Annotated in this window: 258 protein-coding genes, 1 tRNA gene, 1 other RNA gene, 7 pseudogenes, 1 riboswitch and 5 other annotated features (2 of these 273 cut by a window edge); of the genes and pseudogenes, 228 read left to right on the forward strand and 39 right to left on the reverse strand. The window is 40.9% G+C overall.

Annotation, left to right across the window (positions count from 1 at the left end; translation table 11 throughout):
• Positions 1–516, forward strand: the 3' end of a protein-coding gene (locus tag MHH23_RS07495) for an aspartate kinase (RefSeq protein ID WP_035701939.1). Its footprint begins 720 nt before the window's first position; 516 of the gene's 1,236 nt are visible here — the last part of the coding sequence; its start codon lies off the left edge, out of view; it ends in the stop codon at positions 514–516.
• A gap of 168 nt (positions 517–684) precedes the next feature.
• On the opposite strand, the gene MHH23_RS07500 is transcribed toward MHH23_RS07495, so the two are convergent.
• Positions 685–1,128: a YslB family protein gene (locus tag MHH23_RS07500; RefSeq protein ID WP_008345974.1), complete on the reverse strand. Its 444-nt coding sequence runs from the start codon at positions 1,126–1,128 to the stop codon at positions 685–687.
• 283 nt (positions 1,129–1,411) lie between these two features.
• Here MHH23_RS07500 and MHH23_RS07505 point away from each other — a divergent pair, with 283 nt between their 5' ends.
• The 5 genes from MHH23_RS07505 to MHH23_RS07525 all read left to right on the forward strand — a co-directional run bounded on the left by MHH23_RS07505 (position 1,412) and on the right by MHH23_RS07525 (position 5,954).
• The gene (locus tag MHH23_RS07505) at positions 1,412–2,020 is read left to right on the forward strand and encodes a succinate dehydrogenase cytochrome b558 subunit (RefSeq protein ID WP_007501622.1); all 609 of its coding nucleotides are present in this window, start codon (positions 1,412–1,414) and stop codon (positions 2,018–2,020) included.
• Between the two features lie 37 nt (positions 2,021–2,057).
• Positions 2,058–3,818 carry a succinate dehydrogenase flavoprotein subunit gene (gene sdhA, locus MHH23_RS07510; RefSeq protein WP_007501620.1) on the forward strand — a complete coding sequence of 587 codons (1,761 nt, stop codon included), beginning with the start codon at positions 2,058–2,060 and terminating at the stop codon, positions 3,816–3,818.
• A 1-nt stretch (position 3,819) separates the two neighbouring features.
• A complete protein-coding gene (gene sdhB / locus MHH23_RS07515) occupies positions 3,820–4,584 on the forward strand; it encodes a succinate dehydrogenase iron-sulfur subunit (RefSeq protein ID WP_008345969.1) in 765 nt (254 codons plus the stop codon).
• A 123-nt stretch (positions 4,585–4,707) separates the two neighbouring features.
• On the forward strand, positions 4,708–5,166 hold the full coding sequence (locus MHH23_RS07520) for an acyl-CoA thioesterase (protein ID WP_007501614.1): 459 nt from the start codon (positions 4,708–4,710) through the stop codon (positions 5,164–5,166).
• A gap of 71 nt (positions 5,167–5,237) precedes the next feature.
• Positions 5,238–5,954 (forward strand): biotin--[acetyl-CoA-carboxylase] ligase, encoded by a 717-nt coding sequence (locus MHH23_RS07525; protein ID WP_041506811.1) that lies wholly within the window; start codon positions 5,238–5,240, stop codon positions 5,952–5,954.
• 142 nt (positions 5,955–6,096) lie between these two features.
• Here the strand turns inward: MHH23_RS07525 and MHH23_RS07530 are convergent, their stop codons facing one another.
• Entirely contained in the window at positions 6,097–7,227 is a 1,131-nt protein-coding gene (locus tag MHH23_RS07530) for a 2-methylaconitate cis-trans isomerase PrpF family protein (protein ID WP_340959188.1), read from the reverse strand.
• Positions 7,228–7,362: 135 nt separating this feature from the next.
• Between MHH23_RS07530 and MHH23_RS07535 the strand changes: the two genes are divergently transcribed.
• From MHH23_RS07535 to MHH23_RS07555, 5 genes and pseudogenes are all read left to right on the forward strand, one after another.
• On the forward strand, positions 7,363–8,223 hold the full coding sequence (locus tag MHH23_RS07535) for a LysR family transcriptional regulator (protein WP_099726942.1): 861 nt from the start codon (positions 7,363–7,365) through the stop codon (positions 8,221–8,223).
• 155 nt (positions 8,224–8,378) lie between these two features.
• Complete coding sequence (locus MHH23_RS07540) at positions 8,379–9,695, forward strand: CitMHS family transporter (protein ID WP_017358236.1); 1,317 nt, start codon at positions 8,379–8,381, stop codon at positions 9,693–9,695.
• A gap of 206 nt (positions 9,696–9,901) precedes the next feature.
• Positions 9,902–10,057, forward strand: a pseudogene (gerE, locus tag MHH23_RS07545) (spore germination transcription factor GerE); the annotation flags it as partial.
• Positions 10,058–10,242: 185 nt separating this feature from the next.
• The gene (locus MHH23_RS07550) at positions 10,243–11,331 is read left to right on the forward strand and encodes an AimR family lysis-lysogeny pheromone receptor (RefSeq protein ID WP_047945320.1); all 1,089 of its coding nucleotides are present in this window, start codon (positions 10,243–10,245) and stop codon (positions 11,329–11,331) included.
• Between the two features lie 18 nt (positions 11,332–11,349).
• Positions 11,350–11,472 carry a hypothetical protein gene (locus tag MHH23_RS07555; protein ID WP_259407143.1) on the forward strand — a complete coding sequence of 41 codons (123 nt, stop codon included), beginning with the start codon at positions 11,350–11,352 and terminating at the stop codon, positions 11,470–11,472.
• Positions 11,473–11,681: 209 nt separating this feature from the next.
• On the opposite strand, the gene MHH23_RS07560 is transcribed toward MHH23_RS07555, so the two are convergent.
• Positions 11,682–12,101 carry a helix-turn-helix domain-containing protein gene (locus MHH23_RS07560; protein WP_047945321.1) on the reverse strand — a complete coding sequence of 140 codons (420 nt, stop codon included), beginning with the start codon at positions 12,099–12,101 and terminating at the stop codon, positions 11,682–11,684.
• A gap of 142 nt (positions 12,102–12,243) precedes the next feature.
• Here MHH23_RS07560 and MHH23_RS07565 point away from each other — a divergent pair, with 142 nt between their 5' ends.
• The 51 genes from MHH23_RS07565 (at position 12,244) to MHH23_RS07815 (ending at position 46,649) form a co-directional block, all read left to right on the forward strand.
• The gene (locus MHH23_RS07565) at positions 12,244–12,462 is read left to right on the forward strand and encodes a helix-turn-helix domain-containing protein (protein WP_047945322.1); all 219 of its coding nucleotides are present in this window, start codon (positions 12,244–12,246) and stop codon (positions 12,460–12,462) included.
• A gap of 65 nt (positions 12,463–12,527) precedes the next feature.
• On the forward strand, positions 12,528–12,761 hold the full coding sequence (locus tag MHH23_RS07570; protein WP_220554126.1) for a hypothetical protein: 234 nt from the start codon (positions 12,528–12,530) through the stop codon (positions 12,759–12,761).
• A 77-nt stretch (positions 12,762–12,838) separates the two neighbouring features.
• Complete coding sequence (locus MHH23_RS07575; protein WP_340959192.1) at positions 12,839–13,699, forward strand: phage replisome organizer N-terminal domain-containing protein; 861 nt, start codon at positions 12,839–12,841, stop codon at positions 13,697–13,699.
• Complete coding sequence (locus tag MHH23_RS07580) at positions 13,638–14,504, forward strand: ATP-binding protein (protein WP_340959194.1); 867 nt, start codon at positions 13,638–13,640, stop codon at positions 14,502–14,504. Before MHH23_RS07575 ends, MHH23_RS07580 begins: the two co-directional genes overlap by 62 nt.
• A gap of 67 nt (positions 14,505–14,571) precedes the next feature.
• Positions 14,572–14,727, forward strand: coding sequence for a DUF6906 family protein (locus MHH23_RS07585; RefSeq protein ID WP_340959196.1), 156 nt, complete (start codon positions 14,572–14,574; stop codon positions 14,725–14,727).
• Positions 14,724–15,254 carry a hypothetical protein gene (locus MHH23_RS07590; protein WP_340959197.1) on the forward strand — a complete coding sequence of 177 codons (531 nt, stop codon included), beginning with the start codon at positions 14,724–14,726 and terminating at the stop codon, positions 15,252–15,254. Before MHH23_RS07585 ends, MHH23_RS07590 begins: the two co-directional genes overlap by 4 nt.
• Positions 15,255–15,362: 108 nt before the next feature.
• Positions 15,363–15,497, forward strand: a complete 135-nt coding sequence (locus tag MHH23_RS07595) for a BH0509 family protein (protein WP_340959199.1) — start codon at positions 15,363–15,365, stop codon at positions 15,495–15,497.
• A 6-nt stretch (positions 15,498–15,503) separates the two neighbouring features.
• Positions 15,504–15,686, forward strand: coding sequence for a hypothetical protein (locus MHH23_RS07600; RefSeq protein WP_440607716.1), 183 nt, complete (start codon positions 15,504–15,506; stop codon positions 15,684–15,686).
• A gap of 70 nt (positions 15,687–15,756) precedes the next feature.
• The gene (locus tag MHH23_RS07605; RefSeq protein WP_220554121.1) at positions 15,757–15,966 is read left to right on the forward strand and encodes an XtrA/YqaO family protein; all 210 of its coding nucleotides are present in this window, start codon (positions 15,757–15,759) and stop codon (positions 15,964–15,966) included.
• A 33-nt stretch (positions 15,967–15,999) separates the two neighbouring features.
• Entirely contained in the window at positions 16,000–16,347 is a 348-nt protein-coding gene (locus MHH23_RS07610) for a hypothetical protein (protein ID WP_340959204.1), read from the forward strand.
• Entirely contained in the window at positions 16,344–16,730 is a 387-nt protein-coding gene (locus MHH23_RS07615) for a hypothetical protein (RefSeq protein WP_340959205.1), read from the forward strand. Before MHH23_RS07610 ends, MHH23_RS07615 begins: the two co-directional genes overlap by 4 nt.
• Complete coding sequence (locus MHH23_RS07620; RefSeq protein WP_340959206.1) at positions 16,727–16,978, forward strand: hypothetical protein; 252 nt, start codon at positions 16,727–16,729, stop codon at positions 16,976–16,978. The genes MHH23_RS07615 and MHH23_RS07620 overlap by 4 nt, the downstream gene beginning before the upstream one ends.
• Positions 16,975–18,423 (forward strand): DNA cytosine methyltransferase, encoded by a 1,449-nt coding sequence (locus MHH23_RS07625; RefSeq protein WP_340959208.1) that lies wholly within the window; start codon positions 16,975–16,977, stop codon positions 18,421–18,423. Before MHH23_RS07620 ends, MHH23_RS07625 begins: the two co-directional genes overlap by 4 nt.
• 20 nt (positions 18,424–18,443) lie before the next feature.
• Positions 18,444–19,430, forward strand: coding sequence for a DNA-methyltransferase (locus MHH23_RS07630; RefSeq protein WP_340959210.1), 987 nt, complete (start codon positions 18,444–18,446; stop codon positions 19,428–19,430).
• 28 nt (positions 19,431–19,458) lie between these two features.
• Entirely contained in the window at positions 19,459–19,683 is a 225-nt protein-coding gene (locus MHH23_RS07635; protein WP_340959211.1) for a hypothetical protein, read from the forward strand.
• Positions 19,680–19,856: a hypothetical protein gene (locus tag MHH23_RS07640; RefSeq protein ID WP_340959212.1), complete on the forward strand. Its 177-nt coding sequence runs from the start codon at positions 19,680–19,682 to the stop codon at positions 19,854–19,856. The genes MHH23_RS07635 and MHH23_RS07640 overlap by 4 nt, the downstream gene beginning before the upstream one ends.
• Positions 19,853–20,212, forward strand: coding sequence for a hypothetical protein (locus MHH23_RS07645; protein ID WP_340959213.1), 360 nt, complete (start codon positions 19,853–19,855; stop codon positions 20,210–20,212). The genes MHH23_RS07640 and MHH23_RS07645 overlap by 4 nt, the downstream gene beginning before the upstream one ends.
• A 2-nt stretch (positions 20,213–20,214) precedes the next feature.
• Positions 20,215–20,481, forward strand: coding sequence for a hypothetical protein (locus MHH23_RS07650; protein WP_340959214.1), 267 nt, complete (start codon positions 20,215–20,217; stop codon positions 20,479–20,481).
• Between the two features lie 14 nt (positions 20,482–20,495).
• Positions 20,496–20,921: a hypothetical protein gene (locus tag MHH23_RS07655; RefSeq protein WP_340959215.1), complete on the forward strand. Its 426-nt coding sequence runs from the start codon at positions 20,496–20,498 to the stop codon at positions 20,919–20,921.
• A gap of 12 nt (positions 20,922–20,933) precedes the next feature.
• Complete coding sequence (locus tag MHH23_RS07660; RefSeq protein WP_340959216.1) at positions 20,934–21,302, forward strand: hypothetical protein; 369 nt, start codon at positions 20,934–20,936, stop codon at positions 21,300–21,302.
• A gap of 211 nt (positions 21,303–21,513) precedes the next feature.
• On the forward strand, positions 21,514–21,720 hold the full coding sequence (locus MHH23_RS07665) for a hypothetical protein (protein WP_269793905.1): 207 nt from the start codon (positions 21,514–21,516) through the stop codon (positions 21,718–21,720).
• A gap of 111 nt (positions 21,721–21,831) precedes the next feature.
• Complete coding sequence (locus tag MHH23_RS07670; RefSeq protein ID WP_260857579.1) at positions 21,832–21,954, forward strand: hypothetical protein; 123 nt, start codon at positions 21,832–21,834, stop codon at positions 21,952–21,954.
• A gap of 14 nt (positions 21,955–21,968) precedes the next feature.
• Positions 21,969–22,451, forward strand: coding sequence for an ArpU family phage packaging/lysis transcriptional regulator (locus MHH23_RS07675; RefSeq protein WP_340959219.1), 483 nt, complete (start codon positions 21,969–21,971; stop codon positions 22,449–22,451).
• Complete coding sequence (locus MHH23_RS07680; protein ID WP_220554113.1) at positions 22,448–22,990, forward strand: site-specific integrase; 543 nt, start codon at positions 22,448–22,450, stop codon at positions 22,988–22,990. The genes MHH23_RS07675 and MHH23_RS07680 overlap by 4 nt, the downstream gene beginning before the upstream one ends.
• Positions 22,991–23,326: 336 nt before the next feature.
• Positions 23,327–23,632, forward strand: a complete 306-nt coding sequence (locus MHH23_RS07685; RefSeq protein WP_340959221.1) for a hypothetical protein — start codon at positions 23,327–23,329, stop codon at positions 23,630–23,632.
• Positions 23,633–23,788: 156 nt separating this feature from the next.
• Positions 23,789–24,241 (forward strand): hypothetical protein, encoded by a 453-nt coding sequence (locus MHH23_RS07690; protein ID WP_340959222.1) that lies wholly within the window; start codon positions 23,789–23,791, stop codon positions 24,239–24,241.
• Positions 24,238–24,552 (forward strand): transglycosylase, encoded by a 315-nt coding sequence (locus tag MHH23_RS07695; RefSeq protein WP_340959224.1) that lies wholly within the window; start codon positions 24,238–24,240, stop codon positions 24,550–24,552. Before MHH23_RS07690 ends, MHH23_RS07695 begins: the two co-directional genes overlap by 4 nt.
• 40 nt (positions 24,553–24,592) lie before the next feature.
• Positions 24,593–24,949, forward strand: a complete 357-nt coding sequence (locus tag MHH23_RS07700; RefSeq protein WP_268431088.1) for a hypothetical protein — start codon at positions 24,593–24,595, stop codon at positions 24,947–24,949.
• Positions 24,939–25,304 carry an HNH endonuclease gene (locus tag MHH23_RS07705; protein ID WP_340959227.1) on the forward strand — a complete coding sequence of 122 codons (366 nt, stop codon included), beginning with the start codon at positions 24,939–24,941 and terminating at the stop codon, positions 25,302–25,304. The genes MHH23_RS07700 and MHH23_RS07705 overlap by 11 nt, the downstream gene beginning before the upstream one ends.
• A gap of 227 nt (positions 25,305–25,531) precedes the next feature.
• Positions 25,532–26,047: a phage terminase small subunit P27 family gene (locus MHH23_RS07710; RefSeq protein ID WP_340960131.1), complete on the forward strand. Its 516-nt coding sequence runs from the start codon at positions 25,532–25,534 to the stop codon at positions 26,045–26,047.
• A 14-nt stretch (positions 26,048–26,061) separates the two neighbouring features.
• Positions 26,062–27,753, forward strand: coding sequence for a terminase large subunit (locus MHH23_RS07715; protein WP_340960132.1), 1,692 nt, complete (start codon positions 26,062–26,064; stop codon positions 27,751–27,753).
• 183 nt (positions 27,754–27,936) lie between these two features.
• Positions 27,937–29,217 carry a phage portal protein gene (locus tag MHH23_RS07720; protein WP_047947236.1) on the forward strand — a complete coding sequence of 427 codons (1,281 nt, stop codon included), beginning with the start codon at positions 27,937–27,939 and terminating at the stop codon, positions 29,215–29,217.
• Complete coding sequence (locus tag MHH23_RS07725) at positions 29,180–29,803, forward strand: HK97 family phage prohead protease (protein ID WP_340959230.1); 624 nt, start codon at positions 29,180–29,182, stop codon at positions 29,801–29,803. Before MHH23_RS07720 ends, MHH23_RS07725 begins: the two co-directional genes overlap by 38 nt.
• A gap of 39 nt (positions 29,804–29,842) precedes the next feature.
• Positions 29,843–31,138 carry a phage major capsid protein gene (locus MHH23_RS07730; protein ID WP_340959231.1) on the forward strand — a complete coding sequence of 432 codons (1,296 nt, stop codon included), beginning with the start codon at positions 29,843–29,845 and terminating at the stop codon, positions 31,136–31,138.
• Positions 31,139–31,164: 26 nt separating this feature from the next.
• Entirely contained in the window at positions 31,165–31,608 is a 444-nt protein-coding gene (locus MHH23_RS07735; protein WP_340959232.1) for a collagen-like protein, read from the forward strand.
• A 12-nt stretch (positions 31,609–31,620) separates the two neighbouring features.
• On the forward strand, positions 31,621–31,923 hold the full coding sequence (locus tag MHH23_RS07740; RefSeq protein ID WP_099682823.1) for a head-tail connector protein: 303 nt from the start codon (positions 31,621–31,623) through the stop codon (positions 31,921–31,923).
• Positions 31,913–32,227 (forward strand): phage head closure protein, encoded by a 315-nt coding sequence (locus MHH23_RS07745; RefSeq protein WP_178930498.1) that lies wholly within the window; start codon positions 31,913–31,915, stop codon positions 32,225–32,227. The genes MHH23_RS07740 and MHH23_RS07745 overlap by 11 nt, the downstream gene beginning before the upstream one ends.
• Entirely contained in the window at positions 32,227–32,631 is a 405-nt protein-coding gene (locus MHH23_RS07750) for an HK97-gp10 family putative phage morphogenesis protein (protein WP_178930382.1), read from the forward strand. The genes MHH23_RS07745 and MHH23_RS07750 overlap by 1 nt, the downstream gene beginning before the upstream one ends.
• A complete protein-coding gene (gene gp17, locus MHH23_RS07755) occupies positions 32,628–33,026 on the forward strand; it encodes a tail completion protein gp17 (RefSeq protein ID WP_220554100.1) in 399 nt (132 codons plus the stop codon). The genes MHH23_RS07750 and gp17 overlap by 4 nt, the downstream gene beginning before the upstream one ends.
• A gap of 2 nt (positions 33,027–33,028) precedes the next feature.
• Positions 33,029–33,643, forward strand: a complete 615-nt coding sequence (locus MHH23_RS07760) for a major tail protein (RefSeq protein ID WP_340959236.1) — start codon at positions 33,029–33,031, stop codon at positions 33,641–33,643.
• Positions 33,644–33,699: 56 nt separating this feature from the next.
• The gene (gene gpG, locus MHH23_RS07765; protein ID WP_017358183.1) at positions 33,700–34,062 is read left to right on the forward strand and encodes a phage tail assembly chaperone G; all 363 of its coding nucleotides are present in this window, start codon (positions 33,700–33,702) and stop codon (positions 34,060–34,062) included.
• 182 nt (positions 34,063–34,244) lie between these two features.
• Positions 34,245–38,690 carry a phage tail tape measure protein gene (locus MHH23_RS07770; protein WP_340959238.1) on the forward strand — a complete coding sequence of 1,482 codons (4,446 nt, stop codon included), beginning with the start codon at positions 34,245–34,247 and terminating at the stop codon, positions 38,688–38,690.
• Positions 38,690–39,526, forward strand: coding sequence for a phage tail domain-containing protein (locus MHH23_RS07775; protein ID WP_340959239.1), 837 nt, complete (start codon positions 38,690–38,692; stop codon positions 39,524–39,526). Before MHH23_RS07770 ends, MHH23_RS07775 begins: the two co-directional genes overlap by 1 nt.
• Before the next feature lie 11 nt (positions 39,527–39,537).
• Positions 39,538–41,286, forward strand: a complete 1,749-nt coding sequence (locus MHH23_RS07780) for a phage tail spike protein (RefSeq protein WP_340959240.1) — start codon at positions 39,538–39,540, stop codon at positions 41,284–41,286.
• Between the two features lie 35 nt (positions 41,287–41,321).
• The gene (locus tag MHH23_RS07785) at positions 41,322–43,226 is read left to right on the forward strand and encodes a right-handed parallel beta-helix repeat-containing protein (protein ID WP_340959241.1); all 1,905 of its coding nucleotides are present in this window, start codon (positions 41,322–41,324) and stop codon (positions 43,224–43,226) included.
• An 11-nt stretch (positions 43,227–43,237) separates the two neighbouring features.
• Positions 43,238–43,495: a hypothetical protein gene (locus tag MHH23_RS07790; RefSeq protein WP_340959242.1), complete on the forward strand. Its 258-nt coding sequence runs from the start codon at positions 43,238–43,240 to the stop codon at positions 43,493–43,495.
• Positions 43,492–44,847: a BppU family phage baseplate upper protein gene (locus MHH23_RS07795; protein ID WP_340959243.1), complete on the forward strand. Its 1,356-nt coding sequence runs from the start codon at positions 43,492–43,494 to the stop codon at positions 44,845–44,847. The genes MHH23_RS07790 and MHH23_RS07795 overlap by 4 nt, the downstream gene beginning before the upstream one ends.
• A 14-nt stretch (positions 44,848–44,861) precedes the next feature.
• Positions 44,862–45,152 (forward strand): hypothetical protein, encoded by a 291-nt coding sequence (locus MHH23_RS07800; protein ID WP_340959245.1) that lies wholly within the window; start codon positions 44,862–44,864, stop codon positions 45,150–45,152.
• The gene (locus tag MHH23_RS07805; protein WP_340959247.1) at positions 45,149–45,328 is read left to right on the forward strand and encodes an XkdX family protein; all 180 of its coding nucleotides are present in this window, start codon (positions 45,149–45,151) and stop codon (positions 45,326–45,328) included. The genes MHH23_RS07800 and MHH23_RS07805 overlap by 4 nt, the downstream gene beginning before the upstream one ends.
• Before the next feature lie 44 nt (positions 45,329–45,372).
• Positions 45,373–45,789 (forward strand): phage holin family protein, encoded by a 417-nt coding sequence (locus tag MHH23_RS07810; RefSeq protein WP_340959248.1) that lies wholly within the window; start codon positions 45,373–45,375, stop codon positions 45,787–45,789.
• A 44-nt stretch (positions 45,790–45,833) separates the two neighbouring features.
• On the forward strand, positions 45,834–46,649 hold the full coding sequence (locus tag MHH23_RS07815) for an N-acetylmuramoyl-L-alanine amidase (RefSeq protein WP_340959250.1): 816 nt from the start codon (positions 45,834–45,836) through the stop codon (positions 46,647–46,649).
• A gap of 73 nt (positions 46,650–46,722) precedes the next feature.
• Here the strand turns inward: MHH23_RS07815 and MHH23_RS07820 are convergent, their stop codons facing one another.
• Positions 46,723–46,878 carry an Arm DNA-binding domain-containing protein gene (locus MHH23_RS07820; protein WP_161796774.1) on the reverse strand — a complete coding sequence of 52 codons (156 nt, stop codon included), beginning with the start codon at positions 46,876–46,878 and terminating at the stop codon, positions 46,723–46,725.
• A gap of 237 nt (positions 46,879–47,115) precedes the next feature.
• Here MHH23_RS07820 and MHH23_RS07825 point away from each other — a divergent pair, with 237 nt between their 5' ends.
• Positions 47,116–47,580, forward strand: a complete 465-nt coding sequence (locus tag MHH23_RS07825) for a hypothetical protein (RefSeq protein ID WP_340959251.1) — start codon at positions 47,116–47,118, stop codon at positions 47,578–47,580.
• Between the two features lie 172 nt (positions 47,581–47,752).
• Here MHH23_RS07825 and MHH23_RS07830 read toward each other — a convergent pair whose 3' ends face one another.
• Together MHH23_RS07830 and MHH23_RS07835 are read right to left on the reverse strand one after the other, a co-directional pair.
• A complete protein-coding gene (locus MHH23_RS07830) occupies positions 47,753–47,944 on the reverse strand; it encodes a hypothetical protein (protein ID WP_340959253.1) in 192 nt (63 codons plus the stop codon).
• 73 nt (positions 47,945–48,017) lie between these two features.
• Positions 48,018–48,992 (reverse strand): hypothetical protein, encoded by a 975-nt coding sequence (locus MHH23_RS07835; RefSeq protein WP_340959255.1) that lies wholly within the window; start codon positions 48,990–48,992, stop codon positions 48,018–48,020.
• 147 nt (positions 48,993–49,139) lie between these two features.
• On the opposite strand from MHH23_RS07835, the gene MHH23_RS07840 reads away from it, so the two are divergent.
• From MHH23_RS07840 to MHH23_RS07895, 12 genes and pseudogenes are all read left to right on the forward strand, one after another.
• The gene (locus tag MHH23_RS07840; protein WP_142155644.1) at positions 49,140–50,663 is read left to right on the forward strand and encodes a recombinase family protein; all 1,524 of its coding nucleotides are present in this window, start codon (positions 49,140–49,142) and stop codon (positions 50,661–50,663) included.
• A gap of 34 nt (positions 50,664–50,697) precedes the next feature.
• Positions 50,698–50,784: pseudogene (gerE, locus tag MHH23_RS07845) on the forward strand (spore germination transcription factor GerE); the annotation flags it as partial.
• Between the two features lie 149 nt (positions 50,785–50,933).
• Positions 50,934–51,374 carry a MarR family winged helix-turn-helix transcriptional regulator gene (locus MHH23_RS07850; RefSeq protein WP_007501606.1) on the forward strand — a complete coding sequence of 147 codons (441 nt, stop codon included), beginning with the start codon at positions 50,934–50,936 and terminating at the stop codon, positions 51,372–51,374.
• A 7-nt stretch (positions 51,375–51,381) separates the two neighbouring features.
• On the forward strand, positions 51,382–52,200 hold the full coding sequence (gene racE, locus MHH23_RS07855) for a glutamate racemase (RefSeq protein WP_089374140.1): 819 nt from the start codon (positions 51,382–51,384) through the stop codon (positions 52,198–52,200).
• Positions 52,201–52,301: 101 nt separating this feature from the next.
• A complete protein-coding gene (locus MHH23_RS07860; RefSeq protein WP_035701809.1) occupies positions 52,302–53,363 on the forward strand; it encodes a GerMN domain-containing protein in 1,062 nt (353 codons plus the stop codon).
• Positions 53,364–53,514: 151 nt separating this feature from the next.
• Positions 53,515–54,243, forward strand: coding sequence for a ribonuclease PH (gene rph / locus MHH23_RS07865; RefSeq protein WP_024718627.1), 729 nt, complete (start codon positions 53,515–53,517; stop codon positions 54,241–54,243).
• Positions 54,244–54,253: 10 nt separating this feature from the next.
• The gene (locus MHH23_RS07870) at positions 54,254–54,856 is read left to right on the forward strand and encodes an XTP/dITP diphosphatase (protein WP_007501598.1); all 603 of its coding nucleotides are present in this window, start codon (positions 54,254–54,256) and stop codon (positions 54,854–54,856) included.
• Positions 54,857–54,870: 14 nt separating this feature from the next.
• Positions 54,871–55,395 (forward strand): metallophosphoesterase, encoded by a 525-nt coding sequence (locus MHH23_RS07875; protein ID WP_340959258.1) that lies wholly within the window; start codon positions 54,871–54,873, stop codon positions 55,393–55,395.
• 120 nt (positions 55,396–55,515) lie between these two features.
• Positions 55,516–55,589 (forward strand) — tRNA-Arg (locus MHH23_RS07880).
• A gap of 498 nt (positions 55,590–56,087) precedes the next feature.
• The gene (locus MHH23_RS07885; protein WP_268430967.1) at positions 56,088–56,282 is read left to right on the forward strand and encodes a DNA cytosine methyltransferase; all 195 of its coding nucleotides are present in this window, start codon (positions 56,088–56,090) and stop codon (positions 56,280–56,282) included.
• Positions 56,283–56,545: 263 nt separating this feature from the next.
• On the forward strand, positions 56,546–56,614 hold the full coding sequence (locus MHH23_RS20145; protein WP_268430972.1) for a hypothetical protein: 69 nt from the start codon (positions 56,546–56,548) through the stop codon (positions 56,612–56,614).
• Between the two features lie 33 nt (positions 56,615–56,647).
• Positions 56,648–56,770 (forward strand): hypothetical protein, encoded by a 123-nt coding sequence (locus tag MHH23_RS07895; protein ID WP_268430969.1) that lies wholly within the window; start codon positions 56,648–56,650, stop codon positions 56,768–56,770.
• A 39-nt stretch (positions 56,771–56,809) separates the two neighbouring features.
• Here MHH23_RS07895 and MHH23_RS07900 read toward each other — a convergent pair whose 3' ends face one another.
• Positions 56,810–57,082: an LCI fold-containing protein gene (locus MHH23_RS07900; protein ID WP_268362836.1), complete on the reverse strand. Its 273-nt coding sequence runs from the start codon at positions 57,080–57,082 to the stop codon at positions 56,810–56,812.
• 163 nt (positions 57,083–57,245) lie between these two features.
• Here MHH23_RS07900 and MHH23_RS07905 point away from each other — a divergent pair, with 163 nt between their 5' ends.
• The 18 genes and pseudogenes from MHH23_RS07905 (at position 57,246) to MHH23_RS07990 (ending at position 70,856) form a co-directional block, all read left to right on the forward strand.
• Positions 57,246–57,626: a hypothetical protein gene (locus MHH23_RS07905; protein ID WP_340959265.1), complete on the forward strand. Its 381-nt coding sequence runs from the start codon at positions 57,246–57,248 to the stop codon at positions 57,624–57,626.
• Between the two features lie 170 nt (positions 57,627–57,796).
• Entirely contained in the window at positions 57,797–58,285 is a 489-nt protein-coding gene (locus MHH23_RS07910) for a hypothetical protein (protein WP_268432047.1), read from the forward strand.
• Between the two features lie 138 nt (positions 58,286–58,423).
• Positions 58,424–58,860: pseudogene (locus tag MHH23_RS07915) on the forward strand (ArpU family phage packaging/lysis transcriptional regulator); the annotation flags it as partial.
• A gap of 6 nt (positions 58,861–58,866) precedes the next feature.
• Positions 58,867–59,396 (forward strand): annotated as a pseudogene (locus tag MHH23_RS07920) (tyrosine-type recombinase/integrase).
• Between the two features lie 146 nt (positions 59,397–59,542).
• Entirely contained in the window at positions 59,543–59,962 is a 420-nt protein-coding gene (locus tag MHH23_RS07925; RefSeq protein ID WP_268430251.1) for a nucleotide excision repair endonuclease, read from the forward strand.
• Positions 59,963–60,147: 185 nt separating this feature from the next.
• Positions 60,148–60,348: a hypothetical protein gene (locus MHH23_RS07930; protein ID WP_268430252.1), complete on the forward strand. Its 201-nt coding sequence runs from the start codon at positions 60,148–60,150 to the stop codon at positions 60,346–60,348.
• A 199-nt stretch (positions 60,349–60,547) separates the two neighbouring features.
• Positions 60,548–61,777, forward strand: coding sequence for a PIN-like domain-containing protein (locus MHH23_RS07935; RefSeq protein ID WP_268430253.1), 1,230 nt, complete (start codon positions 60,548–60,550; stop codon positions 61,775–61,777).
• Positions 61,778–61,936: 159 nt separating this feature from the next.
• Positions 61,937–62,530 (forward strand): hypothetical protein, encoded by a 594-nt coding sequence (locus tag MHH23_RS07940; RefSeq protein ID WP_268430254.1) that lies wholly within the window; start codon positions 61,937–61,939, stop codon positions 62,528–62,530.
• Between the two features lie 40 nt (positions 62,531–62,570).
• Positions 62,571–62,927 carry a hypothetical protein gene (locus tag MHH23_RS07945; protein WP_268430255.1) on the forward strand — a complete coding sequence of 119 codons (357 nt, stop codon included), beginning with the start codon at positions 62,571–62,573 and terminating at the stop codon, positions 62,925–62,927.
• Positions 62,917–63,233, forward strand: a pseudogene (locus tag MHH23_RS07950) (HNH endonuclease); the annotation flags it as partial. The gene MHH23_RS07945 and the pseudogene MHH23_RS07950, both read left to right, overlap by 11 nt.
• A 368-nt stretch (positions 63,234–63,601) precedes the next feature.
• Positions 63,602–63,781 (forward strand): hypothetical protein, encoded by a 180-nt coding sequence (locus tag MHH23_RS07955; RefSeq protein ID WP_017358156.1) that lies wholly within the window; start codon positions 63,602–63,604, stop codon positions 63,779–63,781.
• 765 nt (positions 63,782–64,546) lie between these two features.
• Complete coding sequence (locus MHH23_RS07960; protein WP_433917266.1) at positions 64,547–65,812, forward strand: Kelch repeat-containing protein; 1,266 nt, start codon at positions 64,547–64,549, stop codon at positions 65,810–65,812.
• Positions 65,813–66,066: 254 nt separating this feature from the next.
• On the forward strand, positions 66,067–66,216 hold the full coding sequence (locus MHH23_RS07965; RefSeq protein WP_024427820.1) for a teichoic acid D-Ala incorporation-associated protein DltX: 150 nt from the start codon (positions 66,067–66,069) through the stop codon (positions 66,214–66,216).
• Positions 66,217–66,230: 14 nt separating this feature from the next.
• Positions 66,231–67,736, forward strand: coding sequence for a D-alanine--poly(phosphoribitol) ligase subunit DltA (gene dltA / locus MHH23_RS07970; RefSeq protein WP_268430257.1), 1,506 nt, complete (start codon positions 66,231–66,233; stop codon positions 67,734–67,736).
• On the forward strand, positions 67,733–68,917 hold the full coding sequence (dltB, locus tag MHH23_RS07975) for a D-alanyl-lipoteichoic acid biosynthesis protein DltB (protein WP_041506773.1): 1,185 nt from the start codon (positions 67,733–67,735) through the stop codon (positions 68,915–68,917). Before dltA ends, dltB begins: the two co-directional genes overlap by 4 nt.
• A gap of 21 nt (positions 68,918–68,938) precedes the next feature.
• On the forward strand, positions 68,939–69,175 hold the full coding sequence (dltC, locus tag MHH23_RS07980; RefSeq protein ID WP_003216498.1) for a D-alanine--poly(phosphoribitol) ligase subunit 2: 237 nt from the start codon (positions 68,939–68,941) through the stop codon (positions 69,173–69,175).
• A complete protein-coding gene (dltD, locus tag MHH23_RS07985) occupies positions 69,175–70,341 on the forward strand; it encodes a D-alanyl-lipoteichoic acid biosynthesis protein DltD (RefSeq protein WP_144679859.1) in 1,167 nt (388 codons plus the stop codon). Before dltC ends, dltD begins: the two co-directional genes overlap by 1 nt.
• 95 nt (positions 70,342–70,436) lie before the next feature.
• Positions 70,437–70,856 carry a YkvA family protein gene (locus MHH23_RS07990; RefSeq protein ID WP_008342863.1) on the forward strand — a complete coding sequence of 140 codons (420 nt, stop codon included), beginning with the start codon at positions 70,437–70,439 and terminating at the stop codon, positions 70,854–70,856.
• Positions 70,857–71,083: 227 nt separating this feature from the next.
• Here MHH23_RS07990 and MHH23_RS07995 read toward each other — a convergent pair whose 3' ends face one another.
• Positions 71,084–72,127, reverse strand: a complete 1,044-nt coding sequence (locus MHH23_RS07995; RefSeq protein ID WP_268430258.1) for a lactonase family protein — start codon at positions 72,125–72,127, stop codon at positions 71,084–71,086.
• 432 nt (positions 72,128–72,559) lie between these two features.
• Here MHH23_RS07995 and ilvE point away from each other — a divergent pair, with 432 nt between their 5' ends.
• The 14 genes from ilvE (at position 72,560) to yihA (ending at position 90,911) form a co-directional block, all read left to right on the forward strand.
• Entirely contained in the window at positions 72,560–73,474 is a 915-nt protein-coding gene (gene ilvE, locus MHH23_RS08000; protein WP_008342856.1) for a branched-chain-amino-acid transaminase, read from the forward strand.
• Positions 73,475–73,482: 8 nt separating this feature from the next.
• Positions 73,483–73,730, forward strand: a binding site (T-box leader).
• A gap of 122 nt (positions 73,731–73,852) precedes the next feature.
• On the forward strand, positions 73,853–75,577 hold the full coding sequence (ilvB, locus tag MHH23_RS08005) for an acetolactate synthase large subunit (RefSeq protein ID WP_008342854.1): 1,725 nt from the start codon (positions 73,853–73,855) through the stop codon (positions 75,575–75,577).
• Positions 75,574–76,092, forward strand: a complete 519-nt coding sequence (gene ilvN, locus MHH23_RS08010; RefSeq protein WP_007501584.1) for an acetolactate synthase small subunit — start codon at positions 75,574–75,576, stop codon at positions 76,090–76,092. Before ilvB ends, ilvN begins: the two co-directional genes overlap by 4 nt.
• An 18-nt stretch (positions 76,093–76,110) precedes the next feature.
• On the forward strand, positions 76,111–77,139 hold the full coding sequence (ilvC, locus tag MHH23_RS08015) for a ketol-acid reductoisomerase (RefSeq protein WP_007501581.1): 1,029 nt from the start codon (positions 76,111–76,113) through the stop codon (positions 77,137–77,139).
• Positions 77,126–78,679: a 2-isopropylmalate synthase gene (locus MHH23_RS08020; RefSeq protein ID WP_008342850.1), complete on the forward strand. Its 1,554-nt coding sequence runs from the start codon at positions 77,126–77,128 to the stop codon at positions 78,677–78,679. Before ilvC ends, MHH23_RS08020 begins: the two co-directional genes overlap by 14 nt.
• An 18-nt stretch (positions 78,680–78,697) precedes the next feature.
• Positions 78,698–79,795, forward strand: coding sequence for a 3-isopropylmalate dehydrogenase (leuB, locus tag MHH23_RS08025; protein ID WP_058336574.1), 1,098 nt, complete (start codon positions 78,698–78,700; stop codon positions 79,793–79,795).
• 42 nt (positions 79,796–79,837) lie between these two features.
• The gene (gene leuC / locus MHH23_RS08030; protein ID WP_007501575.1) at positions 79,838–81,253 is read left to right on the forward strand and encodes a 3-isopropylmalate dehydratase large subunit; all 1,416 of its coding nucleotides are present in this window, start codon (positions 79,838–79,840) and stop codon (positions 81,251–81,253) included.
• Between the two features lie 15 nt (positions 81,254–81,268).
• Entirely contained in the window at positions 81,269–81,868 is a 600-nt protein-coding gene (leuD, locus tag MHH23_RS08035; protein ID WP_008342843.1) for a 3-isopropylmalate dehydratase small subunit, read from the forward strand.
• A 123-nt stretch (positions 81,869–81,991) separates the two neighbouring features.
• Positions 81,992–82,999 carry a DNA damage checkpoint antagonist DdcA gene (ddcA, locus tag MHH23_RS08040; RefSeq protein ID WP_008342841.1) on the forward strand — a complete coding sequence of 336 codons (1,008 nt, stop codon included), beginning with the start codon at positions 81,992–81,994 and terminating at the stop codon, positions 82,997–82,999.
• A gap of 240 nt (positions 83,000–83,239) precedes the next feature.
• On the forward strand, positions 83,240–84,514 hold the full coding sequence (gene tig / locus MHH23_RS08045; protein ID WP_017358146.1) for a trigger factor: 1,275 nt from the start codon (positions 83,240–83,242) through the stop codon (positions 84,512–84,514).
• A 251-nt stretch (positions 84,515–84,765) separates the two neighbouring features.
• Positions 84,766–86,031 (forward strand): ATP-dependent protease ATP-binding subunit ClpX, encoded by a 1,266-nt coding sequence (gene clpX, locus MHH23_RS08050; RefSeq protein ID WP_017358145.1) that lies wholly within the window; start codon positions 84,766–84,768, stop codon positions 86,029–86,031.
• 138 nt (positions 86,032–86,169) lie between these two features.
• Positions 86,170–87,831 (forward strand): ATP-dependent protease LonB, encoded by a 1,662-nt coding sequence (lonB, locus tag MHH23_RS08055; protein WP_268430260.1) that lies wholly within the window; start codon positions 86,170–86,172, stop codon positions 87,829–87,831.
• Between the two features lie 171 nt (positions 87,832–88,002).
• Entirely contained in the window at positions 88,003–90,327 is a 2,325-nt protein-coding gene (gene lon, locus MHH23_RS08060; protein ID WP_268430261.1) for an endopeptidase La, read from the forward strand.
• Positions 90,324–90,911, forward strand: a complete 588-nt coding sequence (gene yihA / locus MHH23_RS08065; protein WP_007501562.1) for a ribosome biogenesis GTP-binding protein YihA/YsxC — start codon at positions 90,324–90,326, stop codon at positions 90,909–90,911. Before lon ends, yihA begins: the two co-directional genes overlap by 4 nt.
• A gap of 244 nt (positions 90,912–91,155) precedes the next feature.
• Here the strand turns inward: yihA and MHH23_RS08070 are convergent, their stop codons facing one another.
• Positions 91,156–91,641 (reverse strand): hypothetical protein, encoded by a 486-nt coding sequence (locus MHH23_RS08070; protein WP_100325232.1) that lies wholly within the window; start codon positions 91,639–91,641, stop codon positions 91,156–91,158.
• Between the two features lie 240 nt (positions 91,642–91,881).
• Here MHH23_RS08070 and hemA point away from each other — a divergent pair, with 240 nt between their 5' ends.
• The 8 genes from hemA (at position 91,882) to ysxE (ending at position 100,585) form a co-directional block, all read left to right on the forward strand.
• Positions 91,882–93,249 carry a glutamyl-tRNA reductase gene (hemA, locus tag MHH23_RS08075; protein ID WP_024718410.1) on the forward strand — a complete coding sequence of 456 codons (1,368 nt, stop codon included), beginning with the start codon at positions 91,882–91,884 and terminating at the stop codon, positions 93,247–93,249.
• Positions 93,250–93,256: 7 nt separating this feature from the next.
• Complete coding sequence (locus MHH23_RS08080; protein WP_007501558.1) at positions 93,257–94,087, forward strand: cytochrome c biogenesis protein; 831 nt, start codon at positions 93,257–93,259, stop codon at positions 94,085–94,087.
• Between the two features lie 37 nt (positions 94,088–94,124).
• Entirely contained in the window at positions 94,125–95,060 is a 936-nt protein-coding gene (gene hemC, locus MHH23_RS08085; protein WP_047946283.1) for a hydroxymethylbilane synthase, read from the forward strand.
• Positions 95,057–95,848: a uroporphyrinogen-III synthase gene (locus tag MHH23_RS08090; RefSeq protein WP_008342826.1), complete on the forward strand. Its 792-nt coding sequence runs from the start codon at positions 95,057–95,059 to the stop codon at positions 95,846–95,848. Before hemC ends, MHH23_RS08090 begins: the two co-directional genes overlap by 4 nt.
• The gene (gene hemB / locus MHH23_RS08095; RefSeq protein WP_144667276.1) at positions 95,845–96,816 is read left to right on the forward strand and encodes a porphobilinogen synthase; all 972 of its coding nucleotides are present in this window, start codon (positions 95,845–95,847) and stop codon (positions 96,814–96,816) included. The genes MHH23_RS08090 and hemB overlap by 4 nt, the downstream gene beginning before the upstream one ends.
• Before the next feature lie 27 nt (positions 96,817–96,843).
• A complete protein-coding gene (hemL, locus tag MHH23_RS08100) occupies positions 96,844–98,136 on the forward strand; it encodes a glutamate-1-semialdehyde 2,1-aminomutase (protein WP_268430262.1) in 1,293 nt (430 codons plus the stop codon).
• Positions 98,137–98,268: 132 nt separating this feature from the next.
• Positions 98,269–99,516: a LysM peptidoglycan-binding domain-containing protein gene (locus MHH23_RS08105; RefSeq protein ID WP_268430263.1), complete on the forward strand. Its 1,248-nt coding sequence runs from the start codon at positions 98,269–98,271 to the stop codon at positions 99,514–99,516.
• 37 nt (positions 99,517–99,553) lie between these two features.
• Complete coding sequence (gene ysxE / locus MHH23_RS08110) at positions 99,554–100,585, forward strand: spore coat protein YsxE (RefSeq protein ID WP_008342818.1); 1,032 nt, start codon at positions 99,554–99,556, stop codon at positions 100,583–100,585.
• Between the two features lie 80 nt (positions 100,586–100,665).
• Here the strand turns inward: ysxE and MHH23_RS08115 are convergent, their stop codons facing one another.
• Positions 100,666–100,854, reverse strand: coding sequence for a hypothetical protein (locus MHH23_RS08115; RefSeq protein WP_003216497.1), 189 nt, complete (start codon positions 100,852–100,854; stop codon positions 100,666–100,668).
• Between the two features lie 169 nt (positions 100,855–101,023).
• Positions 101,024–101,253, forward strand: a binding site (T-box leader).
• A 58-nt stretch (positions 101,254–101,311) separates the two neighbouring features.
• Here MHH23_RS08115 and MHH23_RS08120 point away from each other — a divergent pair.
• The 20 genes from MHH23_RS08120 to pheA all read left to right on the forward strand — a co-directional run bounded on the left by MHH23_RS08120 (position 101,312) and on the right by pheA (position 119,394).
• Positions 101,312–103,954 carry a valine--tRNA ligase gene (locus MHH23_RS08120; RefSeq protein WP_268430264.1) on the forward strand — a complete coding sequence of 881 codons (2,643 nt, stop codon included), beginning with the start codon at positions 101,312–101,314 and terminating at the stop codon, positions 103,952–103,954.
• 65 nt (positions 103,955–104,019) lie between these two features.
• Positions 104,020–105,324, forward strand: coding sequence for a bifunctional folylpolyglutamate synthase/dihydrofolate synthase (locus tag MHH23_RS08125; protein ID WP_326116665.1), 1,305 nt, complete (start codon positions 104,020–104,022; stop codon positions 105,322–105,324).
• Between the two features lie 149 nt (positions 105,325–105,473).
• Positions 105,474–106,205, forward strand: coding sequence for a prepilin peptidase (locus MHH23_RS08130; protein WP_144679873.1), 732 nt, complete (start codon positions 105,474–105,476; stop codon positions 106,203–106,205).
• The gene (locus MHH23_RS08135; protein ID WP_326116666.1) at positions 106,186–107,379 is read left to right on the forward strand and encodes an SPOR domain-containing protein; all 1,194 of its coding nucleotides are present in this window, start codon (positions 106,186–106,188) and stop codon (positions 107,377–107,379) included. Before MHH23_RS08130 ends, MHH23_RS08135 begins: the two co-directional genes overlap by 20 nt.
• A 177-nt stretch (positions 107,380–107,556) precedes the next feature.
• A complete protein-coding gene (locus MHH23_RS08140) occupies positions 107,557–108,126 on the forward strand; it encodes a Maf family protein (RefSeq protein WP_007501543.1) in 570 nt (189 codons plus the stop codon).
• Positions 108,127–108,174: 48 nt separating this feature from the next.
• Positions 108,175–108,849: a RadC family protein gene (radC, locus tag MHH23_RS08145; RefSeq protein WP_026050121.1), complete on the forward strand. Its 675-nt coding sequence runs from the start codon at positions 108,175–108,177 to the stop codon at positions 108,847–108,849.
• Positions 108,850–108,939: 90 nt separating this feature from the next.
• Positions 108,940–109,959 carry a rod shape-determining protein gene (locus tag MHH23_RS08150; protein WP_007501538.1) on the forward strand — a complete coding sequence of 340 codons (1,020 nt, stop codon included), beginning with the start codon at positions 108,940–108,942 and terminating at the stop codon, positions 109,957–109,959.
• A gap of 27 nt (positions 109,960–109,986) precedes the next feature.
• Positions 109,987–110,886, forward strand: a complete 900-nt coding sequence (mreC, locus tag MHH23_RS08155) for a rod shape-determining protein MreC (protein WP_007501536.1) — start codon at positions 109,987–109,989, stop codon at positions 110,884–110,886.
• A complete protein-coding gene (mreD, locus tag MHH23_RS08160) occupies positions 110,883–111,401 on the forward strand; it encodes a rod shape-determining protein MreD (protein WP_008342803.1) in 519 nt (172 codons plus the stop codon). The genes mreC and mreD overlap by 4 nt, the downstream gene beginning before the upstream one ends.
• 54 nt (positions 111,402–111,455) lie before the next feature.
• A complete protein-coding gene (gene minC / locus MHH23_RS08165; protein WP_007501533.1) occupies positions 111,456–112,139 on the forward strand; it encodes a septum site-determining protein MinC in 684 nt (227 codons plus the stop codon).
• Between the two features lie 2 nt (positions 112,140–112,141).
• Positions 112,142–112,945 carry a septum site-determining protein MinD gene (gene minD, locus MHH23_RS08170; RefSeq protein ID WP_017358134.1) on the forward strand — a complete coding sequence of 268 codons (804 nt, stop codon included), beginning with the start codon at positions 112,142–112,144 and terminating at the stop codon, positions 112,943–112,945.
• Between the two features lie 109 nt (positions 112,946–113,054).
• The gene (locus MHH23_RS08175; RefSeq protein ID WP_039167025.1) at positions 113,055–113,846 is read left to right on the forward strand and encodes a M23 family metallopeptidase; all 792 of its coding nucleotides are present in this window, start codon (positions 113,055–113,057) and stop codon (positions 113,844–113,846) included.
• Positions 113,839–114,708 (forward strand): M50 family metallopeptidase, encoded by an 870-nt coding sequence (locus tag MHH23_RS08180; RefSeq protein ID WP_340959281.1) that lies wholly within the window; start codon positions 113,839–113,841, stop codon positions 114,706–114,708. Before MHH23_RS08175 ends, MHH23_RS08180 begins: the two co-directional genes overlap by 8 nt.
• 66 nt (positions 114,709–114,774) lie before the next feature.
• Positions 114,775–114,848, forward strand: a sequence feature (ribosomal protein L21 leader region).
• A gap of 12 nt (positions 114,849–114,860) precedes the next feature.
• Positions 114,861–115,169, forward strand: a complete 309-nt coding sequence (gene rplU, locus MHH23_RS08185; protein WP_003216781.1) for a 50S ribosomal protein L21 — start codon at positions 114,861–114,863, stop codon at positions 115,167–115,169.
• Positions 115,170–115,183: 14 nt separating this feature from the next.
• Positions 115,184–115,522, forward strand: coding sequence for a ribosomal-processing cysteine protease Prp (locus tag MHH23_RS08190; RefSeq protein WP_007501524.1), 339 nt, complete (start codon positions 115,184–115,186; stop codon positions 115,520–115,522).
• A gap of 12 nt (positions 115,523–115,534) precedes the next feature.
• Entirely contained in the window at positions 115,535–115,819 is a 285-nt protein-coding gene (rpmA, locus tag MHH23_RS08195; RefSeq protein WP_003216586.1) for a 50S ribosomal protein L27, read from the forward strand.
• 277 nt (positions 115,820–116,096) lie between these two features.
• Positions 116,097–116,690 carry a sporulation initiation phosphotransferase B gene (locus MHH23_RS08200; protein WP_007501522.1) on the forward strand — a complete coding sequence of 198 codons (594 nt, stop codon included), beginning with the start codon at positions 116,097–116,099 and terminating at the stop codon, positions 116,688–116,690.
• Between the two features lie 21 nt (positions 116,691–116,711).
• On the forward strand, positions 116,712–117,998 hold the full coding sequence (gene obgE / locus MHH23_RS08205; RefSeq protein ID WP_007501521.1) for a GTPase ObgE: 1,287 nt from the start codon (positions 116,712–116,714) through the stop codon (positions 117,996–117,998).
• 55 nt (positions 117,999–118,053) lie between these two features.
• Entirely contained in the window at positions 118,054–118,497 is a 444-nt protein-coding gene (locus MHH23_RS08210; protein ID WP_008342790.1) for an ACT domain-containing protein, read from the forward strand.
• 18 nt (positions 118,498–118,515) lie between these two features.
• Complete coding sequence (gene pheA, locus MHH23_RS08215; protein WP_039167032.1) at positions 118,516–119,394, forward strand: prephenate dehydratase; 879 nt, start codon at positions 118,516–118,518, stop codon at positions 119,392–119,394.
• 24 nt (positions 119,395–119,418) lie between these two features.
• Here the strand turns inward: pheA and MHH23_RS08220 are convergent, their stop codons facing one another.
• Entirely contained in the window at positions 119,419–119,958 is a 540-nt protein-coding gene (locus tag MHH23_RS08220) for a transcription repressor NadR (RefSeq protein ID WP_024718395.1), read from the reverse strand.
• 3 nt (positions 119,959–119,961) lie between these two features.
• Complete coding sequence (locus MHH23_RS08225) at positions 119,962–121,110, reverse strand: IscS subfamily cysteine desulfurase (RefSeq protein WP_326116667.1); 1,149 nt, start codon at positions 121,108–121,110, stop codon at positions 119,962–119,964.
• A gap of 92 nt (positions 121,111–121,202) precedes the next feature.
• Between MHH23_RS08225 and nadB the strand changes: the two genes are divergently transcribed.
• The 5 genes from nadB to MHH23_RS08250 all read left to right on the forward strand — a co-directional run bounded on the left by nadB (position 121,203) and on the right by MHH23_RS08250 (position 126,791).
• On the forward strand, positions 121,203–122,774 hold the full coding sequence (gene nadB / locus MHH23_RS08230) for an L-aspartate oxidase (protein WP_268430269.1): 1,572 nt from the start codon (positions 121,203–121,205) through the stop codon (positions 122,772–122,774).
• On the forward strand, positions 122,756–123,619 hold the full coding sequence (gene nadC, locus MHH23_RS08235; RefSeq protein WP_017367720.1) for a carboxylating nicotinate-nucleotide diphosphorylase: 864 nt from the start codon (positions 122,756–122,758) through the stop codon (positions 123,617–123,619). Before nadB ends, nadC begins: the two co-directional genes overlap by 19 nt.
• Entirely contained in the window at positions 123,606–124,715 is a 1,110-nt protein-coding gene (gene nadA / locus MHH23_RS08240) for a quinolinate synthase NadA (RefSeq protein WP_007501511.1), read from the forward strand. Before nadC ends, nadA begins: the two co-directional genes overlap by 14 nt.
• 131 nt (positions 124,716–124,846) lie before the next feature.
• Complete coding sequence (gene safA / locus MHH23_RS08245) at positions 124,847–126,037, forward strand: SafA/ExsA family spore coat assembly protein (RefSeq protein ID WP_178897000.1); 1,191 nt, start codon at positions 124,847–124,849, stop codon at positions 126,035–126,037.
• 133 nt (positions 126,038–126,170) lie between these two features.
• Positions 126,171–126,791 (forward strand): YhcN/YlaJ family sporulation lipoprotein, encoded by a 621-nt coding sequence (locus MHH23_RS08250; RefSeq protein ID WP_017367717.1) that lies wholly within the window; start codon positions 126,171–126,173, stop codon positions 126,789–126,791.
• A gap of 46 nt (positions 126,792–126,837) precedes the next feature.
• On the opposite strand, the gene MHH23_RS08255 is transcribed toward MHH23_RS08250, so the two are convergent.
• On the reverse strand, positions 126,838–127,470 hold the full coding sequence (locus tag MHH23_RS08255; RefSeq protein ID WP_024718389.1) for a LysE family transporter: 633 nt from the start codon (positions 127,468–127,470) through the stop codon (positions 126,838–126,840).
• Between the two features lie 238 nt (positions 127,471–127,708).
• Positions 127,709–127,818, forward strand: a riboswitch (TPP riboswitch).
• A 126-nt stretch (positions 127,819–127,944) separates the two neighbouring features.
• Here MHH23_RS08255 and thiC point away from each other — a divergent pair.
• Positions 127,945–129,705: a phosphomethylpyrimidine synthase ThiC gene (thiC, locus tag MHH23_RS08260; protein ID WP_340959285.1), complete on the forward strand. Its 1,761-nt coding sequence runs from the start codon at positions 127,945–127,947 to the stop codon at positions 129,703–129,705.
• Positions 129,706–129,736: 31 nt separating this feature from the next.
• On the opposite strand, the gene MHH23_RS08265 is transcribed toward thiC, so the two are convergent.
• The gene (locus tag MHH23_RS08265) at positions 129,737–129,886 is read right to left on the reverse strand and encodes a hypothetical protein (RefSeq protein ID WP_017367715.1); all 150 of its coding nucleotides are present in this window, start codon (positions 129,884–129,886) and stop codon (positions 129,737–129,739) included.
• A 192-nt stretch (positions 129,887–130,078) separates the two neighbouring features.
• On the opposite strand from MHH23_RS08265, the gene MHH23_RS08270 reads away from it, so the two are divergent.
• Entirely contained in the window at positions 130,079–130,261 is a 183-nt protein-coding gene (locus MHH23_RS08270; protein ID WP_008342761.1) for a hypothetical protein, read from the forward strand.
• A gap of 227 nt (positions 130,262–130,488) precedes the next feature.
• Here the strand turns inward: MHH23_RS08270 and MHH23_RS08275 are convergent, their stop codons facing one another.
• Positions 130,489–131,133, reverse strand: coding sequence for a serine/threonine protein kinase (locus tag MHH23_RS08275; RefSeq protein WP_017367714.1), 645 nt, complete (start codon positions 131,131–131,133; stop codon positions 130,489–130,491).
• 265 nt (positions 131,134–131,398) lie between these two features.
• On the opposite strand from MHH23_RS08275, the gene MHH23_RS08280 reads away from it, so the two are divergent.
• From MHH23_RS08280 to yajC, 7 genes are all read left to right on the forward strand, one after another.
• A complete protein-coding gene (locus MHH23_RS08280) occupies positions 131,399–131,872 on the forward strand; it encodes an intercompartmental signaling factor BofC (RefSeq protein ID WP_202394256.1) in 474 nt (157 codons plus the stop codon).
• 147 nt (positions 131,873–132,019) lie between these two features.
• Entirely contained in the window at positions 132,020–132,625 is a 606-nt protein-coding gene (gene ruvA, locus MHH23_RS08285; protein WP_017358123.1) for a Holliday junction branch migration protein RuvA, read from the forward strand.
• A gap of 11 nt (positions 132,626–132,636) precedes the next feature.
• The gene (gene ruvB / locus MHH23_RS08290; protein ID WP_007501501.1) at positions 132,637–133,641 is read left to right on the forward strand and encodes a Holliday junction branch migration DNA helicase RuvB; all 1,005 of its coding nucleotides are present in this window, start codon (positions 132,637–132,639) and stop codon (positions 133,639–133,641) included.
• On the forward strand, positions 133,634–133,834 hold the full coding sequence (locus MHH23_RS08295) for a DUF2905 domain-containing protein (RefSeq protein WP_008342752.1): 201 nt from the start codon (positions 133,634–133,636) through the stop codon (positions 133,832–133,834). The genes ruvB and MHH23_RS08295 overlap by 8 nt, the downstream gene beginning before the upstream one ends.
• Before the next feature lie 34 nt (positions 133,835–133,868).
• On the forward strand, positions 133,869–134,897 hold the full coding sequence (gene queA, locus MHH23_RS08300) for a tRNA preQ1(34) S-adenosylmethionine ribosyltransferase-isomerase QueA (protein ID WP_340959286.1): 1,029 nt from the start codon (positions 133,869–133,871) through the stop codon (positions 134,895–134,897).
• Between the two features lie 31 nt (positions 134,898–134,928).
• Positions 134,929–136,074, forward strand: coding sequence for a tRNA guanosine(34) transglycosylase Tgt (gene tgt, locus MHH23_RS08305; protein WP_008342748.1), 1,146 nt, complete (start codon positions 134,929–134,931; stop codon positions 136,072–136,074).
• A 47-nt stretch (positions 136,075–136,121) separates the two neighbouring features.
• Positions 136,122–136,388: a preprotein translocase subunit YajC gene (gene yajC, locus MHH23_RS08310; RefSeq protein ID WP_003216659.1), complete on the forward strand. Its 267-nt coding sequence runs from the start codon at positions 136,122–136,124 to the stop codon at positions 136,386–136,388.
• A 49-nt stretch (positions 136,389–136,437) separates the two neighbouring features.
• Here the strand turns inward: yajC and MHH23_RS08315 are convergent, their stop codons facing one another.
• A complete protein-coding gene (locus MHH23_RS08315; protein ID WP_007501492.1) occupies positions 136,438–136,815 on the reverse strand; it encodes a TIGR04086 family membrane protein in 378 nt (125 codons plus the stop codon).
• Between the two features lie 165 nt (positions 136,816–136,980).
• Here MHH23_RS08315 and MHH23_RS08320 point away from each other — a divergent pair, with 165 nt between their 5' ends.
• A complete protein-coding gene (locus MHH23_RS08320) occupies positions 136,981–137,643 on the forward strand; it encodes a DUF421 domain-containing protein (protein WP_024718383.1) in 663 nt (220 codons plus the stop codon).
• A gap of 1 nt (position 137,644) precedes the next feature.
• Here MHH23_RS08320 and spoVB read toward each other — a convergent pair whose 3' ends face one another.
• Positions 137,645–139,195: a stage V sporulation protein B gene (gene spoVB / locus MHH23_RS08325; protein ID WP_255234006.1), complete on the reverse strand. Its 1,551-nt coding sequence runs from the start codon at positions 139,193–139,195 to the stop codon at positions 137,645–137,647.
• 116 nt (positions 139,196–139,311) lie between these two features.
• Between spoVB and MHH23_RS08330 the strand changes: the two genes are divergently transcribed.
• The 8 genes from MHH23_RS08330 to dtd all read left to right on the forward strand — a co-directional run bounded on the left by MHH23_RS08330 (position 139,312) and on the right by dtd (position 148,789).
• On the forward strand, positions 139,312–139,608 hold the full coding sequence (locus tag MHH23_RS08330; RefSeq protein ID WP_003216788.1) for a post-transcriptional regulator: 297 nt from the start codon (positions 139,312–139,314) through the stop codon (positions 139,606–139,608).
• A gap of 41 nt (positions 139,609–139,649) precedes the next feature.
• The gene (gene secDF / locus MHH23_RS08335; protein ID WP_017358118.1) at positions 139,650–141,878 is read left to right on the forward strand and encodes a protein translocase subunit SecDF; all 2,229 of its coding nucleotides are present in this window, start codon (positions 139,650–139,652) and stop codon (positions 141,876–141,878) included.
• Positions 141,879–142,078: 200 nt separating this feature from the next.
• Positions 142,079–142,567, forward strand: coding sequence for a cation:proton antiporter regulatory subunit (locus tag MHH23_RS08340; protein ID WP_008342734.1), 489 nt, complete (start codon positions 142,079–142,081; stop codon positions 142,565–142,567).
• Positions 142,568–142,666: 99 nt separating this feature from the next.
• Complete coding sequence (locus tag MHH23_RS08345; RefSeq protein ID WP_024718382.1) at positions 142,667–143,023, forward strand: LapA family protein; 357 nt, start codon at positions 142,667–142,669, stop codon at positions 143,021–143,023.
• Positions 143,024–143,104: 81 nt separating this feature from the next.
• Positions 143,105–145,438 carry a single-stranded-DNA-specific exonuclease RecJ gene (recJ, locus tag MHH23_RS08350; protein WP_340959290.1) on the forward strand — a complete coding sequence of 778 codons (2,334 nt, stop codon included), beginning with the start codon at positions 143,105–143,107 and terminating at the stop codon, positions 145,436–145,438.
• Positions 145,439–145,461: 23 nt separating this feature from the next.
• The gene (locus MHH23_RS08355) at positions 145,462–145,974 is read left to right on the forward strand and encodes an adenine phosphoribosyltransferase (RefSeq protein ID WP_008342729.1); all 513 of its coding nucleotides are present in this window, start codon (positions 145,462–145,464) and stop codon (positions 145,972–145,974) included.
• Positions 145,975–146,116: 142 nt separating this feature from the next.
• On the forward strand, positions 146,117–148,327 hold the full coding sequence (locus MHH23_RS08360; RefSeq protein WP_008342726.1) for a RelA/SpoT family protein: 2,211 nt from the start codon (positions 146,117–146,119) through the stop codon (positions 148,325–148,327).
• Between the two features lie 18 nt (positions 148,328–148,345).
• Complete coding sequence (gene dtd, locus MHH23_RS08365; protein WP_340959292.1) at positions 148,346–148,789, forward strand: D-aminoacyl-tRNA deacylase; 444 nt, start codon at positions 148,346–148,348, stop codon at positions 148,787–148,789.
• Between the two features lie 97 nt (positions 148,790–148,886).
• Here dtd and MHH23_RS08370 read toward each other — a convergent pair whose 3' ends face one another.
• Positions 148,887–150,467, reverse strand: coding sequence for an SH3 domain-containing protein (locus tag MHH23_RS08370; protein WP_144679885.1), 1,581 nt, complete (start codon positions 150,465–150,467; stop codon positions 148,887–148,889).
• A 137-nt stretch (positions 150,468–150,604) separates the two neighbouring features.
• Here MHH23_RS08370 and MHH23_RS08375 point away from each other — a divergent pair, with 137 nt between their 5' ends.
• The 5 genes from MHH23_RS08375 (at position 150,605) to MHH23_RS08395 (ending at position 155,333) form a co-directional block, all read left to right on the forward strand.
• Positions 150,605–150,775 carry a YrzK family protein gene (locus MHH23_RS08375; RefSeq protein ID WP_003216250.1) on the forward strand — a complete coding sequence of 57 codons (171 nt, stop codon included), beginning with the start codon at positions 150,605–150,607 and terminating at the stop codon, positions 150,773–150,775.
• A gap of 58 nt (positions 150,776–150,833) precedes the next feature.
• Positions 150,834–151,073, forward strand: a binding site (T-box leader).
• A gap of 73 nt (positions 151,074–151,146) precedes the next feature.
• A complete protein-coding gene (gene hisS, locus MHH23_RS08380) occupies positions 151,147–152,421 on the forward strand; it encodes a histidine--tRNA ligase (protein ID WP_008342721.1) in 1,275 nt (424 codons plus the stop codon).
• Between the two features lie 18 nt (positions 152,422–152,439).
• On the forward strand, positions 152,440–154,218 hold the full coding sequence (gene aspS / locus MHH23_RS08385) for an aspartate--tRNA ligase (RefSeq protein ID WP_024718377.1): 1,779 nt from the start codon (positions 152,440–152,442) through the stop codon (positions 154,216–154,218).
• Between the two features lie 77 nt (positions 154,219–154,295).
• A non-coding RNA gene (gene ssrS, locus MHH23_RS08390) (6S RNA) lies at positions 154,296–154,476 on the forward strand.
• 92 nt (positions 154,477–154,568) lie between these two features.
• Positions 154,569–155,333, forward strand: a complete 765-nt coding sequence (locus MHH23_RS08395; protein WP_008342718.1) for a tRNA threonylcarbamoyladenosine dehydratase — start codon at positions 154,569–154,571, stop codon at positions 155,331–155,333.
• 32 nt (positions 155,334–155,365) lie between these two features.
• Here MHH23_RS08395 and MHH23_RS08400 read toward each other — a convergent pair whose 3' ends face one another.
• Positions 155,366–156,631: a replication-associated recombination protein A gene (locus MHH23_RS08400; RefSeq protein ID WP_008342715.1), complete on the reverse strand. Its 1,266-nt coding sequence runs from the start codon at positions 156,629–156,631 to the stop codon at positions 155,366–155,368.
• A 207-nt stretch (positions 156,632–156,838) separates the two neighbouring features.
• Here MHH23_RS08400 and cymR point away from each other — a divergent pair, with 207 nt between their 5' ends.
• The 8 genes from cymR to MHH23_RS08440 all read left to right on the forward strand — a co-directional run bounded on the left by cymR (position 156,839) and on the right by MHH23_RS08440 (position 163,657).
• Complete coding sequence (gene cymR, locus MHH23_RS08405; RefSeq protein ID WP_008342713.1) at positions 156,839–157,258, forward strand: cysteine metabolism transcriptional regulator CymR; 420 nt, start codon at positions 156,839–156,841, stop codon at positions 157,256–157,258.
• A gap of 18 nt (positions 157,259–157,276) precedes the next feature.
• Positions 157,277–158,419: a cysteine desulfurase family protein gene (locus MHH23_RS08410; protein WP_058336590.1), complete on the forward strand. Its 1,143-nt coding sequence runs from the start codon at positions 157,277–157,279 to the stop codon at positions 158,417–158,419.
• A gap of 94 nt (positions 158,420–158,513) precedes the next feature.
• Entirely contained in the window at positions 158,514–159,632 is a 1,119-nt protein-coding gene (gene mnmA, locus MHH23_RS08415) for a tRNA 2-thiouridine(34) synthase MnmA (protein WP_008342709.1), read from the forward strand.
• 61 nt (positions 159,633–159,693) lie between these two features.
• A complete protein-coding gene (locus tag MHH23_RS08420; protein WP_008342707.1) occupies positions 159,694–160,347 on the forward strand; it encodes a tetratricopeptide repeat protein in 654 nt (217 codons plus the stop codon).
• A 19-nt stretch (positions 160,348–160,366) separates the two neighbouring features.
• Positions 160,367–162,751 carry an SF1B family DNA helicase RecD2 gene (gene recD2 / locus MHH23_RS08425; protein ID WP_340959294.1) on the forward strand — a complete coding sequence of 795 codons (2,385 nt, stop codon included), beginning with the start codon at positions 160,367–160,369 and terminating at the stop codon, positions 162,749–162,751.
• Between the two features lie 90 nt (positions 162,752–162,841).
• The gene (locus tag MHH23_RS08430; protein ID WP_340959296.1) at positions 162,842–163,300 is read left to right on the forward strand and encodes a PRC-barrel domain-containing protein; all 459 of its coding nucleotides are present in this window, start codon (positions 162,842–162,844) and stop codon (positions 163,298–163,300) included.
• Positions 163,301–163,313: 13 nt separating this feature from the next.
• Positions 163,314–163,505 (forward strand): hypothetical protein, encoded by a 192-nt coding sequence (locus MHH23_RS08435; RefSeq protein ID WP_003216308.1) that lies wholly within the window; start codon positions 163,314–163,316, stop codon positions 163,503–163,505.
• 20 nt (positions 163,506–163,525) lie between these two features.
• Positions 163,526–163,657 (forward strand): YrzQ family protein, encoded by a 132-nt coding sequence (locus MHH23_RS08440; protein ID WP_008342695.1) that lies wholly within the window; start codon positions 163,526–163,528, stop codon positions 163,655–163,657.
• 38 nt (positions 163,658–163,695) lie between these two features.
• On the opposite strand, the gene MHH23_RS08445 is transcribed toward MHH23_RS08440, so the two are convergent.
• The 4 genes from MHH23_RS08445 to MHH23_RS08460 form a co-directional block, all read right to left on the reverse strand.
• Positions 163,696–164,346, reverse strand: a complete 651-nt coding sequence (locus MHH23_RS08445) for an amino acid ABC transporter permease (RefSeq protein WP_008342693.1) — start codon at positions 164,344–164,346, stop codon at positions 163,696–163,698.
• 16 nt (positions 164,347–164,362) lie between these two features.
• Positions 164,363–165,016: an amino acid ABC transporter permease gene (locus MHH23_RS08450; protein WP_268363284.1), complete on the reverse strand. Its 654-nt coding sequence runs from the start codon at positions 165,014–165,016 to the stop codon at positions 164,363–164,365.
• 80 nt (positions 165,017–165,096) lie between these two features.
• Positions 165,097–165,906 carry a transporter substrate-binding domain-containing protein gene (locus tag MHH23_RS08455; RefSeq protein WP_113767040.1) on the reverse strand — a complete coding sequence of 270 codons (810 nt, stop codon included), beginning with the start codon at positions 165,904–165,906 and terminating at the stop codon, positions 165,097–165,099.
• A gap of 14 nt (positions 165,907–165,920) precedes the next feature.
• A complete protein-coding gene (locus MHH23_RS08460; RefSeq protein WP_007501456.1) occupies positions 165,921–166,649 on the reverse strand; it encodes an amino acid ABC transporter ATP-binding protein in 729 nt (242 codons plus the stop codon).
• Positions 166,650–166,873: 224 nt separating this feature from the next.
• Between MHH23_RS08460 and MHH23_RS08465 the strand changes: the two genes are divergently transcribed.
• The 16 genes from MHH23_RS08465 to MHH23_RS08540 all read left to right on the forward strand — a co-directional run bounded on the left by MHH23_RS08465 (position 166,874) and on the right by MHH23_RS08540 (position 183,770).
• Complete coding sequence (locus MHH23_RS08465; protein WP_017358104.1) at positions 166,874–167,938, forward strand: AI-2E family transporter; 1,065 nt, start codon at positions 166,874–166,876, stop codon at positions 167,936–167,938.
• A gap of 43 nt (positions 167,939–167,981) precedes the next feature.
• Positions 167,982–168,189: a binding site (T-box leader), on the forward strand.
• Positions 168,190–168,268: 79 nt separating this feature from the next.
• The gene (gene alaS, locus MHH23_RS08470) at positions 168,269–170,905 is read left to right on the forward strand and encodes an alanine--tRNA ligase (RefSeq protein WP_024718371.1); all 2,637 of its coding nucleotides are present in this window, start codon (positions 168,269–168,271) and stop codon (positions 170,903–170,905) included.
• Positions 170,906–170,994: 89 nt separating this feature from the next.
• Positions 170,995–171,261: an IreB family regulatory phosphoprotein gene (locus MHH23_RS08475; protein ID WP_024718370.1), complete on the forward strand. Its 267-nt coding sequence runs from the start codon at positions 170,995–170,997 to the stop codon at positions 171,259–171,261.
• A gap of 3 nt (positions 171,262–171,264) precedes the next feature.
• Positions 171,265–171,681, forward strand: coding sequence for a Holliday junction resolvase RuvX (ruvX, locus tag MHH23_RS08480; protein WP_003216519.1), 417 nt, complete (start codon positions 171,265–171,267; stop codon positions 171,679–171,681).
• Between the two features lie 15 nt (positions 171,682–171,696).
• Complete coding sequence (locus MHH23_RS08485) at positions 171,697–171,981, forward strand: DUF1292 domain-containing protein (protein WP_017358102.1); 285 nt, start codon at positions 171,697–171,699, stop codon at positions 171,979–171,981.
• A gap of 156 nt (positions 171,982–172,137) precedes the next feature.
• On the forward strand, positions 172,138–172,704 hold the full coding sequence (locus MHH23_RS08490; protein ID WP_024718368.1) for a biotin transporter BioY: 567 nt from the start codon (positions 172,138–172,140) through the stop codon (positions 172,702–172,704).
• A complete protein-coding gene (locus MHH23_RS08495; protein WP_340959299.1) occupies positions 172,704–174,161 on the forward strand; it encodes an acyl-CoA synthetase in 1,458 nt (485 codons plus the stop codon). The genes MHH23_RS08490 and MHH23_RS08495 overlap by 1 nt, the downstream gene beginning before the upstream one ends.
• The gene (locus MHH23_RS08500) at positions 174,149–175,237 is read left to right on the forward strand and encodes an acetyl-CoA C-acyltransferase (protein ID WP_113767037.1); all 1,089 of its coding nucleotides are present in this window, start codon (positions 174,149–174,151) and stop codon (positions 175,235–175,237) included. Before MHH23_RS08495 ends, MHH23_RS08500 begins: the two co-directional genes overlap by 13 nt.
• 73 nt (positions 175,238–175,310) lie before the next feature.
• Complete coding sequence (gene mltG, locus MHH23_RS08505) at positions 175,311–176,393, forward strand: endolytic transglycosylase MltG (RefSeq protein ID WP_039167101.1); 1,083 nt, start codon at positions 175,311–175,313, stop codon at positions 176,391–176,393.
• A gap of 212 nt (positions 176,394–176,605) precedes the next feature.
• Positions 176,606–177,271 (forward strand): O-methyltransferase, encoded by a 666-nt coding sequence (locus MHH23_RS08510; protein WP_024718364.1) that lies wholly within the window; start codon positions 176,606–176,608, stop codon positions 177,269–177,271.
• Positions 177,268–178,197, forward strand: a complete 930-nt coding sequence (locus MHH23_RS08515; RefSeq protein ID WP_340959300.1) for a peptidase U32 family protein — start codon at positions 177,268–177,270, stop codon at positions 178,195–178,197. Before MHH23_RS08510 ends, MHH23_RS08515 begins: the two co-directional genes overlap by 4 nt.
• A 20-nt stretch (positions 178,198–178,217) precedes the next feature.
• Entirely contained in the window at positions 178,218–179,486 is a 1,269-nt protein-coding gene (locus tag MHH23_RS08520) for a peptidase U32 family protein (protein WP_017358097.1), read from the forward strand.
• A gap of 7 nt (positions 179,487–179,493) precedes the next feature.
• The gene (gene udk / locus MHH23_RS08525; RefSeq protein WP_007501435.1) at positions 179,494–180,126 is read left to right on the forward strand and encodes a uridine kinase; all 633 of its coding nucleotides are present in this window, start codon (positions 179,494–179,496) and stop codon (positions 180,124–180,126) included.
• Positions 180,127–180,773: 647 nt separating this feature from the next.
• Complete coding sequence (greA, locus tag MHH23_RS08530; RefSeq protein ID WP_007501433.1) at positions 180,774–181,247, forward strand: transcription elongation factor GreA; 474 nt, start codon at positions 180,774–180,776, stop codon at positions 181,245–181,247.
• Positions 181,248–181,297: 50 nt separating this feature from the next.
• Positions 181,298–183,040, forward strand: a complete 1,743-nt coding sequence (locus MHH23_RS08535; RefSeq protein WP_340959301.1) for a peptidoglycan D,D-transpeptidase FtsI family protein — start codon at positions 181,298–181,300, stop codon at positions 183,038–183,040.
• 67 nt (positions 183,041–183,107) lie between these two features.
• Positions 183,108–183,770, forward strand: a complete 663-nt coding sequence (locus MHH23_RS08540) for a YrrS family protein (protein ID WP_007501430.1) — start codon at positions 183,108–183,110, stop codon at positions 183,768–183,770.
• 142 nt (positions 183,771–183,912) lie between these two features.
• On the opposite strand, the gene MHH23_RS08545 is transcribed toward MHH23_RS08540, so the two are convergent.
• Positions 183,913–184,119: a YrzA family protein gene (locus MHH23_RS08545; protein ID WP_024718362.1), complete on the reverse strand. Its 207-nt coding sequence runs from the start codon at positions 184,117–184,119 to the stop codon at positions 183,913–183,915.
• A 187-nt stretch (positions 184,120–184,306) separates the two neighbouring features.
• On the opposite strand from MHH23_RS08545, the gene MHH23_RS08550 reads away from it, so the two are divergent.
• The 7 genes from MHH23_RS08550 to MHH23_RS08580 all read left to right on the forward strand — a co-directional run bounded on the left by MHH23_RS08550 (position 184,307) and on the right by MHH23_RS08580 (position 189,186).
• Positions 184,307–184,948, forward strand: coding sequence for a class I SAM-dependent DNA methyltransferase (locus MHH23_RS08550; protein ID WP_340959303.1), 642 nt, complete (start codon positions 184,307–184,309; stop codon positions 184,946–184,948).
• Between the two features lie 15 nt (positions 184,949–184,963).
• Positions 184,964–185,659 (forward strand): 5'-methylthioadenosine/S-adenosylhomocysteine nucleosidase, encoded by a 696-nt coding sequence (gene mtnN, locus MHH23_RS08555; protein ID WP_340959305.1) that lies wholly within the window; start codon positions 184,964–184,966, stop codon positions 185,657–185,659.
• Positions 185,660–185,704: 45 nt separating this feature from the next.
• The gene (locus tag MHH23_RS08560) at positions 185,705–186,628 is read left to right on the forward strand and encodes a PLP-dependent cysteine synthase family protein (RefSeq protein WP_024718360.1); all 924 of its coding nucleotides are present in this window, start codon (positions 185,705–185,707) and stop codon (positions 186,626–186,628) included.
• A 1-nt stretch (position 186,629) separates the two neighbouring features.
• A complete protein-coding gene (locus MHH23_RS08565) occupies positions 186,630–187,778 on the forward strand; it encodes a bifunctional cystathionine gamma-lyase/homocysteine desulfhydrase (protein WP_340959307.1) in 1,149 nt (382 codons plus the stop codon).
• 72 nt (positions 187,779–187,850) lie between these two features.
• Positions 187,851–188,081, forward strand: a complete 231-nt coding sequence (locus MHH23_RS08570; RefSeq protein WP_061420905.1) for a YrhC family protein — start codon at positions 187,851–187,853, stop codon at positions 188,079–188,081.
• A gap of 649 nt (positions 188,082–188,730) precedes the next feature.
• Complete coding sequence (locus MHH23_RS08575; RefSeq protein WP_008342648.1) at positions 188,731–188,865, forward strand: YrzI family small protein; 135 nt, start codon at positions 188,731–188,733, stop codon at positions 188,863–188,865.
• A gap of 159 nt (positions 188,866–189,024) precedes the next feature.
• The gene (locus MHH23_RS08580) at positions 189,025–189,186 is read left to right on the forward strand and encodes a hypothetical protein (RefSeq protein ID WP_154666048.1); all 162 of its coding nucleotides are present in this window, start codon (positions 189,025–189,027) and stop codon (positions 189,184–189,186) included.
• Between the two features lie 43 nt (positions 189,187–189,229).
• On the opposite strand, the gene MHH23_RS20150 is transcribed toward MHH23_RS08580, so the two are convergent.
• Entirely contained in the window at positions 189,230–189,355 is a 126-nt protein-coding gene (locus tag MHH23_RS20150) for a YjcZ family sporulation protein (protein WP_008342643.1), read from the reverse strand.
• 267 nt (positions 189,356–189,622) lie between these two features.
• Between MHH23_RS20150 and MHH23_RS08590 the strand changes: the two genes are divergently transcribed.
• The 5 genes from MHH23_RS08590 (at position 189,623) to MHH23_RS08610 (ending at position 195,598) form a co-directional block, all read left to right on the forward strand.
• Entirely contained in the window at positions 189,623–190,225 is a 603-nt protein-coding gene (locus MHH23_RS08590; RefSeq protein WP_340959308.1) for a class I SAM-dependent methyltransferase, read from the forward strand.
• A 425-nt stretch (positions 190,226–190,650) separates the two neighbouring features.
• Positions 190,651–191,865: a formaldehyde dehydrogenase, glutathione-independent gene (gene fdhA, locus MHH23_RS08595; protein WP_017367682.1), complete on the forward strand. Its 1,215-nt coding sequence runs from the start codon at positions 190,651–190,653 to the stop codon at positions 191,863–191,865.
• Between the two features lie 277 nt (positions 191,866–192,142).
• Positions 192,143–192,892, forward strand: coding sequence for a glucose 1-dehydrogenase (locus MHH23_RS08600; protein WP_340959309.1), 750 nt, complete (start codon positions 192,143–192,145; stop codon positions 192,890–192,892).
• A 374-nt stretch (positions 192,893–193,266) separates the two neighbouring features.
• A complete protein-coding gene (locus MHH23_RS08605) occupies positions 193,267–194,487 on the forward strand; it encodes an MFS transporter (RefSeq protein WP_340959311.1) in 1,221 nt (406 codons plus the stop codon).
• A gap of 70 nt (positions 194,488–194,557) precedes the next feature.
• The gene (locus tag MHH23_RS08610) at positions 194,558–195,598 is read left to right on the forward strand and encodes a 2,3-butanediol dehydrogenase (protein WP_008342621.1); all 1,041 of its coding nucleotides are present in this window, start codon (positions 194,558–194,560) and stop codon (positions 195,596–195,598) included.
• A 40-nt stretch (positions 195,599–195,638) separates the two neighbouring features.
• Here the strand turns inward: MHH23_RS08610 and MHH23_RS08615 are convergent, their stop codons facing one another.
• Genes MHH23_RS08615 through MHH23_RS08630 form a run of 4 tightly spaced genes read right to left on the reverse strand, consistent with a single transcriptional unit; the run spans position 195,639 to position 198,705 of the window.
• Entirely contained in the window at positions 195,639–196,352 is a 714-nt protein-coding gene (locus MHH23_RS08615) for an amino acid ABC transporter permease (protein ID WP_041090876.1), read from the reverse strand.
• A gap of 12 nt (positions 196,353–196,364) precedes the next feature.
• Complete coding sequence (locus MHH23_RS08620; protein WP_008342617.1) at positions 196,365–197,063, reverse strand: amino acid ABC transporter permease; 699 nt, start codon at positions 197,061–197,063, stop codon at positions 196,365–196,367.
• Positions 197,060–197,920: an amino acid ABC transporter substrate-binding protein gene (locus MHH23_RS08625; protein ID WP_340959312.1), complete on the reverse strand. Its 861-nt coding sequence runs from the start codon at positions 197,918–197,920 to the stop codon at positions 197,060–197,062. Before MHH23_RS08625 ends, MHH23_RS08620 begins: the two co-directional genes overlap by 4 nt.
• A complete protein-coding gene (locus MHH23_RS08630) occupies positions 197,917–198,705 on the reverse strand; it encodes an amino acid ABC transporter ATP-binding protein (RefSeq protein ID WP_082181650.1) in 789 nt (262 codons plus the stop codon). The genes MHH23_RS08625 and MHH23_RS08630 overlap by 4 nt, the downstream gene beginning before the upstream one ends.
• Positions 198,706–198,825: 120 nt before the next feature.
• On the opposite strand from MHH23_RS08630, the gene MHH23_RS08635 reads away from it, so the two are divergent.
• The 14 genes and pseudogenes from MHH23_RS08635 to MHH23_RS08700 all read left to right on the forward strand — a co-directional run bounded on the left by MHH23_RS08635 (position 198,826) and on the right by MHH23_RS08700 (position 209,130).
• Positions 198,826–199,995 (forward strand): acyl-CoA dehydrogenase family protein, encoded by a 1,170-nt coding sequence (locus MHH23_RS08635; RefSeq protein ID WP_340959314.1) that lies wholly within the window; start codon positions 198,826–198,828, stop codon positions 199,993–199,995.
• A gap of 115 nt (positions 199,996–200,110) precedes the next feature.
• Positions 200,111–200,899, forward strand: coding sequence for a BPU family class D beta-lactamase (gene blaBPU / locus MHH23_RS08640; RefSeq protein ID WP_340960133.1), 789 nt, complete (start codon positions 200,111–200,113; stop codon positions 200,897–200,899).
• Positions 200,900–201,116: 217 nt separating this feature from the next.
• Complete coding sequence (locus MHH23_RS08645) at positions 201,117–201,737, forward strand: hypothetical protein (RefSeq protein ID WP_035702662.1); 621 nt, start codon at positions 201,117–201,119, stop codon at positions 201,735–201,737.
• Positions 201,734–202,333, forward strand: a pseudogene (locus MHH23_RS08650) (hypothetical protein). The gene MHH23_RS08645 and the pseudogene MHH23_RS08650 overlap by 4 nt, the downstream one beginning before the upstream one ends.
• Before the next feature lie 209 nt (positions 202,334–202,542).
• Positions 202,543–202,941, forward strand: a complete 399-nt coding sequence (locus MHH23_RS08655) for a YxiG family protein (RefSeq protein ID WP_340960134.1) — start codon at positions 202,543–202,545, stop codon at positions 202,939–202,941.
• A 59-nt stretch (positions 202,942–203,000) separates the two neighbouring features.
• Complete coding sequence (locus MHH23_RS08660) at positions 203,001–203,348, forward strand: YxiJ family protein (protein WP_144667373.1); 348 nt, start codon at positions 203,001–203,003, stop codon at positions 203,346–203,348.
• Positions 203,349–203,612: 264 nt separating this feature from the next.
• Positions 203,613–203,744: a hypothetical protein gene (locus tag MHH23_RS08665; protein WP_340959315.1), complete on the forward strand. Its 132-nt coding sequence runs from the start codon at positions 203,613–203,615 to the stop codon at positions 203,742–203,744.
• 53 nt (positions 203,745–203,797) lie between these two features.
• Positions 203,798–204,667, forward strand: coding sequence for an alpha/beta hydrolase (locus MHH23_RS08670; RefSeq protein WP_110487667.1), 870 nt, complete (start codon positions 203,798–203,800; stop codon positions 204,665–204,667).
• Between the two features lie 71 nt (positions 204,668–204,738).
• Entirely contained in the window at positions 204,739–205,095 is a 357-nt protein-coding gene (locus MHH23_RS08675) for a winged helix-turn-helix transcriptional regulator (RefSeq protein WP_029708013.1), read from the forward strand.
• 397 nt (positions 205,096–205,492) lie between these two features.
• A complete protein-coding gene (hxlA, locus tag MHH23_RS08680) occupies positions 205,493–206,125 on the forward strand; it encodes a 3-hexulose-6-phosphate synthase (RefSeq protein WP_024718772.1) in 633 nt (210 codons plus the stop codon).
• Complete coding sequence (gene hxlB / locus MHH23_RS08685) at positions 206,122–206,679, forward strand: 6-phospho-3-hexuloisomerase (protein ID WP_058336604.1); 558 nt, start codon at positions 206,122–206,124, stop codon at positions 206,677–206,679. Before hxlA ends, hxlB begins: the two co-directional genes overlap by 4 nt.
• Positions 206,680–206,827: 148 nt before the next feature.
• Positions 206,828–207,553: a DsbA family oxidoreductase gene (locus tag MHH23_RS08690; RefSeq protein WP_058336605.1), complete on the forward strand. Its 726-nt coding sequence runs from the start codon at positions 206,828–206,830 to the stop codon at positions 207,551–207,553.
• 100 nt (positions 207,554–207,653) lie between these two features.
• Positions 207,654–208,103, forward strand: coding sequence for a MarR family winged helix-turn-helix transcriptional regulator (locus tag MHH23_RS08695; RefSeq protein ID WP_008342574.1), 450 nt, complete (start codon positions 207,654–207,656; stop codon positions 208,101–208,103).
• A 10-nt stretch (positions 208,104–208,113) separates the two neighbouring features.
• Positions 208,114–209,130 carry a serine hydrolase domain-containing protein gene (locus MHH23_RS08700; RefSeq protein WP_340959319.1) on the forward strand — a complete coding sequence of 339 codons (1,017 nt, stop codon included), beginning with the start codon at positions 208,114–208,116 and terminating at the stop codon, positions 209,128–209,130.
• Between the two features lie 5 nt (positions 209,131–209,135).
• On the opposite strand, the gene MHH23_RS08705 is transcribed toward MHH23_RS08700, so the two are convergent.
• Positions 209,136–210,248 carry a GntR family transcriptional regulator gene (locus MHH23_RS08705; RefSeq protein ID WP_039167175.1) on the reverse strand — a complete coding sequence of 371 codons (1,113 nt, stop codon included), beginning with the start codon at positions 210,246–210,248 and terminating at the stop codon, positions 209,136–209,138.
• A gap of 272 nt (positions 210,249–210,520) precedes the next feature.
• On the opposite strand from MHH23_RS08705, the gene MHH23_RS08710 reads away from it, so the two are divergent.
• The 4 genes from MHH23_RS08710 to MHH23_RS08725 all read left to right on the forward strand — a co-directional run bounded on the left by MHH23_RS08710 (position 210,521) and on the right by MHH23_RS08725 (position 215,708).
• Positions 210,521–212,146, forward strand: coding sequence for a xylulokinase (locus MHH23_RS08710; RefSeq protein WP_330546955.1), 1,626 nt, complete (start codon positions 210,521–210,523; stop codon positions 212,144–212,146).
• The gene (locus MHH23_RS08715) at positions 212,140–212,844 is read left to right on the forward strand and encodes an L-ribulose-5-phosphate 4-epimerase (protein WP_007501382.1); all 705 of its coding nucleotides are present in this window, start codon (positions 212,140–212,142) and stop codon (positions 212,842–212,844) included. Before MHH23_RS08710 ends, MHH23_RS08715 begins: the two co-directional genes overlap by 7 nt.
• 17 nt (positions 212,845–212,861) lie before the next feature.
• The gene (gene araA / locus MHH23_RS08720; protein ID WP_340959320.1) at positions 212,862–214,283 is read left to right on the forward strand and encodes an L-arabinose isomerase; all 1,422 of its coding nucleotides are present in this window, start codon (positions 212,862–212,864) and stop codon (positions 214,281–214,283) included.
• An 84-nt stretch (positions 214,284–214,367) separates the two neighbouring features.
• A complete protein-coding gene (locus tag MHH23_RS08725) occupies positions 214,368–215,708 on the forward strand; it encodes a sugar porter family MFS transporter (protein ID WP_007501378.1) in 1,341 nt (446 codons plus the stop codon).
• A gap of 36 nt (positions 215,709–215,744) precedes the next feature.
• Here MHH23_RS08725 and MHH23_RS08730 read toward each other — a convergent pair whose 3' ends face one another.
• Positions 215,745–215,957 (reverse strand): hypothetical protein, encoded by a 213-nt coding sequence (locus MHH23_RS08730; protein WP_017367657.1) that lies wholly within the window; start codon positions 215,955–215,957, stop codon positions 215,745–215,747.
• A gap of 36 nt (positions 215,958–215,993) precedes the next feature.
• Positions 215,994–216,311: a hypothetical protein gene (locus MHH23_RS08735; protein WP_024718781.1), complete on the reverse strand. Its 318-nt coding sequence runs from the start codon at positions 216,309–216,311 to the stop codon at positions 215,994–215,996.
• 184 nt (positions 216,312–216,495) lie between these two features.
• Here MHH23_RS08735 and MHH23_RS08740 point away from each other — a divergent pair, with 184 nt between their 5' ends.
• Positions 216,496–216,789, forward strand: coding sequence for a CotD family spore coat protein (locus MHH23_RS08740; RefSeq protein ID WP_008342559.1), 294 nt, complete (start codon positions 216,496–216,498; stop codon positions 216,787–216,789).
• 52 nt (positions 216,790–216,841) lie between these two features.
• Here the strand turns inward: MHH23_RS08740 and MHH23_RS08745 are convergent, their stop codons facing one another.
• The 5 genes from MHH23_RS08745 to MHH23_RS08765 form a co-directional block, all read right to left on the reverse strand.
• Positions 216,842–217,510 carry an ABC transporter ATP-binding protein gene (locus tag MHH23_RS08745; RefSeq protein ID WP_024718783.1) on the reverse strand — a complete coding sequence of 223 codons (669 nt, stop codon included), beginning with the start codon at positions 217,508–217,510 and terminating at the stop codon, positions 216,842–216,844.
• On the reverse strand, positions 217,503–218,048 hold the full coding sequence (locus MHH23_RS08750; protein WP_045034088.1) for a hypothetical protein: 546 nt from the start codon (positions 218,046–218,048) through the stop codon (positions 217,503–217,505). Before MHH23_RS08750 ends, MHH23_RS08745 begins: the two co-directional genes overlap by 8 nt.
• Before the next feature lie 21 nt (positions 218,049–218,069).
• Positions 218,070–218,570: a stage II sporulation protein M gene (locus tag MHH23_RS08755; protein WP_039167181.1), complete on the reverse strand. Its 501-nt coding sequence runs from the start codon at positions 218,568–218,570 to the stop codon at positions 218,070–218,072.
• A 1-nt stretch (position 218,571) separates the two neighbouring features.
• Positions 218,572–220,110 (reverse strand): hypothetical protein, encoded by a 1,539-nt coding sequence (locus MHH23_RS08760; RefSeq protein ID WP_330546952.1) that lies wholly within the window; start codon positions 220,108–220,110, stop codon positions 218,572–218,574.
• Positions 220,111–220,409: 299 nt separating this feature from the next.
• Positions 220,410–220,736, reverse strand: coding sequence for an uberolysin/carnocyclin family circular bacteriocin (locus MHH23_RS08765; protein ID WP_017358050.1), 327 nt, complete (start codon positions 220,734–220,736; stop codon positions 220,410–220,412).
• A gap of 287 nt (positions 220,737–221,023) precedes the next feature.
• Between MHH23_RS08765 and MHH23_RS08770 the strand changes: the two genes are divergently transcribed.
• The 4 genes from MHH23_RS08770 (at position 221,024) to MHH23_RS08785 (ending at position 223,989) form a co-directional block, all read left to right on the forward strand.
• Entirely contained in the window at positions 221,024–221,626 is a 603-nt protein-coding gene (locus tag MHH23_RS08770) for a GNAT family N-acetyltransferase (protein WP_445285657.1), read from the forward strand.
• Entirely contained in the window at positions 221,580–222,134 is a 555-nt protein-coding gene (locus MHH23_RS08775) for a hypothetical protein (RefSeq protein WP_024718788.1), read from the forward strand. Before MHH23_RS08770 ends, MHH23_RS08775 begins: the two co-directional genes overlap by 47 nt.
• 154 nt (positions 222,135–222,288) lie before the next feature.
• Positions 222,289–223,701 carry a polysaccharide deacetylase family protein gene (locus MHH23_RS08780; protein ID WP_340959324.1) on the forward strand — a complete coding sequence of 471 codons (1,413 nt, stop codon included), beginning with the start codon at positions 222,289–222,291 and terminating at the stop codon, positions 223,699–223,701.
• Positions 223,702–223,797: 96 nt separating this feature from the next.
• The gene (locus tag MHH23_RS08785) at positions 223,798–223,989 is read left to right on the forward strand and encodes a hypothetical protein (protein WP_340959326.1); all 192 of its coding nucleotides are present in this window, start codon (positions 223,798–223,800) and stop codon (positions 223,987–223,989) included.
• Positions 223,990–224,036: 47 nt separating this feature from the next.
• Here MHH23_RS08785 and MHH23_RS08790 read toward each other — a convergent pair whose 3' ends face one another.
• Positions 224,037–224,168, reverse strand: a complete 132-nt coding sequence (locus MHH23_RS08790; RefSeq protein ID WP_003217310.1) for a hypothetical protein — start codon at positions 224,166–224,168, stop codon at positions 224,037–224,039.
• A 135-nt stretch (positions 224,169–224,303) separates the two neighbouring features.
• Between MHH23_RS08790 and MHH23_RS08795 the strand changes: the two genes are divergently transcribed.
• The 4 genes from MHH23_RS08795 (at position 224,304) to MHH23_RS08810 (ending at position 227,878) form a co-directional block, all read left to right on the forward strand.
• A complete protein-coding gene (locus MHH23_RS08795) occupies positions 224,304–224,729 on the forward strand; it encodes an NUDIX hydrolase (protein ID WP_159159831.1) in 426 nt (141 codons plus the stop codon).
• A gap of 35 nt (positions 224,730–224,764) precedes the next feature.
• Entirely contained in the window at positions 224,765–225,181 is a 417-nt protein-coding gene (locus MHH23_RS08800; RefSeq protein ID WP_041090814.1) for an Imm1 family immunity protein, read from the forward strand.
• Between the two features lie 357 nt (positions 225,182–225,538).
• Positions 225,539–227,347 (forward strand): ribonuclease YeeF family protein, encoded by a 1,809-nt coding sequence (locus tag MHH23_RS08805; protein WP_340960137.1) that lies wholly within the window; start codon positions 225,539–225,541, stop codon positions 227,345–227,347.
• Between the two features lie 15 nt (positions 227,348–227,362).
• Complete coding sequence (locus MHH23_RS08810; RefSeq protein ID WP_144679298.1) at positions 227,363–227,878, forward strand: Imm6 family immunity protein; 516 nt, start codon at positions 227,363–227,365, stop codon at positions 227,876–227,878.
• Between the two features lie 112 nt (positions 227,879–227,990).
• Here MHH23_RS08810 and MHH23_RS08815 read toward each other — a convergent pair.
• Positions 227,991–228,296: pseudogene (locus MHH23_RS08815) on the reverse strand (sigma-70 family RNA polymerase sigma factor); the annotation flags it as partial.
• 486 nt (positions 228,297–228,782) lie between these two features.
• Between MHH23_RS08815 and MHH23_RS08820 the strand changes: the two are divergent.
• The gene (locus MHH23_RS08820; protein WP_340959329.1) at positions 228,783–230,333 is read left to right on the forward strand and encodes an SIR2 family protein; all 1,551 of its coding nucleotides are present in this window, start codon (positions 228,783–228,785) and stop codon (positions 230,331–230,333) included.
• A gap of 207 nt (positions 230,334–230,540) precedes the next feature.
• On the forward strand, positions 230,541–230,686 hold the 5' end (the start) of the coding sequence (locus MHH23_RS08825) for an FRG domain-containing protein (RefSeq protein WP_340959331.1). The gene runs 1,000 nt beyond the window's last position; only the first 146 of its 1,146 coding nucleotides appear in the window; its start codon is at positions 230,541–230,543; its stop codon lies beyond the right edge, outside the window.

Genomic DNA, 230,686 nt, shown 5'->3' on the forward strand with positions numbered 1-230,686 from the left:
GAGGAGGAATCATCCATGGAACAAAATTTAGTTGTAAGAGGCATTGCATTTGAAGATCAGATGACACGCGTGACGGTATGCGGCCTTTCAAGCGGTTTAACAACGCTATCGACGATTTTTACGACACTTGCAAAGCAAAATATCAATGTCGATATCATCATTCAGTCTGTCACAAGCACCAATCAGACCTCCATCTCTTTCTCTGTGAAAACGGATGATTTGTCTAAAACAGTTGAAGTATTAGAAGAATACAAAGGTGCGCTTGGTTATGAGCAGATTGAGACAGAAAGCAAATTAGCCAAAGTATCTATCGTTGGCTCTGGTATGGTCTCAAACCCAGGCGTTGCGGCTGAAATGTTCGCTGTGTTAGCTCAAAAAGACATTCAAGTGAAAATGGTCAGTACGTCTGAGATCAAAGTCTCAACAGTCGTTGATCGTGAAGATATGGTGAAAGCTGTAGAAGCCCTTCATGATGCGTTTGAATTATCAAAGGTGAGCGCCGCAGCTCATTCTTAAATCTTCAAAAGAGGTGTATTCCGTAAAAAGATACACCTCTTTTTTATATTGGAAATCATCAGCATATGAAGAAAGAAAAACATGCGTAAACCGGTACGTCAACTGTGCTATGATAGAAGGGTATATAAAAAAGGCGTGACACGAAGTCCTCGCCTTTCATAAGCAGTGTTAGCTAGGGTCTCTTAAATCCCATTTAACGGTTAAAATGACTTTATCAGCACGCTTTTTTACTTGTTCATAGGATTCAGCCACGTGCTCATTGAGAAGCTGAATCTGTTCAGCGATAAAACCTGCTTCCATTTGAAAGCATGGCTCCTTTTGATAGCTGAGTCGATTCGATACAAGTGGACCTTCGAGCTCAAACTCAATTTCCTGTTTTTTAGAATGGACCATCGTGAGAGTTCCCCATCCGGCATCATGGAAAAATTCGGGGATCTTTTCCCATGACTCTTGAGGAAATTTACGAGCAAGCAGTTTACCCGCAAAATACATCATAGATGAATGATCCTGACCAAGAATGTCAGGCAGCAGAACTTCGCGTATCAGCTCGTAGGCAAATCCATTGACTTCAATTTCTTTTAGCTGTTCTAAGTTAGATTCGAATTTATTCATTGTATGGCTCCCCTCTTTCAACAATTTATTATAGCTTATGTGGGCATATGATGACAGAGTTTTCCCTGAAGTCTAAGAAATTCTTATTGTAGTAAAACGAATTTTGATTTAAAACTTTTAAATTTCGGAAAATTTTAATTTATGTACGCGGTTTCTTGACGCTTTTTTGACATAGGAGTAAAATGAAATTGTCAATAAATTTGAATAAAGTGCTTACAATTGAAAGAAGCGGGGGTAAGACAATTTTCAAGCAATTGCACTTTTTTTACTAGGGGGTAAAGTAATGTCGGGGAACAAAGAATTTTTTTATCGGAGATTGCATTCTTTGCTTGGCGTCATTCCGGTCGGTCTATTTTTAGTACAGCACTTAGTGATTAACCACTTTGCGACGAATGGACCAGAGGCGTTTAACAAAGCTGCACACTTTATGGAACAGCTTCCATTCAGATATGCACTTGAGCTGTTCGTGATTTTCTTACCACTGATCTATCATGCTGTTTATGGGGTGTACATAGCCTTTACGGCACAAAACAACACGTCTCGCTTCAGTTACTTAAGAAACTGGTTGTTCAGACTGCAACGGATTACAGGTATCATCACATTGATTTTTGTCACTTGGCACGTATGGGAAACACGCATTCAAGCGCAGCTTGGAGCTGAAGTAAACTATGACATGATGGCGAATATTTTAAGCTCTCCATTTATGCTAGGTTTCTATATTGTCGGTGTTTTATCTACTATTTTCCACTTTGCTAATGGCTTGTGGTCATTTGCTGTCAGCTGGGGAATTACAGTTTCACCACGCTCACAAAGAATCTCCACATATGTGACATTAGGTATATTTATAGCGCTTTCATATGTAGGGCTAAGAGCAATTTTCGCTTTTGTTTAAGAGGAAATAGATTAGTAGAAGAGGGAGAGGGGCTACAATGAGTAATTCTAGCATCATCGTTGTCGGAGGCGGCTTAGCTGGTCTCATGGCAACTATCAAAGCAGCAGAAGCGGGAACAGCTGTTAAACTATTTTCAATCGTACCTGTGAAACGTTCGCATTCTGTTTGTGCACAGGGCGGAATTAACGGAGCGGTCAATACAAAAGGTGAAGGAGATTCACCTTATGAGCATTTTGATGACACGGTATATGGCGGAGACTTTTTAGCTAACCAGCCGCCAGTAAAGGCAATGTGTGAAGCAGCGCCGTCCATTATCCACTTACTTGATCGTATGGGTGTAATGTTTAACAGAACACCAGAAGGATTACTGGACTTCCGCCGTTTCGGGGGAACACAGCACCACCGTACAGCATTTGCTGGTGCGACAACAGGTCAGCAGTTATTATATGCACTAGATGAGCAGGTTCGCCGTTATGAAGTAGCGGGGCTTGTGACGAAATATGAAGGCTGGGAATTCCTTGGCGCTGTCTTAGATGACGAGGAAGTATGCCGAGGCATTGTCGCGCAGAACTTGACGACAATGGAAATCGAATCCTTCCGTTCAGATGCTGTCATCATGGCAACAGGCGGCCCTGGTATCGTATTCGGTAAATCAACGAACTCCATGATTAACACTGGATCTGCTGCATCCATCGTCTATCAGCAAGGGGCGCATTACGCAAATGGAGAATTCATTCAAATTCACCCAACAGCGATCCCAGGAGATGACAAGCTGCGTCTCATGAGTGAATCAGCTCGTGGTGAAGGTGGACGTGTTTGGACATATAAAGACGGAAAACCTTGGTACTTCCTTGAAGAAAAGTACCCAGCATACGGGAACCTTGTACCGCGTGACATTGCAACGCGTGAAATTTTCGACGTATGTGTGGAGCAAAAGCTTGGGATCAACGGAGAGAACATGGTGTACCTAGATCTTTCTCACAAAGATCCAAAAGAGCTTGATATTAAGCTTGGTGGAATCATTGAAATCTATGAAAAATTCATGGGTGATGACCCGCGTAAGCTTCCGATGAAAATTTTCCCGGCTGTTCATTATTCAATGGGCGGATTATGGGTTGATTATGATCAAATGACGAATATCAAAGGCTTGTTTGCTGCCGGAGAATGTGATTACTCTATGCACGGCGGAAACAGACTTGGTGCAAACTCATTGCTTTCTGCGATTTACGGTGGAATGGTTGCTGGACCAAATGCTGTGAAATACATTAGTGGTCTTGAAAAGTCTGCAGAAGATTTATCATCTGCAACATTCGACAGTGCCGTGAAGAAAGAGCAGGAGAAATGGGACAACATCCTTAGCATGGATGGCACAGAAAATGCATATGTGCTTCATAAAGAGCTTGGAGAATGGATGACGGACAACGTTACAGTGGTTCGTTACAACGAGAAGCTCTTAAAAACAGATGAGAAGATTGAAGAACTGATGGAGCGCTATAAGCATATTAACATCAACGATACAGCTTCATGGAGCAACCAAGGCGCTGCCTTCACGCGTCAGCTTGACAACATGCTTCAGCTGGCACGTGTCATTACGATTGGGGCTTACAACCGGAATGAAAGCCGAGGCGCACACTATAAACCGGAATTCCCAGAAAGAAACGATGAAGAATTCCTAAAAACAACGATGGCTACGTTCAAAGGGAAAAACCAAAAACCTGCATTCCACTATGAGGACGTCGATGTATCGTTAATTGCACCTCGTAAACGAGATTACTCGAAGAAAAAGGTGGAGAAATAAGATGAGTGAAAAAAACACGATTCAATTTATTATCACACGTCAAGATACAGCAGATGGCAAGCCTTATGATGAGGAATTCGAAATCCCTTACCGTCCGAATATGAACGTCATTTCTGCACTCATGGAAATCAGACGTAACCCGGTCAATAAAAAAGGTGAAAAAACAACGGCTATTAACTGGGACATGAACTGTCTTGAAGAAGTATGTGGCGCTTGTTCCATGGTCATTAATGGAACGCCTCGCCAGTCATGTACAGCACTAATTGACAAGCTAGAGCAGCCGATTCGTCTTCAGCCGATGAAAACTTTCCCGGTTGTGAGAGACTTGCAGGTTGATCGAAGCCGTATGTTCAATTCATTGAAAAAAGTCAAAGCATGGGTGCCAATCGATGGCACATATGATCTTGGACCTGGACCAAGAATGCCTGAGAAAAAGCGTCAATGGGCGTATGAGCTTTCAAAGTGTATGACATGTGGTGTCTGCCTTGAAGCTTGTCCAAACGTAAATGATAAGTCTTCCTTTATGGGCCCTGCACCGCTTTCACAAGTTCGTTTATTTAACGCACATCCGACAGGTGCAATGAATAAGTCTGACCGCTTAGAAGAAATTATGGGTGATGGCGGTCTTGCAAACTGCGGGAACTCTCAAAACTGTGTGCAGGCTTGTCCGAAAGGAATCCCGCTCACAACATCAATTGCAGCACTTAACCGAGATACAACTTTACAAGCTTTCCGTAACTTCTTCGGAAGCGATCACGCAGAATAACATCACATTCAGTCCTCCTTGCCAATCATGATGAGTGTTTACAAGAGGCTGGATGCAAAAACATAACAAACGCCTCTTCCAATACGGGAGAGGCGTTTTGTTTGCGAATAAGGAGTGGATCAAATGAGGCTGCCGTCATATATTGAAGAGCCGTTTGAAGAGTGGAGGGCATCGTTTCGTTTTTATGTGGAAACAACCGTCCGTTTTTCAGAAACGGATATGTTTGGTCACATGAACAATGTCACCCCGTTTGTGTATTTTGAAGAGGCACGGATTGCCTTCTTTCAAAAAACGGGAATTGTAGATAAACGAATGAAGCGAGCGAGAGAGACGATTACGGTCGTGGCAAACCTTCAATGTGATTACATCAAGCAAGTGGAAATCGGTGAGAGGCTGCGTGTGTATGTAAAGCCAGAAAAGGTTGGATCAAGCTCTCTCATCCTTCATTATTTAGGAGAAAATGAACAGCAAGAACCGTGTTTTACAGGCTCAGTCACCATGGTGCAAATAAGTAAAGACACCGGTGCCCCTGTACCGTTTACAGAAGAGGAAAAAGAGACTTTTCAGGCCCAGCGACATTAAAGAATCACGGGTGAATGCTTCATTTTGTTATAATAAAAGAATCATAATGAAGAAGAAACAAAGGAGAGCACATGAAGATTTTTCAATACGACACCATTGATAGTACAAATAATGAAGCGAAAAGGCTTATTCAGCAAGGAGAAACCCCTTCATTTGCTGTATATGCCCGGCAGCAGACAGCAGGGAGAGGCAGGCTTGGCAGACCGTGGGAAACACCTACAGGGAATGTGGCTGTCACGATGACAGTAAAACCGCCAGTAGATATCTCCACCCAATCAACGATTGCCCCGCTGACGGCACTCGCCATTTATGATGTACTCAAACCACTCATGAGAGCAGAGGATCAGCTGGCAATCAAATGGCCAAATGATCTATTGATTAATGAAGCGAAAGTATCTGGCACATTAATTGAAGCAGACCGCAGCGCTATTTACATCGGTGTGGGCATCAATGTAGAGACAAAGCCGGAGCACGTTCCGTATAAAACCGTTTGCCTATCAGAACTGACTGAGGTGAAAGCGGACCAGCTAGTGAAAGATTTGGCAGCGGCCTTTGAAAAATACCATGCACGCTGGCAAATGGAAGGATTTGAAGCCCTCATAGCTCTCTATAACAAACGATTATATCGGCTGAATCAACCGCTTCGTATTTCATTAGATCGTGAAAAGCAAACATGGCAGGAAGGGATTTGCTGTGGTGTGAACCGTTATGGTCATATTCAGTTAAAAGATGATCAAGGACATATAAAAGCCCATTCAGCAGGAGATATTGATGCACCGCCCAAGTAGACAATTTCTTGTTCTATGAGTGTGTAGACAAACCGTTGCATTCGGTGTTAGAACGGAGTTGCTTTAAGATCTTCAAACTGAAAAAAGACAAAGAGCTAAAATCAGTTCATTTTAGCTCTTTGTCGACATGATGACGTCTCATTTATGCTTCTCTTTTTATTTGAGGTTGAACCATGTAGTCTTTTTTTGTAAAGACCACTCCATCTAGGATTTCTCTTGCGGTTCGAATGACTTTCACTCTGTTTTGTGAGATATCAATTTCAGTTTGCATAATACCAGCAGGATGACCAATTCGAAGTGTATCATCTTGACCTTGAAAAAGCTGTGCCGGAAGCGTTTGATCCATGAAACAGCTGGCTGACACACAGACAGATCCGGTAATGGCAAGTGCTTGGTGCGGTCTTTGCATCGATAGCATCCGAACGATGATGTCCATATCTGCTGCTCTTCTCAATATTCCATTTGTATCTACATAATCAGCAGGCTCGCTAATAATTGCAAGCTTAGGAACAGCTGGAGACTGTAATGTGGCCAGTTCTTTTGGTGCAAAGTGGCACATTTCAGCAGCGATGGAACGAATCTCTTCTAAATCATCCAGCAATTCGTCTGTAAACTCCTCAGGCAATTCAGTTCCTTTTAATTGAATATCTTTGGCACGGATAAAGGCGATTGGATTTGCAATGTCAACGATTGAGATCGGAATCTCTCCAAACTTTGTCTGGATCGTATCCATTTTGTTTCCAGTCGGAAAGGTTTTACCTGTGACAGCGCCTTCAGGTTTTTCAAAGGATAAATAAATGGGAGAACCTTTTCCTTTCACTCCTGGAATTTCTGCCTGTCCTTCAAATTTCACTTCTCCGTTCTCGACTTCTACCTCTGCCACAATGATTTTATTCGTGTTGGTATTCAGAATACGTACTGTTGTGACAGGCTCAACTGCTTGGACAAGTCCTTTAATGATGGCATACGGCCCAACTGCTGATGAGATATTCCCGCAGTTTCCTTTAAAGTCCACAAATCTTTCATTGATGCTGACTTGTGCAAACGTATAGTTCACATCCACATCTGGACGAGTGGCTTTATCGATAATGGCCACTTTGCTTGTTAAAGAATTGCCGCCCCCGATTCCATCAACCTGTAGCCGGTCAGGGCTGCCCATAATGTCTAATAGAAATGCTTCGAGCTCATCGTGTTCGTAAGGTGCATCATTGGCTTGAATGAAGACCCCTTTGCTTGTACCGCCTCGCATGATTGTGATTGGAACTTTTCTCATTGATCTCACCCTCAATTGTTTAGTTACTATTTATCTAATCAAAATGGTAAAGTATAATAAGAAATAAGTTAAATACATTATTTTAAGAGAAAACGATAAATTATTTTTATAACAAGGTCAAAAGGAGGGCACACAATGGATGAGAAAGATTGGCGGTTTTTAAAGGTGCTATATGAAGAGAAGAACATCACAAAAGCGGCAGAAAAATTATTTGTCTCGCAGCCTGCCTTAAGTTATCGATTGAAACAGCTTGAAGAGGAATTTGACATGAAGCTTTTCTTTAAAAGAAAACGAGGAATTGAATTTACATCAGAGGGCGAATATTTGGCTGAATACGCAAATGACATGCTCAAGCAGCTCCAGCAAACGAAAGATGGCATGCTCAATATGCAAAAAAAGGTCAAAGGAACGATCCGACTAGGGGTGTCGAGTAACTTTGCTCAATATAAACTGCCGGAAATTTTAAGAGAGTTTTCTAAGCAGTATCCACATGTTCAATTTATGGTGAACACAGGATGGAGCACAAAAGTCATGGATTTATTAGGTACATCAAGTGTACATTTAGGGATTTTAAGAGGAGATTACGACTGGAATGGAGAGCGATTTTTGCTTGATAAAGAACGGCTTTGTATCATTTCAAAATCAGAAATACAGCTAAAGGATCTTCCTAAGCTGCCGCTCATTGACTATCACACGGATAGTTCATTAAAACGATTGATTAACAGATGGTGGCAGGAGACGTTCACGATGCCTCCGCTTGTGACAATGGAGACAGACAGGCAAGATACATCAAAAGAGATGGTGAAGCATGGTTTAGGTTATGCCATTGTCCCGGAAATTTGCCTCAGACCAAGTGATGAGCTATTTGTAAAAGGTCTTTCGTATAAAGATGGACAGCCTGTTTTAAGAGATACATGGCTCATGTACCAGCCAGATTCCCTTCATTTGTCTGTTGTGAAAGCATTCATTGAGTTTTTAAGAAGTCAGCAAGGCTAATTATAAAAAAATTTTATTGAATAGACGAAAAAATCGATATTTTCATTATAAAAAAAGCTATTATATCCTTGAAATAGAAAGCGCTAACATTTCGGGCCGCAAGTGCAAAAGGGGCGCTTGTGGATCGTGTAAAGAAGAGGATGGAGGGATATGAAGTGCTAGCTATTTTAGGGATCTTGATGGTCGTGACTTTTACATTTCTTATTATGACAAAACGTATGCATCCGGTGGTGGCTCTAACCGTTGTGCCAATCATCTTTGCATTAATCGGTGGATTTTACAGCGGATTAGGGGACATGATGCTTGATGGACTCAAGACCGTTGCACCATCTGCTGCTTTATTGTTATTTGCCATCTTATTTTTCGGTGTCATGCTGGATGCTGGATTGTTTGACCCATTGATCAAACTGATTTTACGTCTTGTGAAAGGCGATCCGGTCAAAATTGCTTTTGGGGTAGCGATTTTGTCTATGCTTGTTGCATTAGATGGTGATGGGACGACAACGTACATGATTACCGTATCAGCTATGTTGCCACTTTTCTTAAGAATTGGGATGAACCCACTGATTTTAGGGACGATTTCATTATTATCACTAGGCATTATGAGTGGAATGACGCCTTGGGGCGGTCCAGCTACTCGTGCGATTGCTGCACTTGGTTTAGATGCAGCGGAATTCTTCATTCCATTACTCCCGACGATGATAGGGGGCGGTCTTTTTATCCTTTTTACAGCGTATGTTCTTGGAAAAAAAGAACGGAAGCGCATTGGGGTTGCCGAGATTCAGTATAAAGAAGAGGTCTCGATCTCTCCTGAATTGGCGGCATCAATTGAAGATGGCGTAGCTGATATGAAGAGACCAAACTTGATTTGGGTTAACTTCTTCCTAACGATTGCTGTCATGGTCACACTTGTATTGGATATCGTACCGATTCCTGTACTCTTTCTCATTGGCTTTGTCATTGCGCTTATGATCAACTATCCAAAAGTTGAAGATCAGCGTGAGCGGATTTTATCGCATGCAGGAAATGCTTTAACGGTCATTACCCTTGTGTTTGCAGCAGGAATTTTCACAGGCATTTTTTCGGGAACAAAAATGGTGGAGTCCATTGCTAACTTGGTCATTTACATGATTCCAGATTCATACAGCTCATTTTTTCCACTCATTGTCGCTTTGACGAGTATGCCATTTACATTTGTTCTTTCAAATGATGCTTATTATTTCGGGGTGCTGCCAATCTTAGCTGAGGCCGGCGCAGCTTACGGAATTGATCCAGTAGAAATTGCGCGCGCCTCTATTATCGGACAGCCTGTCCATTTGCTGAGTCCGCTTGTCGCTTCCACATTACTGCTTGTGAGTATGCTGAATAAAGATATTGGTGATTTGCAAAAGTACGCACTGCTATGGACCGTACTCACAGCCCTGTTTACAACACTTATTGCTCTTTTAACAGGAGCCATTTCGATATTTTAAAAGCTTGTTTGATAAAGGATGATGTCTCTATAGGGGACTCGTCCTTTTTTGTGCGGTTTGAAGGCGAGGAAATTGGACGCTGATCTGCGGGAATTCTCGATTTTAACGTCACCTACCTCAAGTACCCGGCATATGATATCTCGACTATACAGAATCCCATTCTATAGAGACTAGAGCTCTCACCTTAGCAAGGAGGGTTACAATACTTGAAGGAGAAAGAGTTTCAATCCAAGCCGCTATTAACCAAAAGAGAAAGAGAAGTATTCGAATTGCTCGTCCAAGATAAAACAACAAAAGAAATTGCAAGCGAGCTTTTTATTAGCGAAAAGACTGTTCGAAATCATATTTCGAATGCTAAGCAAACCTTTTACAAACGAAAACAACATTTAACAAAATTGCACCAAAAGTCATATGTAAACCTATACCACAAATGGATTATAATACAATCATTAGTTCGCCAATTCTTATTAAAAATTCATATTTATTCGACAATTTATGACAGCTTTTTCGACTTTAGTGTGCTAAATTGATTTTGAAAGGTGATCATATGAGTGTAATTGCAAAAAAAGAAATAGGGGAAATTCTCAAAGACAGTTTAATTTCATCTGAAATGACTCAGTTAGATATCGCAAAAAAAATTGGCATTACTAAGGGCTACATGAGCAAATTCTTATCCGGAAAAGAGATTGCTTTCTGGATGGTGATAGAGGCTGTTAATTGCATACTTCCAGAGAAAGAAAAAGAGTTGATGGGAGATTACTGCAAAAGCGGTATTGATAAAAAATATTTGTTTTGTGCTTTGGAGTATTGTTATACACAGAAAATGTTTGATGTTATGAGATACTTGATTGTAGAATACTCAGCGGTTACACCGGAACCTTGTTCACTTTACAAATGGATTCTAAATTATAGAGGAAACTTTGACATGCAACATATCAGTAAGTTACGTAATAATAATTTTAAATCCATGGAGGCAAAAGCATTATTATTAATCCTTGAAACCTACGGTTACTATAATTTAGGGAAATACGATATGGCCCACTTTTATATTAGTAAAGCAGGATCATACATTACCAAAATCAAAGATCCATTTCTTAGGAAAAGCTTCAGTGCAAGAATAGATGAGGTATTAGCTAATGTATATTTAAAGCAAGAAAACAATGTTGAACTTGCAAGACTCGCAGCTAAATCACTTCTTGAAAATAAAGTTAGTGAAAGCCATGAGATAACCGCTAACCATTTGTTGGCACTCTCTTATTTCTTAACATCTTATGAAAAATCGATTGCGTATTACAACATATTTTTAAATCTCATGGAGCAGCATCCAGAAAGAGTAGATGAGATTATTCAAAATAAAGAGGAAATTGCAATTCTTCAGTATTATTGGAAAGCTAGTATAGATTCAAGATATAACGTTTCTGATTTTACCAGTAAATTAAAGAATCACAGTGTATTATCTGATTATTATAGTGATGAGCGTCTTAAACCATATGCGTACTTATTCGATGGAATTAAAGAAGCTAGAGCAGATAAAATTCTTTTATCACTTCACTATTTCTCAGAAAAACGTGAGTATTTCAGAGCTAACATTCCTAAATTAGAGTTGCAAAAATTGGAACTAGACTATAAACTCTAATAGTCAGGAGGTGAATGCATGAAAAAATTTACTAAAGTGCTGATTTTAGCCAGTGTAATTCTGTTTGTATCAGGGTACCAAACCACTATGTCAGCAAAAGAAACTGTTTATCAAACTAAAGATGTAAAAGTAGGCATGTAAAAAAGACGCTACCAGAAATGGTAACGTCTTTCGTGTTTTAAAGAGAAGTTTCCTGTTTTGCAAAATCTTAAAAACAGGAAACTCTTTCAAAAAGATAAAAAATACAATATAATGGGAATATATGTTCTTGTTTAGGGGGATATTATGTCAATTATTTATGAGGAATTACTTAAAAAGGTATCAAAACCAACAAAAAAAGAAGAACCATCTCATTCTTCTTCTACGGAAGCACTTCCTAAAAACTTCGCTTTAGATTCTCGATAATTTTCAAGTGCATTAAGCATAAATTCTCTTTCATCTTTTGTTATTTTATTACCATGTTTATCTATAATATCTGCCTTCTCAATGAGATCTAGGCTTAACTTTCTGGAGAAAACGAGTTCTTTTTCTTCATCACTCATTGTATTAAGTTCTTCTTTATTTGTTACGAAATAAGAAAGATCAACGTTAAAATATTTTGCAATTGTATTTAAATTTTCAAATGACGGCTTTTTTATTTTTCCAGCTTCTAATTTCGATAAATAACTATGAGTAACCCCTATTTCTTCTGATATTTGAGCGAGTGTTAAACTCCTGCTTTTTCTTAAATCGGCTAGATTTTGCCCTATGACTTTATTAATATCATCCATAAACAGCAATCACCTTTCTGTAGTGCTTCTTATACATACTATTATAACATGTTTTTTCCTCTGGGAAAAAAATTAGAAAAACAACTTTACAATGCGTTAGGCAGGATGTTATATTTGTTTTGTAAGTTCCTGTAGGAACATTATGAGGTGGTGTTTAAGTTTGGATTTTAAGATTATTTTCGGTAACAAAATAAAGCAAATTCGTTCAGAAAAGAAAATGTCCATTACTGAATTTGCTGAATTAACGGGATTTACAAGCTCCTATATCTCTAAAATAGAGAATTATAAAATTAACCCGACTATTAAGAGTGTTCTACAATTCTGTAATAAGTTGAATTTAAGTATTGGTTATTTTTTTTAATCACAAAGTTCCTACAGGAACATTTATTATGAGGAGGTACGGAACATTATGAAATTCGATATTGAATGAGTTTATACAAAAAACACCAATATTTTTGGTGGGTAGTCCTATCCTCCGCATTGCATATTATGTTTCGAGGTGATTTTATGGCACAAAGAAAGAAAAAGAAAAAAAGCAATCTGTTTGTCGGAGAAATTTTCTTTGGAACAGAAGACAGAGAAAAGCTTTTTACCGAGGCTGTCGCACCTTACTACACTCCAGTAAAAAAAGAGAAAAACAAAAAAAATAAAGAGGCTTGAAACTTCTGTTTCACCTTTTTTTGAAGGACAAGCTCAAGCTGAAAAGGTAATTAAGAAAAAAATAGGAGGATCAACCGATGGGGGAAGTCAAATGGGTGAAATTAAGTACCCAGATGTTCGACGATGAGAAAATTAAACTCATTGAACAAATGCCTGAATCTGACACTCTGTTGATTATATGGGTTAAATTACTTGCTCAAGCAGGAAAAACTAACGCTTCTGGTTTTATTTATCTAAGTGAAAACGTTCCTTATACAGACGAAATGTTAGCACACATCTTTGGAAGGCCATTGGGAATTGTTCGCATGGCATTAGATACATTTAGAAAATTCGGAATGATTGAAATTAATGATCAGAATTTTATCAGTATATGTAATTGGGAAAAGCATCAAAATCTAGATGCGCTCGAAAAGATTAGGGAACAGAATCGATTGAGAAAGCAAAAACAACGAAAAAAACTAAGTCTTGCAGAACCAAAAAATAACATGTCACGTGACGTCACGATCAACGTCACGGCAAGTCACGCAACAGATATAGATAAAGAATTAGATATAGATAAAGAATTAAAAGATATATTGTCGGGCAACCCGACTGTTAATCCTGAAACTCAAGAATCTGAAATTCCATTCAAGCTGATTGTTGATCTTTTGAACAAAGTAACAGGGAAGTCTTTCAGACATACATCTGCTGCTACACAAAGATTAATCAAAGCACGTTGGAATGACGGATTCAGATTTGAAGACTTTAAAACAGTGATCCTGACAAAAACTAATCAATGGCTTAAAGACGACAAAATGAATAAGTACTTGCAGCCAACGACTTTGTTTGGAACTAAATTTGAAGGATATCTGAATGAAGGTGCGGGGGTGATAAAACGTGCAGAGCATCAAATCAGTGGCAGCGGGAGCCTTAAACGCAAGAATGACCTTCCATTCTGAATACTGCAATAAACACACGTTCACTCGTGGAAATGAAGATGTTGTAAAGCCTGTTCGTATGATGATCCTCAACGGCAAGGTTGTTTGTCCACGATGTGAACTGGATGCGGATGAAAAGAAGCTCCAAAAAGATTTAGAAAGTCAGATTGAGCTTAGTCAGCGTGCCAAGAATTTCAACACGCTTGAAAAGCGTAGTATCTTCCGAGACAGAACCATTGCTAAAGCGACGTTTGATAATTACAAAGTGACCGAGCCTGAGGAAACGGCAAACAAACGCCTCATGATGGAGCTTGTCGGTTATTTAAAACAAGGAAAAGTGTTTAATATTTTTCTGCAGGGTCATCCAGGAGTGGGGAAGAGTCATCTAGCCTATGCCGCACTTAAAGCTCTCAATGTGCCGCCTGATCCAGACAACCCTGAGGATATGGGCAAATCATGCTTGTTTATAAACCTTGCGGATGCTGCTTTTGCCATTCAAGACTCTTTCCACAACAAAGAAAGTAAATTCACCCAAGGTTATGTAACAGGTCTTATAGGTGATGTGGATTATCTGGTGATTGATGACGTAGGGGCTGAGACGGGATCTGAACATTCAAAGAGTGAAGCCACCAACTTTATACACAAGATACTTTATGCAGTCACATCAGCTAGACAGGATAAAGCAACGATTTACACATCCAATTTAACTGGGGACAAATTAAAACAAATGTACGACACCAAACTTGTATCACGCATGACGAAAAGGTCTAAGTACATTTTGTTTAGAGATACTTTTGATAAGCGTGATGAAGAATTGCCGTTCTAATGAGAAGGTTGATAGTTTAATAGATCGGCTGCAAGCAAGAGTATGAAAAACACAAGGAGGAACGAACATGAAAAAAGGCGGTAGAAAGCCAACACGCTCAGAAAGAAAAACCCTAGTAGTAAATGGGTTGAACCCTCGTTACTGGCACGTGGAAAAGAATCTGGCAGCATCCATGCATATTGTGCATAAAGAGGTTGGGCGAAGAAAGGAAATTGCAAAGTGAACGCTACTAGAATCATATTAGAAGATTTCAATTTTGAATGGACGATTGTTGGCCTCAAACGATTTTTGGATTACTGGTACGAAGGCAGGTCTTTGAGTGAAATGGCCGAGCTGTTTCGCAGGCCAGAAGAAGAAGTGTTAATGCTGATGATTGATTTTAGCAAACGAGGAAAGATCAAGGAGCGTCCGAACGGTGTCGGCGCAAACGAGCCTATGTATATCAAAAAAAGCGCAATGAGCTACAAAAAAAGAGATCTACGCAAGCTGTTTGAACAACAACCGGTTTACTACGCTTGTCCGCACAGTGATTTCATATGGGATGAGAAAGACATCATTTTATTTAGACAAATGTGGCAGGATCATGAGCCGATCAGACACATGGCCAATCGTTTAGCCCGCAATGTCGATGACATCCTGTTGCTGATACTTGATCAAGCAGAGTTGGGAAAGATCGAACCACGTAAAGGTGGAGTTTTTGGAAAGGAAGACAACCAGCATGAAGAAAAAGAGCATCTTGTTGCCATTTGAGAAAGCGACAGCACGGCAGTTGGAAGTGATTGCGCGGTATGAAGATTGTCCAAAACGGATCAAGGCAGCAGCTGTGCGCCACCTCAAAAAGAGGGGAGGCATCAAGTGATGACCAGTGACGATAGAGAGTTAATGATCGAGTGGTTGAGTCTCACAAACGTTGGTCGCGAATATTGCGAAAAACTATCAGACGAAGAACTCGAAAGAATCTATGAACTCAACGTTCCGCAGCGTGACGAATAAAAGGAGGTGAGCATATTGGAAACTGTAGCGAATCCATACAAAGCAGGTCCAGTAAAAGCGTGGGTTATGTCAGAGGATGAACTAGCAGCATATAGACAGCAACATCCACCAAAGCCATACAAAAAGAGACTCAAACGTAAAGACTGGCGTTGGCAGCGCACAGATCAATCCGTCGAGTCTCAGCGGTAAGAATTCACATCAGTTCAATGTGAGTAATTAAGCTTAGGAACCTTAATTATATCACATTGGAGTGAAGATTGTGAATAGACCGCAGACTATCTCATTAACAAAAAACGAGCCTTTCACAACATTAGTTGAACAAGGAAAGGTACAAGTGATCGTGCTGGACGGGATCAACAACACAGCGCATTACATAGAGGCTCCCGAACACGGTCACACAATCATTGAAACGATTAAAGGAAGTTTTGACCGAGTTAGGTTTGATTTCAGCCATAAAATTAAAAAATAGCAGGGGTTCATCCCCTGCGGGGGAGGAATTGCGATGTTATCAAAAGATCAAGTAAACGTTGATGACCTTTTAGACGAGGTAACACGTTTGAAAAGAGAATTAGAGAAAAAGAATCAGCAGATCAACGGATTCTCACAGTTTTTCTTAAACGAACTGGAGTGGGGACAGCGACATTTTACAAGAACTAAATCTGAGTTTCACAGAGGCGGATTAGAAGTCCTGAAAAACCTCGAAAAGCATTATGAGTTTGTTTTTCGAAAGCGATTGGACGGTGAAAAAGTAAACATATCGAGCTTTTACAGGCCGTCAAAGAAATGCGAATCGTGCGGGGAACGTGAAAGTGAATGTTTTTGTGATGATAAGGAGGGTGAGAAATTATGAATCAGAAACTCAAAAAAGGTGATCTAGTCGTCATGCATTCATGCGTGGAAGCGGTGCTAAGCGAAGGAAGAGTATGGAAGTGTAAAGATGATGAATTCAATCCGAGCGCACCTGCTGTTTTCCTAGAAGGTTTTTCAGGACACTTCGCCGCTGAATTTCTGCAAAAAGTGGACGTACCTGTCATTGAATCAGAGATGGACCTATACAACGAGATTCAGCGCCTAAAGCAAGAATTGAGGTTCTCGAACCAAAAGAATGAACAGTATTTGAAGGAATGGAGAAAGGCTGAAACACAAGCAAACAGAGCTACTGAGCAACTAGCCGATGTCACCATTGAACTGAAAAACTTAAAACGATCTTTGCTGATGGAGGCGGGGAAATGATGAGTATACCAAAGCACATCGAACTGTCGCAGGCCGTCAAAGCCTGCAAAAATCAAGCGATGACGATTGATGATGCAGCTGTCCATCTTAAAGTGCCGGAAAACGTTGTACCGATGCTGGTACGCAAAAACGATGATCTCGTGATAGAAGGTAACGTGGTCATGGCGAAAAGGGAATCAAACGGACCTGTAATACTCACGGTGCTTGGGTTCATGGCAATTATCGTGATCGCTGGGTTGATGCAATGAAACAGCTCAATCTATTCCGTGAAATCATTGTAGACAACTTTGCAGGAGGCGGGGGAGCGAGTACAGGAATCGAGCTTGCCACAGGGTTATCAGTTGATATAGCCATCAATCATGATCCTGCTGCCATAGCAATGCATGAGGTGAACCATCCTGACACGGAACATTATTGTGAATCTGTTTGGGATGTCGAACCGAAAGAAGCTGTTAAAGGTCGAAAAGTTGGGCTAGCATGGTTTTCCCCTGACTGTAAGCACTTTTCTAAAGCAAAAGGCGGTAAGCCAAAGGATAAAAACATTCGCGGTCTAGCATGGATCGCAGTTAAATGGGCCATTGCTGTAAAACCAAGAGTCATCATGCTGGAAAACGTTGAAGAGTTTCAGACGTGGTGTCCGTTAGATGAAGAGGGGTACCCAATCAAAGAGAAAAAAGGCGAAACCTTTAAATCATTTGTGAAATCACTTGAGGCGTTGGGATACGAAGTGCAATTCAAAGAATTAAAAGCCTGTGATTATGGTGCCCCGACTACCAGGAAACGCTTTTTCATGATAGCCCGCTGTGATGGTAAACCCATTGTTTGGCCGAAGCCAACACATGGCGATCCAAACAGTCTATCTGTTCAAGTCGGAAAGCTGAAACCGTGGAGAACAGCTGGTGAAATTATTGATTGGAGCATAGGAACACCATCCATCTTCAATCGAAAAAAGCCACTTGCGGATAATACTTTAAGGCGAATTGCACGGGGCATCCAACGTTTTGTGGTTAACAATCCAAACCCGTTTATTGTTCGTATCGGTCAAACTGGATTCGCTGGTGATCGGCTGCAATACGAGTTAACAAAGCCGTTAACAACCATCACAACTAAACAGGAGCATTGTTTAGTTTCACCAACGCTTATGGTTAACACAACAGGACATGTAGGAAGCAGAGTTGATCAGCCCATTAAGACAATTACAACAGGTGGTCATCATGCATTAGTAACGCCATTTCTAGCAACTTATTATACAGAAACAACAGAAAACGGTGTCAGGGGCCAAACACTAGGCGAACCAATTGCAACAATACCAACTTCAAATAGATTCGGCTTAGTCAAAGCATTCTTAACAAAATATTACGGTTCAGATGTCGGACAGAAGATAAACGAGCCATTACACACCATAACAACTAAAGATAGATTCGGGTTAGTCACCGTAAAAGGAGAAGAATATCAAATAGTGGATATCGGCATGAGGATGTTACAACCTCATGAATTATTCGCCGCACAAGGTTTCCCATCAAATTATGTAATTGATCGTGATTGTGACGGGAAGGTTTACCCGAAAACAAAACAGGTAGCAAGATGCGGTAATGCTGTTCCGCCACCATTCGCAGAGCAGCTGGTGAGGGCTAACCTCCCTGAGATGTGCGTACCTGAGCATATGAACAAATATTATAACAAAGCAAACTAACAGCTGGGAGGGGGTGCCGCATGGACCTGAATCAGATACTTCAAGGTGATTGTATAAAAGTTGTTCAGTCGCTACCACCGGATACAATTCAAACCGTCATCACTAGCCCGCCTTATTGGGGGTTAAGAGACTACGGAATGACTGAGCAAATCGGTTTAGAAGAAACCGTTCAAGAATACATTCAAAAAATCGTTTCTTTATTCAGAGAGATTAAGAGGGTTTTAAAAGATGATGGCACTGTCTGGCTGAATCTAGGTGACGCTTATGCTGGAAGTGGCCGCGGAAGAATTGCGAATGGCCGTACTCATCCAGGTATTAACCATATGCAATCTGTCGGACAAACTAGCGGAGTTATAAATCTCTCGAATAAAGTAGCCGGACTAAAACCAAAAGATTTAATAGGCTTGCCGTGGCGTGTTGCTTTCGCTCTTCAAGAAGATGGCTGGTACCTGAGAAAAGACATTGTTTGGAACAAACCCAATGCCATGCCTGAGAGTGTGAGGGACAGACCAACAAGTTCACATGAATATATTTTTCTTCTCTCAAAATCGCCAAAGTATTACTACGATCATGAAGCAATAAAAGAAGAAGCTGCTTATAAACCGTTTCCGGATCCACCAAGAGGATCAAAAGGGGCATTCGGAATGGACCAACAAGGGCGAAGAGAAGACAAGCCCCGTGGTTCATTCAAAGGGAAGTATGGCGATTTAGTTTTTAGAGCAATTAGAAACAAGAGAAATAAACGTTCAGTATGGACCGTTGCAACCAAGCCGACCAAAGATGCTCACTTTGCAACATATCCAGTGGAGCTGATAGAGCCGTGTGTCTTAGCTGGCTGTCCTGTTGATGGCATTGTATTGGATCCATTCATGGGTTCAGGAACAACGGGTATAGCGGCACTCAAGCATAGTAGAAATTTTATCGGAATTGAATTGAACCCTGAATATATAAAAATCGCAAATAAACGCTTAAACGGCGTGCAAATTGAACTGTTGCATCATCTATAAACAGCCTAGCGGCTTAGGAGGAAACGGAATGAACACCACAAGAATAACTATTCCCGATCGTGATTCATATGGTTGTTTGGTCGGATTCAAAAAATTGAATGTGCTTTGGGAATGCCCTACGTGTGGTAGCGAAATGGGCGAGCCTCAACTCACACATCATGCCGAAGATGGTTTTCATGGAAGTGTTCACATCTGGGAAAGCAAGTGCGGGCATATAGCAAAATACATTGACCTAAAGGAGATAGCGGAATGAATCTCAATAAAAAGCAGCAGCGGCAAATAATTGAACGGATGAACGACTTTGGAGAAAGAGGCGTGAAATCGAATGGAGCGGATAAAGAAGCTGTTGCCGGCATGGCTACTCTTATTTGGATGCTTCAAGTCTTGAACGTTGATACGGATTCCCTAAAGGAGGAAGCACGATGAACGAAAATAAAGAATTCCAAATAAATTTAATAGGCGAAACCATCATGAGGAATAGCGAAGGGGTCTACGCTTCAAAGTCACCTGAAATTGATGTTGAAATTGTTGTAGATAAAGATTATGTCATTGATGCTTTAGTCAGAAATATTCAGATACAAGAACGTATTCTCCAGACGAGTTTTAACACTAATATGTTATTAAAACGTGAAGCAATTCAAAAACACGAAGCAATCCAGAAGAATTTGAATTCATGGGAAAAATATCATGATGATACTGCATTAAGATATGAATTTCAAGCTAGGGATGTTCGCGATTTAGCTTTCTTACTAGGGTTCAAATTGAAAACGGAGGGTGAATGAAGATGAAATTTTTTAATGTGATAAATCCGTATTCTGCGCTTATTAAAGCAAACACAAAAGAAAGTGCCATGAAAATCTATATAGAAGAAGTAGCTAACGATGAGGGAACTCTTGACAAAGATATGAAAGAGATTTCAATTGAACATGCCGTTAAAGCATATATCCATAAAACTGGCTTTGAGCAAGGTTACTTCTTTCAAGATGAGATTTTAAACGGTCTAAAGGACAAAGAAGAAGGAGTAATCGTTATGGATGGAAGCTTGATATGAGGAAGGGGAACATTATGAAAAAACTACTAATCACACTAACTATTATTATTGCGGCGGTGCTTTATGCGCCGTCTGCTTCGGCTGTTTGGTCAAACTGGCAAACCGAGGGATATGGTCACCAAGCACGAGTCTTTACCGATGACACCAATTACTATGCAGGAGCGAAAACGGTCGATTGGAGAGCGGAAAAGAAGGGATCGAGCACGCTTTATTACACCGCTGGCGTATATAAAAAGCGGAGCGGTGGCGGCTTAACAGATACTAACCTAGTTCAAAGAGGAAGCTTTAAATCGTCCACTCCTCTAAAGTCGTTTAGCGTGAGTGAGATCCGCAAGCGTACCGGAAAAGGAACATACGTGATCCAGCTTGACTGCTACACAGATTCAGCAAAGACAAAATACATCGGGACCTTTGAGTCCGTTAAATTCAGTATCAGATAAGGGGGAGCGAAAATGAAAATAACTGTCGATCCGCAAGTAATGACGTTTCATCTGAATTTTAAAAGTCATTGGCAACAAGCAGTAGGACACGAAATAAAAGTCGGTGAATACCGGTTCTGTGTAACACCAATAGACAATGTATTAAAAGTTTCAGAAATAACGACAGGAGCGCTAGTAATGGACTTGCCAAGACCTGAAAAGGCATTATCAAAAATGGAGTCTTTGAAAGCTTTCGAAGCAATAGGGAAACAGCTGCTAGAAGAAATGAAAAGGTCAAAGCATCTTTCAACTGCATTTGAGAAATTAAAACAAGAGTCTTTCAGGTTACTAGGTGAAACACCAGCGCCTGAGGTCTTTGAGCTTGTGGAGGTAGCGGAATGACAGCAGAAGAATTGCACAGTTACTACTGTGAAGATTGCGAAGAGTGGACATATATTGACGAGCTTAATCATCCGGGAAACATCTATTGTGCTCACTGTGGTGAAGCAAATGTGAATATCAGCGCAAAGGATTACGAATTATTGAGATATGCAAGGTCGAGGGTCTTCGAATGACTATAAAAAGCGGCATGAGCCAAAAAGGAGAATAAAGTATGAATCCAAGAGAAGCATTTAGGACTTTCTTTAAATTCCAGTTAGAGAATGGAGAAGGTTTATCAGAATTAGAGCTTAATGAAAAAGACATAGAGAGATTCATAAACGGTGTGGAAGATGACATGCTTTTCCACTCTAAGTTAGATGATTTTCTGAAAGAGTACATTGAGGATCATGGTGATGAATACGGAATGGAATTTAATTAATAAAACAAATAAATAAGTCCAAGACGGAGAGCCTGCGGACACTGATCAACACCTTTTACGGGTGATGGTTGGTGTCCGTTTTTTATTTGTCGGAAAGGAGCGGCAGGCACCATGAAAAAAGAAAAGCCCAAAAAGAACACGCAGAAGCTCACTGACAGAGATTTAAGAGAGCTTATGGGGCAAAACATGCAAAGACTCAAAAGAGCCAAAGGCGGGGCCATGCGTCGAAAATAAAAGGAGTGATTGGGATGACTAATAAAAATGATAAGAATCCAAACGAACAAACAGATCAAATGAATTTAGATATCCCTCAAATCGACGAGGAAAAAACTAGAGAAAAGATGGAAAGAATGCTAGATAAGTATAAGGTGTTAAGGCTTCAAACGCCAGAAGACTTCCTACCAAAAATCACAATAACATACACCATTACGCCGCCTAGCTTTTCCAATCAGTTTCATTCATCGACCGAGGATGCAGCACTTAAAAAAATGGATTGGGAGATTGAACGGGAAAAATACATGAAGCGAATTGAAAGAGGTATTAATCGTCTTACGCAAAAAGAGCGTCGCATCTTAGTAATGCTCTATATGCAAGATGAAGAAATGTTTGATTATGAAATTTATGCAGAAATGGGTCTAAGCCAGCGGAACTATTACCGATTCAAAAATAAAGCCTTTTACCGTTTAGCCTTCGCACTTAGAGAAGAAGTGTACAAGGGGGGCAAGTCATGAATTTCGTTCAGCCGATAAGAGACTTTGAAAAGGTGGAGCAAATGAAGGCTTATTTAAAAAAGAAAAATAGAAGAAATTATATATTATTCATATTGGGGATCAGTACCGGTTTAAGGATATCTGATATACTCAAGATCAAAAAAGAAGATTTGCTGAAAACACATCTGGTCCTCAGAGAAACAAAAACTAAGAAGCAAAAGAGAATTCGTATACCGCCATCAGTTAGAAATGAATTGATTGCCTATGCTAAGGATCTAAAAGACGGTTCATACGTGATCAAAAGCAGGCAAGGGGAAAATAAAGCTATAGATAGATCGGTGGCATATCGCATTCTTAGAGAAGCGGCTGAACAAGTGAACATTACTGAAATAGGCACGCACACATTAAGGAAGACCTTCGGCTACCACTTTTATAAGCAGACAAAGGATGTGGCTATGCTGCAAGAAATATTCAATCATGCCAGCCCGGATATTACATTGAGATACATTGGAATCAACCAAGACAACATGGATTCCGCAATGATGAAGTTTAAGATATAATTTTTTTTAGATATATCTGCACCAAAAAATATCAAAGAGTGCAGTCATTAAAGGGATTTAAAGAAACCTTTATGTGACAAGGATTTCAGCGATTACGGGAGTACAACACACTATATGTTATGGTGTAGTGATGTTAAAAAGTTGAATGGATTACCGATGAAGATAATGTAAAGATTGTATAAAAGATGAAAGAGGGTATGGGAAATGATTAAAGCTATTACAAAAGGTAATTAATTTAAGAGCGGCTTCCGTTGTGGAGGTCGCTTTTTTATTGGTAAGAGAATGGATCATTAATGGATATGGTGAATTGGGGGATAAAGTGGATAAAGTGATATAATGGAAGAAGGAGAAACGAAAAAAATAGAGAGGGTGGAAAATATGAAAAATGAAGTATTCAATCATGAGAACATTGGAGACATGTTGAGTTTTGTACAAAGTTATATACAAGACAAAGAATTTGTTATTATTGATCATCCAACCCATCCACATGCAGAGTCATTGGGGATAGAGATAAAAATGAAATCAACATGGAGAGTTAATAATGTTGGCAGTGAATTTACCTTGTTTTTTGGCACACATGAAGACGTTAAAAATCAATTGGATTACAAGATAAAAGAATTGAAAGGACTACGAGTAACATAGGATCCTTTTAAAGGAGCGGAGCTACTTTGTTTAAAGAAGAAGATTTCTGCAAGTGTCAGGATAATCCGGGAGTTTATACGGAAAATGGAGAACGGGGATACTGGATGCATTGTACGAAATGCAAAAGACCATTAGAGGATGAATTTCATTATTATGATGAACCTGAATTATATTGATTTGAAAATGGCACACTTTTGGCACGATCTTGGCAAAGCATTTCGTCTAAAAGCGGTTATGATGGTATTAGGTGATAAATTGAGAACGGCTTCCATTGCGGAGGTCGCTTTTTTATATGGAGGTGTAGCTGTGGTAGAACTCTTAATCTTAAAAGGCTGTTCAAAACGACGTACAAGGACTTTCATCGTAGGGGCAAACACTTGTCAGGCAAGAGCGTTATGGCAAGATTTGAAAAAGAAATTCCCACAATATAAATATCCGCAATTTGTTTCAAGGAACCCAGCAATGCTAGACGGGGTAAATCCTAGCGAAACAGTTTTAATTTTACTGCCGGGCTATTATCGAAATCCAATAATCAACTGCTATGAATTTCAATGGTTAAAGGAGAATGCCATTGAAGTAGTTCATATCAATGAGGAGAAAGTTAAATGAATGATGTTTTGTGCGAGAAATGCCAAACATATTATGCTGTGGAAGTGAGAGAGATAAAAGAAGCGAAAGGAATTGTAATTCAATTCTTCTCCTGTCCCTATTGTGGAAACTCGAATGTTGTTTCTGCTACAAATAAAGTAATCCGTCAGAAATTACGAGAATTGAGAAAGGCCCGCAGTTTTTATGAACAAGCAACGACACATAGAAGCGCACAACGACGTTTTGAAAAGTATACGCAGCTACATGAAAGTGTCAAACGTCTTATGCTTCCTCTAATTGATGAAGCGAAACAGAGATTGAATAATTCATAGCATCCTTCGGGGTGCTTTTTATTTTGGGGAGGGACACAACGTGGACAACTCACTCAGGGAACTAATCATTAACACAGCAATTGGACACGCAATAAGGACAGACCAATTGTATAACGGTCTCAAAGCCCTTAATAAAAGGGGATGCATATGGGCGGATGGGGAGATCATCAGGGGGTTAGGGATGCTTGGGTCTTATGGTGTGAGGGATAGGCAAGCTATAGATAGTCTCCTACATGTCAGCCAGACTCTGTCCTATGAAGCAGCTCGATCCTATCTAGCATCATATCAAAGGGAGTACAGGGAGTTTTATGCCGTACAGAAAGTAGGGCATCTTCATGCCTTTGTTTTGTTTGCAATGATAGATCAGAGTGAAGCTGGTGAATCCAATGCCACCTAAACCATTGAGAGAGTGTAAGGTGCGAGGGTGCAGAGATTTAACAAGGGATGGTTATTGTCCTGCTCATGCTGATGGTAAGAAGCAGGAAGCGAAGTATTACAACAAACATGTTCGAGATAAACAATCAACAAGTTTTTATAAATCAAGAGAATGGAAACAGACAAGACAACTTGTTCTAATGCGAGACAATTACCTTTGTCAAAGCTGCTTGAAACAAGATCGTGTTGTCCCTGCTGTCATGGTTCATCACATAGTGGAGCTAAAACAGGATTGGAACAAACGATTAGATTTAAATAACCTCGAAAGCATGTGTAATAGCTGTCACAACAAGGTTCATGGCAAGCGAGGGTCATAGTACCCCCCGGCATTAAATCCCTAGAAAACGGCTTCGTGAAGATCGGTGAGCCGTCGTCTGCAAACAAACACCGCTTTTCAAAGTTTCCAAAAACACGAAAAACCCCCTCGGCGAAAATACCGAGAGGGCTTGGTACGACTGGTTTTGTTGTTAATTCGATCATAGCATGATTTCGTTCAATAACAAGCAAAAATTTCAAAAAAATGAAACGGAATGAGGTGAAAAATATGCCGAGACCTGCAAAATCCGCAACGCTTCAATTAATACAGGGCAATCCAAATAAGAAAAACACAGATGAACTTGCGATGCGTGCTGAACAAGAAGAGAGAATGAAAATGAGATCAAACAACATTAAACCTCCATCCTGGTTGGATAAGGTTGCTAAAAAGGAATTCAAACGGATTGCCGAGCTATTAAAGGAAGTGGACATTATAACGGAGGCGGATATCAGCATGTTGGCCGCCTATTGTAATGCCTATTCTCAATATATTTCTATTACCAAGGTGATAGAAGAAGATGGACTCATGGTTCATAAAGATGGATTTGATGAGGACGGAAATCCAATTGAATTGATTGGAGAAGAACACCCATTATTGAAAAGACAAAAGAACTTCTTTGATCAAATGAAGTCAGCTGCAAATGATTTTGGTCTTACTCCATCAGCCCGTGCAAAACTAGCGATCACCAAAACTCAGGAGATTCGGGAAAAGACGGCTGCTGAAAAGGAGTTTGATAACGTGTGACAATTAAGCAGTTTATGATTGATTACTCAAATGATGTTCTACAAGGGAAAATTGTAGCTTGTCAAAAACACATTTGGGCCTGTCAGCGTTTTTTGAATGATGTTGAACGAGAAGGAAAAGAAGAGTTTCCTTATGTATTCGATGAAGAAAAGGCCCGCAGATTTCTTTTTTGGATGACTCAATTTAAACATACCAAAGGACCATTAGCAGGTGAAAATATTGATCCTGATCCTATTCAGATTTTCATTTTTGGCAATGTCTATGGATGGGTCCACAAAGATACCGATATTCGCCGTTTTACAACTGTGTATTGGCAAGTTGGCCGTAAAAATGCAAAGACTCAAAGCTTAGCAACTGTTGGGTCATATGAAGCAATGGCGCTTGGAGAAAGTATGTCGGAGGTTTATATAGGTGCAACCAAAAAAGAGCAGGCTAAGATTTGCTGGAAAGAAATAAATGCTCAAATTGAGGGTAGCGACCTTCTCAATAAACCATCAAAAAAATATAAGGTAGCATATGGGACAATTGAACATATTAAAACAAAATCAATTATCACACCACTTGCAAAAGATGCCGGGAAAACCGGAGATGGATTTAACCCTCAATGTGGAATTATTGATGAATATCATGCTCATCCAACATCAGAAATATATGATGTTATTGAATCGGGTATGGGAGCAAGATCACAACCTTTAATGGTAATTATCACAACTGCTGGACCTGAATTGAATAATCCTGCTTACCGTGTCGAGTACAATTTTGCTTCTCGTCTTTTAGATCCAAATATGGTAGAGAAAAATGATCATTACTTTGCAATGATTAATGAGCTAGATGCAGATGATGATATTAAAGACGAGAGTAAATGGGAAAAAGCGAATCCGATACTTGCAAAACACGAGTTTGGTATAAATTATTTAAGACGGCGTTTGGAAATGGCTTTGAATGTACCGGAAAAAATGCGCGATTTCCTCACCAAAAATATGGATATTTGGGTGAACATGCGATCAAACGGATATATGGATATGAAAGCATGGTCTGATTGTGGGTTGAGTGAAGGTCTACCAGATTTAAAAGGTAAGGAATGTTATGCAGGGATTGACCTATCAAAACGTATTGATCTAACAGCCGCCAGTTTTGAATTTCCACTCGAAAATGGGATGTATTATGTTACAGCGCATGGCTTTATGCCAGAAGATACGTTTCATGAAAGGATGAAAACTGACAAGGTACCGTATGATTTGTGGGTCAAAAAAGGTTGGCTAACTCTTACTGATGGTGCTGTCGTTGATTATGACTATATACGTGCGTACATCAAGACAATGGAAAAGGATAAAGGGTGGAAAATCAAAGAGATTGGATATGATCCATATAACGCAACGCAGTTTGCGCAGCAGATGGAAGCTGATGGATATGTCATGATCGAGATCAGGCAAGGGGTGCAAACCTTATCTGAGCCGACTAAAGATTTACGTGAGAAAGCTAAAGCGCGAAAATTAATCCATGACAATAATGATCTATTAACGTGGGCGATGGGGAATGCCGTCACAAAGATTGACGCGCAGGAGAATATCATGCTTGATAAATCAAAATCGTCACAACGTATTGACCCAGCAGCCGCACTCATAAATGCTCATGTGAGAGCTAGTCAAAATGATGATCATTTAGATTTGAATGAGTATATTTTGTCAGGGGGCTTTTCATTCTAATGAAAAATACCATAAAAAAAATTATGATTTTTCTATTCTCAATCTTAAATGACCTAGTATTTTTTGCTGGGGCAATCTTTATTACAATAGCAGCTTATAAAATACATGAAATCATCGGTCTTTTAGTGACAGGTGGTTTTTTTATATTTACAGCAATTTTAATGAGCCGAAGGAGGTGATTAATTGTTATTAGAAGGTATGTTTTCTAAGAGATCAGCAGATTCAGACAGTGGTTGGGGGATGTCACAGGTCCCGCAATGGGTGTTTGATATTTTCGGTGGTGGTAAAACAGCAAGTGGAGAGAAAGTGAGTGAATCGACTTCATTAAAACATCCTGACGTTTTTTCTTGTATCAATGTTTTGTCAGATGATATAGCAAAATTATCTGTCCATATGTTTAGGAAGCTGGGAGAAAATATTTCTGGAGAACGTGACCATCCTGTTTTTAAATTGCTCTATTTAAAGCCCAATCAATATATGACAGCTTTTACTTGGAAAAAATTAATGATGACGCATGTTTGTATGTGGGGAAATGCATATTCTTTGATTCTTTCAGATAAAAGAGGTGATATCACAACACTAATCCCTCTTAATCCAGCGAATACCCATCCTTATCTTGATCCAAACACAGGGGATTTGTGGTATGAAACAATAATTAATAACAAACGAGCTGAATTACATGCGGAGGAAGTTCTGCACTTTAAAGGAATGACCGAAGACGGTATGGTTGGTCTCAGTCCAATTCAGGTTGCAAGGGAACATATTGGTGCTCAATCTGCCGCAACAAAGTTTAACGCGAAATTGTACAAAAATGATGCAACACCAAGAGGTATTTTGAAAATCCCAACCCTGTTACAACCAGAGGCAAAAGAGGTTGCAAGAAAAGAATGGATGAGAGTAAATGCGGGAGAAAGCATTGCGATTGTCGATGCTGGTCTCGATTATCAATCTATATCAATGCCTCTAAAAGATGCCGAATTTGTAGAGTCTATGAAATTCAATAAGGCTCAAATTGCTTCCATATTCAAAGTTCCTCTTCATAAGATAAACGAATTGGATCGCGCTACATTCAGTAATATCGAACATCAATCTATAGAATATGTGAAGAACACTTTACAGCCGTGGATCGTTTCCTTTGAACAAGAAATCAATACAAAGCTGTTTACTGATGCTGAAATCAGACAAGGGCTATATGTTCAATTTAATGTTAATAGTGAATTGCGCGGTGATTCAAAATCAAGAGCTGAATTCTATGAAATTATGGAACGAATAGGAGCTATGAATATAAATGAAATTCGTGCTCTTGAGTCAAAGAATGCAATTCCTGATGGGGATAGGCACCTAGTTTCACTGAATTACACTTTCTTAGATATGCTAGACCAATATCAGATGGCTAAAGCAGGCCATAAAGGAGGTGATCCGAATAATGCCGAAGGAAATCAGACAGCTAACGACGGAAATTGAAGTTAGGTCACTTAATGATGAAAACAAAAGTGAATATGTAGAGGGTTATGCCCTTAAATTTGAAAAGTGGTCTGAGCGTCTTGGGTGGTTTAAGGAAATCATCAGCCGTGGAGCGTTGGACGAAGCAGATATGTCCAATGTAATTGCTTTATTTAATCATAAAATTGATTATCCATTAGCAAGAAACACTGTTTCAACGGGCGCTGGTAGTCTCCAATTAACTGTTGATGCAATAGGGTTGAAATTTAGATTTGAGCCAACAGACACCACTTACGGACAAGATTTGATGAAGAATTTGAGAGCAGGCGTGATTAATCAATGCTCTTTTTCGTTTTCTCTTGATCATTCAGGTGATGAAGAACCTGATGAATGGACAAAAAATGAAGAAGAAAAGTTATACGAGCGCCGAATCAATCGCATCAATCGCATTTTTGACATTTCACTTGTTACAACTCCTGCATATAGCGATACGGAAGCTGTTGTAGGAGAAAGAAGTCTTGAAAAAGTAGAAGTTTTAAAAAGACAAAAAAACACATCAAATAAGAGTATTGAGCTGGAACTAGACTTACTAGACCTGACTATATAGTGGGTCTTTTTTTATGCTCAAAATCAAGGAGGAAAATCTATGCCAGTAACGATGAGTAAAGAGGAACGTCAGCTGCGTCAGAAGTTTGCACAGAAAAAACAAGAAGCTAGAAATTTACTAAGTGAAGGAAAAAACGAAGAAGCACGTTCTATGCTAGATGAGGCAAAGTCTTTACAAAAGAGAATTGAAATGATGTCTGAGGAAAGAGAACTCGATGCACCAGAAATTGAAGACCGACATTATGTCCCAGAACAGAAAAGAGATCCTGAATCTGATTCTCCTGATGAAGAGCGCAGCTTAACAGGAACGCAAGAATATAGAAATGCATGGTTCAAGGTCTTGACTGGTCGTGATGATGAATTAGGTAACGAAGAAAGAAAGATGCTGCAGGAAGTTCTAAAAGAAAACAGACAACTTTCATCCAACAGTGATAAGGATGGCGGGTATACAGTACCGGATGACATTTCAAAACAGATAATTAAGTCCATTCAAGAATTAAATTCTGTTCGTAACTTGGTACGGGTTGTACCAAAGACGGCCCCAGCAGGTAGCTATCCAGTAAGAAAGGGTGCTGCAGGGAAGTTATATAACATTGCTGAAAAAGAAGCGATCAAAGAACTCAAAAATATGGAGTTCGACCAAATCACATACAACGTCAAAAAATTTGCTGGCTTTTTGCCTATCCCAAACGAATTATTGAATGATTCTTTCATTAATTTTGTGAGGGAGATTGTAGAATGGCTCTCTGAATCTGCAACTGTAACTGAAAATGATGAAGTCTTCTATGGAAAAGGCGGAGAAAACAACGTAGAGGGGATTATAACAAGCAAAAAATATAAATCTCTCAAAGCTCCTTCTCTAATTACAATTAAGTTTTTGAGAAAAGTTAAAAACCAAATCAAAAGAGGCTATCGAAAAAATGCAAAATGGGTGATGAATACAGAGGCATTTGAAACGTTAGCAAACATTGAAGATAAAAACGGCCGCGGGATTTTAGCCGAGGACCCGCGCAATGAGGATAGCTTCCTACTATTCGGTAGACCTGTTGAAGTGTATGACGAGATTGTCACAGACGATAAACAAAAAACTCATATTCTATTCGGTGATTTTAAAAATGCATACTTTATGTTTGATCGTCAAAAATTCGAGATCAAATCAACTGACATCGGCTCAGATGCATTCCTAACAGATCAAACATATTTCAGAGGTATTGAACGATTTGACGGAAAAGTAGTTGATCCAGAAGCCGCAGTTATTGTTACTGATTTAGTTGTAGGTGAGGAAGCAGAAGTGGAAACACCTTCTGAAGATAAGTCCGTAGACGCTGGAAAATAAGAAAAATTGAAAGGAATTGATTTATCATGGCTAAAGATTTTTTGAATGAAAGTAATGGAGTATACACATCTGCAGAGGCTGGGCCTGACGGTAAACCTATCACGCCTGTTTCTATCAGAGACAACAGCGAAGAAAATCCTCTTATTGTTAAGGGATTGAAAGGTGATCCTGGTGAACAAGGTCCTCAAGGTCCTCAAGGTCCAAAAGGTGAAAAAGGGGATCAAGGAGAGCAGGGGCCGAAAGGTGAAAAAGGGGATCAAGGAGAGCAGGGGCCGAAAGGTGATAAGGGTGACGATGCAGTAATTGAGGCTGGCTCAATTAAAAATGAACATTTAGGTGATGGTTCAGTTAATTCCCGGACAATCGGGAAAGGTAGTGTCAAATGGGACAATATCAATTCAGAAGTACAGAAAATGATCACTGACCTTCAAGAAAAAGTCGAAGCAATAGAAAACCCAAAATCTGAATAAAGGTGATGCCGGATGACTGAGGCAGAGCAAAAAGAGCTTGAAAAAGCGAAAAAATACCTCCGCATTGATGGTGATGCGGAGGATGATTTGATTTTACATTTCATCGCTGCAGCAAAAGAGTACATTACGAATGCAACGGGTTTAAAATTCCCTAACAATTTAGCGCAAGCAGAGTTAGCGGTCATGTCATTTACAACTCACTGGTATGAGAATAGGCAAATATCCGGCACGACATCAAATCTTGACGGGGTGCTCACAACAATGGTCAATCAACTCAAATACTTGGTTGTGGACGGTGAAAAAGATGCTGAATGACATGAGACACCGCATTCAGTTTCAGCAGAAAAATGAAAAGAACCGTTTGCCTGTCGATGGTGACAATGGCTGGGAAACTGTGGTAGAGTGCTGGGCAAAAGCAGAGGGATTAAAAGGTGCTGAATATTATGCTGCAGCCGCTATACAAAAAGAACATACAATCAAATTCACCATACGCCACAGGGAAGATATCGACGAGCACATGAGACTCCTATTCCAAGGGAAAACTTATGAAATTGAGTCTATATTACCGAATTATTCAAGGCTTCATTTTCTTACAGTGAGGGCAAAGGCGGTGACGTGATGTTTAACCTGCAAATTGACGGCTTAGAGGAATTAGAAAACGCCATTGGAAACATGCAAAGAAAAGTAAGCAAAATGCATAAAGAAGCTCTCACAGCTGGCGCAACAGTGATAAAAGATGAACTTCACCCAAATACACCGAGATCAGACAAGGACCAAAAACACATGCAGGATGATCTTGATATTACCCGGCTACGCACTGATGGTGACGGAGTGAAATATGTGGCTGTTGGTTGGCCGAAATCCAAGTCACGTAAGGACACACAATGGAGAATACACTTTCCTGAATTCGGCACCTTACATCAGCCTGCGCAAAAATTCTTTACGAGAACTGTCGAACAGAAATGGGATGAGGCTATACGAAGAGTAGCAGATAAATACCGACAGGCGCTGAGTAAATTATGATCAACCAAAACTTAATAAGGCGTGCAGATACTTGCAAAAATGCCATTTTTGAAGCGTTGGAGAATGATCCAGCGCTTTTGTCTTTAATAGACAAAGGTGACATCTATGAGCTTGCGGTGCCAGAGGGTACAAAGTCGAGTCCGCCGTATGTCGTGCTGCAAGAAATCAACTACAAACCGATCAAATGGGCTGATAACAGACCCATACAAGATAACGCAACCTATCAAATAGATGTTTATCACAATGCCGATCCACAACCCATTATAGCTGCGATTGGTGATGTGATGGAGCGTTTAGATTTTGCGCCAACTATACCTATCAATGACTTTTTAGAGAAAGAGCGATTGATAAGAAAAGGGTATCGTTTTGAAAAAAATATAATACTAGGAGGCTAACTATGACTGAGTACAGTTCAGTAACTGGTCTAAAAAACGCTCGTTTTGCACCTCTGCAAAAACAAGGTAAATTCTATGTTCCAACCGAGGTTTTAAAATACGAATATGCAATGAATATGAAAGTGGAAACTGAAACATCAACTGAAAAGCAGTATGCAGATGACAAACTGGTTGATTTGGTTGTTTCTACTGGTTCTACAAAACTAGAAATCGAAATGCGAGATCTCCCGATGGAAATCCTTGCGAAGCTGCTAGGCATTGAGGCTGACAAGAACGGATTGTACTTGTTCAAGAAGAACATTATCCCTCCGTGGGTCGCAATGACGTTTGAAGGTCCGAAAGCAAATGGGAAATCTCGTCATGTCGGTTTAGTAAAAGGGCGTTTTTCTCTGCCGGGCGATGAATGGAAGACGAAGGAAGAAAAGACAGATTTCCAAACGGTTAAATTGTCAGCTGAATTTGTTGATCGTGAGCAGGATGACCTTTTCAAAGTTGTCACGGATGAAGATGCTGATAACTTTAATCTTGATGCTTTTTACAAGACTGTTTTTGGTGATGCATACAAAGATGACCAGACAGAAAACAGCAGCAGCGTTGATATTGGAAAAGGTGCTTAAGAGGGCTGAAAAGCTCTCTTTTTTAATTGGAAAACAAAAAATAAGGGGGAGTCACTATGACTCAGAAAAGAATCACTATCAAATTATGGTCTGATGCAGAACAAAAAGAAAAAACCTATGTAGCGCCACGCACAAGTGCTAAAACACTTCTAGATGCTTTGCGTTTGAATAAAAAGGCCGAGGATACAGCTGAGGATTTGGAAAAAAGTATCAAAGTATTAGAAGAACAAATTAAATTCATGGTTGATATTTTTGGGAAACAGTTTACTTATGATGAATTTGCAGAAGGATTGCAGTCATTTGAAATTTCTGCTGAAATCAGTCGCGTGTTGGCCGAAGTAGTTGGTTATAAAAAAATTGATGAAGAAGATCCTGATTTTTTGCAACCGACGGAGACTGGAGCTACGAGCGAGCAATAAACCAAATGCAGAATATTTATAAACAGCTCCTAGAACAGGGGTGGAGAATGAAAGAAATTGATGAAATGGACATTTATCATTTCTTAGAATTGAACGCTGAATCGAGCAAAACAAAAGAAGTAACGATTGATCAAATATTCTAAGTCTTGAAATCCACGTCAGGGAAGCGGGGTGGTACATAAATGACTCAAGCAATTGGCAATATGGTCGCCAAAGTTAATCTGGATGATTCGGGTTTTAATAGAGGTATAACAGGTCTTCAAAGGCAAATGCGTCTTGCTAATTCTGAATTTAAAGCGGCTACTGAAATTTATAAGAATACTGGCAACAGGGCAAAAGAATTACAATCAAAAGTTGATGGACTTAACAACAAATATCGTCTTCAAGGGCGAATTGTTCAAGAACATCGAAAACGATATGAACAACTTGTCCGGGAAAAGGGTCGTGATGCACGAGAAACACAAATACACGCCCGGAAATTAAATGATTCTATTGCAGTTCATCAGAAATTAGAAAAGGAATTGCGACAGGTATCTAAAGAATTTGAGCATTTGCAAAGCACCGGCAATAAAGCAGCTGGTGTTTTTTCTGTTTTTAAGAAGAACGCTGGGGAAGTATCAGAAGAGTTACAATCTGTCTACTCTGCTGCGGGAATGGCAGGGAAGGCATTAACAGGTATCGGTGTAGCAGGCACCGTCGCAATTGGCGGCGCAGTTAAAGTGGCCGCAGACTTTGAAAAGGCTATGAGCAGGGTCGGTGCTGTGGCGAATGCATCGAATGACGAGATGGACCGTCTTACAGAAACGGCGCGTCATTTGGGGGCTACGACACAATTTACAGACGGACAAGTTGCCGAAGGAATGCAGTACCTTGCAATGGCTGGTTATAAGACAAATAACATTATCGGCGCCATGCCGGGCTTGCTTGCTACTGCGGCAGCAGGGCAAACAGATTTAGGTGTAACAGCAGATATTGTATCTGACATCCTCACAGAGTTTCATATTGCTGCAGAAGATACAAACCGGGTAGCAGATGCAATGACCTACACGTTCACCAATTCAAACGCCACACTCCAACAGATTGGACAGACAATGAAATACGCTGGCCCTGCGGCAAAAACTGCAGGTGTCAGCATGGAAGAGTTAGCGGCCGCAACAGGTATCATGGCGAACAGTGGAATCAAGGCAGATATGGCAGGTACTGCATTACGATCCACATTAACAAGGCTTGCGGCACCTCCCAAGCCAGCTGGTAACGCAATACATGAGCTTGGCCTGAGTATTACTGACGCAAACGGCCGCATGAAACCTTTATCAAACATCATAGATCAGATTAACGACAAGACGAAAAACTATACGGAAACCGAAAAAATCCGTATCGCAAAGCAATTGGCTGGTCAGCATGCCTTATCTGGTTTTATCACTTTGCTTCATGCGGGCGGTGATAAGATCGACAAATTCACCAAACAGATAGAAAACAGTGGCGGTGTCGCTGGAAAAGTGGCAAAAGGTCAAATGGACAACCTTGCTGGGTCAATGGAGTACCTCAAATCCGCAGCAAATAACGCTGTCATTTCATTAGGAAATCAATTTATTCCAGTGATTCGATCCACAACAGATGTGTTAACAAAAGTTGTGAATTGGTTTGATCACCTGCCTCCTTCTGTTATGCAAACAATTGCCGTGACTGGCGCAGCTGTAACAGCTTTCAGTCTTTTAGGTGGAGCTTCTTTATTGTTATTGAGTGCCATTCCTAGAATGGCCGAAGGATGGAGAGTGCTTAGAACTGCTGGCACATATCTGACAGGCACTGTCAGAGGATCATCAGCAAGTCTAGGAGTATATACGACACAAGTTACTGCAGCGGGTGTGGCTTCGCGAACTGCAGCAACTGGTATCAATACAGCTGCAGCATCAACGGCCGTTATGTCCACTCGTATGGGACGTTTACAACAAAACACTGGTCTAGCGACTACACGCATGGGCCGTCTAAATCAAACGGCCACAAGAACATCAAGGTCAATGCGTGGTCTTGGTGGTGCCTCACGTATTGCTGGTGGCGGTTTAATGATGTTTGGTGGGCCAATGGGTATGATTGGCGGTCTTGCGCTCTCTTTTCTTCCTGAGATACTTAAATTTGGTAAAGGTATAGTCATGGCAGGAGTAAACGCCGTAAAAGGCGCAGGAGGATTTCTGAAACTTGCAAAGGGTGGTTTTGACCTGTTTAACATCCTCAAAAAAGGCGCAGGTGTTGTGAGTTTGCTTAGAGGCGGCTTGTCGTTGCTTGGTGGTCCAGTTGGGTTATTGATAACAGGGGTCACGCTTTTAGGTGAAGCAGGGTTTAAATACTATGACAACCTGCAAAAACGAGTCTTACCAGCAACAATTGATTTTGGCGATAAAGTTTCTGAATCCACTTCGAAAGCTGTAAATGCTTATTCGGATATGGAGACAAAAGCCAATGCAAAGCTAGACAGCCTGTATCTCAATCAAACGAAGATTACGGATAAGATAGCTGACAATATGAATAAGCGATTTTCAAAAATGGCTGACACCATAAAAAAAGGCTATCAAGATAGTGCTGACAAGTCTCTTGACGTTTTAGGAGATTTCTATTCAAAGAATAATTCACTTAAAAAGAAAGATGAGGAAAACATCCTCAATAAAATCAAAACAGGCAATGAAAAGAAGCAGAAGCAAATAGAAAAGTACGAGAGCCGAGTCAAAAAAATATATGACAAAGCAGCAAAAGAACATCGATCGCTCACCCAAAAAGAATGGGATGAAGTCAAGGGCATTACTCAAAAGATGAGTAAAGAAGTTGAAACGGCTCTGACAAAGAGCAAAGATGAGCAAACACTCATTTCTAAAAAGCTAAAAGAAGAATCGTCTACTTTGTCTGCAAAGCAAGCTGCCGCAACGGTGAAAAATAGTAAATCCGCAAAAGACAAAGTCGTTAGTAATGCTGAAAAACAATACAAAGCAGTTGTGAAAGCTGCAGATGACCAGTATTACGTCAAAGGTACTATTACCAAAAAGGAACATGATGCTACTGTAAAAGCAGCGGAAAAACAAAAAGAAAAAACAATAAATGAAGCTGAAAAAAGTCATAAGGGCGTTGTAAAAGAAGCGAAAAAACAGGCTGCAGGACATATCGAGCAAGTTGATTGGGAGACTGGTGAAGTTCTCGGCGCTTGGGATACGTTTCTTGTGGATTTAGCAGGTGTGGTCAATACCATTACTGGTGGTATCAATAAGGTTTTAGAATTTATGAATATACCAACAATTCCTGAGTGGAAACCAAGTGGACATAATGGGAAGAAAAAGGCCATGAATGTTGCACCCGGTAAGGCATATGCGAAAGGTACTGACTATCACCCCGGAGGTCGTGCGCTTGTCGGTGAGGAAGGATATGAGCTTGCTCATTCTCCGGGTATTGGGACATATATGGTCGGCGTTGGTGGCCCTCAAATTTGGGATTTGCCACGCGGGACATCAGTCCTTCCTCATGATCAGACCAAAAAAATCACTTCGCAGGGTTTGCCGGGTTATGCTGGCGGCGTTGGTGATTTCTTTAAAAAAGGCGTTAAAAAAGCTGGTGAAGTAGTCGGCAAGGTGAAAGATTTTGGATCAGATATTTTTGACCTTGTGATGGCCGGACCAAAGAAAATTATCAGCAATATATTCGGTGGTCTTATCCCATTTAAAACTGGTAAAGGGATAGACGGGCTTGGGACAGGTATTTTAAAGACAATTAAAAAAGGCGCTTTAGGATTTCTAACAAAATCGTTAGGTGATTTTGGAGGAGAAGGAGGATCATTCAAAGGTGTAGGGGGTAGTGCTGCAGTCAAAAAGTGGGTTGCACAAGCCATCAGCATCACTGGAATTTCTCCATCCTATGCAAAAGCATTAGAAACCATTGCTATGAAGGAATCAAGCGGAAACCCTACACTTGTTAACAGGTGGGATAGTAACGCCAGAGCTGGACATCCGTCACAAGGGCTTATGCAGTTTATACCAAGCACATTTGCTGCTTATAAAAAGCCCGGATATGGAAACATCAAACATCCAGTTCATCAAATTGTTGCCGCGATTAACTATCTAAACAAGCGTTATGGCGGTATCTATAACCATCCGGGATTAAAATCTATGGCACGCGGTGGCCCTTACATCGGTTATGCATCTGGTGGTGTCATTGACAATCATCAAATTGCGCAGCTAGGGGAGAACGGCTGGCGAGAATATGCAATCACGACTGAGCCTAAGTATCGTAAACGCTCTTTACAGTTATACTCTAACCTCGGTAAAGAGCTTGGAGTGCCTAGTTTTGGAGATGGTATGATCTCCACGGCTTTACAGATGCTTGATCGCATTAGTAACAAAGCAGACAAGTCTCAGAGCAGGCAGCAAGACGGCTCTGACATGAGACAAATGATCGAGAACCAAAACAAACAAATTGGTCTGATGGCTCAACAAATAGACCTGCTGTCTCAAGGGTTAATGATGATGCAAAAAGGCTTTGAACAATTAATTTCAAAAGATAGCAACAACTATATGGACGGTCGAAAGCTTGATCAAACGACAGGTGAACGTTTTAGAAAAGAAGCATTTATGAGTGGGGTGAGGTAATGGAGTTATATATTGATTTTAACAATGGATTGGGTGAGCAAAGTCTAAATGACTTGCTTCCTCATCTCCATCCGTTAAGCCTGACACCTGCCTCACCAATTGTTGAATTTGAGACAGTGTCATTGCCACGGATTAACGGTATTGTACTTCCGCAACATCCACGGGATGTGAAGTACAAAGAAAGACCTATCCAAGTAGAAATATACATGAACTCTATAATAGCTGAGAATTTTTACAGCTATAGAAGTGAGCTATATGCTTTATTGGTGAAACCGTACCCATATTATATTTCTTGCGATTTATTCCCAAACAGGCGCTTTTTGGTGACTTGTGATGGGAATTTTTCAGTTCCAAAGGAAAAAGAAAAGAACTATGTTGTTTTTAGTGTTGAATTCAATGATGTTTTGGGTGCTGCTGAATCAAAATACACTTCATTGAATCCGCAGATGTTTGACGGTGAGTTATGGAGTCCGGGGATGAACATTGGAATGCGAGACGAACCACAATATTCATTCAAAAATAAGGATAGATTTAGCGTTTTTAACATAGGCCATTTTGCAATTAACCCTTTGAGACATGACTACCAAGTCTCTTTAAGGGCAAAAGGTAAAAATGTCACTATCATTAATCGAACGACAGGCGAGAAATTAAAAATTGAAGGTGAACTAAAAAAGTCTCAAAAGGTGTCCTTTATAAAACAATATACTGTTGTCGGCAAGAAACGCCTCAAGACATCTGGTAGACTTCCATCACTTGATATCGGCAGAAATGACTTTGAAATTCAAAACGCAAGTGACATTGAAATTGTGTTTGACACAAGGTTCTATTATGCATAAGGAGGGATGACATGGCTGCGGTTGACTTTATCAAGAAATTAGCACCGGGAGCGAAAAAGGTCCAAAAAAAATACAAGGTGCTTGCAAGCCTTGTCATCGCTCAAGGCTGTCTTGAGAGTGGTTTCGGATCAAGCGATCTATCTAAACAGGCCTATAACCTTTTTGGAATTAAAGGGACTTATAACGGCAAATACGTGTTGATGTGGACTAAAGAGCAGGATAAACAAGGGAACGAAACCAGAGTACAAGCACCATTTAGAAAGTACCCGTCTTTTGCCGAAAGTCTTGAAGATTTGGGGAGTCTTTACACTAGGCTCAGTCGGTATAAGGCAGTGGTTGGAGAAAAAGACTATCAAAAGGCTACTGCTGCTGTTGCAAAAGGTGGTTACGCCACTGACATCAACTATGCAATGAAATTAAACAGCATAATCTTCACTTACAAACTCACACAATATGATAATGATGATGGTCTACCAGAGGAACCGAGTGAACCAGAAACACCGACTGGCCCTGATTACCCAAGCAGGGAATACGATGGGGTAGACATACCACTCAATCAAAATTTGCCGTCTGATGTGGATTTTCCACAGCTGCATGTTTCAAGCAAGGATGGAAAGGATGTCATAGAGATCACTGGTGTGTCTGTGGACTTCACAGCCGATCCAACAGGTAAAAAAACGTTCAGTTTTACATTGCCGCGCACGCAGGAAAATGCCGCAGAGTTTGAGCTGTTGGTTGTGGACAACATTTTATATCTTGATGAAAAGAAATATAATCATCAGAAATACTACATTACAAATGTGAGTCTACATCAAGAAAATGGAATGCTAACAAAAACGGTTACTGCTGCACATATCTTCTCAGTCCTGTTGATTAATAACAGAATCGAAAAAACAGTTTCTAAGAAATTAAGCGTTAAAGAGGCGCTTGATATTGCACTTAAAGGAACTGATTTTAAATACGTTATCCACGCAAAAGATGGAGAAATTCCAGCTGCGGAGCAGGAGAACTTCGGTGAGAAGAATTCCACAGAACTTATGGATGAAATCATCGAAGATTATGACATAGAGTTAGACGTGGATAATTACAAAATCCATGTTTACAAAAAGATGGGCCGAGAAATAGACTTTGTGCTTGATAGTCGCTATAACATGCCGGGTATAACAATTACGACAGATTTCCAGAATTGTACCACTCGTGCATGGGGATACGGCGCACAAAAAGAAACAGAGGCTGTCTCTCAATCAAAGGATGACAAAACAACAGAAGATGAAAAAGAGGCGACGAATGATGAAGAGAAAGAGCCTGAGTATGTATTTGATCCAGTTCTTTATATTCATCCTGATGAAGATAAATTTCTCATTGAAGGAAAACCACGTTGGGCTGAGCCGATTAAAGATGAGAGGTACAAAAAATCTAGCAGCATCATTTCGGCCTTAAAGAAGCATGTAAATCCTTATCCTGAAATGACTGTAGAAGTTGAATTCAAAAAAATCTATGAACCGAAATTACTTGAAATTGAACAAGATTTTTGGTTAGGTGACACGATCCATGTCATTGCCGACACTGCAGACGGAATAACCTTCGAGGATGATTTGAGAGTTGTATCAATACAACATAACCCTCTCAATCCGTATAGTAGCCCAACGATAACGTTTGCGAACTTTCGCAAAGACATACAACGAATAACAGTAGATCAAGTAAAACAAGTGAAGAACTTACAACGATATATAAACGACATGCTCAAGACGCTTAGATAGGGTCTTTTAATTTTGCCAAAAAGGAGAGTGAGAAAATGGTAAGGCTGAGAAAAAACTATGATACTACTCGAAACTCAAGATATGCTCATCAATTAGGCGAAGATATGCAGAAGATCGAGGACAGCTTAAATGAAAACGCTGCTGATCTAACGAGACATAAAGAGAGTGATAGTGCTCATCTTTCAAGTCAAATCAAACATGGTTTATTTACGGTCGCTAATCAGTTGGACAATCTATGGTCGCGAGTAGTTAATTTGGTACTAAATCATGATGGTGATGATGTAAAAGAGGTGGTAGACACCCGTGTTGCCCTTGACGCAAGCATTCACAAAACTGTAAAAGACAGATTAGATTATGATTTTGGTTTGATCATAAGTCGCTTAGATCGACAGCCTGACATTAATGTACTTGATTTAGGCGCTGATCCAACTGGCAAATATGAATCCGCATTTGCGATTCAAGCAGCGTTAGACAGGGCTAAAAAAGGTAAAAGTGTCAGAGTGGTTGTGCCCCCGGGTGCTTACCGTCTAGGAGCGACGTTAGTCAATTGGGGTAATACCTGGTTCGATGCTAAGGGTGCCTATTTACTAAATTATCACGGCAAGACGATGATGACTAATGGAGATGGATCAGTAGATTACTTGGGTTATGAAGGAAATGGAAATATATACATTGACGGAGGGACTTGGGATTGCAGAGGAACAGAATTTAAAACTAAAAATAACTGTTTTTCCTTTGGTCATGGTAAAAACATCTTTGTTAGAAATTCAACTTTTAAGGATGTTAGCGGCTATCATGCCATTGAGTTTAACGCGTGCCAAAACTTTAAAGTGTTAAATTCAGATTTTTATGGATTTGTAGACCATGACGGATCAAGATATTTTTCTGAGGCAATTCAGGTTGACTTAGCTCAACGTAAAGAAGTATTCGGGGCTTTTGGTGCTTATGATTTTACCGTTTGTAAGGACGGTCTTGTTCAAGGGTGCAACTTCGGTAAATCTAACACACCAGGAACGCAAGCATGGCCACGAGGCGTGGGTTCTCATTCCTCTACAATCGGATATTGGCACGAAAATATCCGAGTCAAAGATTGCTTGTTTGAAGATATGGACGGTTGGGCCGTTAGGGGTTACAACTGGAATGTCACTGACATTAAAGATAACACCTTGCGAAATTGTAGATTTGGAATAACGGTAAGCGCCATTGATCCAGCAAATAAACACCATACGTTGAACAACAAATTTGAGCAAATGTCACGTTCACAGTCCTTTAGACATGTTCACGTCTCAGGTAACACGATATTAGACACAAGGGAAAACGAAGCGATTTATATTCGTGGTATTAACGACGAATCAGGATTTGTGAGAAATGTTAATATCCAAAACAACATTATTGATGGTGTTGGTGGTACAAACGAAGCTGGCATCAGATTGGATGCCATCAGAAATGGCATTGTATCGGGTAATCAGATTTCGAACACATCAGGAGATGGGGTTCTGATGAATGATTGCGTAGGAGTGACGGTATCAGGCACTAATCAAATTAGTTTTATCGGTCGGGATGGTATTGCAGCTTTCGGTGATTCTTCTGATTTAAGTATTACATCAAATATCGTAAGAAGACCTAAGCGATACGGCATTGAAATATCAGGCGTGCTTTTTGGTGAAGTTTCAGTTAACACTGTTACAGGAGCGGGACATGGTGAACATGGAAAGTATGAAGCCATTAGAATTGCAAACGGAGCAAGAGATATACTTCTTGCAGATAACAAGTGTCGATCTATATCAACATTAACGAAATTAGCAAGGGCGGGGATCTACATTACTTCCTCTGTTAAAGGAATTGTTAGACATGGAAACTATTGCAAGGGTGACTGGACAATCAGCGGCATCGTAGACAATTCTAAAAATCCAAAAACGGATGCAAAGGACGTGGCGTAGTGTATTTGATCATGGATAAAGATAGATTAGAAGTGGCTTCGGCTTTTGTGTCGGGGGAGGATGTCACTGCATATGACGAAGACGGAAATAGAATTGTGTCACTAGAAGGAATTAACGTTGACAACGTGTATTTAGAAGACGATGACGGACAAAGGGTTGAGTTCTCAAAAAGCGCGCCAGTGAGTCAAAGTGAAATAGAGGAAATGAGAAACCTTATTAAAACGCTGAATGATAAGGTTCTGCAGCTAGAAAAGGAGGGTAGGAAATGACCAATAAAATATACAAAAATGGTTCGCTGCCCTTTGTCATAGATGCTTATGATCAAAGCGTCTATGATTCTAAAATCATTTTTTCAACTCAAGATGTAGGCACAGCGAGACTTGTTTTTAAATTGCGTAAAGATGGTATGCCGTTACCTTTATCTGCAGTAGAAGGTAAGTTAGTTCTTTTGTTTTCTAATGGATCTAAACACATTAGGAATATCTCACTGTTGGACAAAATGGAAGGGATAGCAGAATACATTTTAAACGATGAAGAGATTAAGCTATATGGAAATGTTCAAGCTTCCTTAAATCTTTTCTACAGCAATGGTCAATCCCTTTCTGTACATGAGTTTACATTTTCAATAAAAAAGAACTTAATAGATGAAAATATTGTTCCAGCTGCAGAATATTACATCGACCATTTTGACTCGTTGAAATTAAAAATAGAGCAAAAATCAGCGGAGCTTGAAGCAGAAATAAAAAAGCGCACTGATGTAATGCAGGGAAACATTGATGAGATTACAAAAGACCTGAAGGTTCAGCTAAACAGGATGAAAGAGAAACTCGACGATATCGAGGCGCTTGAAACAAAAGAGGGTGCCAAAGCTAAAGTAGCCCAAGCGCTTGAAACAGCTAAAATATATGCGGATGTACATGCGGCAGACCAAAAAATACATGTGACCGAAGCGGATAAGGAAAAGTGGAATGAATCTCAGTTAGCAAAAATCACAATGGATAGTGGCAGAGTTTTTTATAGGAGCAGCTCAGAAGTTACCGACTATAACACAATAACTCAAACGGGCATGTACTTGATATACAATGCGGGTGTCAATGGTCCTCCGTCTTTCAATCGGGTGTTTTTGCTCGTTATGAGCTATGGCAACACTCTTGCTCAAATAGCATACGAGTCGGTTGCCGGTAAACAGGCCTATTTTCGATTCCGAAAAACAGATTCTGAAACATGGACGGCTTGGGAACGTCAGTTGACAGCATCCGATCTTGACGTAATATGGCAAAAGCCAACATTACAGCCTAGCTGGAAGCAATATGCGCCAGCAGATGGCAGTATTCATACGGTTAGATTTAGTAAAGACACATCTGGTGTCGTGGAAATCAAAGGCGCTGTTTACGGAGGGGTACTAGGTCTTGACACGCCAGTCTTTACTCTTCCAGCAGGGTATCGTCCGATGCAGTCTGAATATTTTGTTGGCATTGCGTCAAGCATTGGAACGCCGGGAGTGCCGCAAATTCATCGAACCTTTATCGGCACAGACGGCCGAGTATGTATACAGTCCAGTTCAAACACTTCAAACCCTGTTGAATTTTTATCATTTGGTTTTCGGTTTAGGACTAGGTAAGGAGGGAGAAAAAAATGTGGGTCTATAAATTTAATGATGAATTTATTTGGGAGGCTGGAGAGGAGATTTTAATTGATGAAGGCGAAGAAATCCCTACAGGATATACCGACATACAGCCGCCTAATGAGTTATACAAAGCGAAATTCGAGCCTAAAACCAAAACATGGAGCGAATCTGCAACTCAGGAGTATATAGACAGTTTTCAACCTGATCCACTTCCGCCAGATGATGTGACCTTGCTAAAAAAACATGTCGCTCTTCTTACACTGCAACTTTCGCAAATGCAGAAAGGCGGGGCATCATGATTTACCCAACGGCGGCCGACATTAAAGTATTTTGGGATTGGGGCGTTTACACTCTTGAGATCATGCGGGAGTATGTCGCATTAGAAGTAATAACAAAAGAAGAGTTTGAGCAGATCACAGGCGTTTCATTTGATAAGCCAGCTGTCTCAGTGGATTTAGGTTCTACAGCATCTTAACAGGTGCTTTTTATTTTGCCTTCTTGAAGGAGGTGATTAACGAAATGGAGGAAACGATAGTGTTTATAAACTTTGAAACTTTAGATTTAGCGAAGACTTATTTATTTGGCGGTGTGAAATTTTTGGACTTGCTCTTGCTGCTAAGCGTCATCGACGTTTTAACAGGAATCATTAAAGCATGGAAGATCGGCAAGCTACGCAGCCGTACGGCATGGTTCGGTTACGTTCGTAAAATGCTTAGTTTTGTTGTCGTGATTGTGGCTAACATCATTGATCAGATCATGGGCTTAAATGGAGTGCTGACCTTTGGGACAGTGCTTTTTTATATTGCAAATGAAGGTTTGTCTATCGTAGAGAACCTTGCACAGATCGGTGTGAAAATTCCAGCTTCCATCACTGACAGGCTTCATGTGATCGAAAACGATAGTCAAAAAGAAGAGGAAAAGAAAGCTGCTGAGTAACCGGCGGCTTTTTTCTATATAAAAAATGATTGGAGAGATTGAATATGACAAAGAAAATTATGCTTGATCCGGGACACGGCGGACACGATCCAGGCGCAGTAGCAAACGGGTTGAAAGAAAAAGACCTTGTACTAACTATCGCAAAGAAAACAAAAGCGATTCTTGAAAAGGTGTACGGGGCAACGGTCAAACTCACGCGTTCAACTGACGTTTATATTGATCTGTCTCAAAGAGCAAGACTAGCAAATAATTGGGGCGCTGACTATTTTGCATCCATCCATATCAATGCAGCTGGTGGCACAGGCTTTGAGTCGTTTCGTTACGACAAGTTATCTGCATCATCCAGCACTGGCAAGCAGCAAAAGGTTGTACATGATTCCATTTACAACAAGATCAAAGGAAAAATAGGAGACCGAGACCGTGGGACCAAGTCTAAAAACCTTGCTGTATTGAGAGAAACAAAAATGCCAGCGATTCTGACAGAGAATCTATTCATTGATCGTAAAGAAGATGCTACGCTGCTGAAACAAGATTCGTTCTTGAACCTATTGGCCGAGGGACACGCAGAAGGTATCGCGGCGGCCGTCGGTTTAAAAAAGGTTTCATCATCATCTAAAACAAGCCCTAAAAAAGAAACGACACCAAAGGGCGTTAAAATGGCCGTAGTGAAGCCGAATGCCGACGGATGGCTATGGGTCTATGATAAGCCGAAGTGGACAGCAAAGCACAAAAAAGTAAAGCCGGGTGAAGCATTTACGATTGATAAGACTGTGACGGTTAATGGATCGAAAATGTATAAACTGAAATCAGGACTGTACATCACTGCTGCCACGAAATACGTTCAGGTAAAACAAAAGTAAAATGAAAAGCCCTTCCTTATTGGAGGGGCTTTTTTGTTTGCACAATATTTTTCATCTTTTGAAATTCGTGAATCTAGAATTCTTTTACTCTTGCTTTAGCTGCTTTCATTGCTTCGTCTTTTGAAGCAAATCCTTTCCGAACGATCTTTTTTCTTTTCCCTGTTTCTCTATCCAGTGATTCAATGACATACGAAAAAGTGTTGTCTGCACACGGTTTCACACTAATCATGTTTCCCCTCCTGTTTCCGTCATATATTAATTTCATTTTACTAAAAGTTCCATATAAATCAACTGAACATGCGTATTAATTTAATTAAATCTAACAGCACAATTAATTTCAGTCTATTCAGGAGTTATAAAACTATATTACCAGCCTACTTGTTACAAACGGTTATTTGTAACTATGGAAATTACTGTATATTTTAAGTTATGCTTAACCTGTGATTACAAAGGGGAGGGTACGACTTTGAACAAAAAGTGGATATCTAGAATTTCTTTATCCATTGTAGCTGCGTTGGGTATCTCCTGTACGCTTGGAGAGTTTGCAGATGCAAAAGCTAATCAGCCACAATATGAACAAAAAACACCGTCTGAATCATTTACTAAAAACGATCCTGAATTATATCAAGGAGCGTTAGATCTTGGACTAACTGACAATGACATCTTTAAAATCGACAGTCTTTTCGACAAAGAAGATAAAGCCACAGTACATAATCCTATACTTGTTGTGATCGGTATAATTACTGGGATGACCGCAATTGTGGGGAGTGGATATGCTGCTGGTCGCTATATCGCCAATCAACTTTACAAGCGCAAGCAGTTAACGAAATCAACTTATAAAAAGCACAGATGGGGTTTCAGAGCAGCTTTAGTTCCAGTTATCGGAATTGCAGCTACATTCGGCTTTGATGACTACTATATGGATATTTAACATGTTTGAGTATATTTTGATTTTACTTATAGTTGCAACTTTGTTATTTACAGTCGTTGAGGTCTCAAAACTAAAGAAAGAAAATAAAATCCTCAAAAATGAAATTGAGGATTTAAAGAAAAACATAAACAAATAAAAATTGTTGGTCGTCCACCTGGGCGGCTATTTTCTTTTATTTAAACCGCCATTCCTGTTTCTCTTTATCCCATTCAAGTTCATTTCTTGACACAAGATTTTTAACTGCCTTACGAATCGCTGGCTCATCCTTGCCCGTTTTCCTTTTCAGATCCTCGATGGAGGGATTCTTTCTGAATCTGCTCATGTTGTAGATGATTCGATACAACTTTCTCTCAAGATCGGTCACGGCATACCCTCCTATAAAAATAGAATATATGTTCGATTATAAATGTTAATAAAAAACCCTTCAACTTGAAGGGTCATTTTAAAGAAGATACTTTATCAGTAATTATCATATGTTCTCCTGAACGCTCGTAAGAGAATTTAGCCAATGTTTCATCTTCATCTATATAAGGAACTTTCCAAAATACAGCTATCTGATTGACTGTATCATTATCTTTGCCAATGTTTGCAGCTAAGTCATCACTATACATTTCAACCATGTTATAAGCTGTCTTACTTGTGTTCAAGGCATCAAAAGACAAGTAAACAAGAGCAATTAGCTTGTTCTTCTCACTCGAACCCATATCTTCGTTAATTTCAATTTTTTCAATAGATGTGGTTTTATAGTTCTCTTTGATAATTGTTTTGATTTCTATTTCTGCATCATCTTTTATCATATCTAACTCATCTTCTTCACTGTTATCTTCAACTTCTTCTGAGTTATAAACTTCATTTTTTTCTTCCTCTGCATCTTTATTTTTAGGCAAAGTTTCCTCCTCAGAAATAACTTCAGAATTGTTTATTTTTAACTTTATTTCAGCAGTAGCTTTTAGTTCTGAGTCACCGCTAATCTGTGGACCAGTTAGGTTAGAACCATTGTCTCCAAAAATTTCTTGGACAACTTCAGTTTGTTCAAGAACCGGTAGTGTTTCGACATATATAATATATTTCCCATCATCAAATACATCGTCATCTTCATTAAAGAATTTATACTCGAAAGATCCATCCTTTTGAACAGTTGAATTAACTACTGAGTTTTTATGAGAGTTTTTGAGTTCAAGACGAATTCTTAATTTCGTACCTTTAGGTAAGTTGCTTTTTCCACTAAGGATAATAATTTTATTGTTTGTGATTTCTTTATCCAAAGTGATCTTTACGTTTAATTTTTCTTTAGTTTCAATGCTTTCTTCTTTTTTACTAGAGTTACTTGTGGATGTGTTTTCTGCTTTGCCACAAGCAGATAAGAATAAGGCACATAAAATCAAAAAGAGAAAAGTTTTAATATGATTCAATATAGACCCTCCAAAACAAATATTTTCCAAATAAGTCTATCACATTAATGAAATGGAAAGTTGTTTTTTCCAAATTAAGAATATTACGGAATTGTTGGTCGAGATGTTATAATTTAGTAAGAACAATTCACAATTGGGGTGTGTTATATGCATTTCCGCAAAGAATCAGTTGAAGAAATCATCAAATATGACGATTACCCTTATAAGGTCTATACAAGGGTTTCGACAGACCGTGACGAGCAAATAAGTTCTAAGGAAAACCAAATTGATGTTTGTCGATATTGGATTGAGCAACACAATTACGAATGGGATGACCGTTCTGTTTTGTTAGATGATGGTATCAGTGGAACCGTCCTTGAAGATAGGGCAGCAATGAAATACATTTTTTCATTGGCAGAAAAGAAAGAAATAAAAATGGTGATTTTTAAGTCCATCACACGTCTTGCCCGTGATTTAAAAGATGCGTTATACATCAGAGAGATTCTAGTGTCTAATGGGGTTCGTGTCGTTACACTCGAAGAAGATTATGACTCCCTTTACGAGAGTAAGGCGTCAATGAAATTTGAAATGTCTGCTCTGTTTGCGGAGCAGTTACCTAAGTCTATGTCAGTCAATATAAGTGGTGTACTTGCAGCAAAAGCAAGGCGTGGTGAACATTCTGGTCGAGTACCCTACGGTTATATGAAAGAGGGAAAACACCTTGTAATTAACGAAAATGAAGCACAAGTTATAAGATTAATTTTTCACCTTTATAATAACGAGGGACTAGGTCAGAAAAGAGTTACATATGCATTGCAAGAAAAATGTAAGCTAGGTGAAATACCACCTCCGAAAAAACGTAGTAATTGGCAGCTCACAACAGTTCAAACCATTTTGAGAAACCCTATATATTGCGGTGTGCATATAGCCAATAGGCATACGACAATAAAAGTTGATGGGCGAAAAAAATTCATTCGGAACCCGCCCGAAAAATGGACTGTTTACGAAGACTTTTGCCCGCCGATTGTCTCAAGAGAAGATTGGGAAAAAGCAAATAATAAACCGACTGTCAATAAAAAAACTAAATTTACACCGTGGAATGAGTTGAGACAATTACTTATTTGCGGAAAGTGTGGTTCTAATATGGTGATTATCCAAACAAGCAGAGCCAAACAAAGTGGTAGAAAAACCTATTGGAAATACGTTAAATGCAGTAATTACAGAAGAGCTGGTCAAGAAGGTTGTGTTAACCATGTTCCAATTACTTATGAAGAGGTTAGGGACTTAGTCATTGAAAATCTAATCGAATTCTCCAAGGATATATCACATGATTACAGAAAAAATGCAATTGAACAAAAAGAAAAACAAATGAAGTCTGTTAAAGTAGAGTTGAAATCTTTAGAAACACAGAATAAAAGGTTGCTGGAACTTTATTTAGAAGATCAGATTATTTCAAAAGCCGAGTTCCAAACAAAGCGCAATGAAATTCAATCTAATATAATTAAACTTGAACAGAGTTTATTTTCCTTACAGCAGGTGCATGATGAGAAAAGTTCAATGATGGAAATGCAAGCGGTTCTTCGAGAGCTTGAAGACAAAGAGAAAGATTTGAAGCATGTGTTCGATAAGCTCATTGATCATATTGTTATCCATCCAAACGGAAAAATGAATTTTCATTATAGATTTAAATGATCCTGTAAGTTATACTCGTTTGTAAAAGGTATGCATAACAAATGCCATGCAAAAGCTAGGAGTTAAAGGTCGTTCACAGGCCGTAGTCGAGCTTCTGCGTATGGGTGAGCTAGAGCTCTAACGTCAGCCGGTTTTCCTTCCGCACCAGGGAGGAGCCGGTTATTTCTATATCGTTTCCATGAGTCTCTTCTTGCAATTTCTTTGAAAAACGAGGAAAATAGGAATGTACGTTTTAATCAAAGTGAGATGCTATAGTGAGGTATCAATGAAATGGAAACGAATGAGTCAGGCCATGTTGCAGAAATTGAAAAATCATTGCGCCATATTGCTGCAATCATTAAGCAAAAAGGTAGAGAAATTCTGAATCAATATACGATTACACCTCCTCAATTTGTAGGGCTTCAGTGGCTTTATGAATTCGGAGATATGACAATAGGTGAGCTATCACAAAAGATGTATTTGGCATGCAGCACGACAACCGATTTAATTGATCGAATGGAAAAAAGTGAACTTGTTGAACGGGTGAAAGATCCGTCTGACCGCCGCGTGGTTCGCATTCATTTATTGCCTGAAGGTGAGCGGATCATTCAAGAAGTGATTGTCAAACGCCAAGAATACGTCAGTGAACTTCTAGGGGCTTTCTCAGAAGAAGAAGCCATCGTTTTCAACCAATCTTTAACGAAACTACAGCAGCAAATGAAAAGAAAATGAGGCGATTTTGTTGGATCAACCCATCGGCGTGATTGATTCCGGCGTAGGCGGTTTAACCGTTGCGAAGGAAATCATGAGACAACTGCCAAAAGAAAAAATTATTTATGTAGGCGACACAAAACGGTGTCCATATGGCCCTCGAGCAGAAGAAGAGGTTCTTCAATATACATGGGAAATGGCGCACTACCTATTAAGACACCACCATATTAAAATGCTTGTCATTGCGTGTAACACTGCGACGGCGATAGCACTTGATGAAATTAAAGCAACACTTGATATCCCGGTCATTGGCGTGATCCAGCCCGGAGCTCGCACAGCGATCAAGGTCACAAACAATCAGCATATTGGCGTCATCGGCACAGCCAATACGATCAAAAGTGAAGCCTATAAAGAAGCACTGCTTTCTTTAAAAGCAGGACTAACTGTTCAAAGTCTGGCATGTCCAATGCTTGTGCCGTTTGTGGAAAGTGGTACGTTTTTAGATCATACAGCAGATGAAGTCGTAAAAGCTTCTCTTGAACCGATGAAAGAAACAGGCATTGATACGCTTATTCTTGGCTGCACACACTACCCGATTTTAAAAGAACCGATTCAGCGCTTTATGGGCAGTGGCGTCAACATCATTTCTTCAGGAGACGAAACAGCGAGAGAAGCGAGCACAATTCTTTCATATAAAGGGCTGTTAAATGATTCGAAGGAAGAGCCTGTTCATACTTTTTATACAACAGGGCAGCAGCAAAACTTTCAAAACATCGCTCAAGACTGGTTCGGCTACCTGCCAGGAAAGGTCGAAACGGTTTCGCTTGAACACGTATATCAGCAATAACCTACTTCTCATGGAAGTGGGTTATTTTTTTATGAAAAGGGTCTAATCCTCTGAGGGAGCTCGTATACATACTAGTACAAACCACTAGAGGAGGGTGAAGTATGCTGAAAAAAGGAACTACAGCAGCTGTTACGTGTATTGCGTCAGCCATGCTTTTATCAGGATGCGGATTGTTTCAAACAGACCAAGCGAAAACAGAGATTGATCCACCACAAAATGTCACGTTTGTGAAAGAAAATAAAGAAGAGAAACAAACAGCGAAAGAAGGAAAAGAAGAGAAGCAAGCAGATACCGTCATGAGAGAATTATATTTAATTGATAAAAATGGGTATGTTGTGTCTCAATCCATTCCGCTACCGAAAAACGAAGGAAGTGCGAAACAAACACTTGAATACCTCGTAGACGGGGGACCGATTTCTAACCTGATGCCAAATGGATTCAGAGCCGTGCTGCCGGCGGACACGAGCGTATCTGTCGATATTAAAGATGGCACTGCGGTTGTGGATTTCTCAAATGAATTCAAAAACTATAAAAAAGAAGACGAACAGCGCATTTTGCAATCGGTCACTTGGACATTAACGCAGTTTGATTCAGTAGCGAAAGTCAAATTAAAGATGAATGGCCATGAATTAAAAGAGATGCCTGTGAATGGGACGCCGATTTCAGATGATTTAAGTAGAGAGGACGGCATTAATATTCAGCACGAGGCTGCGGCTGATATGACATCGACAAAGCCTGTGACCGTCTACTATTTAGCTGAATCTGACAAACAGACGTACTATGTCCCGGTGACCAAAAGAGCACCAAAAGACGATGATGATCCAATTACAGCAGCCATTGATGAGCTCGTCTCTGGGCCAAGCAAAACAAGCCAATTGCTGACAGACTTTGATCAAGATGTGAAGCTCAATGATGTCCCGAAAGTAAAAGACGGTCATGTGACACTAGATTTCAATGAATCCATTTTTGGCAGTGCAGATGAAAAGAAAAAGGTCATTTCACAAAAAGTTCTTGATAGCATTGTGCTGACATTAACAGAGCTGCCAGATGTGAAAAGCGTGTCTGTGAAGGTAAACGGAAAGGCAGAGCTTGTGAACGAAAAAGGAACAGAGCTCACAAAGCCAGTTTCAAGACCAGAACAAGTGAATACAGGTAGTTTTTAACGTCACACATTGATATAATGGAGAAAAAGAGGCATGCACATTCGCTGCCTCTTTTTTATTCCAAGCGATTAGAACGGATCGAGGTTGTCAAAGTTAATAGGAGAACCCCGCTGACACCCGCGCGGAATGTATATTGTAACGGAGGTAAAACATGAGATTAGATGAAAGACAATACGACGAATTAAGAAAAATTGAAATACAGGCAGGCTACATCACGCACCCAGAAGGCTCTGTCTTAATCTCAGCGGGAAATACGAAGGTGATTTGTAACGCATCTATCGAGGACCGCGTACCTCCTTTTTTAAGAGGAGAAGGAAAAGGCTGGATTACAGCAGAATATAGCATGCTTCCTAGAGCAACGGCTCAAAGAACGATAAGAGAATCATCTAAAGGAAAAGTCACAGGACGTACAATGGAGATCCAGCGTTTAATTGGACGAGCTCTGCGCGCAGTCGTTGACTTAGAAAAGCTTGGTGAGCGCACCATTTGGATTGATTGTGATGTCATTCAAGCAGACGGTGGAACACGCACAGCTTCTATCACAGGTGCATTTGTGGCCATGACACTAGCGATTCAAAAGCTTCAATCAGCAGGCGTTTTGAAAGAAAATCCGATCACTGATTATTTAGCCGCAATATCCGTCGGAATTGATTCTAAACAGGGACTTCTGTTAGATTTAAATTATGAAGAAGATTCTTCAGCTGAAGTGGATATGAATGTCATCATGACAGGCGCTGGACGCTTTGTTGAACTTCAAGGCACTGGCGAAGAAGCGACATTCTCAAGAGAACAACTAAACGGACTGCTTGATTTAGCCGAAAAAGGCATCAAAGAATTAATTGAAAAGCAAAAAGCAGTGACAGGAGAAGTTATCGAATAAAGAGAAGGGTTTGATCAGGATGAAAACTGCCATCATCGCAACGCACAATGCGGGCAAAGCGAAAGAATTCAAAGCCATTCTTGAGCCGAAAGGATTCACGGTCAAAACACTAGCGGACATCGGATTTACGGAAGAGATCGAAGAAACAGGACATACCTTTGAAGAAAATGCGATCATCAAAGCCGAGGCCATTCAAGCCAAAGCAGGTGAAATGGTGATTGCAGACGACTCGGGTCTGTCAATTGATTACCTTGGCGGAAAGCCTGGCGTCTATTCAGCGAGGTACGCGGGCGAGCATAAAGACGATGCCGAGAACGTGGAAAAGGTGCTGAATGAGCTGCAAGGCATCGAAAAAGAAGACCGCACTGCTAGATTCAGATGTGCCCTGGCTGTCAGTATACCGGGGAAAGAAACAAAAACGGTAGAAGGATCAGTAGAAGGCTTTATCGCAGAAGAACCGATCGGCGAAAACGGCTTCGGATACGACCCAATTTTCATCGTCAAAGACAAAGACCAGACGATGGCCGAGTTATCACCAGAGGAAAAAAACAAGATCAGCCATCGAGCGGTCGCGCTTCAAAAGCTTTCATCACTGCTAGACGCAAATGAATAAGGGGGAATGAAGCCATGAAGATACTCATCATTAGTGACAGTCATGGACTCACAGACGAACTTCAAACCATTGCCAAACGGCATGCGGCTGAAGTGGACATGATGATTCACTGCGGAGATTCAGAACTCGAAACGAACCACCCAGCACTCGAAGGATACAAAGTCGTCAAAGGAAATTGTGACTTTATGGGCGATTTTGAAGAAGAGCTCCTGCTCCCACTGGATGGAGTCGGAAAACTATTTCTCACTCACGGACATCTGCATGGCATCAAACAATCCTTGCTTCAAGTCTACTACCGTGCAGAAGAGCTAGGCGCAGACATTATCTGCTTTGGCCACTCGCACATCCCAGGCAGTGAATTGCTAAGAGGAAAACTCCTCATTAACCCAGGCAGCGTGCACCTGCCAAGAGTGCGCAAAGAGCGCAGCTATGCTATACTGACACTAGATGGAAGCGAAGCAAACGTACAGTTTTTCACGGACGAAGGTCACGTCATACAAGACCTCGAAAACACTGTCACATTGGAAGGTATTTCATAAGGGTGCAGCATTTGCCCCTTATGAAAAAACTTTCGAAAAACCGTTGACTTTAAAGAACAATAGTAATATAATAAATCTTGTCGCTGAGGTAATACACCAAAGCACACTACATAACAACATGTCCCAGTAGCTCAGCAGGATAGAGCAACGGCCTTCTAAGCCGTCGGTCGGGAGTTCGAATCTCTCCTGGGACGTATTTTTATTTAAAACCGTTAAAAAGCCAGAAACGTTGATAAAACAATGTTTCTGGCTTTTTTGTTTTCTCCTAGTTGTCGTTTTAAATTTTTTGCGCAAATTTTTCATATAATTAAACGAGCATAGATGCAAACGTCGAACATAGTATGAGTGTGTTGTATCTATGTGGCTGTGGCCTAAACGTTCAGAAACATAATAAATTGAGACTCTTTTAAATAGTACACTAGCGTGGGTATTTCTTAAACGGTGCGCATTAATTACTTTAATATGCAGTAGAAAAGGATGTAAAAGGTCTTTCACTTGATCGACCATTACACACGATCACAGCTGGCGGCAATAGATTCGGACTAGTGACCGTTGCCTTTTTGAATAAGTATTACGGTCAAGGCATAGTCCAGCAATTAGACGAGCCACTGTATACCATTACAACAAAATGCCGTTTCCCATTAACAACAGTTTGCACAAATGGCTAGAGGATCGCAGACATCGGATTGCGTATGTTGCAACCAAACGAACTATTTGCAGGGCAAGGGTTCCCGCCTGGATATACATTTAACATCGGTAATAAATCGGATCAAATACGTAGGGTGGGGAATAGTGTTCCGCCGCAATTCGCAGAGCAGCTGGCAAGGGCTAACCTCCCTGATGCGTGTGTACATGAACATATTAACAAATATAGCGAAGTGAATTAACAGCTTATTGGGGGTTAAGAGATTATGGAATGATTGAGCAAATTGGTTTATTGCGAACGGCCGTACTCGGAGGACAAGCCCAGTGGTTCATTCAAAGGGAAGTATGGTGACTTAGCATGCAGAGCTATCAGGAATAAGTGGAATAAGCGTTCAGTCTGGACCGTTGCAACCAAGCCAACCAAAGCTGCTCATTTTCCAACATATCCAGTGGAGCTGATAGAGCCGTGTGTATTAGCTGGTTGCCAATTGTATTCGATCCATTCATGGGTTCAGGAACTACGAGTATAGCGGCACTCAAGCATAGCAGAAATTTTATCGGAATTGAATTATAAAGATCGCAAACAAACGCTTAAACGGCATACAAATTGAACTGTTGCATCACCTTTAAACATAGAGATGATCACAAAATAATTCCGATTGAAGAAGCACTTGAGTATTTAACGAACGAAGAAGAAATGGTGCTGATTATTGATGGCAGCTTGCTATAAATAAAAAAGAGGGGATTTTCCCTCTTTTAAAAGTAATATTCACGTCAATGTTGTGTACCAGCAACGCTCATAATAACCATACCAAGTACCTTTCCAAGATCTCACACCTTTTAAGTACCAGTTATGGGTTCCATCGTTATGGATTGCTGGGATTGCATTTCTTGAATTGTAAGGGCCAACTTCTTTATTAGCGCATTCTTTCCATTGTTCATTTGGAGTAGCTGCTTCTGCCTGTGCAGTAAAAAAAGCGGATGAAGAAATTAGCAAAGCGAATGACAGAAATGAACTTGCAATTACTTTTGTAATTTTCATAGTTTGACTCTCCTTTATAGTTGGGATTAAAGACTTACAAGTTTAATAATACTATATATTCAAATTTAATCCATATTAAAATTTATTTAACATATATGGTGATGAATTTTGGAGGTTATGAAATGAAAAACTGCTAATCACACTATCTATTTTTGCGGCTGCGGTGCTTTATGCGTCGTCTGTTGTGGCAGTAACGAGCGGTTATAAAACAATTGGAGGGCATACAGTCAGCGTATCGACGGATGCAAATTCTTATACACCGAGAGCCAAAAGCATTGATGTCACGGCACGGAAAATAGGCAGTGAAACAGTATACTACCGCTTCACGCTTCAAAAGAAGGTGAGCGGCAAATGGAAAGATCAACTGTTTAGCTTGGTCGGTTCTTTCAAAACAGCCACACCAGCAAAGGAATTTTACACAGTAAACCATACAGCTGGCACGCACCGTATCAAAATCACAATCTACAAAAACAGCAATTGGACAGGTGTTAAGGAGAACATTTACACGCCGTCATTTGAGGTGAGGAAATTAAAATATAGCTGAAATTTTTTTATATTGTATAATTGAAGTAAAAAAGGTTGGTTATAATGGATTTTTTGTCAAATTCTTGGGTTATTAGCTTTGTTACAACGGTAGTAAGCTCATTTTTTATTAATTCAGTTGTTTACTTTTTCAAAAGAAAATACTATAAGAAAAGAATTGCAAATGCAAACATGGAATTAATTAGAACAGTTAAAAATTTTGTGTCAGAGGGGCAAATTCCATCTGTCTTGCTTATAGAGTCTCTAAGTCAAGCTTATTCAGAATCTAACAGCGTCAAGAGATCAGAAATGAATAATGTAGATCAAGTTATAAATCATTTGTTAAAAGATATTTTTGAGACAAATTTCATATCAGTTCAACAAAAATCTGATATATCAAAAGAGTTAATGGATCTGAAAGAACAGCTACTAGATGAAGAAGTTGACAACAATGAAGAATCAAGTGGAATTTTAAATAAATTAAATTTTTATATCAATGCGGGTGTCATTATGTATTTCGGTTCATTTACATTGTATTCTTTGAATAAGTATTGGGATATATTTCGATTTTATCCTGTGGAACCTGTTACGGTCATTTTGTTAGGTCTTTCAACTATTGCTTGTTTGATATGTGTTTGGATTATTGTTTCGGTTAAGTATTTTAAAAAAAAATCAACATAAGTCCAAGACGGAGAGCCTGCGGACACTGATCAAACACCTTTTATGGGTGCTGGTTGGTGTCCGTTTTCTTTTTGTCTGAAAGGAGCAGTTATGAAGACTAAAGGAGGGGCCATTCGCAGAAATAAAGGAGGAATTATCTTGAATCAAACAAGTTTAGACATTCCGCAGATCGACGAGGAAAAAACAAGATTCAAAATGGAAAAGATGATGGAAAAATATAAAATGCTTAGACTACAAACGCCAGAAGACTTTCTTCCAAAGATCACAACAACATACACCATTACGCCGCCAAGTTTTTCAAATCAGTTCCACTCATCCACAGAAGAAGCAGTGCTTAAAAAATGGATTGGGAGATTGAGCGAGAAAAATACATGAAGCGAATCGAAAGGGGGATTAATCGTCTTACGCAAAAAGAGCGCCGCATCTTGGTAATGCTCTATATGCAGGATGAAGAGATGTTTGATTATGAAATCTATGCAGAAATGGGTCTAAGCCAGCGGAACTATTACCGATTTAAGAATAAAGCCTTTTACCGTTTAGCCTTCGCACTTAGAGAAGAAGTGTACAAGGGGGGGCAAGTCATGAATTTCGTTCAGCCGATAAGAGACTTTGAAAAGGTGGAGCAAATGAAGGCTTATTTAAAAAAGAAAAATAGAAGAAATTATATATTATTCATATTGGGAATCAGTACCGGTTTAAGGATATCTGATATCCTTAAGATCAAAAAAGAAGATTTGCTGAAAACACATCTGGTCCTCAGAGAAACAAAAACTAAGAAGCAAAAGAGAATTCGTATACCTCCATCAGTTAGAAATGAATTGATTGCCTATGCTAAGGACTTAAAAGACGGTTCATACGTGATCAAAAGCAGGCAAGGGGAAAACAAAGCTATAGATAGGTCGGTGGCATATCGCATTCTTAGAGAAGCTGCTGAACAAGTGAACATTACTGAAATAGGCACGCACACATTAAGGAAGACCTTCGGCTACCATTTTTATAAACAGACAAAAGATGTGGCCATGCTGCAAGAAATATTCAATCATTCTAGTCCAGATATCACGGAATTAATCAAGACAATATGGATTACGCAATGATGAAGTTTAAGATATAATTGTTAAAATATTACTGCACCAAAAAATATCCTAGAGTGCAGTCGTTAAAGAGGTTTAGAAATACCTTTATGTATCAAGCATTACAGCGATTTCGCGAGTACAACACGCTATGTAATATGGTGTAGTTATAAGGAGAGAAATATTAATGTCTATAAAGATTGAAATTCCTCAAATGATATTCAGTTTTAAAAAGGATGAACTGCACAACATCCCGAATCGGAGCGGGATATATATCATCTTTGGATGTAACGATGACGTTTTGTATGTTGGTAAGGCGAAAGAATTGAGAGGAAGAGTTAAAGGTCATTTCGCAGGGACAACATCGCTAAAAGATGTGGCTCATAACTTTGACGAAGTGAGTGGTTTCTTCTGCGATGACGAAACAGAAAGAGACATCTATGAAACTTACATAATTAATATATTGAAACCCAAATTAAATGTCGAGAAGGCATATACTTATAAAACTTCAAGATTTGATGATGTATTTCTAAGTGAAAAAGCAAAGCAGCGTAGTTTGGAGAAGCAAAAGAGAATTGATGAGTCAATGGATCAATTTGGACTTTAATTTGAAAATGGCACACTTTTGGCACGATCTTGGCAAAGCATTTTGTCTGAGAGCGGTTATGATGGTATTAGGTGATAAATTGTGAGCGGCTTCCCTTTGGGGGGGGCGCTTTTTCGTTCGACAAAGTTTGCAAAATCATTTCAAATGCTTCTGTCCTGTCGATATAAAGGTGGGAGGTGAGCGAATTGCCTAATTTTAAAGTGGTTTTTAAGTTCGATAACGATAATACAAGAACAACTTTGATTTCAGCTGATAGTAAAGAAGAACTTTCAGGCAAAATTAAAAATACTAGCGGTTGGTTTGAGTATACTGATGTGAATAGGAAAACAGATTATCTCATTCATTTAGATAATGTGACCAGTGTTAGCATCCTTAAAGTTAAGTGAGCGCCTAAAGGGCGCTTTTCTATTGGCACGATCTTGGCAAAGCGTTTTGTCTAATAGCGGTTATGATGGTATTAGGTGATATATTAGGAGCGGCTTCCATAGAGGAGGTCGTTTTTTCGTTCGACAAAATACACAACCTATTCAAATTATCCAATTTAGTTCGATAAATAATATGAGCATATAATTGGGGGAAAATAAAATGAAAGAAAAATTCCGCGAGTTTTACTTTGATAAAAGTGATGAGAAAATTTGGAGAGAGTCTATCATTGTTCTAGACACAAATGTTTTACTCAATTTGTACAGATATACCAAGGAAACATCAGAACAAATTCTTAAACTACTTAATAAATATAAAGATAATTTATGGATGCCACATCAAGTGGGTTTAGAATATCATTACAATAGAAAATCAGTTATTTTAGAACAGAGGGGATCAAATGATAAAGTATGTGATGCTTTTGAAAAAATCCCGAAAAAAGTTAAAGAATTTCTTGATAGTGATTTATCAAGGTATAAAAAAAGACACATAAATGATGTGGAGTTCTTAGTGAAAGAAATTAAAACTGTGATTGAAGGAAAGGTTAAAGATCTTAAAAACATAAGTGAAAAAGACGATCTATTGAAAGAAGATTTAATTAGATCTGAAATTAACGAACTATATAAAAATAGAGTGGGTGACCCTTATACCGAGGATGAACTTAAACTAATAATGGTAGATGCAGACGATAGATTCTCTAAGAATATACCTCCTGGATATAAGGACTTAAAAGATAAAAAAGGTATTAGGTTTTACAATGGAGTACAGATACAAAATAAGTATGGTGACTATATTCTTTGGAGACAAGTATTAGATTATGCAAAAAAAAATAAATCCAGTGTAATTTTTCTAACTGATGAAAAAAAAGAAGATTGGTGGTATGAAGCAAAAGGAAGAACTATTGGTCCTAGAATAGAGCTTCTCAATGAATTTTCTTTTCATTCAAAGAAGAGCTTCTATATGTTTAGTTCCCTTGGTTTCATAGAGGTAAAAGGTGGTTTGGATCAATCTGCTGTTTCAGAAGTTAAAAAAGTAAGCGAAGCATATAATGCTATGTCTATTTCTGATAACCGTGCATTTTCTTCAATGCAAGAAAGGAATACTCCTTTTCAACTTACAGCAAGGGAGTTTCATGAAAAAAAGAAGAAGAAATTAATGAAAGAATTTTGTGAATTTATAGTCGTAGAGCTCGATGTATTTTTTGAACAAGGAGATCTTTACTTGAGTGATTTAGCGGATTTAGCAACAAAAAAATTTGGCCAATTTACTTCAAAATTTATAATGGATATATTACTTAACGATATTGGAATAAGTATGAGAATAGATAAATCAGGTAATGCAATGTTGGATATAGACGAATTTAGCTCATATTTATTTAGTGAAATTTCTTGAAGTGAATTTGCAATCAAATGACTGTTTGTCACTAGAATGACAAATTGAAGTTATAAGAGTTTCTAAAAATAAAAAGAATCTTTTGGAGGTACTTTCGATAATTTTTCGGATAGGCCCGTTTAATCGCTATCTTCCAATATAAATGGTAGGAGATAAGATATGAGACTTGATAAAAAAGACATCATACTAATCTTTATAATACTTTCTCTATTTATTGGAGATTTACTGATTTATTCAGGAATTATAAATTTGTTTTTTAAGGATAAAGAAACTATATGGGCCGGAATAATTGCTTTTACAGGAGCGATATTAGGCGGGGCAATTACGTATTACGGAGTTAGGATTCAGATCCAGCACAGAGAAAAAGAAGTTTTTATGAGCAATGTAACTGAAACTTTGACTAAAATTGATGAATTATTATATTTGCTAAGACCCAGTTTTAATGGCTTGTATCTTTTAGAGCTTACTTTCAATAATTCTGACATTAATGAAGAAGAAGTGAAAGCTGGCTTTCATACATTCGTTGGAGAATTTAATAAAATCCTAGCAGAAAACAAAAATATTGTGTATAGATATATTGATTACGATTTGGTAGAACTAATTGAATCTCACCAACAATTTATATTTATCAATAGACAAAAATATGATTATGAAAATCTGTATAGTAAGGTGGAAAAATGCAGATATATATTCAATGCGTTGGAAGATGGAAAGAAAAGTGTAAAAGCTAAATATAGATATTATAGAAATTAGCACCCATCGGGGTGCTTTTTATTTTGGGGAGGGACACAACGTGGACAACTCACTCAGGGAACTAATCATCAATACAGCGATTGGACACGCAATAAGGACAGACCAATTGTATAACGGTCTTAAAGCCCTTAATAAAAGGGGATGCATATGGGCGGACGGGGAGATCATCAGGGGATTAGGGATGCTTGGTTCTTATGGTGTAAGGGATAAGCATGCTATAGACAGCCTCCTGCATGTCAGCCAGACTCTTTCCTATGAATCAGTGCGATCCTATCTAGCATCATATCAAATGCAGTACAGGGAGTTTTATGCCGTACAGAAGGTAGGACATCTTCATGCCTTTGTATTGTTTGCAATGATAGATCAGAGGGAAGCTGGTGAATCCAATGCCACCTAAACCATTGAGAGAGTGTAAGGTGCGAGGGTGTAGGGAGTTAACAAGGGATGGTTATTGTACTTCTCATGCTGATGGTAAGCAGCAGCATGAGAAGTATTACAACAAACATGTTCGAGATAAAAAAACAACAAGTTTTTATAAATCAAGAGAATGGAAACAGACAAGATAACTTGTTCTAATGAGAGACAATTATCTTTGTCAAAGCTGTTTAAAACAAGATCGTGTCGTACCTGCGGACATGGCACATCACATAGTGGAACTAGACTCAAACAAACGCCTAGACTAAACAACCTTGAAAGCATGTGTATATCACGTCTGCATCTGAATATCACGATGGGTAACAATAGTAAACTGAAAAGCCCTTCCATAATAATGAAGGGACTTTTTTGTTATTTAACACGATCGATTTTAGTATCTACTTCCGAGATCCATTTTTTTGTTGTGGTTGTTTTGTATTTGCTTGGTATTCAGCTTTAGTATACTTCTTAATCCATCTATACTTTTGTACTGCTTTTAATTTTATTTCACCTTTTGCCGAGATATAACCAGATACCATCCCAGCAAACGCAGCCTTCTTTCTATGAAAAAATGTAATTTAATTTCATTATAAGAAAAAATGTTTTAATTCCAATTTTTATGTAATAGAATTTATATGATTTAAACAAAGGAGTGAGATGGCGGTGAAGCATTTTTTAACGGCAATCGTAGTAGCTATCATTGTGGGGATCATTGTTTATGTTGCAGATAATCGTTTAGGTATGTTTCCGTTGATGCTAATTTTAGCGGTTGCGATCTATATCGTAAGCAGGATTAGTGAATCATTGATAAAAAAATACTCCAAAGAAAATAGTTAATTACACAGCCCCTCCCACTGGAAGGGCGTTTTTTAATGAACCTTCATTTTTTCTTCTCTTTATCTCATTCTAATACAACATTAATTAAGACAAGCTTTTTAACAGCCTTACGAATTTCCTGCTCAGTCACCGCAGAGATTAATGTTAAATAGAAAGAACATTCTTTCTCTAACTTAAAAAATTAAGGTGTATAGTAGAAGGAGAATATGAAATGAGTAAGGAGGAATTCTGGGGTGTACAAAATCAAATCAGTGATTGACAAGGGGAGCAGTTCTTTGGCTACAGAGTTGATACTGGAAAAGGATATTTTATAGAAGAGCATGCTTTGACATTTATGCTTTCCGAACATGATTACATATATGATGTACTTGAAGAGAAATTTGAGAAATGTTATGAGGATACAAGAAGCTAGTTAGTCACGCGCTTTCAGGAGAAAGCTGATTTAGAGATCTTTTCTATTGGTTTTGGGGACAGTGTATATCCAAGCTTTGGAGGCTGGATGAAAACGGGGAACCTGCTTGTCTTGTGACGGATTTTTTAATAATGGACTGATGAGAAACCCATGAATCATGGGTTTTTTTGATGGAGGAATACAAAAATATGAATTGATTCTAATGCGGAAGTCTGATTTTAGAAATTTACAGGCGTATTGGGGAGACAGTAAGTAAATAAGTAATAAATATATATAAAAGTAACAAAAATATGAAAAAAATAAATAACTATCCGATATTTGTTGTGTAAACAAATTGAAGGAGTGTGGTTATATTGAAAAAATGGCTTTTTATTTTCATTTTATTATTTTCTGCATTAAGTTATCCATTACAATCAATAAAAGCAGAAACGCTTGAATGGGAAAAACGAGAAGAGCTTCCAGATGCAAGAGTAGGAGCTGTAAGTGAAGTATATGATGGAAAAATCTATGTAATAGGTGGAACAGGTCCCAGTAAGGCATATTCTAATACTACTTATGTATATGATCCGAAGTTAGATAAATGGTCAGAAAAAGCTGGTATGAAGACAGGCCGCATGGGTGCTGCCAGTGTAATTGTTGATGATCGTATATATGTAATGGGGGGGAGAACAGAACAAGGATTAACAAATAGCGTAGAAGTTTATAATATCAAAATGGATACTTGGGAAGATTCAGTAGAGCTCCCGTTTGAAAGAAAGGTATCTGCTTACAATTTATATGCAGGTGCCATTGATGGGAAGATCTATGTAGTTGGATACGATAGTGCATTAAAGGCAGATAGGTACAACAATACCTTTAGTTATGATTTGAAAACAAAAGAATGGACCAAAAAGAAAAAATTTAATTTTGAAGCTACTTCGGGAAATGCAGTGGTTGTGAAGAATAAGCTTTACATTTTATCTGGATCAGAGGTCTTAGTAAAAGGAATTTATGAATATGATCCTATAGTAGATCAATGGAGGGGAGTTAGTAGTGGTGGAGCTATTGCACCCTATTATTCTGCAGTCATGTATGAAAATTATATTATAAGAACGGGTGGAGTTTCTAGAGTTACACTCTATGATTTAGAAACTAAGACATCAAAAACTATACCTAACACTTCTGCACCTTATCGAATGGGACATGTATCCGCACTTGTTGATGATACACTCTATGTAATTGGAGGAGTTGAACAAAGTTCAAGTGCCCCTACTAACGCTAGAGCAAATTTCAAATCTAATTTATCTGTCTCATTAAAGAGTCTTAAAAACACTGAAACCGAAACACCTGGTGACAAAGACCCAGAACCAACCACACCACCAAAAGACGATACAACAGATGAAGACGGCGATGCTCTTCTCATCATCACAATGGTCAATGGTTTGCAAAAGGAGTATGACCTTTCAATGAAAGAAGTCAACGCTTTCCTATCCTGGTACAAAAAGCGAGATGCCGGCGAAGGTCCTGGGTTTTATGAAATTAACGAGCATGACAACAACAAAGGTCCTTTTGAAAGTAAAAAGGACTATGTGGTATTCAACAACATTCTCATGTTCGAGGTCAATAAATATAAGAAGTAATTGATATCAAAGCCATCTAGTCAAACTAGGTGGCTTTTGCGTTTGTTCGACAGTTTTCACCAATTTTAAGGCAAATTTAAGCTTCCATTTCATTTCAATTACATTAAATCTTTGTTACAATAAGACAGCTTTGCCCGAAGACACGTTCATACTTTGGACATCTTTTTTTCATCAATTCTTAAAATTTTTATGTTTTGATATGAAACTCTTTTGATGATCCATGCGTCTTTATAAGTGTCAAAAGAAAAGAGGTTATCAATATGCTATTCAAAAAGCTATCAGAAAATAAGTCTGTAAAATGGATAGGATATACAAGCTTTTACTTACTTATTTTGCTATTATTGTTCTTTATTTACGGATTCCATACAGCAAATACGGGATCATTCATTTACAACGATTTTTAATTGGAGATTAAACTATGAAACTATTACACACGATTCATGAATACCAACAAACGAAACCGACACAGCCAGCATTTGTTTCTCAACATGCTTCGATCACATATGATGAGCTTTGGCGTCTATCAGACCAAATGGCTGGTGCGATTGATACAGTCGCAACTGACAGTGCACCTGTCATTGTATACGGTCATATGGAGCCAGAGATGCTGATTTCTTTCTTAGGCACTGTGAAATCAGGCAGACCCTATATTCCGGTCGACATTTCAATACCTGCTGAACGTATCGTCTCAATTATTGAAAGCTCAAAAGCGAGTCTATTGATTTGTGCAAATGAGCAGAATGTATTAGATGTAGAAGAACACATTGAAGTAAAGAGTGCGGCATCGCTGTTATCGCTTGAAAAAGAAGCACCGCCATCCACGCAGTGGGTTCAACAAGATGATGTTTTCTACATTATTTATACGTCTGGCAGTACCGGGAAACCGAAAGGCGTTCAGGTAACAGCCAGCAATTTAGAAAGCTTTACAGGATGGATGTGCAGCGACTTCCCAATCGGCGAGGGGCGCACGTTCTTAAATCAAGCGCCGTTTTCTTTTGACTTATCAGTCATGGATCTCTATCCAGCGCTTCAATCAGGCGGCACGCTATACTGTTTAGTGAAAGAACTTGTCAACAAGCCGAAGGATATGTTTGCAGCGCTTGGTCAATCTGACGTTGAAGTGTGGACATCAACACCTTCCTTTGTGCAAATGTGCTTAATGGATCCTTCCTTTACAGGGGAGCTTTTACCAGAGTTGAAAGTTTTCTTGTTCTGCGGAGAGGCACTTCCTGTCTCTGTAGCAAGTGCGCTTCTTGAGCGTTTTCCTAAGGCGCAGGTCTTTAATACGTATGGTCCAACTGAAGCAACTGTTGCGATCACATCGATTGAAGTCACCCAGGCCATTCTTGATCAGCACGATTCTTTACCAGTGGGTTATGCCAAACCGGATACAGATATCGTCATTTTAGATGAAGAAGGCAAGACACTCCCTGATGGGAAAAAAGGGGAAATTGTCATCGTGGGGCCAAGCGTCACGAGAGGCTATTTAGGTGAACAAGCTTTAACGGATAAAGTGTTCTTTGAATACGAAGGACGCCCTGCTTACCGCACAGGTGACGCAGGTGTGGCGCAGGATGGTTTGATTACGTGCCACGGTCGTCTGGACTATCAAATTAAGCTACATGGATACCGAATGGAGCTTGAAGAAATTGAATATCATGTGAGCGAGACAACGTATGTCAATGCTTGTGTGATTGTGCCATTCCAGCCAAACGGGCATGTGGACTACTTAATTGCAGTAATTGTCCCAACTGAGCATTCTTTTGAAAAAGAATATCAGCTGACAAGTGCAATTAAGAAAGAAATGGCGGATTCACTGCCTGCGTACATGATTCCAAGAAAGTTTGTCTATCTTGAGCAGCTGTACATGACGCCAAACGGGAAGGTTGATCGTAAAAGAATCGCGAAAGAGGTTCTTCTATGATTCCGTTTAGTTCATTCTTTTTCTTCATTCTAATTGGTATTCTTCTTCTGCCGACGATGATTCTTGGTCTTCGCGGCAAAAGAATGCAGGGCTACAACATGTTTGCAACGGTTGTGGCACTCGCGCTTATTTTCTCAAAGGATGCACATGGCGCATTGCTGCTGTTCTTGTTTACAGTGTGGCAAGTCTTGATCATCCGCCTATACCTTGCGTACCGGCTGAAGGCGAACCGTGCGTCTGTCTTCTATATGGCAGTGGTGGCATCGATTTTGCCGCTTGTGCTATCAAAGATTTTACCGTTCTTTTTAACTCATCATCCGCATCAACCGCCGCCAATGAACTGGCTGAGCTTTTTGGGGATCTCGTACTTAACATTTAAAGGTGTTCAGTTAATTATCGAGACAAGAGACGGCTTGATTAAAAAGAAAATCCCGATTCACCGTTTGGTCTATTTCATCGTCTTTTTCCCGACGATTTCATCAGGTCCAATCGATCGTTATCGCCGGTTTGAAAAGGATATGGATACACCGCCTGAAAAAGAAGCGTACAGTGACCTTCTATATGCAGGGATTCATAAAATTTTTATTGGGTTCTTATATAAGTTCATTATTGGTTATCTCATTCACACATATATTCTCATGAATATTCATCACATTAGTAGCAGTCACTTTGTTCAACAGTTAACGTATATGTATGCGTACAGTATGTATTTGTTCTTTGACTTTGCTGGATATACAGCATTTGCTGTAGGTGTGAGTTATATCATGGGCATTAAATCACCAGAAAACTTTAACAAACCGTTTATCAGCCGGAATATTAAAGACTTCTGGAATCGCTGGCACATGTCGCTGTCCTTCTGGTTCAGAGACTACGTGTTTATGAGATTTGTGTTCTTTATGACAAAAAAGAAGTGGATCAAGAACCGCATGGCTGTATCAAATATTGGGTACTTTGTCCTCTTTCTATTGATGGGTGCTTGGCATGGTCTCGCCCTTCAATACATTATTTACGGACTATACCATGCAGTTGTGATGTCCGGTTACAATTTATTTGAGAAGTGGAATAAAAAGCACAAGTGGTGGCCGGATAATAAGGTCACAATGGTTGTGTCGATCATTATTACATTCCATGTGATTTGTTTCGGATTTTATATTTTTTCAGGAAAACCATTTCATCATTAATGATTAAGGGAGTAGAAAATTATGGAATTTAAAAATCAAGTATACGGTATTATTGCAGAGGTTTGTCAGGACGACGTTGTGAAAGAAAATCCAGAGATTGCAATTTTTGACGAAGGTCTTCTAGATTCATTTGGTACAGTAGAACTACTTATGGCAATTGAAAGTCAACTTGGAATTACTGTTCCGATTACAGAGTTTGATCGTGATGTGTGGGATACACCGAATCACATTGCTGAGCAGCTGGCAGAGATGAAGTAATGAAAAAGCGTTTTTTTGGGCCGCTTATTTTAGCGGCTGTTCTATTCATTGGTGTTCTTCTTGTACCAAATGCATGGCTCTCACATCTGATCCCAAAAGACAAATTACAAAAGTCAGCCACAGAATTAGATCCAGGGATGTTCCAAGGGCTTTATTTACAAGATGAAATGCTAAAAGATCCAACTTATTTGCCGATCTATGGATCTTCTGAACTATCACGTTTTGATCCATATCACCCTTCGAATTTCTTTCATGAAAATCCTCAAGGGTTTACACCTTATCTTGTTGGAAAAGGTGGATCGCAATCATTAATTCATGCCATGAACTTTGCAGCGCATATGGATGAATTAAAAGGGAAAAAGCTTGTGTTTATCGTGTCCCCGCAGTGGTTTGTCAAAGGGGGATCAGACGAGAATCACTTTGCTCCTAACTATTCAGCGCTTCAGGCGCTTGATCTTGCTTATAATAAAGAAATTGATCCAGCTGTGAAAAAAAAGCTCATCAAAAGAATCATGAAGTTTAAGGCAGTAAAGAACGACATGGTCATCACAGAGCTTTTTAAAGCAGAGCTTTCTGGGAACAAATTCGCTTATGGCGCGATTTCTCCTATTGCAAAAATGTATTATGGCATGCTTCAAAAGAAAGACATGTACTATACGATCGGGTCTGGGCATGAGCGCAAGCATCGTCCGTCTCCTTCAGTGAAAGGGAAAACATGGACTGAGCTTGAAAAAGAAGCGAGCGTCTTAGGATCCGAAAAAGCAGGGGACAACCCGTTTTATATTGATCAGAGACTGTTTGATCGTAAGCTGAAGCCGATCATGAAAAAGATGAAGGATTCTCGTCGTGACAATTCTTATGCAGCATCACCTGAATATAAAGATTTCCAGATCATGCTGGATATTTTAAAACAGGCAGGGGCGAAGCCTTTATTCGTGACGATTCCTGTCAACGGAAAATGGTATGATTACACTGGTTTTCCGAAAGAGGGACGTACAGATTATTATCAAAAAATCAATCGTCAAATTCGAGATAATGGGTATGAAGTCGCAGATTTGACTTCGCATGAGTATGACCCATATTTCTTTAAGGATACGATTCATGTGTCGTATAAAGGATGGGTATACATCGATAAGGCGATCGAAAAGTTTTACAAAGAGCAGTAGATTGCAGCAGCTTTCTGCTGCTTTTTGTTTGTCGAATGAGTGGATTTCTTGTATAAATAAGGTGGAAGGGCTATGCTGAATATGGAGGCGATACGATGAATCGTTCTGAGAAAAAAGAACTATTAAAGCGTTCAAAGAAGCATTTTAATGATCATGCCTTTTGGGAAAAGTTAAAAAAGACGGCACAAAAAGCTGGAGTTTCTCTTGTCTATGCTGTGTTATTACTTTATTATACATTGCAAAAACCCGAAGTACCGGTTAAAGCGAAGACCCTCATCATTGGGGCGCTAGGGTATTTTATCCTTCCGATTGACCTAATCCCTGATACATTGGTGGGGATCGGCTACACAGATGATCTAGGCGCCATCACATTTGCTCTGCTTCAAGTCGCAATGTACATTGATGACGATGTCAAAGGAAAAGCAAAAGACAGGCTGGGAAAATGGTTCGGTGAAAAAAGCGATACGTCTTTCATTGATCAAAAGCTTGAAGATGGCGGTATGCCGTCTGCTTAAAGAAAAGGCTCCTAAACGGAGGCTTCAGCGTGTAGACAAACCCTCGCATTCTTTGTCAGTCCTGCGCTTCGGTGCTTACGAATGTCAAATTCGCTCCGCTCCGGTGCTCGTTCTTCCTAGACTTCAAGGGTTTTCAACTACGCTGAAAAAAAGACAAAGGGCTAAAATAAAGTTCATTTTAGCCCTTTGTCAACAATCTAATGCCTCCTAAACGGAGGCTTTTTTCATTATCCTAAAAATTTCACACAAACCGGATGCGGAACGGTGATGTCTGATTGTAAGACAGTGAGTCGACCGGTTTCTTTGTCACGTTTGTATAACACAAGGTTGCTAGATTCTTGGTTTGAGCCGACGAGAAATTCTTCTGTTGGATCAAGGACAAAGTCTCTAGGCCAATTTCCTTCAGATGAAGCAATTTCAACGAGGCTTAGTTTGCCGTCATGATCTGCTTTGAAAATGGCAATGCTGTCATGTCCACGATTTCCTGCATACACAAATTGACCGTCAGAAGACACATGAATGGCGCTGCCTTGATTATTCTCTGTGAAGTCATTAGGAATGGTTGCGATCGTTTGGATCTCTTCGAAATGACCATCTTCAAAGTAACGAAGTACAATGACCTCTGAGCTGAGCTCTGTCATGACATAGGCCACAGGTTTCGTTGGGTGGAATGTGATATGACGAGGTCCGCTGCCTGGTTTTGTTTCAAATGTATGGGCAAGCTCAAGTATGCCATTTTCTTTCTTATACGTATAAATTCCGTCTGTGCCAAGGTCAACAGCCACTGCAAATTGTTCATCAGGTGTCAAACCCATAAAGTGAGTGTGCGGTTTTTCTTGACGGTCTTCGTTTGGTCCAGTACCTTCATGCTGTGCCTGTGACAGCGTGCGGATCACTGAGCCGTTCTCAGCATCAATTTCGTACATCTCTGCTGTTCCTTTATGATAGTTTGCTGTAAACGCCGTTTTCGTTTGGCTGTCCACGCTGACGTGACAAGGAGAAGCCCCATCGGCAAGCTCTTGGTTGATGAAACGAAGTGCGCCGGTGTCGGCATCAATTTGATACGCAGCAAGACCGCCCTGTGCTCCTTCTTTCACAACAGCATACACAAACTTTTGAGAATCTGAGACAGTTAAATATGTAGGATTTTCAAGTTCTGCAGCCACTTCTACTTGTTCAATCTGCTGCTTGTCCGTATTTAAAGTAAAAGAATAGATTCCTTTGCTGTCACCTTTTGTATACGTTCCGATATAACCTCTGATGTTAGCCATGTATTGCCCTCCTTCTATTAGATGCTCTCATTCTATCATAAATTTATAGGAAAACGCTTTAGAAAGGCATGCTGAAGAAAAAAACAAACGCAATGAAATCTCACAATATTCTTCAAAAACCGTGTGAAAAAATATTACAAAAGCTTGTTCAAAAGAAAACCGTTCATGTAGAGTAAATAAATTGAAGAAAAAATACAAAAAATTTTAAGTTTTTTCATTCCTTGTCTAGCAAAGGTGTAAGCGTATACATTTTATTTTGATTAGTCTAAATTGTCTAATAATTTTAAAAATGCTGTTGACACTGTATGGAAAGCGGCGTAAGATGGGTTCAACAAAAGCAAACAGACACGCAGAGTAAGCGTGAGACACTTCAATATAAAGTGTCTGAAAATTCAACTACTTTTTGTTTGAAAGAGAGGGTGCTCACTGAAGATGGAAGACCAAAAGGAACAGTGGATCTTTTTAAACGATGAACTCGTGAAAAAAGAGGATGCGAAAATTTCAGTTTATGATCATGGCTTCTTATATGGTGACGGTGTGTTCGAAGGAATACGTGTATATAATGGAAATATCTTTCGAATGAAAGAACATTTAGACCGCCTGTATGATTCCGCTAGATCCATTATGCTGAACATTCCATATTCACTTGAGGAGCTCACTGAAAAAATGATTCATACAGTTGAAAGGAACGGCCTAAAAGATGCCTATATCCGCCTTGTTGTCTCAAGAGGAGCCGGTGATCTTGGCTTAGATCCAAACAACTGTGGGAGAGCCAATACAGTGATCATTGTAGAGCCGCTGGCCATCTTTCCAAAGCACCTATATGAAACAGGTATTGATATTGTGACAGTACCAACGAGGCGAAATCGTCCTGACGTACTAAGTCCAAAAGTGAAATCATTAAACTATTTGAATAACATCCTTGTCCGAATCGAAGCCCATATGGCCGGTGTGAGTGAAGCGCTGATGCTGAACGATCAAGGGTACGTGGCAGAAGGTTCTGCAGACAATGTGTTTATTTATAAAAAAGGTAAGCTCTATACACCGCCAGGTTATATCGGCGCTCTTGAAGGCATCACAAGAAATGCCATCATGGAGATTGCAGAAGACTTAGGCTACGAAGTGAAAGAAGAACCTTTCACAAGACATGATGTGTATACAGCTGAAGAAGTCTTCCTGACAGGAACCGCTGCCGAAGTCATCGCTGTTGTAAAAGTTGACGGCCGTATCATTGGCGAAGGAAAACCAGGGTTCCACACAAACAAACTTCTTGAACAATTCCGCAAGCGAGTCGTTGAAGAAGGAGAAAAAGTAGTCTTTACCGATGAAAACATTCACGCAAGCTAAATAGATATCGATAAACGTTGAAGAGGACTAGTAGCTTTAGAGTCAGTATCTACAGAGAGCCGGTGCTAGCTGGAAACCGGTGTTACTTTCTAAAGTGAACTCACCTCTGAGTGTCTGCTTGAAAAGATAGTAGGGCAGACCGAGTGACATTGCATCACTCGTTACCAAAATGGATGAAAGATGTCCATGAGACGGCAGCATGATTTGCCGTGAACAAGGGTGGTACCGCGAAAAACAAAGCTTTTTCGCCCCTTTGACCTAGTGAAAAGTAGTGTCATTGTGGGGTGAGAAGGCTTTTTTATATGGTCTCATATCTCTATCTTGAATGGAAAAGGGTGAAAGGACTTGACTGAAGCAAGACAAAGAGGAGGAAATCAAATGGGGACAAATGTACAAATGGAGACGGAAAAATCAAATGCACCACAAACGATGAACGGTGCACTCATGTTAATTGAAGCACTCAAAAGAGAAAAAGTAGAAGTCATTTTTGGTTATCCTGGCGGAGCTGTTTTACCGATCTACGATAAAATTTACGATTCTGGTTTATTTCATGTCCTGCCAAGACATGAGCAAGGAGCGATTCACGCAGCGGAGGGATACGCAAGAGTATCTGGTAAACCAGGCGTTGTTATTGCCACATCAGGACCGGGGGCAACAAACCTAGTCACAGGAATTGCGGATGCGATGATTGATTCACTACCTATGGTTATCTTCACTGGACAGGTGGCAACCTCAGTCATTGGATCAGATGCTTTCCAAGAAGCAGATGTACTTGGTATCACAATGCCAATCACAAAACACAGCTATCAAGTGAGACGTCCAGAAGAGTTACCGGGTGTCATTAAAGAGGCATTTCACATCGCAACAACCGGCAGACCTGGTCCAGTCTTGATTGATATTCCAAAAGATGTCGCTGGCATTGAAGGGACATTTGAATACGATCAGCCAATCGACTTGCCTGGTTATCAGCCGAAAATTGAGCCGAATTATTTGCAAATTCGCAAGTTAGTAGAAGCTGTAAGCAGAGCAAAGAAACCAGTTATTCTAGCAGGAGCTGGCGTTCTTCACGGCAAAGCGTCGGAAGAATTAAGGCAATATGTAGAGCAGCAGCAAATCCCTGTCGCTCATACATTGCTTGGGCTTGGTGGATTCCCAGCAAAGCATCCTCTTTTCCTAGGAATGGCGGGTATGCACGGCACATATGCAGCGAACATGGCACTTCATCAATGTGACTTACTCATTTCAATCGGAGCGAGATTTGATGACAGGGTAACCGGCAACCTCAATCATTTTGCAAAGCATGCGAAGGTGGCCCATATTGACATCGACCCAGCGGAAATTGGTAAAAACATTCACACCCATATCCCAGTTGTTGGTGACAGTAAGCTAGTGCTTCAAGAACTGATCAAGCAGGACGGGAAACAAGGTGAATCAGACGAGTGGAAGAGCCAGCTAAATCAGTGGAAGGAAGAATATCCACTCTGGTATGTCGAAAACGAAGCTGAAGGCTTTAAGCCTCAAAAGCTGATCGAATACATTCATCAATTTACAAAAGGTGAAGCCATTGTGGCAACTGATGTCGGACAGCACCAAATGTGGGCTGCACAGTTCTATCCATTCGAAAATGCCGATAAATGGGTGACATCTGGTGGGCTTGGCACAATGGGATTTGGTTTACCGGCAGCGATTGGCGCGCAGCTAGCTGATCAAGAGGCAACGGTTGTAGCGATTTTAGGAGACGGAGGTTTCCAAATGACCCTGCAAGAACTTGCCGTTATCCGTGAGCTGAACCTTCCAGTGAAAGTGATTGTTCTCAATAATCACAGTCTTGGAATGGTAAGACAATGGCAAGAAATTTTTTACGAAGAACGCTACTCGCATTCTAAATTTTCAGAGCAGCCAGACTTCGTGAAATTATCTGAAGCTTATGGCATTAAAGGGATCAGAATCTCATCAGACGAAGAGGCGCAAGAAAAGCTAGAAGAAGCATTAACGTCTAGAGAGCCTGTTTTCATCGATGTCAATGTAGCGAGAGATGAGAAAGTATTCCCGATGGTAGCACCGGGGAAAGGACTTCATGAGATGGTGGGGGTGAAACCTTGAAAAGAATTATTGTGTTGACTGTATTAAATCGATCAGGCGTACTGAACAGAATCACAGGCCTTTTTACTAAACGACACTACAATATTGAAAGCATTACGGTCGGCCATTCTGAGATTCAAGATGTATCACGCATCACGTTCGTCGTCCATGTAGACCAGGAGAAAGACATCGAACAGCTGACAAAACAGCTGAACAAACAAATCGATGTCCTCAAAGTAACGGATATTACAAACCAATCAATCGTTCAGCGAGAGCTGGCTTTGATAAAAGTCGTATCTGCACCAGCATCTAGAATGGAGATCACGGGGGTCATTGAACCTTTTAGGGCTTCTATTGTAGATGTAAGCAGAGAAAGTGTCGTCATTCAGGTGACAGGTGAGTCTTCAAAAATTGAAGCACTCATTGAATTACTTAAGCCATACGGCATTAAAGAAGTCGCCAGAACTGGCACCACGGCCTTTGCGAGAGATAATCAGCAAAAGCCGCAAACAAATAAAACAATTTCAATTGTCTAAACAAAAGGAGAGAGTCAAATGGTAAAAGTATATTATAACGGTGATATTCAAGAAAACGTATTAAACGGTCAAAAGGTAGCTATCATTGGTTACGGATCACAAGGTCATGCACATGCATTGAACTTAAAAGAGAGCGGCGTAGATGTCATTGTCGGCGTAAGAAAAGGCGGATCTTATACAAAAGCACAAGAAGACGGTCATCAAGTATTCACAGTAAAAGAAGCAGCAGCACAAGCAGATGTCGTCATGGTATTACTTCCAGATGAGCAGCAAAAGAAAGTATATGATGAAGAAATCAAAGATCAATTAGAAGCAGGGAATTCACTTGTATTCGCACACGGATTCAACGTTCACTTCCATCAAATTGTTCCTCCAAGTGACGTAGACGTGTATCTTGTGGCTCCAAAAGGTCCAGGACATCTTGTAAGAAGAACATATGAGCAAGGCGCTGGTGTACCTGCACTATTTGCTATCTACCAAGATGTATCAGGTCAAGCGAAAGACAAAGCACTTGCTTATGCAAAAGCAATCGGTGGAGCAAGAGCGGGCGTTCTTGAAACAACATTTAAAGAAGAAACAGAAACGGATCTATTCGGTGAGCAGGCAGTTCTTTGTGGAGGTCTTACTTCATTAGTAAAAGCAGGTTTTGAAACATTAACAGAAGCTGGTTATCAGCCAGAGCTTGCATACTTCGAGTGTCTGCATGAACTGAAATTGATCGTTGACCTTATGTATGAAGAAGGATTAGAAGGTATGAGATATTCAATCTCTGATACAGCGCAGTGGGGTGACTTCGTATCAGGACCACGCGTTGTGGATGCAAAAGTAAAAGAATCAATGAAAGCAGTCTTGACTGACATCCAAAACGGAACATTCGCGAAAGAATGGATTGTTGAAAACCAAGTGAATCGTCCACGTTTCAATGCGATCAATGCAAATGAAAATGAGCACCAAATTGAAATCGTCGGAAGAAAGCTTCGTGAAATGATGCCTTTCGTTAAACAAGGAAAGAAAAAGGAAGCGGTGAGCGTCGGTGCGAAAAATTAATTTTTTTGACACAACACTTCGAGATGGAGAGCAATCACCAGGAGTGAACTTAAATGCACAAGAAAAGCTAATCATTGCTAAGCAGCTTGAGCGCCTTGGGGTTAATATCATTGAAGCGGGTTTTCCCGCTTCATCCCGAGGGGATTTCTTAGGCGTACAAGAAATTGCAAGAACGATTAAGAACTGTTCAGTTGCAGGACTTGCACGATGTGTGAAAGGTGACATTGATGCTGCATGGGACGCATTAAAAGATGGAGCTCAACCAAGAATACACGTCTTTATTGCGACTTCTGACATTCACCTCAAGCATAAACTAAAGAAAACACGTGAAGAAGTGGTTGAACAAGCTGTTTCAATGGTGAAATACGCGAAAGAGCGCTTCCCAGTTGTTCAGTGGTCAGCAGAAGATGCATGCCGGACAGATCTTTCTTTCCTAGCAGAAATTGTAGAAAAAGTGATCGACGCAGGCGCAAGTGTTATTAACTTGCCTGACACTGTTGGATACCTAGCACCAAAAGAGTACGGAAATATCTTTAAATATATGAAGGAACACGTTCCAAATATCGATCAAGTCATATTGTCAGCACACTGTCATGATGATTTAGGAATGGCTGTAGCGAACTCACTTGCTGCCATTGAAAATGGAGCAGATCAAATTGAAACAGCTGTCAACGGTATTGGAGAGCGCGCAGGAAATGCTGCTTTAGAAGAAATTGCAGTCGCTCTTCACATTCGAAAAGATTTCTATCAGGTCGAATCAACGATTCAATTGAATGAAATTAAGCGCACAAGTGATGTAGTGAGCAAATACTCAGGTATGATTGTACCGCGTAATAAAGCAGTCGTTGGAAACAATGCATTTGCCCATGAATCAGGTATTCACCAAGATGGATTCCTCAAAGAAAAAACAACCTATGAAATTATCTCTCCAGAGCTTGTAGGCGTCACAACAGATGTGCTTGTCCTTGGTAAACACTCCGGAAGACACGCGTTTAAAGACCGCTTAAAAACACTCGGCTTTAAATTGACTGAAGAAGAAATCAATAAGTTCTTCGAAACGTTTAAGAACTTAACAGAGAAGAAGAAAGAAATCACAGATGATGATTTGATCTCTATTATATTAGAAGAAAAAGTAGCAGATCGTAAAATTGGCTATGAATTTGAAAGTCTTCAAGTTCACTATGGGACAGAGCAAATGCCGACAGCAACAGTCTCTCTTAAAAATCAAGAAACGCAGGAAGTCATTCAAGAAGCAGCTACAGGTGCAGGCAGTGTAGAAGCTGTGTACAACACGCTTGAGCGCTGTATGGAGGAAAGAATTCATTTGCTAGATTATCGTATTCAATCCAATGGAAAAGGCAGAGACGCACTAGCGGAAGTATATGTCACTGTTTCAATAGAAGGAAAAGAAACAGCAGGACGCGGTGTAGCGCAAGATGTGCTGGAAGCATCGGCTAAAGCTTACGTCAATGCAGTGAATAGACATTTAATCTTTAAATCAAACCTAATAGAAATTGAGAAACATCACGCCATCTCATAAGAAAGGAGGAAGGGACTCATGAAAAAGAAAATTGCACTTTTGCCCGGCGATGGAATCGGACCGGAAGTCGTCACATCAGCCGTCGCTGTCCTGAAAGAGACAGCGGCTCAATTTCAACACGAATTTGAATTCGAAACAGCTCTCATTGGCGGTATAGCGATAGATGAAAAAAACAATCCGCTCCCTAAAGAAACAGTAGAAGTGTGCAAAAGCGCAGATGCGATTTTATTAGGAGCCGTTGGCGGACCAAAGTGGGATCAAAACCCGCCAGAACTTCGCCCAGAAAAAGGCTTGCTCTCCATTCGCAAGCAGCTGGACTTATTTGCGAACATCCGCCCTGTCAAAGTATTTGATAGCTTGAGTGAGGCTTCACCGTTAAAACAAGATCACATTAGCGGAGTAGATTTCGTCATCGTTCGTGAATTAACTGGAGGCCTCTACTTTGGCGAACCAAGTGAGCGCTACACGGATGATGAAGGAAAAGAAGCTGCGGTTGATACACTTCTTTATACAAAGGAAGAGATTGTTCGTGTATTAAAAGAAGCGTTCGACATGGCGTTAACGAGACGGAAAAAAGTAACGTCTGTGGATAAAGCAAATGTTCTCGCTTCGAGTAAACTATGGCGGGATGCGGTAGAAGAAGTTGCATCCCAATATCCAGATGTCGCATATGAGCACATGCTCGTCGATAATGCCGCGATGCAGCTTATTTATAAGCCCGCTCAATTTGATGTCATCGTGACAGAGAATATGTTTGGTGACATTTTAAGTGACGAAGCATCTATGATTACTGGCTCACTCGGCATGTTGCCATCTGCTAGTTTATCAAGCACCGGCCTACATTTATATGAGCCGATTCATGGTTCAGCACCCGATATTGCGGGGCAAAATGTCGCAAACCCTCTGGCTACTATATTGTCAGCAGCCAGCTTGCTTAGAACATCCTTTGCTTTAGAAGAAGAAGCGGCTGCAATTGAAGCAGCTGTGGAAGCCGTTCTTGCCTCTGGCAAACGAACAAAGGACCTAGCAGCAAAAGAGGGAACGTATGAAACGACTGATGATATCACGAAAGCCGTTGTAGATGCACTCAAACAACGTACGAAAACCATTGTATAAATAGAAATCTTGTTGAATTAGGTAGAGGGAGGAAAAAGGGTTATGCCTCGAACAATCATCGAAAAAATATGGGATCAGCATGTTGTCAAAAATGGCGAGGGAAAACCAGACCTTTTATATATTGATCTGCACTTGGTGCATGAGGTGACGTCACCTCAAGCATTTGAAGGATTAAGACAAAAAGGGCGCAAGGTGCGAAGACCACAAAACACATTTGCGACGATGGATCATAACATTCCGACTGTGAATCGATTTGTGATCAAAGATGAGATTGCGAAGAAGCAAGTCAGTGCTCTAGAGCGCAACTGTGCTGAATTCGGGGTCCGTCTAGCTGACCTTCACAGTGTAGACCAAGGAATCGTTCATGTCGTTGGACCAGAGCTTGGTTTAACACTTCCGGGGAAAACAATCGTGTGTGGAGATAGTCATACATCTACTCATGGCGCATTTGGTGCACTTGCCTTTGGGATTGGCACAAGTGAGGTTGAGCATGTGCTTTCCACACAAACACTTTGGCAGCAGCGTCCGAAGACACTAGAAATTAGAGTAGACGGAACGCTTCAAAAAGGGGTAACAGCCAAAGATGTCATTTTAGCAGTCATTGGCGCACATGGCGTGAAGTTCGGTTCAGGTTATGTCATTGAATACACTGGGGAAGTATTCAGAAACATGTCAATGGATGAGCGGATGACCGTTTGTAATATGTCAATTGAAGCAGGCGCAAGAGCAGGATTGATCGCACCTGATGAAGTGACCTTTGAATATTGCCGCGGACGCAAATACGCACCGCAGGGTGAAGATTTCGAAGCAGCGATCAAAGAATGGAAAGAATTAAGAACAGATCCGGGTGCGACCTATGATAAAACCATTGTTTTAGATGGAAATCATATTTCACCAATGGTCACGTGGGGAATTAACCCAGGAATGGTGCTCCCTGTGGATGCAGCAATTCCAGGACCTGAAGATTTTGCACAAGAAGATGACCAAAAAGAAGCAAAACGTGCTTATGAATACATGGGGGTTCACCCGCATCAGCGTATTGAAGATATTACGATTGAGCATGTGTTTATTGGCTCATGTACGAACTCAAGAATGACTGATTTACGCCAAGCCGCTTCTATGATTGAAGGACAAAAAGTAGCTGATCATGTCAGAGCGATTGTGGTTCCTGGCTCACAAAGTGTCAAACTGCAAGCAGAAGAAGAAGGTCTTCATGAAATTTTCCTAGAAGCAGGATTTGAATGGAGAGAATCTGGCTGTAGTATGTGCCTCAGCATGAATAACGATGTGGTGCCAGAAGGTGAACGCTGTGCATCTACATCAAACCGTAACTTTGAGGGACGTCAAGGGAAGGGTGCAAGAACGCATCTTGTCAGCCCGGCAATGGCTGCAATGGCTGCCATACATGGCCGATTTGTCGATGTCAGGAAGTTTAATCAAGAGAAAACAGTCGTGTAAGGAGTTGTGTCATAGATGGAGCCTTTAGTCACTCATAAAGGAAAAGCCGCTGTGCTTAACCGTATAAATGTAGATACAGATCAAATCATTCCGAAACAGTTTTTGAAAAGAATCGAACGAACAGGATATGGCCGATTTGCCTTTTTTGACTGGCGATATTTAGCAGATGGCAGTCCGAATCCAGATTTTGAGCTTAATCAGCCGATTTATGAAGGAGCCTCTATTTTGATCGCAGGCGAAAACTTTGGCTGTGGGTCATCAAGGGAACATGCGCCTTGGGCGCTTGATGATTATGGTTTCAAAATTGTCATTGCCCCATCTTTCGCCGATATTTTTCATCAAAACTGTTTTAAAAACGGGATGCTTCCGATCCGCCTTGATTATGATGTGTGGAAAACGTTTGCTGCATCATATGAAAACAAAGGATATGAAATGACAGTTGATCTGGAAAAACAACAGATTCAAGACCATGAAGGGAATGTTACTCCTTTCGATGTAGATCCACACTGGAGAGAAATGCTCCTGAATGGCTATGATGAGATTTCATTAACATTGTTACTAGAAGATGAGATTCAAGCATTTGAAGAAAAACGTAGCAGCTGGCTGCGTGCATAAACAACGAGAAGCCGTCCCCGTGGTGTGACGGCTTCTTTTTTGCATGAAAACCTCTCGTTACTTGTGTTTACTAACCTTCGTTGGTAAACTGATAAAAAATATGCGCCCGAAAGGAACGTAAGCATGAAACATGACAAGAAGAAAGATAATGTCATTTTGTTTCCTGGTCTGAAAGAAAGACTGATTGAAAAAGGAATGGCAGCATTAAAAGATAAACAGTATCAAGAGGCGCTTCACTTATTTTCAGAAGCGAAATCGTATGATGACGATGAAGAATCCGATATTCATCTCGGTATGGCGATTTGTTTTCTAGAGCTTGGTGAGCTACAGGATGCAAAGCGAGTCTGTGAAAAGATGCTACATGAAGGATATGGCCACTATTTCACTGTGCTTCAAGTATATATGACCATCTTAATTCAGCTGAAAGAGTACGAGGAAGTCAAACAAACAATTGAGGCTGTCCTTGAAGAAAATCACCTTCCAGCAGAAAGCGCGGAGCATTTTTATAAGCTGCTTGAATTTAGCAGAAAGATGATTGAATCACCAGAAGAGATTTTAGACGAAGACGAGGAAGGCAGCGGAGAAATCAATATAGATGAAATGCTCGAGCGGCCAGAAGAGCAGGTGCAGTTCATCCATTCGCTGAAAGACCGAAACATCACGCCGCATATGGGTCTATTAAATACGATCCTACAAAAGCCTGATGGAAACCCTTTGGTCAAATCATTGATCCTGCAACTTCTGTCAGATCATGATGTGGCAAAGCCGGTTCATGTGACGAAGTTCGGTGATTCTTTAACGCTTGTTCCTTCTGAGGCTGTCAAGCCAGAGCAAATGCCACTGCTTCAGCAAGTCCTTCGAAAGCTCGATGACACACTCGGCAATGAGAACCCAACCCTTTACCAAGGAGTTGAAGAGTTATGGCGCCGGCACTTATTTGTGCTATATCCATTTCTTCCTAAATATACGGATCCGAATCTTTGGGCTGCGGCACTTCATAAAGTCGGCTATGAAATGCATGGAATCGAGATTGACCTCGAAGAATTGCATTTATTGTATGATTTTAACGAACGAGAGCTGAGAGAAGCTTGTACAATGCTGAAAGATATTGAAGAAATTTCTTATTTGTAATTTGTCGATTTAGTTGAAAGACGGACTTGTTATGTTATAATATAATGGTTGTATTTGTGCATATATCGTGCGGTTGTAAGATTCCAACGGTTGAAAGACGTTATGTATAATCAAGTCAAATATTGTATACATAAGACCGCTTCTTTAGCGGAGTGCGTGGTTTTTGATTGGACGAAGTCTTTATGATGCTTTAGAATGTAACAACGCACAATCTGAATAGATTTTTGGAGGGAAACACACATGTCAGTAAAATGGGAAAAACAAGAAGGTAACGAAGGTGTCTTAACAGTAGAAGTTGACGCTGAAACATTTAACAAAGCACTTGATGATGCATTTAAGAAAGTAGTTAAGCAAGTATCAATCCCTGGATTCCGTAAAGGGAAAGTACCACGTGGTCTTTTCGAGCAGCGTTTTGGAGTAGAATCTCTTTATCAAGATGCACTAGATATTCTTCTTCCAGTTGAATATCCGAAAGCAATCGACGAAGCTGGTATCGAGCCGGTTGACCGCCCTGAAATCGATGTTGAGAAAATCGAAAAAGGCGAAAGCTTAATCTTCACTGCAAAAGTAACAGTGAAGCCAGAAGTAAAACTTGGCGATTACAAAGGTCTTAACGTAGAAAAAGACGACACATCTGTATCTGATGAAGATGTCCAAGAAGAGTTAAAAGCTATGCAAAACCGTCAAGCTGAGCTTGTTGTCAAAGAAGAAGGCGCAATCGAAAACGGCGATACAGTTGTTCTAGATTTCGAAGGATTCGTTGATGGAGAAGCATTCGAAGGCGGAAAAGCTGAGAACTACTCTCTTGAAGTAGGTTCTGGTTCATTCATCCCTGGTTTCGAAGAGCAATTGGTTGGTCTTGAAGCAGGTGCAGAAAAAGACGTTGAAGTGACATTCCCAGAAGAATATCATGCTGAAGACCTTGCAGGTAAACCAGCTGTATTCAAAGTGAAAATTCATGAAATTAAAGCAAAAGAACTTCCAGCACTTGACGATGAGTTCGCTAAAGATGTTGATGAAGAAGTTGAAACGATTGCTGAATTAACTGAAAAAACGAAGAAACGTCTTGAAGAAGCAAAAGAAAACGAAGCAGAAGGCAAACTTCGTGAAGAGCTAGTAGCAAAAGCTTCTGAAAATGCGGAAGTTGACGTTCCTCAAGCGATGGTTGACACTGAGCTAGACCGCATGATGAAAGAATTCGAACAACGTCTTCAAATGCAAGGGATGAACCTTGAGCTTTACTTCCAGTTCTCTGGACAAGATGAAGATGCGCTAAAAGAGCAAATGAAAGAAGATGCTGCTAAACGCGTAAAATCTAATCTTACTCTTGAAGCAATTGCTGCTGCAGAAGACCTACAAGTGTCTGATGAAGAAGTGGAAGAAGAACTTTCAAAAATGGCTGAAGCATACAACATGCCAGTTGAAAATATCAAACAAGCGATCGGTTCTACTGAAGCAATGAAAGAAGATTTAAAAGTTCGTAAAGCAATTGATTTTCTTGTAGAAAACCGTTAATATGGTGCATAATAATAAAACAGGGCGCGAGTGACTCGTGCCTTGTTTTGTACAATTTTTGACTTATCATCGCTTCTTTTGGAAACGATAGTGTAAGTCGCATCTTTCTGTCATACATATCTCAATGTGCAGTGTTACAAACACATCATTACCGTCTTTTAGGAAAGTATGGTAAAATGCATACATACTGGACCCAGAAGGGTAGCTGACTGTTAGCTACAGGCAAGTGAAGAAGAATAAGGGGTGAAAGAATGTTTAAATTCAACGAGGAAAAAGGTCAATTAAAATGCTCGTTTTGCGGAAAAACGCAAGATCAAGTGCGTAAACTGGTCGCAGGACCTGGCGTATATATATGTGATGAATGTATCGAGCTTTGCACGGAAATAGTTGAAGAAGAGCTCGGTACTGAGGAAGAAGTTGAATTCAAGGATGTTCCGAAACCTCATGAAATCCGGGAGATTCTTGATGAATATGTCATCGGACAAGAGAATGCGAAGAAATCCTTAGCTGTAGCGGTTTATAACCATTACAAGCGGATTAATTCCAACAGTAAGATTGATGATGTTGAGCTTTCGAAAAGTAACATTTCTATGATTGGACCTACAGGAAGCGGTAAAACATTACTTGCTCAAACACTTGCACGTATTTTAAATGTTCCATTTGCGATTGCAGATGCGACGTCTTTAACAGAAGCAGGTTACGTTGGGGAAGACGTAGAGAATATTTTACTAAAGCTGATCCAAGCAGCAGATTATGATGTAGAAAAAGCTGAAAAAGGCATTATCTACATCGATGAGATCGATAAAGTAGCAAGAAAATCAGAAAACCCTTCTATCACTCGTGATGTATCTGGGGAAGGTGTACAGCAAGCCCTTTTGAAAATTCTTGAAGGAACAGTCGCTAGTGTACCGCCTCAAGGTGGACGTAAGCATCCTCATCAAGAATTCATTCAAATTGATACAACAAATATCCTCTTCATTTGTGGTGGAGCCTTTGACGGCATTGAGCAAATCATCAAACGCCGCCTAGGTCAAAAAGTCATTGGATTCGGTGCGGAAAATAAAATTGAAGATCTTGAAAAAGAAGTCCTTCTATCAAAAGTTCTGCCAGAAGACTTACTTCGCTTCGGTTTAATCCCAGAATTCATCGGTCGTCTTCCGGTTATTGCAAGCCTAGAGCCGTTAGATGAAAAAGCACTTGTAGAAATCTTGACGAAGCCTAAAAATGCGCTCGTTAAGCAATATACAAAAATGCTTGAACTTGATGATGTTGAGCTTGAGTTTGAAGAAGATGCTCTTAGCGAAATTGCGAAAAAAGCAATTGAGCGTAAAACAGGAGCTCGTGGTCTTCGCTCCATCATTGAAGGCATCATGCTTGATGTGATGTTTGATCTTCCATCTCGTGATGATATTGAGAAATGTGTCATTACTGGTGAAACGGTTGCTGATGGTGAGCCGCCACGTCTTGTCTTAAAAGACGGTACAGTCGTGAATAAAGATACAAAAACATCAGCATAAGCCCATTTGATGACTCCTGAATCTTTTGATTCAGGAGTTTTTTATTTATCGTGGAAGTTGTGTTTATTCCGTCCAGCTCTAGGAAATACTAGCAGACAGAAACCAATACATAACGATAGATGAAGGAGGGAGCACCGATTGAGCTGGACAGGAATCGTATTATTCATACAACTGTTCTTTGGTATCGTCATCGGGTTGTACTTTTGGAACTTACTGAAAAATCAGCGCACACAAAAGGTGACGATCGATAAAGAATCAAAGAAAGAAATGGAAGCACTCAGAAAGATGCGATCCATTAAACTGAGTGAACCTTTATCAGAGAGAGTCCGGCCAAAGGGGTTTCAAGATATTGTAGGGCAGGAAGACGGTATACGTGCACTTAAAGCTGCCCTGTGTGGACCGAACCCGCAACATGTCATCGTCTACGGGCCGCCTGGTGTTGGAAAAACAGCTGCTGCCCGTCTAGTGATGGAAGAGGCGAAGCGTCACGCTGATTCACCATTTAAAAAAGATGCAGTATTTGTTGAGCTTGATGCCACAACGGCAAGATTTGATGAACGAGGCATCGCAGACCCCTTGATTGGTTCCGTACATGATCCCATTTATCAAGGAGCAGGGGCCATGGGACAGGCAGGCATTCCGCAGCCGAAACAAGGAGCCGTCACACATGCTCATGGTGGCGTTCTCTTTATCGATGAAATTGGAGAACTGCATCCGATTCAAATGAACAAAATGCTCAAAGTGCTAGAAGATCGAAAAGTGTTTTTAGATAGTGCTTATTACAGTGAAGAAAATACGCAAATCCCGAATCACATCCATGATATTTTTCAAAATGGGTTGCCCGCTGATTTTCGACTGATTGGCGCCACGACAAGAACACCGGACGAAATTCCGCCGGCTATTCGATCAAGATGTTTGGAGATTTTCTTCAAGGATTTGGATCAGCATGAGCTGAAAATTGTTGCAGCTAAAGCAGTCGAGAAAATACAGAAGGAATTAAGTGACGAAGGACTGAACCTGTTAACATCCTATGTGAAAAATGGACGTGAAGCGGTCAACATGGTACAGATTGCCGCAGGTATGGCTGTCACTGAAAACCGAAAGGATATTACGATTGCCGATGTAGAATGGGTCATTCATTCAAGCCAGCTGACACCAAGATATGAACAAAAAGTACCGGAAAAGCCAAAGGTAGGAGTAGTAAATGGTCTTGCCGTGTATGGACCGAATAGCGGGGCTCTGCTTGAAATTGAAGTGAACATTTGTAAAGCGTTTGAAAAAGGCAGTATCAATATTACTGGTATTGCGGAAGAAGAAAGCATCGGCAATCAGTCGAAATCGATCAGACGGAAAAGTATGGCGAAGGGCTCAGTTGAAAATGTCTTAACCGTGCTTCGAAACTTAGGCATACGAACAAATGAATATGATATCCACATTAATTTTCCGGCTGGTGCCCCGATTGATGGGCCATCTGCTGGAATTGCGATGGCCACAGCCATTTTCTCAGCCATTCATCAAATCCCGATTGATCATTTAACGGCGATGACCGGTGAGATTGGATTACAAGGTCAGGTGAAGCCGATCGGCGGTGTCATACCAAAAATCAAGGCAGCCAAACAAGCGGGTGTCAAAACAGTGATCATCCCTTATGACAATCAGCAGTCGATCTTAAAAGAGATTGAAGGGGTTACGATTGTGCCTGTGAAGCACTTTCAAGAAGTGCTGGATCAGTGTTTGGTCAATCCGCCAGATGAGAAGAAAGATGGACTAGAAGAAGAAATGAAAAGGAAATCTGTTTAATCCCCATCTCATATGGGGATTTTTTAGTGAAATAGATCTTTTTTTCTTTTTCAAGATAAAAAGAAAGGGTATACTACGGTAAGATCATCATTTCTCAAGTCTTTTACATTGTACAAGACTGAAACAGGTATATTATAATGATTCATACTAGTGACGGAGGTGTCTATCAACATGGCAGATGAAATCAAAAAGAATGTTCCGCTCCTTCCGCTGCGAGGCTTGCTTGTTTATCCAACAATGGTCTTGCATTTGGACGTTGGGCGCGAAAAGTCTGTTCAAGCATTAGAACAGGCGATGATGAACGATCATATGATTTTTCTAGCAACACAGCGGGAAATTTCAATAGATGAACCAGGTGAAGAGGAAATTTTCAAAGTCGGCACCTACACAAAAATTAAACAAATGCTGAAGCTGCCAAATGGAACGATCCGTGTGCTCGTCGAAGGCTTAAATCGAGCGCAGATCGAATCCTACATGGAGCTAGAAGACTATACGTCAGTCGATATTAAAGAGTTGACAGAAGAAGAATTAAAGGACGCAGAAGCAGAAGCACTCATGCGCACTTTGTTAGATCACTTTGATCAGTACATAAAAATTTCAAAAAAAATCTCAGCTGAAACATATGCAACGGTAACGGATATTGAAGAACCTGGAAGAATGGCGGATATCGTCGCTTCCCACCTTCCTTTGAAATTAAAAGACAAGCAAGAAGTGCTGGAAACAGTCGATGTCAAAAAACGGTTGAATCGGGTCATCAGTCTCATTCACAATGAAAAAGAAGTGCTAGAGATTGAAAAGAAAATTGGCCAGCGTGTCAAACGTTCAATGGAGCGAACGCAAAAAGAATATTATTTGCGCGAACAAATGAAAGCTATTCAAAAAGAGCTTGGAGACAAAGAGGGGAAAACAGGCGAAGTCAGTACGCTTATGGCTAAAATTGAAGAGTCCGGCATGCCAGATTCCGTTCGTGAAACGGCTTTAAAAGAACTGAACCGTTATGAAAAAATCCCTTCAAGCTCTGCTGAGAGTTCTGTCATTCGCAATTATATTGATTGGCTGATCAATCTGCCGTGGGGCACTTATACAGAAGATCGTCTAGATTTAAAGCTTGCAAGCGAAATTTTAGATGACGAGCACCACGGGCTTGAAAAAGTAAAAGAGCGGGTACTCGAATATCTTGCTGTTCAGAAACTGACAAATTCATTAAAGGGACCGATTCTTTGCTTGGCAGGACCTCCTGGGGTAGGGAAGACGTCACTTGCTAAATCCATTGCCAAATCACTCGATCGAAAGTTTATCCGTATCTCTCTTGGCGGTGTACGTGATGAATCTGAGATCCGTGGTCATCGAAGAACCTATGTAGGTGCGATGCCTGGTCGTATCATTCGCGGGATGAGCAAGGCGGGCACGATGAATCCGGTCTTTCTTTTAGATGAAATTGATAAAATGTCTTCTGACTTTAGAGGAGATCCGTCTTCTGCGATGCTTGAAGTGTTAGATCCAGAGCAAAATCATAACTTTAGCGATCATTATATTGAAGAGACATTTGATTTGTCTCAAGTCTTATTTATCGCAACTGCCAACAATTTAGCAACCATTCCAGGTCCACTTCGTGATAGAATGGAGATTATCACGATTGCAGGGTATACGGAAGTTGAAAAAGCAGAAATTGTGAAAGATCACCTTCTGCCGAAGCAGCTAAAGGAGCACGGATTAAAGAAAGGGAACTTGCAGCTTCGTGAAGCAGCGATTTACGATATGATTCGCTATTACACGAGAGAAGCAGGAGTCCGCGGATTAGAGCGTCAGCTTGCGGCGATTTGCCGAAAAGCGGCAAGAGCAATTGTGGCTGAAGACCGCAAACGCATCACAGTGACGGAAAAGAACTTATCTGAATTCCTCGGAAAAAGACTTTACCGTTATGGTCAGGCGGAAACGACAGATCAGATCGGCGTTGTCACAGGCCTTGCATTTACCACAGTTGGCGGAGACACCTTGTCCATCGAGGTCTCACTCTCACCGGGTAAAGGCAAGCTTTTGCTAACAGGTAAGCTCGGTGATGTCATGAGAGAATCTGCGCAGGCGGCATTCAGTTATGTTCGTTCAAAAGCAGATGAACTGAACATTGATCCTCAATTTAATGAAAAGCACGATATTCATATCCATGTTCCAGAGGGTGCGGTTCCAAAGGACGGGCCATCAGCTGGTATTACCATTGCGACGGCTCTTGTATCAGCACTCACAGGACGTCCTGTTTCAAAAGAGGTTGGCATGACAGGAGAAATTACGTTAAGAGGAAGAGTGCTTCCGATTGGCGGATTAAAAGAAAAAGCATTAGGCGCACATCGTGCAGGACTGAAAACGATTATTCTTCCAAAGGACAATGAGAAGGATATTGATGATATTCCTGAAAGTGTGAGAGAAGGATTAACTTTTATTCCGGTTTCACATTTAGATGAGGTGCTTGAGAAAGCGTTAGTAGGAGAGGGAAGATGAAAGTAACAAAATCAGATATCGTCATTAGTGCGGTGAAACCAGAGCAGTACCCGAGCGGGGGACTGCCTGAGATCGCACTTGCTGGACGGTCAAATGTTGGAAAGTCCTCGTTCATTAACTCATTGATTAATCGGAAAAATTTAGCGCGTACGTCTTCTAAACCAGGAAAGACCCAGACGCTTAATTTTTACATTATTAATGATATGCTCCACTTTGTGGACGTCCCAGGTTATGGCTTTGCAAAAGTATCAAAAACAGAGCGCGAAGCATGGGGGAGAATGATCGAAACGTATATTACAATGCGTGAAGAGTTAAAAGCAGTCGTCCAAATTGTGGATCTGCGTCATAAGCCATCCGCAGATGATGTGAACATGTATGAATTCCTTAAATACTATGGAGTTCCTGTGATCATTATTGCGACAAAGGCCGATAAAATTCCAAAAGGCAAATGGGAAAAGCATGCGAAAGTCGTCAAACAGACACTCGACATCGACCCATCAGATGAATTAATCCTTTTCTCTTCTGAAACAAAAAAGGGAAAAGATGAAGCATGGAATGCGATCCTTGCGAAGATTAACAGTTAAAAGAAAGGCATCTGCACAAAGCAGATGCCTCAGCGTGAAGACAAACCCTCGCATTCGTTGTCAGTCCTGCGCGCTGGTGCTCACGAATGTCAAATTCGCTCCGCGCCAGTACTCGTCCTTCCTAGACTGCAAAGGTTTTCTATCACGCTGAAAAGAAGACAAATGGCTAAAATCAAGTTCATTTTAGCCATTTATCAACATTCTAAGGCATCTGCACATAGCAGATGCCTTTTTATTGTATAAGTTATTTCCTTTTTAAAAATAATAAGAGGAGACTGACGGCAATCAATACATATGGCCAGTACAATTCAAAACCGGAAGTAGGGATCGAAAGTGTGCTAAGTTGCTTCGTAATTTGTTGAAAGAAATAAAGGAATAGACCGAGTGCAATGAGAACAACACTTTCTATTCGATATTCCTTTTTCTGTGATGATTTCATCAAAAGTGAGAGGCCGACGATGAACACAATCATCGTAAATGTATCTGGCCAGTGTTCTAATTTCGGCTGAAGGATAAAGTGTAGCGCAAGGCCTGTCATGAGCATACCGATAAACACATGAGAGGTTTCCTGTTCCTTCTTTCCTTGATATAAGAAAGCAAGGCCAAAAAGCAGTACAAGTGTATACCATTTCTCCTGATCTTTCCAAATGTCAAATTGATCTCCTGAGAGAATGGCATATAGTGCTACAGCCAGCAAAGTGAGCGGCAGCAAAATAGATTTCTTCTTCAAAGATGTCACCTTCTTATAAGCAGATCATTTGTCCGCACGCGCCAAATCTGATAAATTGCTTGAAGTGATGATATAGCATTCGATGTCGAACATTTTTCTACTATATCACAACATTTTTGAAATCTGTTCACAATTTTTATCCAGTTAAAAATGAATATATGTTATAATCATTATAAATAATAAATTCTATATTGTAATTATTATAAATTAGACAGGGCGTTGGGGGTGCAAGCTGAAGTTATGCATATTCTTGTTGTGGGTTTAGATTATAAAACAGCCCCTGTTGAGATACGGGAACAGCTGAGCTTTGAACCGAGCGAGCTCGGAACAGCGATGTCCAAGCTTAAAGAAGAAAAAAGCATTCTAGAGAATATCGTCATCTCAACATGTAATCGAACAGAGATCTACGCAGTTGTAGATCAGCTTCATACTGGTCGGTTTTATATAAAAAGATTTTTAGCAGATTGGTTCGGTTTAGAAAAAGAAGATGTCTCTCCATATTTGAAATTTTATGAAAATGATGGAGCGGTTGAGCATTTATTCCGGGTTGCCTGTGGACTTGATTCTATGGTCATTGGTGAAACACAAATACTCGGTCAAGTGCGCTCAAGCTTTAAAGTCGCTCAAGAGGAGAAGACCATTGGTACCGTTTTCAATTATTTGTTTAAGCAGGCGGTAACAGTTGCGAAGCGCTCTCATGCGGAAACAGATATTGCGTCTAATGCTGTATCTGTCAGCTATGCGGCAGTGGAACTTGCCAAAAAAATCTTTGGACGTCTTTCTGATAAACATGTCCTTATTCTTGGTGCGGGTAAAATGGGCGAGCTGGCGGCTCAAAACCTTCAAGGTCAAGGGATTGGCCAGGTAACAGTCATCAATCGAACGTTTGAAAAGGCCAAAGAACTGGCCGGCCGCTTTTCAGGAGAGCCTAAGAGCTTGAATCAATTAGAAAAAACTTTATCTGAAGCGGATATTTTAATTAGCTCTACTGGGGCTAAACAATTTGTGATCACAAAGGAAATGGTCGAAAAAGCGAACAAACAGAGAAAAGGCAGACCTCTATTCATGGTGGATATTGCAGTACCACGTGATTTAGATCCAGCTATTTCTGAAGTAGAAGGTGCTTTTTTGTATGACATTGATGACCTTGAGGGCATTGTGGCAGCTAACCTGAAAGAGCGACGTGCAGTAGCTGAAGAGGTGGAGCTTCTCATCGAAGCTGAAATTGTGGAATTTAAGCAATGGCTTAATACGCTCGGAGTGGTTCCTGTGATTTCTGCTTTAAGAGAAAAAGCACTCTCGATTCAAGCGGATACGATGCAAAGCATCGAACGAAAGCTTCCAAACCTCACAAATCGTGAAATGAAGCTGTTAAATAAACATACGAAAAGCATCATCAATCAAATGCTGAAAGATCCTATCTTAAAGGCCAAAGAAATTGCCGGGGAGCCGAATGCAGAGGAAAAACTTTTACTCTTTAAAGAAATCTTTGATTTACAGGTTGAAGATGAAGAGCAAAAGGCAGAGCCGATGCAGGTGGAGCAAGGGGCGTTTCAGCTGTTTAAAACAAATATGGCACAAGGCCTTGCTACAGTTGCCAGTGAGTGATTAGGCGATGATGGAATCCATTGTAGCGAGACTAGGTGAAGCGACGACCTTGATCTATGCACTCAGTGTCTTGTTCTATTTCATAGATTTTCTTCAACACAACCGGAAGGCTGGAAAAATGGCTTTCTGGTTGCTTTCTATTGTCTGGCTGCTGCAAACAGTCTACATGTTTTATATTATGATGGAAACAGACCGATTCCCTGTGTTGAATGTAGCAGAGGGGTTATATTTTTATACGTGGGTGCTTGTGACATTGTCACTTGTTTTGACAAAAGTATTACGCGTTGAATTTATTGTCTTTTTTACAAATGTGATTGGTTTTTCCATGATGGCGATTCACACCTTTACACCATCCGATCTTCATTCTGCTGAACTGACGGGAAAGCTGACGAGTGAGCTGCTCGTCATTCATATTACGATGGCCATTTTATCATACGGTGCTTTTTCACTTTCATTTGCTTTTTCACTACTCTACCTATTTCAATATCGTTTGCTGAAAAAGAAAAAATGGGGAAAATGGCTTTTGAGAATTGAAGACTTATCAAAGCTTGATCACATGGCGTATGTCTTAAATATTATTGGCGTGCCGATGCTCTTGCTTAGTTTAATTCTTGGCATTATATGGGCATATATTTCGTATGATACGTTGTACTGGACAGATGCAAAGGTGCTCGGTTCGTTTATTATGCTGTTTTTATACGGCTTTTACTTATACATTAGACTGGTGAGAAATATGCAGGGCAAAATCGTGGCGCGATGGAATGTCGCTTCATTTCTTGTGCTGATGATCAATTATTTTCTGCTTGGTAGCTTATCAACCTTTCATTGGTTTCAATAATGATGAGTCTTAAGGGCATTGTCGGGAGGAAGACGTAATGCGTACAATTAAAGTAGGTTCTAGACGAAGCAAACTTGCGATTACACAAACAAAATGGGTCATTCAAAAGTTGTCTGAACTAAACCCTTCTTATTCTTTTGAAATTAAAGAGATTGTGACAAAGGGTGATCAAATTTTAGATGTGACCTTATCAAAGGTTGGCGGAAAAGGTCTGTTTGTTAAAGAGATTGAACAGGCAATGCTGAACCATGACATTGACATGGCGGTACACAGCATGAAAGATATGCCGGCCTCTCTTCCGGAAGGTTTAGTCATCGGCTGTATTCCTGAGCGTGAAGATGTGCGGGATGCATTGATTTCAAAGGATCATCTCCGTCTTCATGAACTGCCAAAGGGAGCGGTTGTGGGAACGAGCAGCTTACGGCGCAGTGCCCAGCTTCTTCAGGAGAGACCAGATCTTGAGATTAAATGGATCCGTGGAAACATTGATACGAGACTTGAAAAACTGAAAAATGAAGAATATGATGCGATTATTCTAGCGGCTGCCGGATTGTCTAGAATGGGCTGGAGTCAAGAAGTCGTGTCGGAATTTTTATCTCCTGATACTTGCCTTCCTGCTGTAGGGCAGGGCGCATTGTCGATAGAATGCCGGGGAGATGACGAAGAGCTATTGCAGCTGTTAGCTCAATTCACAAATGAGTATACAAAGAAAACGGTCCTTGCTGAAAGAGCTTTCCTTCAACAAATGGATGGAAGCTGTCAAGTGCCGATCGCTGGTTACGCAACGATGAATGAGCGTGATGAAATTGAATTGACAGGTCTTGTGGCATCTGCGGATGGGCATACGATTATTCGAGAAACCGTAACAGGTACTGACCCTGAGACAATCGGAACAGCATGTGCGAAGCAGATGGCTGATAAGGGAGCAAAGGATTTGATCGACAAGGTGAAAAAGGATCTGTCTTCCCAATGACGATAGCCAAATCGCTTTACGGACAGACGGTGCTTGTCACTCGAAATGAACGTCAAGCGGGTGCGTTTCAGCAGAAAATTGAAGCGCTGAACGGCCATGCTGTTTTAACCTCTCTTATCAGGTTTGAACCAACGCTGACAAAAGAAAAAGCGAAGGCATTTTTAGAAGATTTAGAAGCAAGCCATTGGCTTGTGTTTACAAGTGTAAATGGTGCGTCTTTTTTTCTCAGTTATATAGAGAAGCATCAATTACATCAAAGCTTATCCCACTTGAAAGTGGCGGCCGTAGGTGAAAAAACATCTGCCTATCTGATGCAGCACGGCTTAAAAGTGGATGTGGTTCCAGAACGTTTTATAGCAGAAGAACTGGCAGATGCTTTAATTGAACATGTACACCCAGAAGAATGTGTCTTTGTAGCAAAAGGCCACCTGTCACGAGATGTGGTGAAGAATACCCTCGTTCCGCTTGGCATTGACGTAAAAGAGTGGATTATATATGAAACAGTGAAGGATGAGGACGGAATTATCGCACTCAAGTCGGCAATGATGGAGCAATCATTTGATTTTATTACATTTACAAGCTCCTCCACTGTTCATTCTTTTATGCACGCCATGGAGGCTGATATCGATAGATTAGCTGCATCAGACACATGTTTTGTGAGCATCGGTCCTCTTACACAAGAGGCACTGCTTCAATACGGGATTTCTTCTGAAACCCCAGATACTTATACGATAGACGGGATGCTTGATTTGATGTGCCGTTTATCTGAAAGGAAGTTGAACCAATGATGAAATTTAACAGACACCGCAGATTGCGTACAAGCGCAGGAATGAGAGAATTGGTGAGAGAAACATTTTTAAGACCCTCTGATTTCATTTATCCCATCTTTTTTGTAGAGGGAGAGAATGTCCGGAAAGAAGTCCCTTCAATGCCGGGTGTCTATCACATTTCAGTTGATCTTGTGAAAGAAGAAGTCCAGGAGCTTGTTGACCTTGGGATTAAATCTATCATTGTTTTTGGGGTACCAGACCATAAAGACCATGTAGGCAGTGAAGCTTATCACGATCATGGGATTGTTCAAAGAGCAACGCTTGAAATCAAAAAGCATTTCCCAGAGCTTGTGGTCATTGCTGATACTTGCTTATGCCAATATACAGATCACGGACATTGCGGAATCGTTGAAGATGGAGAAATTTTAAATGATGAATCTCTTCAGCTCTTAGCGAAAACCGCTGTCAGTCAGGCTCGTGCAGGTGCAGATATCATTGCTCCATCAAACATGATGGATGGCTTTGTTATCGCAATTCGTGAGGCGCTTGATAAGGCCGGCTTTGTTCATGTGCCTGTGATGTCATATGCTGTGAAATATGCAAGTGCTTTTTACGGTCCGTTTCGTGATGCGGCGCATAGCACACCGCAGTTTGGAGATCGTAAAACGTATCAAATGGACCCTGCAAACCGCTTAGAAGCACTGAGAGAAGCGCAGTCTGATGTAGAAGAAGGCGCTGACTTCCTGATCGTGAAGCCGTCACTTTCATACTTAGATATCATGCGTGATGTGAAAAATGAATTTACACTTCCTGTTGTTGCGTACAATGTGAGCGGAGAGTATGCAATGGTGAAAGCAGCAGCTCAAAATGGCTGGATTTCTGAAAAAGAGCTTGTTCTTGAAATGCTGACTAGCATGAAACGTGCAGGCGCAGAATTAATCATTACGTATCATGCAAAAGATGCAGCGAAATGGCTCTCAGAATAAAGAACGGATAGACAGGAGGACATTGAAATGGGACGTAGCTATGAAAAGTCAAAGCAAGCATTTAAAGAAGCGCAACAGTTAATGCCGGGTGGTGTGAACAGCCCTGTGCGCGCATTTAAATCAGTCAATACAGACCCGATTTTTATGGAACGAGGAAAAGGCGCAAAAATATATGATATTGACGGAAATGAATATATTGATTATGTCTTATCATGGGGACCGCTTATTTTAGGGCATACGAATGACCGTGTAGTTGAAAGCATTCAGCGAGTAGCTGAACATGGTACAAGCTTCGGTGCTTCTACTTTAGTTGAAAATGAATTAGCTAAGCTTGTATCAGAACGAGTTCCTTCTATTGAGGTCATTCGTATGGTCAGCTCTGGAACAGAGGCGACGATGAGTGCGCTTCGTCTAGCACGTGGTTTTACAGGCAGAAACAAAATTGTGAAATTTGAAGGCTGTTATCATGGCCACGGTGATTCTTTGCTCATTAAAGCTGGTTCGGGTGTGGCAACGCTTGGACTTCCGGATAGCCCTGGTGTCCCTGAAGGTACAGCAAGCAATACGATCACCGTTCCATACAATGATTTAGAAAGCATCAAAGTCGCTTTTGAAGAATTTGGAGACGACATTGCAGGTGTCATTGTAGAACCAGTTGCAGGAAATATGGGGGTTGTCCCTCCGCAAGAAGGTTTCTTGCAAGGATTGAGAGACATCACAGAGGAATATGGCTCTTTACTCATTTTTGATGAGGTCATGACAGGCTTCCGTGTGGATTATCATTGTGCACAAGGCTATTTTGGCATTACGCCTGATCTGACATGTCTTGGTAAAGTCATCGGAGGCGGCCTGCCAGTTGGTGCTTATGGCGGTAGAGCGGACATTATGAGACAAATTGCGCCAAGCGGCCCGATTTATCAAGCAGGAACGTTATCCGGTAACCCGCTTGCGATGACAGCAGGTCTTGAAACATTAAAACAGCTGACACCTGAGTCTTATGAAGAGTTTAGACGCAAAGGAGATCGTTTGGAAGAAGGCATTTCAAAAGCGGCGAAAGCACATGGGATTCCATTAACATTTAACCGTGCCGGTTCCATGATCGGATTCTTCTTTACAAACGAACAAGTCGTCAATTACGATACAGCGAAAACAGCTGACCTCGCTTTATTCGCTGAATTCTACAAGGAAATGGCTGATCACGGCATCTTCCTTCCACCTTCACAATTCGAAGGGCTGTTCCTCTCAACTGCTCATACGGATGAAGACATCGAGTATACAATTGAGACAATTGAAAAGGTATTTCAAAAATTAGCTCAGTAACCAAAAGCCGATATGGAGACATATCGGCTTTTTGCTTTGCATAAAACCAATCATATTTTCAGCGCCTCCTTCATACACCTGTATTGACATCTAATTTTATTTTGATGGATTAGATGAAAGGAGGACACCGACTTGTCTCAAAACAATCGATTACAGTTTTCGGTAGAAGAGTCCATTTATTTCAAAAACGGACAGGAAGTCAGTGAGCTACTGTCAATTTCTCTCGATCCTGACATTCTCGTTCAAGAAGTGAATGATTATGTTTCCATTAGAGGTTCACTCGAGCTAACAGGAGAATACAACATAAATCAAGAGGAGCTAATGGGTGAATCCAGTTCCTATGCATCATACAGGCAGGCTGATGAGGTGAAGGTAAGAGAGGACGGAACGGCGGAGCTGCTGCATCAATTTCCGGTGGATATCACGATCCCCAAGAACAAAATTAGTCATTTAAATGATGTATTTGTGTTTATTGATGCATTTGATTACCAGCTGACAGAAAGCCGTTTGCTCACGATTCAGGCTGATTTGGCCATTGAAGGTCTTTTAGATGAAGGAACGCCTGAACCACTTGTAGAAGGGCCATATGAATTTGTCCATCGTGCTGAAGAGGAATATGGCGATGTCACTTATGAATATCAGGCGCAGCCTGAATATGAAGAGCAAGAAATGCTGCCACGTGAAGAGCATGAAGAAAATGCAGAACAACAGGCCGCTTTGCAACATGAAGCGCGAACTGAACAAGAAGAGGATGAAATAGACATCGAGACGGTGATGGTGGAAGAAGCAGAAGAAGAAGAGGAAAATGAGGAAGAAGAAGCCGTGGCGCTTGGGTATCGTTCCTTCCCAGAAGCTCAAGTACAAGAGCCGCCATTCTTTGACCCGCCTAAGCTTTTAGAAGAAGAAGAGCGGGATGAGACGTTCTTTGAGGTGGAAGTGAGGAAAGACCCTGAAGCAGAGAGCAAGGAGGAAGAAGAAGCGCCGCCAGCTTATCCAGCCTTTGAATCACCTACTTATCAGATGGAACAGACGCAGGAAGAGCGGGATGACAGCTATCAGTTCGAACGATTATATGAACGTGAAGCACCAAAGGTGTATGAATCAGCTCAAGAAGCTGAGGAGTTTGAACATGACCAGAGAGAAGCGTCTGGCAGTGAGAATTCTCTTTATTTAACGAAGCTGTTCGCTAAGCAGGAGGAGGAAGATTTTTCTCGCATGAAAATATGTATAGTTCAGCAAGAAGATACGGTCGATCGTATTTGTGAGCGATATCAGTTGAATGTGCAGCAGCTCCTTCGAACGAATTCATTGTCGGTGGATGCAGAGCTTGAAGAAGGGCAGATTCTTTATATCCCTGAATATCAAAAAAGCAATGCATAGTATGAGATGATGGACCGAGAAAATGTGGTGAGAGAACGTGGATGAAATCCAATCTGTCCTATACGAATACGGGCTTGAGGCTGAATATATCGAACCTGTCAGTCCAGCTGTCGTTAGAGTGTATACAAAGCAGGGCGTATTTGCACTAAAGCGGGTAAAGCCCCATCGACACATGCAGTTTACAGAGCAAATGCTTGAACTAGAATCAAAAGGCTATCGCTCGTTTGTGCCAATCTATCGCACGAAGAGCGGTTCCTTTTTCTCAAATCATCGAGAAAGCCAGTACACGTATTATCTCATGCCATGGCTAACCAATGAAAAGAGAGAAGAGCAGGACGATAAACATGAATATTTATTTCAAGAGATTGCAAGACTTCATAAACGAACAGAAGTCATGATGGACATTACTGAGCAGGAAATAGAGGCTCACTACACCCAAATGAAAAGCAAATGGGAAACAGAGAAAGACATGTATGAACGATTTATCGAGCGGGCAGAACAAACATGGTATATGTCGCCATTTGAGCTGGCTGCTGCTATGTATTTTTCAGAAGCGATGTCTGCAAGTGAATTTGCACTTGAACGTTTAGAGGATTGGCATGAGGAAATGAAAGACCAAGAGACGACACGTATTGTGTTAAACCATGGGCAATTGTCTATCCATCACTTTTTGTACAATGATGTAGGTACAGGACATTTCACCAATTTTGAGCGGTCCAAAAAGGCTGCCCCCATTTATGACCTTTTGACCTTTTACTATCGCACATTCAAAACCTACCCTACTCCTTGTCCTGAATGCACATCTTTGTTTTATACGTATCAAAAGGGAAATAAACTTCGTGAGGAAGAGATTCATTTGTTCTTGAGCTACCTCGCTTATCCGCAGGGTTTGTTTGATACGGTGAAAGCCTATGAAGCAGGCGGACAGGATGAGATGGAAAGTTGTCAGGAGCTGTTAAGGGCGTATTGGCAAATGAAAAATTCTGAGCCGACCGTCATGAAAATACACGAAATTGAGCAGGCTAGACGCCTTGAAGAAGAACAAAATGCCTCGTCATCAGAAGAGTGACGAGGTTGTTTGCTGTTGCGCTATGAAATGTCTAACGAGGGGACCTATACATAAGAGTGAGCCTGCAGCTTTCAGCTCTCTTAAAACCAATCAAGGTGAAAGGCACAGGCGAGAAATATAAGAATTCCTAAGATGAGGACGTCAAATGTTGTGGGAAAAATGATCGTGCGAAAGCCTTGAAATATGGCAATCGGGAGAACGACTTGGGAGGCAACTGCCCGAATTTGTCTAAGCCATGGGGGGAGTGTGTAAGGATTGATCTTTTTCAAAATAAAACGCCCTCCTTCTTTATTTTGTTATTATCATATGGGCAAAGAGGCAAAGGGTGCCTGTCCAATTTGTATAAAGAAGAAGAAAAGCGGAAAAGATGATTGACGAAAACAAAAGGCATTTAGTAATATTAATAAAAGATGAGTATAAGCTGATGAACGTGATATATCGTAAGCGTGGATCAGGAAGAGTACGAGCAAGACCCTAAAGAGAGGGAAACCAATAGCTGAAAGGTTTTCTAGGATGCACTTGTTTGGAAGGTCGCCTGTGAGCTTAATTTCTTGAAACATGTAGTAGAGAAATTCGGGAGATCCCCGTTATCCTTTAGAGAGTACGGGACACGTCTAAGTGTTTCGTGAAAAAAGGTGGTACCGCGAAAAAGCTTTTTCGTCCTTTTATAAGGATGAGAAGGCTTTTTTATGTTTCATCAGCCGAAAAAATGTGGAGGTAACACAAATGGGAACAAATAATCAAGAAATGCCAACAAAGTACGATCCAAATGCGATTGAAAAAGACCGCTATACGTACTGGCTTGAAGGGGAATTCTTCGAAGCACAAAATGACAAAACGAAAGATCCATATACAGTCGTCATTCCTCCACCAAACGTGACAGGAAAATTACACTTAGGGCATGCGTGGGATTCAACCCTTCAAGACATCGTGACTCGTATGAAACGGATGCAGGGCTATGATGTTTTATGGCTGCCAGGAATGGACCATGCGGGTATTGCAACACAAGCAAAGGTCGAGGCGAAGCTTCGCGAAGAAGGTGTGAGCCGCTATGATCTCGGACGTGAAAAATTTGTAGAAGAAACGTGGAAGTGGAAAGAAGAGTATGCCGATTTTATTCGTAGCCAGTGGGCGAAAATGGGTCTAGGTCTAGACTATTCGCGTGAGCGTTTTACATTAGATGAAGGCTTGAATAAAGCGGTCCGCCAAGTGTTTGTTCAATTGTATGAAAAAGGATTGATCTATCGCGGAGAATACATCATTAACTGGGACCCAGCAACAAAAACGGCCCTTTCTGATATTGAAGTTATCTATAAGGATGTGCAAGGAGCGTTTTATCACTTGAGATATCCGCTTGCAGATGGATCAGGTTCGATTGAAATTGCGACAACAAGACCTGAAACGATGCTTGGAGATACGGCAGTCGCTGTACATCCTGAAGATGAACGCTATCAGCATTTGATTGGGAAAACAGTTGTTTTACCAATTACAGGCCGAGAGATTCCAATCGTTGGGGATGACTATGTCGATATGGAATTTGGATCAGGAGCTGTAAAAATTACGCCGGCTCATGACCCGAATGACTTCGAGCTTGGAAACCGTCATAACCTAGAGCGCATTCTTGTGATGAATGAAGATGGCACAATGAATGGAAACGCACTTCAATACAAAGGAATGGACCGCTTCGAATGTCGTAAACAGCTTGTGAAAGATCTTCAAGAAGAAGGCATTTTGTTCAAAATTGAGGACCACATGCATTCAGTTGGTCACAGTGAGCGCAGTGGCGCTGTAGTGGAGCCATATTTATCAACACAATGGTTTGTGAAAATGCAGCCGCTCGCAGATGAAGCCATCAATCTGCAAAAAGGTGATGAGCAAGTTCAATTTGTTCCAGACCGATTTGAAAAGACGTATTTACACTGGATGGAAAACATTCGTGATTGGTGTATTTCTCGTCAACTATGGTGGGGACACCGCATCCCGGCTTGGTATCATAAAGAAACGAAGGAAGTATACGTGGGACTTGATGCGCCAGAAGATATTGAAAACTGGGAGCAAGATAACGATGTACTTGATACATGGTTTAGTTCAGCGCTTTGGCCTTTCTCTACAATGGGCTGGCCGGATGCAGACAGTGAAGACTTCAAGCGCTACTACCCAACCAATCTGCTTGTAACAGGCTATGACATCATCTTCTTCTGGGTATCCCGTATGATCTTCCAAGGTCTTGAATTCACAGGAGAAAAACCATTTAAAGATGTCCTCATTCATGGTCTTATCCGCGATGAACAAGGGCGTAAAATGAGTAAGTCACTTGGCAACGGAATTGATCCAATGGAGGTTATCGACAAGTACGGAGCGGATTCATTGAGATATTTCTTAGCGACTGGAAGCTCTCCAGGTCAAGATTTACGTTTTAGCTTTGAAAAGGTTGAATCCACTTGGAACTTTGCGAACAAAATTTGGAACGCATCCCGTTTTGCTCTCATGAATATGGATGGTTTAACGTATGATGAGCTTGATTTAACAGGAGAAAAATCAGTTGCTGATCAATGGATTTTGACACGCTTAAATGAAACGATTGAAAGTGTCACACAGCTTGCTGACAAGTATGAATTCGGCGAAGTGGGTAGACATTTATACAACTTCATTTGGGATGATTTCTGTGATTGGTACATTGAAATGGCGAAACTTCCGCTTTATGGAGAAGATGAAGCAGCGAAGAAAACGACTCGTTCGATCCTTGCGTATGTATTAGATCAAACGATGAGACTTCTTCATCCGTTTATGCCATTCTTAACAGAAGAAATCTGGCAGCATCTACCTCATGAAGGTGAGTCCATTACTGTAGCGGCATGGCCTGAAGTGAAGCCGGAGCTTTCCAACGAACAAGCTTCTGCTGATATGAAACTGCTTGTTGAACTGATTCGTTCTGTTCGTAACATTCGCAGTGAAGTGAACACGCCAATGAGCAAACAAGTTGAGCTTTACATTAAAGCATCTACGTCTGATGTTCAGGAACGTTTAGAGAAAAATCGTTCATATATTGAGCGCTTCACGAACCCAAGTGTTCTTGAAATTGGCACAGATGTCCCAGCTAGTGATAAAGCGATGACGGCTGTTATTTCTGGAGCAGAACTCATTCTGCCGCTTGAAGGCTTAATCAACTTAGATGAAGAGATTGCCCGTCTGCAAAAAGAGCTTGATAAACTGACAAAAGAAGTGGAACGAGTTCAGAAAAAGCTTGGCAATGAAGGCTTTATGAAAAAAGCGCCTGAAAGTGTCGTAGAAGAAGAGCGTGCGAAAGAACGTGATTATGTCGCAAAACGCGAAGCTGTTCAAAAGCGTATTGAAGAGCTGAAAGCATAAGAGTGAAAAGACGGCTCCTAATGAATTGGAGTCGTCTTTTTTGAAAATTTCGTATGAAATGAGAGATGACATTGTTTACAACCTATCATGAAGCCATTGAATGGATTCATAGCAGACTCGCTTTCGGTGTCAAACCGGGACTTGAACGAATGAAATGGCTGATGGACAGACTAGACCATCCTGAACAAAAAATAAAAGCGGTGCATGTAGCTGGAACAAATGGAAAAGGATCAACGATTGCATTTACGCGATCCATTTTACAGTCAGCAGGCTATTCAGTTGGAACCTTCACCTCGCCATTTATTTTAACGTTCAATGAACGAATTAGTGTTAATGGGGAGCCGATTTTGGACGAAGAGTGGCTGAGTTTGGTGAACGAAATCAAGCCTTTAGTTGATGAATTAGATGATACAGAGCTTGGTGCAGCAACAGAGTTTGAGATCATTACAGCATGTGCGTTTGCTTATTTTGCCCATGTGCACCAAGTAGACTTTGTCCTCTTGGAAACAGGACTTGGCGGAAGACTTGATTCTACAAATGTGGCAGCGCCCATCTTAACAGCAATTACGTCGATTGGTCACGATCATATGGCCATTTTAGGCGACACACTTGATCAGATTGCAGCAGAAAAAGCTGGCATTATTAAAGCTGGGATTCCGATAATCACGGCCGTTCATCAAGCGGAAGCTCTTACTGTGATTCAACACAAAGCCGAAGAAAAGAATGCGCCGTTTATCTCGTTACATGATACTTGTACCTTTAAGGACCAGCAGCCGACGGAAACAGGTGAACGCTTCACATTCACTACCCCAAAAAGGGAGTACTCGCAGCTAGAGACAGGGTTAATCGGAACGCATCAAATGCAGAACGCCTCCCTTGCCGTTCTACTGATCGAATGGCTGGAGCAAGAAGGACATATCCATGTACTAAATGAGCAAGTGTATGAAGGAATTCGGCAGGCGGTGTGGGCTGGAAGATTTGAAAAGATCCAAGATCAGCCTCTTGTTTATTTAGATGGTGCTCATAACGAAGAAGGAATGGACCGTTTAATCGAAACTGTACAAGCTCATTTTTCTAGTAAACAGGTTCATGTATGTTTTAGTGCGTTAAAAGATAAACCTTACAAACAAATGATCGAAAAGCTTGAAAGGATTAGTTCATCGATTCATTTTGTTTCCTTTGACTTTCCAAGAGCTGAGTCAGCGGAAAAGCTTTATGATTGCAGTCATTTAGAAGCAAAATCGTTTGATGAAGACCCTCGTGCAGTGCTTGACTTCATTCAGAAGAAAAGAGATGACCCTTCAGCAATGATTCTGGTGACAGGTTCCCTTTATTTTATCTCAGATGTACGAAGTCGTATTTTACAGTAAGGAAAAGACGCAAATTGCTTCTATGCAATGTGCGTCTTTTTTCTTTTGATATGTAGGAGAGGGGGAAAATCACTTTTTCGCAAGGTGATCAAAGGTGAATCGCTATGGTACAATCCGGTCTATTCTATTTCCGGAAGGAGTCACCTAATTTGATTGATTTTTTTATGTTTTTCACAGGCATGGTCATGGGGTCATTTTTTCATCTAGTTGGTGAGAGGCTTCCAATGAAGCGGTCTATTCTTTTTCCTCGTTCACACTGCGGAGCTTGTAAAGAGCCGCTTTCTTTTCACGACATGCTCCCGCTTTTTTCTTATATTGTATTGAAAGGGTCATGTAAGCATTGTGGAACCCGGCTCTCTTTGCTTTATCCAATGGTTGAGCTGTTGACAGGCGGCCTTTTTTTCCTCGTTTATAAACATGCTGGTTTCTCTTTTGAGGGCCTTTTTCTTGTGAGTCTATGTAGTTTATTCGTGATTGCTGTCGTGAGCGATCTTTTTTATATGAGAGTACCCAACGAGCTCTTTCTCTTCTTTTTTCCTCTTTTCGTCATATACCGCACGCTAGAACCGCTTTTTATTTGGTGGGAAGGAGCGGCATCTCTTCTTATTTGTCTTCTTTTGTTTTATAGTTTAGAACATTTCAAGCCAAATAGTATGGGGGGAGCGGATGTCAAACTATTTGGTGTGCTTGCATTTTGCTTCGGATTTAAGCCGTTTCTGATCATTCTTTTTCTTTCGTCTGTCACGGGAATGGTTTACGCAAAGGTGTTTTCTTACAAGGCAAATGAACCCTTTCCTTTTGTTCCTGCCATCGCTTGTTCTTTCTGGTTTTATCTTTTTTGTGGTGATCTGTTAAACCCAATTGGTGATTTTTTTGGATGAGAAAATTGGCGAACACTTTTTGAACCTGCCGACAAAAGTCTTGTTCTTTTTTTTATTGGCTATGTTAAAGTGTGAAACAGAAAGAAGGACGGGTTACATTCGCGCTATTTCATTGGACAGAAAGGTCTTTCTTACAAACAATGTCAGAAAGCGGGGAATGACAGTGAAAAAAAGGCAGGCAAAAAAACAAGGGTTAAAGGTCAATATTAATGGCAAGGAAGAAATGCTCCATGAAGAAGAGCATCAGCCTCAAAAACAGCAAGAGGATCAAGTGACGTTTTCGAACTGGGAGGAAAAGAGGCAGTCGGAACAGGAGACAGCCGCTTCCGAGGAAGAACCGTCTAAACCGAAAGAAGAAGATTTTCAATGGGACGATGCAGCGGATCACATTTATCATTCGGATCCAGAGGTCGTCACACCTTATCAAAAGAAAAAAGGTTCTTTTGACCAGAAGTTCAGTAAAAACCGCGGTCCCTTCAAACGAGTGGTGACAACGATTGTGTTTGCAGTCGTTCTAGGGACAGGCCTCGGTGTATTTGCACTAAGTTTAAGTAAAGATGGATCTGCCAATCTATCAGGAGGCGATCATATCAGCGTCTCAGCATCTGGAAGCGGGCCGTCGGCGAAAGCTGGGGGAGATGCACCACCGGCTGATCTTGCAGATACGTCAAAGGACAATGAAGGTGAAAAAAGTGCATCAGGTCATTTTTCAACCTTTGTGGTGCAGGCTGGAAAGTTTTCTTCTGAAAAAGGAGCAGATGACTTAGTTGACAGTTTAAAAGAGGCAGGATATGCAGGTAAAAAGGTATCAATGGATGATGGATATTATGTTATTGCCGGACTTGCCACAGAACAAGGTATGACAAGTGCCGTTGGGAAAAAATTGATCGATCAGCACTTTGAAGCATGGGGAGGAAAAGAGCTCTCATTTCAAGTGCCGGATGAGCTGACAGGTTTAATAGAGAAGGCATCTGTCTTATCCTCTAAGGTGATTGCAGGAGAAGATGTGGATCAAAAAGAAGTCACTCAGTTGATTTCTGAGCTTGAAAATGCCAAAACAACCGACGCACCAGCCAAAAGCAGTTTGCTGAAAGCTGTACAGCTTTTAAATGACCCATCTGCTGAAAATGGCTGGAAATCTCAGCAAGCGCTATTAGATCAACTAAATACGTAAAATCATGTTTTTAACAGCCAAACTAGTCTAAAAATGACTAGTTTTTTTCTTTTGCTTCCAACATAATGATGTAGGAACATGAAAATGGCATTTTCGTTAATTGTCGGTAAGATGTTCATTTGATAGGATGAATGGGTATCTTACTTCTTAGGCTAAACCCTGAAAGGATGAACAAACATGAACCAGTTAATACTCGCATCTCAATCACCTAGAAGAAAAGAATTGCTTGATTTAGCAGGGTTTTCTTATGACATTCAAGCAAGTGATTTAAAAGAAGAAATAAATCGAAACCTTTCTCCTGCTGAGAACGTCCAATGGTTGGCAGAACAAAAAGCAAATGATATTCAAAAAATACATCCCAAAGCTGTGATCATTGGTGCAGATACAATTGTTGCAATTGATGGCAAATGTCTTGGAAAGCCAAAAGACAAGGAAGATGCAGCCTCAATGCTTCAATTATTGTCAGGTAAGACACATCAAGTCTTGACTGGTGTCACGATTCAATCAGAGAATAGAAAAGAAACATTTTATGAACAGACAGACGTGACATTTTGGCCGCTTACACAAGATGAAATAGACCGCTATATTGAAACCGGTGAGCCTCTTGATAAAGCTGGAAGCTACGGCATTCAAGGAAAAGGTGCCCTGTTTGTACAAAAAATAGACGGTGATTATTTTTCCGTTGTAGGACTCCCTATTGCTAAAACAGTCAGAGTGCTTGAAACATTTGGTATCACCCCTTTTTGATGACGGGAAGGAATCAAAAAAGGAGTGTAGATCTTGAATCATTTCCCTATGCTGCTGAAGCATTTTCCTCATGATGAAAAGCCGCGCGAACGATTTGTCAAATATGGACCAAGCAGCTTATCAAACCATGAACTTGTCGCGATTCTTTTGAGAACAGGCACAAAAAAGGAATCAGTTCTTCAAGTGTCCGCAAGACTTTTGCAAACATTTGGTGGTCTTCGTTCTGTGAAGGAAGCTTCGATTGAAGAACTATCAAAGATTCGAGGAGTTGGAAAAGCGAAGGCGATCTCTCTTTTAGCTGCTTTAGAACTCGGCACTAGATTACACCATCAAACGACGGACAATCGTTATGTGATCCGCACGCCGGAAGATGGTGCGAATTTTGTGATGGAAGATATGAGATTTTTGACGCAGGAGAATTTCGTTTGTCTTTATCTCAATACCAAAAATCAAGTTCTTCATAAACATACTGTGTTTATCGGAAGTCTAAATTCGTCGATTGTTCACCCGCGTGAAATTTTTAAAGAGGCCTTTAAACGTTCGGCCGCTTCATTTATATGTGTGCACAACCATCCATCTGGAGATCCGACGCCCAGCAGGGAAGATATTGAAGTCACACAGCGACTTTTTGAATGTGGAAAGCTGATTGGAATACAGCTGCTTGATCATCTAGTGATCGGTGATCAAAAATTTGTGAGTTTGAAGGAAAAAGGGTATTTGTAACACTTTTTTTTTCAATGTTTTACGATATAATAGAGTTTATGAGTTTTTCCCTAAAGGGAATTTTGGTTTAAGAAAGGAAGATACATACATATGTTTGGAATTGGTACAAAAGACCTTGGAATAGATCTTGGAACAGCGAATACGCTTGTTTTTATTAAAGGAAAAGGCATTGTTGTGAGAGAACCTTCGGTCGTAGCTTTGGAAACTGATACGAAGTCTATAGTGGCGGTTGGAAATGATGCTAGAAACATGATCGGTCGTACACCTGGTAATGTTGTGGCACTGCGCCCAATGAAAGACGGAGTCATTGCAGACTACGAGACGACAGCAACAATGATGAAATATTACATTAATCAAGCATTAAAAGGTAAAGGGCTTTTTGCTCGTAAACCGTACGTGATGGTGTGTGTACCATCTGGTATTACAGCAGTAGAAGAGCGTGCTGTCATTGATGCAACAAGACAAGCTGGTGCTCGTGACGCATACCCTATTGAAGAGCCATTTGCTGCGGCAATCGGTGCTAACCTTCCTGTATGGGAGCCAACTGGAAGCATGGTTGTAGATATTGGCGGCGGTACAACAGAAGTAGCCATTATTTCACTTGGCGGTATTGTGACATCTCAATCGATCCGTGTTGCAGGAGACGAGATGGATGATGCGATCAGCAGCTACATTCGTAAAACGTATAATCTTATGATTGGTGATCGCACGTCAGAAGCGATTAAAATGGAAATCGGTTCTGCGCAGCCTGACGTACATGATGAGATGGACATTCGCGGCCGTGACCTTTTAACAGGTCTGCCAAAAACGATCTCTATTACGGCAGAAGAAATTGCAAAAGCGCTTCGCGATACGGTGGAAACAATTGTCGATGCGGTCAAAATGACACTTGAAAAAACGCCACCTGAGCTGGCAGCAGATATTATGGACCGTGGAATCGTTTTAACAGGCGGTGGTGCATTGCTGCGTAATCTTGACAAAGTCATTAGTGATGAAACAAAAATGCCGGTCATTATTGCTGAAGATCCGCTTGACTGTGTGGCGATCGGAACAGGGAAAGCACTAGAACATATTCACTTGTTCAAAGGAAAATCTAAAGATAATCGATAATTGGGCGTAAATAAAGAGGTGTAAGACATGCCGCAGTTTTTTATGAATAAAAGATTAATGTTGCTCCTTGTCTGTGTCATCGTACTGGTGGCCATGATTGGTTTTTCAGTGAAAAGCGGCAGAGGTGCTTCATGGCCGGAAAAATTAGTGGGGGATACGACAGGCTTTTTTCAAGGTGTCTTTCATAAACCATCACAATTTATTGCCGGTATTTATGGAAACGTACAAGATTTAAAGAACACATATGATGAAAACGAGCGTCTTCGAAAAAAACTTGATGGACAAACCCAATATGAGGCGAAACTTCAAGAACTAGAAGATGAGAACAAAAAGCTTCGCAAGCAGCTCGGATATGTGAACTCTATTCGTGACTACACGCCCATTCTTTCAACAGTCATTGCGAGAAACCCGTCCCTTTGGGATAGTTTTGTCATGATTGATAAAGGGAAAAAGCAAGGCGTTGAAAAAGATATGGCGGTCACCAATGAGAGTGGTGCGTTAATTGGGAAAATTGAAAGTGATAAGCTCAACAATTTTACGTCGACTGTAAGGTTGCTAAGCTCTACAGATCAAAATAATAGAATTTCAACGAAAATTTTTGCGAAAAAGGGCAAAGAAGAACTCAATGGAATTATTAACGGTTATGACAGCAAGAAAAAAATGCTGACAATGAACATTTTAAAATCCGATGCTGATGGGGATGTCAAAAAAGGAGATCTTGTTGAAACATCTGGAGCAGGGGGCGTATTCCCGCAGGGCTTGACGATTGGAAAGGTAAGCGAAATTGAGCCGGACCATTACGGACTGACGAAAATTATTTATGTAGAACCAGCTGCTGAACTCAATAATTTAGACCGCGTGATTGTTGTGAATCGCAGCACAAGTACGGCAGATGCATCTCAATTAACGAAGGAGGAAGGCTCGTGAAACGTGTCCTTCTTGCTTTCGTCATGTTGTTTATTTTCGTATTTGACAGTATTTTTGTCGATTTAGTGAAGCTCCCATTTGTTTCAGATAATCAAATTTTAGCACCTCATTTCATCTTACTCGCACTTGTATTTATGACAGCTTTTGTGAATCAAAAATATGGTGTGATTTATGGATTTATCTTTGGACTTTTATATGATATTTCGTATACAGGTATTCTTGGTGTTCATATGTTTGGCTTTGGTGCGCTCTGCTATTTGTTAGCAAAAGCCTTCAAAGTTCTCCAAACGAATATGTTAGTCGTTGTCTTTCTATCGATGATTGCTGTTGCAGTGATGGAGTTTTATGTGTACGGCGTTCAAGCGACGATTCAACCAGGTATTATGCCTTTTAATACGTATGTCATCGAACGCTTTATTCCAACGATTCTTTTAAATACTGCTGCGTCTCTCATACTTGTTGTGCCGCTTAGGCTCTTTTTCATCAATGTGAAACAAGGACTGATCGACGAATAAAAGCAGGAGTTTGTCCAATTACGGCGAAATGAGTATGTTGTTGAGGTGAGCATCTTGAAAACTCAAAAACAGCAGTATGTGACAATAAAAGGTACAAAAAACGGATTAACATTACAGTTAAATGATGACTGTTCGTTTGAAGACCTTCTTTCTGGCTTGCGAGAGGTTCTTTTACTTGAGCAATATACAGATGGAAGAGAAGGACATAAAGTCAATGTGCATATTAAACTTGGTTTTCGATATTTAACAGAGGATCAAGAGGCGCGTTTAACTGAAGCGGTGTCTGAAAATGAACATCTCGTCATTCACTCTATTGAAAGTGACGTCATGTCAACTGAAGAAGCGAGACGTTTAAAAGCAGAGGCTGAGATTACTTCTGTAGCAAAAATTGTACGCTCTGGACAGGTGCTTTATGTCGAAGGGGATCTTTTATTAATAGGAGATGTCAACCCTGGCGGCACCATTCGTGCAGGGGGGAATATTTTTGTGCTTGGTGCGTTAAAAGGTGTAGCGCATGCTGGATGTAATGGAAACAAACAAGCTGTGATTGCGGCATCTCATATGATTCCAACTCAGCTCCGCATCGCACAGGTGTTTAACCGTGCACCGGATCAAAAAGAAGATGGAAATGAAATGGAATGTGCTTATTTAGATATAGATGGCAATATGATCATTGAACGCCTGCAGCAATTGGCTCATATAAGACCTAATCTGACAAGGCTTGAGGGAGGAATGTGAAATTGGGCGAGGCTATTGTGATTACCTCAGGAAAAGGCGGCGTTGGCAAAACAACAACATCTGCAAACTTAGGCACAGCACTAGCAATTCAAGGAAAAAAAGTGTGTCTAGTTGATACCGACATCGGCCTTCGGAATTTAGATGTCGTGATGGGGCTTGAAAACCGCATTATTTATGATCTAGTCGATGTAGTAGAAGGAAGATGCAAGATTCACCAAGCGCTTGTGAAGGATAAGCGGTTCGAGGATCTTTTGTATCTTTTACCTGCTGCTCAAACAAGCGATAAAACGGCGGTAGAGCCGGAGCAGATCAAAGAATTAATTCAATCATTGAAACAAGACTTTGATTATGTTGTCATTGATTGCCCTGCTGGAATTGAGCAAGGCTTTAAAAATGCTGTATCAGGTGCTGACAAAGCGATTGTGGTCACGACACCTGAAATCTCAGCTGTGAGAGATGCAGACCGAATTATCGGCTTGCTGGAACAAGAGGATATTGAACCCCCTCGTTTGATTGTGAACCGCATTCGTACACACATGGCGAAAAATGGCGATTCGATGGATGTGGATGAAGTTGTCCATCATTTATCAATTGATCTTCTCGGCATTGTAGCCGATGATGATGATGTCATTAAGGCTTCAAACAATGGTGAACCGATTGTCATGGATGCTAAAAATAAAGTTTCCATTGCGTATCGCAATATTGCTCGCCGCGTACTAGGTGAATCTGTTCCTCTTCAATCCTTTGAAGAAGAAAACAAAGGGATGTTTGCAAAGCTGAAAGCATTTTTCGGTGTAAGAGCATAATGATTCACGTGAGATGAGACCGATTCGATGAGAATCGGTCTTTTTGTTGCATATCATATGAGGTCGCCACATAAAATGTACAAACTGTTTGTATGTAAAGGGTGATCTTATGAAAAGAGTGGACGAGTATCGAAAGAAAATAGCGCAGCGCCGCAAAATGAAGCAGCCAGCTGCTGCCCCTAAGAAGGCAGCTTTCAAGAAGAAAGATGATATCCCGCCATGGGTCATGTTAACAGAAGAAGAAAAGCATTCTGGCTCGGCTTCCTACGAGTCAACGTCTCATCAGCCGAAAAAATTTCGCCATCCGTTATTTCATTCAAATACATTTGTGCTTAAATGTTTACTTTCTGCCTCTCTTGTACTGATTGCCGCTATTTCATTTAAAGGGCAGGCGGGGCCTTTTCAGCAGCTAAAGCCGATGATCAGTCAAACCTTTGAACAAGATTTTCAATTTGCCGCCGCCAACCGGTGGTTTGAGAAGACTGTCGGAAACCCACTTGCCTTTTTAACCGATAAAAAAGAAGGACAAAAGGACGTACAAGCCAATCAAGAGCTGGCTGTCCCTGCCTCTGGAAAAGTGCAGGAATCCTTTACGCAAAATGGTGCCGGAGTGAAAGTTGAAACATCTGCTGAAGCCATCGATAGTATGAAAGAAGGCTATGTCGTAGAAGTGAAAAAGAAAAGTGATACGGGGCTCACAGTCGTGGTGCAGCATGCAGATAACAGCTACAGCTGGTACGGGCAACTAAAAGAAGCTGATGTGGCTTTATACGATTTTGTCGATAAAGGGGAAAAAATTGGTCAAATTGCGCTTGATGAACAAGGCAAGGGGACATATTACTTTGCCATTAAGCAAAATGAACAGTTTATTGATCCCATTCAGGTGATGACCTTTGAATAGATGGCTGCTCATGCTGACAAAGGTCCATGTTCACCCGCTCCTTTGGATAGTCATGGCATTTGCCATGCTATCAGGTCAAATTAAGCCGCTGCTTTGTCTGCTCATCATCGTCTGTGTCCATGAGCTTGGACATGCAGCGGCTGCTTGTTATTATCACTGGCGGATTCGGCGGATTTTTTTACTGCCATTTGGCGGGGCGGTAGAAGTAGAAGAGCATGGGAACCGTCCGCTAAAAGAAGAGCTGGCGGTCATTTTATGCGGACCGCTTCAGCATGTTCCGCTCCAGCTCGTCGCCTGGCTTCTCATGGAAGCCTCACTTATCTCATATGACGTCTTTACGATGTTTACTTTTTATAATGTAGCGATTTTTCTAGTGAACCTTTTGCCCATTTGGCCACTTGATGGCGGGAAATTATTCTTTTTGCTCTTATCTATTTTTTACCCTTTCCAACAGGCACATGCCCTTGCAATAAAAGGCTCTCTCATTTTTTTCGGTCTTTTGACAGCAGGGTTACTCTGTTTTGCTCCGCTGCAATTCAACGGCTGGATCCTGCTCACTTTTTTAGCCTACTCGCTTGTGATGGAGCACCGGCAGCGGCATTATATCAGGGTACGTTTTTTACTAGAACGTTATTACGGTAAAAAAGAGCAAAAAGTAGAGAAACTCATTCCGCTGAGAGCGGGTGCTGAGGAGAAAATATATGAAGTGATGGCGCGATTCCAAAGGGGCTGTAAGCATCCCATTATTATCGAACGGAATGGTGTGAAAATGAGCCAGCTCGATGAAAATGAATTGCTCCATGCTTATTTTTCAGATCGAAGAACCACCTCTTCCATGGAAGATCTTCTTTTACCGTACTAATGGTGAAAATACATTGACATTCAGCGTCTAATTTGATATATTTTTTAATGTTATGGATATGTAGCACCCGTGCTACAACCGCGCGGAGCAGGTGTAAAGTGCCTATTGGCCCCCTGTATTCGGCGAGTCTGAGTTTATTAGGAGGTGCAGAGATGTACGCAATTATCGAAACTGGTGGTAAACAAGTAAAAGTTGAAGAAGGTCAAACTGTTTATGTTGAAAAACTAGCTGCTGAAGCAGGTGAAACAGTTACTTTCGAAAACGTATTGTTTGTCGGCGGAGACACTGTCAAAGTGGGTAACCCTTCAGTTGCTGGAGCAACAGTAACGGCTAAAGTTGAAAAACAAGGTCGCGGTAAGAAAATTACTGTGTTCAAGTACAAACCGAAGAAAAACAACCACAAAAAACAAGGTCATCGTCAACCTTACACTAAAGTTGTTATCGAAAAAATCAACGCTTAAGGCGTGTGAGTGATATGATCAAAGCAACCATTACTCGGTCGCCAGCAGATGAAAGCATTACGTCTTTTCAGATGACTGGACATGCCGAGTTTGCTGAAAAAGGTCAGGATCTCGTTTGTGCAGGTGTATCTGCTGTTGTTTTCGGATCAGTCAATTCAATTATTGCACTGACAGGAATGGATCCACTGCTTGATATTGGAGATGAAGGCGGGTATTTCTCTTTTGAACTGCCAGCTGATACAGATCCAGTCACCTTTGAAAAAGCCCAGTTGCTTTTAGAAGGCATGGTCGTTTCCTTAGAAACAATTGAACGAGATTATCACGATTATGTGAGAATATCTACAAAAAAATAGGAGGTGAACTTCATGCTTAGATTAGATCTTCAATTTTTCGCATCTAAAAAAGGGGTAGGTTCTACAAAGAACGGACGTGACTCTGAGTCTAAACGTTTAGGCGCTAAACGTGCTGATGGTCAATTCGTAACTGGTGGTTCTATCCTTTATCGTCAACGTGGAACGAAAATCTATCCAGGTGAAAACGTTGGACGCGGAGGCGACGACACTCTTTTCGCTAAAATCGACGGAACAGTTAAATTCGAACGTTTCGGTCGTGACCGTAAAAAAGTGAGCGTATATCCTGCGGCACAATAATTGCTAAAAACTCCGGTCATTGACTGGAGTTTTTTTCACTATTCAGGGAGCTTTTACGCTTTTTACAAGTAGTACCGAAGATGATAAAAGAAGATGCACTCCATAAATATCAAAGAATGTTTGCTGACTTTGCCTCATTTTCTCCTATACGATCAGAAAAAACAACCTTTCCTCACATAACTAGTGTTTTTCTAAGCTGTCTTCTCTGTTATAATTCAGGGAGACATATTGATGATAAGACTCCTAAAAGAGAGACCAAACGATTGGGAGTGCGATAATGGAAGAGATACCAAGTAAACAAAACGAAAAATTAACTCACGTTGCATTAACGAATGAATTGATCCATCTGCTTAGTCGTTCAAGACACGACTGGATGAATAAATTGCAGTTAATCAAAGGCAACTTGACATTAGAAAAATATGACCGAGTGTTCGAAATAATAGAAGAAATGGTCATTGAAGCACAGCATGAATCCAAACTCTCAAATTTAAAAATTCCCCAATTGGCCTATTACTTTCTAACCTTTAATTGGGAGTCGCATTTTATCACCCTAGAATATGAAGTGCTTGGTGAAACCCGAGACTTATCAGCATATGAATCGCAGCTGCTAACGGTATCACGGGAGTTGTTTTCGATATTCGATCAATCAGTTTGCCAAAAAACTGAAAATCATTTAACGGTCACTTTCCAAACGGATCATGAAGAGAATGATGTGATCTTATATTTTGATTTCAAAGGAAAATTAACAAGTTTGGATGCGTTAAATGCGTTTCATGACGCAAACTATCCATGTATGAGTATAACGCAATTTCATGTGACGAATCATGAGTCCATGATTGAGCTTTGTTTGAGGCAAGAACGAGATATGTGATGCAGAGAAACGGAGGAAGTTATGTTTGTAGATCAGGTTAAAGTGTATGTTAAAGGCGGTGACGGCGGAAACGGTATGGTGGCGTTCCGTCGTGAAAAATATGTGCCAAAAGGCGGGCCAGCAGGCGGCGACGGCGGAAATGGTGCAGATGTAGTATTTGAAGTAGACGAAGGACTTAGAACGTTAATGGACTTTCGTTATAAGCGTCATTTCAAGGCGGACCGCGGTGAGCATGGAATGAGTAAAAACCAGCATGGCCGAAATGCGGAAGAAATGATTGTTAAAGTTCCGCCGGGTACAGTAGTGACAGATGCTGAGACGGAACAAGTACTAGCTGACTTGACAGAGCATGGACAGCGGGCTGTGATTGCCAAAGGTGGACGTGGCGGACGTGGAAATTCACGCTTCGCAACACCAGCAAACCCTGCACCACAGCTGTCTGAAAACGGTGAGCCAGGTAAAGAACGTGACGTCATCTTAGAATTAAAAGTACTTGCAGATGTTGGACTTGTTGGTTTCCCAAGTGTCGGGAAGTCAACGCTGCTTTCGATTGTCTCTTCTGCGAAACCAAAAATTGCGGATTATCATTTTACAACGCTTGTGCCAAACCTCGGAGTTGTTGAAACAGACGATAACCGAAGCTTTGTCATGGCGGATCTGCCAGGACTGATCGAAGGAGCGCACGAAGGTGTTGGCTTAGGTCATCAATTTTTACGCCACATTGAACGTACACGTGTCATTGTCCATGTCATTGATATGTCTGGACTTGAAGGGCGTGACCCATACGAAGATTACGTGACGATCAATGAAGAGCTTGAGCAATACAATATGAGATTGACAGAGCGTCCGCAAATCATTGTAGCGAACAAAATGGACATGCCGGATGCAGCTGACAATCTAGCGGCATTTAAAGAAAAATTAACAGATGACTATAAAGTATTCCCAATTAGTGCGATCACAAGAGAAGGGCTTCGTGAGCTCTTATTTGAAATCGCCAATCAGCTTGAAACAACACCGGAATTCCCGCTCTACAATGAAGAAGAGCTCTCTGATAACCGTGTGATGTACAAGTTTGATGAAGGAGAAGCAGCATTTGAGATCTCAAGAGATCCTGATGGTACGTTTGTCTTAACTGGTAAAGCACTTGAGCGACTGTTTAAGATGACAGATTTCTCAAGAGACGAGTCAGTGAAACGATTCTCTAGACAGCTGCGCGGAATGGGCGTTGATGATGCCCTGCGTGAACGTGGTGCAAAAGATGGAGACATCATTCGTCTGCTTGAATTTGAATTTGAATTTATCGATTGATCAAAAGGAGGGTCCAGTTCATGGGCTCTCCCGTTTTTAAAAGGGGAGAAAACAGGTGAAAGAAGAAACGTTCTATTTAGTAAGAGAGGATGTACTTCCGGATGCGATGCGAAAAACGCTTGAAGTCAAAAAGCTTCTCGATCGCAAAAAAGCGGATTCAGTTGCCGATGCTGTTCAAAAAGCGGATTTAAGCCGCAGTGCTTTTTATAAATATCGAGATGCTGTTTTTCCATTTTATACGATGGTCAAAGAGCAGATCATCACATTGTTTTTCCACCTGGAGGATCGGTCTGGGGCTCTGTCTAGGCTGCTGCAAATTGTGGCTGACTCTGGCTGTAATGTGTTATCCATTCACCAAACGATTCCGCTGCAAGGAAGAGCGAATGTTACCCTGTCGATCAGTACGGCCGGCATGGCAGATGATATCAATACAGTCATGAATCAATTAAGAAAACTTGAATTTGTCGAAAAAGTTGAAATTCTAGGTTCTGGGGCGTAAAAGGAGAGATCATAGCAGATGAAGCAATTAACGGTAGGTTACTTTGGACCAGAGGCCACATTTACTCATTTGGCTGTCTGTTCTTGTTTTCCAAAAGAAGCAGAGCAACGGGCTTATGCAACCATTCCGCAATGTATGGATGCCGTGTCAAAGGGAGAAGTAGATTTGGCGGTCGTTCCACTTGAAAATGCACTCGAAGGATCTGTGAACTTAACGATTGATTATTTAATTCATGAGGACGCTTTGTCCATTGTGGGCGAAATGACAGCACCGATTCGTCAGCACCTGCTTGTCCATCCATCGAGAGCGGAGAGCTGGGAGACATTAGATGTGATTCAGTCACATCCGCACGCCATTGCGCAGTGTCATCAATTTTTGAAGAGGCAGTTCCCTGATATTCCGCATCGGCCAGTGGAATCAACAGGCTATGCAGCAAAATACATCAGTGAGCATCCAGATGAAGCTGTTGGTGCGATTGCGAATGAAATCGCCGCAAAAACGTACGGATTGACGATTGCGAAAAAAGACATTCATGATTATCCGCACAATCATACACGTTTTGTTATTTTACATAAAGAGGCGAAGGCATCGTTCCCAATGAATTCTGGTTTTTCTTCAAAGCCAAAAACGACCATTGTTGTCAGCCTGCCAAAGGATGATCAGTCTGGTGCATTGCACCGCGTGTTATCAGCTTTTTCATGGCGGAATCTCAATTTGTCCAAAATTGAATCGCGTCCGACAAAAACAGGCCTTGGACACTATTTATTTATCATTGATATCGAAAAAGAGATGGATGATGTACTTGTCCCTGGCGCCATTCAAGAATTAGAAGCGATTGGCTGTGAAGTGAAACTACTCGGCAGCTATCAAACATATGAATTAACGAATGAAAAATAGTGTCCTGCAGGGGACACTATTTTTTTAGTCTTTAATGAGAAATCCAGCGTCATCAAGCGCTTGAATGGCTTGGTCAAGCTGCTTTTGGCTGTAGGAAGTAAGGGTATGTAAGTGTACGCCGTCTGTCAGCTCTGATAAGTAGGAGGCGCCTGTATTAGAAATATGATGAACGAAGTCAGCCACTTGTTTGCGCGTACTCACTCGAATAGAGGCCGTTAGCTCCCCGTAGACAGGGTGCTCAATCATCACGTCTTTCACCGTTACACCGTAGTCTACAATCAGTGTGAGCTCCTCTTCTGTACGATGAGGATCGTGCTTGCAAGCGATAATCTGTTCAATTTCAGTTTCCGGTGTATGCTGCGCCATATACACATAGCCTTGGCTTGTGGCAATAATGGGTTCGTTTTTTGCTTTGAGTAATGAAATATCTTGTACAATGACTTGTCGTGAGACAGCGGCTTTTTTGGCTAAAAAACTTCCAGTGAGTGGTGTATCTGTCTCTTTCAGCCACTTTAAAATGGCGTTTCTTCTTTCTTCGCCAATGAGTTTTCTCTCTTGTTCCACGTTTTATGCTCCTTTCTTCTCCTTTTGCAAGCGCTCAAATGTATGCAAAAGCTGATCGATGTCATCCTTTGATGATCCTCGTCCAAATGATAGTCGAATGAATTGAAGGGCATCACGATCTGATACATGTAATGCCTTCACAGCAGGGGAAGGGTGATGATAACCAGAAGCGCATGCACTTCCAGTAGATATACAAATTCCCTGCCGGTTACAAGCTAACATTACATATTGTCCTTCAAACCCTTCAAAAAAACAACCAATAATATGAGGGAGCGTGCGGCGCTGGTCATTTTCTTGCAGCATGCGGACAGGCAGCTGCCTTTTTTTTAGCTGCTGAAGAAAATAATCACGAAGCTGAATATCCAGCTGCTGCTGATGCTCTATTTTCAGCATGATTTGCTCGCTCGCGGCAACAAAAGCACCGATACATGGAACGTTCACTGTCCCTGGGCGTAGACCATTTTCCTGTACAGTATGTTGATATATAGGCTTCCAAGGGACATGTGATCCCATATAGACAGCACCGGCGCCCTTAGGTGCATACACTTTATGACTCGAAATGGAGAGGGCATCAACCCCAAGTTCTTTAATCGACACATGCATTTTTCCGAATGTCTGCACTGCATCTGTATGAAAAAGAATATCTCTTTCTTTTAAGAGCGTCGCTAATTCAGCTAATGGCTGAATAATCCCAGTTTCTGAGTTGGCATGCTGGATGGATACTAGTCCGGTTTCAGGCAATAGAGCCTGTTTGAGAATCTCCTTTGTGATAATTCCTTCTTGATTCGGGTCTATGACCGTCACCTTCACACCGAGACGCTCCAAGGCATTGACCGCATGATGAACGGAAGGGTGCTCTACTGATGTGGTAATGACATGCTGTTTATGTGGAGGTAGCCCATTTATGATCGATTGAATCGCAAGGATATTGGATTCAGTTCCGCCACTTGTAAAGTAAATGCCATCAGGTTCGCCCCCTAGAATCGCTGCAAGTGATTGTCTGCTGTAAGCCAAGATTTCATTTGCTCTTCCTCCTGCATCATGCAGGCTGCTCGCATTTCCGTAACATTCTTTGCTCAACTGCTGAAATACATGCAGTGATTCCTCAGAAACAGGTGTAGAAGCTGCATAATCTAAATAAATCAAATCCATCCATCTCCTGTGTGAAAATTTTTTCTTGTATTTATTGTAGTGTTGTGTAATGATATGTGTCAAGACAGGTGTAAATGACAGGAGGGGCAATTGTGTCATCTATCAAAAAAGTCATTGTGGTGGGGTCGGGCATTGCGGCTCTTTCCTTTGTGAATACGATCTCAGAGAACTGCCAAGTCATCATGATGACAAAAAAACAATTTTCCTCTAGTAATTCCATGCTTGCACAAGGGGGAATCGCTGCAGCCTTTTCCGCACATGATTCTGTCGATCAGCATGTGCAAGACACTTTAGCTGCGGGGTGTGGTCACAATGATGACAAAACTGTACAGGAGATCGTCCGTCATGGAAAAGATCTTGTAAAGAAGCTCGTAGAAGAGGGCTGCCCATTTGATCGAGATGAAACGGGAATCCCGCAGTTAGGTAAAGAGGGAGCCCATACGACCCATCGTATTCTGCATGCAGGGGGAGATCAAACGGGAAAAACCCTCGTGCAGTTTTTGAAAGGGAAGCTCGGCTCACACATTCATGTATACGAAAACCATCATGTCATGGATCTATTGGTTCATGAAGGGATATGTACCGGTGTTGTGTGGAAAGACGAAAAAGGTCATGTACATACAATGACCGCAGATGCAGTTGTATTATCCACTGGCGGCTGTGGATCCTTATATGAGACAAACACAAATGATCCGTCTGTGACAGGAGACGGTCTGATGATGGCCTATCGCGCAGGGGCACAGCTAGTAGATCTCGAATTTGTGCAATTCCATCCGACCCTTTTGACCACTTCAGGTAAAGCGATCGGTCTCGTATCAGAGGCAGTCAGGGGAGAGGGCGCCTATTTAGAAGATGAATCAGGCAGGCGGATCATGAAAGGAATCCACCCGCAGAGGGATTTAGCGCCTAGAGATGTGGTGGCAAGGACCATTTTCCATGAGCAGCAACTCGGTCATTCCATTTATCTTAACATCCGTGATATTCCGCATTTTTCTGCACGTTTTCCTGCGATTGCTTCGATGTGTCAGCGTGCGGGAGTTGATATGGCAAGCGGAAGGCTGCCAGTTTCACCCGGTATGCACTTTTTAATGGGTGGAATTAAGGTGAATGAACATGGAGAAACAACAGTTCCATCACTTTTTGCCATTGGTGAAGCAGCTTGTACAGGTTTACACGGCGCCAATCGACTGGCAAGTAATTCGCTCTTAGAAGGTCTCGTTTTAGGAAACAACGCAGCACGGTATATTGAGCGGTTGCAAACCTGGCAAGATAAAAACCTTGCTCTTTCCATTCAAGAAGTATGGTCTGTCCCAACGGTGTCACTGGCTCAGCTCAGAAAATGGATGACGGCATATGCCGCAATTGTGAGAGATGAGAAAGGCTTACAGACTTTGCTCGATCATTTAGAACAAGTCTCTTTTCAGCAAATCAATGTGAAGAATATCACAAATGAACAGATCGAAATAACTAATCAATGGGCTTTAGCCATATGCCTTGTCAAATCTGCATTACTCCGAACAGAAAGCAGGGGCGGTCATTATCGCACAGATTATCCTAATCGGCATGATGCTTCGTGGCGAGCAAAACAGATTGTACATGAACAGGGCCATATTTATATCGTAAAAAATGAAAGGATTGGTGCCAAATGGAACGTTTACAGTTAAAGCAAATGCTCACTCATTTTTTAAAAGAAGATATTGGGTTTGGAGATGTATCCGCTGATGCCATCTTTGGAGACAAGAAAGGAACAGCTTACATCATGGCGAAACAATCAGGCGTATTGGCCGGGACGCAAGTCATTGATATGGGATACAAACTGCTGAATGAACAAGTTCAAACTGAGCTGTTCTTCCAAGAAGGTGATTGGATTCATGAAGGGGCTGTACTGGCACAAATAACTGGCCCCGTCAACGACTTGCTGAAAGGGGAGCGGGTGGTGTTGAATATCCTGCAAAGAATGACAGGGATTGCTACACTAACGCATGAAGCAGTAGAGCGATTAGCTGATCCATCTATTACGATTTGTGATACGAGAAAGACGACACCCGGTTTGCGCATGCTGGAGAAGTACGCAGTAAAAGTCGGAGGCGGAAAGAATCATCGTTTCGGCTTATCCGATGGGGTGATGATTAAAGATAATCATATTGCGGCTTGTGGTTCTATCAGGGAAGCTGTGGAGAAAGCAAGAGCATACGCCGGTCATATGGTGAAAATTGAAGTGGAAATTGAATCAGAAGCACAGCTGATGGAAGCCATTGATGCCAAAGCAGATGTCATCATGTTTGACAACTGCTCTCCAGACGAAGTGAAGCGCTTTAAACAAATGACCCCTGAAACCATATTGACTGAGGCATCTGGCGGTATCACATTGGAGAATGTGGCTAACTACCGGGGGACAGGTGTAGACCTTATTTCACTTGGATTTCTCACACATTCTGCTCCATCATTCGATTTTAGTATGAATATGGAATTCAGCCATAAAGGGGGAACGACTCATGTCCATGCTTGATGTGTTAGCAGCGCAGCATACAGCCATGATGCCAGATGAATATAAACAGCGCTCTTATGATGAAATGAAAGAGAGAGTATTAGAGATTAAACGCGCCTTTGGATCAAAGCTTTTTATACCGGGTCATCATTATCAAAAAGATGAAGTCATCCAATTTGCTGATGTGACAGGTGATTCATTGCAGCTTGCACAAATTGCTGCTGACAATCACGAAGCAGAATACATTGTATTTTGCGGGGTTCATTTTATGGCAGAAACGGCCGATATGCTATCAAAAAAGAATCAGCACGTCTTTTTGCCAGATATGAGAGCTGGCTGTTCAATGGCAGATATGGCGAATATGAAACAAACAGACAGGGCGTGGGATCAGCTCACTGAGCTGTTTGGAGATACGATCCTTCCGCTGACTTATGTAAACTCAACGGCTGATATTAAAGCATTTGTCGGCAAACATGGCGGATCGACTGTCACATCTTCAAACGCTAAAAAAGTATTGGAGTGGGCGCTGACCCAAAAAGAGCGGATTCTTTTTCTTCCTGATCAGCATTTAGGACGTAACACGGCCTATGATTTAGGGATTCCGCTAGAGGAAATGGCTGTCTGGGATCAAATAGAAGAAAAGCTCATCACCGACCAACCGCTTCATCGAATCAAAATGATTTTATGGAAAGGTCATTGCTCTGTTCATGAGAAATTTACCATTGAGAATATTGAACAAACGAGAAAACGAGACCGTGACATACAGATTCTTGTTCATCCAGAGTGTACACATGAAGTTGTAAAGGCTTCTGATCTAGCTGGTTCAACGAAATTTATTATTGATACGATCAAGCAGGCACCAGCAGGAAGCAAGTGGGCCATTGGAACAGAAATGAATTTAGTGAAACGCATCATTGACCAGCACCCTGACAAACAAATCGAATCCCTTAATCCAGATATGTGTCCATGTTTAACAATGAACCGTATTGATCTGCCTCATCTACTATGGTCACTTGAAAGCATTGAAAAAGGGGAGCCGGTCGGTTTGATTCAAGTGAATGAAGAGACGACAAAAGAGGCATTGCTCGCTTTAAATAAGATGCTCACCATTAAATAAAGAAGTGTCCCCTCCTATCAGAAAACAAGTTTTTATCATATCGGCTTGTAAATAGGCATAAATTTATGTTGAAACATATTGTACTTCTGACATAACCGCTACGTTCACGTTTTGCATAGGAGGGGAAAACGTTGAAAATTCATATTGTGCAAAAAGGAGACTCCCTTTGGAAAATTTCAAAGAAGTACGGAGTCGACTTTCAAGAATTGAAAAAATTAAATTCGCAGCTCAGTAATCCAGATTTGATTATGCCAGGAATGAAAATCAAAATTCCATCTAGTGGTGTTCCTGTAAAAACCGATCATCACAAAGCAAAAGAAATGCCAAAAGCAAAAGAACACCCGTATGTAAAAGAAAAGCCAAAGGATGTCGTGCAAGTTCAAGATACGAAGCCGAAGGAAAAGCCGAATGAACCGGTACCTTATGTGCCACCAGTACCAAAGATTGAACAGCCAGTTTTTCCACAAGTTGATGTAAACTATTATCAGACGAATCTCTACCAGCCATTCACGCCTCCTCCCAAAAAAGAACATCATGAGAAAAAAGATCACGTTCATGAAAAGAAAGATCATGTTCATGAGAAAAAGGATCATAAAGATCACAAGGACCATTTTCATCATGAAAATAAGGATCATTTCAAAGATGAAGTGGCAAAGGGATATGATCCATTCATTCATATCCCACATCAAAAAGAGGAGGGAAAAGATATGGAACATAGTAATTACCCAAACCTTCCTAATTTCCCGCAAATGCCGAATGTTGGAGGGGCAGCAGTAGGGGGCATGGCTGAAAATAAAGAGCATCACCACCATCATCAAGAGTCATATGATCCTTATTATGGTTATGGTCATTACATGCCAGCAATGTATCCATATCCGCAGCAAATGGTACCCGCTTCTCCTATTTTACCGGGATCAGGCCTTTGTTATCCGGTACAGCCGTATTATCACCATCACATGATGCCGTATCCTTACCCGGCGGCTCAGCCTTATTATCCTGCGTATCAAGCACCGGCTTATTACGGTGAACATCATGAGCATCATGCAAACGATGGGCATCACTGGCACCACCATATGCATCCAAATGCAAATGCAAATGCCAATGCCAATCAAGGCTTTTATCCAAACGCTCCAAATGAAGCATATGGCAAGGAAGACTGCGGATGCGATGATGGCATGAAGCATCATCAACCATGGCCTGGACATTATCCAAACCCTGTTCCATATGGTCAAATGGGTGCTTATCCAGCACAGCCTTATATGCAGCAGCCTTATCAAAACCCATCTGTCTTTGCAAGACCAGAAGAAGACGAAGAAGATTAATGACACAAGGGACGATCTCAATCGTTCCTTTTTTTGTTTATAACTGACAGCTTGTTTTTGTCCTCAACTGTACATGCTAAAACAGAGCCTGTTTTGCGCTCATGAGATTCAATTTGTACAGGGGGTTTTTCGTTTGAGACAAAAATGGCAAAAAACAATCGCCTTAGTGCTTCTACCTATTGGATTAACGGCATGTGGTACAAATAACAATGCGGGTGTAGATACACGTCATAATCAATCAGGCCAGCCAGTTGGATACCACTCCAATCAACAGGCAACAGACAACAACCAAGATCATCAAGGACCGGTTTCTGAGCTTATGGAGGGAATGAACGGAAGAAATACAACGAATGTTGATTATCGTTCACGCCCTACACAGGATCAAGTGAGAATGCCGCTTACTGGTGGAGATGGACGCTACAGCCATGGAGATATGAACTATCATAACCAAATGTCGTTCTCTGGCTACGATAAACAAGAGAACATCCAGCGTTCAAGAAAAATCGCCAACCGAGTGAACAAAATGAACCATGTGACAGACTCACAAGTCATGGTGACGGATGAAAATGTGTATATTGCTCTTAAAACAGATGGGCGCTTGACATCAGAAGGTGTATCACAAGTAGAAGAAGCAGCGACTCGTTATGCAGATGGTAGAGCTGTCCAAGTCATTAAAGACGAAGGCGCATTTACACGCTTCAGAGATATGAGAAAAACGCAATTTGAAACAGGTCAGACAGGCATGACCCGATAGGCTGGAATAAAAAAGGCTAAAGTTCATGACGAACTTTAGCCTTTCTTTAAAAATAAACTTTGATCCCGATATAAAATTCATAAAAGAAATAACAGCCAAATCCAAGTAATAAAATACCGGCAATAATGGATGTCCACTTAATCATTGTTCGGTTCATCACTTTTCTTGTTAGGGAAACAATCGTGAGAAGACCGATGTCATGAAGAAGAATTCCTGCCAAAATACCCGCAGCAGCCAATATAAATTCAGATGAATTTGTATTTTTATAAGCATCTGCCAGTACAGCACCAAACACAGATACCCAGAACACAAGGTTTCCAGGGGATACCGCGACGAGCAGCCCATTTCGGTATGTTTTAGCGAATGATTTATTCACTTTTTCTCCTGCTAAATGGATGTCTTGATCCGCATTTTTAATCGAATCGTAGGCAAGAATCATTAAAAAGATGGCACCGATCAGCCAGAGCGGAATTTGGATAAAGGGCAAAGATAAAAATTGAGCAAATCCAGCATATAAAGCCAAGATGAGCAATATATCGATGGTCATACCACCAGCGCCTACAGTTAATCCATGAAAGAATCCGTTTTTTAATCCCTGCTTTGTCATTTCAACCGTGATCGCTCCAACAGGTAGAGCAATTGAGAATCCAACGACGATAAATGTAAGAAATGTTTGCAATCGACTAGAACTTCCTTTGAATCATGTTTGTATAAAAATTCTCCGTTTAGATTAATTATACATAATAGGAGAAAAGGATCAATGATTATTTCTGATTTAATCGAAATGAGAGAGATAGATCGTGTATAGAAAGATGTATATCGTGAAGATCATGTATTCATTGTAGGGGAAAGGAACTATTTTCCTGAAACTTCTTTTTTTCATTTCTCAGCTATGCTACACTGTTGTGGAAATCAATATAAGTGACTAGGGGTGCCCGGAAATGCGGGCTGAGAGAGAAGACAAGCTTCTTAACCCTTTGGACCTGATCTGGCTCGTACCAGCGTGGGGAAGTTGAAGATGATACATGTGCCATATGAATGGCATACATGTTTTTTTCTGACGACGAAACCAGGTTCTCTACATAGAATCTGGTTTTTTGCTGGTGCTGATTCCATCCTGACCGGTCACACGAAAAGAAGGAGAGAACAGCAAATGAATGAAAAGACAAATGTTCCATCAACGCAATCTTTATTATCAAACTTTGAAGGCAGTCGAAAGGTATATGAACAATGCTCAAGACCTGACATTTTGGTGCCAAAAAGAGAAATTGTGCTCACAAATACAGTGACACAAGCAGGAGATATCCAAAATGAACCGATTCGTGTGTACGATACAAGTGGACCGTATACAGATGAGGAGGCTCATATTGATGTTACAAAGGGATTAAAGCGCCTGAGATCAAAATGGATTAAAGAAAGAGAAGATACTGAAAGCTATGAAGGGCGTCAAGTAAAGCCAGAAGATAATGGATATCGCTTGAATGGGAAAGAATCCTTTCAAGCTGCCCATACAGATTTTCATCATGTGCCGCTCCGCGGGAAACAAGGTGCTTGTGTGACGCAAATGCATTATGCAAAAAAGGGGATCATTACGCCTGAAATGGAGTTTATCGCTTTGAGAGAACAGCTAAGTCCTGAGTTTGTTAGAGAGGAAGTGGCTAGTGGAAGAGCGGTCATTCCAGCGAATATCAACCATCCTGAAAGTGAGCCGATGATCATCGGGAAGAATTTTCACGTGAAAATTAATGCGAATATTGGCAATTCAGCTGTGACGTCGTCCATTGAAGAAGAGGTGGAGAAGATGACATGGGCAATTAGATGGGGGGCAGATACGATGATGGACCTGTCTACAGGAAAGGATATTCATACAACGAGAGAATGGATTATCCGCAATTGCCCAGTCCCAGTAGGAACTGTCCCGATTTATCAGGCACTTGAAAAAGTGAATGGAATCGCAGAAAATTTGACGTGGGAAGTATACCGAGACACATTAATTGAACAGGCAGAGCAAGGGGTTGACTACTTCACCATTCATGCGGGCGTCCTCTTAAGGTATATTCCGCTCACAGTCGACCGGGTCACAGGAATTGTTTCAAGAGGCGGAGCCATTATGGCAAGATGGTGTCTCGCTCATCATCAAGAGAACTTTCTGTATACCCATTTTGAAGAAATTTGTGAAATCATGAAAACATATGACATTGCCTTTTCGCTTGGGGACGGGCTCAGACCTGGATCCATTGCGGACGCAAATGACGAAGCGCAGTTTGCAGAGCTGGAAACGTTAGGGGAATTGACAGAGATCGCTTGGAAACATGATGTACAGGTTATGATTGAAGGACCTGGTCATGTTCCAATGGATAAAATCAAAGAGAATGTCGATAAGCAGATGGAGATATGCAAAGAGGCACCTTTTTATACGTTAGGTCCTCTAACAACAGATATTGCACCGGGATATGATCATATTACATCCGCGATCGGTGCGGCGATGATTGGCTGGTACGGAACCGCCATGCTGTGCTATGTGACACCAAAAGAGCATTTAGGTCTGCCGAACAAAGAAGATGTAAGAGAAGGCGTCATCGCCTATAAAATTGCCGCACATGCAGCTGATGTAGCAAAAGGACATCCTGCTGCTCAAAAGCGTGATGATGCCTTATCGAAAGCGAGATTTGAATTCAGATGGCGGGATCAATTTCATCTGTCACTTGACCCAGAACGAGCGCTGGCATTCCATGATGAAACATTGCCTGCTGAAGGTGCTAAAACTGCTCATTTTTGTTCCATGTGTGGACCAAAGTTTTGCAGTATGAAAATTTCCCATGACATCCGCAACCAATCAGAAGAAGTGAAAAGAGAGATGGAGAAGAAGGCAAAAGAGTTTATCAATCAAGGCAGCCAAATCTATCAATCCTAAAAAAAACCTCGCACTCCTCTAGTGCGGGGTTTTATAAAACGGCTGAAATGGCTTTTCTTACGAGGTGCAAAAATGCTCTTACTGCAATCGCCATCGTTTCAACACTTGGGATGAGGGCATCTGTTAAATGAAACAGGACTGTTTGTCTCTCTGGAGATGTTCGTTTTTTCTTTTGTTTCATAAAAGTAGCCTCCTTTTCATTCAATATACTTCTTTTGAAGAGTACATAGATAGATATGTTGTGCGAATTTAAACAAAATTTAAACTTCTTGTGTTTAGAAGGAAAGAAGCAGGGGAAACGGATTGAATAGAGAATGAATGAAAAGAGCTGACCGATTTGGTTAGTGAACAAGACAGAGTGGAAGGTGATCTTATGATGAAAGTATTTAAGGTAACATTTCATATGAACAATGGGGAAGTGCTCGATTTCGAGCTGAAACGTCCAGCTACCTATGATGTGTATAAAAAAATTGAGGAAGCCAATCATTGGTTTAAGCTGAATAATGAAATCATTAACCTATTAAATGTGAATAGTATCCATGTAGAAACAGAATAAAACAGAAAGCCGCTCAAAGAGAGCGGCTTTCAGCGTGTAGACAAACCCTCGCATTCCGTGTCAGTCCTGCGTGCCGGTGCTCACGAATGTCAAATTCGCTCCGGTACTCGTCCTTCCTAGAATTCAAAGGTTTTCTATCACGCTGAAAAGAAGACAAAGGGCTAAAATAAAGTTCATTTTAGCCCTTTGTCAACAATCTGAAAGCCGCTCTTTTCGAGCGGCTTTCATTATGCAGTAAAATCATTTCGGTTGTTCAGCTGACCTCGAGACAGCCAGTTTTTCTTATACAAATAGGCAATCACTTCAAGCCACAGCCGCGGCGCTTTTTTAGGGAAAAAAGGTTTTTGATAATAGGCGTATGCAGCTTTTAAATCATCCCATTGATGACATGTTTTCGTTTGCGTGAAGCGGGCGACGTCAATGACCCTGACGCGGCCATCCTTTGTTAAAATTAAATTCCGCAGATGAATATCAGAAGGATTTAAACCTTTCGCGCGTGCTTCTTCCAATGCATCATCTACTTGTTCAATCATTTGTTTTTTGATCGGAATTCCTTTTGTCAGGCATTCATAGAAAGTATAACCTTTAATATATTCCATTAAAATATACTGATCCCCAGACTCGTAAATCTCAGGATAATAGGAGGAGCCGGAAAGTTTTTCATAAATTGCAGCCTCTTTGCGGGCGATGTTTCGATAAGAAGGAAAAAAGACTTTTAACGCCATTTTCTTGCCGTCTTTTTTGTATGAAAATACATAGGCACTTCTTCCTTTGCCGCACAGCTCAAGCTCAGCCGGTTTAAAGACGAGCTTATTAAAACGCTTTTCTTCTTGATACTGAATTGATTCGGCTAATCTTTTGACATCTGACATTGACTTCACCTTCTTTGGTTTCAGTTTATGCGGCTGAAAAACGAATGATGAAAAAACCATGTAATTCGGTAGAGCAATGGATTGTATAAAACATAACATTTACGCACGAAGGATACAATGAAAGACTCTCATTATGTGTCAAGACATCGATTTGGTTAATGTTTAGGAAAATGGGTCAAACTACATATGTCATGCATCGATCTTATGTTCTAAAGAGGTGTAAATAGTGAAAGTGAAAATAAAGTATTTCGTTACAGGACTTATCATGACAAGTGTACTCTTTTTCGCTGTTGATATGGAAGCAGCAGAACACTTGCAAAAAGAGTCAAAAACCATCAACGTTCAGCTTGAAAAGGTCTATCTAGACGGCGATGTAAGTATTGAAAGACAGCGGGCATCATTAGAAGACAAAGACACATTTTGGGCCCAGTATAAGGGCTGGACATTGGTAGAACAGCGAGAGGATTTTGCCCTTTTTAGAAAACAAATTGACGATATATCGCCTTTGAGTAAAGCAAATGGATATATCGGATTATCAGAAGACGGCGTGATTTCTACGTTTCATGGAAGGCCTGACGGGTGGGCGGAGCCTATTCATCTCTTTTTTCAAATTGATACGTCCCGCTTGGAAAGTCATGTAGAGCAGCAGCTTGCACAAGGCATTCCGTTTCGAACAAAAGATGAATTTGAGCATGTGCTTGAAGTCATGAAACCTTACCGAAATGAACAATCGTTTTAATCGTATGACAGCTTGCTGGTGTGAAGACCGCAAGCTCTTTTTCATGGGTTGACTATGAAAAAAGGCTGAGCGAACGTATGTTAACTTTTATTACGGTTTTCTCTTCGATTTATGTTACAATGGAGAACAGTCAAAGAGGTGAAAACGGTGATAGAGTTTGTAAAAGGGACCATTGATTATGTGTGCCCGCAATATGTTGTCATTGAAAACGGCGGAGTGGGATATCAAGTCTATACCCCAAATCCGTTTATCTATCGAGTAACAAAACAAGAAACGATTTATACGTATCATTACATAAAGGAAGACGCTTTTTCGTTATATGGATTCCAAACACGAGAAGAAAAAGCGTTGTTCACAAAACTGTTAAATGTCACAGGCATTGGACCGAAGGGTGCGCTTGCGATTCTTGCTTCCGGTGACCCTGGCGCTGTCATTTCAGCGATCGAACGAGAGGATGAAGCTTTCCTCATTAAATTCCCGGGTGTTGGCAAAAAAACAGCACGACAGATCATTCTAGATCTGAAAGGGAAGCTCGCAGATGTGGTGCCTGAAATGATAGGAAACTTATTTAACCACGAGGATCATATTCAAATTGAAACGCAGCAAAGCGCTTTAGATGAAGCGGTTGAAGCCTTAAGTGTCCTTGGGTATGGTGATCGTGAAATCAAAAAGGTTCTTCCTTTATTAAAAGAAGAGAAGAATCTTACAACCGATCAATATGTGAAAAAAGCTTTACAAAAAATGTTGAAATAGGGTGATGTCTCATGGATGAACGGCTCGTCTCAACTGAAGCAGACAACCATGAATCAGCCATTGAGCAAAGTCTGCGTCCACAGACGCTTAGTCAATATATTGGCCAGCAGAAAGTAAAGGATAATCTCAGCGTATTTATTGAAGCTGCCCGAATGAGGCAGGAAACACTGGATCACGTCCTTTTATATGGACCGCCGGGACTTGGGAAAACAACGCTTGCGTCGATCATTGCCAATGAAATGAATGTTCAGCTGCGTACAACGTCTGGACCGGCGATTGAACGCCCTGGCGATTTGGCGGCGATCTTAACATCTCTTGAACCTGGCGATGTTCTGTTTATTGATGAAATTCATCGCTTGCAGCGTTCAATAGAGGAAGTGCTATATCCAGCGATGGAGGACTTTTGTCTAGATATCGTGATTGGAAAAGGAGATACAGCACGCTCTGTGCGGCTTGATTTACCGCCATTTACGCTTGTAGGTGCTACAACCCGTGTTGGGCTTTTAACAGCGCCGCTTCGTGATAGGTTTGGGGTTCATGCAAGATTGGAATACTATGAGCAAAGAGATTTGGCTCACATTGTAGCAAGAACAGCCGAGCTGTTTGAGATTGGGATCGACATTCGTTCAGCTGAAGAGATTGCAAGAAGATCTAGAGGCACACCGAGGGTCGCCAATCGTCTGCTCAGAAGAGTAAGAGATTTTGCGCAGGTGCTTGGAAATCATGCGATCACACAAGACATTGCAGAAGATGCTCTTGAGCGTCTGCAAGTTGACAGACTCGGACTTGATCATATCGATCATAAGCTGCTTTTAAGTATGATTGAAAAATTTAGAGGCGGTCCTGTTGGACTTGATACGATCTCAGCGACAATTGGAGAAGAATCACATACGATTGAAGATGTGTACGAACCGTATTTACTGCAAATTGGTTTTCTGCAAAGAACACCAAGAGGGCGGGTCGTCACAAGAGAAGCGTATGAACATTTTCATATGGAGGTTCCGATTCGTGACTGAATTCCCTAAAATGTTGATGATTTTAGGTGGTGTCCTTTTTGCCGCAGGTTTAGTGTTTCAATTGGTTGGGAAACTTCCAGGCGATATTTTCGTGAAAAAAGGGAACGTAACGTTCTTTTTTCCTGTGATTACATGCATTGTCATTAGCATCGTCCTAACCATTTTACTCAATGTCTTCGGACGGATGAAATAACGTTAACTAGTTAACTACAGAATAGGTGAAGGAAATGAAGTTAGAACTATTTGATTTTGATTTACCAGAAAGATTGATTGCACAAGTGCCGCTTGAAAAACGAGATGCATCAAGACTGATGGTCTTACATAAACAAACAGGTGACATCACACATGATACATTCACGCAAATCACAGATTACTTTCAAAAGGGTGATTGTCTCGTTTTAAACAATACACGTGTATTGCCTGCACGTCTGTTTGGAACGAAAGAGGATACGGGTGCTAAAGTGGAGCTGCTTCTTTTGAAACAAGAAGAAGGAGACAAATGGGAAACGCTCGTGAAACCAGCAAAACGTGTGAAAAACGGAACAGTCATTACATTTGGTGATGGACGATTAAAAGCGGTATGTACAGAAGAACTGGAACATGGCGGAAGAAAAGTTGAGTTTCAGTATACAGGCATTTTTTATGAAGTACTTGAATCCTTAGGTGAAATGCCACTGCCTCCGTACATTAAAGAGCAGCTTGACGATCGTGAGCGTTATCAAACCGTTTATTCCAAAGAGGTTGGTTCGGCTGCTGCGCCTACTGCCGGTCTTCACTTTACAAATGAACTGCTGGATGCACTGAAAGCAAAAGGAGTGCATATTGCGTTTATTACGCTCCATGTAGGGCTTGGCACATTTCGACCGGTCAGTGCTGAACGCATTGAAGAACATGAAATGCACGCAGAGTTTTACGAAATGAATGAAGAAACGGCAGAAGAGCTTAATCGCGTGCGCAAAGAAGGCGGGCGGATTATTTCAGTCGGAACAACTTCGACAAGAACGCTTGAAACCATTGCAAGTGCTTATGATGGTGAATTCAAAGCGTCAAGCGGCTGGACGTCGATTTTTATTTATCCAGGCTATACATTTAAGGCAATTGATGGCATGATCACGAATTTCCACTTGCCAAAATCGTCTTTAATTATGCTTGTCAGTGCATTAGCTGGACGAGAACACGTCCTAAAAGCGTACAATGAGGCTGTAAAAGAGGAATACCGATTCTTCAGTTTTGGCGATGCCATGCTGATTCAATAACATCATACAACAAAGACAGGAGGGCTCATTTTTGTCGCAATTACCGATACGTTATGAGTTCATTAAATCATGCAAACAAACAGGTGCACGTCTTGGGCGCGTTCATACACCGCACGGCTCCTTTGAAACACCTGTATTTATGCCAGTTGGTACACTGGCTACAGTGAAAACAATGGCGCCTGAAGAGTTAAAAGCAATGGAAGCAGGCATCATTTTAAGCAATACGTATCATCTATGGCTGCGCCCGGGGCATGACATTGTCAAAGAAGCAGGCGGCCTGCACAAATTTATGAACTGGGATCGAGCGATTCTCACTGATTCAGGCGGTTTCCAAGTGTTTTCTTTAAGTGAATTTAGAAAAATTGAAGAGGAAGGCGTTCACTTCCGTAATCACTTAAATGGAGATAAGTTGTTCCTTTCTCCTGAAAAAGCGATGGAGATTCAAAATGCGCTCGGCTCAGATATTATGATGGCATTTGACGAATGCCCTCCGTACCCAGCAGAGTACGATTATATGAAACGTTCTGTAGAGCGGACAAGCAGATGGGCAGAGCGCTGCTTAACAGCGCACCAGCGTCCAGAGGATCAAGGACTGTTTGGCATTGTACAGGGCGGAGAATACGAAGAGCTTCGTAAACAAAGTGCAAAAGATCTTGTTTCACTTGATTTCCCAGGCTATGCCATTGGAGGTTTATCTGTTGGTGAACCAAAAGACGTGATGAACCGTGTGCTGGAGTTCACAACGCCATTTTTACCGGATGACAAGCCAAGGTACTTAATGGGTGTTGGCTCACCAGATTCATTAATTGACGGCGCGATCCGCGGTGTCGATATGTTTGACTGTGTACTGCCAACGCGAATTGCAAGAAATGGTACGCTCATGACAAGTGAAGGACGCCTTGTTGTGAAAAATGCTAAATATGAGCGTGATTTCAGACCAATCGATGAAAACTGTGACTGCTATACATGTAAAAACTACACACGCGCTTATATTAGACATTTGATCCGTACAAATGAGACGTTCGGAATTCGATTAACAACTTATCATAATCTTCATTTTCTGTTAAAATTAATGGAGCAAGTGAGAGAAGCTATCCGTGAGGATCGTTTAGGTGATTTTAGAGAAGAGTTTTTTGAGCGTTATGGCTTTAACAAGCCGAATGCGAAAAACTTTTAACGCATAAACGAAAAGCTTTACAATGCTTTAGAAAGGGGTGAGATAGAATGGATGGTGGTATGGGTTCAATCATTATGATTGTTGTCATGTTTGCTGTGCTTTACTTCTTGTTAATCCGTCCACAGCAAAAGCAACAAAAAGCTGTGCGTCAGATGCAGCAATCTTTATCAAAAGGCGATAAAATCGTCACAATCGGTGGTTTACACGGTGAAATCGACTACATTGATGAATCAAAAGTGGTCATCAAAACAAGCGAAAACAACCGTTTAACTTTCGACCGACGTGCTATTAGAGAATTAGCTGACAAAGGTTAATCCTCCAATACATAGCGATAAAAAAAGAGCGATATCATTCGCTCTTTTTTTATTTGCCCCGAAGATTAACGCCAATCATTCCCCCTAGCATACAAATTCCCAAAAAGGCTGCATGATAGATGAATTGTTCTGGTGAAAAGGTTTCTCCAAACCCTAAATATTGAAATAAAAAAACAGTGAGTGAAAAGATAAAAGAGGTCATGGCGCCAATGAGCCAGCCCCGTTCCTTTGCTTTCCCTCCAGAAATCATTCCTCCTAGAAAAAGTGCCGCAAAGGACAAGATCATGATCATCCATTTAAACGATGATTCCTGCATACTTGTGAAGGTAAGCATCAGTGATACAAGTAAGCTTGTGACAATCATCACGACAAAAATAGCAATTAAGCCAGATAAAATGCCTTTTCCTATTTGTTTCGTTTCCTGCATGTGATTCGTCTCCTCTCCAATTGACCGAAGCTTGTCTTTTACTAAAATGTATTCACGGAGAAGAAAAAATAGACATGTTTCTCGTGATAAAAACCCAGGCTTTCTTTTCTACATAAATAAAGTGTTTTGACACAAGCTATGGTGGAGAAGGAGGGTTTACATCATATGCAGGACATCTTAATTATCTCCATGAGAACGATCATTTTATATTTTCTCATTTGGTTTATCTTTCGTTTAATGGGCAAAAGGGAGATTGGGGAACTGAGTATTTTAGATCTTGTTATTTTTATGATGATCGCTGAAATTGCGGTGCTCGCCATAGAAGAAGTAGAGGATCACATGTTACATACAGTATGGCCGATCCTGCTGTTAACCTTCATTCAAATCACCCTTGCCTATTTGTCATTAAAATTCCAAGGTGTCCGTCGTTTTCTCGACGGTAAGCCGGCCCTGCTCATCATCAACGGAAAAATAGACGAGGGTGCGATGAGAAAACAGCGATACAATTTTGATGATTTGCTGATTCAATTAAGAGAAAATAACATCGATAGTATCCAGGATGTCTCATATGCCATCTTAGAGCCTTCAGGAAAGCTCGCCGTTGTTGAAAAAGAAAACAAGCGCAAACATGCAGCGCTTGAGCTCCCGCTTATTGCAGACGGTGTGGTTCAACATGATCATCTCAAGCAGATCAACCATGATGAACAGTGGCTGATAAAGGAGCTTGCCAAAAGAGGCTATCATGATATCGAGCAAATCTCTTACTGCAGCTTTAATCAGAAGAATTTTTATATTGATTTGAAAGATGAAATTATAAAGAAAAGATGAGCTACAGCAGCTTCCCAATAAACGGGATGCGGCGCAGCTCTTCTCGTTTCACTAGCCCAAGACAGATTAATAGAATGACATACAGCACGCACGTCAAAAAGATCATCATGACAAGCTCTAAAGGTGCGGAAAAGAGTCCGCTCGCTTGATGTTTCATCCATAAGCTGACTGCCCCAGTGCCGATGATCACAAGGACGCAAAGTCCATATTCTTTTAATGGTAAATGAATAGGCAGCACTTTACCGACAGTTGCCGCATGGAGCAACGTGACAAGGACGATGCCGATGAGTATCGCAAGCGCTGCGCCCATAATGCCAAAGCTTGGCTGTGAAGCAAGAACAAAGATCATGCCTGTTTTCACAACAGCTCCTATCAAACTGTTGGTCATCGCTGCCCCCGCTAAATTTAATGCTTGAAGGACAGCCTGCAGCGGCCCTTGAAAGTAATAGAGCAAAAAGAAGGGCGCCATGAATTTTACATAGACAGCGGCATGAGATGAACCATACATGAAGAGGGTTAAATTTTCTGCATACACGAAAAGGATAATACATGAAATGCCCCCGCTTAATAAACAAAGGCGCATCGCCTGCTTGAGCCGGTATTCGACCGTTTTGCGTTTGTTCTGTTCCATCCCTTCACTAATCGCTGGAACCAGTGCGGTGGAGAGAGAATACGTGATAAAACTAGGAAGTGTCAAAAGGGTGAGCGCAAGTCCCGTCAATTCTCCATACTGCCTTGTTGCTTCCACAGCTGCATAACCGGCAATCGCAAGGCTTTGCGCGACTACAATCGGTTCTAAAAACCAAGAGATATTGCCGATGAAACGGCTACCTGTCGTTGGCAGGGCAATACTCATGAGCTGCTTAAACGTGTCCTTCCCATCATGAATTGCCTTGAAAAAACGTTTTCGGATACGGATGGTCTTTTTATAACGAAAGGCAATCAGTAAGTAAGTAAGTGAAATCATTTCGCCGATGACAGATGAAATCATAGCGCCTGCTGCTGCGTATTCAATTCCATAAGGCAGGAACGCTGTTGTACATACTGCCACGAGTGAAATTCTTGCGACCTGTTCTAGTACTTGCGACATCGCAAGCGGGCTCATTTGTTGTCTTCCTTGGAAATAGCCCCTTAACACACTAGAGATCGCAATAACGGGTACGACGGGTGTAATGGCAAGCAGAGGATAGACCGTTCTAGGGTCTGTCAGCATATTTTCCGCCATAATAGGGGCAAACCATAAAAAGAGCGGCGTGAAAATCAGGCTGAGTGTTCCTGTTATCGCAAGGGACATCACTAGAATGCGTTTTGTTTTCTGTTTGTCACCACGGGCTTCTGCTTCTGCGACTAGCTTACTAATAGCAACAGGAAGTCCGAATTGTGTCAGCGTCACGGCGAGAAAAAAGGTAGGCGCTGCCATCATATAAAGCCCTACGCCTTCTTCACCAATGAACCTTGCAATCACAATTCGATTGACAAAACCCAATATTCTTGTAATAAAACCTGCTAAAATTAAAATAATCGTCCCTTTTAAAAACGTTTGCTTCGTCAAATCACAGATCACCTGCCTTCTCAAACGACATAGAATCATATACAATAAGATATGCGTGTATATCGTCCAAGCATGACAAGTCTCTCGATAAAAAACTGAAAAGGGGGAGCCTCACAATGACACAACATCCGGCTGCTATATACAAAGACCATCTAAAGCCTTTTCTGTTCAGTAAGCTTGAAGAATTCATCGTTTTGGGCTATAAAGATGTAGATTTAGAGGAATTATGGTCATACTTAGAGAATAAGAAGTGGAAGAAAAAACAAGAGTATCCGATTCATGAAATGGTTGCAGATATTTTATCTGTGAAAATTGGCGAATTTATGAACTATGCAACCGTTCAGTCGTTCAAAACGTCTGCTTTTTTGGACAGTGAAGATGGCAAGAATATGCTGGATGAACTGTTGAAATAAGCCATCTAAATGGATTCAGGTGTTTAAGGAGGAAATACATAATGAAAAAAGGGCGCATACTTGCGTTTTTCTTAGTGGTTCTGTTAATCGGAACTGGTGTGGGCTTATTAACGAAGCCCGTTGCGAAAGATATGACGCTAGGGCTGGACTTACAGGGTGGATTTGAGGTTCTGTATGATGTACACCCAGTGAAAAAAGAAGACAAGATCACAAATGGTGTTCTCGTCAGTACAGTAGAGGCTTTAAACCGAAGAGCCAACGTGCTTGGGGTCAGTGAGCCGAACATTTCGATTGAAGGAAACAACCGTATCCGCGTACAGCTTGCGGGTGTAAAAGATCAAAACAGAGCACGGGAGATTCTATCGACTGAAGCACAGCTTTCCTTCAGAGATACGAATGACAAAGAACTCCTAAACGGATCTGATCTTGTTGAAAATGGTGCAAAACAAACATTCAATCAAACGAATGAGCCGATCGTGACGGTCAAACTAAAGGATGCGAAAAAGTTTGGTGACGTGACAAAAAAAGTAGCGGCGATGGCACCAAACAATCAGCTTGTCATTTGGCTTGATTATCATAAGGGAGATTCCTTCAAAAAAGAAGTCTCTAAATCAAATCATAAGTATGTATCTGCGCCGAATGTAAACCAAGAAATTAACAGCAGTGACGTACAAATCGAAGGAAACTTTACGGTTCAAGAGGCAAAAGACCTTGCGAGCATTTTAAATGCCGGCGCATTGCCAGTAAAATTAACCGAAAAATATTCAACATCTGTGAGTGCACAGTTTGGTGAGCAAGCACTAAACGAAACAGTCTTCGCAGGAATTGTAGGAATAGCATTTATCTTCTTATTCATGCTGTTTTATTACCGATTACCAGGTCTTGTTGCTGTCATTACACTGTCAGCTTATATCTATATCACACTGCAAGTCTTTGACTGGATGGGGGCGGTCATGACACTGCCTGGAATCGCTGCATTGATTCTTGGGGTAGGGATGGCTGTCGATGCCAACATTATTACGTATGAGCGGATTAAAGAAGAGCTTAAGCTCGGTAAATCTGTCCGTTCTGCTTTCAGATCGGGTAACCGCAGATCGTTTGCCACGATCTTTGATGCAAACTTAACAAGTATTATTGCCGGCGGGGTTCTATTCTTCTTTGGAACAAGCTCTGTCAAAGGGTTTGCAACCATGCTTATCCTATCAATTTTGACAAGCTTTATCACGGCTGTCTTCCTATCAAGATTCCTTCTTGGCTTACTTGTAGAAAGCCGTTATCTCGATCGCAGAAAAGGCTGGTTTGGTGTTCGTCAGAAAGACATCATTGATATTCATGAAACAACTGAAAATACTGAACCGAAAACACCATTTGATAAATGGGATTTCGTCAGCAAACGTAAAGGCTTTATGATTTTCTCAGCAGCCATTACCATTGCTGGAATCATTGTGCTGTCGATCTTCAAGCTCAATGCAGGTATTGACTTTGCAAGTGGTACTAGAGTTGATATTCAAAGTGACCATAAACTGTCAACAGAACAGGTGGAGCAAGATTTTAAAAAGCTAGACCTTGAGACAGACAGTGTTGTGTTATCGGGGCAAAAAGAAAATCAAGCAGCAGCTCGATTTGTCGGTGTTCCGAATAAAGAAAAAATTGCTGAAGTGAAAGATTACTTCAAAGATAAATACGGAACGGAGCCTAACGTAAGTACAGTGTCTCCGACAGTCGGAAAAGAGCTTGCGCGTAACGCATTATACGCTGTCATCATTGCTTCGATCGGGATTATCTTATATGTATCCGTCCGATTTGAGTATAAAATGGCGATTGCAGCGATTGTCTCTCTGCTATACGACGCATTTTTTATCGTTGCCTTCTTTAGCATTACGCGTTTAGAGGTGGATGTCACCTTCATTGCAGCGATACTCACGGTCATTGGGTACTCGATCAATGACACGATTGTCACCTTCGACAGGGTGCGTGAGCAAATGAAGAAACGCAAACCGAAAACGATCGAAGATTTATCGTACATTGTGAATTTAAGTTTACAGCAAACCTTTACGCGTTCTGTGAACACCGTGCTTACCGTACTTGTAGTGGTGATTGCACTTCTCATTTTCGGTTCAGCATCTATTACAAACTTCTCCATTGCCTTACTTGTCGGCCTATTAACAGGGGTGTATTCATCCCTTTACATTGCGGCACAAATTTGGCTGATATGGAAAGGTCGTGAGCTGAAAAAGCCGGCTAAAATCGACACAGAACAAGATATTTAAACAAGAAAGACTGCCAGCTTGGCAGTCTTTTTTTCATGCATCATATTTGTCATCGTCACAACAATAAGATGATATGTAAAAACATTTCGGGTTTCATTGATCTTGAAATGGTCTTTTGCTATAATGACATACGTTTAGATCAGTATAGAAAGCAAGTGTCCGTTTGGGGCATTTGGCTTTTATTCATTGGAGGGGCTGTTATGAAGGTTCGGGAAACTGAACTGCCAGGTATCGGTCACAAAGCCGAAATGATCACAAGAAATAATGAGAAGCTTGCCATTATCACACATGATGATGGCAGAAGAGAGATGTATCATTTTCAAGAAGATGATCACGAAGAATGTATTTCTGGTATCTTGCTTAGCGATGAAGAAGCAAGACAAATCTCGGCTATTTTAGGCGGCATGGTCTATAAACCTAAAGCGCTTGAGACAGTGGAGGTGGCCATTGATGAACTCATCATTGAATGGTTTAAGATTGAAAAGAACGCACCGGCTGTTAACCAGACGATCGGAGACCTGAGTGTTCGCCAAAACTATCAAGTAACAGTCATCGCCATTGTGAGAAAATCACATGAGAAAATTTTAAATCCAGGACCAGATACGGTGATTGAAGAAGGAGACACCCTTGTCATCTCTGGAGAAAGAAAAGAATTAAAGAGCCTCATTAAAGAAAAACTCAGCAGCTAAACGCCCATGCTGATAGAAAACCTTCCGCCATGTTCTTTCGGTGTTTAAAAAGGACAAGAAAGAGGGAAGAATAAAAGAAAAAGCTTGGGGGATTTGTAGATGAATAAACAACAATGGACCATCATACTCGCATTTATTTTCGTATTAATTGTCTCAGTATTTGCTGTTATTAACGTGCGGCCTGTACAGGTAGACTACTTATTTGGAACGGCTGAATGGCCGCTGATCCTTGTCATTATCGGTTCTGTTCTGATGGGCGGACTCATTGTGGCTTTTGCGGGGATTTTCCAAATTGTGAAACTAAAACGTGAATTAAAAGCATTAAAAGCTGAACGTGCAGCCGCTGTGACTGCCCCTACTGCTTCTCCAAAAAAGGTAGACAAAGACGTTCAAAAGAAAACGAATGTCACACCTTTAAAAGAACAGCCAGCGTCTTTTGACCGGAAGGAAAAATAATCTTCCAGTACAATTTCATAAAATAAAAATTGAAACCCCTCAGTCCACTCTAGTATAATAGTGTGGTTGAGGGGTGAATTTATGTTATTATCCAAAATGCGTTGGGAATATGAACATCCTAGCGAAGAAAAAGTGAAATCACTCTCTGAAAATCTGAATATTTCAGCGCTGACTGCATCACTTCTTGTACAAAGAGGGCTCGAAGAAGTAGAAGAAGCGAGGTCTTTTTTATTTGATCAAAAAGCCGAATTTCATGATCCATTCTTATTAAAAGGAATGAAAGAAGCAGTAGAGCGCATCAACAAAGCGATCGAAGAGCAGGAATCGATTGTGATCTTCGGAGATTATGATGCAGATGGTGTGACAAGTACTTCTGTACTTATACATACACTTAAAGAACGGTCTGCGAAGGTAGACTTTTATATTCCAGATCGATTTAAAGAAGGATATGGGCCAAACGAACAGGCTTTCCGATATATCAAAGAGCAAGGAGCATCGCTTGTCATCACTGTGGATACAGGGATCGCTGCTGTAAATGAAGCACGTATTGCAAAAGAAATAGGATTAGACCTGATCATCACAGATCACCATGAACCAAGCGAGGAATTGCCTGAGGCACTTGCGATTGTACATCCTAAGCAGCCTGGGTGTGAGTATCCGTTTAAAGAGCTGGCGGGTGTCGGTGTGGCGTTTAAAGTGGCACATGCACTCCTCGGTAAACTCCCAGTAGAATTATTAGATCTTGCTGCAATCGGTACAATTGCGGATCTTGTCCCGCTGCATGATGAAAATAGATGGATTGCCAAAAAAGGCCTAATGCAGCTTCGACAGTCTAGACGGCCTGGGTTAAAAGCGTTATTAAAAGAAGCAGGCGCCACTCTTGAAGAAGCAAATGAGGAAACGGTCGGCTTTCAAATTGCGCCAAGGCTGAATGCTGTTGGACGAATTGAGCAGGCAGATCCGGCTGTTCATCTTCTCATGACTGAGGATATGGATGAAGCAGAAGAACTCGCTCGTTTTGTACAAGAATTGAACAAAGAACGGCAGAAAATTGTGAGTACGATCACGGAAGAAGCCATTCAAATGGTCGAAGAGACAGGTGCTGACCAGTCTGCTATCGTCGTAGCAAAAGCTGGCTGGAATCCAGGCGTTGTCGGCATTGTTGCCTCAAAATTGACGGATACATTTTCTCGTCCGGCGATTGTGCTTGGAATAGATGAAGAAACGCAGATGGCGAAAGGGTCAGCACGAAGTATTCCTGGCTTTGATTTATTTTTCCATTTGAGCAAGTGCCGTGACATCCTGCCGCATTTCGGTGGACACCCGATGGCAGCAGGAATGACACTTCAAGCGGATGATGTTCCTTTACTTAGGGAAAGATTGAATCAATATGCAAATGAAACGTTGACTGAAGAAGATTTCATTCCAATTCAACGGGTCGATGCAGTATGTAAAGTGGACGAAATGACGGTGCAAGCCATTGAAGAAGTGGGACTGCTGTCCCCGTTTGGCATGCAGAATCCTAAGCCGTTCATTATGATTGAAGACGCCCAGCTTGAAGACATCCGAACGATCGGGGCCAATCAAAATCACATTAAAATGTCACTAAAAGACGAAGACAAGCTGCTCGACTGTGTCGGTTTTCACCAAGGCAAACTAAAAGAAGAACTTGTCCCAGGGAGTCAAATTTCTGTCGTTGGCGAGGTCTCGATTAATGAATGGAATAACCGAAAGAAACCTCAGCTCATGCTAAAAGACGCTAGAGTCGATGAATGGCAGCTGTTTGATTTACGCGGGAAAAAAGATTGGGAAAAGAAAGTATCAACACTTGATCCCGCAAAAACGATGGTCTTCTGTTTTGACGAAGAAACAAAAAGGCAATCGGAGCTGGTGGATATTCCGATTCACCTTATTGATGCAGAAAATGTATCCACGTTTGATGTGCAGGAAAAGTATGTGATCTTTGCCGATGTTCCTGCCGATGAACACTTGCTCAAGCTGCTTTTAGAAAATCAACAACCAGCAAGAATTTATACGGTGTTTCAGCGGAAAGAAGATCACTTTATGTCCTCATTCCCGAGCCGTGATCAATTCAAATGGTTTTATGGGTTCTTGTTCAAACGGGGAAGTTTTCCTATTAAAGAACAAGGCATGGAGCTTGCCAAACATAGAGGTTGGACAAAAGATACAATCATTTTTATGACAAAGGTGTTTTTTGAACTCGGTTTTGTTAAAATAGAGAATGGTGTGCTGTCAATAGTGCGTGATGCCTCTAAAAAAGATTTAACCGCATCATCGTCTTATACAGCAAAACAACGATTGATGGAACTCGATCAAACACTAACATATTCCTCAGCCAAAGAGCTGAAGGAATGGCTGAATAGCATGATGAGCGAAGTCTCACCTGTGCTTTGACGTACGAGGAGGAAAAGGAAAAGATGGATTTAAAACAATATGTGACAGTTGTACCTGACTACCCAAAGGAAGGTGTACAATTTAAAGATATTACAACGTTAATGGATAAAGGCGAAGTGTACCGTTATGCAACGGATCAAATCGTTGAATACGCGAAGGAAAGAGACATTGATCTCATTGTTGGACCTGAAGCGCGTGGATTCATTATTGGCTGCCCTGTAGCATACGCACTTGGTGTAGGTTTTGCCCCAGTTCGTAAAGAAGGAAAGCTTCCTCGTGAAGTCATCAAAGTCGATTACGGTTTGGAATACGGTAAAGATGTATTAACGATTCATAAAGATGCAATTCGTCCTGGTCAGCGTGTACTGATCACAGATGATTTGCTTGCGACAGGTGGAACGATTGAAGCATCCATCAAGCTGGTTGAAGAATTAGGCGGCGTTGTGGCAGGGATTGCATTTTTAATTGAGCTGACGTATCTTGATGGCAGAAAGAAGCTTGACGGTTACGACATCTTGACGTTAATGCAATACTAATGGAGTTTTACGCAAAAAGCACTCAGTAAGAAGGGTGCTTTTTTCCTATCAAAAATCTTTTAGCGGACTTCTTCTCTTTACATCTATCGAATTTTTCTTGATAATAAACTACAATACAGTTTTCATTTAAAAAGGTGATTCCATGGCGAACGAACAAGTTTTAACGGCGCAGCAGGTCATTGATAAGGCAAGAGAATACCTGTCCGCTGAACATATTCAATTTATAGAGCGTGCATACGAATATGCTGAAAATGCTCACAAGGAGCAATACCGGAAATCCGGTGAGCCCTATATTATCCATCCTATTCAAGTGGCGGGAATTCTTGTTGATCTTGAAATGGACCCTTCGACCATTGCTGGCGGCTTCTTGCATGATGTTGTCGAAGACACGGATGTGACATTAGAAGATTTAAAAGAGCATTTTAACGAAGAAGTAGCCATGCTTGTTGATGGAGTGACAAAGCTCGGAAAGATTAAATATAAATCACAAGAAGAACAACAGGCTGAAAACCATCGTAAAATGTTTGTTGCAATGGCGCAGGATATTCGCGTCATCTTAATTAAGCTGGCAGACCGTCTTCACAATATGAGAACACTCAAACACCTTCCGCAGGAAAAGCAGCGAAGAATTTCAAATGAAACCCTTGAGATCTTTGCACCGCTTGCGCACAGATTAGGGATTTCAAAGATTAAGTGGGAGCTTGAAGATACAGCCCTCCGCTATTTAAATCCGCAGCAATACTACCGGATTGTGAATCTCATGAAGCGCAAACGAGCGGAACGTGAGGAATACTTGGACGAGGTTGTTAATGAAGTAAAAGACCGCGTGTCTGAGGTGAACATTAAGGCTGAATTCTCCGGCAGACCGAAACATATTTATAGTATTTATCGAAAAATGGTCATGCAAAATAAGCAATTTAATGAAATATATGATTTGCTGGCTGTACGTATTTTGGTTGACAGCATTAAAGACTGCTATGCGGTACTTGGTATTATTCATACATGCTGGAAGCCGATGCCAGGCAGATTTAAGGATTATATTGCGATGCCAAAGCCGAACATGTATCAGTCTCTTCATACAACGGTGATTGGTCCAAAAGGGGACCCGCTTGAAGTTCAGATTCGTACAGTGGAAATGCACGAAATTGCGGAATACGGAATTGCGGCACACTGGGCGTATAAAGAAGGCAAAGAGTCAGCAGAATCGACGGAAGAAGCCGTTTTCCAGAAGAAGCTGTCTTGGTTTAGAGAAATCCTTGAATTCCAAAATGAATCCACAGATGCGGAAGAATTTATGGAATCGTTAAAAATCGATCTCTTCTCTGATATGGTGTTTGTATTTACACCAAAAGGAGACGTCATCGAGCTACCGTCTGGTTCCGTACCAATTGATTTCTCATACCGGATTCATTCGGAAATTGGGAATAAAACAATCGGAGCCAAAGTCAACGGTAAAATGGTCACACTTGATCATAAGCTAAAAACAGGTGATATTATTGAAATTCTGACTTCTAAGCATAGCTATGGACCAAGCCAGGATTGGGTCAAACTTGCCCAAACCTCTCAAGCGAAGCACAAGATCAGACAGTTTTTCAAGAAACAGCGCCGTGAAGAAAATGTCGAAAAAGGCCGAGAACTTGTGGAGAAAGAAATCAAAAACCTTGAGTTCGATGTCAAAGACATTTTGACCGCTGAAAATCTGCAAAAAGTGGCCGATAAATTTAATTTCTCAAATGAAGAGGACATGTATGCAGCTGTCGGTTATAACGGAATTACGGCACTCCAAGTGGCGAATCGTTTAACGGAAAAAGAAAGAAAACAAAGAGATCAGGAAGAACAAGAGAAAACCGTTCAAGAAGTGTCTGTAGAGTCAAAACCATATCACGGGAAAAAACGAGAAGCTGGCGTGCGAGTGAAAGGCATTGATAACTTGCTTGTCCGTTTATCTAAGTGTTGTAATCCTGTTCCTGGTGATAGCATTGTTGGCTTTATTACAAAAGGCCGTGGCGTATCTGTTCACCGTGATGACTGTCCGAACGTAAAGACAGGAGAAGCGCAGGAACGGTTAATCCCGGTTGAGTGGGAGCATGAACAGCCTGCTCGAAACCGTAAAGAATACAATGTGGAAATCGAAATATTAGGATATGACAGACGCGGCTTACTTAATGAGGTGCTTCAAGCAGTCAACGAAACCAAAACGAACATCTCATCGGTTTCTGGTAAGTCTGATCGTAACAAAGTGGCGACGATCCATATGGCGATCTTTATCCAAAATATTAACCATTTGCACAAAGTGGTAGAACGCATTAAACAAATCAAAGACATTTACTCTGTTCGCCGATTCATGAATTAGAAAGGAAGTATATCGTCTATGAGGCTTGTTGTTCAGCGTGTGACGAGTGCATCTGTGAAAGTAGAAGAAGAGATCACAGGTGTCATCAATGAAGGCTATATGGTGCTCGTTGGGGTTACACATGAAGACACAGAAGAAGATGTGCATTACTTAGCTGAAAAGCTCGCACACTTGCGTATTTTTGAAGATGAAAACGGGAAAATGAATCATTCTTTGTTAGATGTAAAAGGAAGCGTGCTGTCTGTATCTCAATTTACTCTTTATGGTGATACGAGAAAAGGCAGACGGCCGAACTTTATGAAAGCTGCCAAACCGGATATGGCGAATTCACTTTACGAATGCTTCAATGAAACGCTTAGAGAAAAAGGCATCCATGTTGAAACTGGACGTTTTGGGGCGATGATGGACGTCTCATTGACCAATTCAGGGCCTGTCACCATGTTGATGGACAGCAAAGAATAGAAAGACATTAGACTGTGGATAAACTCTTGCTGAGAGTTTGTTTAGAGTCTTTTTCTTTTGCGATCATACAAAAAAGAGGCACAGCGGCCTCTTTTTTCTATCGGAAATATTGTTTTAATCCTTCTGTCATTCCTTCTGTCACTCGTTCTTGGTAAGAGGCGCTATAAATGATCGCTTCTTCTTGAGGATTGCTTAAATAGCCGAGTTCATATAAAAGGGAAGGGCGCTTGTTTTCTCTTAAAACAAAATAATCTCCAAATTTGACTCCTTTATCAGGGATCTGTGATCGTTTTGCGACTTCCGTATGAACGCTTGTCGCCAGACGTTGATCTTTGGATGCTTGATAATAATATGCGGTGCTCCCTCTGATACTTTGGTCCATAAAACTATCATAATGAAGACTAATAAATGCATCTGCATTTCGGTAATGTGAAGTGGCAACCCTCGATTGAAGGCTGATGAATGTATCATCACTTCTTGTTAAATAGACATTTGCTCCAGAAGCTCTTAACTTACCCGCCAGCAAATGAGCGGTTTTGATCGTGATATTCTTTTCAAATGCACCGTCTGCGCCGATCGTGCCGCTGTCTTTTCCGCCATGCCCAGGATCAAGAACAATTGTTTTGCCTTTTAAAGATCCAGTGCCAGACGATGAATCCTGCTGAGGTCTTGGTGCTTCGCTGCTATTTTTCTTTGTTTGAACGACCCAGCTCGCCACGTAGCCTGTTCCGCCGTTTGATAATGTCACCTCGTACCAGTCACCTTGCGTACGAACAATTTGATAAGCAGCTCCTTTTGTTGCTCTTTCTGCAATTCCAGCGGAGGTAGAAGCGCTTTTTCTAATATTCGTTCCATCATAAACGATGTACGCTTTCTGATGAGATGACGAAGAGGATGAATTCTTTTCAGGTGCTGCACTTGCTCCTTGGTTTGAGACAATATAATAACTTGCAACCCAGCCTTTAACGCCTTTTGCTTCGATTTCATACCAGCCATTTTGCTCCCGTAAAATGGTGACTTGAGTGTTGCGGGAAAGTGAAGCGGCCACTTGTGCGTTCGGTGCCGCCGATTTTCGAACATTCAAGCTTGATACGCCAACTGTGCCGGACTGTTTAGAACGAGCGGGCTCAGCTGAACTGGATGAAGAAGCGTTTTGTCCGCCAGAAATATAATCAGAGTGGACCCAGCCTTCTGCTTGTTTGTACGATATTTTTGTCCATTCACCGCTTGTGTCCAGCTTTTTAGCGGAAGCGCCCTGCGGGAAAGTGCCAATGACTTGATAGGAAGTCCCTGGGCCTGTCCGAATGCGAAGGTCAGAGGCTGTTGACGTAATCGAACTGCTTCCTTGCGTACTTTGACCTTGTGTCTTTTGCTTAGCAGGCTTTTGTGCATCAGATGACTTGGTAATCAGCCATGAGACGACCCAGCCTTTTTGTCCGTTCGATAGCCCGATCTGTACCCATTCTCCTTGTTCAGTGAGAATCGGGTAGCTTTCTCCTCGTTTCACAACTGCTGCGATCCCGTAGCTTAAACCAGGTCCGGTTCGCACATTGATTTCATCTGTTGCAACGACAGCTTGATCTGTTTGAGCCGTCGCATGTGTCATTGGCCAAGTGCTGGCAATGAGGACAAAACAGGTGAGCAGCAACATCATGTGATGGTGTGTTTTCAGATTCAAAACGGTGTTTTCCCCTCCCTTGTAAAACCGATGAATGTTAATTCGTTATGTAATGGATGAATTCCTTGCAGTTTCCCTAATAAAATTGAATCAATCTGTTTATACTAAATAAAAATGTGATAAAAGGATGTACAAACATGAGATTAAGCAGAAAATTAGGACGAGTGCAATATAATGGACATCGTGATATCGACCGCTGGCAGCACGACGAAATGGATCAACCAGGCTTCCTTGAAGAAACGGCATCTGAATACGGATGCACGTCAAAAGAAGAGCTGGAAAAGAAAAAGAGACACGGCAAGGGTTGACAGAGTGGCAGCACCGACCTTATTATAATATAAATCAACACACTTGAAAATTTAAAATGTGGAACTGATGATAGAGAATAGTAGGGTAAATTGCGTGAGCAGAGAGGAATCGCCTTGGGCTGAAAGCGAATCCGCATGGCATTTATCACGAAAGAACACTCTGTAGGTTTCCTGCTGAACACTCAAAAAATGAGTCATTAGGCGGAGAACGTGAATCTGCGTTAAGGATTTGAGCGGGAACATGGCTAGATCATGTTCCAACTAGGGTGGCACCACGGGTATAACTCTCGTCCCTACTATACACATAGTAGAGGCGGGGGTTTTTTATATGTCCACATAAAAAATGAATGATGGTCGTAGGAGGACGAAAAATGAGTTTTAATATTCCAAGAGGCACACAGGATATTTTACCGGGAGAATCAGAACGCTGGCAGTATGTTGAACAAATTGCGAGAGATACATGTGCAGCCTTTCAATACAAAGAAATCCGCACACCGATTTTTGAGCATACGGAACTGTTTGCACGAGGAGTAGGCGAGTCAACAGATATCGTTCAAAAAGAGATGTACACATTTGAAGACAAAAAAGGACGTAGCATCACACTTCGCCCAGAAGGAACAGCTTCAACTGTCCGTTCTTATGTTGAAAATAAACTGTTTGCACAGCCTGCACAGCCTACAAAGCTGTACTACATTGGACCAATGTTCCGCTATGAGCGTCCACAAACGGGAAGATATCGTCAATTTTATCAATTCGGAATTGAAGCGATCGGTTCAAAAGATCCTGCCATTGATGCAGAGGTCATTTCATTAGCGATGAGTGTGTATGAGAAAGCAGGTCTTTCCAACTTAAAACTCGTCATTAACAGCCTTGGTGACAAAGAAAGCCGTGCAGATTACCGTCAAGCACTTGTCGAGCACTTTGAACCAAGAATTGATGAATTCTGTCACGACTGCCAAATTCGTTTACATCAAAATCCATTGCGTATTCTTGATTGTAAAAAGGACCGCGATCACGAACTGATGGCAACGGCACCATCCATTCAAGATTACTTAAATGAAGAATCACGGACTTATTTTGAAAAAGTAAAACAATACTTAACCGATCTAGGCATTGAATATGTCGTCGATCCGAACTTAGTGCGCGGTCTTGATTATTACAATCACACTGCCTTTGAGATTATGAGTAATGCAGAAGGCTTTGGCGCGATCACAACATTAGCCGGTGGCGGCCGTTATGATGGACTTGTTGAAGGAATTGGCGGTCCTGAATCACCAGGTATCGGCTTTGCGATGAGTATTGAACGTTTCCTATCAGCGATTGATGCAGAGAAGATTGAGCTTCCTGTTCAAGACGGCATTGATTTATATATTGCGGCATTAGGAGATCAAGCAAAAGATTATGCTGTTGGCTTATTGAATCGCCTAAGAAAAGAAGGCATTTCAAGTGAAATGGACTATACAGGGAAAAAGCTAAAAGCACAATTTAAAGCGGCAGACCGCTTGAAAGCCAAGTTTATTGCAGTTCTTGGTGAAGATGAGCTGGCGCAGCAAATTGTAAACGTAAAAGATACGACAACGGGTGAACAAATTGAAGTGAAGCTTGATGAGCTGATTCAAATGATGAAAGCCCACCAGAAAGCGTAAAGAAGGAGTGGAATGTTTGTGTTTGGTAGAACTTTTTATTGTGGAGAAGTAACAGAAGACCAAATCGGTCAAACCGTTGTATTAAAAGGATGGGTACAAAAACGTCGTGACCTTGGCGGATTAATCTTTATTGACCTGCGTGATCGTACAGGCATTGTGCAAGTTGTCTTTCATCCAGACCAATCAAAAGAGGCTCTTGAGACAGCAGAATCGATTCGGAATGAATATGTCCTTGATATTAAAGGGACAGTGGTCGCAAGAGAAGAAGCCACGATCAACCCAAATTTAAAAACAGGCAAAATTGAAATTCAAGTCGACACAGTCACTGTTTTAAATGAAGCCAAGACGCCTCCATTTGTGATTTCTGATCAAGCAGATGAGGTATCAGAAGATGTGCGCTTAAAATACCGCTACCTAGATCTTCGCCGTCCTGCGATGTTTGAAACGATGAAAATGCGACATGAAGTCACAAAAGCATTCCGCCATTTCTTAGATGATCACGGCTTTCTAGACATTGAAACGCCAATTTTAACAAAAAGTACGCCAGAAGGTGCGCGTGACTATCTTGTGCCAAGCCGTGTACACGAAGGAGAATTCTATGCGCTGCCGCAGTCTCCGCAATTATTTAAGCAATTGCTCATGGTGTCTGGGATGGACCGCTACTATCAAATCGCTCGTTGCTTTAGAGATGAAGACTTGCGTGCTGACCGTCAGCCGGAATTTACACAAGTCGATATTGAAATGTCCTTTATGAGCCAAGAAGACATCATGACGCTTGCTGAAGAGATGATGGCAAAGGTGATGAAAGATGTCAAAGGTGTTGACCTGACATTGCCATTACCTCGTATGACGTACGATGAAGCGATGAATTCCTATGGTTCTGACAAGCCAGATACCCGATTTGACATGAAGCTTGTCAACATTTCAGACACGGTAAAAGACTCAGATTTCAAAGTCTTCAGCGGTGCTGTAAACAATGGCGGAGCTGTCAAAGCCATTAATGTCAAAGGGGCTGCAGCAAACTACTCAAGAAAAGACATCGATGCACTTGGTGCATTTGCAGCGAACTATGGTGCAAAAGGTCTCGCTTGGCTAAAAGCTGAAGGGACAGATTTAAAAGGACCAATCGCTAAATTCTTTGATGAGTCAAAACAAGCAGAATTAAAAGAACAGCTTCAAGTTGAAGAAGGCGACCTTTTACTTTTTGTCGCTGACAAAACGTCTGTTGTCCATGATGCGCTTGGCGCACTTCGTTTAAAACTTGGCAAAGAGCTTAAACTCATCGATGAGTCTGTCTTCAATTTCTTATGGGTAGTAGACTGGCCGCTGCTTGAAAAAGATGAAGAAGAAGGCCGCTTCTATGCTGCTCATCATCCTTTCACAATGCCAGTTCGTGATGATCTTGAATTAATTGAAACAAGTCCAGAAGATATGAAAGCTCAAGCGTATGATCTTGTGCTGAACGGCTATGAGCTTGGCGGAGGTTCTATTCGTATTTTTGAAAAGGACATTCAAGAGAAAATGTTTGGTTTACTTGGCTTTTCTAAAGAAGAAGCGTACGATCAGTTCGGCTTCCTTCTTGATGCATTTGAGCATGGTGTGCCTCCGCACGGCGGAATTGCGCTTGGACTTGACCGCTTAGTGATGCTGCTTGCCGGCCGATCTAACCTAAGAGATACCATTGCGTTCCCGAAAACGGCAAGTGCAAGCTGTGTTCTCACAGATGCTCCTGGCACTGTAAGCGCAGCGCAGCTAGATGAACTGAGCTTGGCTATTAAAACAAAAGTAAAACAGTAAAATAGGCGCATGTTTATAGGCATGTAAACGCTTGAAAAAGGGACATGCCTATGATATGCTTTCATCAACCAATAAATAAAGTCCTGATACGTACGGTGGTTACCTAGTTTTGACCGAACATTTTTTTCTACGGGAGCTTGCCTTTCCTTTCTGCATAAATGCCTCTTCTGAGGACTTATAAAGTGAGGAAGAAAGCACCCACCTGCATGGTGCGGGGTTCAAAACGAAGGAAAAGCTGGCGGCGTGATCGGGACTTTTTTGTGTTTTTTTCTATTTGAGAAGGATGACGGAGAACGCTGAATATGATATGATTCTTTCGATTCATTTTAAATAAAGGTGGAGTGAGGCACTTGTTACATCAGTTTTCAAGAAACGAGCTTGCCATTGGCAAGGAAGGCTTAAATATATTAAAAAACAGTACAGTTGCAGTGCTTGGAGTAGGCGGCGTAGGTTCTTTTGCAGTAGAAGCCCTTGCTCGTTCAGGTGTTGGCCGTATTGTTCTTGTTGATAAAGATGATATTGATATTACAAATGTAAACCGGCAGCTGCCAGCTCTGCTATCAACGGTTGGGCAGCCTAAAGTTGACTTAATGCAGGCAAGAATTGCTGACATCAACCCAGAATGTGAAGTTGTTGCGCTCAAAATGTTCTATACAGAAGAAACATATGAACAATTCTTTGAGTATCCACTTGATTATGTCATTGATGCATCAGATACAATTCATTATAAAATTCATTTAATGAAAGAGTGCCTGAAACGCGATGTGAACATTATTTCGAGTATGGGTGCTGCAAATAAAACAGATCCGACACGCTTTAAAATTGATGACATCTCGAAAACACATACAGACCCAATTGCGAAAGTCGTCAGAACACGCCTGCGGAAGGAAGGCATTCGTAAGGGAATTGAAGTTATTTTTTCTGATGAAAGTCCGATTGTCATTCGTGAAGATGTGAGAAAAGAAGTTGGAAATGATGAAGCGAAAATTCGTAAGGCACAAATGCCGCCATCATCCAATGCGTTTGTTCCATCTGTGGCTGGACTGATCATGGGTGGTCATGTCATTATGAAATTGTTAAAAGACATTCCGATTACACGTGTGAAAGATAAATAAACAGCCCGCCTGCTTAGAGCAGGGGGCTGTTTTTATTTTTGCCGTCTTAAATTTTCATACACTTGCTTTAGTGCACCTTCAAATTTTCCAGTTTGCTTTGGTTCATAATATTGTTTGTTTTTCAGCGGATCAGGTAAATATTGCTGCTTCACCCAGCCATTTTCATAATCGTGCGGATATAAGTAATCGGCGCCCCTTCCAAGTGCTGCTGCTCCTTTATAGTGGGCGTCTTTTAAATGAACGGGAACTTCACCAATTTTCCCCGTGCGAATATCATGCAGTGCCGCATCAATCGCTTGGTAAGCGGAGTTTGACTTTGGAGAAAGACACAGTTCAATCACGGCATTAGCGAGTGGAATTCGTGCTTCTGGAAAACCAACTCTCTCAGCTGTTTGAACAGCGCTTAACACACGTGGCCCTGCCTGCGGACTGGCTAGGCCAATATCTTCATAAGCCATCACAAGTAATCGTCTCGAAATGCTTTCAAGGTCTCCCGCTTCAATCAGTCTTGCAAGGTAATGAAGCGCAGCGTCTGCGTCAGATCCTCTAATGGATTTTTGAAAAGCCGAGAGGACATCATAATGGGCATCACCGTTTTTATCATGCGAGAAGCTCTTTTTTTGTAAACATTCTTCTGCTGCAGCTAGAGTGATCGTGATCTGTCCAGATTCATCCGCTTTTGTCGATAAGACGGCTAGTTCAAGTGCATTTAAAGCGGAACGCACATCTCCTCCGCATCCATTTGCAAAATGATTCATTGCCTCCTCATCAACTTTGACCGAATAACCGCCAAGCCCGCGATGTTCATCCTGTAAAGCTCGAGATAATGCAGCTTTAATTTGCTCTGTTTCCAGCGGCTTCAGCTCAAATATTTGTGTCCGGCTGCGGATGGCTGGGTTGATCGCATGATACGGATTAGCTGTTGTCGCGCCAATTAAAATGATCATGCCATTTTCTAAATACGGAAGAAGGAAATCCTGTTTCCCTTTATCGAGTCTGTGGACTTCGTCTAAAATCAAGATGACCTGACCACTCATTTTCGCTTCAGCGGCGACAGCTTCCATATCTTTTTTGTTATGAATCACCGCATTCAATGTACGGAAGGCAATGCTTGTACTGCCAGCGATTGCAGTTGCAATGGATGTTTTGCCGATTCCCGGCGGTCCGTATAAAATCATCGAGGACAAATGTTTCGCCTCGACCATTCGTCTAATAATTTGACCTTCCCCAACGAGATGCTCCTGCCCAATAATGTCTCCAATATGACTTGGGCGCATCCGATACGCTAAAGGTTTCATGATTATCTCTCCTAAAGCAATGTCTTGTTTGTATAGAGTACCGAAATTTCTTCAAATAGAAAAGGGATGCGTCCTCGTTTTGAGCTCAGAACCCGCAAATGAAAGTTGGCTAAAAGTATGATATAATTGCTTTTGGTCTATATAAGCGTATATGAAATCAGAAAAATAATTGATGACATAGAAATAGAAAACGCAGAGGTGTTTAACTTGAAAATTTCTACTAAAGGCAGATATGGTCTGACGATCATGATCGAATTAGCCAAAAAACATGGCGAAGGCCCTACATCATTAAAATCAATCGCTCAAAACAATGATTTGTCTGAGCATTATTTAGAGCAGCTTGTATCACCACTTCGCAATGCACGTCTTGTGAAAAGTATCCGCGGAGCGTATGGCGGCTATGTGCTTGCCCATGAGCCAAACGAGATTACAGCCGGTGATATTATTCGTGTATTAGAAGGACCTATTAGTCCTGTTGAAGTGATCGAAAACGAAGAACCAGCAAAGCGTGCACTTTGGATTCGTATTCGTGATGCAGTAAAAGACGTACTAGACAATACAACTCTTGAAGACTTGGCAAGCTATAAAGATGACGAGGATCAAGAGGCGTATATGTTCTATATTTAGATCAGAGGTGTACCGTAAATGGAACGTATCTATTTAGATCATGCAGCCACAACGCCGATGGATCAACGGATTGTGGACAAGATGATGCCTTACTTTACAGAGATATTTGGCAACCCCTCTAGTATTCATTCATATGGGCGCGAGGCAAGAAAGTGGCTCGATGAAGCAAGGGAAGTCATTGCAGGAGAATTACACTGTAAGCCGCAGGAGATCATCCTCACAAGCGGAGGAACAGAGGCAGACAACTTGGCCATTACAGGTGTGGCAATGGCAAGGCAGCATGAAGGAAAACATATCATCACAACAAAAACTGAGCATCATGCAGTGCTGCATACATGCGAACGACTAGAGAAGCTTGGTTTTGATGTGACGTATTTAGATGTGGATCACACTGGATTGATTCATCTTGATCAATTAAAACAAGCACTAAGAGACGATACAATTCTTGTGACCATCATGTATGGCAATAATGAAACGGGTGTGATCCAGCCAATTAAAGAAATTGGTCAACTTTTACACGAACACACTGCTTATTTTCATACAGACGCTGTACAGGCATTTGGGACAATATCAATTGATGTCACAGAACTTCATATCGACCTCTTATCTGCGTCCGGTCATAAACTAAATGGCCCGATGGGAACAGGCTTTTTATACGTGAATGAGCGTGTAAAACTTTCACCGCAGCTATTCGGAGGAGAACAAGAAAGAAAACGCCGTGCTGGCACTGAAAATGTGGCGGGAATCATTGGGCTTGCAGAAGCAGTTCAATTAACAAAGCAAAATAGAAGAGAAAAAGCAGTGCATTATGGTAAGCTCAAAGAAGCGATGCTGCAAGTATTCGAAGAGGAATCACTCAATTTCTCTATCAATGGACATCCGAAAGAGACATTGCCGCATATTTTAAATGTCCACTTCCCGGGCGTTTCTATTGAATCGTTACTTGTGAACTTAGATATGGAAGGGATTGCTGTTTCAAGCGGGTCAGCATGTACGGCTGGATCTGTCCTTCCTTCGCACGTATTAAGCGCCATGTATGGTGAAGAAGCAAAAGAGCTGACATCCTCAGTCAGAATAAGCTTCGGTCTTGGAAATGAAGAGGAACATGTGAAGCAGGCGGCGCATAAGATAGCGGCTGTCGTGAAACGCCTAGCCAAATAAATGCTCCCTTTTGTTCGTGTGTGAAAAATGAAACAGCTAGGCACCTGAAGAACGAAACGCGCACGTTGTTTCATTGAAATTGGAGTTGATGAAGATGACAAAAAGACCTGAAGACACAAGAGTTGTGGTCGGTATGTCCGGAGGCGTCGATTCATCAGTTGCTGCGCTCATGTTAAAGGAGCAAGGCTATGATGTGATCGGCATATTTATGAAAAACTGGGATGACACAGATGAAAATGGTGTATGTACAGCAACGGAGGACTATGAGGATGTCATTCGTGTTTGTAACCAGATTGGAATCCCATATTATGCAGTGAATTTCGAGAAACAGTATTGGGACAAAGTGTTTCAATATTTTCTTGATGAATATAAAGCAGGCAGAACGCCGAATCCAGATGTCATGTGTAACAAAGAAATTAAGTTCAAAGCATTTCTTGAGCATGCATTGTCGCTTGGAGCGGATTATTTGGCAACAGGCCACTATGCCCGTGTCGACAGAACCGGCGATGAAGTGAAAATGCTAAGAGGTCTTGATACAAACAAAGACCAAACTTATTTCTTGAATCAGCTGACTCAAGAACAACTTGATAAAGTGTTGTTCCCAATCGGCGATTTAGAGAAAAAAAGAGTGCGTGAATTAGCGAAAGAAGCAGAGCTCGCAACAGCAACGAAAAAAGATTCTACGGGCATCTGCTTTATTGGGGAAAGAAACTTTAAAACGTTCCTTAGCCAATATTTGCCTGCACAGCCCGGTGTGATGCAGACAATGGACGGAGAAGTAAAAGGTGAACATGATGGACTCATGTATTACACGATCGGTCAACGCCAAGGACTTGGCATTGGCGGAAGCGGTGATCCGTGGTTCGTTGTTGGGAAGGACTTAGAGAAAAATATCTTATTTGTTGAACAAGGCTTCCACAATCCGCTTTTATACTCTGAAAGTATTTCAGCTGTTAACATCAGCTGGACGCGTCCTCATATTGTCGGCGAAAACGGTGAACTCACATGCACAGCGAAATTCCGATACCGCCAAGAAGACCATCATGTAAAAGTCAAAATGACAGGTGAGCAGGAAGCAATGGTGATCTTTGATGAACCCGTTCGTGCTGTCACTCCAGGACAAGCTGTTGTTTTTTATGATGGCGAAGAATGTCTTGGCGGCGGGACCATTGACGATGTCTTTAAAGATGGCCAAAAGCTGTCGTATGTGTAACATGTGTTAAAAACCTCAACGTCGCTGTTGAGGTTTTTTAATGAAAGGATGAAGAGAGCGAATGAATCATAACGAAATCGGTATTGAAGCTTTAAATCAAGGGAACATCGAACAGGCAGCTGAAGCTTTTACGAAAGCCATTGAAGAAAGCCCAAAGGACCCGGTTCCATATATTAACTTTGCGAATTTACTTTCAAGTGTTCATGAATTTGAACGTGCTTTGAACTTCTTTCAAAAAGCCATTGAACTTGATCATACAGCAGCTGCAGCCTATTACGGAGCAGGAAATGTTTACACGATGAAAGAAGACTTTATGAAAGCGAAAGACTATTTTGAGCAAGCGCTACAAGCTGGAATGGAAAACAGTGATTTGTTTTATATGTTAGGGCAGACACTGATGAAATTAGAGCAGCCAAAGCTTGCGATGCCTTATCTTCAGCGTGCAGTTGAGCTAAACGAAGAAGACAACGAAGCAAGATTTCAATTTGGCATGTGCTTAGCGAATGAACATCTGCTGGAGGAAGCGGTCGCAGTCTTTACTGAAGTGATTACGCGAGATCCGCAGCATGCAGACGCCTTTTATAATGCAGGCGTTGCGTATGCGTATTTAGAGAAAAAGGACGAAGCGCTTGAAATGCTAGGAAAAGCCATTGACGTGCAGCCTGATCATATGCTTGCATTGCATGCGCAAAAGCTGATTCAAGAGGCAGAATAACCGGAAGGAGGGAAGACCTGTGCAGGAACATCCAGATCAAATGAAGCTTGAAGATGAACCGTTTTTAAAAGGGACGGTTCAAGCCGTTATTTTCCATAACGAAAGTAATTTATACTCGGTGTTAAAAGTAAAAGTCATTGAAACATCAGAGAATTTAGAGGAAAAGACAGCATCTGTCACAGGGTACTTCCCAGCACTTCATGAGGATGAAACCTACACCTTCTATGGCAAAGTCACAAGTCATCCGAAGTTTGGCGAGCAGTTTCAAGCCACTCATTTTCAAAAGGAAGTCCCTACAACAAAGCAAGGCATCATTCATTATCTCTCTAGTGACTTGTTTGAAGGGATTGGAAAAAAGACGGCGGAAGAAATCGTCGGCAAGCTTGGCAATCAGACGCTTCATCAAATTATGCGTGATCCGTCTGTGTTGTATGACGTCCCTCGCCTGTCAAAAAAGAAGGCAGATAAGCTGGCTGCCGCACTTCAAGAGCATCAAGGACTTGAGCAAATCATGATTAGCCTGAATCAATATGGTTTTGGTCCTCAGCTTAGCATGAAGATTTACCAAGTATACGAGAGTGAAACGTTGCAAAAAATTGAAGAAAACCCTTATCAGCTCGTCAAAGACGTCGAGGGGATTGGATTTATTAAAGCAGATGAACTCGGCGCTAGAACAGGGATATCTGGAAATGATCCAGACCGCATTCGTGCAGCCCTTTTGTATACCGTTGAGACAGCAAGCCTGCAGGACGGTCATACGTACATACAAACGAAAGATCTGATCGTCGAAACCCGTAAACTGCTGAATCAAACCGGCAATGACTACAAAGTGACTGAAATGGACGTTGCCAATCAGATCATTGCACTTGGTGAAGGGAAAGACATGATTATTGAAGATGAGCGCTGTTATCATCCGTCGCTCTTTTATGCGGAGCAAAGTGTGGCAAAACGCATTCAAAAAATTGTCGCTCAAACGGAATATGCAGATCAATTTCCTGAATCAGAATTTCTGCTTGCACTCGGTGAACTGGAGGAACGGCTTGGTGTCCAGTATGCACCAACCCAAAAAGAAGCCATTCAAAAGGCACTCATGTCTCCAATGCTGCTTTTAACAGGCGGACCGGGGACAGGGAAAACGACGGTCATTAAAGGGATTGTCGAGCTTTACAGCGATCTTCACGGCGTATCTCTTGACCCGGGTGATTATAAAAAAGATGAAGCATTTCCGTTCGTGCTTGCCGCACCAACTGGACGTGCTGCGAAACGAATGACAGAATCCACTGGACTTCCTGCTGTGACCATTCACCGGCTGCTAGGCTGGAATGGATCAGAAGGCTTCTCACATGATGAAGACCAGCCGATTGAAGGAAAACTTGTCATCATTGATGAATCGAGTATGCTGGATATTTGGCTGGCGAACCATTTGTTTAAGGCGATCCCAGATCATATTCAAGTCATTATGGTTGGAGACGAACATCAACTTCCATCTGTCGGACCTGGTCAAGTGTTAAGAGACCTGCTTGCGTCACAAGCTATACCGGCAGTTACACTAACTGATATTTATCGGCAGGCAGACGGTTCAACAATTGTTGAGCTTGCGCATGATATGAAAAATGGTGTATTGCCAAAGGATATTACTGCACGCTCGAAGGATCGTTCCTTTATTCAATGCTCTAGTGACCAAATGAAAGAAGTCATCGAGAAAGTGGTCAGCAATGCTGCGCAAAAGGGTTATTCAGCAAAGGACATTCAAGTGCTTGCCCCGATGTATAAAGGAAAAGCAGGCATTAATGAACTGAATAAAATGCTTCAGCAAATTTTGAATCCTAAAAAGCCAAAAGGAAGAGAGATTCCATTTGGTGATGTCGTCTACCGGACAGGTGATAAGGTACTTCAGCTTGTCAATCAGCCCGAGAATAACATTTTTAATGGAGATATTGGCGAAATTGTCTCGATCTTTTATGCGAAAGAAAACACGGAAAAAGAAGATATGGCGGTCATCTCCTTTGATGGAAACGAAATCACGTTTACGAAAAAAGATTTTCATCAATTTACACACGCTTATTGTTGCTCGATTCATAAATCCCAGGGCAGTGAATTCCCAATCGTGGTGCTGCCAGTCGTGAGAAGTTATTATCGAATGCTTCGAAGAAATTTGCTTTACACGGCCATTACACGAAGTAAAAAGTTTTTAATTTTGTGCGGCGAGGAATCAGCATTAGAGTGGGGCGTGAAAAATAATGAAGACTCCCTCAGACAAACGTCTTTAACCATGCGTCTTACTGAAACGGAAGAAATCATGGACGCTGAGCTAGCAGCCCTCCAAAAAGAACTTCCTTTCTGCGTACACGATGCCAATATTGGCATGGAGGGAATCACCCCGTTTGATTTTATGCAAGAGTAAATGGCTTCCTTCATGGAAGCCATTTCTTCGTATGAGTCATAGAGGAAACGCACACGATAAGACTGTTCCGAAAAGGTGGTTGATCACATTTTGAGAACATGTCGAGAGCTTGAAGGACTGACGATCTATACAGACGAGCTGTCTCATTCACTTGGGGCGATCAAAGATATTTGCTTTTTAGCCGGCGGCAGCTGCGGGGGATATGTTTTAGATGGGAAAAAGAAAGACTGTGCTTTCATTCCATTCTCAGCTGGCGACAAACTGACAGACAAAGGTCTATATGTGAGCTGCCAGAAGGGCATCGAGATAGATACCTCCGCCCCATCCTTCTTCTTTTCGAAATTAAAAAAGAAAATGATCCGTACGCCAGATGGTGAAACATTAGGTGTTTTGGAAGATGTATACTTTTGTACAAATTCGGGCACAATCGTAGCATATGAACTCTCGGACGGCTTCTTTACAGAGCTATCAGGGATTCGAAAGCAGCTGCATGCTGCCGGAACCTTGATGGATATTCAAAAAGAAGCACTTGTTCTAAACCGAACGTAAAGAGGTGCTGAGTATGCTCATTTGCCCAAATTGCAAATGTAAAGACATCGGAAAAATTGGGGTCAATCAATATTATTGCTGGGGCTGTTTTATTGAATTGACACTGTCAAAAGGCAAAATATCTACTCACCAAGTGGAGGAAGACGGTACACTAAGCAGTTTAGACGACCTGTTTAGTGACGATGAACGTTCAATTCAACTATAAGTGTTAAGGGGGAATTTCGAATGGGCAAAATGACTTCTTCACTATTAACGCTTGGTGCAGGTGCACTCGCATATCACTTTGCAAGTCGATATGATATGCCATCTAAGCGGGATATGAAAAAGATGAGAAAACGAGTTATGCGAATGCTTTAAACAAAAAGGGACATCCACCATGAGCGGATGTCCTTTTTTTATGCCTGCCTGTACTCTAATCTCCGTGCAAGTATAGACAAGCTGAAGTTCACAACAAAATACATCATGGCCGCCAAGAGGAAAATAGGAAGTAAATAAGATTGGCTTTGACCATTTAAAATCTGCGCGTGATGCAATAGTTCTGGAAGGGCAATCACAACGGCAAGCGATGTATCTTTTAAAAGAGAAATAAATTGACTGACAATCGGCGGGACCATTCGGCGTAATGCCTGTGGCATGATAATCATTTTTAATGTTTGTATATAGGTTAAACCAGAGGATCTGGCCGCTTCGATTTGTCCTTTATCAATTGATTTTAATCCGCTGCGAATAATTTCTGACAGCATGGCAGATTCAAACACGGTTAAAGCCGCAATGGCAGAGGCTGTAATGCTTAGCTTAATGCCGATTTCAGGCAGGGCGAAATACGTAAAAAAGATGATCAGCAAAAGCGGCAGGTTCCGAACGGTTTCAACAATGACCGCAAGCACCTTTGATAAAATAGGGATTTGTGCGAACCTCAATGTGCCAACGACTAATCCGATGATAAAGCTTAAAATGATGGAGATAAAAGCCACTTTTAAGGTGACAGCAAATCCTTCAAGTAAAAAGGCGAGATGATCGGGCTGGTAGGCACCTATAAAATCCATTGTGTTTTCCTCCTTTCTAGTGGCTTCGGGCTAATCTTTTTTCTAAATAACCAACGCCTAGACTAAGCGGAATGGTCAATAGAAGATAGAACATGGCAACAAAGATGTATACATCAAATGTCACAAACGTTCTCGAAGCGATAAGGTCTCCTTGGTACATCAGATCAAACCCTGCAATGACACCTAAAATAGACGAGTTTTTCACAAGGTTGATAAATTGATTCCCAAGTGGTGGAATGACAATTTTGATTGCTTGCGGCAGAATAATATATCGCATCGTTCCGCTATATGACAGACCAGAAGCTCTAGCTGCTTCCATTTGTCCAAGCGGTACAGCTTGTATACCTGCACGAATGGCTTCAGCGATAAAAGCAGACGTATAAATGGAGAGGGCAATGGTTCCTGCTGTAAAGCCATCTGCCACAATGCCAAGTACCGGTAAACCAAAAAAGAACACAAAGGTGATCAATAATAACGGAATATTCCGAATAAATTCCACGTAAGCCGTCCCTAACCAGTTGAGCGGCCTTAGTGGCGCAATTCTCATAATGGCAATGAGTGTACCGATGAAAAAGCTTCCAATCAACGCAATGACACTTGCACCAATCGTATATTTAAACCCTTCTAAATAAAGATGGAAGTTCTCAGTTAAAATGGAAAACCGCAGCAATCAGTTCACTTCCTTCCTAATCAATAGAGGAGCCGGCAAGCGGCTCTCCTGAGGGTGTTGAGATTGATCGAGTCAATTGATTATTCTTTGATCCATTTTTTATGAATCTTGTCATACTCTCCATTATCTTTTAATGCCTTTAACGCTTTATTAATGGCTTCTGTCAATTTTTCATCGCCTTTTTTCACAGCGATGCCATAAGGCTCATCGGTAAATGTTCCGCCAACGACTTCATAATTTGAATCTTCGTCTGCCATGCCAAATAAAATTGCATTATCAGTTGTCAGAACTTGCCCTTGATTTGATTTTAAGGCTGTAAAGGCTTCTTGGTAATTTTCAAATTCTAAAACGGATGCTTCTGGTGCTTTTTCGCGAATGTTTTGAGAAGAAGTGGACCCTTTCACTGCAAGCACCTTCGTACCTTTTTTAAGATCATCAATCGATTGAATGTCGCTGCCTTTTTTCACAAGCAGTGATTGTCCTGCTTCAAAGTAAACATCTGAGAAATTGACCTCTTTTTTACGCTCTTCTGTGATCGTCATTGTGGCAACAATGGCATGAATATCTCCTTTTTGCAGTAAAGGAATTCTTGTTTTAGATGTCACTTCTTTGAATTCTGCTTTTCCTTCATCACCGAGCATTTCTTTAGTGATCGCTTTTGCGATATCAATATCAAACCCTTCAATATCCCCGCTACTAGGATTTTTTAGACCGAATAAACGAGTATCGTTTTTCACACCGAAAACGATTTTTTTGTCTTTCTTAATGGCTTCTAATGAGCTGCCTTGTTTTGCATCAGTTGAGCCTTTCTCGGCAGATCCACAAGCAGCGAGAGCGATCATACAGAAAGTCATCAACAGTAATAGGCCAAAGCGTTTCATTTTTTTCATCAAATTCATTCCCCCTAGTGATTTAAAATACGGCTTAAAAAGAGCTGAGCGCGTTTCTCGCGCGGTTTTTCATAAAAGGCAGCTGGTGTAGATTCTTCAAGAATTCTTCCTTCATCAATAAACACAATGCGGTCTGCGACTTCACGGGCAAATCCCATCTCGTGCGTGACAACGACCATTGTCATTCCTTCCCTTGCCAGCTGTTTCATCACATCTAGCACCTCACCGATCATCTCTGGATCAAGAGCTGATGTTGGTTCATCGAAAAGCATGACCTCAGGTTTCATTGCAAGTCCCCTTGCGATTGCCACACGCTGCTGCTGTCCTCCTGAGAGTCTAGAAGGGTAGGTGTCTGCTTTTTCAGGAATGCCAACTTTATTTAAATAAAATTCAGCTGTTTCCTTTGCTTCTTCTTTGCTCACTTTTTTAACCTTCATCGGCGCAAGCATAATGTTTTCAAGCACCGTCTTATGCGGATAAAGATGGAAGTGCTGAAACACCATCCCGATATTTTGCCTGATGAGATTGATGTTGGTTTTCGGATGCTGAACAGACACTTGATTGACAAGGACTTTTCCTTCATCAATGCTTTCAAGACGATTGATACATCTGAGCATCGTGCTTTTTCCAGACCCTGAAGGACCGATGATCACAACAACCTCACCTTTTTGAATATGTAGGTTAATGTCCTTAAGTACATGGAACTGGCCGTAATGCTTGTTGACTTCTTCGAATGTGATCATGAAGAACCTCCTCTTCTAATGATTGAGTTAAAGCGGATTCTAGCATAAATGAGGCAGAAATAAGAAAATAATGGAATATTTTCTAACGAGATTTTACAGCAAACAGTGACTTTGGATGGAGCCGTATGTTTCATGTGTATTCATTTTTAACAAAGTTAGGACAAATTTTATTTACATGGATAATTGCAGAAGTTGGTTAAACAATAAGAAGAGAGGTGAAAAAGGTGAAGAAACGTCCGATCGAGTTTCTAATATATGCTGCAGGTGTACTGCTTGTCCTTGCGTCTTTACTCATTTTGGTTCAGCTAGACGAGTTATGGATGCCTATTTTTTTATTGCTCAAAGCGGTTTTGATCCCGCTTCTTATCGCTATTTTTATTTCTTATCTTCTTTATCCCATTGTTGAAAGACTACATAAGCGAGGTTTGCCAAGGACGGTCAGTCTCTTATTGATATATGTGCTGTTTTTTGGCGGCATTGGTTTGGCTGTGTATAAAGGGGCACCGGTTTTAATCGCTCAGTTAAATGAATTGTCGGAGCAAATTCCCATGCTTGCCGAAACGTATAATGGTGCTTTATCGCATGTTCATCGTCATACAAGCCACTGGCCTGATGGACTACATGAACGACTGGATCGTTTTATTGTCCAATCTGAGACGTATGCCGCAAATGGGGCAGAGCGGATGATTCTTAGCTGTAAAGTACTGCTTGATTACGCCTTAGTTGCTGCACTTATTCCTTTTCTTGTCTTTTATATGGTGAAAGATATGAACACGATGAAGCGGGCAGCATGGTATTTAACCCCGCCAAGCTTCCGAAAAAGGGGACATGCCTTTGTGAAAGCAGTGGATGACTCACTTGGGGATTATATTAGAGGGCAATTGCTTGTCTGTTCTTTAATTGGGGGAGCTGCTGCCATTGTTCTTTGGCTGTTTCATATTCCATATCCGCTTGTACTAGGTATGTTAATCGGTGCAACGAATGTCATTCCGTATTTTGGCCCGATTATTGGAGCGATTCCAGCTGTCTTTATCGCTTTTACCATCTCAGTGAAGTCAGTGATCATTGTGCTAATTACAGTAGCCGTGCTTCAATTTTTAGAAAGCAATGTACTGAGTCCGATCATTGTCGGGAGAAGCCTGCATATGCATCCTGTCGTAATCATGCTGGTGTTACTCGCTGGAGGTGAGCTGTTTGGCTTGATTGGAATGATTTTAGCCGTGCCGTCCGCAGCTATTATGAGGGTCATCATTGTGCAATATATTCACATGAGACGAAGCGTTCATTGACAAGACGAGCCGAGTTGTCTATAATAATTTCGATTCATACATATTGAATTCAATGACGGACCCGAGTACGTTAAAAAGCTGTTGCAGAGAGAGGCTTTGTTTGCTGAGAAAAGCCTTATCAGACCTTTAACGGAAGCTAGTCCCGAGTGCAGATAAACACTGCCGCTCTCTTCCGGCGTTATCGGATGTGAAGGTGATAGACGCATATGTCTATAATCAGGGTGGTACCGCGAGAGCATCTCGTCCCTGTGTAAGTAGTTTTTTGCTTGCATAGGGCGGGATGTTTTTTCGTTTGTGTGAAGATTGAGGAATAAAAAAGGAGGATTTATGATGAAAACTTTAACTTCAGCTCAAGTACGTCAAATGTTTTTAGATTTTTTTAAAGAAAAAGGACATGCTGTCGAACCGAGTGCGTCCCTCGTACCGCATGACGATCCAACACTTTTATGGATTAACAGCGGGGTGGCAACATTAAAGAAATACTTCGATGGCCGCGTCGTGCCTGAGAATCCGCGTATTTGCAACGCACAAAAATCAATTCGTACAAATGACATTGAAAATGTAGGGAAAACAGCACGCCATCATACGTTTTTTGAAATGCTGGGCAACTTCTCTATTGGAGACTATTTCAAAGAAGAGGCAATCGAATGGGCTTGGGAATTCCTCACAAGTGACGAGTGGATTGGCTTTGATCCGAATCTGTTATCTGTAACGGTACATCCAGAGGATGAAGAAGCGTATGTTCTTTGGAGAGATAAAATTGGTGTCCCTGAGGAACGAATTATTCGTCTAGAGGGCAACTTCTGGGATATTGGCGAGGGGCCAAGTGGTCCGAATACAGAAATTTTCTATGATCGCGGCGAAGCATATGGCAACGACATGAACGACCCTGAATTATATCCAGGCGGAGAAAATGAACGTTATCTAGAAGTATGGAATCTTGTTTTTTCTGAATTTAACCATAATCCAGATGGTACATACACACCGCTTCCGAAGAAAAACATTGATACAGGAATGGGTCTTGAGCGTATGGTCTCTGTGATTCAAAACGTACCGACGAACTTTGACACAGACCTATTCATGCCGATTATCCGTGCGGTAGAAACAATTTCTGGAGAAAGCTACGGTGAGTCGAAAGAAAAGGATACAGCATTTAAAGTCATTGCTGATCACATTCGTACTGTTGCCTTTGCCGTAAGTGACGGAGCACTTCCTTCTAATGAAGGCCGAGGTTATGTGTTAAGACGTTTGCTGCGCCGTGCTGTGCGTTATGCAAAAACGATCCATATCCACCGTCCATTTATGTATGACCTAGTTCCAGTTGTTGCGGAGATCATGAAGGATTTCTATCCAGATGTTCAAGCAAAAGAAGAATTTATTGCAAAAGTGATCAAAAATGAAGAAGAGCGTTTCCATGAGACACTGAATGAAGGGTTAGCCATTTTATCAGAAGTGATCAAAAAAGAACGAGACAATGGCAGCTCACAAATTTCCGGTCAAGATGTGTTTAAGCTTTATGACACATATGGATTCCCGGTCGAACTCACGGAAGAATATGCAGAAGATGAGAACATGACAGTTGATCGTGAAGGCTTCCAGCTAGAAATGGAGAAGCAGCGTGAACGTGCAAGAAATGCCAGACAAGATGTAGGCAGTATGCAGGTTCAAGGCGGGGCTTTAGGCGATATTAAAGCAGAAAGTACGTTTGTGGGCTACGAAAATTTAACTGCAGATGCTCGTATTATCGAATTGCTTCAAAACGGTGAAATTGTCACAGAAGCTCACGAAGGGGAAACGGTGCAAATTTTATTAGATGAAACACCTTTCTATGCAGAAAGCGGCGGACAAGTGGCGGATAAAGGAACGTTAAAAAGTGCCGAAGCGATCATTGATATCAAAGATGTGAAAAAGGCGCCAAACGGCCAGCATGTCCACGAAGGAGTCGTCGTAAGTGGTACGGTTCAAAAAGGCATTGAAGTCACTGCAGAAGTCGAATCAGCGCTTCGAAAAGGCATTGTGAAAAATCACACAGCGACACATCTTTTGCACCAAGCGCTAAAAGATGTATTGGGCAGCCACGTTAACCAAGCGGGTTCACTTGTGAATGAAAACAGACTTCGCTTTGACTTTTCTCACTTTGGACAAGTAACAAAAGAAGAATTGTCACAAATTGAAAAAATCGTCAACGAAAAGATTTGGGAAGGCATTTCGGTTGCCATTGACCTGAAACCAATTGCTGAAGCAAAAGAAATGGGCGCAATGGCGCTGTTTGGCGAGAAGTATGGCGATATTGTCCGTGTGGTGCAAGTGGGTGATTACAGCATCGAGTTATGCGGAGGCTGTCACGTTCAAAACACTGCGGAGATCGGATTGTTTAAAATTGCATCTGAATCGGGTATTGGTGCTGGAACACGCCGTATTGAGGCTGTAACAGGTAAAGGTGCTTATGAAGAATTAAATGATCAGCTTGCGATTTTAGAAAAGGCAGCTAATGAACTGAAATCAAATACAAAAGATGTACCAAAACGCATCGCTTCCTTGCAGGCTGATTTAAAAGAAGTTCAAAGAGAAAACGAATCACTTCTTGCGAAATTAAGTCAAGCAGAAGCTGGCTCTATTTTAGAAAAAGTCATCGAAGTTGGCGGAGTGAACGTGTTAACTGAAAAAGTAAACGCCAAAGATATGAACCATTTAAGAACGATGGTTGATGACTTAAAAGCGAAATTAGGTTCAGCTGTCATCGTACTTGGTGCCGTTCAAAATGGAAAAGTCAACATTTCAGCCGGTGTGACGAAAGACGTCATTGAAAAAGGTCTTCATGCAGGAAAACTTGTGAAGCAGGCAGCTGAAATTTGCGGCGGAGGCGGAGGCGGACGCCCAGATATGGCACAAGCAGGCGGGAAACAGCCAGAAAAGCTTGAAGAAGCACTGGCAACTGTCGAAGAATCTGTCAAATCCGTTTTATAATCAGTCAATGTAGTGTAGAATAATGGTATTAGATGAGCGGTTAGAAAAAAGCTTGCTAGTAGAATGTTGGAAGAGAGGTGCAAGAAGCAGTGAGTTCATTTGATAAGACAATGAAGTTTAACTTCTCTGATGATTCAGCTGAAACCAATGTGAATGAAGTGCTCATAACAGTTTATGACGCACTCCAAGAAAAAGGATACAACCCGATCAATCAAATTGTCGGATACTTGCTGTCAGGCGACCCTGCTTATATTCCAAGACATCAGGATGCACGCAACCTAATTCGTAAACTAGAACGAGACGAATTAATTGAGGAATTGGTTAAATCGTACTTAGAGACACATAAAGAGGCGTAAAACATGAGAATTTTAGGCTTAGATTTAGGCACGAAAACCCTTGGTGTGGCAATCAGTGATGAAATGGGATGGACAGCTCAAGGGATTGAAACCATTAAAATTGATGAAGCAGGCGGAGACTTTGGTCTCAGCCGCCTGTCTGAGATCGTCTCGCAATATGGAACGGATAAAATTGTACTTGGTTTTCCAAAAAATATGAACGGTACGGTCGGTCCAAGAGGCGAGGCCAGCCAATCATTTGCGAAAGTGTTAGAAAACACGTACAATGTTCCTGTTGTGCTTTGGGACGAGCGTCTGTCAACGATGGCAGCAGAAAAAATGCTCATCTCTGCAGATGTGAGCAGACAAAAGCGTAAAAAAGTCATTGATAAAATGGCGGCTGTTATGATCCTTCAAGGGTACTTAGACAGCTTAAATTAAAATGAGGTGAATCAAATGGAACACGGAGAAAAGCAAATTACAATCGTTGATGATAATGGAAATGAGCAGCTTTGCGAAGTACTATTTACTTTTGAAAGCGACCATTTTAACAAATCATATGTTCTTTACTACCCAATTTCTGAACAAGATAACGAAGAAATTGAAATTCATGCATCAAGCTTCACACCAAACGAAGACGGTGAAGATGGCGAATTAGAGCCAATTGAAACGGATGAAGAGTGGGACATGATTGAAGAAACGTTAAATACGTTCTTAGATCAAGAAGACGAAGAAGAATAGAACGAATAAAAGGCCTGTGAACATGATCTCTGTGATCTTTCTTCACAGGTCTTTTTTTACATTCTATATGTAAACTATTATTGAAATTTAGTTGACATATATCACTCGACCTTTTACGCTATTTTTATCAAAAACATCGAGTGAGGGGTATGAAAATTGAAAATTCACGATATGATGCAAATGGCATTCATGACAGCAGTTATTGGGATGTTAGGATTGATTCCGCCTATTTTTCTTGCGTTTACACCTGTACCAATCACCTTACAAACCGCAGGTCTTTTGCTTGCTGGAGGGCTGTTAAAACCAAAGCAAGCCCTGATTAGTTTACTTCTGTTTCTTCTAATAGTGGCAGCAGGCGCACCTCTTTTATCTGGAGGGAGAGGCGGAATAGGGGTCTTTTTTGGGCCAAGCGGTGGTTTTTTACTTGCTTATCCAGTGGCTGCCTTTATGATCAGTCTGTGGCTGAACCGGCTGAAGAAAGTGACGGCCTTACGACTATTTTTAATCTATGCGGTATGCAGTATCGGGATATTATATATAGGCGGAATTCCCTTTCAAGCCATGATGATGCATATAAAGATCACGCAAGCAGCTCTGTTCAGCGTCATTTATTTACCGGGTGATCTGATCAAAGCAGGGATATGTGCCGTCTTCACGGTGAAAATCATTCAAGCGATGTCATATCGAAAAAGGGACTTACATAGAGGGAGGCGAGCAGTTTGATGAGAATAACGGAAAGCTATGCAGCTCATGCAAAAGTGAAGCCAGATCAGATGGCGATCAGAGATGAAAAAGAGCAGATCACTTATGAAGAATGGCATGAGCGTGTGAAGTCATCTGCACAATGGTTAAAAGAAACGCCTCATCAGCAAAAAAGAGTCTCTTTTTTAGTATCAAATGGTGTTCCGTTTCTCCAACTATTTGCTGGCGCAGCTTCTGCAGGGTGGACAGCGGTGCCTCTTGATCCGCGGTGGAGTGACAAGGAATGCGCGGAAAGGCTCTTATTAAGCGATGCGGACCTTGTCATTGTGGAAGATCGATATATCAAAAGGGTTGAAAAGTACAAGCTGGATATGCCAGTGCTCTCTTTATCTGAATGGAAAGAAAGAATCAGCCTCAGCATAAGAGTTCAATCGAACAAAAGTGATACGGAGGAAGATCCTGCTTTTTATATGGGATTTACTTCAGGATCAACGGGATCGCCCAAAGCCTTTATAAGACGCCAGCAGTCATGGATCGAGAGCTTTCAAATGACAACATCCGTCTTTGGGATCACACATAAAGATCATGTACTGATTTTGGGCACACTTTTATCCTCTCATTTTTTATACGGTGCGATCAGCACACTTTATTTCGGGGGCACCGTGACATTGTTAGAAAAATTTGTGCCAGAGAAAGCAAAGAACATCTTAGAAAGAGGAGACATCACGGTTATTTATACGGTTCCGACCATGACAGAATCGTTACTGCAAATGGATGCTTTCGGAAAGAATCCGCTTCTTGTCCTGTCTTCTGGTGCAGATTGGGGAAACTCTTCAAAAAAACAGCTCGTCAACCGCTATCCTCACATCACATTTTTTGATTTTTATGGAACATCAGAATTGAGTTTTGTCTCCTATTTATCTTCAGATGACTTTTTGCAAAAGCCTACTTCTGTCGGAAAGCCTTTTCCTTCTATTCAGGTTGAAGTCAGGAGGGCAGATCAAACCGTTTGCAAGCCAAATGAAATAGGGAGAATTTATGTGAAAAGCCCAATGTCTTTTTCAGGCTATTTACAAGATGAAAAGCCGCCCGAAGAGTGGCTGACCGTATATGACATGGGGTGGCTCGACGAAGATGGTTACTTGTATATGAGCGGCCGCGAGAATGGCATGATTGTCTATGGGGGGCTGAATATTTTTCCAGAGGAAATTGAGCGTGTGCTGAATGAACAGCCAGAGGTGAATCGGTCAATCGTGATGGGACTTCCTGATCCATATTGGGGCGAAATCCCTGTTGCCATTATTGAGAATGTACAGCAAACAAAAACCATTCGGCAAGCTGTAAAAGAAACATTAGCGGCATACAAAGTACCAAAAAAATGGCTCGTCACGGACAAAATGATCGAAACATCAGGAGGGAAAATCGCTCGTGCCAGTATGAAAAAGTGGGCGGAGGAACAATTATCATGCAAGCAGTGATCGTACAAGCGAAGCGGACGCCCTTCGGTGAGAAAAATGGAATGTTGAAGGATTACCGGCCAGAGCATCTAGCTGCGCCCTTGATCCAGCATTTTTCAAACGTGACCAAGCCAGATGACATCATTTTAGGCAATGTCGTCGGGGGTGGTGGCAACATTGCCCGTCTGTCCTCGTTAGAAGCAGGGCTTTCATTACATACTCCGGGTATGACCATTGATAGGCAGTGTGCTTCCGGTCTTGAAGCCATTAGAACAGCGTGCATCATGATTCAGTCGGGGGAGGGATCAATGTATATCGCTGGTGGAACGGAAAGCATTTCTCGGTCACCAATGAAAGAAAGGGCCCGCTTTTCTCCAGAGTGGATAGGGGACCCTCATATGGGGGAAGCGGCAGAGCTGACGGCGTCGAGATTTTCAGTTGCGAGACAAGAGCAAGATGACTATGCACTTTTAAGCTGGGAACGAAGTATAACCGCATTCAAGCAAGGAACGTATTCAGAAGAAATTGTTCCGATTGGCGGGATGAGTACAGATGAAGCGGCAGCTAAAATAAGACCGATTGCAAGCTTGATAAAGCGGGCAAAACCTGTCTTTTTACCAGGCAAAGGTACTGTGACTGTGACCAATAGCTGTAAAGAAGCAGATGGTGCAGCTGCCGTCGTTGTGATGGAAAGAGCGGAAGCGGAGGCAAAAGGCTTCAGCCCTATGCTGCGGTATATCGGGAGTGCCGTGACCGCTATGGACCCGCATTATCCTGCTGCTTCACCAATTGATGCAATCAAGAAACTTTTACATAAAGAACAGGTGAAGATAGAAGATGTTGCACTTTTTGAAATCAATGAAGCGTTTGCGCTCAAAGTAGTACTCATTGCCCGGACACTAGGTATTCCTTATGACCGTATCAATAAAAGAGGCGGTGCGCTTTGTCTTGGTCATCCATATAGCGCCTCGGGAGCTGCTATGATGGTGAGACTGTTTTACGAAGCCCGTGCCTTACCGAATGGAAGTTATGTCATGGCTGCAATTGGCAGTGGAGGCGGTGTCGGTTTAGCCTCACTATGGCAAGTTTTGTCATGACATGCATGAGCAAGTAATTGCCGAACTCCGTCGAATCATGTACTATAAAAGCTAGATGTGAGGAGGGCCATGCATGTTTTCAGAACAAAAGAAACGACCATTTTTTAAACGAAAAATGGGGATCGTCCTGTTATCTGTACTTGCTGTGATCATCATTGCAGCATTATCAGGTTTTTTATATGTAAAATCAGCACTCGGGCCGGTCGATCAAAAAAGCAAACAAACCATTAATATTCATATTCCAAATGGGACATCTGTCAGTGGAATTGCGAGCATTTTAAAAGAAAAAGAGCTGATTTCAAATGACACGATTTTCACTTACTATGCAAAGTACAAAAAAGCGTCAGGCTTTAAAGCGGGCTATTTTCATCTCAAACAAACAATGGATGCGGATCAGCTAATTCAAAAGCTGACATCTGGCGGGACAGATTACGCATTTCAGCTTGTGATACCTGAAGGGAAACAGTTGTCTGATATTGCAACTATTATCGCAAACCAGACGAATTTTTCAGCGAAGGAAGTTGAAGCGAAGCTGGATGATCCAGCCTTTATTAAAAAATTGATGAAAAAATACCCGAAAACGGTGACATCACAAGTGAACGGGAAACAGGTCAAGCATCCGTTAGAGGGATATTTATTCCCGGCGACGTATCCGTTTTATCGTGAGGATGAATCACTTGAAACCATCATTGACACGATGATTAAACAAACAGATCAATATGTGAAAACGTATGAAAAGGACATGAAAAAGAGAAAGATGTCCATCCATGATGTCCTAACGATGGCATCCCTGATAGAAATGGAAGCAACCGAAAAAACAGACCGGTCAAAAATCTCAAGTGTGTTTTATAACCGGTTGAAAAAGGACATGCCGCTTCAAACAGATCCAACCGTTCTTTATGCGCTTGGCGAGCATAAGTCCCGTGTTTATTACAAAGATTTAAAAGTGAAATCACCTTATAATACGTATACAAACAAAGGGCTGCCGCCTGGACCTATTGCCAATGCTGGAGAATCTTCTTGGAAAGCAGCACTCCATCCAGAGAAAACAGATTTTGTTTACTTCCTAGCAAAGAAAAATGGGGAAGTCGTCTTTACGAAAACGTTAAATGAGCACAACAAAGCAAAAGCGAAATACATCACAGGCAGCAACTAGCGCTCATGTGAAAGGAAAAAGACTGTAGACAATGGTGAAATTGCCTGCAGTTTTTTTCGTTGTTATATCCATTTTATAGGTTCGCAATTACCACATCTTTGTGGTAAAATATATCGGGTTGTTTTTACTTAGATGAACGAAAGATTGACGAGAAAGAGAGCTGCAGCAGGCAGGACTCTTCTTTTTCAGGTCATGAAGGAGCTAGACATATAATGACAATCGAAGATGATCAAATAAATGATTATATTGAAGATTTAATTGAGCCGAGTCCTAATGCCATCGCTCAATTAGAGGAGTATGCGAAAGAGCATCATGTGCCAATCATGGAAAAGGTGAGCATTGAACTGTTATTGCAGCTGCTTTCTTTGAAAAAACCGAAGAAAATTCTTGAGGTTGGGACAGCGATTGGCTATTCAGCGATTCGAATGGCAGAAGCTCTGCCAGATGCTGAAATCTATACGATTGAGCGAAATGCGAAACGTTATGAGGAAGCGACACGAAATATTGAAGAATTACATTTCAAAGATAGAATTCACGTGTTTTTTGGCGATGCGATCGAATCAGCTAAAACGGTTCAGACGATGGCGCCCTATGATGTGATCTTCATTGATGCGGCAAAAGGCCAGTATCAACGCTTTTTTGAGCTGTTTGAACCGATGCTGTCCGATGACGGAATGATTATTACAGACAACGTATTATTTAAAGGCTTAGTTGCGACAAATTATGAAGAAGAAATTGAAGATAAACGAAAAAAACAATTAATAGGCAAAATTGATCGATACAATCAATGGCTGATGTCAAATCCTGACTACCAAACGTGTATCATTCCGGTTGGAGATGGGATCGCTATTAGTACAAAAAGAGGTGACCAATCATGAAAAAACCAGAATTGCTTGTGACGCCAAGCAAGGTGTCGGATGTACTGCCGCTCATTGAAGCGGGTGCTGACGCATTTTTAATAGGTGAACAAACATATGGAATCCGTCTTGCAGGTGAGTTTTCAAGAGAAGATGTGAAACAAACGGTTCAACTCGCACATGCACATCACAAAAAAGTATATGTCGCCATGAATGCGATTTTTCATAATGACCGTGTGGCACTGCTTGGAGATTATTTAACCTTTCTCGATGGGTTAAACGTGGATGGTGTCGTTTTTGGAGATCCGGCAGTGATCATGGCCGCAAAAGAAACAGGTGTCAACTTGAATCTGCACTGGAGTACAGAAACAACTGGGACAAACTATTACACTTGTAACTACTGGGGCAGAAAAGGCGCAACACGTGCTGTTCTTGCCAAAGAACTCAATATGGATAGCGTGATTGATATCAAAGAAAACGCCAAAGTGGAGATTGAAATTCAAGTCCACGGCATGACCTGTATGTTCCAATCCAAACGGACACTTGTTGGCAACTATTTTGAATATCAAGGCAAACAAATGGACGTGGAAGGCAGAAATATGGAAGAAGGTCTATTCCTTCACGACCAGGAGCGTCAAAACAAATATCCTATTTTTGAGGATGAAAATGGCACACACATTATGAGTCCAAATGATGTATGTATGATTGATGAATTAGAAGAATTTGTCGACGCAGGCATTGACTCATTTAAAATTGACGGAATTTTAAAGTCACTTTCTTATATGACAGAGGTGACATCCCTCTATCGAAAAGCCATTGATTTACTAGTGACTGATAAGGAAGCCTATGAAGATCAGAAAGATGAATGGGTGGAGCGTATTGAAGAGATCCAGCCTGTCAACCGTTCAATCGATACAGGGTTCTTCTTTAAAGAAACGGTTTATTAAGATAAAAGGAGGCAGAGGAAATGGCACTTTTAAAAGATGGAATTTCTGAAGTGATCGATGGAAAACGTGTCATTACAAAAAAACCAGAACTGCTAGCGCCAGCAGGAAACTTAGAAAAACTAAAAATTGCTGTGCATTATGGAGCAGACGCTGTTTTTATTGGTGGGAAAGAATTTGGACTTCGTTCAAATGCAGATAACTTTTCAATTGAAGAAATGGCAGAAGGTGTCGCATTTGCGAACAAATACGGTGCTCGCATTTATGTGACAACGAATATTTTCGCCCACAACGAAAACATGGACGGGCTGGAAGAATATCTTCAAGGGATTGAAGGAGCCGGTGTAGCGGGAATTATTGTCGCTGATCCACTCATCATTGAAACATGCAAACGAGTAGCTCCAAAGCTTGAAGTTCACTTGAGCACACAGCAGTCTCTTTCAAATTGGAAAGCGGTGCAGTTTTGGAAGGAAGAAGGGCTCGAGCGTGTGGTCCTTGCACGTGAAACAAGCGCCCTAGAGATTAAAGAAATGAAAGAAAAAGTGGATATTGAAATCGAAACGTTCATTCACGGGGCGATGTGTATTGCTTATTCTGGCCGCTGCGTGCTCAGTAACCATATGACAGCGAGAGATTCAAACCGCGGAGGCTGCTGCCAATCTTGCCGCTGGGATTATGATCTTTATAAACTAGAAGGCTCTGAGGAAGCGCCTTTATTCGGTGAAGAAGACGCACCATTTGCGATGAGTCCAAAAGATTTAAAACTCATCGAATCCATACCGCAAATGATTGAAATGGGAATTGATAGCTTAAAGATCGAAGGACGAATGAAGTCCATTCATTATGTAGCAACAGTTGTCAGTGTCTATCGTAAAGTCATTGATGCTTACTGTGCGGATCCAGACAATTTCGTCATTCAACAAGAATGGCTCGATGAATTAGACAAATGTGCCAACCGTGACACGGCTCCTGCCTTTTTTGAAGGTGTACCAGGAACGGATGAACAAATGTTTGGCATTCACGGAAAGAAAACGACCTTTGATTTCGTCGGTCTTGTACTTCATTATGATGAACAAGAACAAATTGTCACATTACAGCAGCGTAATTTCTTTAAAGCTGGCGACGAAGTTGAATTTTTCGGTCCAGAAATTGAAAATTTCACATGCAAGATTGAGACGATTTGGGACGAAAAAGGGAACGAACTCGATGCAGCTCGTCATCCACTGCAAATTGTGAAATTTAAGCTTGATCAAAAAGTATACCCTAGCAACATGATGAGAAAGGGGAAATAACCGGCACATGGGGAAAAAACCAGTGGTGATTGGAATCGCTGGCGGCTCGGGTTCAGGTAAAACGAGCGTCACCAATTCCATTTACGAAAAATTTAAAGGACATTCAATCCTCATGCTTCAGCAAGATTTATATTATAAAAATCAAAGTCATATGCCATTTGAAGAGCGCCTGCTGACCAATTATGATCATCCGCTTGCTTTTGACAATGACCTGATGATTGAGCATGTAGAAGCGCTGTTAAAGTACGAGTCCATTGAAAAACCGATTTATGATTTTAAACTAAACACACGTTCAGAAGAGACGGTACATGTTGAACCCAAAGATGTCATCATCGTTGAAGGAATCTTTGCTCTTGAAAACGAACGTCTAAGAAACTTAATGGATATTAAACTGTATGTGGATACAGATGCAGATCTTCGGATCATTCGCCGTATTTTACGTGATACGAAAGAAAGAGGCAGATCGATTGATTCCGTGATTGAACAATATGTATCTGTCGTCAGACCGATGCACAATCAATTCATTGAACCGTCAAAACGATACGCCGATATCATCATCCCAGAAGGCGGTCAAAATCATGTGGCCATTGACCTCATGGTGACAAAAATTCAAACGATTCTTCAAAACCGCGGAGAGTAAATGGTGGAGAAGAACAAAGACCTTTACGACGTAAAGGTCTTTTCAACATCATGCTCTTGTAGTCAATACTTTAGTAATGGCTAGTCCGAAATTATCAGTGAGCATTGTAAGAAGCAGTCCCTGAGTAAAAGATTTGATATGATAGGAAAACAATGCTGCGAAATGGAGACAGGAAAATCACGATGGGATGCTGAAAGTTTCAGTTATTCCTGCTTTGTAAAAGTATATTAAAAAAACGACAAACAAATCATCACAAATTTTCAAACAATTCTTGATCAAAATGCAATTTTGTAATAATATAGCATAGACATATCGTACACTGACCATATTATGTATTGGAAGATGGAGAATGGATAAGCTATTCTTCTACATATGATCGAAATGGCCGAACGAGGTACAGGAGCTTCCTGTGCCTTTCCACAGTTTGTGCGATGAAGATAATATATCATCATGAGACCGCTGCTGTTCCTGCCTAATAAAAAGGCATAATAGTTGCATCTAAAAGGGACGCCATGTAAGATGGACTTTTACGAATATGGGACAGAAGGAATGAGGGCCGGAATATGTCCTCATTCTTGTATATTTCAGTCGTCACTCACATGCAGAAAGCTTGTATGATGAGGATTAATAGAAGGAGTGAATGATTCATGGCACAAGAGAAAGTATTTCCAATGACAGAAGAAGGAAAGCGCAAATTAGAAGAAGAGCTTGAATATTTGAAAACGGTTAAACGTAAAGAGGTTGTAGAGCGTATTAAAATCGCTAGAAGTTTTGGAGACCTCTCTGAAAACTCGGAATATGATTCTGCTAAAGAAGAGCAAGCGTTTGTAGAAGGTCGTATTACAACGCTTGATAATATGATTCGTAATGCCAAAATTATTGAAGATGAAGGTAACTCAAATATTGTTTCACTCGGTAAAACGGTGACATTCGTTGAATTACCGGACGGTGAAGAAGAGTCTTATACGATTGTAGGAAGTGCAGAAGCTGATCCGTTTGAAGGTAAAATTTCAAACGATTCTCCAATTGCAAAAAGCCTTTTAGGCAAACAAGTAGACGACAAAGTCACGGTTCAAACACCTGGCGGAGAAATGTTCGTCCAAATTGTAAAAATTTCATAATTACGTTTATACGATCAACACCTCGTCCACAATAGGGACGAGGTGTTTTTATGCTGAAAACAAGAAGAATCCAATGGACAGGTGTCATTATTTTTATCTTATTGCTCGGTCTCCTATTTAGACTAGCGGAAATTCAGTTGTTTTTCACAGAATCTTTTTCAAAGCTTGATATTAATTTGATCCAAGAAAGTGTCAGGCAGCGGACAGAAGAAGTAGTCATTTCAGACGGACGCGGCGAATTTTTAGATCGAAACGGCGAGGCACTTCTCACAAAAGAAGAGCCTGCGGTCATCATATTTCCTTTCCTGCAATATGACCTCTCTCACTTAAAGCAAACCGCTTCTATACTTGAGATGGAAGAAGATGAATTGAAGAGCCAGCTGACAGAAACGAAGAAACCACTCATTTTAAAAGATGATATCACGAAAAAAAAGCTAAAAGACATCAATGATATGAAATATTCAGGTGTTTACGGCGTATATATGAAAGAGAAGGACAAAAAAAGACTTGCCCTCCACACATTAGGTTTCACAAGCGAGAATCCAGAACTCTTGAGAAAACGTTATCCGGACAAAAAAGAGCTTTCAATCCGCACTGAGATCGGTACATTCGGTTTGGAAAGTACATTTGACGAATTTCTATTACCAGAGCAAGACACAAAATTGTTATATCATGTGGACGGAAGGGGAAACCCTTTGTTTGGGATGGACGTCAAATATACAGCAGAAGCTCATTCGTTTTATCCGCTGCAAGTGCAGACAACCATGGACGAAGACATGCAGAGGGAAATGGAGAATGTTCTCAAAGCACAAGGTGTTGAAAAAGGCGGAGCGGTTCTGCTCGACATTCAAAATAGCAGTATGCTGGCGATGGCGAGTGTTCCAAATGTGACCAGCAAAAACCGCCATGAGGCAAGAAATTACATGCTGACCGCAATGGCTCCCGGTTCTGTATTTAAAACGGTCGTACTTGCCGCAGCGATTGAAAAAAACTTGAACCAGCCACAAACGATGTATGATTGTCGAAAGAATTTATATGGAGAGCCAGAAGGAAAGCAGGAAGTACTGAATCTGTCTGAAAGCTTTGCGCAAAGCTGTAATTATACATTTGCGACACTCGCTGAGCAGCTCATCCAAACAGATGATCAAATCCTTGAAAAGACAGCTTCAAAGCTTGGGCTTGTGGGTCGAGCCGGCTGGGAAGGGGATGTATACCATAAGCAACAATTCAAACAGTTTGATCGTGAAGAAACAGGCAGTGTGTGGGGAGATAAAAGAGACAAGCATGTCAAAAAAGCCATTGCGCAAACGGCGATTGGTCAAAAAAATGTCAAAACAACTCCCTTACAAATTGCCAATATGATGGCAACGATTGCAAGGGGTGGAGAACGAAAAGAAGTGAGGATTGCAGATAAAGTGATGTATCAAAACGGAACAACGATGCTATCCTTTCAAAACAAACGACCTGATGGTGACAGTATTGACCGCTATACAGCTCAAACCTTGCAAAAGTACTTAAGGCAGGTGGTGACGTCTGACAAAGGAACAGGAAGAAGATTTCAAGACCTGCCGTTCCATATAGCAGGGAAATCAGGCACTGCCCAAACCGGCAGCAAAGATAAACAGGGGAATCCACTTTATCACAAGTGGTTTGCCGGATACTTTCCGGCAGAAAAACCAACATACGCTCTCGTCGTTGTTCACCTTGATGAGGCAAGTGGCCGGGCTAAGACAAATGAAGCGTTTTATGATATTGTAAAAAAGGTCAATGAAATTGAAAAGAAACAGACATAGAACATCCCTTCATGTCATGTTAGAATAGTAACGACTTAGGGAACAGAGGCAAAGGAGTGCAGAGATTTTGAGTAGAAATTCTCGATTTGAACATCGTGATAAGCGCAGAAAGGCGAATATGGTGCTTAACATATTAATTGGTATCGTTGTGGTGCTTATTTTGGTTGTCGCATCGAGTTTGTTAATTTTTAATAGACCACCGAAAGATGTAGCCAACGAACCATCCAAAACAGCACCTGCATCGAGTGAAAATAAACAAAACTCAGAAGAAGATGTGAAAGATCAAAAGAAAGATACATCCGATGATGCGGATGCGAAAAAAGACGATTCATCTGACAAAAAAGACGATACAAAGAAAACAGATGATGAAGAAGAGCCAAACAAAGATGCGTTAAAAGATGCCACAGAAACAGATGGCGGTAAAACAAGTGACGTAGACAAAACATATGAAAACGATAACTGGGAGCCTGTAGGAACAGAGCAATCGGGATCACATACAGCAACCTATGATGCTAACTCAAAAGACTGGAAAGAAATGATCAAAGCCATGTCCTATGCGACAGGAATCTCAGAAGATCAAATGACTGTTATTTGGTTAGGAAATAACGGAGGACCTCAAGATGCAAAAGGAACCATCCGTGATAAATCAACAGGTGAACGCTACCGTGTAGAAATTACGTGGGTGGACGAAAAAGGCTGGAAACCTGTGAAGGTTGAAAAATTAAAATAAAATAAAAAAGATGCATGCAAAAAGGCTAAAATGAACTTCATTTTAGCCTTTTTCTTCTTTTCAGCGTGATAGAAAACCTTTGCAGTCTAGGAAGGACTAGCACCGGCGCACAGACCTGACTGCCTATACGCTGATCTTTTTTTTATGAGACATTCGCTTTAAAATGAACAACTGCTGTATACAAAATCTTATCATCAATGACAGTCGTTTGATGACTTACAGAATGAACAGTCAGCAAGATCGCCTGATTATGTTCAATTTGTTTTTGGATCTTTTGTTCAAGTTCTTTTAAAGACGTTGCTTCAAAAAATTCAATTTTGTCCTTTAAAAAATCCAGTTGAAAATCCATTTCATTCATCCCTCCATGCTCTAGATTCATCATAATCTCTCCCATTCAAAAGGGCAAATATTTTCCCACCCCACTCAGTATTTTTTAGTAGGAAAGAATCAGAAGATGTGGTAGGATAGGAACTGTTCGACGGAATAAAACATACTATACGTATAGGAATAAATAGATAAAGTGGAGGGAAAGAAAAATGGGACGTGAGTTTCTTTCTTTATTTGATCATTGGGCTGAATCTTATGATGACACTGTAAGTGGTCATGACGAGCAGTATAAAGAAGTGTTTCGCCGGTATCCGGCCATTCTAAAAGAGATTGCTCGCCGTGCAGGTCAACATGTCATTGAGTTTGGAAGCGGCACAGGAAACCTAACGGCGGCACTGCTTCAAGCAGATAAGAAAGTGTTTGGTGTTGAACCTTCAGAGGCCATGAAGAAAGCGGCTCTTCAAAAAGGAATACCAAATGTATTTCATGACGGAGATTTTTTATCGTTTCCAGCCCCGCCTTTTGAGCCTGATACGATCGTCAGTTCATATGCTTTCCATCATTTAATGGACGAAGAAAAAAAACAAGCCATCCACACCTATGGCAACATCCTTCCCTCAGGTGGTAAAATAGTCTTTGCTGATACAATGTTTCAAAATCAAGCAGCACATCAAGCTGAAACGAACAAAGCGAAAGCCGCTGGATTCGATCAGCTTGCAGAGGATTTAGAAACGGAATATTATCCATCCATAGGTGTGTTAAAGCAAATCTTTGAAGAAGAAGGTTTTAGCACATCTTTTCATCAAATGAATGATTTTGTGTGGATCGTAGAAGCGAAGAAAAGGGAATGAAAGGATGTTTTTGATTTGAAAATCGCAGTGATAGGTGCAATGGAAGAAGAAGTGACGATTTTAAGAGACCAACTAAAGAATGCCACACAAGAAAACATCGCTGGGTGTGAATTTACAACAGGTGTTTATGAAGAGAAAGAAGTGATTTTATTAAAATCAGGGATTGGAAAAGTAAATGCAGCGGTCAGCACAACACTTCTGCTTGACCGCTTTCAGCCAGATTATGTGATCAATACAGGATCAGCTGGCGGTTTCCATCACTCATTAAATGTAGGTGATATTGTCATCTCTACAGATGTTAGACATCATGATGTGGACGTGACGATCTTTAATTACGAATATGGACAAGTGCCAGGATTACCAGCTGCTTTCATCGCAGATGATCAGCTTGTGAAGCTTGCAGAGGAATCTGCTTCAGAAATCGATCATATTCAAGTGGCAAAAGGAACGATTGCAACAGGAGATTCATTTATGGATGATCCTGGTCGTGTCGCGTTTGTGAGAGAGAAATTTCCAGAGCTGTATGCAGTGGAAATGGAGGCAGCTGCAGTTGCGCAAGTTTGCCATCTATTTGAAACGCCATTTGTGGTCGTTCGAGCGTTGTCGGATATTGCTGGGAAAGAATCCAATATCTCTTTTGATCAATTTCTAGAGCAAGCAGCGATTCACTCAACAGACCTTGTCCTGCGTATGATAAAGCAAACACAATAAAAGAAGGGGTTTCCCCTTCTTTTCCATACAAAGGAAGGGATTTATATGGCTGTCATACATGATATTACGGAATTAATTGGCCACACACCGCTTTTAAAACTGTCAGGGATGGGTGTGCCGGCAGGTGTTGATGTTTATGCAAAACTTGAAATGATGAACCCAGGCGGAAGTATTAAGGATCGCTTAGGTGATATGCTGATTAAAGAAGCGCTGGCATCGGGCAAACTGCGCCCAGGCGGAACCATTATTGAAGCAACTGCAGGAAACACAGGCATCGGGCTTGCGCTAAGTGCAAGAAAACATCAATTGCATCCGATCTTCTGTGTACCAGAACATTTTAGTCAAGAGAAACAACAGCTCATGAAGGCGCTTGGTGCAGAGATTATTCATACACCAAGAAAAGATGGGATGAAGGGTGCGATTGATCGAGCCCTTGAACTAGAGGCAAGCCTTGACAATGCTTATTGCGTCTTACAATTTAAAAACCAAGTAAATCCATTGACTTACTATAAAACGCTCGGGCCAGAAATATGGTCTGACCTCCAAGGGAACATAGACGTGTTTGTAGCAGGAGCGGGCTCTGGCGGAACGTTTCAAGGCTGTGCTGCCTATTTAAAAGAGCAAAAAGAAGCGCTAAAAACAGTGATCGTGGAACCAGAAGGATCTATTTTAAATGGCGGAAAGCCGGGACCGCATAGAACGGAAGGAATTGGCCTTGAATTTATTCCAGATTATATGGAATCGACTTTATTTGACGAGATTTATACCGTCAGTGACGATGATGCTTTCCGAATGGTGAAAGAAGCAGCTGAAAAGGAAGGTGTTCTGCTCGGAAGCTCTTCTGGAGCCGCTCTATTTGCCGCTTTAGAGGAAGCGAAAAAGGCATCACCTGGGACAGTGATCGTGACCATTTTTCCTGATAGCAGTGAACGTTATCTAAGTAAAGGTATTTATGAGGGAGGAAAATAAAATGAAGCCAAAAACAATGATGATTCATAGTGGAATCACTGGTGATGAAAAAACAGGAGCCGTGTCTGTTCCCATTTACCAAGTCAGCACCTATAAGCAGCCTAAAGCAGGCGAGCACACTGGATATGAATATTCCAGAACTGCGAATCCAACAAGAACAGCACTGGAAACAGTCATTCGTGATCTTGAAGGCGGGGCAAACGGCTATGCATTCGGTTCAGGGATGGCTGCAATTACAGCTGTGATGATGCTGTTTAACAGCGGAGATCATATCGTACTGACTGACGACGTGTACGGCGGCACCTATCGTGTGATGACAAAGGTGGTCAACCGGATTGGCATTAAAGCCACATTTGTAGACACAAGTGATCCTGAAGCGGTGAAAAAAGCAATTTTACCAGAAACAAAAGCCGTCTATATTGAATCACCAACCAATCCATTGCTGAAAATGACCGATCTACAAGCCATAAGCCGGATCACAAAAGAAGCTGGCATCTTGATGATTGTCGATAATACGTTTTTTACCCCATATTTTCAAAAGCCGATTTCATATGGGGCTGACATTGTCTTGCACAGTGCCACAAAATATTTAGGCGGCCATAGTGATGTGGTGGGCGGACTTGTCGTGACAGCTACTGAAGAGCTTGGTGAAGAACTGCACTTTGTTCAAAACTCTACAGGCGGTATTCTTGGACCGCAAGATGCGTGGCTTCTAATGCGAGGGATGAAAACGCTCGGACTAAGAATGGAAGCGCATCAACAAAACGCGCAGAAAATCGCTGAGTTTTTAGAACAGCATCCTGCGATTACACGTGTCTATTACCCAGGTTTAAGCGCTCACCCAGGTCATGAGCTTGCAAAAACTCAAGCAACAGGCTTTGGCGGTATGATTTCTTTTGATATTGGAAAAGAAGAAAATGTCGACGTGTTTTTAAGCCAATTGAAATTGTTTACAATCGCAGAAAGCCTAGGGGCGGTTGAAAGTTTAATCTCTGTTCCTGCTCGCATGACCCATGCATCCATTCCAAAAGAGCGCAGAGAAGAGCTTGGTATCACAGATGGTTTAATCCGTATTTCTGTCGGTATTGAGGATATTGATGACTTATTACATGATATTGAAAAAGGGCTCGACGCAGTAACGAATGGATAGATTTACATGCCCCTCACTTTCTCTCACTATGGTAAGCTATCAATAGACATTGATAACGGGAAGGTGAAACAAGTGAAGAAAAAGTGGGATGGTTTAGTGACAGATTACAAGCAATACGCTTTTATTTTGCTTGCTGTCAGCACCTTTTTATATATTGGTACGATTTTACCAAATCAGCACATAGAAGCATCACCAAAAATGCTGATGATGGCAGTTGATTGTGTTTTCCTATTGGCTGCTTTTCTTTGCGTGAAACGTGCGATCTTTTTTCAAAAGAAATTGCAAGAACTTGATGAAGATTAAGTCGAAAAGTCTCCTCATGTGTTGAGGAGACTTTCAGCGTGTAGACAAACCCTCGCATTCTTTGTCAGTCCTGCGTGCCGGTGCTCACGAATGTCAAATTCGCTCCGCGCCGGTACTCGTCCTTCCTAGAATTCAAAGGTTTTCTATCACGCTGAAAAGAAGACAAAGGGCTAAAATCAAGTTCATTTTAGCCCTTTGTCAACATTCTGAAGTTTCCTCATGTGATGAGGAAACTTTTTTTTAATTGCACTGGATAATCGGACAAGAATCACTGTAGAAATTTAGTCAAACACACAAAAATCATCTAATTTACTAAAAACAGGTTTACAAAATGGTGCTCGCTGGATATACTTACAAAGTAATTAAAAACGTAAAGGAGGCTGAAGAATATGTTATTCGTATCTACTTGTGATCAATTCAACAACCAATTTCATCATGTCATCAGCCTGTGGAAGAGCTCGTGTCCTTCCTTTACCTTTTACGGTTCACGCTACAAAACTGTTTAAGTAAACGAGGATTTCACGTATCATCCATCGCAGGTTAGAAGACACTGTCTTTTGATCTGCGTTTTTGTGTGCCCGCAGGTCAACTGATAAAGAAGATCTGCGGGCTATTTCGCGTGCTGCGAACTGAAGGGAGGTGAGCGTATATGACAATCCATTTATTTTTTATTACTTTGACGATCCAACGTAAATACAAGGACATTGAAACCGTTCTTTATGAACAACAAGTCGAAACATTTTATGAAGAAATGAAGCAGAAACAACTAAAGTACATGAACTAAAAAGGACAATAAAAACATGAAAAGGAGGAGATTGACATGTTTATGATGCTTGCAATGCTTGATTGTTATACAAGGGAGAAGGACCAGGTTTAGACACGCTCCACATTGATCACCTGCACATATGATAACCGTAAAAGGAGATTGTGAGGTGATCAATGAATGTCGATGTCACCATATATGAGGTTTCCGTCAGTGGGGCACGGGTATGCGTCTATTCCGCATTCTTTAAAGCACGGATACGGCAATCCATACAGAATGCAAAGAGAGCAAGAAGAAATGCTCAGACGCTATATGTACAATTATCCAACCTATTGGTATTAAAGAAAAGGAGCAGGAAACGTTATCGTTTCCTGCTCCTTTTACATTAGCAAATCCAGCTTGCACCGATGATGATTAACAAAATGAACAGTACAACAAGCAATGCGAATCCGCCTGCAAAACCGCCACCGTAGCCACCGCAGTAGCCTCCAGAATAACCGCCAAAGCCCATAATCTAGCACCACCTTTATCTAATCAAGATACATTCATAAAATATGCAGCTCATGCGGAAAACGAAATCAATCTGAGCACAATTAATGAAAATGCCTATTTGTTTAAATATTTTTCATTACGTGCGAAACATTTTCAGAAAAGGTGCCGTCTAATAAAAGACAAAGAAATTAGGACTAGGTCTTAACTTTTGTTAGGCGAGAGCCGATATGAAAAGTAAGAAAATTCGTAAATAGTTTTATTTACTGGTGCAAAGCAGGTGTTGACATTGATTCAAAGCTGGATTGGAAAACAAATGAGGGAACCAAAGGGCTTGTTCTCAAAATGGGTTGCCCGCTATATGGAAAAAAATCATCATAATATCAATCAATGGACGATTCAACTCTTAAATATACAAGAAAACGACCGGATTTTAGAAATTGGTACTGGAAGAGGTATGACATTATCTAAAGTAGCGGAAAAACTTGACCGAGGGAAAGTATATGGAATCGATGCTTCGCGTCATATGGTAAAATACGCGAAAAGAAAACATAAGAGGCTTGTCGAGCAGGAAAAAGCCGTTATCACACTTGGAAAAGCTGAGCAATTACCTTTTGAAGACAGATCATTCAATAAATTGTTCACAGTGCAGACCATCTATTGCTTGCCAGATATCGAACAAGTCATGAAAGAGGTATATCGTGTTCTTCAAGTGGATGGAGAAGTATTCTTATCTTTTCAAAAGCAGGAACTAATGAAGGAACAAAAACGCTCACAGTCTCTTTCAACGTACAGTGAAGAAGACATCAGCTGTCTTTTTTCAGCGTATCACTTTAGAGACGTCTCTGTTTACCATTATGATACATACATCTGTATCAAAGCCTTAAAATGATGAAAATATTTCCCAGGTAATGAACAAGCACTCAAAAAAAGGCTCTTCGCCAGAAGGGCCTTTTTTGCATGTGGGAATTGATCATTCATCAATAAAAAAGATTCTTCACAAGAAGAGTCTTTTGCATTCATTTCATATGTAGGGGCCAGCCAGGTGTGTAAGGAATGATAGTATATATAAGGAATTTGTTTGTCGATTAAGGATACCTGTCTGGCTTATTCCTTATATCGACAATGTTCTGCAAATGTTTAGCTTTTTTTTCAATATTTTCTTTTTTATTTGACTGGAAAATACATTTTTCTCTCCTAGATAGACATTTGTCACTTATTTTTTGAGTCAATGTGCGGTTAAAAGAAGGAAAAAGCCCGAGAAAGAGAGAATTTTGGAGAGACTTCATTTTTAAACAAAAAGGGAGGAATGAAAACATGTCGGGAAACAAAGGTGTCGTTTACAAAGGAGCAGGAAATGTAGCAGTTGAGGATATTGGATACCCTGATTTGGTTTTAAGGGATGGCCCTGGTGTACCTAAAGCCAATGTTGGACGTAAGTGTGAGCATGGCGTCATTTTAAAAGTGGTGACAACAAACATTTGCGGGAGCGACCAGCATATGGTAAGAGGGCGCACAACTGCGCCTGAAGGACTTGTCCTTGGTCATGAAATTACTGGTGAAGTCGTTGAAGTTGGACGAGATGTAGAGTTTATCCAAAAGGGTGATCTCGTATCAGTTCCGTTTAATATTGCCTGTGGCCGTTGCGTCATGTGTAAGGAACAAAAAACCCATGTGTGTTTAAATGTGAACCCCGATCGACCTGGCTCAGCTTATGGTTATGTAGATATGGGCGGATGGGTTGGCGGCCAATCAGAGTACGTCATGGTGCCATATGCTGATTTCCAGCTGCTTAAATTTCCAGACAAAGATCAGGCGATGGAGAAAATACTTGATTTGACGATGCTTTCCGATATTTTCCCGACAGGTTTTCATGGTGCGTATTCGGCTGGCGTAAAACCAGGCTCTACTGTCTATATTGCTGGTGCAGGGCCAGTAGGTCTTGCAGCAGCACATTCCGCTCAGCTCCTTGGCGCTTCTGCTGTCATCGTCGGCGATCTCAATGAACAAAGGCTCGAGCAGGCGAGAAGCTTTGGCTGCGAAACGATTAATTTACGAAAACATGATCGAATCGGTGAACAAATGACAAACATCCTTGGAGAGCCAGAAGTCGACTGTGCGGTCGATTGTGTCGGTTTTGAAGCTTCAGGTCATGGAGATCAAGGAGAAGCACCAGCCACCGTTTTAAATACAATTATGGATATTACCAAAGTTGGCGGTAAACTTGGAATTCCAGGACTTTACGTTACAGAAGATCCAGGTGCTGTGGATGAAGATGCAAAAGTTGGATCTCTGAAAGTGCGAATTGGACTTGGCTGGGCCAAAGCCCATACCTTTGTGACAGGCCAAACCCCTGTCATGCAATATCACCGCAGCTTGATGAAATCTATTTTAAGCGGAAGAGCACAAATCGCCAAAGCCGTTAATGCGACCGTCATTTCCCTTGATCAGGCCCCTAAAGGATATAGCGATTTTGATTCGGGTGTGGCGAAGAAATTTGTGATTGACCCGCATGGCATGATTTCTAAATAATGATCCATCGAAAAAAACTTACAGGATTTTTCCTGTAAGTTTTTTGTGTTTTTAAATATAAAAAGGTGTTGCTATTTCTGATGCATTTCATGCTAAAAGCACAATCATCATAAAAGATTATGAAGATAACAAGTATTAAAAAGTGCCTCACTTGCTTTATTAGGACCTAATGGTGAAGTAATTGATTGGCATGGTTCAATAAGTTGACTAGGTATCGTGTATACATGAGTGGTATGATAGACGACAACATCTCATGAGAGAAAGGATAGGATAAACGATGAATTTTCACAATAAAACAGTTGTCATCACTGGCGCAGCCAATGGAATTGGTGAGTCGATTGCGTATGGCTATGCGAAAGAAGGGGCGCGTGTTGTGCTTGCGGATATTGACGAAGAGAAGGGCAAGCGCTTGGAAGATCAGCTGAAAAAGGAGTCCTTTGAGGCTTTTTTTAAAAAGACGGATGTGAAACAAGAGAAGGATATTCAAGACATCATGTCGGCTGCTGTGGCTCGTTATCAAACGATCGATATTCTCATCAATAATGCAGGGGTTATGTGTACAAAATCGCCTTATGAGCTAACGGTTGATGAGTTTGATCATGTGCTACATACAAACCTACGAGGTGCTTTTTTATGTGCAAGGGAAGCGGCACGTTATATCAAAGAGAATCCAAACGGCGGTTCCATTGTGAATATTTCATCTACCCGTGCGACCATGTCAGAGCCTCATACAGAAGCGTATGCTGCATCAAAAGGCGGGATATCAGCACTTACTCATGCGCTGGCTGCTTCTTTTAGTCAGGATCACATAACAGTAAACAGCATTTCCCCTGGATGGATTGAAACGAAGGATAAGAAAAGCCTGCGAGAAATTGACCATCAGCAGCATCTTTCCAATCGAGTAGGAACGCCAAAGGATATTGTCAAAGCTTGTTTTTATTTAACAGATGAAGACAATCAATTTGTGACAGGAACAGATTTGGTTGTTGATGGCGGCATGACTAGAAAAATGATTTATGCGAATTAACATGAAAAAAACATTGACGCCTTGACGGAGGCGCAGTACAATATGTAACAATTCAGCTGAAGATCGTGATGAAAAAAAGATAAAGCGCAAATAGAGAAGAGTATGTAATGGCTGCCTCACACAGAGAACTCCGTGAAGCTGAGAAGGAGCTGGGAAGCGTTACAGAACCAAGCCTCTTAGCTCTGTACCGGATTCATTGTGATGGTGGTGCAGCGGCATTCTCCCGTTATAGAGAAGGGTTAGCGATAACCTGCTAAGGTTCATCTGGTAACAGGTGAATGAACTGAGGTGGCAACGCGGAGTCAATCCCGTCCTCAAGACAGAAATGTCTTGGGGGCGGGATTTTTTTTGATGACAAAAAGGAGGGCACTACGATGAAAAAACATTGGCGGGATATGAGCATGTTACTTGGAGCGATTGGTATTGCGAACATAGGAGAATGGATTTATATGATTGCTCTCCACCTGCTGATTTTTCAGGAAACGGGCTCCGTTCTTGCTGTAACAGCCGTCTATATGTTAAGACCTGTCTCGGCTCTTTTAACAAATAGCTGGTCTGGTAGTTTAGTAGATAGACTGAATCAGCGGAATGTCATGATCAGTCTAGATCTATGCCGGGCCGTTCTGATTGCTTGTTTACCCTTTGCCTTATTTTCAGGCCACTTATTGATCGTATATGTGATGCTATTTCTCATTCATATGGCACAAGCCATGTTTCATCCAGCTTCGATGGTGTATATGACAGCACTAATCCCGGCGGATAAACGAAAACGGTTTAATGCCATTCGATCTTTGCTTCAGTCTGGTGGATTTTTACTCGGACCCGCCGTAGCAGGGTTGCTTTTTCTCATTGGTACACCAGTCCTTTCAATTTATGTAAATGCAATCTGCCTTTTGATATCTGCTGTTTTGACGATGTGTTTACCGATTTTGTCAAAAGCAGCCGGGGCACAAAAGGGCTTTTCTCTCTCGGTATTAAAGGAAGATGCAAAACTTGTATTTCGTTTCAGTCTCACATCCCGGCAAGTGATGGCCGTGTATTTATTATTTAGTGCCGCCATCACGGTGCTGCCGACTGCGATTGACTCACTTGAAGCAGCTTTTGCAAAGGAAGTGCTGATGTTGACCAATACCGAATATGGATTTCTTGTCAGTGTAGCTGGAGCAGGGATTATCGCAGGGGCATGTCTCAATACGGTCATTGTCGAAAGGCTGCCTATTTCAGTGATGCTTGGTGCGGGAAGTTTGTTTGTGGCTTTTGGATACTTGATCTATGCTTTTTCAAGCACATTGACTGTCGCAGCAGCTGGCTTTTTTGTTCTCGCTTTCTTTTTAGCATTTGCAAACACTGGTTTTATGACTTTTTATCAAACGAATATCCCGGTAGAGGTTATGGGGAGAGTGGCAAGTTTTTATGCGTTATGTGAAGCTGTTCTGACGATGATGATGACAGGAATATGCGGCGCATTGGCGTATGTTTTATCGATACGTACTTCTGTCATGATTGGCTGCCTATGTATGCTTCTTATTTGTCTGTTGCTATGTTTTGTCATTTTTCGTCCATTGACTGTCAAAAAAATAGTGCATCTTACTTAGAAAATTAAAAAAATTATGTTATCATTATTTAAGTAAGTTAATTAAATTGATGAGAAAAGGAGTCTTACAAATGAAAGCACTACGCTGGCACGATCAAAAGGACATTCGACTAGAGGAAATTGACGAACCAACAGTTGCTCCAGGAAAAGTGAAACTGAAAGTAAAATGGTGCGGCATTTGTGGTAGTGATTTACATGAATATTTAGGCGGACCGATCTTCATTCCTGTGAATGAACCTCATCCACTTACAAAAGAAAAAGCACCCATTACACTGGGACACGAGTTCTCTGGTGAAATTGTAGAAGTTGGAGAAGGCGTGAGTAATTACAAAGTAGGCGATCGAGTGGTTGTTGAACCTATTTTTGCAACTCACGGGCACCAAGGTGCTTACAACTTAGATGAAAACATGGGCTTCTTAGGACTTGCTGGTGGCGGTGGAGGATTCTCTGAATATGTATCTGTCGATGAAGAATTACTTCATTTGTTACCAGACGAAATTTCATATGAGCAAGGTGCACTTGTTGAACCTTCTGCAGTTGCTTTATATGCGGTTCGTTCTAGTAAAGTGCAAGCTGGGGATACAGCAGCTGTGTTTGGCTGTGGACCAATCGGTTTACTTGTCATTGAAGCATTAAAAGCAGCTGGTGCTACTGACATTTATGCAGTGGAATTATCAAAAGAGCGCCAAGAAAAAGCAAAAGAACTTGGAGCGATCATTGTAGATCCTTCTCAGTATGAAGATGTTGTTCAAGAAATCGCACGCCGTACAAATGGTGGAGTCGATGTTTCTTTTGAAGTGACAGGTGTACCTGTTGTATTGAAGCAAGCAATCCAATCAACTAGAATTTCAGGTGAGACAGTCATTGTAAGCATTTGGGAAAAGGGCGCAGAAATTATGCCGAATGACATTGTCATTAAAGAACGTACAGTCAAAGGAATCATCGGCTACAGAGATGTTTTCCCATCTGTATTAAACTTAATGAGAAAAGGCTATTTCTCTGCAGATACACTCGTCACGAAGAAAATCAAGTTGGACGATGTGATCGAAGATGGCTTCCATGCATTAATCAATGAAAAAGATCAAGTGAAAATTTTAGTCAGTGCTGAATAAGTAGGACGATAAAGAGAATGGCAGATGCCGTTCTCTTTTTTTAACGTCCAAGAGATTTTCCGTACACGCTGACTCGTTTCTCTAACAAAGCAAAAGCGAGTTCAAAGAAAATACTAAGCATCCAATAGATCAAAGCAGAGACAAGATACGTTTCTAAAAATTTGTAGCCGTCATTTGCAATGATGCGAGAGATCCCCATGATTTCCAGTACACCAATTGTAAACGAAAGGGATGTGGCTTTTAACAGCTGAATGAGCTGATTCCCTAGGTTTGGCAGGGCAACCACAAACGCTTGCGGTAAAATAATGCGCATCATCGCCTGTCTGGTGGTCATGCCAACGATTTTCGCCGCTTCAAGCTGCCCTCTGTCTACCGCAAGGAGTGCGCTGCGGACCACTTCTGTTAAATGTGCGGCTGAATGCAGGCTGAAGGTGATAAGGGCAACGGTAAGTGGGGAGACCATATCCGGGTGAAAGGTCAACCCAAAAGTGCTATTCATTTTGGTCAGAACAAATGGAATGCCATAAAAGAAAGCAAACAACTGAACAATGAGAGGTGTTCCTCTAAAAAATGAGACATAGAGCGTGACCAGCTGGCGGAGCACAGGGATACGAAAGAGGCGAATGAAAGCAAAAACAGATCCAATCAAAAGGCTCACAGCCATAGAAACAAGTGCAATCAATAAGGTAAAGGGAACGCCTTTTAGAATATGTGGTATTTGGTCAATCGCAAATGATATATCAATGGTTTGCATCAAATCGCCTCCTTAGCGTGACAGGCTGGTGCGGCCTTTCACAAATTTTCTTTCTAGTAGCATCGTGATCAATTCAATACTGATGCAAATCAGCCAATACACAATTGCAATGATGACGTACACTTCAAACATCCCTATCCCGTAGTTATTACCTAGGATGATTTTGACCTGTCCCATCATATCAATGAGTCCGATTGTAAATGCAATGGCGGTATCTTTCACGAGATCAATGGTGTAATTTCCGAGGTTCGGAAGTGCAATGAGAAAGGCTTGCGGAATAATGATCCTCATTAATGCCTGCGTATCTGTCATCCCAACAATGTAAGCTGCTTCAAGCTGATCTTTCCCAACAGAGGAATATGCACTGCGAAAGACTTCAGATAAATAAGCGCCCGTATGTAACGAGAATGTGATCATCACAAATAACACACGATCCCAATGATTGATTTGAATTCCCGCCATGAGTAAAAGCTGAGGCAGGCCAAAATAAATGAGGAATAACTGAACAATGAGCGGTGTACTTCGTGTAAATGACAAATAAATGACCGCCAATTGTTTCAGCACTGGAATTTGTTTGATTCGAATGCAAGCAAACAGCAATCCGATGATGATGGCAAAAAACAATGACACCACAATCATAAGAAATGTGAGTGGCAGGCGATCAACCACCTGTAAAAAGATTCTTAGCCAATCTCCAGCTGTAAACGTCATGGCGCTTCCTTCCTTTCTTCATATTGATAGCCTTGCTCTGATATATAGTCAATATCTTGAAAGAAATCAACGCCAAACCATTTCTTCGCAAGGTCAGGTAATGTTCCGTCTTCTATCATCTCTTGTGTCACTTGGTCCAATTGTGATGCTAGTTTCTTTTGACTAGGCTGTAAGACAAGATAAATAGGTTCTTTTGAGACAATGCCACCCACTTTGACTTTCAGGTGAAGATGTTTTTGAATCGTATCAAAGGTCGAAATATTCATAAAAGCCGCATCGGACCGTCCACTTTCGACTCGTTTTAAATTGAGTTCGTTTGAAGGGCTTTCAATGGTCGTGAGCGGAATTTTCCGATCATTTTCTTCATTATATTGATTTAATATGGAACGAAGGCCGCCACTAGGACTGACGGGAGCGAGCTTTTTTGATGTCATATCGTCTAGAGATTGAATATCTTGCTCTGATTCATTCACAATTAAACCTGTCATCGAATAGCCGTATGGAACCTTAGGATAAAGAAAGCGTTTTTCACGTTCAGGATTACTAAAAAACCAATTAGCCGCCATTTCAAATTTCCCAGCGCCGATCCCAATTAAATTGGATTCTTCCTCGCCAAAGATATAATCAAAATGAATGTGTGGCAAACGTTTCTCGACTTCATTTAAATAATCGATGTTATAGCCAATCGGCTCGTTGCGGTCATTTGTGGCTAAAAAAGGCGGATTGACTTCTGCGCTTAGTGCGACTTTGACAATTTGTCTGCCATCATCTGTTGTCGTTTTCACACTGCTGCAGCCAATGAGAGAGGGGAGAAACAGAAGGATACTAGCGGCGGTGAATAAAATCTTGCGCTTCATCTGTCTTCCTCCAATCCTTGCCACATCCCGCGATGAATTCTTGATAAAAATTGTTTCGTTCGTTCATGCTGAGGCTTCATCAGGACGTCTTCTGGTGAGCCTTTTTCAACGATTTCCCCATCTGCCATAAAGATCACTGTATCCGCTACATCCTTTGCAAACGAGATTTCATGCGTCACAATGACCATCGTCATTCCTTGGCTCGCAATATCTTTCATCATTTCAAGGATTTCTCCGACCATCTCTGGGTCCAGTGCGGACGTTGGTTCATCAAACAAAAGCACCGCAGGATTCATGGCAAGCGCACGAGCAATCCCAATCCGCTGCTGTTGACCGCCGGATAATTCACTTGGAAACGCATCTTTTTTATGAAGTAGCCCAATTCGCGTTAACAATTGCTCTCCGATTTTTTTCGCCTCTTTTTTAGACATGTTTTGAGACACAATCAATCCTTCTGTGATGTTTTCAAGTGCTCGTTTATTTTGAAACAAGTGATAATGCTGAAACACCATAGACGATTGCTGTCTGAGTTTTAGAAGATCTTTTTTTCGATATTGTTCAAATTGAATCGTGGCTTCTCCAACTGTCAGCGTTCCTTTGTCTGGGATATCAAGGCTGTTTAAACTGCGGAGAAGGGTTGTTTTTCCTGATCCGCTCGGTCCAATAATGGCGACCACTTCACCTTCTTGTACGGTGAAATCAATTCCTTTTAACACATGAGTTGACCCATAGGATTTATGTAGATTAGTAGCAGAAATCATAAAAGCATCACGTTCCTTTGACATATGTACTTAATATTGATAAAATTTAACACATTAAATCCTATAAGTAAAGTGTGTTTTAATAATACCTATTGGATAAATCGGATATGATAGATTGCGAGAAACAGAGGAGTTGGATACGTTTTGTCTAAAGCATTATTTGTCGATACAGATTTTCAAAAAAATTGGCTAAATCAACTAGAATCCCTTCGTGAAACGATCGAACAGTCTGCAAAAGAACATGATGAGGGTGCCTATTTTCCTAAACAGAATATCGAATCATTAGTTAAACTGGGCTATACAACGTTGTCTCTGCCTGTTGAGTACGGGGGCGGGGGTCAATCTGTAAAGGATATGGTCCTTTTTCAAGAAACACTAGGAAGTATGGATGGAGCAACTGCCTTATCGATCGGCTGGCACCAAGGAGTTGTAGGTGAAATTTATGAAAAGAAACTATGGAATGAGAAGCAGCTGCAATTTTTTGCTGAAGAAATCAAAAATGGGGCTCTTGTGAACCGGGCTGTCAGTGAAGCGCAGACAGGGAGTCCAACAAGAGGAGGCAAACCTGGAACAACTGCAACGAGATCAGGAGATCAATGGGTGATCAGTGGCAGGAAAACATTCACAACGATGTCACCAGCACTCACATATTTTCTCGTCGGTGTATGGATCGAAGAAAAAGAAGCGATGGGCTTCTTCTTAATTCACCGTGATACAAAAGGTGTTTCTATAGAAGAAACGTGGAATGTTGTTGGCATGAGAGGAACAGAGAGCCATGATTTAATTCTAGATCATGTGGAAGTTCCAGATGACATGTTGGTTGAAGTGCAAAAAGGACCCCGGGGCGGTACGTTAAACCCTTGGATCGCACATATTCCTTCCTGCTATTTAGGGATTGCACAAGCGGCAAGAGACTATGCTGTTCAGTATGCCATCACCCATTCACCGAACAGTATTAGCGGAACGATTAGCGAACTGCCAAATGTCCAAACACTGATTGGCGAAATTGATTTACTACTAAAGCAAGCACGCCATGTCATCTATTCAACGACAACATTATATGAGCAGCCAGAGAAAAGAGAGCTGTTAATCAATGAATTCGGTGCTGTGAAGCATACAGTCGTCAATGATAGTCTGCAAGTGGTCGATAAAGCCATGCGTTTAGTCGGTGCAAAAAGCTTAAGTCTTAGCTGCCCGCTTCAACGTTACTATCGAGACATTCGTGCTGGCCTTCATAACCCACCAATGGACGATATGACGATTTCGAAAATTGCAAAGCAAGCGATAGAAGAGAAAAAATTGAACGTACAATAAACAAAAAGCCGGATAAAACCGGCTTTTTTTATTGAAAAAGAGGACGAGCGGCTCTTATTTCTGATCAGTCGGCATGCTACAATCGATTGCAATCATGAGCAAAGAGGGTGATTGTTTGCAAAAAAAGAAGATGAAATGGCTGATTGCTGGCGTGATGCTTGCAGTACTTTGTATGAGCAAGCCTGCATCAAGTGAAGGAACATCTCCAAAATGGTCCGTCGATGAATTCATGAAAGAGCGGGAAGGCACATTTGTGATTCAAGAAGTAAAAGAAAAATCACCATGGGTGTATAACAAAAAAAGAGCGAACAAGCGCTTTGCACCTCAATCAACGTTTAAAATAGCAAATGCCTTAATTGGACTTCAGACAGGTGCAGTTAAAGATGAATATGACATTAAATATTGGGACGGAGTAAAAAGAGAGATTGATAACTGGAATAAGGACCATACACTGGGCACTGGTATGAGAGATTCAGTCGTCTGGTATTATCAAGCCATGGCACGTGACATCGGGAAAGAACGCATGGGCCATTGGATAAAAGCCATTCATTATGGGAATCAAGACATATCTGGCGGAATCGATCAATTTTGGCTAAGCAGTACGTTGCGCATTTCTCCAGTAGAACAAGTCCATTTCCTTAAACAGCTATATGAAGAAAGTCTCCCATTTGACCTATCTGTTATGAGAACCGTCAAACGAATGATGATACAAGAAGAAGAGAAACACGCCACGCTATACGGAAAAACAGGCTCCGGATCAGGAATCGGCTGGTACGCAGGCTTCATAAAACATCAAAACAAAACCTACATCTTCACCACAAATATAGAAGGCACCGGACTAGAAGCAAAAGAAATCACCTATCGTATTTTGAAAAAATATCATTTGGTAGAAGCATCCGTTTAGGATGCTTTTTTTATGAGTAGAAATGGAGACTTTTTGATAAAATGATGATATATGGATTCGTTTGGATATGTCATATAAACGACATAATTGTCAAAATATCTTAAATGGGATAATGACGAGAAAAGAAGTTTCTATTATTTAAAAACTGTAAGAAACAGAGAAAGAATTAAATAAACTACTAGATCGTCTTAAAAGGTGAAAAGAGAGGAGCAAAGATTTGAAACGGCTTGAACACTTATTTATGCATTCAGAAAATGAATTCAGATCCTATCAGTCTTTAGTCGAGAATGTGTTTTATCAAAATGAACATCTGCCACAACAAGTATTCCAAAAGAATTTTGATTGTTTTTTGTTTCAAGAGTTTGATTGGGCATTGAGTGATGAGGTTTTAACAACAATAAAAAAGCTATCAGTTTTAACACAAGATAAGGACTTTTTAACGGCGGTCCTTAAGCCAGATCCAGTAGAATACTATATGAAGGAATTTGGTTATTATAATTGGCTGAGGACGAGTGTTGACATTTCTGGTGAGGACTATGTAAATGCCTTATGGACCAGTCCAGAAAGCTCCATAGCTGATGCTATTATCACTAACTCAAATATCGTTGTTTGGTTATCTCATTCTTTGGAGTGGGCAATTTGGGGAGATAGAGAGCTTGAAATTTGTATATTAGGTTTGGCATCTAAAAAAGCACCAAAGACATTCTTAGAAGAAGGATGGAAACCATTAGATCATCCTAGCTTAACAGATTGGTTAGAGCTATTATTAAATGACAAAAAGAAAGTCAATGATTATGTCACTCAATTTGCAACTCATTATTCTTCAAAAGGGGCATAAAATTGTTTATCACTAATCCGAAAGAATTTGAACATTATTTATCATTTATTCATTCGCTAGTTCATTGTAAAAAAACATTCCCTGAACAAGTGTTTAAAACAGGACAGCATGATTATTTATTTGAAGAATTTCATTGGTTATTATCTGATGACAGCTGGGATATGTTAAAGCATGTGGCTTTGATTCATGGTGACGACAATATATTTATGGCTGTATTAGAAGATTAGAAAAGTATGGATCATTTTTATCAGGATTTTGGTTATTATCCTTGGGTGAAAATACCGTTACATATCTCATCTAGTGATTACCTTGATATTTTAGCGGATTACCCGCAGCAGAGTTTGAATGACAGCATCATGAATACTGCATCTCGCATCTTATGGGTGTCTCCTTCTGCGAAATGGATGATTTATGGAGAAAGAGATTATGAAATCGGAGTATTAGCAACTCATAAAATTGAAATCAAGGACAATCATATGTTGAAAACGTGGAGACCTTTAGATGAGGTTGTATTAGGTTGGGTTTCAGTTGTATTTCCGAATCAAAAACTTCCTGATGATTTTAAAAATAAACTCTTTAGAAACTATAAAAATTAGATGGTAAATTTCACGATCTACATTGTTCTGTGTATTCAAATATTAGGTTCCTTTCATTTAAACAGAGGTTACTATTACAGGAAAGTAGAAAATTTTAAATGAATCTGTAAAAAGGTGGACTTTATTTCATTTGAAGAATATTTACAAACCCTGTGACAGAATAGGATTCATTATCAAAAAACAAGAGAATACGTTAGAGAGTGAATGAGTTGTTTAGTAGTGTAGAAAAATGGATCGATTATCTAGATGGGGGTTTTAATGTACTCGGAGTCACATTTGATTTGTTTCAAAAAGAATTAGTACTGAGCTTAAAAGTATCAGAATTAAATAAAGTTACTCAACATGAATTGCGATTTATGAATGTGGCGAGTCTTTATTATAATGGGGGTGAAGGTAATGATAGATTTGAAGAATTGATACAAGAAGAGATGAATTGGCAAATTTTTGAATTCAGTTACCATCCTAATGTGATAGGGAACCTTAAAAATGTACTTCTTGAAGAATTTGATTCAAATGCAAATTTTCTATTTAACATCAATGGGATGTTACTCGCAATAGAATCGAAAAACGTATGTTTCGATTCACAAGAATTTATTTGCAGTGTATAGGAAGATCTCATTAGCGTCTAAATAAGAATTAAAAACAATGAGAGATTGGGGAAAAATCCATGAGAATCAGCCGTGATAAACAAGGTTTATTCGATGATTTAAAACAACGTTATCAATACTTATTAGATTCATCTTATCCAGATGAAATCGTCTCTTTTGAAGCAGAAACTGGTATATTTTCAGATGACTTTTATTTATTTTTTTCACTTGTTGCAGGTAGCCTAAGTTATGTGATCGATCATAAACGAATACCGAAAAAACAGTTAAACGTGCTACGTCAGTCATTTGAAGAGCAATATCCCCAAATCAAATCATATCAACAGATCCTTGAATCGTATCCTTTATTGCATTCCTATGTTCAATACCATGAAGAAACAAGAAAACGAATCATTGCACTTATACAATAACCTCTTGGAGGCCAAACAATGACATGATTTTTAGATGAAAAAATCCAGAAACAAATCCCTGATTTCAATATCAAGCATCTAAAGCAAATCAATGAATTTCACTACTTTAAAGAGTATAATGAACATTACGACTTGATCAACTGTATTGTAATACACATCCCATATGATTCCCCGAATCTGCAAGCAGACATTCATCTGAAATTTACCAACGTCTCTTCTGTTCAAATCAAAGATTTGGAGTTAACAAACGATTCCTATCTTTTTTTGAACATTCAACTTTTGGATAGAGGCTGGGAATATTTGAATTACTTTGTCGAAGATTATGAAGAACAGTATTTTTCTTTATACTGTCAAACGGTTCAAGTCATACAAGTCGTATCAAATGAATCGGGCTAGTCGCTCTACATATGTGCGAATCATGCTTCCCCATCCCAACACAGAAAGGTGCAATGACATTGAATCGAATCATGAAATGGCTCTTATTTGCGGCGGTCATCGCTGGATTATTGGTATGCGCATTCTTTGTGTTCCGTTTCAACCAGCCTAAGCCGACGACGAACATCCATTATGCAGACACACAAAATAAACAGCAAACACTGGATATATATATGCCAAAGGGAAAAGATGAAGACAAAAAGAAGAAGCATCCAGTCATGATCTATCTCCATGGCGGCGGCTGGACAGGCGGCGATAAGAATAGAGTCGCTTCAAAGGCTGATTATTTTACGGGTCAAGGGTATGTGTTTGTTTCAATGAATTACAGGCTTCACCCTGATGCCAACTTCGAGCAGATGGCAGATGATACGGCAAGCGCTATTAAATGGGTCAAGGATCATGCAGATGAATATCAAATCGATTCGTCAAAAATCAATGTCATGGGTCACTCAGCGGGCGGTCATTTGACGGCATTGGTTGCAACAGATTCGACTTACTTAAAGCGTGTGGGGCTGTCGCCAAAAACGATCAATTCTATCGTGATTTTAGATGGACCGTTAAACATCAATCAATTTATACAAGCCATTCCATCGTATAAAAAAGTGTTTGGCAAACACGAGAAGAACTGGACAAAGGCATCACCTGTCACTTATATGAATCAAACGAATGTACCGCCTGTTTATTTGGTCACAGGCTGGGAAAACCCTGAGGTGTACCGATTTGCAGAAAAACTGAACCATGATCAAGGCTCACGGTTTGTTTTTCGGGTTCATTCGCTGAGCCACAGTGATTTAAATAAATGGTTTGGATCTGACAGAGCGCCAAAAGAAGCGCAAGAGATGACAAAGGCTGTGATGGCTTTCGTCAAAAAACAAAATCAATAACAAAGACTGTATGCTAGGGCAATCCATTTTGCCGAAGTATATGATAAAGTGGTTTGAAATTAAAGGAGTGTATGTTGTTGTCATCACGTATGGAAAATAAAGTGTTCAATTGCGAAAAAGAGCTGACGCTGAATATTATCGGCGGTAAGTGGAAAATGTTGATCTTATGGCACCTTGGCAGAGAAGGGACAAAACGGTTTGGTGAGTTAAAGTCGTTAATGCCTGGGATTACGCAAAGAATGCTTGTCAATCAGCTAAGAGAATTAGAGGAAGATCACATTGTGCACCGAGAGGTTTATCCTGTCGTTCCGCCAAAGGTTGAGTATTCTCTCACAGAACTCGGAGAAAGCTTAATGCCAATTTTAGAGGCGATGTATGATTGGGGAAAACAATATCTCGACAGTAATTTCTTAAAAGACGATAAATAGAAATACCTACAATAGATACTGAACGAAAGACAGTATTTCAGATTGTTGACAAAGGGCTAAAATGAATTGATTTTAGCCCTTTGTCTTCCTTTCAGCGTGATAGAAAACCTTTGCAGCCCTAGGAAGGACGAGTACTGGCGCGGAGCGAATGTCACATTCGTGAGCACCAGCACGCAGGACTGACACCGAATGCGAGGGTTTGTCTACACGCTGAGATACTGGTCGAAAGACAGTATCTTTTTTGTGCCCATATGCGAAAAAGTATAGTATGTAAAAAAAAAGTGCGTACTAGGATTGCGCCATTCCTGTTGTTATACTCGTTTCATGCAAGAAAGATTCAAGATGCATCATCCGCGGAGCTCTTGAAGATGACATGATGAAACAGGAGTGAATGTAGATGAAATTACAATTAGCGTTAGATTTAGTGAATATACCAGAAGCGATCGAGCTGATCAAAGAAGTAGAAGCGTCTATTGATGTGGTGGAAATTGGGACACCTGTTGTGATCAACGAAGGACTTCGTGCTGTAAAAGAAGTTAAACAGGCGTTTCCGAATTTACGTGTGCTGGCGGATCTCAAAATTATGGATGCTGCCGGTTATGAAGTGCAGCAGGCATCTGAAGCTGGAGCGGATATCGTCACCATTCTTGCGGCAGCGGAAGATATGTCTATCCAAGGAGCGGTGAAGGAAGCAAAAGCAAGAGGGAAACAAATTTTAGTCGATATGATTGGTATCAAAGATATCGCCGGCCGCGCGAAAGAGCTGGATGAGCTTGGGGTAGATTATATTTGTGTGCACACAGGCTATGACTTGCAAGCGGTTGGTCAAAACTCATTTGCTGACCTCATGACCATTAAACAAGTGGTCAAACAGGCAAAAACAGCGATTGCAGGCGGTATTAAACTTGATACGTTACCTGAAGTCGTCAAATTAAACCCTGATTTGATTATTGTCGGCGGCGGCATAGCGAGCCAAGACAATAAAGCAGAAGTGGCTGCACAAATGAAGCAGTTGATTGCACAATCATGAAAACAAGTGACTATGTGAGAGCGATTCTAAGCGAGCTTTCTGAGCACTCGCCCGCTATTCAAGACGAACAAGCAGAGCAGCTTGTCAAAAGCATTTTAGCGGTTCGAAAGGTCTTCGTCGCAGGGGCTGGCAGGTCTGGTTTGATGGGGAAATCGTTTGCGATGAGACTCACGCATATTGGTGTCGAAGCTTATGTGATCGGTGAAACGAATACGCCTGCTTTTACATCTGAGGATTTATTGATTGTAGGGAGCGGTTCTGGCCGAACAGAGACGCTGCTTGTGCTCGCCAAAAAGGCAAGGGCGATTGGCGGAAGCGTGGCGTCGTTCACACTTTCAGCTGAGTCACCTATAGCTGATCTATCGGATGAAGTCATCTTACTGTCAGGTGCGCCAAAGGATCAACATGAAGGAAACCATCATACGATTCAGCCGATGGGCTCATTATTTGAGCAAACTTTGCTTCTTATGTACGATGCGGTCATCTTGAGATTGATGGAAATGAAAGAGCTTGACACCCATAAAATGTACGGTCACCATGCGAACTTAGAATAGCCGTGATGAAAACCTTTCCTTTTTTGAAGGAAAGGTTTTTTTAATACATGGTACTTAAAAAGAAGGATCACTTGACATAAAGGATAAGATGTAACTATAATAGTTACATCTTGAAAGAAAAAACGTAAGCAACGGAAGGAAGATGAAGATGAAAGTGCAAATATGGTCAGATATCGCCTGTCCTTTTTGTTATATAGGAAAAAAACAGTTGGAAACAGCGCTTGAGCAATTCCCTCATAAAGAACAGGTAGAAGTAGAGTTTAAAAGCTTTGAACTTGATCCGAATGCACCTGTTGCAGTGGATTATGATGTGCATGATATGCTTGTCAAAAAATATGGCATGAGCCGTAGCCGGGCCATCGCGATGAATGAACAGGTGAAACAGGCGGGCAAGGAGAAAGGAATCGATTTTCAATTCGATCCACTCGTTTTGACAAACACCTTTGATGCCCACCAGCTCGCACAATATGCTGGAAAAATGGGAAAAGGCGATCTCGTCATGGGTGAGCTGTTTCAAGCGTATTTTACAGATGGAAAGCATGTAGGTGATCGTCAAACCCTTTTAGATATTGCAGAAAAAGCAGGTCTTGATCAGAACGAAGTACAAAAGGCTCTAGACGGGCAAGAATTTGCAGACGATGTACGAGAAGACGAAAAAGAAGCAAGACAGCTCGGGATTTCTGCTGTGCCTTTTTTCTTGATCAATGATCAATATTCGGTTGCTGGTGCACAGCCAGCAGATACGTTCCTTCGTGCACTTGAAACGGCTTGGACAGAAGAGGCAGCACAAACAGAGAAAGCAGCTGATGCTTCATTTGAAGAAGCATGTGCAGATGGCGTATGTGCAGTACCTTCACCTAAAGAAGAAGTATAATCGGCATTTTCCCTATCTTTGATAAAAGATAGGGATTTTTGTTGATTAATAATTAACATACCTTTATACTTAAGTTATCTTAATTATGAAGGTGATAACAGTGACATCCAAAACAACGATGATCCAAGAATTAAACCAAATCGAAGCGCGCATCCATCAAAAGCTCCGATTAGAGTTTGAAGAGTTATTTGTTGATGAGTTAACTGATAAACAGCACATTGTCCTTGATTTCGTAGAGCGAAAAGGGGGGAGCTCACCTATTCAAATTGCTCAGCAACTAGGCATCACCCAAAGTGCTGTGAGCCAGTTGTTAAACACGCTTGAAAAAAAAGAATGGGTTCGCCGCAGCATCAACCCGCAAAATCGTCGGGAATTGCACGTTGAACTTTCTGAAAAGGCAAAGACGTACTTGGAGAATATGAGAAAGATAGAACTTGCGATCATTGAAAAATACTATTCAAAATTAAGCCTCGAAGAGATCAACACATTGACATCCATTTATACAAAGCTTGATCAATTGATTGTAGATCAAAATGAAGGGGAAGGATGATGATCCATTGATGATGCTCAAACAAGAAGTACAGCGAATTGCCTCTTCTTATACGGAAAAAAAGAAACAGGCACTGCTTGTGATCGGACTGATTCATCAAGGAGAAAGACACGTTTTTCATTTCGGAGATCACCCCATACAGCAGCGCGTGCAGCCTGAGGAGGTCATTTTTGAAATCGGCTCTATTTCAAAAGTCTTTACGACAAGTATATTGGCAAGCATGATTCAAAAAGGGCAGATGAAGCTAGACAATTCCATTTCACTGTATTGTCCCGAAATAAGAAAGAATCACCCCATCCAATTGGAACAGCTGGCAACCCATACGTCTGGACTTCCTTCACATCGTTTTCTCAGAGATTTACAACTAAGGTTCCTTCCAAAAGTGAGAAGAGATATGTACTGTCAATACTCCCTTGATGAATTAATGAAACTGTTACACTCGAAAAAATGGAATGAGCGAAAAGAATACCCATCTCGTTACTCCAATGTAGGGATGGGGCTCCTCGGATTGATCATGGGATGGTCTCTTCACAAAACATATGAAGAGTTGCTGACTGAATATATCGTGGATGAGCTGAAACTATTGAACACCTTTATTACGATCAAGGAGGATGTCCAAGAGAAGATGATCCTCGGTCATCAAGAGAATGGAAAAGAGGTTCCTCCGCTTCAGATGCATGACTATCAAGGGGCTGGTGCGATTCGTTCGACGATCACTGATTTGCTTTCATTTCTCTCTGCGCATATGAGTGCAGACGTCGCTTCTCCATGGAAAATGACCCACGAGCCAAAGGTGAAGATAGGGAAAAACATGTCAATGGGACTCGGGTGGGTCATAGATGATACGGGATTGATTTGCCATAATGGTGCAACTTCTGGTTTCTCTAGCTTCATGGGTTTCCGCCCGCATTCAAAAACAGGAGTGGTCGTCTTGTCTAACTATCGCAATCGTATCACGCAAGATTCTCCCGACCGAATTGCTTATGACGTGATGAATATGCTAGAACAAGAGCCTAAAGCCAAATGAGCCTCCTATGAAGAGGGCTCATTTTTTCTTGCGTTCAGCGCTTTAATCGTTTCACCAGGAACGAGTTCAGGCTCATAAAATGTTTGATCAGGGAGATTCTTTTTCCCTTGTACTTTTTTAATCATCCAGTCTGCCGCATCTCGTCCCATTTGCTCTTGAGGGTGTGTCAGCGTTGTCAGTTTCACATGGGCATTTTTTTGGGCAATATACGAGTTATCCTGTCCAATAATGGAAAGATCATCTGGAATAGATAAACCCATTTCACTACATACATTTGCTACTTCTAACCCGACTTCATCGTTATAGCAAACAAGAGCGGTCAGCTCATGCTGGTGCGCTTGTAAAAAGGTTTTGATATGATCCCCCAAATACTGCTTCGATTCTGTATCGAAAAAAAGGACATGCTCTGGTAGGAAATTGAGCTTCGCTTCACCGAGTGCCTGAATATAGCCTTTCATTCGATATTTTCCTTGTAAATCATCTGTTTTTGAAATCAGTCCAATGTGCTGATGTCCAGAGGTGATCAGCTCCTTTGTCGCTAAATAGCTGGACTTCACATCATCCAAACAAAGGAAGGGAACCTCCAACTGCTCATAGTAGGCATTGATCATAATAAGCGGGACATCCTGCTCTTTAAAGGATAGGTAGTACGAAATATTTGGATTATATAAGTTGCTTTTTGTCGGTTCGACAATTAATCCGTCCACACCAAAGGACAGCATCATTTCAAGCGCTTTTTTCTCCTGCTCCACATCGTTATTTGTACTCGCCAGTAACAAAGAATAGTTCTCTTCATTTAATCGGCTTTCGATGCCCCGAATGATCGACGGGAAAATGTAATCGGATATGTATGTGGTGATGACGCCAATCGTTTTCATATGAGCATGTCCAGCAGGTTTTGTTTGATATTGATTGGTGACAAATGTGCCCGAGCCTTTTTCGCTTCGTAAAAAACCTTCACTTGATAATTCTAAGATGGCTTTTCGCACCGTATGCCGGCTTACTTGATACATCTCTTGTAAGCTTGATTCGGTTGGAATACGCTCCCCGATCCGGTAATCCCCTGTCAGTATTTTGCTTTTTATATCATCCATAATGATCTGGTACTTCTTTTTCATCGTTTCACTTCTTTCACAGTTGATCCTCTACTCGGATTGAGAAGAACTTGTATGGACATATTTTAACATGGTTGCTTAATCAAAAACAGGCGCTTGCAGTGTCTACCGTCTAATCCTTAGAGAATATGAAAGTTTTTGTCTGATTATGTATGCACAACTATATTTATTATTGACATATGTACGTACAAATATTATATTGTTTTTGTGCACAGGTAAAGATGGATCAAACGAAATAGATATTTGAAACCGCTATCATCATGGGGGTGAACAAAATGAATCGTGAAGAGACGGCCAAAGCCATTAGAGAAGGCAGGACATCTTTGGGCATTGAATTTGGTTCGACACGAATTAAAGCCATTTTAATAGATGAAGAGTTTCAGCCAATTGCGCAAGGTGCATTTGAATGGGAAAGTTCTCTTCAAGAAGGAATATGGACGTACAACTTAATTGAGATCATTACAGGTCTTCAAGTGGCGTACCGTCAGATGAAAGAACAGGCTGCACAATTGTATGGGGTGACGATTCAAACCATTGGCTCCATCGGGATATCTGCGATGATGCATGGCTACGTCGCCTGTCATCATACAGGAGAGCTCCTCGTCCCGTTTCGAACGTGGCGGAATGGAACAACGACCGAGGCGAGTCAAAAGCTAACAGATTTATTCCAATTTCATATTCCAGAAAGATGGAGTATCGCTCACTTATACCAAGCGATACTAGGAGAGGAAAAACATCTGTCCCGGTTAGAGTATGTGACCACTTTGTCCGGCTACATTCACTGGCTGTTAACAGGGAAGCAGGCCATCGGAATTGGCGATGCGTCGGGAATGTTCCCCATTGATGAAAAAACGAAGGATTACAACGAAGTGATGCTTCATCAATTTGAAGCATTGATTGCAGAAAAAGACTACCCGTGGAAGCTTCGTCATCTTTTGCCGCGCATCTATTTAGCAGGCGAAGAAGCTGGTGTGTTAACAGCAGCTGGAGCAGCGATTTTAGACCAAGGCAAACAGTTGCAGCCGGGTATCCCTTTTTGCCCGCCAGAGGGTGATGCAGGAACAGGGATGGTCGCAACAAACAGTGTGGAAAAGAGAACTGGGAATATTTCAGTTGGGACATCTGTATTTGCCATGATTGTGTTAGAGCATCATCTAAAAGGTGTGTACCCAGAAGTGGACCTTGTCACGACACCAGATGGCCTGCCAGTCGCGATGGTTCATGCCAACAATTGTACAAGTGACCTCAACGCCTGGATGAATCTATTCAAAGAAGCGTTTGAAGCAATGGGTCAGCCAGTTGAAACAGAAAGAATGTACGAAACCCTATTAAATCAAGCTTTAGAAGCAGATCATGATGGGGGCGGGCTTTTAAGCTATGGCTATTATTCTGGTGAAAATATTACGAGACTAAAAGAAGGAAGACCCCTTTTTGTTAGATCTCCTCAAAGCCGGTTTACCCTTGCTAATTTCATTCGGACACATCTCTTCTCTGCATTTGGCGCAATGAAAATCGGGATGGATCGGTTAAAAGCACATGAACAAGTCAAGATTGATCGTTTACTAGGGCATGGCGGTTTATTTAAAACACCAGTAGTTGGACAAAAAATGGTCGCTGCTGCACTTGGGACACCTGTATCCGTCGTATCAACGGCTGGAGAAGGCGGTGCGTTTGGGATGGCGGTCCTTGCTTCATATATGATCAATCACCAGCAGCAAACACTGAGCCATTTTCTTAAGCATCAAGTATTTGCCCATACATTAGAAGAGCTTATTGATCCTGATCCACTGGATGTTAAAGGTTTTGAGGAATTTATAAAGCGCTATCAAGAAGGACTCCCGATAGAAAAAGCGGCAGTAGAACATCTCACGCCACAGAAAGGAGCGGCACCTGTATGTTAGAGCGGTTAAAAGAAGAAGTGTTTCAAGCGAATCTAGATCTACCAAAGTATGGACTTGTGAAATTTACATGGGGCAATGTCAGTGCGTGCGATCGTGACAGTGGACTGTTTGTCATTAAGCCAAGCGGCATAGCGTATGACAAATTATCAGCAAAAGACATGGTCGTGGTCGATTTTGACGGGCAAGTGGTCGAGGGAGAATTCAATCCTTCTTCCGATACTGCCACACATGCTGTTCTTTACAAACACTTTGAGGAAATTGGCGGCATTTCACATAGCCATTCAATGTGGGCAACGGTATGGGCGCAAGCTGGACTTGATTTACCAGCAATGGGCACAACACATGCAGATACATTTTACGGACCTGTTCCGTGCGCTCGATTTCTCACAGAAGAAGAGGTGAATCGCGGGTATGAGGTGGAAACAGGACACCTGATCATTGAAACGTTTGAGAAAAGACAAATAGATGTCATGGCGGTTCCTGGTATTTTGCTACAAGGTCATGGTCCCTTTACGTGGGGAAAAGATGCAAAAAGTGCGGTAACGAACAGTGTCATTTTAGATGAAGTAGCGAAAATGAACCTGTTTGCAAAGCAATTGAACGAATATGCAGAGCCTCTTCCGCAGGTGATTTTAGATAAACATTATTTAAGAAAACATGGAACACATGCGTATTACGGACAAAAACCTTCAAGATAAAGAAAAGAGGGATTTCTATGTTAACAAGTCAGAAGAAAGAATGTTGGTTTGTCGTTGGGTCACAGCACTTATATGGGGACGAGGCACTGAAGCAAGTGAAGGCAGATGCGCAAAAGATAACAGATGCCTTAAATGAGAGCGGTTTGCTGCCTTATCCAATTATTCTGCAGGAACTGGCGGTCAGTGCGGATCAAATCACACAGCTGATGAAAGAGGTCAACTATCGTGATGAGGTCATCGGTGTGATGACTTGGATGCATACGTTTTCTCCAGCAAAAATGTGGATACGTGGTACGTCTCTTTTGCAAAAGCCTCTTTTGCATCTCGTCACGCAATACTATGAAAACATTCCGTGGGACACGATTGATATGGACTATATGAATCTCCATCAATCCGCACATGGAGACAGAGAGTATGGCTATATCAATGCACGTTTAAATAAGCAAAACCAAATCGTTGCAGGTCATTGGTCGAAGCAGGAGGTGAAGCAGCAAATCGCTGATTGGATGGACGTTGCGGCTGCCTATCATGAGAGCTTCCACATTAAAGTGGCTCGGTTTGGTGACAATATGCGCCACGTTGCGGTGACAGAAGGAGATAAAATTGAAGCGCAGATCCAGCTGGGATGGACCGTTGATTACTTTGGAATTGGCGATCTTGTGAACTATGTAAATGCTGTGGAAGAAACAGAAGTTGATGCTCTGTTTGCTGAGTACTTAACATTATATGACGTGGATTATGGGAGCTATTCGGCAGAAGAATGGGAACAAAGTGTGAAAGTGCAGGCACGATATGAAATTGCCATCAAACGTTTTTTAGATGAAGGCGGCTACAATGCCTTTACGACAAACTTTGAAGATTTACATGGCATGAAGCAGCTTCCGGGTTTAGCCGTTCAGCGACTGATGGCAAAGGGATATGGCTTTGCGGGTGAAGGGGATTGGAAAACCGCCGCACTGGATCGTTTATTAAAGGTGATGAGCCATCATCAATCGACTGGTTTTATGGAAGATTACACATATGAAATGACTGCTGGTCAGGAAGCGGTGCTGCAATCTCATATGCTAGAAGTAGATCCTGCGCTTGCACATACAAAACCTGTCATTGTCGTGTCTCCGCTAGGCATTGGAAACCGGGAAGACCCAGCACGTCTTGTGTTTGATGGAAAAGCAGGCGAGGGCGTTGTTGTCTCCATTGCTGATTTTGGAACACATTTCAAATGGTTGATTCAAGAAGTGGAAGCCTTTGAGCCGCAGGAAGCAGCACCTCATTTACCGGTGGCACGAGTCCTCTGGAAAATCAAACCGAACTTTCAAGATGGCATCAAAGCATGGATTAAGCACGGCGGAGGGCATCATACAGTCGTATCTCTCAATTTAACAGTTGATCAAATTGTTCATTTTGCAAAGCTTGTGAATGCAGAATATGTGGTTTTATAAAGAAGGGTGAAATGCATTCTACTGTGAACGGTAGAATGGCAGGGAGAAATGAAAGCGGTTTATTAAGTGAGGGGGGTCATCCACTTGGAGAAAAAAGTATCAAGTAAATTTATCTTCTTTTTCGGGTCCTTTGCAGGTATCTTATTTGGATATGATATTGGTATTATCGCAGGGGCAGAAGGGCACATTCAGGAAGAATTTCAGCTCAGCCCGTTATGGCTTGGCATCGTCGTTTCTTCATTAATGGGCGGGGCGATCATTGGTTCCATTTTAAGCGGTCTGATGGGGGATAAGTTTGGCCGCAGAAAGCTCATTTTGGTGTCATCGATTATCTTTTTTGTCGGTGCGCTTGGCTCAGCCATTGCACCAGAAGAAATCTCATTAACCATTGCCCGGATTTTCTTAGGAACAGCTGTAGGGACAGCCTCATCGCTCGTGCCTGCTTACATGTCTGAAATCGCTCCGGCCAAAATTCGCGGGAAATTGTCCGGCCTGAATCAGCTGATGATTGTGAGTGGATTATTGCTTAGCTATATCGTCGCATTTGTGTTTGAACCAATTCCAGACAGCTGGCGCTGGATGCTGGGAAGTGCTGCTTTATTTGCGATCGTGCTTTATATTGGCATGCTGAAACTTCCTGAATCTCCAAGATATTTAATTAAACACGGAATGGCTCATAAGGCACGTGAAGTATTAGGATCACTTCGTTCATCACGTGAAGAGATTGAAGCAGAAATGCAAGAAATTTTAGAAGTAGCAAAAGAAGAACGCTCAGGCATTCGTGAATTATTTCAAAAGAAATTCCGAATGGCTCTCTTTATTGGGGTCGGAATGGCGACACTCCAGCAAATACAGGGGGCGAACTCCATTGTGTATTATGCAACGAGTATCGCAAGAAATGTAGGTCTTGCTCCGCAAGTTGCCGCAGGTTTTACCGTCATTGTTGGTGTCATATTTGTTGTGACGACCGTGATTTTTTTACAATTCGTCGACCGGTTCGATCGCCGAACGATTCTCACAGTTGGGGGAACGGGGATGGCCCTGTCTTTCTTTGCACCAGCGGCATTAGGTGCGCTCGGAGTGAGTGAAGGCATATTAAACTGGGTCACATTGATTTCACTTTGCTGCTTTATTTTGTGCTATGCCTTCTCATGGGCACCGATCACATGGATTATCATTGGTGAAATTTTCCCACTTTCTGTCAGGGGTATTGGAGCGGGCATTTCCTCTGCCTTTAACTGGACGGGATCATTAGCAGTTGGCCTTGTGTTCCCTATCTTGGCTGACCAATTCAGCTTTGGCGTCATTTTCTCCTCATTTGGGGTCATCTGCTTAATTGGCCTGTTGTTCACGCGCTTTGTATTAGTCGAAACAAAAGGAAGAAGCTTAGAACAAATCGAAACCGATATGGCTGCACGTGTCTAAAGGAAACCATCTATCCACACAGGATAGATGGCTTTTTTAATCAAGTATTTGTTTCAGTTCATCTGGCAGTAAATCCATTAATTGATCAGGTGAGGATACGTCCAGTACTTCAAGAAGCGCATAATATTTCGCATAAATTTCACTCAGCTGATCAGGATGATTTGCTTCATATCGATTCAAATGCAATTGCGTCAGTTCAAGTGCAATGTCCAGTTTGTTTCGTTCGATGGTTTGTGTTGTGTTGATCAAATCGTTCACCTCTAATTTTAAAGTTATTGAAAAATGTTATGGTGCAGTTCCGCAGCTGACCTTATATTCATGGTCTTCTATCTTTTTTGAATAACAGACGGAAGGTGTCATTCCTGTCTCGCTTTTCCAAGCCTGCCAATACACATCATACAGCTGACCATATTGAGGGTCTACATCGTCCTTTTTTTGCAAAATAGCAAAATAGCTTTGGTAAGGGTAGCCTTCTTGATAAATGGCATGCCGTATCGCTCCTCTTTCAGTCGCATTTGTAAAAACCATAGGCGACAGCAAGGGAAGGGTGATAACTACGACGAGCAGGATGAAAAATGAAAAAAGTTTATGTCTTGTCTTCATCAATGAATGTCCTTTCCTTCACAAGAGATCATTTGTATAATATGTTAAAATTGTCCTATTGTAAAGAAAGAGACTACTAGATCACCAGCGGACTTTTTCAAAAATAGACAAGCATCTAATCACTAATCGTGCCTCTGACATACGATAGAGTGTAAGTGAAAGACAACTTGAAGGGGTGTTGAGAATGAGCCGGAATCGATTAGACAATTTTTTCTTTGGGCCTCGCAGAGGGAATCATGGAGAAGTTGAAACGGTTGTATCCCCTACACGTCAAATTGTCAACACGACAACAAATGAACAAACGATCAGAAAGATTCATCCAACTCATATCACAAACGTCAATAAAAACATCAAAAGAATTGAAAACTACTACCCTGTGACGCAATCTACTCGAAATGAGTATATTGTGGAAGAATATGACTGTGGTAGTGATATCAAGAATCCTTGCTGCCGCCCGGTCAAACGCTGTAAGTGGTAGTTTAATGGTGAAAAGAAGTGAGGCATCCTGTGATGGGATGCCTTTTGTATGTTTAACGCTCTATTTCATTTAGTTGTCCGTGATCAAGCTCGAAAAAACGATTTCCTAATTCTGAATAAAGGTAGCGCTGATGGCTTGTAAATAAAACACATTGATCAGAGAATTCTTCTTTTAATAAAGAAATAGACTGCATTTGAGATGCCTCATCAAGAGATGTAAAAGGTTCATCAAGAATGATTAGTTCTGGTGATCTGGCCGCCATACAATTAAAGAAAAGCTTATATCTCATACCTAGTGAATATTGTTTGACAGGCATCTTAAGTGCATGAGTTAAATCAAATGCATCACAAAGCGAGAGAAAGGTCTTTTTGTATACCTCTTTTTCTGACTGATTCATTTTCCATAGCGACTGTATAAGAGTCATATGCTCGATACCAGTCAGCGCATCATAAACCAAAGGCTTATCTGGGATGTACGCGACCAACCCTTTATAAAGAGCTGACCCAGGATGATGCTGTTCATTGAGTAAAACCGTTTCGGATACTGAAGGAAGCAGACCTGCGATGATCTTTAAAAGTGTCGATTTACCGCTGCCGTTTTTTCCGATAATACAAGCACGATCACCTTCTTTCAGATGAAAGGATACTTGATCAAGGAGGGGAGAGCTTTCTTCAGTTGTTTCATAACGAAAAGATAGCTGAGACACTTGCAAACTAGCCATTGATAAATCCTCCAATAACAAAAACGGTGGTCACCAGCATATACAAGATGACGGTCGCAAGGGCGGCTTTTTTTGATCCTTTAGCATAATAAATGATCCCATCATAAAGGATGCGTAAAAGGTACAAGTTGATCAAAAACGAAACCGCTTGGATGAAGATAAAATAATGATCTAAATCGAGTACCATCACACAATAGATTGCTGCGCTATTCACTAATAGAAGAAACGCATTATAAAGCAAGATGACAAAATACATTTTGCGCAAAATAAACGTTTTATGAAAAAAGTACATATAAATTGAAGTCACGACAGTACCGAGAAAATTCAATATGAAATAAAGTGGGATTGTCAGTAAAAAGATAAACACAATGCTGGCTAATTGTTTTCCCGCAGATAATGGTTCCTCTACTAACAAATCAATAATGAAAAATGTTAAAAAAACAGTTGAAACAAATAAAGATAGTAAGACTAAACCTATAACAGTTTTGGTCGATTGATGTTGGTTGAAAAATTGCTTAGGGCGTAGAAGTAGCTCCATAGAACCACATTCTCCTTTCTTCTAAGATAGATGTACATGGCTGACATATTCCTCTAAAAGAGAGGCAATCAACAAGAGCACTACAGCGGCAAAGATTAACTGAATCACAGTCCGAGTCAGCTTTCTTACATCAATGGCCTTACCTTTCATAAACCGGTAAAGATAAATAAATGGAAAAGCACTGACGATTGAAAATAGGATCAAACCAAGAACCTCAACAAAAGCATGTGGCATGAGGCCAGTGAATAACTGCTGTACTTCATGCTGAGCTATCAAAAACTGAATGAGTTTTCCAATGATATAGCCATTATAAAAAAGAATGCCAGCAGACATAATGCCGCCAGTAAAAGCCCCGATACCTAGAATGGCAAGCCCAACCTGTAAATTGTTTGAAAAAATAGAGAGAAAAAACATGTCTTCATCCTTTTTTAAATAAGGAATCTGATCATAAGGAAGGAGACTTCCAATGAGCAAAGCTACAATAAATACACCGGCGTAAAGATAGCCGAGGCGTAGAATCAATCTATTCTCCGATAGAAAATATCTTATTTTTTTCAACATACTCAATTCCTTTATAAATGGTCTTGCGGCATAATATCCAGCAAATCACTGAAACGATCACAAAATATATAGCGAACAGCACGTTTACGAGCCCTGAGGATTGCTGCAATATAGGGAGAAAAGAGGTCAAAATCAAATAGTACATAAAAGGCAGAACAAGAAAGTTTCTTGCAAATGCCTGACCTTTATCGATGATCTCTAGTTCCTCATTTGTTGTCCCTATTTCATGCTCATGAATAAAATTGAATTTCGTTGTGAATGGAAACAAGTAAAGCTGAATCAAAGGAAAAATGAAAAAGCCAACCCCTAATACCACCAGTTGAATGAGCATCTGAACATGAAACAGTTGATACACAGTCATAATAGATAGATTAATGAATAGTAAAAAGAGCGCTGGTATGGAAAATAAACAATAAAATAACTGGATTTTTGATAAGAAAAATTGCAAAAGAGATATTTGAGAAAGCTCGTAAAGCCAAATGTTCTTTTTTTCAGCACTTAAAGCAAAAATAGAAGGTGTCAGCATTCTCATCTCATAAGATTGATTCGCTAGTATCATAATATTGAGTGTGAATAGCAGCTGAATTTGCAAGGCTTGATGATCGATGATCGAGATCAATCCGGTAAAAACACCAATATAAAAGAAGGCTTCATATGACATGAACATATAATTAAAAAATTCTTTAGATAAGAGCCACCTTTTTTCTTTCAGCAGCTTGATGTCTTTTTGGATCAACACATTTTGTCTAAACAGCGAACCCTGAATTTTATGCAGTACTTGAAAGTACCAATAAAATAAATCCCGAAAATGCTTTGAGCTTTGGTCTTGATCTTTTTCCGTTGGAATCCATCGAACAGGACTTCTCATGACAAGCGCACTACCTAATAGCACAACAATCAATGTAATAGGTGAATGGAACAGAGCTTGAAATTGTAGAAAAATCGAGCCATCTGAAAATAAAGTATGATGCATTTGCTGAAGATCATGTTGATATAAAGAGATCAGCTTGTTTGAAAGAGTGATCCAAAACGAATCCTCTGCAAGCGATGAGATTGATTGAAAAAGTTTTTGGAAGGTGTGATAAAAAGGGAAAATGATGTTTAATATGAGAACCCTTCCGAATAAGAAAAAAAGCAAAGCGATGCTTGCAAAAAAGAGGACACGAATAGCCCCGATTTTTTTCACGACGATGTTATAGATATAAGCACCGAATATCTTATTGCTGATGATAAATAGGAAGATACTTGTCAGCATCACATTGACATGTTTTAACCAGAATGCCAGATCGTGTGTTTGAACAATATCATATTGGAACAAAAAATAGATCAAATAAGTGCTCAAACTCGTAAACACAAGCCAAATCAATTCTGAAAACAGAAGCGTTTGAAAAAGTTGTCTAGAGGAAACAGGTGCTAGCTGTATCAATTCTTTAAAAGGAAGAAGATGAGTTCTTCTATAAGATTCAATTCCTTTGACGATAGAAAATAGAAATAAAAACATCACAAAAGCACTTTCCCATTCTATTTGATAGACGGGGGAGTAAAGAAATGAAGATATAACGAATACAATCATGCATCCGAATATGATATCAAGAATACAAGAAAAAAATATGTACTGTTTTGAAGAAAACGACTTGAGAAATGGAATTTTTCGTATAACGAACTGAGCGATATTAGAATACTGTTGCTCCAGTCTAATGGATAGAAGTAGTGATAATAATGGATATAACATCTTCTCACCTGCACTAAAATTTAAATAGAAGGAGAACAGAGTCTCCTTCTATTGAGTCGTTAAATAAATTACCAAGCGATAACGGCTTTACGGCCTTTTTTCTTAATTTCGTTTTTAAGGTATTGACGAATTGTCTCTTTACCAGCCGCAGCAATAAGAGAAAGACCGCCTGAACCTACAGCAGTTAAAATGGAGACAATTGTAGTGACAGCTCCACCTGCTTCAACCACATTAAGAACTACAGCGGCAACACTGCCTGGAATACCAAATTCTTTTGCTAGATCAGCAACTGGCAGTACTTGTAGCGAGAAGGAAAAAAGAGCTAGCATAAGGAATCCTACTGCTAAAGCACCAAAAAGAACATGTAGTTTGATTTCATTTCTTGTTTCTGTCATATCAAATTCCTCCCTTTTTTGTCTTTTTATTACTATTCTATCTTATGATATGTTTTTGTTCATATCAATCCTTTTTTTTCTTTTTTTTATGAATTAGTTATAGGTTAATATAAAAAAAGTGAAAAGATAAGTGAGAAAAGAATCGTTTTGGATAGGAAATATCGAGTGAACATGATCAAAATGACCTTGTTTTCACAAAAACGAAAGAGAGCCTAAAAGTCTATAAGAAATGTGTTATATGTAAATGAACCAATATTCTTTGATCAAAATCTCTTTTCAAGATAAAATTGGAAGTATCAATTCATTCTGATGGAGGCGATTTTCTGAATATTCGATTGTTAACACCAGAAGATGCTCAAGAATATGCGAACTTGAGATTAGAAGCACTCCGATTAAATCCAGAGAGTTTTGCTATGAGTTACGAGGAAGAGAAGCTAGATACGAAGAATAAATATAAGGCTCGTTTTGCCTCTACACAATCTATGTGGGCATTCGGCGCCTTTCATCAAGGTCAGCTGGTCGGCTCGGTTACACTCATACAAGAAACCTTGCAGAAATTAAAGCACCGTGCCAATGTGGCAGCGATGTATGTAAAGGCTAATGGCCGTGGAAAAGGAATTGGGAAAGCGCTCCTGACAAAAGTTCTTTCTTTTGCGCGCGAAAGAAAAGATATCGAACAACTGTATTTAACAGTGGTCACAACAAACGACTCAGCCAAACATCTTTACAAGTCTGTTGGATTTAAGTCGTATGTGGTAGAGGAAAAAGCACTAAAAATAAATGGTGCTTATGTAGATGAGGAAAAAATGGTGCTATGTTTATCATCGTTTGGAGGGGATATAAATGAGCCAGCCAGTCATGCGCATCACATTGGCAGCCGGACCAAATAGTGAGCTGGAATCCTTTGCGCTGCGTGCCGCACTTGAAAACTTTGGTGCAAAAGTCGATATGCATTGGATAGGCCGACCGAATGACCTGATTGATGTTTTATCAGGGAAAAATAGAGGCGAGACGGACTTCATTCTTTTATCCTTTCACGGGGAAGAAGGAGCGTTTCTCATACCGGAGTTAGGAGAAGATGTATACGAAGAGGGTGAGCCGAGAGGTGCTGCTTTTGGTGCGGATGACATAAAGCGGTATGCTTCGTTAAATGGAGTCCACATTATATGTACAGGCTGTACATTAGGCGAAAAAAAGGTGGCAGAAGCTTTTTTAGAAACAGGGGCGATATCCTATACAGCGCCCGATGACTACATTGATGGAAATGCGTCATTTATTTTTGTTCTCACCATGCTGTATGAGCTGGTGAACAACTCAAAGACAGTCAGAGCAGCTTTTGACCAGGCACGCTCTATTGATGAAGAAACAAAGTTATTCCAACTGTATATGCAAAAATAAGGGCTGAGCGATCAAGCCCTTTTTATATGTCTCTTGTGAAATATGTCGAAAATGTGACAAATGTGTTTTTTGCAAACTAAAAAGGGGCTGAGAAAAGTCTATCCTACAAACACACGCCATCCAGACATGACGGCATCACGAGAGGAGAATCATTGTGTCAATCAAAGGGAAGATCAGCCTCGTCCTATGTGGACTTGCAATCGTCATCGGAATCGCTGGATTTTATCATAATCAGCAAGCAAGCGGGACAGAGAGAAAAAAAGTAGAACAAGATGCGAGCTACAAACAAGTTGAAATTGTCACACTTGTGAATGACGGGAAATTCATGAGATATGCTGTCAACTATCCGCTGTTTCATCAAGAAAAACTAGATCAGGAGATCAAAAGATTTGCAGAGACCGCGTTAGAAAGGTTTAAAACATCGTTTAGTCAAGCGAGTGATGTCAATGAAAAGAAACGATACGAACTAAACATCGATTATGAGATCATTCATTATGCCAAGCAAACAGTCGCAATCAAATTCAATACATATGAAGTGAAGGGCGGAAAGCAAGGCGTCAATCAAACGAAGGTGATGAACTTTGATTTCAAGAAACAGACATTTTTATCAATCAACGATATCTTTCTATCAAAGAAGGACAATCTTCAAAAATTATCTCATATGACTTTTGAGGAATTAAAAAAAGATCGAACGCTAGCTGAAAATCAGCCGCTGCTCAAACAGGGAACGTCTCCTGTGGCGAAGAACTATCAGTATTTTGCCATCAAAGATCGTTTTATTGAATTCTACTTTCCAAGAGGACAAATCGCTCCAAATCATCATGGCCCTCAAGTGTTAGCGATTAAGAAAACACTGCTGAAAGGAATATTAAAACCTGAATATATTAAGAAAGAAATGAACAAAAACGAGAAAAAAGAACCGATTCCAACAAGAAAGATTGTGAAACTGCCGAAAACATCCACATTTCATCCGAATCAAAAAGCCATTGCACTCACATTTGATGATGGGCCCAATCCATCAACGACCTCAAAAATTTTAACAGCATTAAAAGAGAACAAAGGACATGCCACATTTTTTGTATTAGGCAGCAGGGTTCAGTATTATCCCGATATGCTAGGTGAAATTAGAAAGGGTGGAAATGAAATTGGAAACCATTCCTATAACCACCCTTTGCTCACAAGACTTCCTTTAAAACAAGCGGTCAAACAAGTAGAAGACACGCAGCAAATCATTGAAAAAGCGAGCGGGTTCACACCGACTCATTTTAGACCACCATATGGCGGGACAAATGGGCAAATCAACGAAGCTCTTCACATGAAAGTGACCCTTTGGGATGTGGATCCTGAAGACTGGAAATATCGAAACAGCCAATACGTCGCGAACTACATTCTAACTCATGCATCTAGCGGTGAAACGATCTTAATGCACGACATCTATGACACCTCAGCCAACGCAGCCGTCACGATTATCAAAGAACTCACCAAACAAGGATATCAATTATTGACGGTGTCTGAGCTTGAGCAGTGGAAGGAAGCGCGTGAGAAGAAAGGTGAATTGAATACGTAATGATTATGCGAATCTTAGTAGATTCGCATTTTTTAAGCATATTATGAAAATAAAGGGAAATCATGTTAAAGTGAGTGTAGAAAGGGAGGGCTTCGGATGGTATTCATGAGGTTGATTAGCCTATATATGCTGACAGCTTTTTGTTTGGGTTTTATTGTTAACTATGTACCTGGTTTGATGCTGCCCATCTATATACTTGCGATGATCGGGCTTATGTTCTGTCTCGTTCATATTGCGCTGCATTATATTCATCGAATCAGAAATATGTTGTTTCATGAGAAACGGTAAGAATACTTGCGTACGCTAAGAAACCTCTCTCTAAAAGAGTGAGGTTTTTATTTTTTCGGTTTTTGATGTTCTAACAGTTGTATAATTTTCTCGTTTGATTCTTTCATTTGTCTTAATAAAGAAACGATATTCCCAGTAAACCCAATGAGGACAATCAGTAAAATGATGATGATCCACATAATGTGGCCTCCAATCTTCTGAATGCTTCTTTTTGCTTGTATCAAGGATACCGTATAATGAATGTATTGAATTGAACAGTTCGTGCTATTTATTCGACAATTGATGTAAACAAAGAGCGATGGAGGTAGATACATTTGAAACGAGTAGATGTAGTATCAGCTATTATTTACGATACGGAAGAAAATATTTTAGCAGTTAAAAATGTAAAGGGATATTGGGAACTGCCTGGTGGCGCTGTAGAAAAAGGCGAACACCTGCATCAAGCCGTGATCCGCGAGGTGAATGAAGAGACAGGGTATGTTTGCAAAGTAAATGAAATTCATTCGGTTCGAGAAGCATTCTTTCAAGACAAAAAGCATCATGCACTTATCATTACGTTCTTTGCGGAAATTATCGGGGGAGAGATGAACATTCTAGATCCTGATCATGATATTGAAGAAGTAAAATGGGTCAGCTCTCAAACCTTTCAAAAGCTAAATCCAAAACTATATCACATGTTAAAATTAAACCAACAAACACAAGCTTTTTATGATTTTGAGGGAAATAGAACAATTGGTTAAATCCAAATTGATATAGGCATGAAGGAGAGACATAGATGTTTTTATACTACGGCCCCACGGGAGCTCCAGTAGCAAATCCAGGAGAAGAATTCATGAAAAGAATTTTCTTTCAGGAGGGTGAAGAGTATTGGAAACAAGGTAACGGAGAATCTTCTATTGAGATAGAAGAAGATTGGGAAAGTGAAAGTCTAGTTTTCTTTTATACGGAACCGTATGGATTCTTGATCATGAGATATCCAAATTTTTTGGTCCCTTTTAAAAAGGAAGAAAAAATTGAAACGATCGAGCATTTGGTCGCAGGCGCCCCATTGTATGTGCCGTCATGTAGCTATGTCGATCGGAATCAAGCTTATCAAATCGTTCACCATTTTTTGACGACAAAAAAGGTGCCTGATCTTGTTGAGTGGGTTGAGTTGAGGGATATTGATTTTCAGTATGATAAGAAAAGTTAGAGGGAGAAAGATGAAAGTGAGTACATATGAGAAGCTACATAACTTAGATGAAACTATGCATTTACATGTAGGGTATGATGAACATGGTTTTGATTATGAAGGCGTGTTTTTTAAGAGTTTAGATAGGAAAATGATAATTTCTTTGAATAAAATAGTTGAGCATTAACACCTTAAAAGAATATTACAAGTGGAATGATGTAGGGCTAATAATTGAAGAATTTACTTTATTACAAGTTTGAATTTTCGAGAACTCTGAATCATCTAAGTGCTGTTTTTTTGTATCTTTATTCCTATTTCATGGCAAACCCTGTGTTGGTAAAATTGACCTTGTCAATGAATAGGAAGGAGTGAATTCTTCTGGGAAAGATACTTGATGCAAAAGCACTAACCAGTGCCATGGATACAAGGGCAAAACACTATCAGGAACTCCGTGAACAAATGATAGATTTAAAAAAGGCACTTCAAGGTGTTGCCAACCTCGGTGACGACTTCACTGGAAAAGGTGCCGATAACATTAAAAGCTTCTACAAAGAACTCGCCGGAAATGTGGACATGTTTATTAGCTTCATTGATAAACAAAAAGCCTTTCATGAAGGTGTTTCTGGAACGCTTGATGATACAAATTTTGGCGGCGACACCTTTGTAGAAGAACACTTTTTAGACAACGCTGTACATATGGGAATCAAGAATGCCAAAAGCATCGTGAAGGATCAAAAAAAGGCACTCAAAACGATTTTTCAAGATATTGATGACCTCATTTCTCTGGAAGTATTTGATAGTAAAACCTTTGACGAAAAGATTGCAGATGCGGAAGATGAACGGAAGAAAACGGTTAAAGATTTAATAGAACTTGATCAAAATCTAAAAGATGAATATGCTTTGTCAGAGACTGAGGAGAAGGCTACAATGGCATTGTACGCAGAAATGATCAATGCCACAAATGACGGAAAATCCATTTCGCCTATGAATTTTGACAAGAAAGCGTATCAAAATAGCGAAATCTACAAGGCAAAAAGCGATATTGAGAAGCAAACTTCTGAATATCTAAAAATCAAAAAAGATCAAGAAGAAGCCCGCAAGATTGCAAAGGAACAAGAAGCGCTAGCCAACCGTCCGTGGTATGAAAAAGCTCTTGATTACGGAGGAAATATCGTCAATGAACTGACAGGCGTGAACGATGCAAAACGTGCCGCAACAGGTGTCGATCCGATCACAGGTGAAGAACTCACCGCAGGACAGCGAGTCGCCGCAGGCGGCATGGCAGCAGCAGGCTACATCCCGATTGTCGGCTGGGCAGGACGTATTTTCAAAGGCGGTAAAGCCGTTTATAAAACGACTCAAGCCACCTCAGCCGCAGTAAGAGCGGTCGACATTTACAAGACATCACAGAAGTCTTTCGATGCGTTGAAAACATCACAAAAAGGCTTATATGGCCTCACCGCAACAAACGGCTTCAGCGAAGCGATTACGGGTCGAGATATGTTTGGAAATAAAGTCTCGAAAGAACAACAGGAAGCTAGTATGAATGCGGCACTGGGGATGCTTTTGCCATTTGGTGCGAAAGGGTTTAATGGCAAAATGGGAATCAATCAAAAAAGCACCCACCTTAATCAAGCAAGTATAGGAAAGACTGATTTAGATCGTTTAAGGAAAAAGTGGAATGTTCCAGAAACTCAAACTGTTGCTGTAGGTAAAACAGACGTTAGAGGTTTGGAACGTAGCGTTTTCGAAGGTGGGTCACCAAAAGTTAGGAAAGAAGGAGGTCTTCCTTCATTAGATGAAGTTTATCCTGATCGGAAAATTAAGGCACCATATAAAAGATCAGTTAGAGGGCATGCTCAATTTATGGATCATGCAGAAGAAGGTGTGATAGCAGAATTTGAGGATGCAGTCAAAAAAGCAGGACTGAAACCAGAAGAGATAAAAGGTATACTAAATATCCATCAATCTAATCCAAATGGAGTTTGTAATAAATGTACAAAAGGTTTGTTTGATCAAGTTCCAAGTGAGGAAAGAGGAATATTCAAGCAACTGACAGATCACTATCCTGAATTGAAAATAAAAGTAACATCAGAACGAGATCCAAGTGTCCCGTACCCAAGAGATACTTTATCTTTTGATGTTAAAAATGGTGTTACAGAAAATGTCGTTAAAATAAAAAAATAGAAAAGAGGCTATAGAATGGATTTTATAAATGACATTAGTGAAGAAGCTAAAGTTGCACTAGGCTTAGCAATAGCCGAAAAAATGTATGCATTCATAGATAAAGAAGATGATGGTTACCACATAGGAGAAAAAGCTCTAGAAGATTGCTGGAAATGGCTTTCTGGTAAAGAGTTAAGTGCAGATGATTTATGTAACTACATAGATAGTGAAGATTATATGGATGTAGCCGAGTTCGCAAATAAAGAAAAAGATGAACAAAAACAATATGGCTGGTATTCAGTATTAGATGCGGTTTCTTATACAGCTTATCAAGCGTATAAACGAGAAAATAAAAAATTTGTTCCGCAAGTGCTAGAGATAATAGATGATGAAACATTGAATACACTTTGGGAAAATGCTATAGAATCAAAAATGATTGATATAGCTGAACTGAAAACCCTAACGAAGTATCTAATTGATCATTATCCTAGCAAATATCAAGATAACAAGTTATATTTAATCAACAAAGAGGATCTCCCATTAGGCGATTAAATAGAATACAACTATTTTTATTAAGTAATACAGAAAGACATTAGCTTAGAGATAAAATAAAAAACAGACCTAATAAGGTCTGTTTTTGTTAGAAGTTAGGGGAAGTTCATTTTCACTTCCCCTTCTCCCGCTTCCGTTTCTCCTTCTCCGCCCGGTAAAACTCATGAAACATCTTCATCAGCGCTCGCTTCTCTATCCGGGATACATAACTCCTTGATATCCCGAGCTCCTTGGCTATTTCCCGCTGCGTTTTTTCTTTCTTTAAGTCCAAACCGAACCGGCCGACGATCACTTCTTTTTCTCGGCCGTCGAGAATGTCGATATATTCTTTTACTTTTTCAAGCTCCATGTTGAGCTGAATGGTATCAATCACGTCTTCATTTTCTGATTTTAAGACGTCAATTAATGAAATTTCGTTGACTCCTAGACGTTATCCGTTTTTGTTACTTTAAAGAGATAAAGAATTAACTGTTTTGCTCGGTGAGAGCTAAGGTAATTACCTGTAGGGCAAGATAAGGTGGTGGATATACACTGAACTAGGCGATTGTGCTTATCACGGACTTGAAGATCAACCATATATGAGTAGTATTCCACCTTGGCATAATTGTCCAGGGGCATATCGATAATATCCAGGGTTTGAGTCCCTTGGTATATTTCTGTGGGCGTATTTTTAAATTCTTCTGGTTTCCAAAATTTCATTATAAAGTTGTCGCATGGGTTGCTTTTTAACCTGTCAAATATGATTGTTAAGGAAGAACTGAATTGGAAGACCAATACAAGAAATGTTAGACGTGTTTACACCGTTATGTTTGTTGATACTGTCTTAAAAACAAGTTCTAATTCTTTTAAATTAAAATGGTGCAATCCAACGTATGTTATAATTGACTAAAAAAGGTGAATCTGGATGAAAAGATTTGTTGAGGATATTAAAAAATTTGATAGAGTACCCTTTTTATTCTTAGGTTCTGGATTTTCACGGAGATATTTAGGCACACCTTCATGGGAACAGTTATTAATGGAGTGCACGAAATGGACAGGAAAGAGTTATAGACAATATGTTTCCAAAGTTGATTATGATGAAAAAAGCCCAATGTTTTTGCCTGAAATTGCAAGGTTAATTGCTAAAGATTTTAGACCTATTTGGTGGGAAAACGAAAAGTATTCTCAACAAAGGCTTTTAATGGAGGATGAAGTGAAAAGTTATGCTTCACCTTTGAAGTTTGTTACAGCAGAATATATTAAAAAGTTTAAAATTTCTTCAGATGAATTCATTACTAAAGAAATTCAAGCTTTAAAGAAAATAGTTGAAAATAATTCAATTGATGGAATTATAACCACCAATTGGGATTGTTTATCTGAAGAGATTTTTGGGTTCAACAAATATATTGGACAACAAGAGTTATTGTTTTCAAATGTAATGAATGTAGGTGAAATATTTAAGATACATGGATGTGTATCAGAGCCTAACTCAATGGTTTTTGATAGCAAAGACTATGAAATTTTTAATAAAAGAAACCATTACCTAGCTTCAAAATTGACAACTATTTTTATAGAACACCCAATTATATTCATTGGTTATTCTATAAAAGATGATAATATAAGGGAGATACTTGATTCCATTGTTTATGGCATTGGGGAAGATAATTTATTAAAGTTTGGCAATAAAATATTCTTCTTAGAATGTGATTTTGAAAACAAAGGAGAATTTATTTATACTACTTCTCCACTTCCTTTGCCAAACGGTACTATTGATATGACTTATATGAAAACAGCTGATTTTGAAGGTGTTTATAAAGCATTGGCAGAAAATAAGAGGAAATTTCCAGCCAAGTTGGTAAGACAAATGAAAGCTCATTTGTATGAGCTTTTAGTTACTGATGACCCAAAAGAACAAATATATGTCTCGGATTTAACTAGTGAAGACTCTATAGAAAATATTCAATTTGTTTATGGAGCAGGAGTAAAACAATCAATAATAGGATACGATAGTCATAAAAATGATGATTTAATTAGAGATATTGTTGGAGTGGGTGATTTTAAGTTTGATTATAAACAAATTATAAAAAGAACCTTATTAACGTCAGGAAGAACGTATTTACCGGTTCATTATTTTATTTATAAAAGTGGATTAAAGGAAAATGAAATTGATGAAAGGATATTAAAACGACGAGTTACTAAACAAGACCAATTGTGTAAACAAACTTGCATAGATTTAATGAATAAAAAGTTTAAATCTATATCAGAATTGGAGAAGTTTTATGGTCATGATTATAAAATGGTGCAGCAGCTTGTTTATTTAAGACCTGAGAAAATTCTTGATGAATTAGATCGTTTTAAAAAAATCATTTTAGAAAATTTAGATTTACTTGATACAGGTAATGATATTCAAAAAACTTCTATAAGAAAACTTGTAAAGTACTATGATTGGTTAAAATTCAGTGGAGAATTCGCATAATTTTTATTGTGAATTTTCAGACGTTTCAATTTAAAATCTAATGATAATTAACTGGATTCTAGTTGGTGATATTGCATTATAAGTACCTTACAAAATGATTTTAATTATGAAATCAAGCTTCAGATAGGATAGTCGCATATCCAATAAAAAAATAAACGGCTTTGCCTATATAGAGACTAAACTTTTTGTTCTTTAAAGGAGTTTGACATGGAGCAGGTTAATAATTTATGGCAGTTCAAAGAGATTATAAAAAAATATTCAAAAGAAGAAACATATTATAGAGGTCAATTATCTCAATATGTCAGTATCAGTTCCAGTATTTCAAGAGACGATGGTTTTATGATGAATGAAGC

This window comes from Bacillus sp. FSL K6-3458 (assembly GCF_038005045.1).
Taxonomy (GTDB): domain Bacteria; phylum Bacillota; class Bacilli; order Bacillales; family Bacillaceae; genus Bacillus; species Bacillus altitudinis.

What these genes read in the sequence shown, in the direction of transcription:
- MHH23_RS07685 (WP_340959221.1), top strand. Translation starts at nt 23,327, where the DNA reads ATGGAAGAAGGAGAAACGAAAAAAATAGAGAGGGTGGAAAATATGAAA.
- MHH23_RS08710 (WP_330546955.1), top strand. Translation starts at nt 210,521, where the DNA reads ATGAATCGTGAAGAGACGGCCAAAGCCATTAGAGAAGGCAGGACATCT.
- MHH23_RS08320 (WP_024718383.1), top strand. Translation starts at nt 136,981, where the DNA reads ATGCAGGACATCTTAATTATCTCCATGAGAACGATCATTTTATATTTT.
- MHH23_RS07715 (WP_340960132.1), top strand. Translation starts at nt 26,062, where the DNA reads ATGATTGATTACTCAAATGATGTTCTACAAGGGAAAATTGTAGCTTGT.
- MHH23_RS08745 (WP_024718783.1), bottom strand. Translation starts at nt 217,510, where the DNA reads ATGGCTAGTTTGCAAGTGTCTCAGCTATCTTTTCGTTATGAAACAACT.
- mnmA (WP_008342709.1), top strand. Translation starts at nt 158,514, where the DNA reads ATGACAAAAAGACCTGAAGACACAAGAGTTGTGGTCGGTATGTCCGGA.
- leuD (WP_008342843.1), top strand. Translation starts at nt 81,269, where the DNA reads ATGGAGCCTTTAGTCACTCATAAAGGAAAAGCCGCTGTGCTTAACCGT.
- MHH23_RS08560 (WP_024718360.1), top strand. Translation starts at nt 185,705, where the DNA reads ATGGCTGTCATACATGATATTACGGAATTAATTGGCCACACACCGCTT.
- MHH23_RS08820 (WP_340959329.1), top strand. Translation starts at nt 228,783, where the DNA reads ATGAAAAGATTTGTTGAGGATATTAAAAAATTTGATAGAGTACCCTTT.
- MHH23_RS07690 (WP_340959222.1), top strand. Translation starts at nt 23,789, where the DNA reads ATGAACCTGAATTATATTGATTTGAAAATGGCACACTTTTGGCACGAT.
- gpG (WP_017358183.1), top strand. Translation starts at nt 33,700, where the DNA reads ATGACTCAGAAAAGAATCACTATCAAATTATGGTCTGATGCAGAACAA.
- nadC (WP_017367720.1), top strand. Translation starts at nt 122,756, where the DNA reads ATGGAACGTTTACAGTTAAAGCAAATGCTCACTCATTTTTTAAAAGAA.
- MHH23_RS07935 (WP_268430253.1), top strand. Translation starts at nt 60,548, where the DNA reads ATGAAAGAAAAATTCCGCGAGTTTTACTTTGATAAAAGTGATGAGAAA.
- queA (WP_340959286.1), top strand. Translation starts at nt 133,869, where the DNA reads ATGAAGTTAGAACTATTTGATTTTGATTTACCAGAAAGATTGATTGCA.
- MHH23_RS07695 (WP_340959224.1), top strand. Translation starts at nt 24,238, where the DNA reads ATGAATGATGTTTTGTGCGAGAAATGCCAAACATATTATGCTGTGGAA.
- pheA (WP_039167032.1), top strand. Translation starts at nt 118,516, where the DNA reads ATGAAGCAATTAACGGTAGGTTACTTTGGACCAGAGGCCACATTTACT.
- gp17 (WP_220554100.1), top strand. Translation starts at nt 32,628, where the DNA reads ATGATCAACCAAAACTTAATAAGGCGTGCAGATACTTGCAAAAATGCC.
- MHH23_RS07955 (WP_017358156.1), top strand. Translation starts at nt 63,602, where the DNA reads ATGGCGGTGAAGCATTTTTTAACGGCAATCGTAGTAGCTATCATTGTG.
- fdhA (WP_017367682.1), top strand. Translation starts at nt 190,651, where the DNA reads ATGTCGGGAAACAAAGGTGTCGTTTACAAAGGAGCAGGAAATGTAGCA.
- MHH23_RS08750 (WP_045034088.1), bottom strand. Translation starts at nt 218,048, where the DNA reads ATGGAGCTACTTCTACGCCCTAAGCAATTTTTCAACCAACATCAATCG.
- thiC (WP_340959285.1), top strand. Translation starts at nt 127,945, where the DNA reads ATGAATGAAAAGACAAATGTTCCATCAACGCAATCTTTATTATCAAAC.
- sdhA (WP_007501620.1), top strand. Translation starts at nt 2,058, where the DNA reads ATGAGTAATTCTAGCATCATCGTTGTCGGAGGCGGCTTAGCTGGTCTC.
- MHH23_RS07550 (WP_047945320.1), top strand. Translation starts at nt 10,243, where the DNA reads ATGAGTGTAATTGCAAAAAAAGAAATAGGGGAAATTCTCAAAGACAGT.
- MHH23_RS08410 (WP_058336590.1), top strand. Translation starts at nt 157,277, where the DNA reads ATGGAACGTATCTATTTAGATCATGCAGCCACAACGCCGATGGATCAA.
- MHH23_RS08175 (WP_039167025.1), top strand. Translation starts at nt 113,055, where the DNA reads ATGAAAAGAGTGGACGAGTATCGAAAGAAAATAGCGCAGCGCCGCAAA.
- MHH23_RS07805 (WP_340959247.1), top strand. Translation starts at nt 45,149, where the DNA reads ATGATTTACCCAACGGCGGCCGACATTAAAGTATTTTGGGATTGGGGC.
- MHH23_RS07885 (WP_268430967.1), top strand. Translation starts at nt 56,088, where the DNA reads ATGTTGCAACCAAACGAACTATTTGCAGGGCAAGGGTTCCCGCCTGGA.
- MHH23_RS08790 (WP_003217310.1), bottom strand. Translation starts at nt 224,168, where the DNA reads ATGTGGATCATCATCATTTTACTGATTGTCCTCATTGGGTTTACTGGG.
- dtd (WP_340959292.1), top strand. Translation starts at nt 148,346, where the DNA reads ATGAGGCTTGTTGTTCAGCGTGTGACGAGTGCATCTGTGAAAGTAGAA.
- MHH23_RS07555 (WP_259407143.1), top strand. Translation starts at nt 11,350, where the DNA reads ATGAAAAAATTTACTAAAGTGCTGATTTTAGCCAGTGTAATTCTGTTT.
- MHH23_RS08760 (WP_330546952.1), bottom strand. Translation starts at nt 220,110, where the DNA reads ATGTTTTTATTTCTATTTTCTATCGTCAAAGGAATTGAATCTTATAGA.
- ddcA (WP_008342841.1), top strand. Translation starts at nt 81,992, where the DNA reads ATGAAACATGACAAGAAGAAAGATAATGTCATTTTGTTTCCTGGTCTG.
- MHH23_RS07840 (WP_142155644.1), top strand. Translation starts at nt 49,140, where the DNA reads ATGCATTTCCGCAAAGAATCAGTTGAAGAAATCATCAAATATGACGAT.
- MHH23_RS07660 (WP_340959216.1), top strand. Translation starts at nt 20,934, where the DNA reads ATGAAAATAACTGTCGATCCGCAAGTAATGACGTTTCATCTGAATTTT.
- hemL (WP_268430262.1), top strand. Translation starts at nt 96,844, where the DNA reads ATGGGACGTAGCTATGAAAAGTCAAAGCAAGCATTTAAAGAAGCGCAA.
- rpmA (WP_003216586.1), top strand. Translation starts at nt 115,535, where the DNA reads ATGCTTAGATTAGATCTTCAATTTTTCGCATCTAAAAAAGGGGTAGGT.
- lon (WP_268430261.1), top strand. Translation starts at nt 88,003, where the DNA reads ATGGCAGATGAAATCAAAAAGAATGTTCCGCTCCTTCCGCTGCGAGGC.
- MHH23_RS07995 (WP_268430258.1), bottom strand. Translation starts at nt 72,127, where the DNA reads ATGGCTAACATCAGAGGTTATATCGGAACGTATACAAAAGGTGACAGC.
- MHH23_RS08580 (WP_154666048.1), top strand. Translation starts at nt 189,025, where the DNA reads ATGTCGATGTCACCATATATGAGGTTTCCGTCAGTGGGGCACGGGTAT.
- MHH23_RS07610 (WP_340959204.1), top strand. Translation starts at nt 16,000, where the DNA reads ATGTTATCAAAAGATCAAGTAAACGTTGATGACCTTTTAGACGAGGTA.
- MHH23_RS07750 (WP_178930382.1), top strand. Translation starts at nt 32,227, where the DNA reads ATGTTTAACCTGCAAATTGACGGCTTAGAGGAATTAGAAAACGCCATT.
- MHH23_RS07525 (WP_041506811.1), top strand. Translation starts at nt 5,238, where the DNA reads ATGAAGATTTTTCAATACGACACCATTGATAGTACAAATAATGAAGCG.
- MHH23_RS07900 (WP_268362836.1), bottom strand. Translation starts at nt 57,082, where the DNA reads ATGAAAATTACAAAAGTAATTGCAAGTTCATTTCTGTCATTCGCTTTG.
- yihA (WP_007501562.1), top strand. Translation starts at nt 90,324, where the DNA reads ATGAAAGTAACAAAATCAGATATCGTCATTAGTGCGGTGAAACCAGAG.
- MHH23_RS08735 (WP_024718781.1), bottom strand. Translation starts at nt 216,311, where the DNA reads ATGAAGACAAGACATAAACTTTTTTCATTTTTCATCCTGCTCGTCGTA.
- greA (WP_007501433.1), top strand. Translation starts at nt 180,774, where the DNA reads ATGGCACAAGAGAAAGTATTTCCAATGACAGAAGAAGGAAAGCGCAAA.
- MHH23_RS07745 (WP_178930498.1), top strand. Translation starts at nt 31,913, where the DNA reads ATGCTGAATGACATGAGACACCGCATTCAGTTTCAGCAGAAAAATGAA.
- MHH23_RS08460 (WP_007501456.1), bottom strand. Translation starts at nt 166,649, where the DNA reads ATGATCACATTCGAAGAAGTCAACAAGCATTACGGCCAGTTCCATGTA.
- MHH23_RS08275 (WP_017367714.1), bottom strand. Translation starts at nt 131,133, where the DNA reads ATGTCAGATGTCAAAAGATTAGCCGAATCAATTCAGTATCAAGAAGAA.
- MHH23_RS08810 (WP_144679298.1), top strand. Translation starts at nt 227,363, where the DNA reads ATGGATTTTATAAATGACATTAGTGAAGAAGCTAAAGTTGCACTAGGC.
- MHH23_RS07820 (WP_161796774.1), bottom strand. Translation starts at nt 46,878, where the DNA reads ATGATTAGTGTGAAACCGTGTGCAGACAACACTTTTTCGTATGTCATT.
- araA (WP_340959320.1), top strand. Translation starts at nt 212,862, where the DNA reads ATGTTAACAAGTCAGAAGAAAGAATGTTGGTTTGTCGTTGGGTCACAG.
- MHH23_RS07925 (WP_268430251.1), top strand. Translation starts at nt 59,543, where the DNA reads ATGTCTATAAAGATTGAAATTCCTCAAATGATATTCAGTTTTAAAAAG.
- MHH23_RS08510 (WP_024718364.1), top strand. Translation starts at nt 176,606, where the DNA reads ATGACAATCGAAGATGATCAAATAAATGATTATATTGAAGATTTAATT.
- MHH23_RS08120 (WP_268430264.1), top strand. Translation starts at nt 101,312, where the DNA reads ATGGGAACAAATAATCAAGAAATGCCAACAAAGTACGATCCAAATGCG.
- MHH23_RS07775 (WP_340959239.1), top strand. Translation starts at nt 38,690, where the DNA reads ATGGAGTTATATATTGATTTTAACAATGGATTGGGTGAGCAAAGTCTA.
- MHH23_RS08400 (WP_008342715.1), bottom strand. Translation starts at nt 156,631, where the DNA reads ATGAAACCTTTAGCGTATCGGATGCGCCCAAGTCATATTGGAGACATT.
- MHH23_RS08605 (WP_340959311.1), top strand. Translation starts at nt 193,267, where the DNA reads ATGAAAAAACATTGGCGGGATATGAGCATGTTACTTGGAGCGATTGGT.
- ilvC (WP_007501581.1), top strand. Translation starts at nt 76,111, where the DNA reads ATGGTAAAAGTATATTATAACGGTGATATTCAAGAAAACGTATTAAAC.
- MHH23_RS07875 (WP_340959258.1), top strand. Translation starts at nt 54,871, where the DNA reads ATGAAGATACTCATCATTAGTGACAGTCATGGACTCACAGACGAACTT.
- ilvB (WP_008342854.1), top strand. Translation starts at nt 73,853, where the DNA reads ATGGGGACAAATGTACAAATGGAGACGGAAAAATCAAATGCACCACAA.
- MHH23_RS07635 (WP_340959211.1), top strand. Translation starts at nt 19,459, where the DNA reads ATGAACACCACAAGAATAACTATTCCCGATCGTGATTCATATGGTTGT.
- MHH23_RS08615 (WP_041090876.1), bottom strand. Translation starts at nt 196,352, where the DNA reads ATGCAAACCATTGATATATCATTTGCGATTGACCAAATACCACATATT.
- MHH23_RS08225 (WP_326116667.1), bottom strand. Translation starts at nt 121,110, where the DNA reads ATGGATTTGATTTATTTAGATTATGCAGCTTCTACACCTGTTTCTGAG.
- clpX (WP_017358145.1), top strand. Translation starts at nt 84,766, where the DNA reads ATGTTTAAATTCAACGAGGAAAAAGGTCAATTAAAATGCTCGTTTTGC.
- MHH23_RS08690 (WP_058336605.1), top strand. Translation starts at nt 206,828, where the DNA reads ATGAAAGTGCAAATATGGTCAGATATCGCCTGTCCTTTTTGTTATATA.
- alaS (WP_024718371.1), top strand. Translation starts at nt 168,269, where the DNA reads ATGAAAACTTTAACTTCAGCTCAAGTACGTCAAATGTTTTTAGATTTT.
- ruvX (WP_003216519.1), top strand. Translation starts at nt 171,265, where the DNA reads ATGAGAATTTTAGGCTTAGATTTAGGCACGAAAACCCTTGGTGTGGCA.
- hxlA (WP_024718772.1), top strand. Translation starts at nt 205,493, where the DNA reads ATGAAATTACAATTAGCGTTAGATTTAGTGAATATACCAGAAGCGATC.
- MHH23_RS07530 (WP_340959188.1), bottom strand. Translation starts at nt 7,227, where the DNA reads ATGAGAAAAGTTCCAATCACAATCATGCGAGGCGGTACAAGCAAAGGG.
- MHH23_RS08495 (WP_340959299.1), top strand. Translation starts at nt 172,704, where the DNA reads ATGAGAATAACGGAAAGCTATGCAGCTCATGCAAAAGTGAAGCCAGAT.
- MHH23_RS07570 (WP_220554126.1), top strand. Translation starts at nt 12,528, where the DNA reads ATGAGTTTATACAAAAAACACCAATATTTTTGGTGGGTAGTCCTATCC.
- MHH23_RS08550 (WP_340959303.1), top strand. Translation starts at nt 184,307, where the DNA reads ATGGGACGTGAGTTTCTTTCTTTATTTGATCATTGGGCTGAATCTTAT.
- mreC (WP_007501536.1), top strand. Translation starts at nt 109,987, where the DNA reads ATGCCGCAGTTTTTTATGAATAAAAGATTAATGTTGCTCCTTGTCTGT.
- MHH23_RS08545 (WP_024718362.1), bottom strand. Translation starts at nt 184,119, where the DNA reads ATGGATTTTCAACTGGATTTTTTAAAGGACAAAATTGAATTTTTTGAA.
- MHH23_RS08800 (WP_041090814.1), top strand. Translation starts at nt 224,765, where the DNA reads ATGTTTTTATACTACGGCCCCACGGGAGCTCCAGTAGCAAATCCAGGA.
- MHH23_RS08600 (WP_340959309.1), top strand. Translation starts at nt 192,143, where the DNA reads ATGAATTTTCACAATAAAACAGTTGTCATCACTGGCGCAGCCAATGGA.
- dltA (WP_268430257.1), top strand. Translation starts at nt 66,231, where the DNA reads ATGAAACTATTACACACGATTCATGAATACCAACAAACGAAACCGACA.
- MHH23_RS07585 (WP_340959196.1), top strand. Translation starts at nt 14,572, where the DNA reads ATGAAAAAAGGCGGTAGAAAGCCAACACGCTCAGAAAGAAAAACCCTA.
- MHH23_RS08625 (WP_340959312.1), bottom strand. Translation starts at nt 197,920, where the DNA reads ATGAAGCGCAAGATTTTATTCACCGCCGCTAGTATCCTTCTGTTTCTC.
- MHH23_RS08660 (WP_144667373.1), top strand. Translation starts at nt 203,001, where the DNA reads ATGAGAATCAGCCGTGATAAACAAGGTTTATTCGATGATTTAAAACAA.
- MHH23_RS07620 (WP_340959206.1), top strand. Translation starts at nt 16,727, where the DNA reads ATGATGAGTATACCAAAGCACATCGAACTGTCGCAGGCCGTCAAAGCC.
- MHH23_RS08700 (WP_340959319.1), top strand. Translation starts at nt 208,114, where the DNA reads ATGATGCTCAAACAAGAAGTACAGCGAATTGCCTCTTCTTATACGGAA.
- MHH23_RS08150 (WP_007501538.1), top strand. Translation starts at nt 108,940, where the DNA reads ATGTTTGGAATTGGTACAAAAGACCTTGGAATAGATCTTGGAACAGCG.
- MHH23_RS08765 (WP_017358050.1), bottom strand. Translation starts at nt 220,736, where the DNA reads ATGACAGAAACAAGAAATGAAATCAAACTACATGTTCTTTTTGGTGCT.
- mltG (WP_039167101.1), top strand. Translation starts at nt 175,311, where the DNA reads ATGTTTTCAGAACAAAAGAAACGACCATTTTTTAAACGAAAAATGGGG.
- MHH23_RS07990 (WP_008342863.1), top strand. Translation starts at nt 70,437, where the DNA reads ATGAATCGTTCTGAGAAAAAAGAACTATTAAAGCGTTCAAAGAAGCAT.
- MHH23_RS08355 (WP_008342729.1), top strand. Translation starts at nt 145,462, where the DNA reads ATGGATTTAAAACAATATGTGACAGTTGTACCTGACTACCCAAAGGAA.
- MHH23_RS07645 (WP_340959213.1), top strand. Translation starts at nt 19,853, where the DNA reads ATGAACGAAAATAAAGAATTCCAAATAAATTTAATAGGCGAAACCATC.
- MHH23_RS07640 (WP_340959212.1), top strand. Translation starts at nt 19,680, where the DNA reads ATGAATCTCAATAAAAAGCAGCAGCGGCAAATAATTGAACGGATGAAC.
- MHH23_RS07730 (WP_340959231.1), top strand. Translation starts at nt 29,843, where the DNA reads ATGCCAGTAACGATGAGTAAAGAGGAACGTCAGCTGCGTCAGAAGTTT.
- MHH23_RS07860 (WP_035701809.1), top strand. Translation starts at nt 52,302, where the DNA reads ATGCTGAAAAAAGGAACTACAGCAGCTGTTACGTGTATTGCGTCAGCC.
- MHH23_RS07625 (WP_340959208.1), top strand. Translation starts at nt 16,975, where the DNA reads ATGAAACAGCTCAATCTATTCCGTGAAATCATTGTAGACAACTTTGCA.
- MHH23_RS08315 (WP_007501492.1), bottom strand. Translation starts at nt 136,815, where the DNA reads ATGCAGGAAACGAAACAAATAGGAAAAGGCATTTTATCTGGCTTAATT.
- MHH23_RS07780 (WP_340959240.1), top strand. Translation starts at nt 39,538, where the DNA reads ATGGCTGCGGTTGACTTTATCAAGAAATTAGCACCGGGAGCGAAAAAG.
- MHH23_RS08270 (WP_008342761.1), top strand. Translation starts at nt 130,079, where the DNA reads ATGATGAAAGTATTTAAGGTAACATTTCATATGAACAATGGGGAAGTG.
- MHH23_RS08080 (WP_007501558.1), top strand. Translation starts at nt 93,257, where the DNA reads ATGATGGAATCCATTGTAGCGAGACTAGGTGAAGCGACGACCTTGATC.
- MHH23_RS08575 (WP_008342648.1), top strand. Translation starts at nt 188,731, where the DNA reads ATGACAATCCATTTATTTTTTATTACTTTGACGATCCAACGTAAATAC.
- hemC (WP_047946283.1), top strand. Translation starts at nt 94,125, where the DNA reads ATGCGTACAATTAAAGTAGGTTCTAGACGAAGCAAACTTGCGATTACA.
- nadA (WP_007501511.1), top strand. Translation starts at nt 123,606, where the DNA reads ATGTCCATGCTTGATGTGTTAGCAGCGCAGCATACAGCCATGATGCCA.
- MHH23_RS07655 (WP_340959215.1), top strand. Translation starts at nt 20,496, where the DNA reads ATGAAAAAACTACTAATCACACTAACTATTATTATTGCGGCGGTGCTT.
- obgE (WP_007501521.1), top strand. Translation starts at nt 116,712, where the DNA reads ATGTTTGTAGATCAGGTTAAAGTGTATGTTAAAGGCGGTGACGGCGGA.
- MHH23_RS08330 (WP_003216788.1), top strand. Translation starts at nt 139,312, where the DNA reads ATGACACAACATCCGGCTGCTATATACAAAGACCATCTAAAGCCTTTT.
- MHH23_RS08500 (WP_113767037.1), top strand. Translation starts at nt 174,149, where the DNA reads ATGCAAGCAGTGATCGTACAAGCGAAGCGGACGCCCTTCGGTGAGAAA.
- MHH23_RS08620 (WP_008342617.1), bottom strand. Translation starts at nt 197,063, where the DNA reads ATGACGTTTACAGCTGGAGATTGGCTAAGAATCTTTTTACAGGTGGTT.
- MHH23_RS07760 (WP_340959236.1), top strand. Translation starts at nt 33,029, where the DNA reads ATGACTGAGTACAGTTCAGTAACTGGTCTAAAAAACGCTCGTTTTGCA.
- MHH23_RS07910 (WP_268432047.1), top strand. Translation starts at nt 57,797, where the DNA reads ATGGAATTAATTAGAACAGTTAAAAATTTTGTGTCAGAGGGGCAAATT.
- MHH23_RS07810 (WP_340959248.1), top strand. Translation starts at nt 45,373, where the DNA reads ATGGAGGAAACGATAGTGTTTATAAACTTTGAAACTTTAGATTTAGCG.
- MHH23_RS08775 (WP_024718788.1), top strand. Translation starts at nt 221,580, where the DNA reads ATGAGCCAGCCAGTCATGCGCATCACATTGGCAGCCGGACCAAATAGT.
- MHH23_RS07940 (WP_268430254.1), top strand. Translation starts at nt 61,937, where the DNA reads ATGAGACTTGATAAAAAAGACATCATACTAATCTTTATAATACTTTCT.
- MHH23_RS07520 (WP_007501614.1), top strand. Translation starts at nt 4,708, where the DNA reads ATGAGGCTGCCGTCATATATTGAAGAGCCGTTTGAAGAGTGGAGGGCA.
- MHH23_RS07560 (WP_047945321.1), bottom strand. Translation starts at nt 12,101, where the DNA reads ATGGATGATATTAATAAAGTCATAGGGCAAAATCTAGCCGATTTAAGA.
- MHH23_RS07815 (WP_340959250.1), top strand. Translation starts at nt 45,834, where the DNA reads ATGACAAAGAAAATTATGCTTGATCCGGGACACGGCGGACACGATCCA.
- MHH23_RS08740 (WP_008342559.1), top strand. Translation starts at nt 216,496, where the DNA reads ATGAGCCGGAATCGATTAGACAATTTTTTCTTTGGGCCTCGCAGAGGG.
- MHH23_RS08140 (WP_007501543.1), top strand. Translation starts at nt 107,557, where the DNA reads ATGAACCAGTTAATACTCGCATCTCAATCACCTAGAAGAAAAGAATTG.
- MHH23_RS08670 (WP_110487667.1), top strand. Translation starts at nt 203,798, where the DNA reads ATGACATTGAATCGAATCATGAAATGGCTCTTATTTGCGGCGGTCATC.
- MHH23_RS07615 (WP_340959205.1), top strand. Translation starts at nt 16,344, where the DNA reads ATGAATCAGAAACTCAAAAAAGGTGATCTAGTCGTCATGCATTCATGC.
- rph (WP_024718627.1), top strand. Translation starts at nt 53,515, where the DNA reads ATGAGATTAGATGAAAGACAATACGACGAATTAAGAAAAATTGAAATA.
- secDF (WP_017358118.1), top strand. Translation starts at nt 139,650, where the DNA reads ATGAAAAAAGGGCGCATACTTGCGTTTTTCTTAGTGGTTCTGTTAATC.
- MHH23_RS08440 (WP_008342695.1), top strand. Translation starts at nt 163,526, where the DNA reads ATGGGCAAAATGACTTCTTCACTATTAACGCTTGGTGCAGGTGCACTC.
- MHH23_RS08705 (WP_039167175.1), bottom strand. Translation starts at nt 210,248, where the DNA reads ATGAAAAAGAAGTACCAGATCATTATGGATGATATAAAAAGCAAAATA.
- leuB (WP_058336574.1), top strand. Translation starts at nt 78,698, where the DNA reads ATGAAAAAGAAAATTGCACTTTTGCCCGGCGATGGAATCGGACCGGAA.
- sdhB (WP_008345969.1), top strand. Translation starts at nt 3,820, where the DNA reads ATGAGTGAAAAAAACACGATTCAATTTATTATCACACGTCAAGATACA.
- MHH23_RS07500 (WP_008345974.1), bottom strand. Translation starts at nt 1,128, where the DNA reads ATGAATAAATTCGAATCTAACTTAGAACAGCTAAAAGAAATTGAAGTC.
- MHH23_RS07790 (WP_340959242.1), top strand. Translation starts at nt 43,238, where the DNA reads ATGGATAAAGATAGATTAGAAGTGGCTTCGGCTTTTGTGTCGGGGGAG.
- dltB (WP_041506773.1), top strand. Translation starts at nt 67,733, where the DNA reads ATGATTCCGTTTAGTTCATTCTTTTTCTTCATTCTAATTGGTATTCTT.
- MHH23_RS08675 (WP_029708013.1), top strand. Translation starts at nt 204,739, where the DNA reads ATGTTGTTGTCATCACGTATGGAAAATAAAGTGTTCAATTGCGAAAAA.
- radC (WP_026050121.1), top strand. Translation starts at nt 108,175, where the DNA reads ATGCTGCTGAAGCATTTTCCTCATGATGAAAAGCCGCGCGAACGATTT.
- MHH23_RS08125 (WP_326116665.1), top strand. Translation starts at nt 104,020, where the DNA reads ATGACATTGTTTACAACCTATCATGAAGCCATTGAATGGATTCATAGC.
- MHH23_RS07630 (WP_340959210.1), top strand. Translation starts at nt 18,444, where the DNA reads ATGGACCTGAATCAGATACTTCAAGGTGATTGTATAAAAGTTGTTCAG.
- ruvB (WP_007501501.1), top strand. Translation starts at nt 132,637, where the DNA reads ATGGATGAACGGCTCGTCTCAACTGAAGCAGACAACCATGAATCAGCC.
- MHH23_RS07565 (WP_047945322.1), top strand. Translation starts at nt 12,244, where the DNA reads ATGAGGTGGTGTTTAAGTTTGGATTTTAAGATTATTTTCGGTAACAAA.
- MHH23_RS08190 (WP_007501524.1), top strand. Translation starts at nt 115,184, where the DNA reads ATGATCAAAGCAACCATTACTCGGTCGCCAGCAGATGAAAGCATTACG.
- tig (WP_017358146.1), top strand. Translation starts at nt 83,240, where the DNA reads ATGTCAGTAAAATGGGAAAAACAAGAAGGTAACGAAGGTGTCTTAACA.
- MHH23_RS08345 (WP_024718382.1), top strand. Translation starts at nt 142,667, where the DNA reads ATGAATAAACAACAATGGACCATCATACTCGCATTTATTTTCGTATTA.
- leuC (WP_007501575.1), top strand. Translation starts at nt 79,838, where the DNA reads ATGCCTCGAACAATCATCGAAAAAATATGGGATCAGCATGTTGTCAAA.
- MHH23_RS07675 (WP_340959219.1), top strand. Translation starts at nt 21,969, where the DNA reads ATGACTAATAAAAATGATAAGAATCCAAACGAACAAACAGATCAAATG.
- MHH23_RS07725 (WP_340959230.1), top strand. Translation starts at nt 29,180, where the DNA reads ATGCCGAAGGAAATCAGACAGCTAACGACGGAAATTGAAGTTAGGTCA.
- MHH23_RS08715 (WP_007501382.1), top strand. Translation starts at nt 212,140, where the DNA reads ATGTTAGAGCGGTTAAAAGAAGAAGTGTTTCAAGCGAATCTAGATCTA.
- MHH23_RS07535 (WP_099726942.1), top strand. Translation starts at nt 7,363, where the DNA reads ATGGATGAGAAAGATTGGCGGTTTTTAAAGGTGCTATATGAAGAGAAG.
- MHH23_RS07680 (WP_220554113.1), top strand. Translation starts at nt 22,448, where the DNA reads ATGAATTTCGTTCAGCCGATAAGAGACTTTGAAAAGGTGGAGCAAATG.
- MHH23_RS07710 (WP_340960131.1), top strand. Translation starts at nt 25,532, where the DNA reads ATGCCGAGACCTGCAAAATCCGCAACGCTTCAATTAATACAGGGCAAT.
- MHH23_RS20150 (WP_008342643.1), bottom strand. Translation starts at nt 189,355, where the DNA reads ATGGGCTTTGGCGGTTATTCTGGAGGCTACTGCGGTGGCTACGGTGGC.
- MHH23_RS08090 (WP_008342826.1), top strand. Translation starts at nt 95,057, where the DNA reads ATGACGATAGCCAAATCGCTTTACGGACAGACGGTGCTTGTCACTCGA.
- MHH23_RS07505 (WP_007501622.1), top strand. Translation starts at nt 1,412, where the DNA reads ATGTCGGGGAACAAAGAATTTTTTTATCGGAGATTGCATTCTTTGCTT.
- MHH23_RS08445 (WP_008342693.1), bottom strand. Translation starts at nt 164,346, where the DNA reads ATGGATTTTATAGGTGCCTACCAGCCCGATCATCTCGCCTTTTTACTT.
- MHH23_RS08360 (WP_008342726.1), top strand. Translation starts at nt 146,117, where the DNA reads ATGGCGAACGAACAAGTTTTAACGGCGCAGCAGGTCATTGATAAGGCA.
- MHH23_RS07770 (WP_340959238.1), top strand. Translation starts at nt 34,245, where the DNA reads ATGACTCAAGCAATTGGCAATATGGTCGCCAAAGTTAATCTGGATGAT.
- MHH23_RS07575 (WP_340959192.1), top strand. Translation starts at nt 12,839, where the DNA reads ATGGGGGAAGTCAAATGGGTGAAATTAAGTACCCAGATGTTCGACGAT.
- MHH23_RS07800 (WP_340959245.1), top strand. Translation starts at nt 44,862, where the DNA reads ATGTGGGTCTATAAATTTAATGATGAATTTATTTGGGAGGCTGGAGAG.
- MHH23_RS08515 (WP_340959300.1), top strand. Translation starts at nt 177,268, where the DNA reads ATGAAAAAACCAGAATTGCTTGTGACGCCAAGCAAGGTGTCGGATGTA.
- MHH23_RS07735 (WP_340959232.1), top strand. Translation starts at nt 31,165, where the DNA reads ATGGCTAAAGATTTTTTGAATGAAAGTAATGGAGTATACACATCTGCA.
- hisS (WP_008342721.1), top strand. Translation starts at nt 151,147, where the DNA reads ATGAGTTTTAATATTCCAAGAGGCACACAGGATATTTTACCGGGAGAA.
- MHH23_RS08455 (WP_113767040.1), bottom strand. Translation starts at nt 165,906, where the DNA reads ATGAAAAAAATGAAACGCTTTGGCCTATTACTGTTGATGACTTTCTGT.
- MHH23_RS07785 (WP_340959241.1), top strand. Translation starts at nt 41,322, where the DNA reads ATGGTAAGGCTGAGAAAAAACTATGATACTACTCGAAACTCAAGATAT.
- MHH23_RS07650 (WP_340959214.1), top strand. Translation starts at nt 20,215, where the DNA reads ATGAAATTTTTTAATGTGATAAATCCGTATTCTGCGCTTATTAAAGCA.
- MHH23_RS08630 (WP_082181650.1), bottom strand. Translation starts at nt 198,705, where the DNA reads ATGTCAAAGGAACGTGATGCTTTTATGATTTCTGCTACTAATCTACAT.
- hemA (WP_024718410.1), top strand. Translation starts at nt 91,882, where the DNA reads ATGCATATTCTTGTTGTGGGTTTAGATTATAAAACAGCCCCTGTTGAG.
- MHH23_RS07795 (WP_340959243.1), top strand. Translation starts at nt 43,492, where the DNA reads ATGACCAATAAAATATACAAAAATGGTTCGCTGCCCTTTGTCATAGAT.
- MHH23_RS08520 (WP_017358097.1), top strand. Translation starts at nt 178,218, where the DNA reads ATGGCACTTTTAAAAGATGGAATTTCTGAAGTGATCGATGGAAAACGT.
- MHH23_RS08485 (WP_017358102.1), top strand. Translation starts at nt 171,697, where the DNA reads ATGGAACACGGAGAAAAGCAAATTACAATCGTTGATGATAATGGAAAT.
- hxlB (WP_058336604.1), top strand. Translation starts at nt 206,122, where the DNA reads ATGAAAACAAGTGACTATGTGAGAGCGATTCTAAGCGAGCTTTCTGAG.
- MHH23_RS07740 (WP_099682823.1), top strand. Translation starts at nt 31,621, where the DNA reads ATGACTGAGGCAGAGCAAAAAGAGCTTGAAAAAGCGAAAAAATACCTC.
- MHH23_RS07665 (WP_269793905.1), top strand. Translation starts at nt 21,514, where the DNA reads ATGAATCCAAGAGAAGCATTTAGGACTTTCTTTAAATTCCAGTTAGAG.
- MHH23_RS08610 (WP_008342621.1), top strand. Translation starts at nt 194,558, where the DNA reads ATGAAAGCACTACGCTGGCACGATCAAAAGGACATTCGACTAGAGGAA.
- MHH23_RS07850 (WP_007501606.1), top strand. Translation starts at nt 50,934, where the DNA reads ATGGAAACGAATGAGTCAGGCCATGTTGCAGAAATTGAAAAATCATTG.
- recJ (WP_340959290.1), top strand. Translation starts at nt 143,105, where the DNA reads ATGTTATTATCCAAAATGCGTTGGGAATATGAACATCCTAGCGAAGAA.
- MHH23_RS07670 (WP_260857579.1), top strand. Translation starts at nt 21,832, where the DNA reads ATGAAAAAAGAAAAGCCCAAAAAGAACACGCAGAAGCTCACTGACAGA.
- MHH23_RS08340 (WP_008342734.1), top strand. Translation starts at nt 142,079, where the DNA reads ATGAAGGTTCGGGAAACTGAACTGCCAGGTATCGGTCACAAAGCCGAA.
- udk (WP_007501435.1), top strand. Translation starts at nt 179,494, where the DNA reads ATGGGGAAAAAACCAGTGGTGATTGGAATCGCTGGCGGCTCGGGTTCA.
- MHH23_RS08200 (WP_007501522.1), top strand. Translation starts at nt 116,097, where the DNA reads ATGGAAGAGATACCAAGTAAACAAAACGAAAAATTAACTCACGTTGCA.
- MHH23_RS08375 (WP_003216250.1), top strand. Translation starts at nt 150,605, where the DNA reads ATGAGATTAAGCAGAAAATTAGGACGAGTGCAATATAATGGACATCGT.
- MHH23_RS07595 (WP_340959199.1), top strand. Translation starts at nt 15,363, where the DNA reads ATGACCAGTGACGATAGAGAGTTAATGATCGAGTGGTTGAGTCTCACA.
- MHH23_RS08265 (WP_017367715.1), bottom strand. Translation starts at nt 129,886, where the DNA reads ATGAAACAAAAGAAAAAACGAACATCTCCAGAGAGACAAACAGTCCTG.
- dltD (WP_144679859.1), top strand. Translation starts at nt 69,175, where the DNA reads ATGAAAAAGCGTTTTTTTGGGCCGCTTATTTTAGCGGCTGTTCTATTC.
- MHH23_RS07705 (WP_340959227.1), top strand. Translation starts at nt 24,939, where the DNA reads ATGCCACCTAAACCATTGAGAGAGTGTAAGGTGCGAGGGTGCAGAGAT.
- yajC (WP_003216659.1), top strand. Translation starts at nt 136,122, where the DNA reads ATGGATGGTGGTATGGGTTCAATCATTATGATTGTTGTCATGTTTGCT.
- hemB (WP_144667276.1), top strand. Translation starts at nt 95,845, where the DNA reads ATGATGAAATTTAACAGACACCGCAGATTGCGTACAAGCGCAGGAATG.
- ilvE (WP_008342856.1), top strand. Translation starts at nt 72,560, where the DNA reads ATGGAAGACCAAAAGGAACAGTGGATCTTTTTAAACGATGAACTCGTG.
- dltC (WP_003216498.1), top strand. Translation starts at nt 68,939, where the DNA reads ATGGAATTTAAAAATCAAGTATACGGTATTATTGCAGAGGTTTGTCAG.
- MHH23_RS08435 (WP_003216308.1), top strand. Translation starts at nt 163,314, where the DNA reads ATGCTCATTTGCCCAAATTGCAAATGTAAAGACATCGGAAAAATTGGG.
- MHH23_RS08565 (WP_340959307.1), top strand. Translation starts at nt 186,630, where the DNA reads ATGAAGCCAAAAACAATGATGATTCATAGTGGAATCACTGGTGATGAA.
- MHH23_RS08280 (WP_202394256.1), top strand. Translation starts at nt 131,399, where the DNA reads ATGACAAGTGTACTCTTTTTCGCTGTTGATATGGAAGCAGCAGAACAC.
- MHH23_RS08420 (WP_008342707.1), top strand. Translation starts at nt 159,694, where the DNA reads ATGAATCATAACGAAATCGGTATTGAAGCTTTAAATCAAGGGAACATC.
- rplU (WP_003216781.1), top strand. Translation starts at nt 114,861, where the DNA reads ATGTACGCAATTATCGAAACTGGTGGTAAACAAGTAAAAGTTGAAGAA.
- MHH23_RS08785 (WP_340959326.1), top strand. Translation starts at nt 223,798, where the DNA reads ATGGTATTCATGAGGTTGATTAGCCTATATATGCTGACAGCTTTTTGT.
- MHH23_RS08535 (WP_340959301.1), top strand. Translation starts at nt 181,298, where the DNA reads ATGCTGAAAACAAGAAGAATCCAATGGACAGGTGTCATTATTTTTATC.